The sequence below is a fragment of the Rossellomorea oryzaecorticis genome, from assembly GCF_045897515.1.
Classification (GTDB): Bacteria; Bacillota; Bacilli; order Bacillales; family Bacillaceae_B; genus Rossellomorea; species Rossellomorea enclensis.
On the sequence record NZ_JBJOSA010000003.1, the window covers coordinates 172726 to 396773 of the forward strand.

192 protein-coding genes, 2 pseudogenes and 6 riboswitches (1 of these 200 running past the window's edge) are annotated in these 224048 nt (G+C 45.3%); of the genes and pseudogenes, 36 read left to right on the forward strand and 158 right to left on the reverse strand.

The features are described from left to right. From ACKA06_RS05070 to ACKA06_RS05120, 11 genes and pseudogenes are all read right to left on the reverse strand, one after another. Window positions 1–2025: pseudogene (locus tag ACKA06_RS05070) on the reverse strand (hypothetical protein) (it extends 1208 nt beyond the left edge of the window). After that, window positions 2022–3401 (reverse strand): glycosyltransferase family 2 protein, encoded by a 1380-nt coding sequence (locus ACKA06_RS05075; protein ID WP_411159279.1) that lies wholly within the window; start codon window positions 3399–3401, stop codon window positions 2022–2024. The pseudogene ACKA06_RS05070 and the gene ACKA06_RS05075 overlap by 4 nt, the downstream one beginning before the upstream one ends. 32 nt (window positions 3402–3433) lie before the next feature. Next, window positions 3434–4474, reverse strand: a complete 1041-nt coding sequence (locus tag ACKA06_RS05080) for a HEAT repeat domain-containing protein (RefSeq protein ID WP_411159119.1) — start codon at window positions 4472–4474, stop codon at window positions 3434–3436. A gap of 5 nt (window positions 4475–4479) precedes the next feature. Then, window positions 4480–6081 carry a diguanylate cyclase gene (locus ACKA06_RS05085; protein WP_411159120.1) on the reverse strand — a complete coding sequence of 534 codons (1602 nt, stop codon included), beginning with the start codon at window positions 6079–6081 and terminating at the stop codon, window positions 4480–4482. 352 nt (window positions 6082–6433) lie between these two features. Beyond that, complete coding sequence (locus ACKA06_RS05090; protein ID WP_032086630.1) at window positions 6434–6691, reverse strand: HPr family phosphocarrier protein; 258 nt, start codon at window positions 6689–6691, stop codon at window positions 6434–6436. 24 nt (window positions 6692–6715) lie between these two features. Continuing rightward, the gene (whiA, locus tag ACKA06_RS05095) at window positions 6716–7663 is read right to left on the reverse strand and encodes a DNA-binding protein WhiA (protein WP_032086631.1); all 948 of its coding nucleotides are present in this window, start codon (window positions 7661–7663) and stop codon (window positions 6716–6718) included. Window positions 7664–7723: 60 nt separating this feature from the next. Then, the gene (locus ACKA06_RS05100) at window positions 7724–8680 is read right to left on the reverse strand and encodes a gluconeogenesis factor YvcK family protein (RefSeq protein ID WP_032086632.1); all 957 of its coding nucleotides are present in this window, start codon (window positions 8678–8680) and stop codon (window positions 7724–7726) included. Beyond that, a complete protein-coding gene (rapZ, locus tag ACKA06_RS05105) occupies window positions 8677–9573 on the reverse strand; it encodes an RNase adapter RapZ (RefSeq protein WP_032086633.1) in 897 nt (298 codons plus the stop codon). Before rapZ ends, ACKA06_RS05100 begins: the two co-directional genes overlap by 4 nt. A gap of 320 nt (window positions 9574–9893) precedes the next feature. Further along, window positions 9894–10352 carry an 8-oxo-dGTP diphosphatase gene (locus tag ACKA06_RS05110; protein WP_032086634.1) on the reverse strand — a complete coding sequence of 153 codons (459 nt, stop codon included), beginning with the start codon at window positions 10350–10352 and terminating at the stop codon, window positions 9894–9896. A gap of 470 nt (window positions 10353–10822) precedes the next feature. Beyond that, complete coding sequence (locus ACKA06_RS05115; RefSeq protein WP_411159121.1) at window positions 10823–11539, reverse strand: GDSL-type esterase/lipase family protein; 717 nt, start codon at window positions 11537–11539, stop codon at window positions 10823–10825. A 177-nt stretch (window positions 11540–11716) separates the two neighbouring features. After that, entirely contained in the window at window positions 11717–12031 is a 315-nt protein-coding gene (locus ACKA06_RS05120; RefSeq protein WP_032086636.1) for a MerR family transcriptional regulator, read from the reverse strand. 163 nt (window positions 12032–12194) lie between these two features. On the opposite strand from ACKA06_RS05120, the gene ACKA06_RS05125 reads away from it, so the two are divergent. Continuing rightward, complete coding sequence (locus ACKA06_RS05125; protein WP_156416154.1) at window positions 12195–12344, forward strand: hypothetical protein; 150 nt, start codon at window positions 12195–12197, stop codon at window positions 12342–12344. Window positions 12345–12627: 283 nt separating this feature from the next. Here ACKA06_RS05125 and trxB read toward each other — a convergent pair whose 3' ends face one another. The 33 genes from trxB to serC form a co-directional block, all read right to left on the reverse strand. Beyond that, window positions 12628–13575, reverse strand: a complete 948-nt coding sequence (gene trxB / locus ACKA06_RS05130) for a thioredoxin-disulfide reductase (RefSeq protein ID WP_411159122.1) — start codon at window positions 13573–13575, stop codon at window positions 12628–12630. 117 nt (window positions 13576–13692) lie between these two features. After that, a complete protein-coding gene (locus ACKA06_RS05135) occupies window positions 13693–15201 on the reverse strand; it encodes a tetratricopeptide repeat protein (RefSeq protein ID WP_214872062.1) in 1509 nt (502 codons plus the stop codon). 734 nt (window positions 15202–15935) lie between these two features. Further along, entirely contained in the window at window positions 15936–16589 is a 654-nt protein-coding gene (gene hisIE, locus ACKA06_RS05140) for a bifunctional phosphoribosyl-AMP cyclohydrolase/phosphoribosyl-ATP diphosphatase HisIE (protein ID WP_411159123.1), read from the reverse strand. Then, window positions 16586–17344, reverse strand: coding sequence for an imidazole glycerol phosphate synthase subunit HisF (gene hisF / locus ACKA06_RS05145; protein WP_197669420.1), 759 nt, complete (start codon window positions 17342–17344; stop codon window positions 16586–16588). Before hisF ends, hisIE begins: the two co-directional genes overlap by 4 nt. Continuing rightward, window positions 17338–18078 (reverse strand): 1-(5-phosphoribosyl)-5-[(5-phosphoribosylamino)methylideneamino]imidazole-4-carboxamide isomerase, encoded by a 741-nt coding sequence (gene hisA, locus ACKA06_RS05150; RefSeq protein ID WP_411159124.1) that lies wholly within the window; start codon window positions 18076–18078, stop codon window positions 17338–17340. The genes hisF and hisA overlap by 7 nt, the downstream gene beginning before the upstream one ends. Continuing rightward, window positions 18075–18713 carry an imidazole glycerol phosphate synthase subunit HisH gene (gene hisH / locus ACKA06_RS05155; protein WP_411159125.1) on the reverse strand — a complete coding sequence of 213 codons (639 nt, stop codon included), beginning with the start codon at window positions 18711–18713 and terminating at the stop codon, window positions 18075–18077. Before hisH ends, hisA begins: the two co-directional genes overlap by 4 nt. 3 nt (window positions 18714–18716) lie before the next feature. Continuing rightward, the gene (gene hisB / locus ACKA06_RS05160; protein WP_197669423.1) at window positions 18717–19304 is read right to left on the reverse strand and encodes an imidazoleglycerol-phosphate dehydratase HisB; all 588 of its coding nucleotides are present in this window, start codon (window positions 19302–19304) and stop codon (window positions 18717–18719) included. A gap of 54 nt (window positions 19305–19358) precedes the next feature. Next, window positions 19359–20633 carry a histidinol dehydrogenase gene (hisD, locus tag ACKA06_RS05165; protein ID WP_411159126.1) on the reverse strand — a complete coding sequence of 425 codons (1275 nt, stop codon included), beginning with the start codon at window positions 20631–20633 and terminating at the stop codon, window positions 19359–19361. A 218-nt stretch (window positions 20634–20851) separates the two neighbouring features. After that, complete coding sequence (gene hisG, locus ACKA06_RS05170) at window positions 20852–21478, reverse strand: ATP phosphoribosyltransferase (RefSeq protein WP_032086644.1); 627 nt, start codon at window positions 21476–21478, stop codon at window positions 20852–20854. After that, window positions 21475–22668: an ATP phosphoribosyltransferase regulatory subunit gene (locus ACKA06_RS05175; protein ID WP_411159127.1), complete on the reverse strand. Its 1194-nt coding sequence runs from the start codon at window positions 22666–22668 to the stop codon at window positions 21475–21477. The genes hisG and ACKA06_RS05175 overlap by 4 nt, the downstream gene beginning before the upstream one ends. A gap of 411 nt (window positions 22669–23079) precedes the next feature. Then, on the reverse strand, window positions 23080–24261 hold the full coding sequence (locus ACKA06_RS05180) for a MalY/PatB family protein (RefSeq protein WP_411159128.1): 1182 nt from the start codon (window positions 24259–24261) through the stop codon (window positions 23080–23082). Window positions 24262–24703: 442 nt separating this feature from the next. Next, window positions 24704–25243, reverse strand: a complete 540-nt coding sequence (locus ACKA06_RS05185; protein WP_058299618.1) for an acyltransferase — start codon at window positions 25241–25243, stop codon at window positions 24704–24706. Further along, window positions 25240–25890, reverse strand: a complete 651-nt coding sequence (ppaX, locus tag ACKA06_RS05190) for a pyrophosphatase PpaX (protein WP_411159129.1) — start codon at window positions 25888–25890, stop codon at window positions 25240–25242. The genes ACKA06_RS05185 and ppaX overlap by 4 nt, the downstream gene beginning before the upstream one ends. Continuing rightward, window positions 25862–26827 (reverse strand): nucleoside recognition domain-containing protein, encoded by a 966-nt coding sequence (locus ACKA06_RS05195; RefSeq protein ID WP_411159130.1) that lies wholly within the window; start codon window positions 26825–26827, stop codon window positions 25862–25864. Before ACKA06_RS05195 ends, ppaX begins: the two co-directional genes overlap by 29 nt. Window positions 26828–26870: 43 nt before the next feature. After that, window positions 26871–27707 carry a prolipoprotein diacylglyceryl transferase gene (gene lgt, locus ACKA06_RS05200; RefSeq protein ID WP_411159131.1) on the reverse strand — a complete coding sequence of 279 codons (837 nt, stop codon included), beginning with the start codon at window positions 27705–27707 and terminating at the stop codon, window positions 26871–26873. A gap of 186 nt (window positions 27708–27893) precedes the next feature. Then, window positions 27894–28829: an HPr(Ser) kinase/phosphatase gene (gene hprK, locus ACKA06_RS05205; RefSeq protein WP_032086651.1), complete on the reverse strand. Its 936-nt coding sequence runs from the start codon at window positions 28827–28829 to the stop codon at window positions 27894–27896. 371 nt (window positions 28830–29200) lie between these two features. Beyond that, window positions 29201–29851 (reverse strand): alpha/beta hydrolase, encoded by a 651-nt coding sequence (locus ACKA06_RS05210; RefSeq protein ID WP_411159132.1) that lies wholly within the window; start codon window positions 29849–29851, stop codon window positions 29201–29203. Window positions 29852–29954: 103 nt separating this feature from the next. Continuing rightward, entirely contained in the window at window positions 29955–30305 is a 351-nt protein-coding gene (locus tag ACKA06_RS05215) for a phage holin family protein (RefSeq protein ID WP_032086654.1), read from the reverse strand. After that, entirely contained in the window at window positions 30302–30508 is a 207-nt protein-coding gene (locus ACKA06_RS05220) for a PspC domain-containing protein (protein WP_032086655.1), read from the reverse strand. Before ACKA06_RS05220 ends, ACKA06_RS05215 begins: the two co-directional genes overlap by 4 nt. 168 nt (window positions 30509–30676) lie before the next feature. Further along, window positions 30677–31792, reverse strand: coding sequence for a DUF4097 family beta strand repeat-containing protein (locus ACKA06_RS05225; RefSeq protein WP_411159133.1), 1116 nt, complete (start codon window positions 31790–31792; stop codon window positions 30677–30679). Between the two features lie 28 nt (window positions 31793–31820). After that, window positions 31821–32141, reverse strand: coding sequence for a DUF4870 domain-containing protein (locus ACKA06_RS05230; protein ID WP_321203175.1), 321 nt, complete (start codon window positions 32139–32141; stop codon window positions 31821–31823). A gap of 503 nt (window positions 32142–32644) precedes the next feature. Further along, window positions 32645–33091: a hypothetical protein gene (locus tag ACKA06_RS05235; RefSeq protein ID WP_032086659.1), complete on the reverse strand. Its 447-nt coding sequence runs from the start codon at window positions 33089–33091 to the stop codon at window positions 32645–32647. A 150-nt stretch (window positions 33092–33241) separates the two neighbouring features. After that, on the reverse strand, window positions 33242–34438 hold the full coding sequence (locus ACKA06_RS05240) for a M20 family metallopeptidase (protein WP_411159134.1): 1197 nt from the start codon (window positions 34436–34438) through the stop codon (window positions 33242–33244). Between the two features lie 12 nt (window positions 34439–34450). Then, window positions 34451–35287 carry a MetQ/NlpA family ABC transporter substrate-binding protein gene (locus ACKA06_RS05245; RefSeq protein WP_411159135.1) on the reverse strand — a complete coding sequence of 279 codons (837 nt, stop codon included), beginning with the start codon at window positions 35285–35287 and terminating at the stop codon, window positions 34451–34453. 11 nt (window positions 35288–35298) lie between these two features. After that, window positions 35299–35961 carry a methionine ABC transporter permease gene (locus ACKA06_RS05250; protein WP_058299607.1) on the reverse strand — a complete coding sequence of 221 codons (663 nt, stop codon included), beginning with the start codon at window positions 35959–35961 and terminating at the stop codon, window positions 35299–35301. Next, the gene (locus ACKA06_RS05255; RefSeq protein ID WP_214872076.1) at window positions 35951–36976 is read right to left on the reverse strand and encodes a methionine ABC transporter ATP-binding protein; all 1026 of its coding nucleotides are present in this window, start codon (window positions 36974–36976) and stop codon (window positions 35951–35953) included. Before ACKA06_RS05255 ends, ACKA06_RS05250 begins: the two co-directional genes overlap by 11 nt. Before the next feature lie 121 nt (window positions 36977–37097). After that, window positions 37098–37202: riboswitch (SAM riboswitch) on the reverse strand. A 475-nt stretch (window positions 37203–37677) separates the two neighbouring features. Next, window positions 37678–40551 (reverse strand): excinuclease ABC subunit UvrA, encoded by a 2874-nt coding sequence (gene uvrA, locus ACKA06_RS05260; protein ID WP_411159136.1) that lies wholly within the window; start codon window positions 40549–40551, stop codon window positions 37678–37680. Between the two features lie 7 nt (window positions 40552–40558). Then, window positions 40559–42541, reverse strand: a complete 1983-nt coding sequence (gene uvrB, locus ACKA06_RS05265) for an excinuclease ABC subunit UvrB (RefSeq protein ID WP_032086666.1) — start codon at window positions 42539–42541, stop codon at window positions 40559–40561. A gap of 788 nt (window positions 42542–43329) precedes the next feature. Beyond that, window positions 43330–43560, reverse strand: a complete 231-nt coding sequence (locus tag ACKA06_RS05270) for a CsbA family protein (protein ID WP_411159137.1) — start codon at window positions 43558–43560, stop codon at window positions 43330–43332. A gap of 73 nt (window positions 43561–43633) precedes the next feature. Continuing rightward, entirely contained in the window at window positions 43634–44275 is a 642-nt protein-coding gene (locus tag ACKA06_RS05275) for an HD domain-containing protein (protein WP_411159138.1), read from the reverse strand. A 50-nt stretch (window positions 44276–44325) separates the two neighbouring features. Beyond that, a complete protein-coding gene (locus tag ACKA06_RS05280) occupies window positions 44326–45096 on the reverse strand; it encodes an alpha/beta fold hydrolase (RefSeq protein ID WP_411159139.1) in 771 nt (256 codons plus the stop codon). A 76-nt stretch (window positions 45097–45172) separates the two neighbouring features. Continuing rightward, on the reverse strand, window positions 45173–46345 hold the full coding sequence (locus ACKA06_RS05285; protein WP_411159140.1) for a phosphoglycerate dehydrogenase: 1173 nt from the start codon (window positions 46343–46345) through the stop codon (window positions 45173–45175). After that, window positions 46345–47430 carry a 3-phosphoserine/phosphohydroxythreonine transaminase gene (gene serC / locus ACKA06_RS05290; RefSeq protein WP_411159141.1) on the reverse strand — a complete coding sequence of 362 codons (1086 nt, stop codon included), beginning with the start codon at window positions 47428–47430 and terminating at the stop codon, window positions 46345–46347. Before serC ends, ACKA06_RS05285 begins: the two co-directional genes overlap by 1 nt. Before the next feature lie 787 nt (window positions 47431–48217). On the opposite strand from serC, the gene ACKA06_RS05295 reads away from it, so the two are divergent. The 3 genes from ACKA06_RS05295 to ACKA06_RS05305 are packed head-to-tail and all read left to right on the forward strand — an operon-like array spanning window position 48218 to window position 50740. Beyond that, the gene (locus tag ACKA06_RS05295; protein ID WP_032086673.1) at window positions 48218–49108 is read left to right on the forward strand and encodes an ABC transporter permease subunit; all 891 of its coding nucleotides are present in this window, start codon (window positions 48218–48220) and stop codon (window positions 49106–49108) included. Continuing rightward, window positions 49105–50142, forward strand: a complete 1038-nt coding sequence (locus ACKA06_RS05300; RefSeq protein ID WP_411159142.1) for an ABC transporter permease subunit — start codon at window positions 49105–49107, stop codon at window positions 50140–50142. The genes ACKA06_RS05295 and ACKA06_RS05300 overlap by 4 nt, the downstream gene beginning before the upstream one ends. Then, window positions 50129–50740, forward strand: a complete 612-nt coding sequence (locus ACKA06_RS05305) for a hypothetical protein (RefSeq protein WP_411159143.1) — start codon at window positions 50129–50131, stop codon at window positions 50738–50740. Before ACKA06_RS05300 ends, ACKA06_RS05305 begins: the two co-directional genes overlap by 14 nt. 54 nt (window positions 50741–50794) lie before the next feature. Here ACKA06_RS05305 and ACKA06_RS05310 read toward each other — a convergent pair whose 3' ends face one another. Continuing rightward, complete coding sequence (locus tag ACKA06_RS05310) at window positions 50795–52117, reverse strand: TrkH family potassium uptake protein (protein WP_411159144.1); 1323 nt, start codon at window positions 52115–52117, stop codon at window positions 50795–50797. 3 nt (window positions 52118–52120) lie between these two features. After that, complete coding sequence (locus ACKA06_RS05315; RefSeq protein WP_032086677.1) at window positions 52121–52777, reverse strand: potassium channel family protein; 657 nt, start codon at window positions 52775–52777, stop codon at window positions 52121–52123. A 151-nt stretch (window positions 52778–52928) separates the two neighbouring features. Further along, a riboswitch (cyclic di-AMP (ydaO/yuaA leader) is annotated at window positions 52929–53130 on the reverse strand. Between the two features lie 178 nt (window positions 53131–53308). On the opposite strand from ACKA06_RS05315, the gene ACKA06_RS05320 reads away from it, so the two are divergent. Continuing rightward, window positions 53309–54163, forward strand: a complete 855-nt coding sequence (locus ACKA06_RS05320; RefSeq protein WP_082921461.1) for a DUF1206 domain-containing protein — start codon at window positions 53309–53311, stop codon at window positions 54161–54163. Between the two features lie 130 nt (window positions 54164–54293). Beyond that, a complete protein-coding gene (locus ACKA06_RS05325) occupies window positions 54294–54878 on the forward strand; it encodes a VTT domain-containing protein (RefSeq protein ID WP_411159145.1) in 585 nt (194 codons plus the stop codon). A gap of 163 nt (window positions 54879–55041) precedes the next feature. Here the strand turns inward: ACKA06_RS05325 and ACKA06_RS05330 are convergent, their stop codons facing one another. The 3 genes from ACKA06_RS05330 to ACKA06_RS05340 form a co-directional block, all read right to left on the reverse strand. Next, entirely contained in the window at window positions 55042–56073 is a 1032-nt protein-coding gene (locus ACKA06_RS05330) for an ABC transporter permease (RefSeq protein WP_411159146.1), read from the reverse strand. Then, on the reverse strand, window positions 56073–56945 hold the full coding sequence (locus tag ACKA06_RS05335; protein WP_411159147.1) for an ABC transporter permease subunit: 873 nt from the start codon (window positions 56943–56945) through the stop codon (window positions 56073–56075). Before ACKA06_RS05335 ends, ACKA06_RS05330 begins: the two co-directional genes overlap by 1 nt. 113 nt (window positions 56946–57058) lie before the next feature. Continuing rightward, window positions 57059–58183, reverse strand: coding sequence for an MBL fold metallo-hydrolase (locus ACKA06_RS05340; RefSeq protein WP_411159148.1), 1125 nt, complete (start codon window positions 58181–58183; stop codon window positions 57059–57061). 258 nt (window positions 58184–58441) lie between these two features. On the opposite strand from ACKA06_RS05340, the gene ACKA06_RS05345 reads away from it, so the two are divergent. Then, complete coding sequence (locus ACKA06_RS05345; protein ID WP_411159149.1) at window positions 58442–59668, forward strand: dicarboxylate/amino acid:cation symporter; 1227 nt, start codon at window positions 58442–58444, stop codon at window positions 59666–59668. Between the two features lie 44 nt (window positions 59669–59712). Here ACKA06_RS05345 and ACKA06_RS05350 read toward each other — a convergent pair whose 3' ends face one another. From ACKA06_RS05350 to hpf, 29 genes are all read right to left on the reverse strand, one after another. Continuing rightward, window positions 59713–60909 carry a PDZ domain-containing protein gene (locus tag ACKA06_RS05350; protein ID WP_411159150.1) on the reverse strand — a complete coding sequence of 399 codons (1197 nt, stop codon included), beginning with the start codon at window positions 60907–60909 and terminating at the stop codon, window positions 59713–59715. Window positions 60910–61259: 350 nt separating this feature from the next. Next, window positions 61260–62288, reverse strand: a complete 1029-nt coding sequence (locus ACKA06_RS05355) for an alpha/beta fold hydrolase (protein ID WP_411159151.1) — start codon at window positions 62286–62288, stop codon at window positions 61260–61262. 5 nt (window positions 62289–62293) lie between these two features. Continuing rightward, window positions 62294–62515: a hypothetical protein gene (locus ACKA06_RS05360; protein WP_198258005.1), complete on the reverse strand. Its 222-nt coding sequence runs from the start codon at window positions 62513–62515 to the stop codon at window positions 62294–62296. Between the two features lie 15 nt (window positions 62516–62530). Further along, window positions 62531–63292 (reverse strand): SDR family oxidoreductase, encoded by a 762-nt coding sequence (locus ACKA06_RS05365; RefSeq protein ID WP_411159152.1) that lies wholly within the window; start codon window positions 63290–63292, stop codon window positions 62531–62533. Between the two features lie 296 nt (window positions 63293–63588). Next, complete coding sequence (locus tag ACKA06_RS05370; protein WP_456153943.1) at window positions 63589–65055, reverse strand: S41 family peptidase; 1467 nt, start codon at window positions 65053–65055, stop codon at window positions 63589–63591. A 251-nt stretch (window positions 65056–65306) separates the two neighbouring features. Continuing rightward, complete coding sequence (gene metX, locus ACKA06_RS05375) at window positions 65307–66389, reverse strand: homoserine O-acetyltransferase MetX (RefSeq protein WP_411159153.1); 1083 nt, start codon at window positions 66387–66389, stop codon at window positions 65307–65309. A gap of 72 nt (window positions 66390–66461) precedes the next feature. Continuing rightward, window positions 66462–67757: an O-acetylhomoserine aminocarboxypropyltransferase/cysteine synthase family protein gene (locus ACKA06_RS05380; RefSeq protein ID WP_411159154.1), complete on the reverse strand. Its 1296-nt coding sequence runs from the start codon at window positions 67755–67757 to the stop codon at window positions 66462–66464. Between the two features lie 205 nt (window positions 67758–67962). Beyond that, window positions 67963–68085, reverse strand: a riboswitch (SAM riboswitch). A gap of 374 nt (window positions 68086–68459) precedes the next feature. Continuing rightward, a complete protein-coding gene (locus ACKA06_RS05385) occupies window positions 68460–69596 on the reverse strand; it encodes a trans-sulfuration enzyme family protein (RefSeq protein WP_411159155.1) in 1137 nt (378 codons plus the stop codon). A 163-nt stretch (window positions 69597–69759) separates the two neighbouring features. Further along, the gene (locus ACKA06_RS05390) at window positions 69760–70140 is read right to left on the reverse strand and encodes a DUF302 domain-containing protein (RefSeq protein ID WP_411159156.1); all 381 of its coding nucleotides are present in this window, start codon (window positions 70138–70140) and stop codon (window positions 69760–69762) included. A 148-nt stretch (window positions 70141–70288) separates the two neighbouring features. Continuing rightward, the gene (locus ACKA06_RS05395; RefSeq protein WP_058299582.1) at window positions 70289–70876 is read right to left on the reverse strand and encodes a redoxin domain-containing protein; all 588 of its coding nucleotides are present in this window, start codon (window positions 70874–70876) and stop codon (window positions 70289–70291) included. Beyond that, the gene (locus tag ACKA06_RS05400; RefSeq protein WP_411159157.1) at window positions 70869–71483 is read right to left on the reverse strand and encodes a hypothetical protein; all 615 of its coding nucleotides are present in this window, start codon (window positions 71481–71483) and stop codon (window positions 70869–70871) included. Before ACKA06_RS05400 ends, ACKA06_RS05395 begins: the two co-directional genes overlap by 8 nt. Next, on the reverse strand, window positions 71464–72552 hold the full coding sequence (locus tag ACKA06_RS05405; RefSeq protein WP_411159158.1) for a HAMP domain-containing sensor histidine kinase: 1089 nt from the start codon (window positions 72550–72552) through the stop codon (window positions 71464–71466). The genes ACKA06_RS05400 and ACKA06_RS05405 overlap by 20 nt, the downstream gene beginning before the upstream one ends. Next, the gene (locus ACKA06_RS05410; RefSeq protein WP_411159159.1) at window positions 72545–73231 is read right to left on the reverse strand and encodes a response regulator transcription factor; all 687 of its coding nucleotides are present in this window, start codon (window positions 73229–73231) and stop codon (window positions 72545–72547) included. Before ACKA06_RS05410 ends, ACKA06_RS05405 begins: the two co-directional genes overlap by 8 nt. A 12-nt stretch (window positions 73232–73243) precedes the next feature. Then, window positions 73244–73957, reverse strand: coding sequence for a cytochrome c biogenesis CcdA family protein (locus ACKA06_RS05415; protein WP_058299578.1), 714 nt, complete (start codon window positions 73955–73957; stop codon window positions 73244–73246). 283 nt (window positions 73958–74240) lie between these two features. Next, a complete protein-coding gene (locus ACKA06_RS05420; protein WP_411159160.1) occupies window positions 74241–74816 on the reverse strand; it encodes a class I SAM-dependent methyltransferase in 576 nt (191 codons plus the stop codon). A gap of 209 nt (window positions 74817–75025) precedes the next feature. Beyond that, a complete protein-coding gene (locus tag ACKA06_RS05425; RefSeq protein WP_032086713.1) occupies window positions 75026–75298 on the reverse strand; it encodes a hypothetical protein in 273 nt (90 codons plus the stop codon). Window positions 75299–75430: 132 nt separating this feature from the next. After that, a riboswitch (cyclic di-GMP riboswitch) is annotated at window positions 75431–75517 on the reverse strand. A 267-nt stretch (window positions 75518–75784) separates the two neighbouring features. Then, complete coding sequence (locus ACKA06_RS05430) at window positions 75785–77131, reverse strand: murein hydrolase activator EnvC family protein (protein WP_411159161.1); 1347 nt, start codon at window positions 77129–77131, stop codon at window positions 75785–75787. A gap of 37 nt (window positions 77132–77168) precedes the next feature. Further along, complete coding sequence (gene ftsX / locus ACKA06_RS05435) at window positions 77169–78053, reverse strand: permease-like cell division protein FtsX (protein WP_058299575.1); 885 nt, start codon at window positions 78051–78053, stop codon at window positions 77169–77171. After that, the gene (gene ftsE, locus ACKA06_RS05440) at window positions 78043–78729 is read right to left on the reverse strand and encodes a cell division ATP-binding protein FtsE (RefSeq protein WP_071619741.1); all 687 of its coding nucleotides are present in this window, start codon (window positions 78727–78729) and stop codon (window positions 78043–78045) included. The genes ftsX and ftsE overlap by 11 nt, the downstream gene beginning before the upstream one ends. Before the next feature lie 482 nt (window positions 78730–79211). Continuing rightward, window positions 79212–79529 (reverse strand): cytochrome c551, encoded by a 318-nt coding sequence (gene cccB / locus ACKA06_RS05445; protein ID WP_411159162.1) that lies wholly within the window; start codon window positions 79527–79529, stop codon window positions 79212–79214. An 80-nt stretch (window positions 79530–79609) separates the two neighbouring features. Beyond that, on the reverse strand, window positions 79610–80482 hold the full coding sequence (locus tag ACKA06_RS05450; protein ID WP_411159163.1) for a YitT family protein: 873 nt from the start codon (window positions 80480–80482) through the stop codon (window positions 79610–79612). Window positions 80483–80985: 503 nt separating this feature from the next. Then, window positions 80986–82087 (reverse strand): peptide chain release factor 2 gene (gene prfB / locus ACKA06_RS05455; protein ID WP_141687760.1). Its coding sequence is split into 2 segments (ribosomal slippage): window positions 80986–82014 and window positions 82016–82087, totalling 1101 coding nucleotides; the frame shifts between segments, so codons are not numbered across the junction. A 488-nt stretch (window positions 82088–82575) separates the two neighbouring features. Beyond that, window positions 82576–85086 carry a preprotein translocase subunit SecA gene (gene secA / locus ACKA06_RS05460; protein ID WP_411159164.1) on the reverse strand — a complete coding sequence of 837 codons (2511 nt, stop codon included), beginning with the start codon at window positions 85084–85086 and terminating at the stop codon, window positions 82576–82578. A gap of 493 nt (window positions 85087–85579) precedes the next feature. After that, complete coding sequence (locus tag ACKA06_RS05465) at window positions 85580–86689, reverse strand: YecA family protein (protein ID WP_411159165.1); 1110 nt, start codon at window positions 86687–86689, stop codon at window positions 85580–85582. A 619-nt stretch (window positions 86690–87308) separates the two neighbouring features. Next, the gene (locus ACKA06_RS05470) at window positions 87309–88418 is read right to left on the reverse strand and encodes an IS110 family RNA-guided transposase (RefSeq protein WP_411159166.1); all 1110 of its coding nucleotides are present in this window, start codon (window positions 88416–88418) and stop codon (window positions 87309–87311) included. Window positions 88419–88899: 481 nt separating this feature from the next. Further along, on the reverse strand, window positions 88900–90813 hold the full coding sequence (locus ACKA06_RS05475) for an SEC-C metal-binding domain-containing protein (protein ID WP_411159167.1): 1914 nt from the start codon (window positions 90811–90813) through the stop codon (window positions 88900–88902). 143 nt (window positions 90814–90956) lie between these two features. Continuing rightward, window positions 90957–91793 (reverse strand): DUF1028 domain-containing protein, encoded by an 837-nt coding sequence (locus tag ACKA06_RS05480; RefSeq protein ID WP_411159168.1) that lies wholly within the window; start codon window positions 91791–91793, stop codon window positions 90957–90959. Between the two features lie 31 nt (window positions 91794–91824). Then, window positions 91825–92955 carry an aminopeptidase gene (locus tag ACKA06_RS05485; protein WP_411159169.1) on the reverse strand — a complete coding sequence of 377 codons (1131 nt, stop codon included), beginning with the start codon at window positions 92953–92955 and terminating at the stop codon, window positions 91825–91827. Between the two features lie 119 nt (window positions 92956–93074). Next, window positions 93075–93653 (reverse strand): ribosome hibernation-promoting factor, HPF/YfiA family, encoded by a 579-nt coding sequence (hpf, locus tag ACKA06_RS05490; RefSeq protein ID WP_064566675.1) that lies wholly within the window; start codon window positions 93651–93653, stop codon window positions 93075–93077. Window positions 93654–94071: 418 nt separating this feature from the next. Here hpf and ACKA06_RS05495 point away from each other — a divergent pair, with 418 nt between their 5' ends. Then, window positions 94072–94341 carry a DUF3949 domain-containing protein gene (locus ACKA06_RS05495; RefSeq protein ID WP_411159170.1) on the forward strand — a complete coding sequence of 90 codons (270 nt, stop codon included), beginning with the start codon at window positions 94072–94074 and terminating at the stop codon, window positions 94339–94341. A gap of 57 nt (window positions 94342–94398) precedes the next feature. Here ACKA06_RS05495 and ACKA06_RS05500 read toward each other — a convergent pair whose 3' ends face one another. From ACKA06_RS05500 to flaG, 5 genes are read right to left on the reverse strand one after another with little or no spacing between them, the layout of a single operon-like run. Then, window positions 94399–94794 carry a hypothetical protein gene (locus ACKA06_RS05500; RefSeq protein WP_411159171.1) on the reverse strand — a complete coding sequence of 132 codons (396 nt, stop codon included), beginning with the start codon at window positions 94792–94794 and terminating at the stop codon, window positions 94399–94401. A gap of 8 nt (window positions 94795–94802) precedes the next feature. After that, complete coding sequence (locus ACKA06_RS05505; RefSeq protein WP_411159172.1) at window positions 94803–95150, reverse strand: flagellar protein FliT; 348 nt, start codon at window positions 95148–95150, stop codon at window positions 94803–94805. Then, complete coding sequence (gene fliS / locus ACKA06_RS05510; protein ID WP_411159173.1) at window positions 95150–95554, reverse strand: flagellar export chaperone FliS; 405 nt, start codon at window positions 95552–95554, stop codon at window positions 95150–95152. Before fliS ends, ACKA06_RS05505 begins: the two co-directional genes overlap by 1 nt. A 34-nt stretch (window positions 95555–95588) precedes the next feature. After that, window positions 95589–97139: a flagellar hook-associated protein 2 gene (locus ACKA06_RS05515; RefSeq protein ID WP_411159174.1), complete on the reverse strand. Its 1551-nt coding sequence runs from the start codon at window positions 97137–97139 to the stop codon at window positions 95589–95591. 15 nt (window positions 97140–97154) lie between these two features. After that, window positions 97155–97511, reverse strand: coding sequence for a flagellar protein FlaG (gene flaG, locus ACKA06_RS05520; RefSeq protein WP_411159175.1), 357 nt, complete (start codon window positions 97509–97511; stop codon window positions 97155–97157). 157 nt (window positions 97512–97668) lie between these two features. Between flaG and ACKA06_RS05525 the strand changes: the two genes are divergently transcribed. Next, the gene (locus ACKA06_RS05525; RefSeq protein WP_411159176.1) at window positions 97669–98592 is read left to right on the forward strand and encodes an endonuclease; all 924 of its coding nucleotides are present in this window, start codon (window positions 97669–97671) and stop codon (window positions 98590–98592) included. 252 nt (window positions 98593–98844) lie between these two features. On the opposite strand, the gene ACKA06_RS05530 is transcribed toward ACKA06_RS05525, so the two are convergent. The 37 genes and pseudogenes from ACKA06_RS05530 to ACKA06_RS05710 form a co-directional block, all read right to left on the reverse strand. Beyond that, on the reverse strand, window positions 98845–99459 hold the full coding sequence (locus tag ACKA06_RS05530) for a hypothetical protein (RefSeq protein WP_411159177.1): 615 nt from the start codon (window positions 99457–99459) through the stop codon (window positions 98845–98847). 113 nt (window positions 99460–99572) lie between these two features. Continuing rightward, window positions 99573–99686 (reverse strand): annotated as a pseudogene (locus ACKA06_RS21655) (flagellin); the annotation flags it as partial. Window positions 99687–100030: 344 nt separating this feature from the next. Then, window positions 100031–101323 carry a flagellin N-terminal helical domain-containing protein gene (locus ACKA06_RS05540; protein WP_411159178.1) on the reverse strand — a complete coding sequence of 431 codons (1293 nt, stop codon included), beginning with the start codon at window positions 101321–101323 and terminating at the stop codon, window positions 100031–100033. Between the two features lie 155 nt (window positions 101324–101478). Next, the gene (gene csrA / locus ACKA06_RS05545) at window positions 101479–101700 is read right to left on the reverse strand and encodes a carbon storage regulator CsrA (protein ID WP_411159179.1); all 222 of its coding nucleotides are present in this window, start codon (window positions 101698–101700) and stop codon (window positions 101479–101481) included. Window positions 101701–101704: 4 nt separating this feature from the next. Beyond that, window positions 101705–102151 carry a flagellar assembly protein FliW gene (gene fliW, locus ACKA06_RS05550; RefSeq protein ID WP_411159180.1) on the reverse strand — a complete coding sequence of 149 codons (447 nt, stop codon included), beginning with the start codon at window positions 102149–102151 and terminating at the stop codon, window positions 101705–101707. Between the two features lie 18 nt (window positions 102152–102169). Continuing rightward, window positions 102170–102760 carry a DUF6470 family protein gene (locus ACKA06_RS05555; RefSeq protein WP_411159181.1) on the reverse strand — a complete coding sequence of 197 codons (591 nt, stop codon included), beginning with the start codon at window positions 102758–102760 and terminating at the stop codon, window positions 102170–102172. Between the two features lie 75 nt (window positions 102761–102835). Further along, window positions 102836–103741: a flagellar hook-associated protein FlgL gene (gene flgL / locus ACKA06_RS05560; protein WP_411159182.1), complete on the reverse strand. Its 906-nt coding sequence runs from the start codon at window positions 103739–103741 to the stop codon at window positions 102836–102838. A 15-nt stretch (window positions 103742–103756) separates the two neighbouring features. Beyond that, window positions 103757–105313 carry a flagellar hook-associated protein FlgK gene (gene flgK / locus ACKA06_RS05565; protein ID WP_411159183.1) on the reverse strand — a complete coding sequence of 519 codons (1557 nt, stop codon included), beginning with the start codon at window positions 105311–105313 and terminating at the stop codon, window positions 103757–103759. A gap of 23 nt (window positions 105314–105336) precedes the next feature. After that, window positions 105337–105831 (reverse strand): flagellar protein FlgN, encoded by a 495-nt coding sequence (locus ACKA06_RS05570; protein ID WP_411159184.1) that lies wholly within the window; start codon window positions 105829–105831, stop codon window positions 105337–105339. 12 nt (window positions 105832–105843) lie between these two features. Then, a complete protein-coding gene (gene flgM / locus ACKA06_RS05575; protein WP_411159185.1) occupies window positions 105844–106107 on the reverse strand; it encodes a flagellar biosynthesis anti-sigma factor FlgM in 264 nt (87 codons plus the stop codon). A 114-nt stretch (window positions 106108–106221) separates the two neighbouring features. Next, entirely contained in the window at window positions 106222–106629 is a 408-nt protein-coding gene (locus ACKA06_RS05580; protein ID WP_411159186.1) for a TIGR03826 family flagellar region protein, read from the reverse strand. Window positions 106630–106686: 57 nt separating this feature from the next. Beyond that, window positions 106687–107388: a ComF family protein gene (locus tag ACKA06_RS05585; protein ID WP_411159187.1), complete on the reverse strand. Its 702-nt coding sequence runs from the start codon at window positions 107386–107388 to the stop codon at window positions 106687–106689. Beyond that, on the reverse strand, window positions 107381–108865 hold the full coding sequence (locus ACKA06_RS05590) for a DEAD/DEAH box helicase (protein WP_411159188.1): 1485 nt from the start codon (window positions 108863–108865) through the stop codon (window positions 107381–107383). Before ACKA06_RS05590 ends, ACKA06_RS05585 begins: the two co-directional genes overlap by 8 nt. 147 nt (window positions 108866–109012) lie before the next feature. Beyond that, a complete protein-coding gene (locus tag ACKA06_RS05595) occupies window positions 109013–109576 on the reverse strand; it encodes a transposase (protein WP_411159189.1) in 564 nt (187 codons plus the stop codon). 253 nt (window positions 109577–109829) lie between these two features. Continuing rightward, window positions 109830–110681 (reverse strand): DegV family protein, encoded by an 852-nt coding sequence (locus ACKA06_RS05600; protein ID WP_411159190.1) that lies wholly within the window; start codon window positions 110679–110681, stop codon window positions 109830–109832. Window positions 110682–111003: 322 nt separating this feature from the next. Next, the gene (locus ACKA06_RS05605) at window positions 111004–111315 is read right to left on the reverse strand and encodes an STAS domain-containing protein (RefSeq protein ID WP_411159191.1); all 312 of its coding nucleotides are present in this window, start codon (window positions 111313–111315) and stop codon (window positions 111004–111006) included. Between the two features lie 22 nt (window positions 111316–111337). After that, window positions 111338–113383 carry a flagellar assembly protein A gene (locus tag ACKA06_RS05610; RefSeq protein ID WP_411159192.1) on the reverse strand — a complete coding sequence of 682 codons (2046 nt, stop codon included), beginning with the start codon at window positions 113381–113383 and terminating at the stop codon, window positions 111338–111340. Window positions 113384–113398: 15 nt separating this feature from the next. Then, the gene (locus ACKA06_RS05615; protein ID WP_411159281.1) at window positions 113399–114235 is read right to left on the reverse strand and encodes a PP2C family protein-serine/threonine phosphatase; all 837 of its coding nucleotides are present in this window, start codon (window positions 114233–114235) and stop codon (window positions 113399–113401) included. A 6-nt stretch (window positions 114236–114241) separates the two neighbouring features. Continuing rightward, window positions 114242–114562 carry an STAS domain-containing protein gene (locus ACKA06_RS05620; protein ID WP_411159193.1) on the reverse strand — a complete coding sequence of 107 codons (321 nt, stop codon included), beginning with the start codon at window positions 114560–114562 and terminating at the stop codon, window positions 114242–114244. Window positions 114563–114575: 13 nt separating this feature from the next. Continuing rightward, complete coding sequence (locus tag ACKA06_RS05625; RefSeq protein WP_411159194.1) at window positions 114576–116138, reverse strand: methyl-accepting chemotaxis protein; 1563 nt, start codon at window positions 116136–116138, stop codon at window positions 114576–114578. Further along, window positions 116135–117223 (reverse strand): alpha/beta hydrolase, encoded by a 1089-nt coding sequence (locus ACKA06_RS05630; RefSeq protein ID WP_411159195.1) that lies wholly within the window; start codon window positions 117221–117223, stop codon window positions 116135–116137. Before ACKA06_RS05630 ends, ACKA06_RS05625 begins: the two co-directional genes overlap by 4 nt. Before the next feature lie 56 nt (window positions 117224–117279). After that, entirely contained in the window at window positions 117280–118215 is a 936-nt protein-coding gene (locus ACKA06_RS05635; protein ID WP_411159196.1) for an ATP-binding protein, read from the reverse strand. Between the two features lie 11 nt (window positions 118216–118226). After that, a complete protein-coding gene (locus tag ACKA06_RS05640; RefSeq protein WP_411159197.1) occupies window positions 118227–118928 on the reverse strand; it encodes an SDR family oxidoreductase in 702 nt (233 codons plus the stop codon). Then, the gene (locus tag ACKA06_RS05645) at window positions 118918–119751 is read right to left on the reverse strand and encodes a 6-carboxytetrahydropterin synthase (RefSeq protein ID WP_411159198.1); all 834 of its coding nucleotides are present in this window, start codon (window positions 119749–119751) and stop codon (window positions 118918–118920) included. The genes ACKA06_RS05640 and ACKA06_RS05645 overlap by 11 nt, the downstream gene beginning before the upstream one ends. A gap of 14 nt (window positions 119752–119765) precedes the next feature. Further along, window positions 119766–120335 carry a GTP cyclohydrolase I FolE gene (folE, locus tag ACKA06_RS05650; RefSeq protein ID WP_411159199.1) on the reverse strand — a complete coding sequence of 190 codons (570 nt, stop codon included), beginning with the start codon at window positions 120333–120335 and terminating at the stop codon, window positions 119766–119768. A 112-nt stretch (window positions 120336–120447) separates the two neighbouring features. After that, window positions 120448–120533: riboswitch (cyclic di-GMP riboswitch) on the reverse strand. Between the two features lie 10 nt (window positions 120534–120543). After that, window positions 120544–120900, reverse strand: coding sequence for a PilZ domain-containing protein (locus tag ACKA06_RS05655; RefSeq protein WP_411159200.1), 357 nt, complete (start codon window positions 120898–120900; stop codon window positions 120544–120546). Next, complete coding sequence (locus ACKA06_RS05660; RefSeq protein WP_411159201.1) at window positions 120897–122624, reverse strand: sensor domain-containing protein; 1728 nt, start codon at window positions 122622–122624, stop codon at window positions 120897–120899. Before ACKA06_RS05660 ends, ACKA06_RS05655 begins: the two co-directional genes overlap by 4 nt. A gap of 67 nt (window positions 122625–122691) precedes the next feature. Beyond that, window positions 122692–126237: an EAL domain-containing protein gene (locus ACKA06_RS05665; protein WP_411159202.1), complete on the reverse strand. Its 3546-nt coding sequence runs from the start codon at window positions 126235–126237 to the stop codon at window positions 122692–122694. 41 nt (window positions 126238–126278) lie between these two features. Then, window positions 126279–126512: a hypothetical protein gene (locus ACKA06_RS05670; RefSeq protein WP_411159203.1), complete on the reverse strand. Its 234-nt coding sequence runs from the start codon at window positions 126510–126512 to the stop codon at window positions 126279–126281. 378 nt (window positions 126513–126890) lie between these two features. After that, entirely contained in the window at window positions 126891–129029 is a 2139-nt protein-coding gene (locus ACKA06_RS05675) for a LuxR C-terminal-related transcriptional regulator (RefSeq protein ID WP_411159204.1), read from the reverse strand. After that, entirely contained in the window at window positions 129014–129268 is a 255-nt protein-coding gene (locus ACKA06_RS05680) for a hypothetical protein (protein WP_411159205.1), read from the reverse strand. Before ACKA06_RS05680 ends, ACKA06_RS05675 begins: the two co-directional genes overlap by 16 nt. Window positions 129269–129281: 13 nt before the next feature. Continuing rightward, window positions 129282–130709 (reverse strand): ATPase domain-containing protein, encoded by a 1428-nt coding sequence (locus tag ACKA06_RS05685; RefSeq protein WP_411159206.1) that lies wholly within the window; start codon window positions 130707–130709, stop codon window positions 129282–129284. Window positions 130710–131137: 428 nt separating this feature from the next. Beyond that, the gene (locus ACKA06_RS05690) at window positions 131138–132040 is read right to left on the reverse strand and encodes a DMT family transporter (protein ID WP_411159207.1); all 903 of its coding nucleotides are present in this window, start codon (window positions 132038–132040) and stop codon (window positions 131138–131140) included. 324 nt (window positions 132041–132364) lie between these two features. After that, window positions 132365–132490, reverse strand: a complete 126-nt coding sequence (locus ACKA06_RS05695; protein WP_411159208.1) for a hypothetical protein — start codon at window positions 132488–132490, stop codon at window positions 132365–132367. A 72-nt stretch (window positions 132491–132562) separates the two neighbouring features. Next, window positions 132563–133024 (reverse strand): hypothetical protein, encoded by a 462-nt coding sequence (locus ACKA06_RS05700; RefSeq protein WP_411159209.1) that lies wholly within the window; start codon window positions 133022–133024, stop codon window positions 132563–132565. A 120-nt stretch (window positions 133025–133144) separates the two neighbouring features. Next, the gene (locus ACKA06_RS05705; protein ID WP_411159210.1) at window positions 133145–133672 is read right to left on the reverse strand and encodes a DUF6241 domain-containing protein; all 528 of its coding nucleotides are present in this window, start codon (window positions 133670–133672) and stop codon (window positions 133145–133147) included. Between the two features lie 220 nt (window positions 133673–133892). Next, the gene (locus ACKA06_RS05710) at window positions 133893–134804 is read right to left on the reverse strand and encodes a C40 family peptidase (protein ID WP_411159211.1); all 912 of its coding nucleotides are present in this window, start codon (window positions 134802–134804) and stop codon (window positions 133893–133895) included. Window positions 134805–135540: 736 nt separating this feature from the next. On the opposite strand from ACKA06_RS05710, the gene treP reads away from it, so the two are divergent. From treP to ACKA06_RS05725, 3 genes are all read left to right on the forward strand, one after another. After that, the gene (treP, locus tag ACKA06_RS05715; RefSeq protein ID WP_411159212.1) at window positions 135541–136956 is read left to right on the forward strand and encodes a PTS system trehalose-specific EIIBC component; all 1416 of its coding nucleotides are present in this window, start codon (window positions 135541–135543) and stop codon (window positions 136954–136956) included. A 360-nt stretch (window positions 136957–137316) separates the two neighbouring features. Next, window positions 137317–139002, forward strand: a complete 1686-nt coding sequence (gene treC / locus ACKA06_RS05720) for an alpha,alpha-phosphotrehalase (protein WP_411159213.1) — start codon at window positions 137317–137319, stop codon at window positions 139000–139002. A gap of 358 nt (window positions 139003–139360) precedes the next feature. Beyond that, window positions 139361–139540, forward strand: a complete 180-nt coding sequence (locus ACKA06_RS05725) for an aspartyl-phosphate phosphatase Spo0E family protein (protein ID WP_411159214.1) — start codon at window positions 139361–139363, stop codon at window positions 139538–139540. 29 nt (window positions 139541–139569) lie between these two features. On the opposite strand, the gene ACKA06_RS05730 is transcribed toward ACKA06_RS05725, so the two are convergent. Continuing rightward, window positions 139570–140178 (reverse strand): Cif family virulence factor, encoded by a 609-nt coding sequence (locus ACKA06_RS05730; protein WP_411159215.1) that lies wholly within the window; start codon window positions 140176–140178, stop codon window positions 139570–139572. Between the two features lie 118 nt (window positions 140179–140296). Here ACKA06_RS05730 and treR point away from each other — a divergent pair, with 118 nt between their 5' ends. Further along, complete coding sequence (gene treR, locus ACKA06_RS05735) at window positions 140297–141019, forward strand: trehalose operon repressor (RefSeq protein WP_411159216.1); 723 nt, start codon at window positions 140297–140299, stop codon at window positions 141017–141019. A gap of 296 nt (window positions 141020–141315) precedes the next feature. Here the strand turns inward: treR and ACKA06_RS05740 are convergent, their stop codons facing one another. Together ACKA06_RS05740 and ACKA06_RS05745 are read right to left on the reverse strand one after the other, a co-directional pair. After that, entirely contained in the window at window positions 141316–141993 is a 678-nt protein-coding gene (locus ACKA06_RS05740) for a response regulator (RefSeq protein WP_411159217.1), read from the reverse strand. Window positions 141994–142023: 30 nt separating this feature from the next. Next, window positions 142024–143166, reverse strand: a complete 1143-nt coding sequence (locus tag ACKA06_RS05745) for a sensor histidine kinase (protein WP_411159218.1) — start codon at window positions 143164–143166, stop codon at window positions 142024–142026. A gap of 542 nt (window positions 143167–143708) precedes the next feature. On the opposite strand from ACKA06_RS05745, the gene ACKA06_RS05750 reads away from it, so the two are divergent. Both ACKA06_RS05750 and ACKA06_RS05755 read left to right on the forward strand, forming a co-directional pair. Next, complete coding sequence (locus ACKA06_RS05750; protein ID WP_411159219.1) at window positions 143709–144344, forward strand: YigZ family protein; 636 nt, start codon at window positions 143709–143711, stop codon at window positions 144342–144344. A gap of 229 nt (window positions 144345–144573) precedes the next feature. After that, entirely contained in the window at window positions 144574–145605 is a 1032-nt protein-coding gene (locus tag ACKA06_RS05755; protein WP_411159220.1) for an LCP family protein, read from the forward strand. Window positions 145606–145718: 113 nt separating this feature from the next. Here the strand turns inward: ACKA06_RS05755 and ACKA06_RS05760 are convergent, their stop codons facing one another. Beyond that, window positions 145719–146768 (reverse strand): glycosyltransferase family 4 protein, encoded by a 1050-nt coding sequence (locus tag ACKA06_RS05760; protein WP_411159221.1) that lies wholly within the window; start codon window positions 146766–146768, stop codon window positions 145719–145721. 358 nt (window positions 146769–147126) lie between these two features. Here ACKA06_RS05760 and secA2 point away from each other — a divergent pair, with 358 nt between their 5' ends. From secA2 to ACKA06_RS05775, 3 genes are all read left to right on the forward strand, one after another. Further along, on the forward strand, window positions 147127–149481 hold the full coding sequence (gene secA2, locus ACKA06_RS05765; RefSeq protein WP_411159222.1) for an accessory Sec system translocase SecA2: 2355 nt from the start codon (window positions 147127–147129) through the stop codon (window positions 149479–149481). Between the two features lie 4 nt (window positions 149482–149485). Continuing rightward, complete coding sequence (locus ACKA06_RS05770; RefSeq protein ID WP_411159223.1) at window positions 149486–150388, forward strand: accessory Sec system S-layer assembly protein; 903 nt, start codon at window positions 149486–149488, stop codon at window positions 150386–150388. Window positions 150389–150594: 206 nt separating this feature from the next. Beyond that, window positions 150595–152730, forward strand: coding sequence for a 5'-nucleotidase C-terminal domain-containing protein (locus ACKA06_RS05775; protein ID WP_411159224.1), 2136 nt, complete (start codon window positions 150595–150597; stop codon window positions 152728–152730). Window positions 152731–152780: 50 nt separating this feature from the next. Here the strand turns inward: ACKA06_RS05775 and ACKA06_RS05780 are convergent, their stop codons facing one another. From ACKA06_RS05780 to ACKA06_RS05805, 6 genes are all read right to left on the reverse strand, one after another. Further along, the gene (locus ACKA06_RS05780; protein WP_411159225.1) at window positions 152781–155513 is read right to left on the reverse strand and encodes a phosphodiester glycosidase family protein; all 2733 of its coding nucleotides are present in this window, start codon (window positions 155511–155513) and stop codon (window positions 152781–152783) included. Window positions 155514–155708: 195 nt separating this feature from the next. Continuing rightward, the gene (locus tag ACKA06_RS05785) at window positions 155709–158441 is read right to left on the reverse strand and encodes an S-layer homology domain-containing protein (RefSeq protein WP_411159226.1); all 2733 of its coding nucleotides are present in this window, start codon (window positions 158439–158441) and stop codon (window positions 155709–155711) included. Between the two features lie 394 nt (window positions 158442–158835). Next, window positions 158836–159945 (reverse strand): glycosyltransferase family 4 protein, encoded by a 1110-nt coding sequence (locus ACKA06_RS05790; protein WP_411159227.1) that lies wholly within the window; start codon window positions 159943–159945, stop codon window positions 158836–158838. Further along, complete coding sequence (locus ACKA06_RS05795) at window positions 159923–161398, reverse strand: O-antigen ligase family protein (protein WP_411159228.1); 1476 nt, start codon at window positions 161396–161398, stop codon at window positions 159923–159925. Before ACKA06_RS05795 ends, ACKA06_RS05790 begins: the two co-directional genes overlap by 23 nt. A 16-nt stretch (window positions 161399–161414) precedes the next feature. Further along, window positions 161415–162131 carry a WecB/TagA/CpsF family glycosyltransferase gene (locus ACKA06_RS05800; protein WP_411159229.1) on the reverse strand — a complete coding sequence of 239 codons (717 nt, stop codon included), beginning with the start codon at window positions 162129–162131 and terminating at the stop codon, window positions 161415–161417. A gap of 11 nt (window positions 162132–162142) precedes the next feature. After that, window positions 162143–163417: a nucleotide sugar dehydrogenase gene (locus tag ACKA06_RS05805; RefSeq protein ID WP_411159230.1), complete on the reverse strand. Its 1275-nt coding sequence runs from the start codon at window positions 163415–163417 to the stop codon at window positions 162143–162145. A gap of 242 nt (window positions 163418–163659) precedes the next feature. Between ACKA06_RS05805 and csaB the strand changes: the two genes are divergently transcribed. From csaB to murJ, 3 genes are all read left to right on the forward strand, one after another. Next, window positions 163660–164769: a polysaccharide pyruvyl transferase CsaB gene (gene csaB, locus ACKA06_RS05810; RefSeq protein WP_411159231.1), complete on the forward strand. Its 1110-nt coding sequence runs from the start codon at window positions 163660–163662 to the stop codon at window positions 164767–164769. 21 nt (window positions 164770–164790) lie between these two features. Next, window positions 164791–165963, forward strand: a complete 1173-nt coding sequence (locus ACKA06_RS05815) for a glycosyltransferase family 4 protein (RefSeq protein WP_411159232.1) — start codon at window positions 164791–164793, stop codon at window positions 165961–165963. 91 nt (window positions 165964–166054) lie between these two features. Continuing rightward, window positions 166055–167575, forward strand: a complete 1521-nt coding sequence (gene murJ / locus ACKA06_RS05820; RefSeq protein WP_411159233.1) for a murein biosynthesis integral membrane protein MurJ — start codon at window positions 166055–166057, stop codon at window positions 167573–167575. 257 nt (window positions 167576–167832) lie between these two features. On the opposite strand, the gene ACKA06_RS05825 is transcribed toward murJ, so the two are convergent. From ACKA06_RS05825 to ACKA06_RS05840, 4 genes are all read right to left on the reverse strand, one after another. Beyond that, window positions 167833–169761 (reverse strand): S-layer homology domain-containing protein, encoded by a 1929-nt coding sequence (locus ACKA06_RS05825; RefSeq protein ID WP_411159234.1) that lies wholly within the window; start codon window positions 169759–169761, stop codon window positions 167833–167835. Window positions 169762–169967: 206 nt separating this feature from the next. Then, window positions 169968–170963, reverse strand: coding sequence for a C40 family peptidase (locus ACKA06_RS05830; protein ID WP_411159235.1), 996 nt, complete (start codon window positions 170961–170963; stop codon window positions 169968–169970). Between the two features lie 353 nt (window positions 170964–171316). Further along, window positions 171317–173212: a S8 family peptidase gene (locus ACKA06_RS05835; protein WP_411159236.1), complete on the reverse strand. Its 1896-nt coding sequence runs from the start codon at window positions 173210–173212 to the stop codon at window positions 171317–171319. Between the two features lie 90 nt (window positions 173213–173302). After that, on the reverse strand, window positions 173303–174742 hold the full coding sequence (locus ACKA06_RS05840; RefSeq protein WP_411159237.1) for an N-acetylmuramoyl-L-alanine amidase: 1440 nt from the start codon (window positions 174740–174742) through the stop codon (window positions 173303–173305). A gap of 219 nt (window positions 174743–174961) precedes the next feature. Between ACKA06_RS05840 and ACKA06_RS05845 the strand changes: the two genes are divergently transcribed. Further along, window positions 174962–176665, forward strand: coding sequence for a DUF4855 domain-containing protein (locus tag ACKA06_RS05845; protein WP_411159238.1), 1704 nt, complete (start codon window positions 174962–174964; stop codon window positions 176663–176665). A gap of 333 nt (window positions 176666–176998) precedes the next feature. On the opposite strand, the gene ACKA06_RS05850 is transcribed toward ACKA06_RS05845, so the two are convergent. Further along, window positions 176999–180520 carry a S8 family peptidase gene (locus ACKA06_RS05850; RefSeq protein WP_411159240.1) on the reverse strand — a complete coding sequence of 1174 codons (3522 nt, stop codon included), beginning with the start codon at window positions 180518–180520 and terminating at the stop codon, window positions 176999–177001. Window positions 180521–180765: 245 nt separating this feature from the next. Here ACKA06_RS05850 and murB point away from each other — a divergent pair, with 245 nt between their 5' ends. Next, a complete protein-coding gene (murB, locus tag ACKA06_RS05855; RefSeq protein WP_411159241.1) occupies window positions 180766–181683 on the forward strand; it encodes a UDP-N-acetylmuramate dehydrogenase in 918 nt (305 codons plus the stop codon). A 336-nt stretch (window positions 181684–182019) separates the two neighbouring features. Here murB and ACKA06_RS05860 read toward each other — a convergent pair whose 3' ends face one another. The 5 genes from ACKA06_RS05860 to ACKA06_RS05880 form a co-directional block, all read right to left on the reverse strand. After that, a complete protein-coding gene (locus ACKA06_RS05860; protein WP_411159242.1) occupies window positions 182020–182913 on the reverse strand; it encodes a helix-turn-helix domain-containing protein in 894 nt (297 codons plus the stop codon). 217 nt (window positions 182914–183130) lie between these two features. After that, window positions 183131–183517 carry an SMU1112c/YaeR family gloxylase I-like metalloprotein gene (gene gloA2, locus ACKA06_RS05865; RefSeq protein WP_411159243.1) on the reverse strand — a complete coding sequence of 129 codons (387 nt, stop codon included), beginning with the start codon at window positions 183515–183517 and terminating at the stop codon, window positions 183131–183133. A gap of 141 nt (window positions 183518–183658) precedes the next feature. Further along, window positions 183659–184585: a manganese-dependent inorganic pyrophosphatase gene (locus ACKA06_RS05870; protein ID WP_411159244.1), complete on the reverse strand. Its 927-nt coding sequence runs from the start codon at window positions 184583–184585 to the stop codon at window positions 183659–183661. Between the two features lie 271 nt (window positions 184586–184856). Continuing rightward, the gene (locus tag ACKA06_RS05875; protein WP_411159245.1) at window positions 184857–185924 is read right to left on the reverse strand and encodes an SDR family oxidoreductase; all 1068 of its coding nucleotides are present in this window, start codon (window positions 185922–185924) and stop codon (window positions 184857–184859) included. A 444-nt stretch (window positions 185925–186368) separates the two neighbouring features. Further along, window positions 186369–188369: a penicillin-binding transpeptidase domain-containing protein gene (locus tag ACKA06_RS05880; protein ID WP_411159246.1), complete on the reverse strand. Its 2001-nt coding sequence runs from the start codon at window positions 188367–188369 to the stop codon at window positions 186369–186371. 285 nt (window positions 188370–188654) lie between these two features. Between ACKA06_RS05880 and trhO the strand changes: the two genes are divergently transcribed. Then, window positions 188655–189626: an oxygen-dependent tRNA uridine(34) hydroxylase TrhO gene (trhO, locus tag ACKA06_RS05885; RefSeq protein WP_411159247.1), complete on the forward strand. Its 972-nt coding sequence runs from the start codon at window positions 188655–188657 to the stop codon at window positions 189624–189626. Between the two features lie 92 nt (window positions 189627–189718). On the opposite strand, the gene ACKA06_RS05890 is transcribed toward trhO, so the two are convergent. Beyond that, the gene (locus ACKA06_RS05890) at window positions 189719–194029 is read right to left on the reverse strand and encodes an S-layer homology domain-containing protein (RefSeq protein ID WP_411159248.1); all 4311 of its coding nucleotides are present in this window, start codon (window positions 194027–194029) and stop codon (window positions 189719–189721) included. 259 nt (window positions 194030–194288) lie between these two features. Between ACKA06_RS05890 and ACKA06_RS05895 the strand changes: the two genes are divergently transcribed. Then, the gene (locus tag ACKA06_RS05895; RefSeq protein ID WP_411159249.1) at window positions 194289–195335 is read left to right on the forward strand and encodes a C40 family peptidase; all 1047 of its coding nucleotides are present in this window, start codon (window positions 194289–194291) and stop codon (window positions 195333–195335) included. Window positions 195336–195419: 84 nt separating this feature from the next. Here ACKA06_RS05895 and ACKA06_RS05900 read toward each other — a convergent pair whose 3' ends face one another. The 3 genes from ACKA06_RS05900 to ACKA06_RS05910 form a co-directional block, all read right to left on the reverse strand. After that, on the reverse strand, window positions 195420–196322 hold the full coding sequence (locus tag ACKA06_RS05900) for an immunoglobulin-like domain-containing protein (protein ID WP_411159250.1): 903 nt from the start codon (window positions 196320–196322) through the stop codon (window positions 195420–195422). A gap of 97 nt (window positions 196323–196419) precedes the next feature. Then, window positions 196420–196986 carry a hypothetical protein gene (locus ACKA06_RS05905; RefSeq protein WP_411159251.1) on the reverse strand — a complete coding sequence of 189 codons (567 nt, stop codon included), beginning with the start codon at window positions 196984–196986 and terminating at the stop codon, window positions 196420–196422. A gap of 124 nt (window positions 196987–197110) precedes the next feature. Next, complete coding sequence (locus ACKA06_RS05910) at window positions 197111–198445, reverse strand: S-layer homology domain-containing protein (RefSeq protein WP_411159252.1); 1335 nt, start codon at window positions 198443–198445, stop codon at window positions 197111–197113. Between the two features lie 322 nt (window positions 198446–198767). Here ACKA06_RS05910 and ACKA06_RS05915 point away from each other — a divergent pair, with 322 nt between their 5' ends. Both ACKA06_RS05915 and ACKA06_RS05920 read left to right on the forward strand, forming a co-directional pair. Then, window positions 198768–199544 (forward strand): hypothetical protein, encoded by a 777-nt coding sequence (locus ACKA06_RS05915; protein WP_411159253.1) that lies wholly within the window; start codon window positions 198768–198770, stop codon window positions 199542–199544. Between the two features lie 66 nt (window positions 199545–199610). After that, a complete protein-coding gene (locus tag ACKA06_RS05920) occupies window positions 199611–201200 on the forward strand; it encodes a TcaA 3rd/4th domain-containing protein (RefSeq protein WP_411159254.1) in 1590 nt (529 codons plus the stop codon). Window positions 201201–201357: 157 nt separating this feature from the next. On the opposite strand, the gene ACKA06_RS05925 is transcribed toward ACKA06_RS05920, so the two are convergent. The 8 genes from ACKA06_RS05925 to ACKA06_RS05960 form a co-directional block, all read right to left on the reverse strand. Continuing rightward, entirely contained in the window at window positions 201358–202917 is a 1560-nt protein-coding gene (locus ACKA06_RS05925; protein ID WP_411159255.1) for an S-layer homology domain-containing protein, read from the reverse strand. Between the two features lie 172 nt (window positions 202918–203089). After that, the gene (locus ACKA06_RS05930; RefSeq protein WP_411159256.1) at window positions 203090–204436 is read right to left on the reverse strand and encodes an ABC transporter substrate-binding protein; all 1347 of its coding nucleotides are present in this window, start codon (window positions 204434–204436) and stop codon (window positions 203090–203092) included. A gap of 79 nt (window positions 204437–204515) precedes the next feature. Continuing rightward, a complete protein-coding gene (locus tag ACKA06_RS05935; protein ID WP_411159282.1) occupies window positions 204516–205322 on the reverse strand; it encodes a carbohydrate ABC transporter permease in 807 nt (268 codons plus the stop codon). Window positions 205323–205324: 2 nt separating this feature from the next. Next, window positions 205325–206236, reverse strand: coding sequence for a carbohydrate ABC transporter permease (locus tag ACKA06_RS05940; RefSeq protein ID WP_411159257.1), 912 nt, complete (start codon window positions 206234–206236; stop codon window positions 205325–205327). Beyond that, entirely contained in the window at window positions 206233–207366 is a 1134-nt protein-coding gene (locus ACKA06_RS05945; protein ID WP_411159258.1) for an ABC transporter ATP-binding protein, read from the reverse strand. The genes ACKA06_RS05940 and ACKA06_RS05945 overlap by 4 nt, the downstream gene beginning before the upstream one ends. Window positions 207367–207784: 418 nt before the next feature. Then, window positions 207785–208600: a MetQ/NlpA family ABC transporter substrate-binding protein gene (locus ACKA06_RS05950; protein ID WP_411159259.1), complete on the reverse strand. Its 816-nt coding sequence runs from the start codon at window positions 208598–208600 to the stop codon at window positions 207785–207787. 27 nt (window positions 208601–208627) lie between these two features. Then, entirely contained in the window at window positions 208628–209293 is a 666-nt protein-coding gene (locus tag ACKA06_RS05955; RefSeq protein ID WP_064566900.1) for a methionine ABC transporter permease, read from the reverse strand. Next, window positions 209283–210296, reverse strand: coding sequence for a methionine ABC transporter ATP-binding protein (locus ACKA06_RS05960; RefSeq protein ID WP_411159260.1), 1014 nt, complete (start codon window positions 210294–210296; stop codon window positions 209283–209285). The genes ACKA06_RS05955 and ACKA06_RS05960 overlap by 11 nt, the downstream gene beginning before the upstream one ends. A 90-nt stretch (window positions 210297–210386) precedes the next feature. After that, a riboswitch (SAM riboswitch) is annotated at window positions 210387–210493 on the reverse strand. Between the two features lie 505 nt (window positions 210494–210998). Here ACKA06_RS05960 and ACKA06_RS05965 point away from each other — a divergent pair. Further along, window positions 210999–211691: a hypothetical protein gene (locus tag ACKA06_RS05965; protein ID WP_411159261.1), complete on the forward strand. Its 693-nt coding sequence runs from the start codon at window positions 210999–211001 to the stop codon at window positions 211689–211691. A gap of 54 nt (window positions 211692–211745) precedes the next feature. Here the strand turns inward: ACKA06_RS05965 and ACKA06_RS05970 are convergent, their stop codons facing one another. The 4 genes from ACKA06_RS05970 to ACKA06_RS05985 all read right to left on the reverse strand — a co-directional run bounded on the left by ACKA06_RS05970 (window position 211746) and on the right by ACKA06_RS05985 (window position 214104). Beyond that, complete coding sequence (locus tag ACKA06_RS05970; RefSeq protein WP_058299179.1) at window positions 211746–211964, reverse strand: DUF2922 domain-containing protein; 219 nt, start codon at window positions 211962–211964, stop codon at window positions 211746–211748. 38 nt (window positions 211965–212002) lie between these two features. After that, window positions 212003–212221 (reverse strand): DUF1659 domain-containing protein, encoded by a 219-nt coding sequence (locus ACKA06_RS05975; RefSeq protein ID WP_032086773.1) that lies wholly within the window; start codon window positions 212219–212221, stop codon window positions 212003–212005. A gap of 219 nt (window positions 212222–212440) precedes the next feature. Then, a complete protein-coding gene (locus tag ACKA06_RS05980; protein ID WP_198259157.1) occupies window positions 212441–212596 on the reverse strand; it encodes a YfhE family protein in 156 nt (51 codons plus the stop codon). A gap of 128 nt (window positions 212597–212724) precedes the next feature. Next, window positions 212725–214104 carry a Glu/Leu/Phe/Val family dehydrogenase gene (locus ACKA06_RS05985; protein ID WP_411159262.1) on the reverse strand — a complete coding sequence of 460 codons (1380 nt, stop codon included), beginning with the start codon at window positions 214102–214104 and terminating at the stop codon, window positions 212725–212727. Between the two features lie 244 nt (window positions 214105–214348). On the opposite strand from ACKA06_RS05985, the gene ACKA06_RS05990 reads away from it, so the two are divergent. The 3 genes from ACKA06_RS05990 to ACKA06_RS06000 are packed head-to-tail and all read left to right on the forward strand — an operon-like array spanning window position 214349 to window position 216710. After that, on the forward strand, window positions 214349–214789 hold the full coding sequence (locus tag ACKA06_RS05990; RefSeq protein ID WP_411159263.1) for a type IV pilus modification PilV family protein: 441 nt from the start codon (window positions 214349–214351) through the stop codon (window positions 214787–214789). 4 nt (window positions 214790–214793) lie between these two features. Further along, on the forward strand, window positions 214794–215222 hold the full coding sequence (locus ACKA06_RS05995) for a prepilin-type N-terminal cleavage/methylation domain-containing protein (protein WP_411159264.1): 429 nt from the start codon (window positions 214794–214796) through the stop codon (window positions 215220–215222). Window positions 215223–215228: 6 nt separating this feature from the next. Next, the gene (locus ACKA06_RS06000) at window positions 215229–216710 is read left to right on the forward strand and encodes a DUF7305 domain-containing protein (protein ID WP_411159265.1); all 1482 of its coding nucleotides are present in this window, start codon (window positions 215229–215231) and stop codon (window positions 216708–216710) included. Between the two features lie 54 nt (window positions 216711–216764). Here ACKA06_RS06000 and ACKA06_RS06005 read toward each other — a convergent pair whose 3' ends face one another. Continuing rightward, window positions 216765–218036: a hypothetical protein gene (locus tag ACKA06_RS06005; RefSeq protein ID WP_411159266.1), complete on the reverse strand. Its 1272-nt coding sequence runs from the start codon at window positions 218034–218036 to the stop codon at window positions 216765–216767. 211 nt (window positions 218037–218247) lie between these two features. Here ACKA06_RS06005 and ACKA06_RS06010 point away from each other — a divergent pair, with 211 nt between their 5' ends. From ACKA06_RS06010 to ACKA06_RS06025, 4 genes are all read left to right on the forward strand, one after another. Next, window positions 218248–219036 (forward strand): ABC transporter ATP-binding protein, encoded by a 789-nt coding sequence (locus ACKA06_RS06010; protein WP_411159267.1) that lies wholly within the window; start codon window positions 218248–218250, stop codon window positions 219034–219036. Next, window positions 219020–219775 carry an ABC transporter permease gene (locus ACKA06_RS06015; protein WP_411159268.1) on the forward strand — a complete coding sequence of 252 codons (756 nt, stop codon included), beginning with the start codon at window positions 219020–219022 and terminating at the stop codon, window positions 219773–219775. Before ACKA06_RS06010 ends, ACKA06_RS06015 begins: the two co-directional genes overlap by 17 nt. A 199-nt stretch (window positions 219776–219974) precedes the next feature. After that, on the forward strand, window positions 219975–220976 hold the full coding sequence (locus tag ACKA06_RS06020) for an aliphatic sulfonate ABC transporter substrate-binding protein (protein ID WP_411159269.1): 1002 nt from the start codon (window positions 219975–219977) through the stop codon (window positions 220974–220976). A gap of 67 nt (window positions 220977–221043) precedes the next feature. Next, the gene (locus tag ACKA06_RS06025; RefSeq protein WP_411159270.1) at window positions 221044–221637 is read left to right on the forward strand and encodes an SCO family protein; all 594 of its coding nucleotides are present in this window, start codon (window positions 221044–221046) and stop codon (window positions 221635–221637) included. A gap of 44 nt (window positions 221638–221681) precedes the next feature. Here the strand turns inward: ACKA06_RS06025 and ACKA06_RS06030 are convergent, their stop codons facing one another. Continuing rightward, complete coding sequence (locus ACKA06_RS06030) at window positions 221682–222092, reverse strand: STAS domain-containing protein (RefSeq protein WP_411159271.1); 411 nt, start codon at window positions 222090–222092, stop codon at window positions 221682–221684. Between the two features lie 243 nt (window positions 222093–222335). Between ACKA06_RS06030 and ACKA06_RS06035 the strand changes: the two genes are divergently transcribed. Next, complete coding sequence (locus ACKA06_RS06035) at window positions 222336–223805, forward strand: S-layer homology domain-containing protein (RefSeq protein WP_411159272.1); 1470 nt, start codon at window positions 222336–222338, stop codon at window positions 223803–223805. Window positions 223806–224048: the final 243 nt, after the last annotated feature.

Sequence of the window (224048 nt, forward strand, 5' to 3'; positions counted from 1 at the left end):
GATCCACGTAGTTCACGTATTCGGGCTCATAATTCAGGAAGTCCGGATAGTAAGGGTAAATATGATAAGAGGCAAATAAGCCTGTGTGCAAGCTGCCGGTCCCCTTCATCACGTTCGGATCCACCGACACCATGTCTTCCGTTTCGGATGGTTCGCTTGGATGGTGAAGCAAGTCTGTCGTCACCCAGTTCGTGAAGCTGACCGGGCGCTGCCACTTATACATCTCCGTTTCATAGCCGACCCCTTCGTCCATCATGCCGGCCAGCCATATTTCGAACGGCTCCGCTTTTTCCGTCGTCAAATATTCCCCTTTGAAATCTTCAAGACCCTTATGCTTTTCGTTCGTGGCAAGGACAACACCCGGATCCCACTCCACACCGAAGATCCAGCCAAGCACATAAGGTGAGATATCCTTGTCGTACACACGTACACACCGGATGCGTGCCCTTTTCTTTCCGGTAGCTCTGCATTCCCGTGAACGAGATCGATCGTACGCTTGATTTCTTCGCGGAATTCGTCCGTATTCTCCCTTGCAAAGGCATCATTCGTTTCCAGGAAGATTTCCTCGTTCACCCACACACCATGGAACAGATAAAGGGGTTCTTCCGCCATTTGGTTATATTCGTAAAAAGCTTCATAGAAAGCAGGCGGATGAATCGTGTAGACTCGCAGTGCATTGGCATTCATGGCGCCGATCTGCTTGAACCACCTCAAATATTCTTCTTTCGTGATAGCCGTCTCACCAGGGAATGAACCGGGCTTTGCAATACCCATGTTCACTCCTTTAATGATAAGGTCTTCCCACTTCCCGTCTTTATTGACCTGGATGTAATCGAAACCTGATTTTCCAGCCATTTTTATACCGTTTTCAGATTTGATTTCCGGTTTTTTCGGCTTCACCCGGTCTTTTCCGTTCTCGATGCGATCAAGGATGCTTGTCATCATAGGGACATACGCCTTCCAGTAAAAAGCAGACAAGTTATCCGGGTTTGACGCTTCGGTCCACTTTCTCCACTTTTGAAGTCCGGCCGTTTGATAGAGATCGGGAACATCCGGATGGTCGGCGTAATCGCCGCTGAAATAATAAGTGTCGTAGAGTTTATTTTCACTGTGAACGACTGCCGGGAATGTTTCGGGCAAACTAAGGGCCCTCAGCGTTTCCTTTCCGGTTTCTGATAGGGATAATGTGTAATTGGCCAGCACATATGCCCCTTCGACCGGATTGACGATATCGAACCAGTAGGAGTAAGGCACCTTCAATTTTCCCCCGAGCTGTTTCTCACCTTCTGAAGTCGTGGAAAAGACGACGCCTTCTTTCCCGATGTCACCCTGATCAAGGATGACCAGCTTGTCGTCTTTGCCGACAAGGACATATCCCGGTCCGCTGAAGGTATAGGATTCCCCGTACTGTTCCTTATAGTTTCCACGGACCCACTCAGGGACCTCACTGCCGTCCAATTCTGGGAAGTAGCGGCCGATCCAGCCGGACCATTGCAGGTTGAACAGTGAATAAAAGGACTGCCGGGTTTCTTCCGTCGTCGGATGTGCCATCGAGTTGAATTCTGCAATGAGCGTTTTGCCGTCCTTCACCGCCATTTGCTTCAGTGCATCCACGTCTTCATCGGTCATACCTCCGTATACTTTGGACGAACGCTCCCCCGATACATTTTCGTTATCGAGGTCTTCCTCGTACACACCGTACGTATCCGTCACATAGACAGCGTCATAGTCTTCAAGAGTAGAAGGCAGTTCTTTCACCGAGCCTCCTCCCGCACCAGGAACGAAGCCAGCGTAATCCTCTTCAAGCTTATAAGGATTTCCGTCCGTCTTCGTATATTTCTGCTGATTCAGAATCCACATCAATCCCTTATGTTCCCGGTACGTCGCGTCCGGCACGGTCTTATCGATGATCAGGACCTCAAGCTCCCGATCCTCCTTCAACTGCCAGAGCCAGAATGGTGAGGAGATAACGAGCACGATTCCGAAAATGAACAGCAGGAATCCATAGAGTTTTAGTTTTGTCATTTTGATACTCCTTTTCTGGCCATCTCTCCCCAGCCTGTCTTTCTGCGCAGCACGTCAAGGATCCCTTCACAGCGCCAGAGGACAGTCAATGGGCGGTACCAGAGTGTTTCCGTCAAAGAATAGAAGAACAGGCGGATGATATCGGACGCCTTCGGATACTTCCGGATGGTCCACTCCTCGAGGAGCACGGAAGCCATCGAAAGGATGGAACCATAGAGGACCGACAGCAGGAATAATAGAATCGCAAATTCGAGGTAGACCCCTCCGAAGAAAATGGACAGGAGCATCACCAAATACCCCATCAGCTCCACCACGGGTCCCAGGAATTCAATAATGAGAAAGTAAGGAATCGACACCATTCCGATGGATCCGTATTTCGGATTGAAAATGAGCCGGCGGTGGATCCAGAGGCTTTCAAACAGCCCCCTGTGCCATCTCCTCCGCTGTCTGCGCAGATATTTCAGCGATTCCGGTGCTTCCGTCCAGCTGACAGGATCCGGCACATACACGATTTTCTTATCAGCTTTCTGCTCTTTCACATACCGGTGCAGCCGCACGACAAGCTCCATATCCTCGCCGACTGTATGAGAGTATCCCCCGGCTTCCACGACCCAGCGCTTCGAGAAGACGCCGAACGCCCCGGAAACGATGAGAAGGAGGTTATGACGGCTCAGGCCGATCCTTCCCATCAGGAAGGCCCGCAAATACTCGATCACCTGCATGACGACAATCGGTGACCGTGACAACCCGACCTTGACGATTTCACCGCTTTCGATCTCACAGCCATTGGCGATTCGTATGCTGCCGCCTGAAGCAATGACTTCGCCGTCTGATTCGATGATCGGCTTCATCACCTTCAGGAATGCCGTTCTTTCGAGGACCGAGTCTCCGTCGATCGAACAGAAATAAGGATAGTTGGAGACGTTGATGCCGGCATTCAAGGCATCTGCCTTCCCGCCATTTTCCTTATCGACGACGAGGAGATTTTTATAAATCCTGGATTGATAGACAGCCTTCACCTGCTTTGTATCCAACTGACGACGGATGACCCATTTTATTTTCACCAGTTGAAAAGACTCGATGAGCTTCTCAAGGGAATCATCGGTCGACCCGTCATTGACTATGATGATTTCATATTCCGGGTATTCAATACTGAGCAGGGACCGGACAGTGGCCATGATCCCGACTGATTCATTATAGGCAGGAACCAGGATTGAAACCGGTTTGGTCTGATGCAGATGCAGCAGTTCCTCATAAGGTTCCCTTTCATCCAGCTGATAGGTCTTCCTTAATTGGACGAAGGAGATCAAGAGTAAAAGAGAATAAAAGGATATGACGAGGACCATATAGCCGAGGACCATCCATCCGATGGCCATCAGGACCCCGCCCCATTGTAATGTCAGCTCCATCATACCGATCCCCTTTCGAGCCATTGTTCAGCCATATTCCTTGCGTAGTGATCTTGATTGGAGGCAGCGACCTGTCTTAGTACCTCTTTGCCTGCTTCCAGCCTTAATAAGCTTTTAGCTGCCTGTGACCGGACGTAAAAGGAATGGTCGGACATAAGGTCTTCAAGATACGGGAGGAGTTCATGGCTTCTGATATACTCGCACGCTTTAATGGCCATCAGGCGCTCCTGCCAGGAAGGCGACAGAAGATGTTTTATCAGAGCTGAAGGCGCAAGGAAATACTCCATTTCCACCATTGCTTTCAAGGCGCGGATACGGATTTCCTCCGCTGGATCATCCAGGAGATTTTCGAGGAACAGGCTGTCCCCCTGCCTGCCCCTGACGCCGATTGAATCGACCAGCGCATAGGCCATCTCTGCGGGTAACTGATTAAACATCGCGATGAATCGATCGAGCTGTTCCCCGGTGAAGGATGTAAAGAGCAGGCTGTAATCAAATTCCGTCAACGGATGTTTGGGTCTGGTCATTTTCCCCATGACCGTTTCATCCTCATTCAGAATATAAATCTTAAGGAGCTGAACCTCTTCACTCTTGGTCAATTTTCTTGAATCATATAATCGATCCAACTCTATGAACATATTTTTCATGTTGAATTCCTCGATCCAGTAGAGGGCATTCATTCTCATGCTCCAGCGCCTATGAGTCAAGCGCGATCGGATATAGGTTCCGAAATGGGTCTCTGCAAACCCCCTGATCCGCTCACCGATCTCGTCACCGCCAAGTACCTTGGCAAAGCCGGCCGTCAATTCTATGAATGCTTTTACCTCGAGCGGTGATTGAAGGCTCAGTGCCTCTTCACCGGCTTCATTGTTGAGATACTGGAAAAGGGGCAGACGGTACTCTTCCTTGTACTGCTCCACCTTTGTCCGTCTGTCATTCTCGAGTACCTTCGTTATGACCAGGTAGCCGAACAATAGAAATAAAATGATCAGTGAGCTGACCAGCACGATAGAGAAATAAAAAATCTCGTTAGCAAACACGTTCTTTACCCCATCCTTTTCAAGATTTGCCTCAGGCGCGCTTCCAGCTCAAGCAGTTTAAATGGCTTTGTCATATAATCATCCGCTCCCAATTGGAGAGATCTTGATATATCTTTTTCGCTGCTGCGAGAGGTCAGCATAAGAACTTTATAGCGATCGGCATCATTCCGGCTGCGGAGCCTCTCCAGGACTTCAAGTCCATCCATTTTGGGCATCACCCCGTCCAGGATCACGAGACAAAGGGATTCAAGGTGCCAATCAGATTCCATAAAAGAAGCTCCGTCATTGAAGCTTTGGATATCATACTGAACATCCTGCTCTGACGGCAGTTTGGAAACGATATCCCTCATAACCGTCCGGATGATCGGATCATCATCGACGATCGCAACCTTGATCGTCTTCATATGTTGTATATCGGTGGATTCCGAATCGAGTTTCACACTATTCCTTCCGTTTTCTTTCACTTCATAAAGAGCTTGATCGGCTAATCTGAGCCATTCATCCATCGGCTTGGACGGATCGGTGATTTCAGCGATGCCTGCAGAAAACGTGCAAGTGAATGCGTCAGGTTCATTAAAAATGTGCCTGCTGAATTCCTGGCGGCACCGATCAAGGAAGGTATAGGCATCTTGACCAGTGGTGCTCAGGCAAAGGACGACAAATTCCTCGCCTCCATATCGGACGATGACATCCTGTCCCCTGGTGTTCTTCATTAAAAATGAAGCAAATTCCGTTAACACTTTATCTCCGGCCAAGTGGCCATATTGATCATTCACCTGCTTGAAATGATCGATATCAAGCACCGCAATGGAAGAGGTTTCTTTTCTCCGCTGCCAGATGCTCTTGACCTGGTCATACGCCTGCGTCAGGTATTTACGATTGTACACATGGGTCAATTCATCGATTAATACCAGTTCTTCGATCTGTTTCTTCCGCTCGATCTGCCTTTTTACCCGAACGATGAATTCATCGATATCAAAGGGTTTTGGGATGAAATCATCCGCTCCCAGTTCATAACATTTCATCCTGGTTTCCTTCCGGTCTTCCACACTGACCATGACAGTTGGTATGAACTGCTGCTTCAGTTTTTGTTTAAAGAAGTCAAGCACCTCGAACCCATCCGTTTCATCCATATAAATATCGATGATGGCACAATCCGGCCTTACATCATAAAAGGACATCACGGCTTTTTGCGGGTTGGCGATCGGCACTACATACCATCCGATGTTTTCAAGCTCTTCTTTCATATACATTAGAAAAGAGGTATCATCATCGACCAAAAGGAGGACTGGCTTATCCCCGTCTTTTTCTCGCATTCCAAGGCGTGCATCTGCCTCCCCTTCCTCCAGGTGGTAATACGCCTCAATGATGTCAAACAGCATGGTTCTCCATTCAGCGATGGCCAGCATCCGGTCATCTCTTTCATCCATCGTGTCCATCAGTTTCCTGGCAAGACCTCCGATGTGATCGAGGCCGAGGGTTGAAGCTGTTCCTGCCAGGGAATGGACAAACCGATAAAGTTCCGTATGGGAAACTTCCGGCTCCGCTTCCCATTTCTCTAATTTCTTTCTGAAGTTATTTAAAAAATGCTTCTGGTATTTTTCCATATCTCATCTTCTGCCTTTTTATTGGAGTACTTTCGGGTGGTGGTCAGTTCACAAGTTTTTACTAGTATACTGCCGTCTTTAATTGTTTAATAGTTTTATTGAAGGTTTGTGCAGTAGGGGTAAGCCAACTGGTTTTCAGTCATGTGCGAATTCCCCTAAAACCTTAATGTAACAAAAAATACCATACACTTCCATGATCTTTTCCCCCTAAAAATGTCAGATTGATGAATCAATATATCCAATCTTCTCCCTTGTCTCGGGACAAGGAGACCTGGGTCCCAGTTGAAAAGTAAGCACAGAAAAAGCCGGCAGCCCCTATTGGGCTGCCGGCTTATCTCATGTGAAGCCGACCCTATCCTTCTTTTCCAACAAACTTCTCAAGCGCCGCGATGGCTTCTTCTTCGTCGCTTCCGTCCGCTGCCAGTGTAATCTCGGAGCCGGTGCTGATCGCGAGGCTCATGAGGCCCATGATGCTTTTGGCGTTCACTTTTTTCCCGTCTTTCTCCAAGAAAATTTCGGATGAGAAGCGGTTTGCTTCCTGGACAAATAGTGCTGCCGGGCGTGCTTGAAGACCCGTTTTCAGTTTGACTTCGACTTGTTTTTCTACCATGATCATTTCTCCCCTTTGTTCGGATTACTTGCTTATTTTCTCACCCGCTCTGATTTTCTCGGCAATTTGATCGATCTTCCGTAAGCGGTGGTTGATTCCGGATTTGCTGATGGTACCGCCTGATACCATTTCCCCCAGTTCTTTCAATGTCACGTCCTGATAGGTTACCCTCAGTTCCGCGATTTCACGCAGTTTGTCAGGAAGGACCCCCAGGCCGACATGCTTTTCAATGAATTTAATGTTCTCTACCTGCCTCAATGCGGCACCGATCGTTTTGTTCAGATTGGCCGTCTCGCAGTTGACAAGGCGGTTCACCGAATTACGCATATCTCGTACGATCCGTACATCCTCAAATCGCAGAAGGGAGTTGTGCGCCCCGACGATGTTGAGGAATTCGGTGATTTTTTCCGCCTCTTTCAAGTAGGTGATGAATCCTTTTTTTCGTTCGAGCGTCTTGCTGTTCAGTCCGAAGGTATTCATCAGTTCTGACAACGCTTCGTTGTGTTCTGAATAAAGAGAAAAGATTTCAAGATGGTAGGAGGATGTTTCGGGGTTGTTCACCGATCCCCCTGCCAGGAATGCCCCTCTTAAATAAGATCTCCTGCAGCATTTCTTCTTGATCAGATCTTCCGAGATATTATGAATGAATGTAAATCCTTCGCCGAGTATTTTCAGGTCTTCAAGGATTTTCTTAGTATCTTCTTTGATCCGGACGATGTAGACGTTGTTCTTCTTGAGACGCATCTTCTTCCGCACCAGAAGTTCCACCGGGGTGTCGTATCCCTTTTTTATCAATGTGTAGATCCTTCTGGCGATTGCGGCGTTCTCAGTCTGGATATTGACGACCAGCGTCTGATTCGAGAAGGAAAGTGAGCCGTTCATCCGGATGAGAGCGGATAATTCAGCATTGGCACAGCAGTCCTTGACCTCGATGTTAGTTAATTCTTTCTTTGTTTCTGACGCAAACGACATCCCCATCACCTCCTAGCAAACGCTTGCACAAGCTACTGTAACAGAAATTTTCTTCTGTCATTATTTGGATTCCATATAGGAATGAATGATTTTCGCTACTGATTCTGTATTGTGGCGTACCAGTCCATTATTATATGACAGGATGTCCTGTGCAAGAACCTCCATCCCCATCGAGTTCAACCGTTCGATATCGAAATGGACGGGACTCGCCTGCTCCTTGTCATAGCGTGCCTGGACTTCACCCGGCACCTGTTTGTTATTAACGAGGATCGCATCGATGCATGAAGAGTCCAAATGCTTTGAAAGAGCTTCTACATGATCGCTTGCCGTGTATCCCAATGTTTCACCCATCTGGGTCATGATGTTGCATATATACAGCTTCTTGGCTTTTGAGCGGCAGACTGCTTCGCCGATCCCCGGCACGAGCAGATTCGGTATGATGCTTGTATAAAGACTGCCCGGTCCCATGACGATCAGATCCGCTTCCGCGATGACCCTCAGCGTTTCAGCAAGCGGCTTGATGTTGTCAGGTTTTAAAAAGACGCGCTTGATCTTTTTGCCCGCCTTCGGGATCGCCGATTCACCCGTCACGATGGTGCCGTCTTCCATCTCGGCATTCAGGATGACGCTTTGATTGGCGGAAGGCAGCACTTTGCCTTTTACATTCAGGACCCTGCTCATCTCCTGGATGGCGTGGACAAAATCACCCGTGATCGAAGCCAGTGCGGCAATGATCAGGTTTCCAAGGGCATGCCCCGAGAGCTCATTCTCTGTTTCAAATCGATGCTGGAACATCTGCTCCACGAGGGGTTCGACCTCTGAAAGTGCCGCAAGCACATTCCGGATGTCGCCCGGCGGAGGGATGTCAAGTGAATCCCGCAGCCTTCCCGAACTGCCGCCGTCATCCGCCACGGTCACAATCGCAGAGAGATCGAGCGGGTGGCGTTTCAGTCCGCGCAGGAGCACGGGGAGACCCGTCCCCCCTCCGATGACGACAACCTTTGGCAATGTGGTCATGGTGTCTGAACAGCCTTTCTTTTTTCGATATCTCGATGAGAGATTTTCGTATGATAATCCTCTTCGAAATGATGCCCGATGTATTCCGCGAGTGCCACGGAACGATGCTGGCCGCCCGTGCAGCCGATCGCCACGACAAGCTGGCTCTTCCCTTCTCGTTTGTAGTGAGGAAGCATGAAGGAAAGCAAATCGGTTACTTTATCAAGGAACTTGTGGGTTTCATTCCATTTCAGCACATAGGTTGAAACCTCTTGATCCAGCCCGGTTTTCGGACGCATGTGGTCGATATAGTGCGGATTCGGCAGGAATCTCACATCGAATACAAGATCGGCATCAATCGGAAGTCCGTGCTTGAAGCCGAATGAAATCACGTTGACCGTGAAAATCGATTTCTTGTTCACCGAAAACTCGGTCAGGATCTTCTCGCGCAATTCCCTCGGCTTCATTTTCGACGTCGTATAAATCAGCTGTGCACGGCCTTTTAATTCTTCGAGCAGCTCGCGTTCCTGCTTGATCCCTTCAAGGGGTAGACCTGACGGGGCAAGCGGATGGGAGCGGCGAGTTTCCTTGTAACGTCTCACGAGGGCTGAATCATCCGCATCCAGATACAGGATCTGCGGCGTCACCCAGGAGGTTTCCGCCAGCTCATCCAGCGCCTTGAAGAGATGGTCGAAAAATTCGCGTCCGCGAAGATCCATCACAAGTGCGACCTTATTCATTTTATTACCGGACTCTTTCATGAGTTCGAGGAACTTAGGCAGAAGAGTCGGCGGCAAATTATCTACGCAGAAAAAACCTAAATCTTCGAAGCTTTGGATGGCGACCGTTTTACCGGCTCCGCTCATCCCGGTGATGATCACTAATTGTACGTCATTCGTAGAACCTGTACTCATACTCTTCCCCCGCTTTATTTTAAAATTTGTGTTTCGCTTCTAAATACCGCAGTTGATTTCCGTGGAAGACTTCGCTTTCCGCGGGTAGCCCGTGAGCCTCCTGTTAGGAGAGTCTATTGTCTAGCTGCAGGGCTTAGAGGCACATGTCATAAGCCAAACCGACCGAGAAGGCAAAGAACGCCTTCCAGGTCGATTCGTCTTATGCCACACGCCTCTGGGCAAAGCCCTTCCGCTTTTCTGATAGGAGTCTTCATCTTCCACTCCAATCAACTGCTGGAACCGCCCAAGATCAAATCACATGTACATATTCTTTTATTTTATCAACTCGGATCCAAGCGGTATGAAAGCAGCTTGAAATCCGGTGTGTACGTGAACGTTCCGTAGATGGTTTTCTTTCCGTGCAGCAGGTAGTCGAGGATATGGTAATCCCCTTCGGCCATCGGCAGGTCCTTGATGTCTTCGAACTTATGCCATTTGATCTTGCCTTCCTCTGATTCCTGAAGGTTCACGCCGTCTGCTTCGGTTGCAAAAAAGGAAAACATCATCCATTCTGAGACGACTTTTTCGCCGTCTTTGATGATAAAGGTGAACACACCTTTCAAATCCGGATTTTTTAAATAGATCCCTGTCTCTTCGCGGTACTCGCGTATGACGGCATCGCGGATCGACTCGCCCGGCTCCATTTTGCCTCCGGGTGCCACCCACCAATTGCGGCGGGGTTTTTGGAGAAGGAGTACTTTGTCTCCATCCAGATATAAGCAATTTGTGACACGCTGCACATCCTTCACCTCTAGTCTGGTTCATTTGGACATTTTCCGTCCTTTTTCATTCCTTTTATTATACTATGATTGCGGACAGGCTACAATGTCTCAGCCTGTGTTGGAGGAAAGGAAGTTCCATTTGGAGGCTCATTCAGGAAAAAATGTCGATTTCTTTATAAAAATATAGGGACAAGCTTCCGCAAATTTCGAGTGATACAGCTATAGTTGAACCACTATAACAGGAAAAAACGGCAAAAAAAATAGACACAGGCGAGTCCTGTGTCGTCAAAGGGATTTATTACTTAAAAAGGGGGTCAATTTCTTACTTTCTATAATACCCGATAATTGTTTCATTCATGTTACAACAGATTTAAAACGGTATTACGGAATTGTTAATTTTGACGAATTTTTATTAAACAAGCGTCGATTTTTGTGAGAATTTGTATAACTTTTGATGAATGAACATTCATTTTTCTGGATGTTTATTCTTAGAAGTCATACTTCTTCATGATTTGATCTGCCATGAGTTCATATCCTTTTCCATTTGGATGGAGGGAATCATGGAAGTATTTCTTCTTATTTTTACCCTTGAATAAAGGATTTGAAGAAACATATTTCACTTTACCATGATTCTTCACTTCTTTCACGATTGTCTGGTTCCACTCATCCACATATGCTTCGATTTTATCACTGTCCCTGTCCGGGTATGGGTTATAGAGCCCGATTACAAGGATCTCTGCATCTTCATTCGTTTTTTCAAGCGTATCAAGAATGAAATTCAAGTTATCCACATATTCTTTCTTCGCTTCCATGATCTTATCATGATGCAGCGGGACCAGTTTGCCTCCGTTGCTTTTGATGAGATCATTCGTCCCGATGTTGACGATGAAGACATCCGCTTCCGTCAGGTCTTCGCTCACGCTCGGTTTCATCATCTGCTTTTGAAGGCCGGATGACTTCTGACCGGGAATCCCGAGGTTCTGGAATGTGTAAAGTTCGTCCGTCTCCTTCTCATTCACTTTTTCTTCGAGGCGGCCGATATAGCCTGTATCTTTGTCATCCCCGTAACCGTACGTCAGGGAATCACCGAGGGCAATGACTCGTTTCTTCGATTCCGATTTGCTTTCATCGGCAAAATAACTGAAATAAATAATTGGAACTAGTGCAATTACGATAATGGGTATGATGATTTTCCATTTTGACATTGATAATCCTACCTTCCTGATCTTGGCTGCTTTTACATGATGAAGTTATTCCCGATTACAGTGGGAAGTAACCTGTATATTTTTGGTATCGCCAAGTTCAGGAGATGGTCGTTCTTTTTTCACACAACAAAAAAGACAAACTCTCCCCCATTTGAGTCTGTCTTTTTAGAAGGCCGATCAGTTTTTCTGGATACCGAACCGTGCGTTTATCTGGCCCTTGATCATTTTCTGCTTCGCTTCTTTTCTCTCTTTTTTAGTCAGCTCGTACTTGATTTCCTTGGTCGTGACACCTTCTTCTCTATGGTCCGCAATTTCCATCAATCGCTCTACGTCGTTGAAAGAGTATTTCCGGTAACCCCGGTTGGTCCGTTCCGGGTAGATGAGATTCTTTTCCTCGTAATACCTGATCTTTCTCTCTGTCAGGCCTGTCAATTCACTGACGACACCGATTGAAATCACTTTTTTGTCCTTATAGGAAGATTCCTGTCCCACACTACCCTCCCCCTCTTACCCCTATTATACATGGGCGGGCGGCGGACCCCGACATATATGTCAGAAAGTCTGACAAAGTTTTCTTCCGTTGGCAGGAAACCTGACAAAGTTGCGGAACCCCGGCGCGGAAGGCTTTACAATACAATCAAAAGGAGTGAATGTCATGCCATTTTTAAGAGAAGCCGTCCAAAAGCAGCGCGAGCATTTTATTCGTCTTCTGGTGAAGAATGGGATTGCAGAAGGACCGGATGTAGAAAAATGGACGCTCACTGAACTTGTGGCTTTGTATGATAAATATCTTAGGAAATCTTGATTGGAGCAGGGAAAGCCGGCAGTTGCATGGCTTGAGCCATTTCCTGCTGAAGCCGATTTTTTGCGAAAAGCTCTTTTCGCATACTTTGTTTCTTGTCATACAAGAAAATACCGGAAATTGGGTATTTTCTGATATCTGTCCACCTGCCGCTTAAACTTGAATTCGAAAAGAGCACGTCCCAAAGTAACATTCAGGCTACTAGCCAATTTACGAAAAGCAGCAATTTTTTAGAAAACAACCTTGCAAAAAAAGCCCTGGGATCCGAGTCCCGGGGCTTCATCCATTAACCGTTTTTGACTTTTTCTTTCAATTCTTCTACATAATGCTGAGCCGCCTGTGCAGCGATGCTTCCATCACCGGTAGCCGTAACGATTTGGCGCAGTTCTTTTTCACGTACGTCGCCCGCTGCAAAGATGCCAGGGACCTTCGTTTCCATTTGTTCGTTGGTCACGATGTAGCCCATGTCGTTTGTGATTCCAAGGTTTTGGAACGGCTTCGTCAGAGGAATCATTCCGATGTAAATGAAGACACCATCCGCCTGGAATTCTGTTTCTTCGCCGTTGTCAGTCGAAACGAGCGTCACGCTGCCGACTTTACCGTCTTTTTCGTTAATTTCCTTGACCGTGTGATTCCAGATGAAGTCGACTTTTTCATTATCGAATGCACGCTGCTGAAGGATCTTCTGTGCGCGCAGCTCGCCGCGGCGGTGAACGATCGTCACCTTGTTCGCGAAACGGGTAAGGTAGACGCCTTCTTCAACGGCAGAATCCCCGCCGCCTACGACGACTAGATCTTTTCCTTTGAAGAAAGCACCGTCACATACGGCACAGTAGGATACACCGCGTCCGCCGAGTTCTTTTTCGCCAGGGACGCCGATCTTCTTGTATTCGGCACCGGTCGAAAGGATGATGGCACGTGCTTTGTATTCCTTCGATCCCGCTTTGACAAGCTTGTAATCGCCCTCGTCGACGATTTCCTTGATGTCTCCGTATGCGTATTCCGCACCGAATTTCTTCGCGTGATCAAACATTTTATTCGACAGGTCCGGACCAAGGATATGGTCGAAACCAGGATAGTTTTCCACTTCTTCCGTGTTGGCCATCTGGCCGCCCGGCACGCCTCTTTCAAGCATAAGCGTTGAAAGGCTTGCACGGGATGTATAAACAGCCGCTGTCATACCGGCAGGACCGGCACCGGCTATGATCACATCATAAATTTTTTCTTCAGACATACTGATATTCTCCTTCCGCAAACGTTCTTGTAAGCATGCTTTATCGTATTCCCCATATAGTATTTACTTGCTATCATTATCCTATAAAAATCAGGGTTGTATCGTCCAAAAATATGCTCATGGAAGGTAGTTTTCCACGACGGTGATGTATTTAGTCAGCGTACTCACAGAAACACTGTAGCTGTCGCACACCTGCTTCTTCGTCACCTTCTCATTTCTGAGGCGGTTCCACACATAATAGGCAGCCGCCGCGAACGCTTTTGTATTCTTGAATGTCTCGCGCTCTTTAAGACCGCGGTAGGCAACCGTGAACCACGTAAGGAACAGGCCAGAATCCACACTCGAAATCGGGTGGTTGGATTCATAGAGGTGCAGCGCGACCTCATGCATATTCTTGATTTCCTGATTCACTTTTATCGAGCTGTTGACATTTCTGTTCAATACGTGGGCGAGGTATACCTTTTCCACAATCGACAGCTCCTCGACGTCGCAGAAATCGGCATGTGTCAGCACGGATTTCTGGTGCTCCGAAACGGATGTGAGGAACAAGCCGAACAGCTTCTCTTCTGTATACTCACTTTGCAGCTTCTTCAGAATAGACGTCACGTGATTCTCGAAGCCCGCCGGACGATCTTCATTCCAAGGCTCGCTGCCCTCTTTTTCAGGATTGATCTCGACGACTTTCTTCCACGCATTGCGCGCCGTCTGAATGCGGCCGGTTTCATAAGCCGAATGGGCAAGCCAGTAATAATAGCTCGCATCCCCTTCAAAACCAATCTTCTGCAGCGACTTCAGCCATTCAAAGGCTTTTTCGGAATGTCCGATCAGTGCGAACGTAGCCCCAAGCTTGAATCTGTGCTCATGAAGGAGCGGGCGGACTTTTTCAAGACCCGTAATCAGCTCATCCAGTTCATCCTGTCTCTTTTGATAGTAATAAAACACAGCCGTGTTGCAGAGTGCATGCAGATTCCCCGGATTCTTCTCCAGCACCTCTTCAAGCGTGGCAGAAGCTTCTTCCACCTCACCGAGATAAAAATAGGCCAGGGCCAGATTGTTGTAGGCTGACCAGAATTCCGGGTATTCTTCGATCACTTTTTTCAATGTATCAACAGCCTTCTGGAAATGGCCGGACTCAAGCAGGTCCTTCGCCTTCTCCTGCTGGACGATCAGATCATCGTGCTCGTAAAGATCTTCCACCGTAAGATCCGAATCAAGCTCGAGCAGTTCGAGAAGATCTTCGGCATCCTCAACGAATTCGCCGTGCTCCGCTTTATCCATGTAGATGCTCACATGATCATACGCTTCCTTGAACAAACCGAGATGCGCGTAGTTGTTGGCGAGGAAGTAATGACACTCCACCATATATGGATCCAGGTTCTTCAGGATCTCATGCAGCAATTCATTCGCACGCTTGAACTCTCCAAGCTCTGTATACACAATCGACAATTGACACGCAATCATCGGTTCAAGCGGTTCCAGTTGAAACGCTCTATTAAAATATTTTAACGACCGCTTTAGCTCGCGGCGCTGATAAGCTTTCATTCCCTTGTTGTAGTAATACTCACCAGTAGGGACAAAAGACAATACCTTGGCTTGCTCACTTATTAGTTTTGACCCTTTTCTCATCAAAGTCCTCCGAAACGTTCATAGTATATCCAGGCTCTTTCCTGCAAGACTTTCAGCGGGGCCGGCCGGCTGGGAGTTCCGTTCGTTTGCTGGGGCCGCTTAGTAGTACCTTTGCGGATAGAGCACGATTATTTAAAGTATTAATCCTATAACTAAGATAGTATAACACACAACAAAGTTGGACTAAACTACCATATTTTGAGGGGATGGGAGTTTGGTATGGGGGTGGCGGTGTGGATTGAGGTTTGTCCGGATGCGCTCCGGGTGGAGATTTTTCGACATGAAGGGCGCAATTTTTTTTATGAGAGGGTGAATTAATTGGTTGAAGGGCAGAATCGGGCCGCGGAAGGGTGTAATTGTTTTAGGGAAGGGTAGAATTGTTTGGATGAAGGGCAGAATTAGTAAATAAGATAGTAAGTTGACACGGGAATCATGCCTGCTGCCAGTGGGGGTTTGCGCAATTACTGCGATTCTGGCGCAATAATTGTGAAAGTGGCGCAATTATGATGAAACAGGCGCAATAATTTGGAAAGTTGCGCGATTATCTGGATTCCGGCGCAATTATTTAATTGTGGCCATACCCCAATCATTAACTCAATCTATTGATACGCACTCTTCACGAAAGGATCCAGCCCAGCCTGATTTCCAAACCGAAATCTTGTCTTTTTTTAAAAAACAAACAAAAAGGGACGGGCCTTTAACCAACTAAAGGCCCGTCTCTCCATCTATCAACATCACTTATTATGACGCTCCACCAGCACACCGAGGACTTCCTCAAGCGGCAGTTCCTGTTCGCGCAGCAGTACGAGTACGTGGTAGAACAGGTCGGCGACTTCCCATTTCAGTTCTTCGGCATCTCTGTTTTTTGCGGCGATGATGACTTCGGACGCTTCTTCGCCGACTTTTTTAAGGATTTTGTCGACTCCCTCTTCAAAAAGATAAGTCGTATAGGCGCCTTTCGGACGCTGTTTCTCGCGGTCGGCGATCAGCTTTTCCAGGGTCAGGAGGATGTTTTCCTTTGAAGGGGACGCATGATCCGTACTTGCACCCGGCTCCTCGCCGAACACCTTCTCATGAAAACAGCTCTCCTCCCCCTTATGGCACGCCGGTCCTTTTTTATCGACAAGGACAAGCAGCGCGTCTTTGTCGCAGTCCCACACGATGCTTTTCACCGTCTGCGTGTTACCGCTTGTCCCGCCTTTATGCCAGAGTTCCTGGCGGGAGCGTGAGTAGAACCAGGTTTCCCCCGTTTCAAGGGTACGCGCCAGGGATGTTTCGTTCATGTAGGCAAGGGTCAGGACTTCCTTCGTTTCAGCATCCTGTACGATTGCCGGCACGAGTCCTTTTTCGTCGTATTTCACGTCACTTATCCAATCGTTGTTCGTCATCGTACATGCACCTCCTGCTCTTTCAAATAGCTCTTTACTTCTTCGACACTTGTTTCTTTATAGTGGAAAATTGACGCTGCGAGGGCGGCATCTGCTTTTCCATCGATGAATACTTCTTTAAAATGTTCTGCGTTGCCGGCTCCGCCAGAAGCAATCACCGGTATCGAGACAGCTTCGCTTACCGCGCGGGTCAACGCAACATTGAAGCCTTTTTTCTCACCGTCGCTGTCCATCGATGTCAGCAGGATCTCGCCTGCTCCCAGTTCTTCAACCTGCTTGGCCCATTCGACTGCATCGAGGTCTCGGAGCTTCCGGCCGCCGTGTGTGTAGACCTTCCAGCCGCCGCTTTCTTCATCGTACTTCGCGTCAATCGCAACAACGATGCACTGTGAGCCGAAATACTGCGCGCCTTCGCGCACAAGTTCGGGACGCAGGACGGCTGCCGTGTTCAGGGAAACCTTGTCGGCCCCGGCTCTTAGGATGGCTTTCATATCTTCGACGGCATTGATCCCGCCGCCGACCGTGAACGGGATGGCGAGTTCCGCCGCTACATGGCGCACGACCTCGACCATCGTTTTCCGGCCTTCATGGGAGGCTGATATATCTAAAAAAACAAGCTCGTCCGCGCCTTGTTCATCGTACACTTTTGCCAGTTCGACGGGATCTCCGGCATCTCTAAGTTCAACAAATTGAACACCTTTTACGACGCGGCCGTCTTTTACATCGAGGCAGGGGATGATCCGTTTTGTCAGCATGATCCCTTCACCTCTTCCAGCGCCTCGGTAACGGTGAACTTTCCGGTATAAAGGGACTTGCCGCAAATCGCACCGGACACTCCCTGATCACAGTATTTTTTCAGGGCAGCGAGATCTTCCAACGAACTCACGCCGCCGGATGCGATTACCGATTTGCCCGTTTCCCTGGCGAGTTCGGCTACCGCTTCGATGTTCGGTCCGGAAAGCATGCCGTCCGTTGCGATGTCGGTGAAAATGAATGTCTCCGCACCGGCTTCAGCCAGTTCTTTTCCGAGGTCGACCGCTTTAAGGGAAGACGTTTCGATCCAGCCGTGCGTCGCGACATAGCCATCTTTGGCGTCCAGTCCGATGACGATCTTTTCGCCGCCGTACTTAGCAAGCCATTCCTTCACAAGCCCTGTGTTCGACACGGCAATGCTGCCGATGATCACGCGGTCCACGCCGCGGTCCAGATAATGTTCGATGTCTTTCGCGGAACGGATCCCGCCGCCGATCTGAACTTTCGCGTCAAGCTTTTCGGCCACAGAGAGGACGTATTCATCATTGATGCGGGAACCTTGCTTGGCTCCGTCGAGGTCGACCATGTGGATCCACTCCGCACCTTCATCCGCGAATTTTTTTGCCATATCGAAAGGAGAATCGCCGTATACCGTCTCCTGATTGTAATCGCCCTGGATCAACCGTACACATTTTCCGCCGCGCATATCGATCGCGGGATAGATTGTAAAACTCATGATACTGCCTCCGATTCTTTCACTTTCCGTGTGAAGTTTTCCAGCAGCTGCATGCCAAGCTGCCCGCTTTTCTCAGGATGGAACTGCATGCCGTATATGTTTGCCCTGCTGACCACCGCCGGGATTTCAACCCCTGCATAGTCCGCCGTCGCTGTCAGGACCTCGTCGGAACCCTCTACATAATAGGAATGGACAAAGTAAACGTAGCCTTCCTCCAAGCCTTGAAGAAGGGCAGAGTCTTTTTTAAACGATAGATGATTCCAGCCCATATGGGGGACCTTGTATTCGTTCCCTTCCGAGTCCTTTTTCGGGATATGGACGACTTCCCCGGGAAGCAGTGCGAGCCCCGGTGTGCTGCCGTTCTCTTCACTTTTTTCAAAAAGAAGCTGCATGCCGAGGCAGATGCCGAGCAGTGGCTTTCCGCTTACGGCAAAGGACAGGATCGTTTCTTTCAGATGCGTCGACTCAAGGAGATTCATCGCATCCTTATATGCGCCGACCCCCGGCAGGATCAGACCGTCCGCCGCCAGCAGCTTCTCGCGGTCGTCGCTGATAAAATAAGGGACGTTCAGCCGCTCGAGCGCTTTGCTGACTGAAAACAGATTTCCCATTCCGTAATCTGCGATGCCGATCATGATCTACAACATCCCCTTCGTGGAAGGAATCCCTTTGACCCGCGGATCGATGGTGGTCGCTTCATCGAGTGCACGGCCGAGTGCCTTGAAGATTGCCTCGATGATGTGGTGCGTGTTGTGTCCGTAGTGAACGATGACGTGCAGGTTCATCCTTGCTTCAAGCGCCAGCTTCCAGAGGAATTCGTGGACGTTTTCCGTATCGAATGTCCCGACCTTCTGGCTCGGAAGCTCTGCCCTGAATTCAAGATGCGGACGGTTGCTGAGGTCGACGACGACGGTTGCGAGCGCCTCATCCATCGGCACCATCGCAGAACCGTATCGCTTGATGCCTTTTTTGTCGCCAAGTGCCTTCACGAGTGCCTGTCCAAGGCAGATTCCGATATCCTCGGTCGTATGGTGGTCATCCACCTCCGTGTCGCCTTTCGCATCGATTTTACAGTCGAACTGTCCATGCTTTGTGAACAGGTCGAGCATATGACTCATGAACGGAACACCCGTCTCAATCTCCGAATTTCCTTCCCCGTCAATCCCGAAACTCAAACGAATATCCGTTTCATTCGTCTTCCTCACAATCTCCGCTCTTCTTTCCATCGCTGCTTCACTCCTTTAATGTACAGAGGGACGGGCGTTTAACGTACTAAAGCGTCAGCCCCTCTTATTGAATCGTATCTCGACTGCACGTGCGTGGGCTTCGAGTCCTTCGAGCCTTGCAAATGCCGCTATTTTATCTCCATTCTCCCTCAGCGCTTTTTCGCTGTAGGAGATGATGCTTGATTTTTTCATGAATTCATCCACGTTCAGGGGACTTGAGAATCGTGCCGTCCCGTTCGTCGGCAGGACGTGATTCGGCCCTGCAAAATAATCTCCGACCGGCTCCGAGCTGTAGCGGCCCAGGAATATCGCACCTGCGTGGCGGATGCCCGCCATTGTTTCGAATGGATCCGCCGTCAGGATCTCAAGATGCTCCGGTGCCAGATTGTTGACGAGATCCACGGCCTTCTCCAAATCCTCAGTGACATAGATGGCACCGTAGTCGTTGATTGATCGGCGGGCGATTTCTTCCCTCGGCAGCGTCGATAATTGACGCTCGACTTCCCCCGATACCTCTTCAGCCAGTTCTTCACTTGTCGTCACGAGGACCGCCGATGCGAGTGCATCATGCTCCGCCTGCGACAACAGATCCGCCGCGATTTCATCCGCATGCTGACTGCCGTCCGCGAGCACGACGATTTCGCTCGGTCCTGCGATCATATCGATATCGACGTCGCCGAACACTTCCCGTTTGGCAAGCGCGACGAAGATGTTACCGGGACCTGTTATTTTATCAACCGGAGAAATCGATTCCGTCCCGTATGCGAGAGCAGCTACCGCTTGCGCCCCGCCGACTTTGTAAATCTCTTCGACTCCGGCGATTTTTGCCGCGACGAGGACGCCTGCTGACAATTTGCCGTCTTTTCCCGGTGGCGAGACCATCGTGATCCGCCCGACCCCGGCGACTTTTGCCGGCAGCACGTTCATGAGCACCGATGACGGATAAGCGGCCGTCCCGCCGGGCACATAGACCCCGACTGAATCAAGCGGCGTCAGCTTCTGGCCGAGCATCGTACCGTCCGGCCTGGTGGTGAACCAGGAGGACTGCTTCTGCTTTTCGTGGAAGTCGCGGATATTGTCCGCCGCTTCCTGGATCACCTTGATCATCCCGGTGTCCATTTCGGCAAACGCATCTGCGATTTCCACTTCGGATACCTTGAGTTCTTCTATTAAAACTCCGTCAAATTTTCCCGTGTATTCTTTAAGGGAATCGTCCCCTTTCTCACGGACGGAGGCGATGATTTCTTTCACGGCTTTTCGCTGTTCTTCGGTTCCGCTGTCGACCGAGCGCTTAATCGACGCTTCTTCGACCTCTTTGATAATCTTCATGTATTCCACCAGCCTTTTTGAGTAATGCTGTTTTCTAAAAGAATGCTGCTTTTCGTATAGCGGCTTGCAGCCTGAATATAGCTTGTGGACGTGCTCTTTTCGAACTCCAGTTCAAACAACAAAAGGACGGACAAACCGAAAATACCCAAGTTCCGGTATTTTCTTGTGTGCAAACCAACAGTGTATGCTAAAAGAGCCTTGATTAAAAACGTTCTCCATCAACCTTCGATGATTCGTGTCAGCCTTGCCACCAAATCTTCTATTTTCTCATCCTTCATACGGTAGCTGACCGGGTTCACGATCAGGCGAGATGTGATATCAACGATCGTTTCGTATTCAACGAGCCCGTTTTCCTTCAGCGTCCTGCCGGTCGACACGATATCGACGATCCGGTCGGCGAGTCCGATGAGCGGGGCCAGTTCGATCGACCCGTTGAGTTTGATGATTTCCACCTGCTCACCTTGCTCCCGGAAGTAGGAAGAGGCAACGTTCGGATACTTGGTCGCGATCTTTGGCGCCACATCGCTCATCTTCGTACCGGGAAGCCCGGCAACGGCGAGGTAGCAGCCGCTGATTTTAAGATCAAGCAGTTCGTACACGTCCCGCTCTTCTTCAAGCATGACGTCTTTCCCTGCGATGCCGAGATCTGCGACACCGTGCTCGACGTATGTCGGGACATCCATCGGCTTTGCGAGGATGAAACGAAGATCTTCCTGCGGCACTTCGATGATCAGTTTTCTGGAGTCATCGAATTCCGGCGGCAGGTCGTAGTCCGCTTTTCGTAAAAGTTCGACTGCTTCTTCAAAAATCCTGCCTTTAGGCATGGCAATCGTCAAACTGCTCATCGTTTCTCACCGCCATTTCCGTTCGAGTCACGGCCCACCACAAAATGGACATTGCTGAAGCCTTTCGTAAATTCATCGACGTCCCCGACGCCTTTCCAGTTCTGCAGGACGACTTCCTTACCTTCACCCCTCAGCTCTGATGCGAGCGTGATCGCTTCTTTCCTGCGTTCGTCGCTGAACAGAACGCACTCCTGCTCGGAGGACGTCAATTCGACCTTCATCGCTTCCAGTACATAGTCGAGTCGCAGGCCGAATCCGGTCGCACCGGATGTTTTGCCGAATTTTTCAAGAAGCTTGTCGTATCTGCCCCCGTTGCCGATCGCAAATCCGACATGCTCTCCGTACACTTCGAACAGGATGCCGGAGTAGTAGCTCATATGGCTGACGAGGCTGAGGTCGAATTTGATGTACTGTTCCACGCCGTAGTCTTTTAAAATGCTCCATAACTCCTTCAACTGTTCGAGGGCCTGAAGTCCTTTTTCACCTTCCAAAAGGGAATGGGCCTCGGCGAATACATTGTCCGATCCCCTCAGTTTCAGGAAGCTGAACAACCGCTGCTTGTCGATGGAGGATAACGTCAGCTCATTGACATGCTTGCGGTATCCCACATAATTTTTTTCATAAAGGAATCTTCTCAGCGTCTCGGCCCTTTCCTCTGTCCCGACGATCTGTGTGAAGAGTTCCTGTACAAAGCCGATATGGCCGATCGAAATCTTGAAATTGTCGAGCCCCGCTTCCTTCAATACGGATACCATCAGGGCAATGACTTCGGCGTCCGCGCTGACGGAGTCATCCCCGATGCATTCGATGCCGACTTGTTCGAATTCCGCCGGCCGTCCGCCTTCTCGCTGCTGGGCGCGGAAGACGCTGTTCGAATAGGCGAGCCTTAGCGGTGCCTGGTCCTTGAGGAGTTTCGATGCTGCGATTCTGGCAATCGGAGCCGTCATATCAGGTCTGAGGACAAGCGTGTGGCCCTGTTGATCAAGCAGTTTGAACAGCTGCTGATCGAGGATGGCAGACGCCTCCCCCACCGTTTCGTAGTATTCAAGCGACGGCGTCTCGATGAATTTGTAGCCCCATCGCTTCATCGCACCTTCCATTCTCTTTTTCGTGCGGTCTTTTATTTCATATAAGTCAGGGAATGTGTCCCTCATTCCCAACGGCTTTTCAAACATGAATAGCTTCGTCATAAGAACCACCTTCGGCAAATTGAATATTGATTTATTTTCCCCTATGCAATGGGGATTACTAATAGTTGATTATTCGGAAATCCTTTAGTTCGCTAATGTGCTAATAAAATAAAGTTATTAGTTAGTTTAGCCTTTCTTGTTTTATTCGTCAACCGTTAATAGAGGATTTTGTCGATGTGGATAGAGTTCGTGCTGATGGGTGACCGAGAAAATTCAACAAGTGGCATAATTACTGGGAAATCGGCACAATTATGTTGATTTCGGCAAATTCTCATGCGGAAGCGCTTCGGATTAAGGGCCGGTGGAGCAATAAACATAGGTTTTTTCATAGAACAAACATAAGAAAGGCAAAAATGGATTGTCGCTAATCCACTTTTGCCTTTTCCCTTATTCTTTCATTTTCAATCCTTGTTATTTCAAAGCCTGCCTGTTCTTACGGTGCTCAAGGACGGCATGGTTCATCCTTCTCAGTGCCATGTCGATCCGTTCTTTCGGGCAGGCGATATTCATGCGGACGAAGGAGCCGCTGCATTCACCGAATTTGAAGCCCTCGTCGAATTTCACCTTGGCTTTTTCGAGGAAAAATGTACAGAGCTCTTCACCCTCGATACCCAGCCCGCTGCAGTCGATCCAGATCAGGTGGGTAGCCTGCGGTGTGATTGCCTTCATTTCAGGCAGATGCTGCTCCAGATAATTGAAGACGTACTGCTTGTTGTCTTCGAGTACCAAGAGAAGTTCATTCAGCCAAGGCTCGCCTTCTTCATAAGCTGCGATCGTCCCTTCGATCCCGAATACATTCGGTCTCATCAGGCCGAACCCTGTGAGTTTTGCATTGTACTTTTCCCTTAGCTCATCGTTCGGGATCAGGAGGATCGATGTCTGGAGGCCTGCTATGTTGAATGTTTTACTGGGTGCAGCACATAGAATGCTGTTCTCTATGATGCTTTCGTCCGCTTTAAAAAGTGGTTTGTGTTCGTGGCCGCTATAGACAAGGTCCCCATGCATTTCATCCGAAATGATCCACAGATTGTGGCGCTTGGCGATGTCTCCGATTCTGTTTAATTCCTCTGGGGTCCACACTCTCCCCACCGGGTTGTGCGGGCTGCAGAGGATCAGAAGCTTGGTACGGGGCTCGCTTGCCTTTTCTTCAAGATCGTCAAAGTCGATCGAATATGCCCCGTCGCTGTAAAGCAGTGTGTTTTTCAGCACGCTGCAGCCATGGTTTTCTATCGTGCTGTAAAAAGGATAGTAGACTGGATCCTGGATGATCACCCCGTCCCCAGGTTCCGTCAGCACAGACAAGAGTATGTTGATACCGGGAATGATCCCAGGGCTGAAGCAGATCCAATCTTTATCGATCGGCATGTCGAACCGTTTTTTCCACCATGAGATGATCGATTCGAAATACCGGTCGCTGAAAGTCGTGTAACCGTATATTCCATGCCTGGCTTTCTGGTTAAGTGCGTCCGCGATGGCCGGTGCCACCTGAAAGTCCATGTCGGCGATGCACATCGGGATGACGTCTTCTTCTTCAGGAAACGACCATTTGACCGAGTGCGTGTTTGTTCTTTCGATGCAATCATTCCAATTCATGTCCATGCCCCCCAGTTAGTCTCTGTTCTTACTTTATAACAGATTGATGGGAGGGGGAATAGCTAATTTATGTTCAGGACTGTTAAACAACGCTATTGATTTCCGTGCAAGACTTCGCTTTCCGCGGGCGATTGGTGAGCCTCCTCGTCGCGATGCTCCTGCGGGTTAGAAAAGCGGGAGGGCTTTGGTCAGAGGCGGGTGGCATAAGGCGAATCGACCACGAAGGCGTTCTTTTGCCTTCTTGGGCGAGTTGGCTTATGACATGTGCCTCTAAGCCCTGGAGCTGGACAAGTCTCACCTAACTCGCTTTTCCCGCAGGAGTCTTCGTCTTGCACTCCAATCAACCGCTGGATCCAGCTAATTTCGCCGAAGATCTGTTTTATTTTCTTATGCAAATAAAAAGGCAAAGACAGAATCCGGTGGATTTGTCTTTGCCTTAAATCTATTCTTCCGTTTTCACACCATAGATTTCATCATCCTGCCAGCGTTCGGCGAGCTGGTCTTTGGTGTAGATGACTCGCATGGGGTTGCCGCCGACGAAGGCGCCGGGCGGGACGTCTTTGTGGACGAGGGTGCCGGCGGAGACGATGGCGCCGTCGCCGATTTTTATGCCTGGCAGGATTGTGGTGTTCGCCCCGATCATGACTTCGGAGCCGATTTGCACTTCGCCTAGGCGGTATTCTTTGATCAGGTACTCGTGGGCTAGGATCGTGGTGTTGTAACCGATGACCGTGTTCCTGCCGACTGAGATTTTTTCCGGGAACATGACGTCCAGCATGACCATGAGGGCGAATGATGTCTGGTCGCCTATATTCATTTTCAGGAACGTCTTGTATAGCCAGTTTTTCAACCCGAGAAACGGGGTGTAGCGCGCCGCCTGGATGACGATGAAGTTCTTGACGACTTTAAAGAACGGCACGGTTTTGTAGACATGCCACAGGGAATTGGCTCCCGTCACCGGATAGCGGGTCGTCCGTCTCATGCGGTCGGTACCCCGACCACCTTCAACAGGTCAGTCATCGTATCGAGCATGAAATCCGGTTCATACTGCATGAGATGATCTCGGCCTTTCGCGCTCCATGCGACTCCTGCGGATAGACAGCCTGCATTTTTACCGGCCAGGATGTCATGGTGGTTATCGCCGACCATGACTGCTTCCTCAGGGGATGAGCCCAGATCGAGGAGGGCTTTCTGGATCGGTTCCGGGTGAGGCTTGGCGTTTTCCACTTCATCCAGGGTGATCACCACGTCGAAAAATTGACGCAGATTCATCAAGTCGAGACCTTTAAGGACAACGTCGCGCACTTTTGTCGAGACGATGGCAAGTTTGTATCCTTGCTTGTGCAGGGCTTCAACGGTTTCGTACACACCTTCGAACTCAGTTACAAGCTCGTCATGGTGTTCGTGATTGTACGCACGGTAGTGTGCGCACATTTCTTCTGTTTTTTCGGGATCCAGGCCGCCGAAGGATTCCTCGAGCGGCGGACCCATGAACGGGAGAACGTCAGGTTCGGCGTACTGGCCCGGATAATAATGGTTCAAGGTGTGAAGGAAGGAAGAAATAATCAGATCATTTGTGTTGATCAGTGTTCCGTCCAAGTCAAATAATACTGTTGTAATTCTGCTCATAGTGATTCTTCCTTTCTTTTTTTGCATCGGCTCGGTTCCAGAAGTACGCGACAATCATGGTCAGGACAATAGCCGTCACAAGACGGATGATCAGAAGCGGAAGGACCGGTATGCCGAGCGGGATGAAGATCAGCGTATCCTCGACGACTGCGTGACAGGAGACGAGGAAGATGAAGGCGATCGTGACGTCCTTCTTGCTCACGCCGTCTTCTTTCACCGCCTGGATCATGACGCCTGCGCCGTAAGCGAGCCCGATAACGAGCCCCGCAACCATCGTAGTCGATGTATTTGCGTTCATGCCGAGTGCGCGGGTTGCAGGTGCAAGCCAGCGTGAAAAGACTTCCATCCATCCGAGGTCTTTCATGATCTGGATGATGATCATCAGCGGAATGACGATCAGTGCGAGCTGAAGCACGCCGTACCCTGCTTTTTCAAGTCCAAGGAGAAGGATTTCTCCCCAGCCGTTTGGCTCTACCTGCTGCGGCGGCATCATGCCGTACTGGGCCAATTCGGATCCGCCTTTCCATAACAGGTTGATGACGACCGCCGAGATGAGCGCGAGTCCGATCCGCACCGCGACGATCAGCCAGATCTTGACGCCGACTTTGGCGGCAACCGTCGACTCGATCAGCAGGTTATGTGAAAACGACAGCATGACGGCCACGATGAAGACTTCCTTTACGGTCAGGTCCAGTGACAGGATCCCTGCAATTCCTGCGTACAGGTTCAGGAAGTTCCCGAGAACAAGAGGAATGGCCGCGTCACCCGACAGGCCAAGCAGCTTCATGAACGGCGATATTTTTTCCATCACCCATGGCAGCACAGGCGTATACTGCAGCACAAATACAATCAGCGTGATGGGGAAAATGACTTTTCCCAATGACCATGTTGTCTTTAATCCAGTCTGACCGCCCTGCTTAATCGATGACATCCACATTCTCTCTTCTCCCCTTATCTATTTGCCTTTTTACTTTTTTTGATTACATATTCACTTCTTCATTGCTTTTATCATTATAGGCATGGCGCGCGAGACCTGATTTTCTTCTAAAGATGATCAGGGCGGCAGCAACGACGATCAGAACGAGCGAGATGACCTGTGCGATCCGCAGGTATTCCGTCAGCATCAGGCTGTCCGTCCTCATTCCTTCCACGAAGAAACGGCCGATCGAGTACCAGATGACATAGGAGAGGAACAATTCCCCGCGGCGGAGGTTCGCTTTTCTCCTTAAAATCAGGAGAAGGATGAAGCCTGCGATGTTCCAGAGTGATTCATAGAGGAACGTCGGGTGATAGTAGGTCCCGTTTATGTACATCTGATCGATGATGAACTGAGGCAGGTGCAGGTTCTCAAGGAATGACCGGGTGACTTCGCCGCCGTGGGCTTCCTGATTCATGAAGTTACCCCAGCGTCCGATCGCCTGCCCGAGGATGATGCTCGGTGCTGCGATATCAGTTAGTTTCCAGAAAGAGATGCCTTTTATTTTTGCAAAAACGAGGGCTGTGATTACGGAACCGATGAGCGCTCCATGAATCGCGATGCCGCCGTTCCAGACTTTGATGATGTCGCCGGGATTCTGGGAATAATAGTCCCATTCAAATGCGACGTAATAGGCCCTTGCCGACAGGATCGCGATCGGGATCGCCCAGACGAGCAGGTCGACGAACGTATCGGGATGGAGTCCGAGCCGCTTGCTTTCTGATATTGCCAGATATAGTCCTAAAGCTATTCCAAGCCCGATGATGACGCCGTACCAGTGTACCTGCAAGGGTCCGAGCTGGAAGGCAATCGGATCGATGGGTGTGATCGTTTGGTCCATGATTTCGCTCCTTTAATTAGGCTCTTTCGCAGACTTTTCTGCATTAGATATGAAAAAATTCCGGTACTTGGGTATTTTCGTGATTTAAACCAAGCATTTTCGAAAAGAGCACGTGTACTTACTTCATTAAATTTCTATATGTTGTTCGAATTGCAGAATCTTTTAAAAAACAGCCTTCTGTTAAAATTAAATGTCTTCGTTTTCGCCATCTTCAATGACTTCGGAGAGGCGGTTCGTGAATTGTTCGGCTGCGTTCACGCCCATCCGCTTCAGGCGGAAGTTCATCGCAGCGACTTCGATGATGACTGCCAGGTTCCGCCCGGGACGGACAGGGACCGTATATTTCGTGATGTCGGTGTCGATGATCTTCATCTTCTCTTCCTCGAGGCCGAGGCGGTCATACTGTTTCTTCTGGTCCCACAGCTCAAGGTTGATACAGAGGGTGATGCGCTTGTAATTGCGCACGGCACCTGCACCGAAGAGGGTCATGACGTTGATGATCCCGAGACCGCGGATTTCTAGAAGGTGCTCAATCAAGTCAGGGGAAGTCCCGATCAGGGTGTCGGTGTCTTCCTGTCGGATCTCGACGCAGTCGTCTGCGACAAGGCGGTGTCCGCGTTTAACAAGTTCGAGGGCGGTTTCACTTTTACCGACGCCGCTCTTACCCGTGATCAGAACGCCTACTCCGTAAATGTCCACAAGGACGCCGTGCACAGCGGTAGTCGGAGCGAGCTTGCTTTCCAGGTAGTTGGTCAATCTGGAGGAAAAACGGGTCGTCTTCATGTCCGATCGCATCACCGGGACGGCCGTGCGGTTTGCCGCTTCCACCAGTTCATCCGGGATTTCAAGATCGCGGGAGATGATGATGCCCGGCGTGATATCCGTGCACAGCGCCTCCATGCGCCGCTTGCGCTCTGTTTCGTCGAGCAGTTCGAGAAATGAAAGCTCGGTTTTTCCGAGCAGCTGGATCCGCTCTGCGGGGTAGTAGTTGAAGTAGCCGGCCATTTCGAGCCCGGGGCGCGAGATATCGCTTGTGGTGATCGGTCTATGTAATCCATCTTCTCCGCCTACGAGTTCCAGGTTGAATTTTTCTACTATATCTTTTGTTCGAACTTTTGCCAAAGCAAGCTCCTCCTTTGATTCTCTATGTCAATTGTTCGTTCTTCGAATCTTTTTTGTGCTCTTTCCTATTTTAGCAATTATGAGGAAAAGCGCAAGCGCGTCGGTTGTTGTGGGAATGGCTCGCAATAACATAGCATAGCCCTTTGAATACCGCTTTTGATTTCCGTGGGAGACTTCGCTTTCCGCGGGTAGCTCGTGAGCCTCCTCGTCACTTCGTTCCTGCGGGGTCTCACATTAGCTACTCTTCCCGCAGGAGTCTTCGTCTCCCACTACAATCAAAAGCTGGATTGTGCCTATATTGAGGATTTGGCCATTCTCATAACAATGACGCGCAGCTGGAGGAGTTGCAAAGAAAAAAACACAGCCGGGGGCTATGCTTTTTGTATGAAGGATTGTATTGTTTCCATTATTTCTTTGTGTGTCTTTATGGATTCCAGGACCCGGAAGTCTTGTTCTAGGCTGTGGTTGGCTCCTGGGATTAGGTGGAGCTGGAGGTTTGGGTTTTTGGTTAGTTCGTTGAAGCGTTGCTGGTTGTAGTGGTGGTCTTGGTCTCCGATGAAGCAGATGGCTTTTTGGCGGCTTTTGATCATGGACTCGTGGACGGTTTGTTCGTTCAGGAGCGGTGTGAGCCAGATGGCCCGGGCGTCTTTGAAGGCAGGGCGCTGGAGTTCGGCGCTCATGGGGATGGTTCCGATTGATTTTGCCACCAGGAAATAGGAACCGTAGCCGCTGGTCTCTATCACGGTATCGATGACTTTATTACAATCATTTGCCACCATCTTATCAAATTCCTCTTCAGTCAAATCCTTCACTTCCTCCGACTTGTATTCATAATTTATTTGAAGCACGTCCCATCCTTCATTCAGGAACATTCCTGTCGGGTAGTGCAGGAGCGGACCCATGACGGTGTATCCCATTCCCGGAAAGAAAATGGCAAGGCCTTTTGGGTTGTCCGAATTGCTTAATAATCGATATGGGACTTCGACTTTCATCCCTTTTATACTTGATGATGTTACGTTCATGCAGATTCCCCCTCTTCTTTCCAACTATTTCTAGTAATCGAAGGGAAAATCCTCTTTTCTCCCATAAGAAAAAACCCCAGCCGTGACCGGTCGGAGTCCTTTTCTACTTTTTAGGTTCAAACACAGCTTTTTGAATGACTAAATTGGCAAGGGAAAGGATGATCGATGCCAGGAAGGCCATTCCGAATCCTGATAACTCGAATGCATCCCCCATGATCCCGTCTGTCAGCAGCAGGGTGACCGCGTTGATGACGAACAGGAACAACCCGAGCGTCAGGATGGTCACCGGCAGTGTCAGGAGGATCAGGAGCGGGCGGATCAAAACGTTCAGGATCGATAAGACGATGCTTGCGATCACCGCCGACCCGAAACCTGATACATTGAACCCGTCAAAAAATCCTGCCAATGCGATAAAAATAACTGCGTTGATCAAAATACCAACTATCCATCTCATTCTCTGATGGCTTCCTCCTCATTCGGCAGCACAAAGGCCAATAAACCGTACACGACGACCAGCGGGAAGAAACCCGTCGGAATCAATAAAATAATGAAAATCACCCGAAGGATCGTCGCATCGATTCCTGTGAATCTGGATAAGCCGCCGATTACGCCGGCGAACTTGCGATTGGACCTTGAGCGTGCTAATTGTTTTTTCATACAGAACACTTCCTTCTCATCTTATGCGTTGTCCTTCTTAACATTCTTCTCCGCGTCCTTTTTTATGAGGGGAGAATGGTATGTTTTTGCGCAATGGATGATGTTTGATTTCAATACTACCTTTATTCCCTTCGAGCGGGAGCTTAAAACAGGTGGATGGGTCCTTGATCAGATGTTGTCCGCTTTCCTGTCTTCTGCCTTTTTAATAAAGACAGAACCTGTCTTTGTTTCTGCAAAGAGGTGAAGCTTATCTTCCGAATCCGTTTTGCGGTTGAATTTGATTTGCTTCTGGACGACATCATTTTTCTCTTCGACGACATCGATTCCTTCGAGCTCAATCTTGAAACTTCCAAGATTGGATTTTGCTTCGCCGGAGATGTTGATGGATCCCGGTACATAAAGATCGACATTTCCAGTCACGGTTTTGGCGTGGACGGTATCTGCTTTTGCACCAGTTATGGCGCAGATGATGTTGCCGTTCAGGGACTGGGCATCAGTATAGTGGATATCCCCTTCGACCTGAACCTTGCCGTTGATCGATTCCGCTTCGACCTTTTCCGCTTTCGCGTTGAGGATCGTAATGGCCCCGTTCGACGTTTCGACTTCTGCTTTTTTACTTGTCAGATGGTCAATATTGATTTTTCCATTTGCCGATTTGGCGCGGAAATCCTCTGCCTCGATATGTTCAGCTTTTAGTCCGCCGTTGAACAGTCTCACGGATACTTTTTCATACTGATGCTTCGGTATATAAAGCTTCGAGTCTACTTTCATCCATTTCGTCTGGGTGGCAAAGTAGAGCGTATCCCTGTCGACGGCAAATGAGGTATTCTCCATGAACTGCCTGCGCGCTTCTTCGCGGTCTTCGGTGCGGTACACCTTCGCCTGGCACTCGACGCGCACTTCTTCCCCGTCCCATGGGATCAGTTCCACTTTTCCGTTCGCGACATCCACATCAACTTTCTTGAATGATATGTCCGGCTGCTGGAAGACGTGGGACACTTCGACCGACTGATTCCACTGGAAATCGAAGTCGAAGTTTTTGATTTTAGAGAAGGCGGTGTTCATGAAATCGAGGATTTTGTCCTTTGTTTTATCCGTTTTGTAGCCGCTGCCGTCACTCTTTTTATCATCAAAGATGGATACGAACTCATCCAGGAAGTCCTTTTCTTTTTCCTGTGCCGGTTCTGTCTTTTTGTCGAGCGCTTCTAACAGGGTCAATGCTTCCTGTGCCGTGAGTGTCCCTTTTTCCACCATATCGAGAATCCGTTTGCGTTCTTCATTCATGTTTCTTCATCCCCTTATCATTGAGTTATTACAAGAGCACTTTGATTCCTTTGTACACATTCCAAATGACGATGACGATATTGACGATGATGAACAGGCCGATCATCAATAAGAAAAAGACCGGAATTCCGGAGCCTGTGGCAAAAATGCCTATGTCTAAAAACAATCCTGCAAATAACAGGGGTATCGCGATGATCGGTATGATATGAGAAATCAAGGCCGACTTGGCATCTCTTTTCACATGCGGGTTGTCTGTTACGAAATAGACGATGATCGGAAATATAAATCCTGCAAAAAATATACTGAAATAGCAAAGCGCTGATAAAATCTTGTTGGTCTCCACTTTCATCATCTCCTTTACTATTATCTACGATACGTTTTCAAAAAGGTTTCATTCTTGTGGAATTCCTCTTATGATCATTTTCTCATGGGACATTCTTTTTACGGCTCCATCTTAGGTCTGAGATTAGGTGGGTATCTGGAGGTATTTTTGAGGGATTTTATATATGCAACTTTGAATTCCGCTATTGACTTCCGTGGAAGACTCCACTTTCCATCAGAAAAGCGGAAGGGCTTTGAAGAGAGGCAGGTGACATAAGACGAATCGGTCACGAAGGCGTACTTTGCCTTCTTGACCGGTTTGGCTTATGACATGTGCCTCTAAGCCCTGCAACTGGACAATTATCATCAGTAAGGAAATGAGGAGTCTGCGTCCTGTACTCCAATCAACCGCTTGAACAAGTTAAAATAGATACACTAAAAAAACCGAACTAATTTGACTCCCTGATTCCAAATTAGTTCGGTTTTTGCTTAAGAAAGATATCTATTGCTCTCTTTTGTGGTGAGAAACATTTATTCGCTCTTGTCTTCTTCCATGTCCTTTTCTTTCAAATGATCCTCGACTTCTTTCATTGATTTGAAGTTTGAAACATCCGATACTTCAAGTCCGTCGGTTTCGACTGCGACAAATCCGTCTGAGGATTGGAGAACTTGTGCTTTGATTTCTTCATTCCCGGACAAGTTGTATTTTTTGAGGACGGTGGTTTTGCCTTTCTCTTCCATCGCTGTCAATTCAGCAGAATAGGCATCAAGATCCATCCCCTTCTGAATCCGCTCCTGCAGCTTCTCACTGCCGAGCAGATCGGCCGCCGGCTCGTCCATTTCCTGGGATTCCTGCTGATCATTCATCTCTGCAGTGTCGCTTGAGGCATTTTCTTCCGGTTCGGCATCTTCTGAACCGCATGCCCCCAGTATCGAGAGTGCGAAAATAAGATTTCCTGCTATCATTAGTTTTTTCATACTATTCTCCTTTCTTTGGTTGCTGCGATACGTTCTCTCATTTATTCATTATCCTTTGAGTGGTTTTGCTAAACATTGGAATATTCTCCATAAGGCACCGGACATTCCATAACACAAAAAGACAGCCCGGATTTGGCTGTCTTTTTATGTTTATTTACTTGAACCGAACTCTTTCCAAATCTCCTCTAAAAGCACTTGATTCGTCAACAGTTCATACCCCGTCAGCGCCAATGCCTTTGCCCCGATCACAAGTGCACGGTCCCCCTCGGTGGATTTGGCCGCTTCCCTGAATTCGTTCGTATGGACGACGAGGGATTCGGGGCCGATTTTGATGTAGGGGTGGATGGTCGGGACCACCCGGCTGACGTTGCCGGCATCGGAGGAGCCGAGGCCTTTTCGTTCCGTATCGTCAAAGTATTCGCCGAGTGACTCGATGGACTGTTGGAATACTTGATCGAAACGGCGGTTGAGCTGGAAGTGGTCGACTTCGTTCTGGATTTTGATTATATTCAGTTCCGTTCCGGTGGCAAGTGCCGATCCCTCAGCGATCGCTTTCACTTTCTTCGTGACTTCATTGCACGCTTCCCTGGTTGCAGCGCGGATATAGAAGCGGGCCTTCGCATAGTCCGGGACGATGTTGGGTGCATCGCCGCCGTGGGTGATGATGCCGTGGATCCGCACATCATCCGTCACGTGCTGACGGAGGGCGTTGATGCCGTTGAACAGCTGAATCACACTGTCAAGTGCATTGATGCCGTCTTCGGGGGAGGCTGCCGCATGGGCAGACCTTCCTTTGAATTCGAAATCAAGTGGATCGACTGCGAGCGTTTTGCCTGTAGGTGTCGTCCGGTTGAACGGATGGACCATCATGCACGCATCCACTCCTTCGAACAGGCCTGCTTTTACAAAACTGCCCTTCGCACTTCCATTCGGGCCGCCTTCCTCTGCAGGAGTCCCGAACACCACCACTTCCCCTCCTGTTTCATCGAGTACGGACGACAGGGCGATGGCCGCTCCGCAGCTTGCCGTCCCGATGATATTGTGGCCGCAGGCGTGACCCAGGCCGGGCAGGGCATCGTATTCAGCCAGGTAGCCGATGACCGGTCCTTCTTTACCTGAATGTTTGCGTGCCACAAAGGAAGTCTCATGACCCGCCACTCCCCTTTCGATGGAGAACCCGTGGGCTGCAAGGAGGGTGGTCAAGGTCTCTGAAGCGAAGAATTCTTCGTTTCCGATTTCAGGTTGGTCATGGATCTGGTGGCTGGTCGACACGAGTTTCACAGCCAATTGATCCACTGCCGAGACGATGTTGTTTTTACGATCGGTAACTGCTGCTGGTTGACTCATCTCTTCTCCCTCCTAGTGTAATTCACTGACCGGCACGAATGTCGGGATCAGGGAATCTTTATATGTTTTCTTGATATGTTCCGCTACGTCATCTTCCTGATACAGCTCGACGATTTTTTTATAGGTCTTATTGTCTTTATCTTTTTCCTGGGCAGCGATGATATTGATATAAGGCTTGGATTCCGCCCCTTCGATGTAGATGCTGTCATCAACAGGTACGAGGCCCGCTTCGACAGCCACACCATTATTGATGATCGATGCCGCTACATCCGGCAGCACCCTTGGAGTCTGCGCTGCGACGACAGGTGTGAACTCAAGATTCTTCGGATTTTCTTTGATTGCATCAAGACCTTGTGACTGATCAAATCCTTCTTTCAGTTGGATCAAACCTGCTTCCTGTAAAAGAAGGAGTGCGCGCCCCATGTTGGTTGCTTCCTGAGGCAGGGCAACCTTGCTTCCATTCGGCAGATCATCCACCGATTTATATTTCTCTGAGTAAATTCCCATCGGCGCAATGATCGTCGAGCCGATCGGCACAAGGTCCAGGTTATGTTCTTCTACGAAAGAATCAAAATACGAAATCGTCTGGAAAGCATTGAGGTCGATATCCCCATCGGCCAGCGCCTGGTTCGGTCTCACGTAATCGGCGAACTCCACAATCTCGATTTCAATGCCTTCCTTCGCTGCTTTCTCTTTCATATACTCCCAGATCGGCACGCCCGATCCATTCACTCCGACTTTAACGGTTTCTTTTTCCCCTGAACCGGATGCACTGTCTCCCGAGCAGCCGCTCAAAATAAGGGTGAATAATAAAATAGCTATACTTGCCAGACTAATTGATTTTTTCATATTTTTCTCTCCTATCGTCTCCTGATGATTTTTGATAATGTGTTTCCTGCTGTCTGCAGTCCCTGCACCATCACCACTAAAATAATGACGGTTACGATCATGACGGACGTTTCAAATCGCTGATATCCGTACGCAATGGCAAGATCCCCGAGGCCTCCGCCTCCAACTGCCCCGGCCATGGCCGAAGCCCCGACAAGCCCGATGGTGGCGATCGTGATATTCAGCACCAGCGTACTCAATGCTTCCGGGATGAGGATCCCGAAGATGATCTGCCACGGCCCGGCCCCCATGGACTCAGCCGCTTCGATGACCCCCGGTTCCACTTCAAGGAGTGAGCTCTCTACCAATCTCGCAATATAAGGAGCGGCAAATACGACAAGCGGTACCACTGCTGCCGCCGTCCCGATCGATGTCCCCACTACCAATCTTGTAAAGGGGATGATGGCCACCATCAAGATGATGAACGGGATTGAACGGAATACGTTGATGATGCTGCTCAATACTGAAAAGACGGCTTTATTTTCAAGTAAGTGTCCCTTCCTCGTTACCACGACGATGATGCCGAGCGGAAGCCCGATCAACGTTGCAAACAGGAGGGAGAATGACACCATCGCCACTGTATCCCATGTCGCTTCTATGATTCTCGGCCAGAATAATTCCCAATTAACTTGCACGCTTCTCCACCTCGCTTACAAATACTCTGTTCTTCCAATAATCCAAAATTTCTTCCGTTTCTTTCTTGCTGCCGATGATCTGTACGATGAGATTTCCGAACGGCTTGCCCTGGAGTTCTGTGATCTGGCCGAATAATACATTGATGTGGGCATTGAATTTCTTTGCCGTTTCGGACAGGATCGGCGTGCCTGTCGAATCTCCTTTGAAAATGAGGCGGCAGACGCGCCCTTCTTTGCTGTCATTCAATTTATCGAGAACCGATGCCGGCAGCTGATCATTCATGACGCTCTTCACGAAGTTTTTCGTTGTCGAGGTCTGCGGGTTGGAAAAGATTTCGAAGACACTGCCCTCTTCAACGATTTTCCCGTTTTCCATGACGGCCACTTTGTCGCAGATTTCCCGGATGACCCCCATTTCGTGGGTGATCATCACAATCGTAATGCCATATTCCGCGTTGATTCTCTTTAATAAGTTCAGGATCGATTCCGTCGTCTGTGGATCAAGTGCGGATGTTGCTTCGTCACAAAGCAGGATCGAAGGGGATGTCGCAAGGGCCCTTGCGATACCCACCCTTTGCTTCTGCCCTCCGGACAATTCATCCGGATAATGCTTCGCTTTATCTTCAAGGCCGACAAACGCGAGCAATTCCTTTACCCTCTCGCTGATTTTTTCTTTCGGCCATTTTGCCAGTTTCAGAGGATAGGCGATATTTCCTGCCACCGTCCGGGATTGAAATAGATTGAAGTGCTGAAAAATCATCCCGATGCGGTGACGCTCTTTCCTCAGATCAACTGCTGACTGATCTTTCAGGCTGCGCCCCTCTATGAAAATATCACCCGATGATGGTTTCTCTAAAAAATTGAGACAGCGGACAAGCGTGCTTTTTCCCGCTCCGCTGAACCCGATCACGCCGTATATTTCTCCCTTCTTCACTTCAAAGGACACATCCTTCAATGCGGTGAACGGACCGTCTTTCGTCTCGAATACTTTCGTAACATTCTGAACTCTGATCATACAGGACTTGCTCCTTTCACTGTGTATTCTTCTTGATGCCGGTATTTGAAGGACATGGATGAAAAATAAAAAGTGCCCCCCTTCATAAGAAGAGAGGCACAAATATGTATATGTCCCGCTCTTCTCATCTCTCAAGTCATATGACTTGATGGAATTGGCACGGTATTCATAAGAACCCGTTGCCGAGGTTTCGCAGGGCCAGTCCCTCCACCTCTCTGGATAAGAAGATATCACTTTATTAAGTTAAAGTTATGATGCGTTTAAGCATTAGGGTAATGGTAAAGGATTCTAATTGGTTTGTCAATCCTGTTTTTGAAGAATTTTGATTTTAATCACCGCAGTTGATTTCCGTGTAAACTTTGACCGTTCCTTTGCTCTCCAGGCATTTGCTTTCCGCGGGGAGGAAGGCGAGCCTCCTCGGCTTTGCCTGCGGGAAGAATTGCTCAGGCGGCTCGTTCAGAGGCGACAAGCATAAGGCGAACAAGCCGGAAAGGCGCTCTTTGCCTTTTTGGCTTGTTTGACTTATGACCTCGAGCCTCTAGCCGCCGGAGCTGGACAGGTCTCGACATTTCCTCTAAATCCCGTCGGAGTCAAATGCCTTCCGCTCCAATCCACTCAGTGTACTAATTCAAGAGAAAATCCTTCATAACCAACAGCAAAAAAAGAGAGCAGGATTTCTCCTAACTCTCTTTCATCAATCGTTAACTCGTCACTTCTTCCTTCTCGCGGATTTTCTTTTTCATCCGTTCGCGGTCACGTTCAAGGATTGGCTTCAAGTACTTACCGGTATAGGATCCTTTGGCTTCCGCGACTTTTTCCGGGGTTCCGCTGGCGATGATGGTTCCGCCTTTGTCGCCGCCTTCAGGTCCGAGGTCGACGATGTAGTCGGCCGCTTTGATGACGTCGAGGTTGTGCTCGATGACGAGTACGGTATCGCCGTTATCGACCAGGCGCTGAAGGACGGTGAGCAGACGTGAAATGTCATCGACATGGAGACCCGTTGTCGGTTCGTCCAGGATGTAAAGCGAACGGCCGGTTGAACGGCGGTGCAGCTCGGATGCCAGTTTTACACGCTGCGCTTCTCCTCCTGAAAGGGTCGTCGCAGGCTGGCCGAGTGTGATATAGCCTAACCCGACATCAAAGATCGTTTGAAGCTTCCGTTTGATTTTCGGGATGTTTTCGAAGAACTTCACCGCATCTTCCACTGTCATTTGAAGAACATCCGCAATATTCTTATCCTTGTATTTCACTTCAAGCGTTTCACGGTTGTATCGTTTACCATGACATACTTCACATGGGACATATACGTCCGGCAGGAAGTGCATTTCGATTTTGATGATTCCGTCACCGCGGCAGGCTTCGCATCTTCCGCCTTTTACGTTGAAGCTGAAGCGTCCTTTTTTATACCCGCGCACCTTTGCTTCATTGGTGGTTGCAAAAACATCACGGATATCATCGAATACGCCTGTGTAGGTTGCCGGATTCGATCTAGGGGTACGTCCGATCGGTGACTGATCGATATCGATGACTTTTTCGAGATGGTCGATCCCTTTCACTTCTTTGTGCTCACCAGGTTTGGTTTTGGCATTATGAAGCTTTTGCGCCAGGGATTTGTGAAGGATCTCATTGATCAGAGTACTCTTTCCTGAACCGGAAACCCCTGTGACCGCCGTAAAGACACCGAGCGGAAACTTTGCTTTCACGTTGTTCAAGTTGTTTTCCTTGGCGCCGACAATTTCAAGATATCTTCCATCCGGCTTACGCCTTTCCTGAGGAAGCGGAATGAATCTCTTTCCGGATAAATACTGTCCTGTTAAGGATTTTTTGTCATCCATGACTTCTTGGGGTGTTCCGGCTGAAATGACATTTCCACCGTGTACACCTGCTCCGGGACCGATATCGATCAGATAATCGGCTGCAAGCATCGTATCCTCATCATGCTCTACAACGATCAAGGTATTTCCGATATCACGCATATTCTTGAGTGTATCGATCAATCGGTCATTGTCCCGCTGATGAAGTCCGATGGATGGCTCATCCAGGATATACAGGACTCCCGTCAGGCGCGATCCGATCTGGGTCGCGAGACGGATCCGCTGTGCTTCCCCTCCGGAAAGGGTTCCTGCTGCACGGCTTAATGTCAGATAATCAAGACCTACATTCACAAGGAAGCCGAGTCGCTCACGGATTTCCCTAAGGATCAGCCTTGCGATTTTCATGTCTTTTTCGGAAAGTTCAAGCTGTGCAAAGAAGTTGTCCGCTTCCTCGATCGAGAATGCAGTGACTTCCCCGATATGGAGAGCGTCCACCTTCACCGCCAGGCTTTCTTCCTTCAGGCGGTGCCCGTTACAAGTCGGGCAGTCCTGCTGCGCCATGTATTTCTCCATCTGCTCCCGGATATAGTCCGAGCTTGTTTCACGGTAGCGCCGCTCGATATTTTTCATGACTCCTTCAAAGCGGAGATAATTCTCGCGCACCTGGCCGAAGTCGTTTTCATAGCGGAAGTAGATTTCATCCCTGCCCGACCCCTTCAGAATTTTATCCATTTTATCTTTCGGGATATCCTTGACCGGCACATCCATCGGGATGCTGTAGTGATCGCAGACTGCCTTCAAAAGGGATGGATAGTATTGTGAACTGCTCGGCTCCCACGGGGCGATCGCGTGCTCGTTCAATGTGCGGTCCCAGTTCGGGATGACGAGGTCCTTGTCCACTTCAAGCTTCGTTCCAAGGCCGTCACAGCTGGGGCATGCCCCGAATGGACTGTTGAAAGAGAACATTCTCGGCTCAAGCTCAGTGATCGAGAATCCGCAATAAGGGCATGCATGATGTTCACTGAACAGGAGTTCTTCCTCGCCGATCACATCGATGACGACCTGTCCTTCCGCAAGGCGCAGGGCCGTTTCCAATGAATCTGATAATCGTGCTGCAACGCCGTCTTTCACGACGATACGGTCAATGATGACTTCGATGGTATGCTTTTTATTCTTTTCAAGTTTGATTTCTTCCCCAAGGTCCTGAACCTCTCCGTTTACACGGACACGGACGAACCCTTGCTTCTTGATGTCTTCAAGCGTCTTGACGTGGGTCCCTTTCCGCCCGGACACCACAGGTGCGAGAACCTGAAGCTTCGTGCGTTCGGGATACTCAAGGATCCGGTCGACCATCTGCTCGATCGTCTGGGAGGAGATTTCGATGCCGTGATTCGGACAGATTGGTTTCCCGACACGGGCAAACAGCAGTCGGAGATAGTCATAGATTTCAGTGACCGTTCCAACCGTTGACCTCGGGTTTTTGCTTGTCGTTTTCTGGTCGATCGAAATCGCCGGGGATAATCCTTCGATGGAATCGACATCCGGCTTATCCATCTGTCCCAGGAATTGACGTGCATAAGCAGACAGTGACTCGACATAACGTCTCTGCCCTTCTGCGTAAATGGTGTCAAATGCAAGGGAGGACTTCCCGGATCCGGATAAACCGGTCAGGACGACCAGCTTATCCCTTGGGATTTTGATATCTATATTTTTTAAATTATGAGCTCTTGCTCCTTGTACGATAATTTGGTCTTTGGCCATTCCTGTTTCATCCTTCCGCCTTAAGCTCAAGAATGGTGTCGCGAAGCTGGGCTGCACGTTCAAAGTCGAGCGCCTTGGCTGCTTCTTTCATTTCCACTTCCAAGCTAGCAATAAGTTTTTGTCTCTCCGGTTTGGACATATTTGATACTTTTGTCTCTTTCCCCTCATAAACCCCTGCTTCTTCAGCAGCATGGGTCGCACGGATGACATCCCTGATTTCTTTTTGGATCGTCGTCGGCGTGATGCCATGCTTTTCGTTGTATTCAATCTGGATTTCACGGCGGCGTTTCGTTTCATCGATCGCCTTCTGCATCGAATCCGTCATCTTATCGGCGTACATAATGACTTTACCGTTCGAGTTACGCGCGGCGCGTCCGATCGTCTGGATGAGTGAACGTTCAGAGCGAAGGAATCCTTCCTTATCTGCGTCAAGGATCGATACCAGCGAAACTTCAGGGATATCGAGTCCTTCACGAAGCAGGTTGATCCCGACGAGAACATCGAATTTCCCGAGGCGCAGGTCGCGGATGATTTCGATCCGCTCGAGCGTCTTGATTTCCGAGTGCAGGTATTGCACTTTGATGCCGATTTCTTTTAAATAAGCGGAAAGATCCTCTGACATTTTCTTTGTCAGCGTCGTCACGAGGACGCGCTCATTTTTCTCGATCCGCTCATTGATTTCACCGAGAAGGTCATCGATCTGTCCTTCGATCGGGCGAACTTCGATGACGGGGTCAAGCAGACCTGTCGGACGGATGATCTGCTCGATCATTTCAGGGCTGTGTTCAAGTTCATAAGGGCCCGGCGTTGCGGAAACATAGAGAAGCTGCTGGACCTTTTCTTCGAATTCCTCGAATCTGAGCGGTCTGTTATCCATCGCTGAAGGCAGACGGAAGCCGTGGTCGACAAGCACTTTTTTCCGTGCCTGATCCCCGTTGAACATCCCCCTGATCTGAGGCAGAGTCACGTGTGACTCATCCACGACGATCATGAAATCATCCGGAAAATAATCAAGGAGCGTATATGGTGTGGAACCCGGCGGCCTCAATGTAAGGTGACGGGAATAGTTTTCGATTCCTGAACAGAAGCCCATTTCCCTCATCATTTCAAGGTCATAGCGGGTCCGCTGTTCGAGACGCTGGGCTTCGAGAAGCTTGCCGTCTTCTTTCATGACCGCCAGCTGTTCTTCCAGTTCTTTTTCGATATTTTTGATCGCCACCTGCATCTTTTCTTCACGTGTTACGAAGTGGGATGCCGGGAAGATGGCGACGTGATCACGGTCTCCCATAATTTCGCCTGTCAGGGCATCGACTTCGCGGATGCGGTCGATCTCATCTCCGAAAAACTCCACGCGCATGCAGTGTTCATCACGAGATGCGGGGAAGATTTCCACAACATCTCCGCGTACTCGGAATGTCCCGCGCTGAAAATCGATGTCGTTTCGTTCGTATTGGATATCCACAAGCTTGCGGAGAAGCTGATTCCGCTCGATTTCCATCCCTGTACGGAGGGATAAGACAAGCTCGCGGTATTCTTCCGGGTTACCCAACCCGTATATGCAGGAGACGGAAGCGATGATGATGACGTCCCTCCGCTCGAATAAAGAGGATGTAGCCGAGTGGCGGAGCTTATCGATTTCATCATTGATGCTTGCGTCTTTTTCTATAAATGTATCGGTCTGGGGAACATACGCCTCAGGTTGATAATAATCGTAATAGCTGACGAAATACTCGACAGCATTATCAGGGAAAAAATCCTTGAATTCACTGTATAGCTGACCGGCAAGTGTTTTATTGTGGGCAATAATCAATGTCGGTTTCTCCACTTTTTGAATCACGTTGGAAACGGTAAAGGTCTTACCGGTACCTGTCGCCCCGAGGAGCGTCTGATGACGTTTCCCTTCATTAACTCCCTGAACCAATCTGTCAATCGCCTTCGGCTGATCGCCCTCCGGCTTGTATTTGGACTTTAACTGAAATTGTTCCTTCACCGTGAAACCTCCTGTACAAAAGAATCCGTACCTTGTTATTTACCTATTTATTCACATAATAAACACAGTCCATTCATCTATACACATTCTACCACATATCGTACAGAAATAACCAACAAAAAGCGAACAAAAGTTCGTTTATGTAGTCAGGAGGTTCTTTATACGGTGAGAAGCGGTGTGGAGGGATTGGGGATAAACTTTGGGGTATTGATTTGTCTATTTTTCATGTCTATGACAGGATTTCAGGACATCGCGAGTGGATGAATGTCAATTACTACGGGGCTAGTCCAGATTAATTAGGAGGGGGATCATTCAGAGGCGAAAAGCATAAGATGAATGGCCTTGAATCCGGAATCTTCGAATTTCGGGTTGAAATCTTTTAATTTTACCCCTTTATCTTTCAATACTGACCATTAATCTTCGAATTCCGCCAAATAATCTTTTAATTTCCGGGATTATTCCACCAAATGGAAATAAAATCCAAAAAACTCTTTCCCTCCCGGCATTCCCCCAAATACAGCACTGGCAGTTTTAATTGGAGGGGTATGATGTAAGATGTGCTTGAAAAATACACACATCCTGTTAATAACTATGTGCATAACTCCTTAATCATTGTGGAAAACAACAATTTTTATCCACATATTAGTCAAAAACCTGTGAATAATGTGTATGAATCCGGATTCATAGTGTGAATAACTTTAAAACTAACATAGTTATTCACAACCCTCTAACAGTTATCCACAATCCCCACAAAAAGAAAAACCCGGGCACTGGTTTGTCTACAGTGCTCAGGTTTTTTGTTTCGCTTTGTTCATCATTCGATTGCTGTACCAGAATCCGACGGTGAGGGATGCTGCGTCGACGACGATCAGTCCCCAGGAGTCGGTATATCCTTTTGATACGGATGCAGCGATCAGGGCTACGGTAAGTATGAGTCCAACGTAATGATTGTAGGTGACTCTGGTGAACAGAATCACGAGCAATCCCGGCAAAAAGATACCCAGTATGATTTTAGACACGGTCCACTCTCCTCAAATGACGGGAATAACCATATTTTAACGAATAACGTCTATATATGAAAGGTTTTTCTCGCTATTCGTCCGCTGACTGGATCAGCCGCTCCGTCCGTTCTTTCAATTCACTGTGGGGGATGAATTTTTCTGAGAGCATGTCGGGGAGAATGTAGTCGAGAAAATATTGGACGCACTCGAGCTCCCTGAATTTCATGATGGTCGACAGGGCTCCCTCGTAAATCTCCATGAATAACGGGTCTGGATTCCCTTTCTGAATTTCTCCGAATGATTCATAAAGAAGGTCGATTTTATCGGCGACCGACAGGATCTGGCCTTCGAGTGATGCATCCTTTCCTTCCTTAAACCGTTCCCTGTATACATCCTGAAACCGCGGCGGGATTTCGGTGTCGATGAATTTCTTGACCATCTGATCTTCTACCTGGCTGAACAGTTCGCGGAGTTCTGCCGATGCATATTTCACAGGCGTTTTGATGTCGCCTGTGAATAACTCGGCATAGTCATGGTTCAGCGATTTTTCGTAAAGGGCCTTCCAGTCGACCTCTTGTCCATTCTGTTCCTCCACGGTCCCGAGGAATTGTGAGATCTTGGTCACCTTGAAGGAGTGGCTGGCCACGTTATGTTCGTGATATTTGAACCTCCCCGGACAGCGCACGAGCGTCTCGAGGTCGGACAGGCTTTTAAAATAGTGATGAATTCCCATAGTATTCTCCTCTCTCTTGTATCGTTCCGGGTTGTATCCTTACCCTTCTTTTATTTAAAAGAAACCAGCCCTTCCACTTCCCCGGCCAGGATGGCATTGAGTGCATCGTGATGCAGGGTCGGGATTTGGTGGGATGCCCCCGGTATGATGTAGACTTTCTTAGGATGACAGTCTTTATAGCACTCCAGCTGATCATTGACCCAGTCCGATTTCTCCCCGTATATCAGCATAATCGGCACCTTGCAGCGGTTCATTTTTTCGATGCCGTCATAGCACAGTGACTGCTTGTAAAAATGGTACCAGACTTCCGGATTCGCCTTGTTCATGTGAAGGACGAGTTCTTTGCGTTCCGACTTATCTTTCGTATGGGCCTTTGAAATGATTTTAGCGAGCCTTACCGGATAATGACGGACCATCTTCATCCCGATCAGATGCATCATTTTCAGCTTATTGTGGACAACCTTCGGGTAAGCCCCGATCAGAATCATGGCGCTTACTCTTTCATTATATGCTGCGGCGAATTCTTGTGCGATCACGCCTCCGGCTGAATATCCGAGAAGTACACATGTGGATAACTGTAAATGATCAAGAAGGAAAAGAAGTTCATCCACAAAGGAATCAAGACTTACGAACGGCTTCATAGTCGGAGAATCTCCGTGTCCCGATAAGTCCGGGATGATCAGCCTGAAATGACTGGCAAGGGAGTGCTGTTTTGAAAACACGGCCCTCCCCATTCCGGGTGGGTGAATGAATAGCAGCGGCGTCCCTTTTCCGAGATCGTCGAAATATAGACTGGAGCCTTGATAAGGTATGCTTGGCATATATAAAAACCTCCCTTATTCCGAGTAGTGTCTCTTACACATTCTTCTCGGGATAAGGGAGTTCTAGTCATGCTATTTAGATGAGGCGCACCGATACGACGCCATCGATGGCTTTCAGTTTTGTTTTGACATCGTTCTGCTCTTCTTCGTTCAGCTTTTGGTCAAGGTCGATCATCGTGTAGGCCCAAGTGTTTTTACTGCGGTTGATCATGTCGGCGATGTTGACGGCATAGCCGGATAAGGTCGTCGTGATGCCTCCGACCATGTTCGGGATGTTTTTATGCATGACGGTCACCCGCATTTTGCCGCTGTATGGAAGGTCCACATCCGGCAGGTTGACGGCATGCCTGATGTTCCCTGTCTCCAGATATGCTTTCAGCTGCTGCGCTGCCATCACCGCGCAGTTTTCTTCGGATTCGACGGTGGAAGCACCGAGATGCGGAACAGGGATGACATTTTTCAATCCCAGGACCGCTTCATTCGGAAAATCGGTGACGTATTTTTTGACGGTACCTGCGTTCAATGCCTCACCGAGCGCATGCTCATCCACCAGTTCCCCGCGTGAGAAATTAAGGAGGGTGATGCCTTTTTTCATGCGCAGGAAGCTGTCATTGTTCACGAAGTGCTTCGTTTTATCCGTAAGCGGGATATGGAATGTGACAAAGTCGCACTGCGCCCAGACGTCTTCGATGTTATGAGCGCGTTTTACATCCTGAGAGAGTCTCCATGCGGCATCGACCGAAATGAACGGATCATAGGCGACGACATCCATTCCGAGTGCGAGGGCGTCATTCGCGACAAGGACACCGATGGCGCCGAGACCGACGACACCTAGCTTTTTCCCTTTGATTTCACTGCCGACGAATTCCTTTTTCTTTGCCTCGACGACCGAGGCTGCATCTTCTTCACCATGAAGAGTCTGCGCCCAGCCCACAGCTGAATAGAGATTGCGGGCAGAAGCGATCAGATTGGCAAGCACAAGTTCCTTCACGGCATTTGCATTCGCCCCCGGCGTGTTGAACACGACGATCCCCTTCTCGGTACAGTCATCGACCGGGATATTGTTCACACCCGCACCGGCACGCGCAATCGCTTTTAATGACGGAGGGAATGAAATATCATGGAGATTCTTAGAACGGACGAGCAGTCCGTCGGGATCTCCCTCCCCATTCAGGAGATAGTTGAGATCGTCCTCTATTAATGAAAGTCCGCTTTTGGCTATCGCATTGTACGTATTGATTGTCAGCATCATGATCCTCCTTCACTCAATTCGCGTTCAAAGTTATTCATGAAATCGACGAGCTCCTTCACACCCTGAAGCGGCATCGCGTTGTAAATGCTTGCGCGCATGCCCCCGACAGAACGGTGACCTTTCAGGAACTCAAAGCCTGCTTCCTTTGCTTCTTTTAAAAATCTTGCGTTCACTTCATCGCTGTCAGCTGTAAATGGGATGTTCATCAACGATCTGTTTTCAGGTAAAACCGGGTTAGAGAAAAGGCCGGAATGATCGATCGCCGAGTACAGAAGCTCCGCTTTTTCACGGTTGCGTGCTTCCATCCCCTCTAAACCGCCGTTCTCTTTCACCCATTGAAGCACGAGCTTCAATACATAAATGGCAAAAGTCGGCGGGGTGTTGAACAGCGAGCCGTGCTTTACATATGTTTCGTAATCCAGGAGTGCCGGGCAATGTTCAGGCGCATGGCCGACAAGGTCCTTGCGGATGATCGCGACAGTGACTCCCGACGGTCCGAGATTTTTCTGTGCCCCTGCATAGATGAGGCCGAATTTTGAGACGTCCAGTTCCTCTGACAGAATATGCGAGGACATGTCGGCGATCAGCGGGATCTCCCCAGTGTCGGGATACCCGTTGAAGCGCGTTCCTTCTATTGTATTATTCGAAGTGATATGTACATACCGGGCGTCTTTTGAAAAATCATCACGGGAGAACTGCGGGATGCTGTGTTGACTATCTGGCAGATGCGTGCGCACCTCACCGACTTTTTCCGCTTCCTTCACTGCTTTTTTCGACCAGCTGCCGGTGACGATATAGTCGGCGGTCTGGCCCGGGCAGAGCAGATTCAGGGGAATCATCGAAAATTGAAGGGAAGCCCCGCCCTGCATGAACAGCACGTGAAAATCGTCCGGGATGCGGAGCAGTCCCCTGAGGAGCGCTTCAGCCCCGTCAATGATTTCCTGGAACGCACCAGAACGGTGACTGAGCTCCATTACGGACATCCCAGTCCCTTCGTAATCAAGCATTTCCTCCTGCACTTTCTCAAGCACTGGCTTCGGCAGCACCGCAGGACCCGCCGAGAAATTATAAACAGTTTTCATCTATGACACCACCCTCTCAGAAAGTTCCGAATTTTTTCAAATTATAGTGAAATCAAGCCGCTGCGTCAATCCCACTCACCCTACATGTAAACGCTTAATCACCCCCTTTTTTGTCCTTTTTCCTATTCATTGTATCGTTCTAAGTGTTTTTGAAAATAGAGTGACGGCCAACGAGCGAGGGACTTTTTAATTACGAATATACCGGGACTAGCTTCACCGTAATCGTCTTATTTGCCCCTAGCAATACGACTGATGATGCAGGTTTTCGATTGAGATTTAATATGATACCAAACCTAAAAGCCGCAATACCATTAAGATATGAGGTAAGAGGCTGGGGCCATCGTGTCTTGTTAAACCCGCTTATTTGTATTTAAAGAATCAATTAAGTGCGGGTTTGTATATTTTTTTCATCTATTTATTTCAGCTTGTCCAAGCGGTTGATTGGAGTGGAAGACGAAGACTCCTGCGGGAAGAGCGTGTTAGGTGAGACCCCGCAGGCGAAGCTGAGGAGGCTCACCAACCGCCTGCGGAAAGCGAAGTCTTCCACGGAAATCAATAGCGGTATTTAGAGAACAACACTAAAATACACGTCCATTAGATAGAGGTTTTTTTGTTGTTCCGGTATGTTATTTCATCTTATTCTGTCTGTATTTCGATTGCCTCCTCAATGGGTCTATCAAGACATTGAAGGAATAAAGTGGAAATGATATAGTATAATAGGTAAATAGTTTGAAAATTTTGTAATATAATTGTAATCAAAAGCATCATTATTCAGGGAGGGATATTTATGAAAAAACAGCTCCTCCGGCTGCCCCTTCAATTCATCCTGACATGTCTGGGTCTATTCCTTTTCAGCGGGGCCGGGTCGCTGCTCATGTACGATCATGAACTTGTGATACATATCGCTAAATATATTCATACACTGCAACTGATTGGAAAGGACCTGCTCGATCCGGGGTCCATTTTTGTACAAGTTGAAGCGGACGGGAAGGAATATCCGATCTTCCCGATGATGCTGAAACTGTTAGGCTACTCATTCCTGCTGCTGGTGACGGCTTTTTTCATTGCGGCTGTGAGTGCTGCCCTATTAAGCTATCTGGCCATGCTGCTCCCCCGCAGGGCCCACCGGTTTTTTCTGAGGATCCTCGAGCTGCTGGATTCGCTGCCGGATGTGCTCGTAGTTGTGTTCCTGCAGTTGTTCATCATCTTTCTGTTTAAGAAGACGGGCATTCTTTTCTTCGATATCTATGCCCTCGGGGAAGAGAGGATCTATATGCTGCCGATCTTCTGTTTAGCAGTGATGCCGGTTGCGTTTCTCGTTAAAAATTTCTTGTTCCAGCTTCGGGAAGAAGGAGATAAACCGTACGTGGAATTTTCTTTTTCCAAAGGGTTCTCGAAGGCTTACACACTGTGGGTCCATTTGTTCAGGAACGTGTGGGTCAGCTTCTATTATCATATCAAGCCGATTTTCCTGCTGATGCTCTCGAATCTGTTGATCATTGAGATCCTGTTCAACATCAATGGTTTCATGGTGGCGATGCTGTCGACAGCCGTCAGCAAGCCGAGTGCATTTTTCATCGGCATGCTGATGGTGTATATCCCTTTCTTCCTATTATTCAGCCTGGGGCAGCTTTTATTGACAAAATATACGGGCATCCATGAGGAGGCGGAAGTATGAGTGTATTCAAACATATTCGATTTTGGATTCCGATCTTGATCCTGCTCGCCATGATCATCGGGAGTTACCTCGTCCCTGTTCTGAATCCTGACTTTCTCGAATCAGGGCCGGCTTATATGAAAGATGAGGAAACTGGCAGGGTGATTGCGGCACCTGTTTACTCCATTTCCGAAATGCCGCCGCTCGGGAGTGACAAGCTTGGAAGGAATCTATTCATCATCCTGGTCGCAGGTGCTAAATACACGCTGTTATCGGCAATCGTCATCGCCTTATTAAGGATGACGGGCGGATTCATCACGGGTGTGCTGTATGCCTTTCTTCCCCGCTGGATCCGGACAGGGGCCAAAGGGCTATTGGACACATTTAATTTCATCCCGCTTGCCATCGTTGTCTATATACTGCTGTATCCGCTGCAGCTTGCATTCGCCGGAGGGTCGCTTCCCTCCTTCAGGTTCCTGATGATCGAGGTAATCGTCATCGCCCTGATTGTCATCCCGTCACTTGGGATGTATGTTGGTCAGGGGATGCATGATTTCCTGAAGCAGGATTTCATATCGGCTTCGAGGACGATGGGAGCCGGGCGTTTTCATCTGATCCGGAAGCATTTGTGGCCTTACTTCAGCCGACAGTCGATCGTGCTGTTCTCGGAACAGCTTGCTCAGACTCTCCTCCTCCTTGTGCAGCTAGGGATCCTGCATATTACATTGGGAGGATTGATCACGGAAAACTTCGGGGTCATGGAGTTCATCCCGCAGTATTTCTCGGTGACCAATGAATGGGCCGCCACAATGAGCATCAACATCCAGCAAGTCTTCAACAAGCCGATGCTCCTGCTCGCACCGCTGCTGTTTTTTGCGGTATCAATTTACTGCGTGAATCAAATCAGTTCCGTTCTGAGGCAGGTGCTGATCGAAGGGCAAGCGGTCAAAGCCGGGTCTGTTGAAAAAGGCGGCCGCGGGCAAGCTGCCCTTTCTAAGCAGAGTGTCGAGGATTTTCAATTCACTGCAGGGAGGGATCATCGTGAAACCGTATAGACTTCTGACTGTTTTATCGCTGTCCCTCCTCTTTCTTTTGTCAGGCTGCCGGGTCGTCCTGGTCGATGAAACCCTGAAACAGGCAGAAGCCGAACCCGAACCAAAAGGAAAAGAGCCGATTTCGCTGCAATCAAAAGTCCAGTTCAGCAAGGATAAACTGGTTTTCCGCGGAGAGACGGATCTGCCCCAGGGGGCGGTCATCGAAGCGAGCTTGACGGAATATCCTGACACGGTCACCTTACTGCAGGTCATGAATGCGGAAGCGGAGCCGGTCGCTGAAACGAAGGTCTCCGAAACAGGAGAAACCGGGGAAGACGGGACCTTTTTGATTGTCATGAAACGAAGCGATCCCCAGAAGAGATATCAGGTATCCATCCAATTCAGGCCGGAGCTGCAGCCGACGGCGGTGAAGGATCAGTACGGGGAAAAAGGTGAAAACATAGGCGGGGGCGAAGGTGTTTTCAACTATGAACTTGATCAATCGGAAATGACCGGGATCGCTTTATTCGCCCCCCTTCCGAACCTTAATGACGGAGGATTTTATCAAGGGAAATGGGACCTGAATGAGAGCCAGGAAAAAGCGAGGCCCTCCATGTGATCCCATACAGAAAAGACCTGCGCTATTCGTAAGCACAGGTCTTTTTTGTATGGATCATCCTGTCATGATATCCTCCTTCGGATATCGGATTTTCTCTTTGTCCGGTCTCGACAGCGAGAATGCAAGCGTCAGCGGCCCGAGTTTTCCGATGAACATGACGATGATGATGACGCTCTTCCCTAAGTCTGTAAGAGATCCGGTAATCCCCATCGACAGGCCGACCGTGCCGAATGCAGAGACGATTTCAAAAAGGATCGGCAAGAATTCGGCGCTTTTTTCACTGATGTTCATCACGAACAGTGCGCTGAACACGAGGAATACACTCATCATCGATACAGCAAGGGCTTTGAAGATATGAAACTCACTGATTGTTCGGCGGAACAGCCGGATTTCACGTTTTTCTTTTAAAAACGCAAAGACACTCAGCGATATGACAATGAAGGTTGTAAGCTTGATGCCCCCTCCTGTGGAGGCGCTCCCCGCCCCGATGAACATAAGGAGGATCGTCAGGAAGATCGTATCCCGCTCCATGACTCCATAGTCAAGCGTATTGAATCCGGCGGTCCGCGGTGTCACAGCTGAAAAATAAGCCGCCTGCACTTTATCGAACAGCGACAGATTCGCGAGCGTGTGGGGATTGTTGTATTCAAGAATGAAGAGAATGATCATCGCTGCCGTGTTGATGATCAGCGTACCCCACAACATGATTTTAGTGTGAAGAGACAACTTTTTCAGCGATCTCTTTTTATAAAGATCGACCAGAACAGTGAACCCGATACCGCCGATGATGAATAACAGCGAAATCACAAGATTCACGACCGGGTTCCCCGCGTATCCCATCAGACTGTCCGCCCAGATGGAGAATCCTGCGTTGTTAAATGCAGAGATGGAGTGGAACACACTGACGTAAAGTCCCCTGCCCCATCCATATTCCGGCACCCACTGTGTCGCCAGCAGGACGACGGCGGCCGCCTCCACAGTAAAAGAAAAGTAAAATAAATATTTCACGAGTTTAATGACGCCGCCGACCGAAGTCTGATTTAACGCCTGCTGAATCAGCAGTCTCTCCTTGAAGCCGATTTTCTTGCCGATCATCATGAAGATCAGGACGGCAAACGACATGATCCCGAGCCCGCCGATCTGGATCAGGCACATGATGATGACTTCACCGAACGTGGTAAACACACTGCCCGTGTCCACAACAATCAGCCCGGTGACGGTCATGGCTGAAACCGATGTGAACAGTGCGTCGAGCATCGAAATGCCCTCCTCTGTCGCAAACGGCAGCTTCAAGAGGAACATCCCGAGGATACTGAAAAAAATGAACGTGACCACCAGCAGCTGCGGCGGGGTCCAGGGAGTGATCTTCCCCTTCATCTTTTATACACCTTCTTTTTCAAAGCGATTGATATCGCGGTTATGACCAATCACAATCAGGAGGTCCTCCTTTTGGATGACTTCATCCGCGGACGGCGAGACGATGACCTCGTCACCGCGGTGGATGGCGATGATATTGCAGCCGTACTTCGCGCGAACATCCAGCTCGATCAGATTCTTCCCGGCGACCTTCCTGGTTGCTAGCACTTCGACGATACTATGTTCTTTCGATACTTCGATATAATCGATGATTTTCTCAGACGTGATGTGATGGGCGATCCTTCTCGCCATATCTCGTTCCGGATGAATGACCTTATCCGCGCCGATGCGATCCAGCACTTTCTGATGGTAAGCATTCGATGCCTTGACCCACACCTCTTTGACGCCGATTTCCTTCAGCTGGAGCGTCGTCAGGATACTCGCCTCGATATTTTCACCAAATGAAACGATGACATGGTCAAAATTTCTAAGTCCAAGTGACTTCAGCACCGATTCATCCATCGCATTCGCCTGCACGGCATGTGTCGCAATATCCTGGAACTTCTGGACGACTTCGTGGTGGATATCGATCGCAAGCACCTCCACATTGAGCGCTGCCAGCTCCTGTACAAGATTTCCCCCGAACCGGCCCAAACCGATGACTGCAAATTGCTTCTTCATGATGTACACCCTCCAAAACCTTTTTATTAGCTTAACCAATTGATGTTATTCAACTCCGCTCCGAACAGAACAGCGGCAATCGAACTTAAAAAACAGCACAAAAAGACCACAAGGAATACACCCTGTGGTCATCATTTTTTGATCACGAGTATCATCCTCTCCCATTACGCTTACGAGGTTAGCTGACGGATTCGGGCGATGGAAGTAGCCCTACCTCAAGCCGCAAACAAGGATTCTCCTTTCAGCATGGGCGCACCGGCCTATGCCTTTCAGATCAAGAACCTTGCAGCGATGTGGATTCACCCCTGTGACTCGGGTCCCCCGCTTCAAATTGAATTAAGCGATAAAGAATATTTGTTTGATGTTAGTTATCATACTCCCCGTACCGTGAGTTGTAAATATGTTTTTTGTAAAAATTTCTGCCCTTCAATTGGAAGGGATTTTTCATACACCGGGAGGTTTCCAATTCATTTTTATGGGGAAAAGCCTACATAAGTAATGCTAGATAAGTACCAGAAGGGAAGTAGGAAAATGGCTGATCTTTCAACGATCATTTCTAACGATACAAATAAAAACAATCAAAGCTCGTCTGACATCAAGCCCTGGATACGTGGGTTTGCACGGGTAGGATATATCGCAAGGGGCAGTGTTTACCTGATGATCGGGGCGCTCGCACTGATGGCCGCGTTCGGGGCAGGCGGAAGCATGTCCGATTCCAGCGGGGCGTTCAGTGCGGTTGCCCAGGCTCCGTTCGGTGAGGTACTTCTGTGGATCGTCGGATTCGGGATCATCGGCATCGTCATGTGGAGCTTCATCGAAGCAGTCAAAGACCCCGGACATTCCGACGGTTTGATGAAATCGGCATTCAGGAGGCTCACCCATGTCATCAGCGGAATCATCTACAGTGCACTTTCATACAATGCATTCATGATCGCGATGCATGCCAAGAGCGGATCGGGCTCCGGGTCCAAACAATCCATCTCTGCTAAGCTTTTATCACAGCCGTTCGGTCAGTGGATCGTCGGCATCGTCGGCGCCATCATCATCGGCTTCGCCCTTCATGAAATGTACATCGCAGTAACCGGAAAGTTTACAAAGCATTTCAAGCGGCATGAAATGTCCGACAAAGAGTGGAAATTAGGCAGGAACGCCGGAAGAATGGGATTATTCTCGCGTGGATTCGTCTTCCTATTTGTCGGTTATTTCTTCATCAAGACGGCCATCACCGCAGACCCCGATAAAACAAAAGGACTCGACGGCGCCCTCTCAAAAATCGCCCAGCAGCCATACGGCCAGTGGATACTGGCCGTGGTCGCGGCCGGATTGTTCCTTTACGGGGTGTATCAGATTTTAAAGGGGAAGAACCGGCATTTGAGTATGTATTGATAATATGGATTTTCACACAAAACAGAGCCCGGGCTTTCCCGGCTCTGTTTCTTTTTGTTCAAAATATAGTACAATGTGAAAGGAATTAAAACACACCGGATTAATAGACCATGATGAAGGACTGAGGCAATTGGACTGGCTGGCACTTACGATAAAAGAAATCATCGAGAATCACCTCAGCGGAAGTGCTGTCCTGATCGCCTTATTCAGCGTAGGGGTGAACATTGTCATCAGTGTTGCCGGCTTCCTGCCCAGTTTTTTCATCACGGCCTTGAATATTTCATATTTCGGCCTCGAAACCGGAATCCTCCTTTCTATCATCGGCGAATCCCTCGGTGCCGTCGTGAGTTTTGTCCTTTATCGGAAAGGGATGTCGGTGGCGAAATTCGATAAAATATTGGAAAACAGCTATTTTTTAAAACTCAAGCAGGCAGAAGGAAAGGAATGGATCTTCCTCCTTTTTGTCTTTCGGATCTTCCCTTTTGTCCCTTCAGGGGTCGTGACGGTCGCCGCTGCATTCAGCAGTATCTCGGCTGCCGCTTTCACCGTGGTAAGCACCGCTGGGAAAATACCGGCACTCCTGCTTGAAGCTCTGATCGTTGTAAATGTGATCGAATCATCGAGGGGAACATGGATCCTGCTGGGGGCGGCAGCATTGCTGGGGCTCGGTTATGCCGCTGTCCGGTATGGACGTTTGAGCGGAAGAAATGGATAATCGGCCGGACCCAGCTTAGGTGCGGCCGATTTTTTGTGTTGGTGGAGTGTACCTGGTACACGAAGGCGACCGGTCCTGCGCCAGGCACAAAGCGGGTGATTTGTGCCTGGCACCCAATTAATAGATCTTGCCCTGTAATCGAATAAAACACGCCCCCCTCTTTTCATCCTCCAAACGTTTCCCCCTCAGACCTCACCCTTTTAAAATCAGCAGCTTTTAACTCGTCCTTTTTCTCCACAGCTTCCCCATTATATTTCTCCCTGAACTTTTTATAAAAATGGGAGTGGCCAGACGTTGCACGCACATATCCCTCGATCATAAGAGCGACGGCGAACATGGCGCTCGCAAAGAAGAGAATCGGAGTGAGCGGCACCCACGGGGCACCCTGCAGGTAGCGGAACGAGTCCCCGATCAGACCAGACCATTCATTGGTGCTGGACATCGGTGGATTCGGGACGAAGGAATAATCGACGTCCGTCCCGCCGACGAAGAGCTTCAGCAGTCCGAGGTGGATGAAGATGATCAGTGTCTGCATGATCTGCTGACCGAAAAGGACGACCAGCTTGTCCTTCAATGACGGGAGAATATGTTTGAAGATGATCCTGAATTTACTTGCTCCCAGTACTTTCGCGCTGAGGATGAATTCTTCCTTGTACACCATCGTTACTTCATTTCCAAGCAGTGACGAAAGGATTGGAACGATGAGGAGAGTCAGGATCAGGATTTCAATGATGAACCGTTCCGTCATCGTTGTGGGAAAACCATTGAACGGCTCCCATAAAATCGGATGCAGCAGGAAATAAGCGATGATGGACAACGGGATATAATGAAACGAATCGATCGTCCCGTTGATCGATTTTTTAAACCTTTGCAGATAGGTGCCGAGGACAAGTGCAATCGGCAGGGAAATGACGACTCTCAGGAAGGCGATGATGAAGGAAAGGATCAGCGTGTATTTCGCGCCGATGAGAATCTTCCCTAACATATCCAGGCCAAGCGGATCGGTGCCGAACGGATAATTCCATTTTGGCGAGATCGGCGCCGACTCCACCGGGAATCCATTTTCAGAAATAAAATAAAGCCGCCTTACCTCATCATCCCAGAGGATGGTATAGAGAAAGCTCGCCAGGATCAGCAGAAACAAATACAAAAAGCCGCTGAGGAACATCGGATTCTTCCATATACTTCGTTTCATCATAATTCCTCCCCTCTGTTTGCCTTACGGGACAGCACGAACTCCCCGATGTTGTAAAAAAGGAAAAGAGGGATGAAGATGCTGAATAAAGCGAGCGTGAATAATGTCGGCTGCAGCGTCGACATAAGGAACCGGGTGATGCCCGGAATATTGAACAGCAGCTCGACGACGAATAGATTCGACAGCATGAACCAGACCGTTTTCTTCGACTGAAAGAATACGGAAATGACAGCATTCCGCAGGATATGTACGATCAAGATAAAGAATTTTCCCAACCCGATTGATTTGGCAAGCTGCACGTAATCCTTCTTCTCTTCCTTCTCGAACGTCATAATCGTCAAACGGTACAGCTGGATGGACGGCAGGATGGCAAGCACCAGGATCGGGAGCAGATAAATCTTTTCCTCATAAGTGGCGGCAATCCCCACGACGACCTGTCCGGATTGTTTATAGTAAGCAAGAATGGCAAGCTGCAGAATCAGGATGATGAGAAGATCGGGCAGTGATTCCAGAAGATAGAACCCGAATTTGATAGACTGTCTGATTTTCTCCGAGAACATCATGGTGAGGATCGTGAGGATGACGGCCATAAGCATGGCCAGAAAGAAGGACGAAAACAAGACGGTCAGTGAATACTGGATCGGCTCCCACAAAAACGGGAACAAATCGCGCTCTTTCTGCCCGCCGATCACTTTATATGTAAGCTCGGATGGGTGGATGATGGCATACAGAATCTCTTGGATTGTCGTCCAATAGGCGTGCCAGTGCACCTCCTTGGCAGCAAGTCCGGAAATGAGCACCGGCAGGCCGCCCATCAAGATGATCCCGGCTGCAGATAAAATAAAATTTTTGATTATATGTAGCAGTTTCATTGCAAGCCTCCCTATTAACTCTACTATTAGTAAAATTATACCAAAAAATAGATTGATTGGAAGGAAAAATAAATAAGGCAGGCCGCCTGATGAGGCTGCCTGCCCGTTTTATTTTACACTGAACAGTTGTTGGGACCTGTCTCCATACTCTGCTTTTCTTCAGGATCGGGGTGGACTTTCCCCATATTCGTCTTCCGGATTTCTTCGTGGCTGTTTGGCTGCTCAGGGAGATTATCCGTGACCATATGCCGGAATTCCCCTGCATCATCCACATTCAGCTTTTTATTTTTTTCATAGAGAGCGTTCAATTTATCCGACACACTTCCGTCCTCATTCAACTCGCTCATCTCACCAAAGTGGGACGGAAGGACGGTCAAGTCACCCGCCAGATTCTTGTAGCGGTCGTACAATGTTTCCCTCAGGTCTTCCACCCAGTCTTCAGCCTTCCCGGCAAGGTCCGGCCGGCCGATTGATTCGACAAACAGGATATCACCGGTGAGCAGGAATTCATCGTTCACGATGAGGCTCGTACTGCCGATCGTGTGGCCCGGTGAATAGAATGCCTTGAGAGCCGCCGCACCTGCTTTAATTTCGTCGCCGTCCTTCAGCGGATTGTACTCGAATTCCACCCCTTCATCATCTTTATCGGGAAAATAGTATTCGGCATCGTACTGCTTGGCAATTTCACGCCCTCCTGAAATATGGTCGGCATGAAGATGCGTATCGATGACTGCTTTGATTTTCAGACCCTGTTCCTCAACGAAGTCTGTGTAAAAATGCGTCATGCGGTTGGGATCGACGATGACCGCTTCCCCGTCAGATTCGATGATATAGGATAAGCATCCTTTCCCGAGACGGACAAATTGATAGAGTGCCCCGCCTTCCCCGGGCAGCTTGCTGATCTTGACCGGTTCGAGATGCTCGCTCCAGCCGTTCATCCCATCGACCACATGGGTTATTTCAGAGACGCCTGCTTCCTTCAGGATCTCCACTCCGTCCTGTGATGAAATCCCTTTCGCACACACGACATAAATCGGTCCTTTATCCGGCAGCTTCTCCTTCGCTTTTCCGGGATCCTGTTTGATTTCCTTCAAAGGGATATTCATGGTGGTGACAGACTTTCCTTCAATCTTCCAGTTTTCATAATCGTCTTCCCCGCGGACGTCCAGGATAAAGACTTCTTCATTTTTCATGATTTTTTTGACTAGATCTTTTACTTCAAGTGGTTGAAGTGACATGGTTGTAATCTCCTCCCAATGATATGTTTATATTTCATATATACCCTGTTCCGTATTTACCAAACGTAAGATTGGAATGGAAAAACGATTCTTTTGACAGATGTGATAGTGTATTGTATCGTAATTGAATCCCGACTATTTCAATGTGCTTTAACATGAAATTGTTCCGGCCGCTTATTAAGGAATGTGCGGAATGCTCTAAATAGAAGATTCTTATGTAATCCATTGGGGAAAACTATCATATAAAGGAGGAATTTTATGAAAGCGATATGGAAGGGATACCTCGAAACATCCCTTATTTTAAAAATCACCGTGGCTCTCGTGCTCGGTGTGATCGCCGGGCTCATTTTCGGAAAAGATGCGTCCGTCCTCACACCGCTCGGCGACGTCCTGCTCAGGCTCCTTAAGTTCGTCATCCTGCCGCTGATCCTGTTTACGCTGATTGTCGGGGTCAACCAGACAAACGTGAGCAGTCTCGGCCGCATGGGTGGAAAAATGTTCTTATACTATGTTCTTACTTCTGCACTGGCAATCATCGTCGGCATTGCCGTCGCCAGTCTGTTCAACCCGGGGACCGGGATGACGCTCGATACGGACGAATCGTTCAAAGTACCTGAAAACCCGGGACTCGTGAGTGTCTTATTGAATATCGTCCCGGAAAACATCGTGACTGCTTTTTCAGAGTTCAACCTTCTGGGGATCATCTTCACCGCCCTCACCTTTGGGATTGCGATCTCGTGGCTGCGGTCGAGTGAACAGTTTCATGAAATGGGTGAACATGTGTACAAGCTCGCTGAAGGATTGAATGAAGCAGTGCTTGTGATCATGAAAGCCGTTCTGCAATACGTTCCGATCGGGATTTTTGCCATCATGGCAAATACGGTCGGGAATCAAGGCTTGGACACACTCGTATCGCTGGGCAATATGGTTCTCGTCCTTTACGCTGCGATAGCCGTTCAGATTGGTCTTTATATCCTGTTCATGATCTTCTTCAAGATCAGTCCGGGTAGATTTTTTAAACAGGCACGCACTCCAATGATCACTGCGTTTGTCACGCAAAGCAGCTCAGGGACGCTTCCGCTGACGCTGGATGCTGCGAAAAACCTTGGCTTGTCAAAAAGTCTATACGGCTTCAGCCTTCCGCTCGGGGCAACGATCAATATGGACGGGGCAGCGATACGCATTGCGGTCTCCGCCGTATTCGCGGCGAATGTAATAGGTGAACCGCTGACGCTGACCGAGATGCTTGTCGTCGTGTTGATCGGGACACTCGCATCGATCGGGACTGCCGGGGTTCCGGGCGCCGGTATCGTCATGATCGCCACGGTCTTTGCACAGCTCGGCCTGCCGATGGAAACCGTGGCGCTGTTGACGGCCATCGACGCTCTTGTCGGCATGGGGGCAACGGCCCTGAATGTGACAGGTGACCTTGTCGGGACCGCGATCATTGATAAGACAGAGAAAAAAGAAGACCGTTCCGCTTAAGTAAATGTAAAAAAGCTTGCAGAAATTGATTCTGCAAGCTTTTTTTATGAAACATGATGACGTTCCCAGCCTGAATCCTGATCGGCGAACAGGATCCCGAGTTCGTGGTGATCCCCTTCGTACAGAGCACCCTGTTCAAACCGGTTTTCCCCGTTCGTGCCAAGGACCTCGAGTTTGCAGTAGGCACCGTTTTTCTGAAGGGCTTCATAGAATCCCCTTTCCGTATTCACGTCTGTTCCGTTCACTTTTAAAATGATTTCCCCGATACTGAGTGAAAGCTTTTCGGCCGGTGTCCCAGGGAGGATTCCGAGGATCATGACGCCTTTCGACTGCCTTTTGTAATAATAAGGCTTGGAATCTTCCGCAGATCGGTGGCGATATATGAGCCAGGCGCGGCCCAGGATCGCGATCACTCCTGCTGCGACTGAAAACATCGGTGCCCAGAAGCCCGTGACGGCAAGTGTCAGGATGAAGGCTCCGAGCCAGAATACATGAGAGCCCATTTGCTTGATGGCGACCTCAGGCAGAGTACTTTTCACAAGCTGCTGAAAACCGAGCAGGAATGGGACGCATAGCAGCGAATAACTCTCTGTGCCGAGTGTGAACACCGGCCACCAGTCGAATGGCAGTGTCAGATTGCCTGTCGGAAGCAGCACGAACATTGGCACCAGCCAAAGCTTCTTGCTTTTGTGGACCCCGACTTTCAGTCCCCTCTCACTTTTGATCAGGCGCGGGGAAGTATGTTTCCATCCGTTAAGTTTGATTAGGATCCCTTCAATAAGGGTAAGAACCCCCGCTAGGACCATGACCGAACTGAGAAGCCCTAGATTCAAATCTTCCAAATACGTATGTACAAAAGGTATTTCCAAGTCAAAATAATGGACCGTTACAAGAAGGAAATAAGAAAATCCGGTAGTGATCGCTGCAGACACAAGATGAAAATTCCTTGTGAGTGCAAAGAGCACACTCAAAGCACCAATGAGCGTCAGGGCAAACACCGGGATGACCAGCCCCGCTCCTATGGTGACCAATGAAAATACCAGCCCGACTGCGATTCCATACGATAAAAGGACACGCAAATCATGATATCCATCCAGAAGCCGCGTATGAAAATCCCTTCGTTCCCTTTTCACGCGAAAATAACCCGTCATAATTGCCAGCAGCACCGATAAAAATAATACCGGATGCAGAATGAATTTACCCAAAGCCTTCAAGACGTCCAGTAACCAAACCTCGACCAATGAAACGTCACCCCCTCTTTTAAACTGTTATCTATTATTTTATCAAAATCCCCCTCCAAAACCTATTGCAATTTTATTCCGATTCTATTACATCCGGAAATCCAAGCGGGGAATTTCCCGGATATATGCAAGACCTTCGGTTATTTCGACAGCAAACCCGATATTTTCCCGGGAAATGATGTCGGAATTTCACCCCTATGTAAAATTGGCCGGAAAGAGAAACCTCTTCCGGCTTTAACATTTTATTGAAGATACTGAGCCCAAAATTGTTTAAATACGACAAACGCAAACCCCAGATAACCAAATAGGAAATCTTCCTCCATTTCTGAATAATACATGGCTTCCCTCCTTTACGCGCGTTCCCCAAGCCAATCTTTCAGATGTTGGGAAATGCTGTTTTTTATCAAGCTTGCATGCCCGCCTTCCACCAGTTCCAGGTGCTTGTCTCGGCTGGAAATGATATTCATCAGCGGGGACGAAATATCGGCAGGGACCATCTGATCATATCGTGATGAAATCATGTATACATTAGAAGTGATATTCTTCAAATCGACCGTTTCCCCGCCAAGCTCGAAGCCTCCATTCAAAAGGACATTCCTTTTCACAAAGTACTCGGTTATATCCAGTGCGAAAGCTCCTGTCATCGGGATATGGTCGTTGGTCCACTGATTGAAACGATACCAATAATAGGCATGCCCCGGATCATAGGATTTCGTCAACAGGGACAGATAGGGTGAAAAATAGACCGGGGAAGTCAACAGACGCATTCCTGCTTTCATTACGTGAGCCGGTATCGTCCCGCTCTGTTCAATCAGCAGTCTGAAATCCAGCTCCCCGCTTTTCAGCGCTTCGATCCATTCGCTGAATTCCGGCACCGACTGAAAATCGACCGGTGTGACGAAAAGGAGCAGGTTTTTCACGATGTCCGGCCGCAGGGAGGCATAGATGGCTGCAAGTGTCCCCCCAAGACAGAAACCTGCAAGGGACATCGTGGCTTGTCCGCTGTGCACCAGCATCTGTTTTATCGCCTGATCAATGTACTGAAACAAGTATTCTTCGAGACCAATGGAACGGTCCTCCTGCGACGGTTCTCCGAATTCAAAAAGGTATACATCATATCCTTCCTCGAGGAACCCTCCGACCATGCTGTAATCCTTAGTCAAATCGAGAATGCTCGGTTTGTTGATCGGTGAATACAGCAAGAACATCGGGATCTTGCCGTTGGGTTCTTCCTGCCGGTAGTGCCAGAGCGTGCATGTCCCCTTTTTCCAGATAGCCTCCCTAGGGAAGTTCGGTTTCCATTCCTCATTCATTGAGATCGTATTGAAAAATCCTTTCCACCGCTCTATTTCTTTTAGTAAGTCCAGATTATCTTCCATTCGCTTCACCCCCCTTGGCTGACATGTCCAATCAGCATTCTTTGATTGAGAAATTCGACAAACAGCAGCACAAAAGTCATGAGTTGAAGAATACTCATGATCGTTTCCATCACCGTGTTGTATGCTTCAATGACTTCACTCTGATTGATCTCGGCTTTGATTGCCTGATTAATCTCAAACTCTGCACGGGTCCCGGCGAGCTTTAATTCTCTATACCATTCATCCATCCTTCATTTCTCCTTTTATGCCAGGGCGGATATTCCACCGTCCACGATTAAAATATGGCCGTTCACATACTGAGAAGCAGCTGATGAGAGAAAAACAGCAATCCCGCGCAGATCTTCCCCTTCACCGAATCGTTGCGCTGGGATATGCTGCATGATCGCATTCCCCTGCTCTGCAAAAAGCTGTTTGGTGATTTTAGTAGGGAAGAAGCCCGGCGCAATCGCATTCACCTGGATATTATGAGAGGCAAGTTTAACGGCAAGATCCTTTGTAAGCGTGATGACCGCACCTTTACTAGCATTGTAAGGAACGGTGTCCATCAACCTTGGATCCGTCCCCCCAAAACCTGACACCGATGCGATATTGATGATCTTTCCCGACTTCTGCTTCACCATCACCTTCGCCGCTTCCTGCGAAAACAGGAACGTCCCCTTCACATTCACATCCATGACCTTGTCCCATTTATCAGCAGGCACATCCAAAAACGGACCCGCCCACGAAGTCCCGCTGTTATTGATCAAAATATCAATCCTGCCGAACTCTTTCATAGTTTCTTCTATTATATGCACGACATCTTCTTTGTTCGTGACGTCACAGGAGAAGGCAAGAGACCTGACACCCAGTGCAGTCAGGGAATCCCGCACTTCTTCGCAGGCTGCCAGATTCCTAGAGCACACTACAACATGCGCACCCGCTTCACCCAGGCCAAGCGCCATCTCTTTCCCGAGGCCCCTTCCACCTCCCGTCACAACCGCCACTTTTCCTTTTATATCAAACATGTATTTGCCTCCTTTCTATTAAAATTGTTTCACTCTATATAATAGATTTTGGTTGAGAAATAGTGCATGGATTCATGTGGGATTGGTAGAATTGATTGATTTGCCTGTTGATGGTGGGTGGTTGGGGGTGAGTTGGGGGTGCCTGGCTCGATTCGGTGGTTTTGAGCCTGGCTCATTTTGTACCAGGTACAATCGGCTGGCAGTATACCTGGTACAATCAAAGCTCCCTGTACCTGGTACACACAAAACACACAAAAAAGAACGCCTCCCCAAAGGAAGGCAATCATTCCAATTTACTATTCCGACCCTCTAGCTGCCTGCGCCTTTGCGATGCGGTTTACGTATTCGATGGCGGCTTGGAGCTGGAGGTCGTTCTTTTCGTTTTGGATCTGTTGGTAGATTTCGGCCTGCAGGTGTTCGGCTGTTTTGCTGTCGATGATGCCGTTAGAGTCGAGGCCCTGCTGGATTTGGAATTCCTTGACGGCCTGTTCTGTTTTTTTGCTGTAGTAGCCGTCGGAGCGGTCGAGCATGAATCCGAGGCCTTTCAGCATTTCCTGTGCATTTTTCACCTGCTCGTTGTTCATTTCGGGCTTCAGCGGTTTTTCGATTTGAAGCGGGTGGGCGTAGTAGTAAGCCGGCTGCTTCACTGCGACGTCAGGTCTGATCCCTTTTTTGTGAATCCAGTTTCCGTTCGGTGTGAGCCATTTGTACATCGTCAGCTTGATGTTGCTGCCGTCTCCCATCGGAACGGCCTGCTGAACGGTTCCTTTTCCGAAGCTCTTGGTCCCGATAAGCGGGTAGCCTTCCGTTTCCTTGAGTGCCCCGGCAAGGATTTCGGAGGCGGATGCGCTCCCTTCATCGATGAGGACGACGACCGGGTAGGCTTTCTTTTCTTTTTTATCAGAGAAGGATTTCATGACTTCGCCGTTTCGTTCCTGGATTTGGATATAAGGCTTCTTCCCTGTGACGAACTCCTGAAGGATCTGTTCGACGCTGGATAACAGTCCGCCCGGGTTGCCGCGAACGTCGATGACAAGTCCCTTCACCTTATCCTTTTCGAGTTCTGCCAGCTGCTTCTTGAAGTCTGCGGCGGTGTTTTCAGAGAAGGTGGTGATCTGGATATAGCCTGTTTTGGTTCCGTTCACTTTTTTCACATCCGAGTGGACGGTTTCAACCGGGATCTCGTCGCGTTTGACGGAGACTTCGATCGGTTCGGAGACGCCTTCCCTCAGCAATTCCAATTTCACTTCGGTTCCTTTTTTTCCTCTTATCTTAAGAGTCGCCTCATATAGATCGAGGCCGTCGATGCTGCTGCCGTCGATTTTGACAATGCGGTCATTCGGCTTCAGCCCAGCTTCTTCTGCAGGTGAATTTTTAAAAGGGGCAACGATGACCAGTTTCCCGTCCATCATCGTGACCTCCGCCCCGATCCCTTCGAAGGAAGAGTCGAGCGCATCGTTGAACTGTGAAGCCGTCTCGGCGTTCATGTAGACCGAGTAGGGATCATTCAGGGTTTTCAGCATTCCCTGGATGGCCCCTTCCACTAGTTCCCCTTTATTCACGTCCTGAAAAAATTTCTCGCTGATGAGGTCATAGGCCACTTCCACTTTGTGGAGTTTGTCAGCGACATCCCCGTTACCGCTGTACTCTGTGAGCTCGTTCCCTGAATTGCCGAAATCAAACAGGGTGAATCCGCCGTACATTCCGCCTGCCCCGATCAGCATGCTGATCAAGATTGTGATGATAAGCTTTCTGCCTTTCAACTCCATATTTCCCCCTCCAACTTGTTGTCATGGCTGATACGAAAAGCGCCGGCATGCGCGAGGGATGGTTTGTCCTTTTATCAGCCGCGGGCTGACTGCCTGTCCGGGGCAAACACATCCTAAAAACCTTGATCGAGCCGGACACTCACCATTTTTTTATTAAAAAAGACACCGCACAAAAACGCGCGATACCGCGGTGCGATGTCTTTGCTTATTAAACTATATGCCGGAGGGGGACGGGTTATGATACGTCAGCCGTTCACAACCCGTTTTGCCTGAACATTTTTCAAATGGGAGGAAATCATGCTGCCCCATTTCTCGAATTCGACCAGAAACCCGTCATGGCCGAAAGCTGTGGAAACGAAATAATGCCTCCCTGCACGCACCCGGTTCGTAAAACGTTCCATGTATTCAGGGGAGTAGATGAGGTCGCCCTCATAACTGATGGTGATCAGCTCGGTAGGATAGTGTTCCGCGATGTCATCGAGCGTGCAGCCGCGCCCCCTGCTCAAGTCATGCGAGTTCATGGCTTTCAGGAGGGTGAGGTAGCTGTTCGGATCGAATCGCGATGCAAGCTTCCTGCCCTGGTAGTTCAAATAGCTTTCCACTTGAAAACCGGACTGCGCTTCTTCACGCTTGAAACGGTCGTCGAAAAGGAGCGGCGTCCTGTATGTGACCATGCCGGCCATCCTCGCAATCTCCAAACCTTTTATATGAGCGCCTTCGGGGTAATGACCGTTTTGAAAATCGGGATCCGATTCGATCGCCTGGATGCCGATATGATTGAAGGCAATGCCGTAGTCGCTGAGAGTCGGTGTGACGGCAAGGGCAAACACTTTATCGACGAAGGATGGGAACATCATACCCCATTCGAGTGCCTGCATCCCGCCGAGTGAACCGCCGATGACGGCGTGAACGTGCGGGATGTTCAGTTCCTTCAACGCCAGGTATTGAGCTTTCACCATGTCCCTGACGGTGACGGCCGGAAACTCCCGGCCATACCGCCTGCCGGTCGGCGGATCGATTGATGCGGGACCGGTGCTGCCGTCGTTGCCGCCAAGGACATTGAATGAAAGAATCGTATATTCATCGGTATCCAGGTACGAACCCGGGCCGATGAGTCCGTCCCACCAGCCATTGTTGCCCGGCGTCCCTTTTACAATATGATTCCCTGTAAGGGCGTGGCAGATGAGGATGACCGGGCCGTTTGCTGATCCTGTTTTTTCATAGGCAAGCTCGACCCCCTTCAGGGTCTCCCCGCTTTCAAGCGTCAGGGTTGGGATCGTAATGGAGTTGACTTCGTATCGGGCCGCTCGGGTGTGGGGATTCTCCATTCCGCCGCCTCCTTTTTTCAGTAATGGAGGGAGACGGCTTTTCGGGCCGGATCTCCCTTTTAAAAAAATTGATTATACCGGTGACGCGGCAAGTGCCGCTTCGATTGCGTGATCCAGGTCCTCGATAAGATCCTTTGCTGATTCCAGACCGACTGACAATCTCACCAATTCTTCGGTTACGCCGGTTGAGCGCAGCTCCTGTTCGTTCAGCTGCTGGTGGGTCGTCGAAGCCGGATGGATGATAAGCGATTTGGCATCGCCAACGTTCGCCACATGTGACCAGAGCGTGATGTTGTCGACCACTTTCCGGCCTGAGTCCCTGCCGCCTTTAATACCGAAGACGACGATCGAACCGGCTCCTTTTTTCAGGTATTTCTGTGTCAGTGAGTGGGAAGGGTGCTGGGCGAGGCCCGGATACGATACCCATGCCACTCCGCTGTGCTGATCGAGATGCTCGGCGATTTTCTGTGCGTTTTCCGTGTGTCTTTCGATTCGGAGATGCAATGTTTCAAGCCCCTGCAGCAGCAGGAATGCGTTCTGAGGGCTCAGGCATGCACCGAAATCACGCAGCAGCTGAACACGGAGCTTGGTGATGAAGGCTGCTTCGCCGACATCGATGCCAAAACGGATTCCGTTATAGCTCGGATCTTCTTCCACGAAGCCCGGGAATTTCTTATTGTTCCAATCAAATTTTCCACCATCAACCACAAGTCCGCCGATCGCCGTACCGTGGCCCCCGATCCATTTTGTGGCTGAATGGATGACGATGTCTGCGCCCCATTCAATCGGCTTCGTCAGATACGGTGTAGCGAAGGTATTGTCGATGATGAGCGGGATTTCATTGTCATGCGCGACTTTCGCCACCGCTTCAATGTCCAGTACGTGAAGGCTTGGATTCCCGATCGTTTCGGCAAAAACAGCCTTCGTCTTCGGCGTGATCGCATTGCGGAAGTTTTCGGGATCTGTAGGGTCGACGAAATGCACCTTGATGCCGTATTTCGGAAGCGTCGTGGAGAACAGGTTGTACGTGCCTCCGTAAAGATTAGTCGCAGCGACGATTTCATCCCCGGCACCTGCGATATTCAGGATGGACAGCGAGATTGCGGCCATTCCGGAAGAAACGCCGAGTGCACCGATTCCACCTTCTAAAAGGGCGATCCGTTTTTCAAGGACGTCCACCGTCGGATTCATGATACGGGAGTAGATATTCCCTTCTTCCTCGAGTCCGAATAATTTCGCAGCATGCTCGCTGTTGTCGAAAACGTACGATGTTGTCTGGTAGATCGGGACAGCGCGTGAACCTGTCGTTGGGTCCGGTGCCTGGCCTCCGTGCAGTAATACTGTTTCGATATCGAATTGTTTTGTCATTGTGAATTCCTCCCTGGGTTTGGTTTTTGGATTTCATTGGCTAATTCGGTTTTAGGGTATTGGTTGCGGTGGACGCTGCCGGTTTCGTTTCAGCTGGTACTTTCAGCTGGCTTGACCGGGCCGGCCATCCTTCTAGGAGTGTTGAAAGAAGAGGAAAATGAAAAACCCCCTTCCTAAGAAGAGGGTCTAATTTAATAGGGTCCTCCTCTTATCTTTCAGACTTTCGTCTGCAGGAATTAGCACCTTTTCATGCAGCTGCGTGTCGTTCGCAGGCATGAAGGTTGCCGGGCTTCATCGGGCCTAGTCCCTCCGCCTCTCTGGATAAGAGCGATTTAGTTGTTTTTTAAGTAGTGCGTTGAGATGAATTATAAAGGCTGATTGTTTCATCGTCAAGGGTATTTTCTGATTTTTTTTATTATTTTGGTATTTCGATTGTTTTGTCTTGATTTGTTTTATTTGGATAGGGTTCGTTATACCGCAGTGGATTTCCGTGCATGATTTCGCTTTCCGCGGGCGAGCGGCGAGCCTCCTCGGAGCTGCGCTCCTGCGGGGTCTCCCCAGCTTCGCTTTTCCCGCAGGAGTCTACATCATGCACTCCAATCAACTGCTGGAATCGGTAGGATCTTGTGTCCAGCTTTAAAAAAACAAAAAATTCACCTGGCGATGTTGATACCTAATTACCCTTAAAAATCATCAATTAATTTACCCAACAGATTTTTCGATTGCTTCGTTGAATTGGGCCACGATGTCTTCGGCGTCTTCTATTCCGAGGGAGATGCGGACGACGTGGGTGTTGATGCCGAGTTTTTGCTGGGCTTCTTTGGGCAGGGCACGGTGGGAGGTGCCGAGCGGGTAGGAGACGGTGGTTTCTACTCCTGCCAGGGTCGGCACGATCTTGATCCAGCCGAGCGATTTGAAAAATGTGCTGATGTTGCAGGACGCGTCGAGTTCGATGGTGACGATGGCACCGTGTCCTTTTTCGGAGAGATTGTCCGGATAGTACACGTGCTTGATATGCTGGTTCGATCGTAAGTTGTCTGCCAGGATGCCGGAATTACGGGCCTGGGCTTCCATCCTGAGGCCGAGTGTCTTTGCTCCCCTTGCCGTGAGCCATGCTTCGAACGGGCTTAAGTTGGAACCCATGTTTACCACTTTTTCCCGTGCTTTTTTTACCAGCTCTTCCTTTCCTGTCACCACGCCTGCGGTGATGTCGCTGTGGCCGCCGATGTATTTGGTGGCGCTGTGGGCCACCAGATCTACACCTTCAAGATACGGCTGGCGAAGGTATGGTGTGGCGAAGGTGTTGTCGATGATCGTTTTGAGGTTATGTTTTTCAGCAAGTTCGACGAGCTGCTGGATATCCTCCACTCTCATGAACGGGTTGGTGACCGTTTCACTGTAGAGCAATTTGGTCCGGGGCGTTATGGCCTGTTCAATTTCCTCTCGGCTCGTGAAATCGACGAATGTCGTTTCAATTCCGAAGCCTTTCAGCTCTTCTTTCAGCATATGGAAGGTGCCTCCGTACAGGTCTTCCGCTGCGATGATGTGGTCGCCTGACTGGACGACGGCAAGCACGGCGGCAAGGATCGCCGACAAACCGGATGACGTGGCGACACCGGCCGGGGCCCCCTCGAGGGCAGCGACCATCCCGCCGAGCTCGTCCGTATTCGGATTTCCCGTCCGTGTATAAAGATAAGGGGATTTCCCTTCATAGAATCCTTCAAGTTCCTCCAACGATTTGAATGAAAACGCCGAAGTCTGGTAGATCGGTGTGGTTTTGCTGCGGATTTCTTCGGTGCCTTTCAGCTGGCTATGTACGACTTTCGTTGTGAATTTCATGTGTGTCATCCTTCCTCTTTGCGGTTGGTATTTTAAAGAGTGTACCATATTCAGAAGATTCGGAGGAAGAGAAATGTTTCGGGTAACGTATTATTTTTTATGGAAATTCAGATGTTAACAAATAAAAAACACCTGCCGCCGATGCAGCAGATGCTCCTCATTCTTATACTTTTTCGATACAAGCAATCAATCGCTCTTCAATATCCAGCGCGATATTTTTCAATTCTTCATTATCGACCAGTTCAATCAGCTTGCTCGGCTTCGCCATTCCGACTTTGGTCGTGCCGTTTTCAGTATAGATGCTGATCTTGCAAGGCAGGAAGTAGCTGACGAGCATGCTCTGCTCCAGTACTTTCTTCGCTTCCTTCGGATTGCATACTTCAAGGATGACCACTTCTTCGTTAAAATCGAGGCCTTTTTCCTCAAGCTTGCCGGCAAGATCCAGATTCCAAAGGACGCCGAAGCTTTCTTCCTTCAGTGCTGCCTCCACCTTTTCAGACGCTTCCTTCACAGACATAGATACTTCTTTTGTGTAGTGAAACATTCAAGATTCCTCCTTCGATTTCTATCCAAGCATAGTTTCTGCAAGATCATCGATTGCATACTTTGTTATATACCTCAAGGCGTATATAGTTAAACGCGGGGACGGGTCTTTATCTCGCTAAAGGCCCGTCCCTCAGTGGATTAACACCTCAGTCCATTCCGGAGACCATTTCAGCCATCATGTCTTCGTTCATCGGGCCGACGATTTTGTGCTGGATCAGCCCTTTGGTGTCGACCATATAGGTGGTCGGGATGGTGAAGGCCCGGTATTCTTCGCCGATTGCCCCGTCCACGTCAAGCGGGATCGGGAATGTGAGTTCATAGCCATCCGCGAATTCCTGGACTTTGTCCTTGCCGTCATCCATGCTGGTGAGGTTCACGGCGAGGATCTCGACGTTTTCCTTTTCAGCATTTTTTTCGTAGTACTTCTGCATATGCGGCATTTCCGCCTTACAAGGCGGGCACCATGTCGCCCAGAAGTTGAGGATCACTTTTTTGCCCTTGTAATCGGAAAGCTTTACTTTCTCGCCGTTCAGCGTCGTAAGTTCGAAATCCGGGGCACTTGCGCCTTTTGAAAGTCCTTCTTCAGCGGCCGCATTGGAAAGGTCCATCGATTCCTTGGCTAGCTGCGCTGCTTCTTCCTTTTCTTTCTTTTCCTGTTGATCCTGAAATAGGTTCACCAGGAAGATCCCGACCAGGAGTGCCACGATGGCCAAAGCAAAGTTACGTTTATTCACTGGATTTTCCTCCTTGTTTTATAAGTAGCAAAAGCAGAACGGCGGAAACCATGATGTAGGTCAAAAGGTGCGTACCGATTTCAAAGCCGCCGAATGCATTCAATAACAACTGGGCCAGGGTGAATATGGTCAGAATTTGAATCGACCAAATCCGCTTATCCTCCCCGCCGATTTTTTTCAGTAAAAAGAAAAACAGAATCAGGTTAACCGCCAGCTGAAGACCGCCTGTCATATAAGACCCGTGCAGGAAGTCGAACACGCCTTCATATACAAGCACGGTCAACATCCAGGCAGCGGCCGCATGATAAGGATTTTCTTTTTTAACAAATGTATAAATCAAAACAACGGCGATGCCTAGCCAATATCCGAATGTTCCTCCATGAAAATAAAGGATCGTGAGCGGATGCTTGATGACCGTTTGGAAGTCTACGATGATGATGCTCAGTTTCCAGGTCAGGATGAAATAAAAGACGGCGTTCGAATACCAGTCGCCCGCTTTTCTGTTCCAGAAAAAGAGGAACAGGAAGGTCAGAAGGAACGAGGCTATGATCGCTGCCCATGAACCGGGGAACGTGAATGCGCCAATGTTATACCATTGTTGGTTCATGATGATTCTCCTTTTTATCATGTGGACGGATTCCGAGGCGCACTTCGAATACGTGATGCTCCCCGTCACTATAAAGGGTCAGTGATCCTCCGTGAGACTCCACGATTTCCTTCGATATCGCCAGGCCAAGTCCCGCTCCACCGGTCATGGTCGAACGGGATGGATCGACCCGGTAGAACCGTTCAAAAATAAGATCTTTTTCTTCTGCGGGAATCTCTTTTCCTTGATGAGAAAATTGTACGACATAATCATGACCTTGCACAAATCCTTTTACCGACAGCTTCTTTCCGACGTCATAGTCGGCGATATTCTGAAGCAGATTGTTGAATACCTGCTGAAGGCCGTCACTGTCCCCTTGAAGGGAACAAGGAACGAGATCCGTCTCCACTTCGATTCCTTTTTGCATGAATTTCAGTTGAAAGGCCGTGAGCCTTCTTTTTAACAGTTCATGAATGTGAAGCACTTCCTGATTATGACCCGTATCGGCAGTCCACTGGTTGATATGTACAAGCTGTTCTAAGAGCCGCTCGATGCGACCGGATTCTTCCTGGAGGGAGCGGTAAATTTCCCTGTCCCCTTCTATGATTCCTTTTTCAAGCCCTTCGAGGTAGCCGGTCAGATTGGTGAGCGGCGTCCTAAGCTCATGCGACAGGTCGCGGAGCAGTCGGTTTTGCCTCGCCTTCACATGTGCCGTCGTCTCCGAAAGCTCATTGAACGCTTCACTCAGCTCCTTCACTTCATAGATAAGAGGCTGCTTCAACCGCTCCGGATTCCCTCCCTTTTTCAGGACTTGAGTGGCTTCCGTCAGCTTCTTCAATGGGTTGGTGAGCCATTTTATAAAAAAGAAATGAAATCCCCCGGCCAGGATGAACGCGAGCAGACTCACTTTGATCAGATAGTCATTCAGCAGACTTTCAAGGTTCGAGCCTGTGATCTGCTGCTGATTCACGAGATTGCAGGCATAATTTTTCACGGTGAATCCGGCAATCAGGATGACGGCCCCAATGATGATCGTGTTCAGAAACGTGAGCTGGGTCAGGAGACTGCCCGGTTTTCTGCGGTTATCCATTGAATTTATACCCCATTCCCCTTACCGTTTCAATAAAATTCATGCTCGTACACGCCTGGAGTTTTTGCCGGAGGTGCCGGATGTGAACATCGATCGTCCGTTCCGAAACCACTTTTTCGTGGAGTTCATACAGGGTGTCGAGGATTTGCTGACGTGAGATGATCTGTCCCGGATGCTTCATGAGAAGGTGCAGAATCCTGAATTCGAAACCAGTGAGATCTATGGGATTCCCCTTATATGACACTACACCTTTTTTGGCTTTGAGTACAAGACCGTTCCGGCTCAGCTTTTGACAGCGGTCGGATGTCCTGCGGAGGACCGTTTCGACCCGGGTTACAAGCTCGCTCGGACTGAAGGGCTTTGTGACGTAGTCATCCGCCCCTGTCTTCAACCCCGTTATCCGGTCGAATTCACTTGTTTTCGCCGTCACCATGATGATGCCGATATCGCTTTTTTCCTCCTCGCGAATCCAGGTGCACAGCTCTTCACCCTGGATCTTCGGCAGCATCAAGTCGAGGATCGCAAAGCAGGGATCGCACTCCTTAAACAGACGCTTCCCTTCTTCTCCGTCCTCTGCCTCGAATACTTCATAGCCTTCTTTTTCAAGAAAAATCCTGATCAGTTTCCTGATCTTAGCATCATCCTCCACGACAAGGATGCTCTTATTCTGAACGTTCACGACAATTTCCTCCTATGTTGAAAACAAACTGAACACAGACAGATAAGCAGAAATCTGCTGCATCTTACCGCTGAAAACAAGCAGCCCCATCGCAACCATCAGGGCCCCGTTGAACTTCGCAAGCTTCGGCAGGATCCTGTTCACCTTTTTCATCACGGTGAATGTCTTCGTAATCATCAGTGAAATGATCAGGAACGGAAGCGCGAGTCCCAGTGAATACACGATGAGGAGCAGTATTCCCTGCGTCAGGGTCGAGCTGGCCCCGGCAAGCAGCAGGATTGATGATAACGTGATGCCGACGCACGGGGACCATCCGCTCGCAAATGCCATTCCAAGCATAACGGAACCGAAGGCGGTCCCTTTTTTCTTCACCTCAAACTGCTTTCCGCCCTTCATCAGGAAGGAAAACGAAATCCAGCCCATCATCTGCAGGCCGAAGACGATAATGAGGATCCCGGCGATCTGTTCTATGTATAATCTGTATTCCGAAAATAACCCTCCGAGCAGGCTTGCGGAAGCCCCCATCAGAATGAAGATGAAAGAAAAACCGGCGATGAAACCGAATGACCGGATAAACACCACTTTCCTCTCCACCTGAATCCTTCCTCCCTCCGCCTGGCCGCCTGTCAAATGACTCACATAAGCCGGCAAGAGCGGAAACACACAAGGCGAGAAAAACGACAGCGCCCCTGCTGCGAGCGCAAACCAAATTGATACTTCTACCATACATTGTTCACTCCTTTTATACCAATAGTATGGCGGGGGAATGTTAAGGGTTTGTTAAGAGGGTAGGGATTTTTTTGTGGTTGGGGATTGGGGGGGGGTTGGGTGGGGGTGGTGCCTGGCTCAGATTCGGTGTTTTGAGCCAGGTTCAATTACGGGGGATTGAGCCTGGAACGATTTTTGTACCTGGTACAATTCCAGCGGTTTGTACCAGGTACACATTCTGCATTATTGGTGCCAGGCACAGATTGGGTGATTTGTGCCTGGCACCAGCAACCCTCCATCTTTACCCCTTACGCACCACAATATAATAAACTGAAGGGTGCAAATGCCCGACTTCCGTTTCGAACCCGGCTGTCTCGAGCTGCTGTGCCAGTTCATCAGATGGAATCCGCTCTTCCAGCGGCGGTCCCATTTCTGACTCCACTGCCTCCCAGTCCAGGATGAGCCAAAGGCCATCGTCCGTCAGCATGTCGCTAAGGTCTTGGAATACTTTGGTGAGATTGGGCACCTCATGTAAAACAAAGGCAGATACGATTTTATCCAGGGTGTTCTTGTTGAAGCTTAAGTATTCGAGCGAAGATTTTTCGTATTCGATGTTCGAGACGCCAGCTTCCCCTGCACGGTGCTGGAGATATTCGAGCATTTCTTGCTGCAGGTCGACGGCATGAACCTTAGTATCGACTTCCTTCGCGATCGGCAGTGTCAAATAGCCGTTTCCGCAGCCGAGGTCTGCGACGAGGTCATCTTTTTTTAATTGAAGAAGCTGAAGTACTTTTTCCACCGGCACCATTTCCTGACGCTTTGGATCGAGCAGTTTTGAAGCTTTGTGATGTTCGAATAAATGTCCGTGTCCTTCCATGATTGGTCCCTCCTGTTAATAAGATACGTTTCCATAGACTGCTTATTTCTCTATTGTCTTCGTTTTTCCTGGTAAATAGACTTTTAAAAGGAAAATCGCCTTACGATACCCCTTTATGTATTAGAGTATGATATGTATCTTTCAGGCAATCAAGTAATTGCTCTCGGGAATCAAAAAAACCGGCTGTCAAAGTGGACACCCGGAGTTTATCATATAATGGCTCTATCTTTTGAATCGGCCGATTGGGATCCTTTCAGTGCTTCCAGGATCATCATTAAGTAAAAGCCTGTGTTGCCTCCGCGGCGGTCGATCACCTTGATGTCGTCAACGATCCTCTTTACCTCTTCATAACCCAGCCTGCTTAATACCATGTCGCTGATTTCCTCTGCTGTATAGGAGCTGAACTTTTTCAAAGTGGAACGGTTTCTCCTGCAAAAGCTGCGCAACTGTCTTCTTATGTCGGAAATATTTCCTTGTTCCATCTTCACTTCTCCTTTCCAAACCTGAACTTCCATAGGCTTCAGAGACAGTAGTTTTATTAAAATAAAAATTGCCCGCCAAAAAGAATGGCAGGCAGTAAATGATGAAACAGCGTCATTTATCTTCCAATCCTTTTCGGCAGCCCGGCGGTCATAGTTTCGGAAACGTTAGATCCGTGGCTTTGCGTCCTAATCTTTCGAATTAGTTTGCCTTTATCGCAGGTTGATACGTAGTACAAATGATGTGTATTTGAGTTTTTACAATAATACTATAGTACCAGCATTACCCAAGTTTTAAAAGTGTTTTTTGTGTGAAAATTTTCTTTTTTCGACATTAATTTCATTATACATGATTGCGTATGGTTTGTAAGGGGAAGGAATTATTCTTTTATGAATATCCTATAAGGATAAGGGTTTCTTGTGGAATGTTTTTATCCAAAAAAATCCTGCCATAAACCTATGGCAGGATTCTATCAAGCTGCTATTCTATTAAAGGTTGATATATCTACGCGGGTTTATAGCATTTGATTTCGCCGCATTCCAAGAACCTTGGTGAAGTTCGAAGTGAAGATGCTGTCCGAAAGAATATCCTGTATTACCCATGTAACCGATTTGCTGACCTTTATCGATAGGTTGTCCTGAGCTTACCAGGGCAGAAGACATATGGGCATACACTGTAGTAAAGGTTTGTCCGTTGATTGAGTGCGTGATGTACACAACGTTTCCGTAACTTGAGCTGTAATGACTCTTGATGACATATCCATCTGCTGCTGCAACAACTGGAACAGTTCCGCGAGCTGCAATATCCGTACCGTAGTGGTAGCGGGATTCCCCGTTTAACGTATCCCAGCCAAATTCAGTAGTAATGGCACCGGATGCTGGTCTTGTCCATGCTCCGGAACTTACAGGAACGCTGGCTGGTGCTGAAGCCGATGCGGAAGAGCCTCCGCTGCTGCTTGAAGTTGTAGAAGCTTTAGCCTTCTTGGCTGCTGCTGCCGCTGCAGCTTCTGCCTGTCTCTTCTTCTCAAGTTCTCGCTGACGGGCAAGTTCAGCCAAACGGGCCTGTTCTGCCTGGATTTCTCCTCCGATTTGCTGTTCCATTTTAGCTAATTCATTAGATTCTTTTTGCAAGTTCACTTTTTCTTTTTCAAGTGAAGCCTGCTGCTTTTCAAGCTGCTTGAACAATTCAGCTTTTTGGGCTTTTTCGCTGTTAAGGTCTTGCTTCAATGTTTCAAGGCTTGCTTTATCGCTTTCTAATTCTGCTAATTTCGTTTCAACTTGTGATTTCTTCTTCTCTAATTCTTCCTGGTCTCTCTTTTGCTCGTCCATGATTTTTTTATCTGCACTCACAATCGTGTTTACTGCAGTGACCCGGTTGATGAAGTCACCGAAGCTTTCAGCGCCGAGAAGGACATCAAGATAGTTTGCAGAGCCGCCTTTTTCCTGAATCGCACGTGCACGTTCTTTTAAAAGTTCGTTACGCTCTTTGATTTTTTCTTCGAGCTCTTTGATTTCTTCTTTTAACTGATCGATTTCTGCATTTGTTTCATCGATCTCTTTCGCTTTTTCAGCGATTTTATTTTCTGTATCTCTTATCTTCGCATCGAACTCAGCGATTTTCGCTTTGATTTCCTGCTGCTTGCTGATGTTTGCGTTGATTTCTGATTTCTTTTTATTAATTTCACCGTTGATTTTATCTTTTTGAGAAGAAACCTCTCCTTGTTTCTTCTTCAGATCCTCTACGGATGTAGCGTTGGCCGTTGTTCCCATTGCCGGGAAACTGCCGATTGTTAATGCTGCTGCAATTGCTAATGATACAAAATGCTTCTTGTTCAAGCGGCTCGCTCCTTTCAGCTTCTATCAACCTGTTAATTTAGACTTTTAAGAATTTACGTACAGACATAAAGCTTCCCCAGGCGCCAATCAGGCATCCCATTAAGAGGATCAATCCGTTTACCTGATAGATGAACGGGGTAAAGTCCAATATCTGAATAAAGTTATTTTGAAGTTTTGGCTCAATAAAATTGTAAGCGTAGTAATAACCAGTTGTAACAAGAGCAATCGGGATAATAGAACCTAAAACACCAAGCCATAATCCTTCAAGGACGAACGGCCAGCGGACGAACCAGTTGGTTGCACCCACGAGTTTCATTATCTCGATTTCTCTTCTTCTAGCGACGATCGTTATTTTTATCGTATTTGAGATGAGGAACATCGCTGTGAACAATAGACCGATGATCAGCACCAATCCGACGTTTCTGCTCATTTCAAGGATATTGAATAACTTTTCGATTTTCGCTTCCCCGTATAATGCTTCGTTGACATTTTCATACTTGCCTATTTCAGCGGCAATCTTGCCTGTATCACGGGGATCTTTCGCTTTAACGATGAATACATCATAAAGCGGGTTATCTTGCTCGAATAATCTGAAATCGTCACCGAGATCTTTTACCAGATTCTGAAGTTCTTCCTCTTTGGAGGAATATTCGACGGTTTCGACTCCACTTATTTTATCAATCTTGTCTTCTATGACTTTAACTTCTTCTTTCTTCGTCCCAATTTCGAGAAGTACGCGAATTTCGACATCTTTCTCTATATCGGTTGCCACCTTGTTCATGTTTAGCATCAAGACGATAAAAACACCAACAAGTAATAATGTGACGGTTACTGCACTGACGGATGCGAAGGTCATCCAGCCGTTTCGGCCGATGCTCTTAAAACTTTCCCTGAAGTGACGGGCAAACGTTCTAGCCTTCATAACCGTAATCACCTCGCTGTTCATCCCGGACAATCCGGCCATTCTCGATGGCGATTACCCGATGCTTGATTGTATTTACGATTTCCCGGTTATGTGTAGCCATGATCACGGTAGTACCGCGGTTTGCGATTTCCTCAAGGATATTCATGATGTCCCAGGAGGTTTCAGGATCGAGATTCCCTGTAGGCTCGTCCGCAATCACCAGCTTTGGTGTATTGACGATCGACCTTGCAATCGAGACCCTCTGTTGCTCTCCTCCTGAAAGCTCATTCGGAAGCATCCTTGCTTTATGTTTAAGGCCTACCAGCTCAAGTACATCCATTACACGCTTCTTGATCTGTTTCGGCTGCTCTTCGATTACTTCGAGTGCAAACGCGACATTTTCATAAATCGTCAATGTAGGAAGCAGTTTAAAATCCTGGAAGACCACTCCTATATTTCGTCGAAGTTGAGGCACTTTGCTGTTCCTTATTTTCGCCAAATTTATTCCATTCACGATGATATCACCTTTTGAAGGTTTCACTTCACGGTACATCATCTTGATGAATGTTGTCTTCCCTGCGCCACTCGGACCCACGACATAAACAAACTCGCCTTGCTTTATATGGACGTTAAACCCATTCGCAGCCATAACACCGTTGTTATACTGCTTATAGACGTCTTTCATTTCTATCATTATTAAATCACCTAATTTGTAGTATGTAGTTCCCCTCTTGGCTGTGTGGTATCTATGTGTGTGATATAAAATTCTGTCGTCTCTACCAAATTAGACATAAATTGGTGAAATTGCTCGAATTTCGCTCACGAAAATATTATAACATCACTTCTTACGATGTTAAGGAAAAATATTATTACAGTTTCATTTCAGAACTGCACTTTTTGTGAAATATTAACCTTTTTTATTGCCATTAATACCTAATTTCCGATATTTATATAGTTATTTTTTACTAGTATCAGGTACTAACAACAAGTAAAAAAGATAGATGGGGATTGCTTCCAATCTCATTGATAGAGGGAGTCAGGCAGAGAATTATGAGAGGTTATATAATATCAAAGTTTGTCACATAGTTTTAAAAAAGGAAATGCAAGTAGTTGTGAATAAGTGCTTTATCCATAAAAAAAGAAGAATCCTTATACAGGATTCCCCCTCTTCCATGCTTATTTTTTATTCGCCAGCCATTCAGCGACTGCGTCCGCCTCTTTACCTTCTACAAGACCTGCAGGCATTTGGCCTTTACCGTTTTTAAGGATTTCAAGGATTTGATCTTTATCCAATCGGGAACCAACGTCTTTAAGAGCCGGCCCCATGCCGCCTTCCAGGTTACCGCCGTGGCAGCTGGTACATTTGTTGTTCACGATTTTCTCAGCATCGACACCGCCGGAGCTCGTTTCCTTGCTGTCACCGCCATCGTTGCCGCCGCAAGCTGCAAGCACCAATGAAGTTCCTAAAAGAATGCCTAAAAGCTTTTTCTTCATGTTTTCTCCTCCTAGGAAAAAATTTAAGAGTAAGAATCGACCGTGGTGAATTCTCTCTCCTATAGATAATTATACCAAGCTTAAACCCGTTTGAAACCTTCGCCCAATACCTCTGATGCATCCATTGTGACCACAAATGCAGAGGCATCAATGCTTTTAACCAGTTGTTTCAGTTTTGTGAATTCTGTCTGATCGACCACGACCATCAGGATCGGACGTTCATCATCCGTATATCCGCCGTATGCTGATAGTTTTGTCACACCGCGGTCGATTTTATTCAAGATTCCTTCACGAACTTCTTCCTGGCGGTTCGTGATGATGAGTGCCATCTTGGAACGGCTCACCCCGACCTGCACGAGGTCGATGGTTTTACTTGTCACATAAAGGCCGATCAGCGCGTACAGTCCTCTTTCAATATCAAACACGATTGCCGCAGATAATACGATCATTCCATCAATCATCGCCACACAGGTTCCGAGTGAAAGACCTGTGAATTTATTTACGATCTGGGCGGCAAGGTCGGTCCCCCCGGTCGAAGCTTTACCACGGAACACGATTCCAAGCCCAAGTCCGACTCCGATTCCACCGAACAGAGCCCCAAGAAGCGGATCCTCTGTCCACGGCTGCCAGTCTTCCGTGAGGTAAACAACTAACGGTAAAAATACAGTCCCGATTGCTGTTTTCACACCAAATTGAAGCCCCAGGAAGATGAGCCCTGCGATGAAGAGCGGGATGTTGAATGCCCACTGCACGAATGCAGGCTTCCAATCAAAAAGCCCCTTTAATATAGTAGAGATCCCGCTGACTCCTCCTGATGCCACCTCATTCGGAAGCAAGAATACATTGAATGCAATGGCCACAACCGCTGATCCTGCCACAACAAACAAATACTCCAAAAACTTCTCTTTCCGCGGATTAAATGACTGTTCTCGACGCTTTTGCTTCAAACCCATTCCGTACGACTCCTTCTGTATATGTATTGATAGTATGAGTACAAGGGTGTTATATCATCCCTCATTCGTGGTTGCCGGTCGTTTGCTGACCTTCCATTGGATGTGGGATTGCTATTTACTCATTATCATTTATAGTTAAGTTTTTATTGTGAGTTGCTGCCACGTCGCGTTTACATTGGGCTCGCGGCTTGATTGTCACAACCTTTGAGAGTATAGCATGGGTGTCGAAACGTGTAAATGACATTGAGGTGACGTGGTGAAGCATTAGTGGAATGGGGTGGGTGGGTGGGTGGCTGGGTGGTTGGTAGGTTGGCTTGTTCGGGGTTCTTTGGCGGGGGAGGCTTTTTAGTGGTGCCTGGCTCACAAGGGGGATTTGAGCCAGGCTCAGAGTGGGGGTTTTGTGCCTGGCACAATGTATGTGATTTGTTCCAGGCACAACCGCTTATCAATATATAAACAAAAAAGCTGAACATCCCTTTAAGAATGGTTCAGCTTTTTTAACATTATTGAATTTTCGAACGCAGATACGCATTGATAAACGGATCTAAATCGCCGTCCATCACGCCTTGTACGTTCCCGGATTCTGTATTGGTTCTATGGTCCTTGACCATGGAATACGGGTGGAATACGTAAGAACGGATCTGGCTTCCCCAGCCAATTTCTTTTTGCTCGCCGCGGATTTCAGCCAGTTCCTGTTCCTGCTCTTCGATTCGCTTCTGATAGAGCTTGGCTTTCAGCATCTTCATGGCAGATTCACGGTTCTTGATCTGCGAACGTTCTGACTGACATGTCACGACGACATTGGTCGGCAAGTGGGTGATACGGACAGCCGAGTCGGTCGTATTGATATGCTGACCGCCGGCACCGCTCGCACGGTACGTGTCGATTTTAAGGTCTTCGGTGCGGATATCAATTTCAATTTCTTCATTGAACTCAGGCATCACTTCGCATGAAACGAAGGAAGTGTGACGGCGTCCGGAAGAATCGAAAGGAGAAATACGCACGAGACGGTGTACACCTTTTTCAGCTTTCAGATAACCATATGCGTTATGACCTTTGATTCCGAGAGTGACACTCTTGATACCTGCTTCATCGCCTGGAAGATAATCAAGAGTCTCGACTTTGAATCCTCTTTTTTCTGCCCAGCGTGTATACATACGAAGCAGCATGGAACCCCAGTCCTGTGACTCGGTTCCTCCCGCCCCCGGGTGAAGCTCAAGGATGGCATTGTTTTTATCGTATTCTTCGCTGAGAAGAAGCTGAAGTTCATAGTCGCTCAGGCGCTTCATGAGGTCGCCGAGTTCTTCTTCTAGGTCCTGCTGAAGATCCTCATCCGGCTCTTCTTTTATAAGTTCAAGCGTGAGTTCAAGGTTTTCCTGCGTTTCGAGCATTGCTTTGTAATCATTCACAAGGGCTTTAAGTCCGTTTCCTTCATTAATGAGTCCCTGCGCTTTTTGCTGGTCATCCCAGAAATCGGGTTCTACCATGATCTCATCAAGTTCCTGGATTCGTGCCTCTTTGTTTTCTAAGTCAAAGAGACCCCCTGAAGTCCGCTAATGTCTTAGCTGTTTTTTCTAATTCTGATCTGATTTCTGCTAGTTCCATGATTGGTCACCTCTGTGGTTATTTTGATATTTACTTATCTTACTGTATTAAATTCCGCTGGTGATTTCCGTGCAATACTTCGCTTTCCGCGGGCGAGCGGGGAGCCTCCTCGGAGCTGCGCTCCTGCGGGGTCTCCCCAGCTTCGCTTTTCCCGCAGGAGTCTTCGTCTTGCACTCCAATCACCAGCTGGTTTGTGCTGCATTATAAAATCACACTGCATTATTTTTATGAGAGGGTACCAGGTAAGCCTCGATTTAATGTAACGGGGTCAGGCATTCCGATTCCGAACCTGGCTCAAAACATCAGATCGAGCCAGGCTCAAAATTCTGCCAGTCACTGTATCTGGCACAAAAAGGGCCGGTTGTTCCTGGCACAATTCAGTCGATCTGTGCCCGGCACCAAAACTCTGCAAAAACGAGCCCCGCATTAAAACGGAAAAGTACCTGGCACTCCTAAGTAAGTACCAGGTATCCTCTCCGGTCAAGCATTTATCCCATTCTGCCGTGGCAGTGTTTGAATTTTTTGCCGCTACCGCATGGGCATGGTTCGTTGCGGCCGACTTCTTCTTCTTTGCGGACAGGTTTCTTCTTGGCTTTGCCGCCTTCTTCTTTCGGGTTGACGGCTTGGCCTTTGGCTACTTCCTGGCGCTGAAGGTTGTTTCTGATTTCGGCTTTCATGACATATTTGGCAGCATCTTCTTCGATGGCCAATACCATGCTTTCAAACATGGCGAATCCTTCATGCTGGTATTCGCGAAGTGGATCATTTTGACCGTATGCACGCAGGTGGATACCTTGACGGAGCTGATCCATCGCATCGATGTGATCGATCCATTTCGTATCGACCGCGCGGAGAAGGATGACTTTTTCGAATTCACGCATTTGTTCTGCGCCCATCTCTTCTTGTTTTTCATCATAGCGGACTTTCACGTCTTCCCAGATGAGATCCATGATTTCGTCGGCTTCTTTTCCGCGAAGGTCGTCAACCGTGACGTCCCCTTCAGGAAGAAGATTCGCATTGACGTAATCGACGATGCCCTGCAGGTTCCAGCTGTCGATTTCTTCGTTTGCCGTATGGGCGGCAACCTGGCGCTCGATGACGGATTTGATCATGCCTTCTACGATTTCGCGCAGGTCCTCTGATTCGATGACATCGTAACGCTGCTTGTAGATGATTTCGCGCTGCTGACGAAGGACATCATCATATTGAAGGAGCTGCTTACGTGCATCGAAGTTGTTCCCTTCCACTCGTTTCTGGGCGGATTCAACAGCACGGCTGACCATTTTACTCTGTATCGGCTGGGAATCATCCATACCTAGGCGGGTCATCATCGTCTTCATATTGTCGGATCCGAAGCGGCGCATCAATTCATCTTCCATTGAAAGGTAGAATTGAGTGACACCAGGGTCCCCCTGACGACCGGAACGTCCGCGGAGCTGGTTATCGATACGGCGGGATTCGTGACGCTCTGTACCGATGACGGCAAGACCGCCAAGATCGATCACGCCTTCGCCAAGTTTGATATCCGTACCACGGCCGGCCATGTTTGTGGCGATTGTCACGGCACCTCTTTGGCCTGCCTCTAGAATAATTTCGGCTTCTCGACCATGATTCTTCGCATTCAATACGTTATGGCGTACACCTTTTTTTGTTAAAAGTTTGGAAATCAGCTCTGACGTTTCGACGGCCACTGTACCGACTAGAACAGGCTGTCCCTTTTCATGACGCTCCTTGATGTCCTCTACAACTGCCATGAATTTACCTTCCATCGAAGCGTAAATCAGATCGGCGCGGTCATCACGGACGATCGGTTTGTTCGTCGGGATCACGATGACGTTCATGTTGTAGATGTTGCGGAATTCCTCTTCTTCCGTCTTCGCCGTACCGGTCATACCGGAAAGCTTTTCGTACATACGGAAGTAGTTCTGGAACGTGATCGTCGCCATGGTCATGCTTTCGTTTTGGATTTCGAGCCCTTCTTTTGCCTCGATGGACTGATGAAGACCGTCACTGTAACGGCGGCCTTTCATGAGACGTCCCGTGAAGGAATCGACAATGACGATTTCGCCTTCCTGAACCACATAATCAACGTCGCGGTGCATGCTGACGTGTGCCTTCAGCGCCTGGTTGATATGGTGGTTAAGGGTAACGTGAGAAATATCGAAAAGGTTATCGATGTGGAAGGCTTTCTCCACTTTTGTGATACCATCTTCAGTCAACTGCACACCTTTTGTTTTTTCATCATAAGTAAAGTCTTCGTCTTTTTTGAGCGTGCGGACAACCGCGTTTGCCTGGATGTAAAGCTGCGGCGTGCGCTGTGCGTTACCGGAAATGATCAGTGGTGTACGTGCTTCGTCAATTAAAATCGAGTCAACTTCATCGATTACGGCGAAGTGAAGCGGGCGTTGAACCATCTGATCTTTGTAAAGGACCATGTTGTCACGAAGATAGTCGAAACCGAACTCGTTGTTCGTTCCGTATGTGATGTCCGCTTTGTAGGCTTCACGCTTCTCTTCTTTTGACATGGAGTTGAGGTTCAACCCGACAGTCAGACCAAGGAAGTTGTAAAGCTGTCCCATTTCCTCGGCATCACGGCTGGCAAGGTATTCGTTGACCGTTACGACGTGAACGCCTTTTCCAGTGATCGCGTTCAGGTAAACCGGCATCGTTGCCGTAAGGGTTTTACCTTCACCGGTTTTCATCTCGGAAATGTTCCCGCCGTGGAGGGATGCCCCACCCATCAGCTGGACGCGGTATGGATACAGACCGAGGACACGGCGTGCCGCTTCGCGTACGACTGCGAAAGCTTCGACAAGCATATCGTCAAGATCTTCGCCTTTTTGATAACGCTCCTTAAAGCGTTCCGTTCTCACGCGGATGTCGTCATCCGAGAGGCGCTCCATCTCCGGAGCCAGTTCTTCTATTTGATCGGCTATCTTTTCAAGCCTTTTGATCTCTCTTTTATTCGCATCAAACACTTTGTTTAAAATCCCAAGCATGTATAACGCTCCTTTATCCTGTATAAGTAGAGCCTAATTACACTCATCACTATAGCGAAAGTAAATGAGAATTCCATGAGAAATGGTAAATTTCCCAGTCTTAAAACATCTCTACTACACATTCGCTAAAAGCCCTGTAAATCCTGCTTCAAAAACAATTCATTCATGTTAATTCTACCATTAACGTTACCCTGTTACAACTTAGGGGAGATGGAGGCGCTTTTATTTAATAACGTAAAATTCAGTATAGGCTTCTAATGCCGCTTTTGATTTCCGTGCAAGGCTTCGCTTTCCGCGGGTGACCCGTGAGCCTCCTCATCGCTGCGCTCTTGCGGGGTCTCACATTAGTCACTTTTCCCGCAGGAGTCTTCGCCTTGCACTCCAATCAACCGCTGGGATTACCTAAAACTAAATAACCCGAACTAATAGAAATTCAGTGATTCCTGTTAGTTCGGGTTTTAATTAAACTTAACGCAGTCTCTTATGGACTATTTTATTTCTTTAACAGTTCATAAACTGTATCCTGATAGCTCTCCCAGATCTGTTTACTGCGTCTGGAGATGCTGTTGGCGGATACGTCGAAGTATTCGGCGAGTTCTTTTTGGACGTGGCGGATGCTGATTTCATCGATGTTCTTGGCCATGTCGACGAGGGCGCCTGAATAGATTTTCGGGTTGCGGATCGTCGGGCGTTCTGTGTAGAAGTATTTCTCCAGAACGGAAACGAGCAAATCGCTCTCTGCTTTGTCTTCCCCTTTTTCAGAAAGGAATGTTTTCAGAGCAGTGATCGCTTCATTATATTCCGGCGTCATCCAGATTTCCACGCCTTCGATAGGAGCTTCCGCTTCTGCAGGAGCTTCGATTTCAGTACCTTCCGAATCAACCGCAGCCTTCTTGGCGGATTTTTTCTTTTCCGCACTGTATAAAACAAAGCCGACATCGGCAAGCATCATGTATTGATCAGACAGGTAATCCTGCAGATTTTCGAATTCACCCTGCTCAAAACGGATCTTCACCAGTTCCGTCGCGGCTTTTTCAATCGATGGGTAGATGAAATACTGGGCAAATGGGAGATACTTATCTCCGTTCGGCAATAGCAGTGCCAAGAAGAAGCTGTTTTCTTCCAGATTGCCAAATCTCTCTTTTACGACCAATTTTTCACCGGTGATGACTTCTTCTACATGAAGCGTGCTGTCATCCACCTTTTCAACCGTACCAGCCGTTACACGCAGATTTCTCCAGGATTCAAGGACGGCAGCCGTTTGCGGGCGGGTCACCGTACCTACCGACTTATCGATGAAGCGATCGATCAGACGAACGCCTTCCTCATCCTTTTGAGTAGATCCGTACCAGCTGACGAAAGCCATTTCATAAATATCCGGATCGGCCTTCATCAGGTCCATCTTCTTCAGATATTCATGATACGCTTCCTCCATCTTGGGATCCTGCGCAGTGGCGATGAAATCATAGAGCTGTGCCTGCAGCACATCAAGCTCCTGATTCACCATTGAATCTATATTCACGACATTTTCTTTTTCACAGCATTTCTTATATTTCTTACCGCTCCCGCAAGGACACGGTTCATTTCTTCCGACTGTACTCATGCTTGTTCTTACCTCCGAATTGTTGAGTCCCGTTCACAAATGTTCATTATATAACACTTTTGGGTTTGGTTAAACTGTTTTGGAGGATGTAAATACAACCAGTGGTGTTGAAACAAGGATTAGTACTGTCAATCCCCTTCTAAACCGCTTTTGATTTCCGTGCAGGACTTCGCTTTCCACGGGCGGACGGTGAGCCTCCTGATATGAACAAAACTGTCAATACAGAAGCTCCCCATTCGATTCTGAATTATTTTTGTCCGCTTTTAAGAAGCGAAGCCCTTACAGCTTCTTTTAAACTTTACTTTTTAACTGTGCCTTTCCTACGGGATTTCTCCTTTCACTTAGGATGAAACTAAAGGTAAGCACACGGCACGAAGGCAAAAATGTTCGACTGCGGTTAGCACTCTGATATCCGTGGGTTCACACATTTTATCTTTCCGTATGAAGGACTTTCCCACTAACTCGTAACGTGCGTTCATCTGACGAATCAGACTAGCACAGAGGAGGCACGTGGATGTTCCTTCCCGGTGTTAATCTTTGCCTTCGAGCCCTAAGCTCATCTTCGTTTCGTTTGGACAAAACGGTTTAAAAGGAACCCTAGATCACTGAAACAAAGGATTTACTGATGAATCGGTTGGATTTCTTGCGAAATGGCCCAAATAAATCCAGCTAGTTCCCTGGCGACAGCGGTAATGGCTTTATTTTTTTCTTTTCCTTTAGAAACCAAACGGTAAAATTTTTTATGGAGTCTGTTTTGCGCTTTCCAGGAGATTTCCTTCACAGTAAGTGAACTTCCTTGTTGACGCTTTTTTAGATCACCTTTTACGGCAGGTGTATATCGGTAACTCCAGGCAGCTTCAGTTAACAGTTTTCTCAAATGTCGGTTACCGGCTTTTGTGATTTGCCCCTGGTGTCTGCGTTCACCACTTGAGTACTCACTCGGAATCAAGCCGGCATAAGCCATAAATTGAGGTGCCGTCTGAAAGCGTTGGAAACACGCTACTTCTGCGACAAGGCTGGTCGCCGTAATCAGTGCGATGCCGCGTAGTGATTGTAAAGCTTGGATCATGGGTGCGAGTACATTTTTTGTAGACTGTTCGTGAATCTCTTCTTCAAGTCTAAGCACACGCTGTTGAAGCTCTTTGAGCTGATGATAGTATTCCTGAAATACAACACGCGCAGAAGAATACTCGAACTTCAGTGTATCAAGCCATCTATAGTATTTAACTGTCCATCGATTCACACCATCAGGTGGCCGGATTTCGTGACGCATCAGGAATTTAGTCAGCCGGTGTCGGGCACGCAGCTCATCCTCTTTTGCATCTTCACGACAGCGAACCAGATCACGCAGTGCTTCACCTTCTTCTGAAGGTACATGGATCGTTGTTAACTCACCAGATCTATAGAGCTGAGCGAGTCGGATGGCGTCTCTTTTATCTGTTTTCACACGTTCCCCAGGCTTTTGAAGAATGAGTGATGGCGCAATAATATCACAGTGCACCCCCATCGAAGTCAGTAAGCGATAGAGTGGATAGCCTGTTGGTCCAGCTTCATAACACATGTACAGGTTTTCAGATGGACCAAGCTTTTTTACGAGAGACCGGATGGCTTCAGCATTATGAGGAATCATGCCATAGTACCTTGGAGCTTCACGTCCAACATCTGCGATGGCAACTGCAATTTTTTCTTTAGATACGTCTAAACCGATAAATTTTGTGGTATTCTTCATAATAAGCTAGCTCCTTTCGTAATGTAGCTCTGATTGGGTTTGATTGTGCTTACTTTCATATACCCAGTTAACCTACGAAGTTACGAATAAGGAGCTAGTTTTGTTCATGATAACTCGTCGCTGCGCTCCTGCGGGTTTTAAAAGCGGAAAGGCTTTGGTCAGAGGCGGGTGGCATAAGGCGAATCGGCCACGAAGGCGTTCTTTGCCTTCTTGGTCGAGTTGACTTATGACATGTGCCTCTAAGCCTTGGAGCTGGATAAGTCTCACCTGTCTCGCTTTTCCCGCAGGAGTCTTCGTCCTGCACTCCAATCAACGCTGGATACCGCCTGTTATTTATTTCTCCCCCCACAATAGAAAAGAGCTATTTCTAGGGACACCCCCCATGGAAACAGCTCTACTATTCTTCCTATTCTGTATCAATCAATAAAAAATTCCCAAACCAAATCATTTACTATCAATCATTATTTTTGCAACCCAATCTTTACCTACTCTCAATCATCTGTTCCAAAACATGCTCACTGTTTTTCCACAGGAACTTGGTCTTATGGGCGATGATGATTCCTTCTTCTTCGCTCCCATACGTGAAGGTTTCCGGCATTTTTGAAGGAAGGGGGCTCAAGCCAAGGATGTAAGCCATTGGGTACGGGTTCATTTCGATGGCCAGGTCTGCCAATTCCTTAACTTTCCCTTTGTGGAACTTCATGGCTATGAAAAGTTCCATGTATGCAAAATACGCCGATTCTTCTTCGTACTTCTCCATTAATTGCTCTGCCTGTTTCTTTTTACCAAGCTCGATGAGGATCGGCAGCAGTTCAAAACGGACACCCTGATTGTCTTCCCGGTTCAGCTGTATAAGACGCTCCATGTATGAGGTAGCCTTCTCATATTGGCCAGCCTCTTTCAAGGCGATTGCCAGATTAAACGTCACTCTCATATATGGTCTGGTGCGAATGTACAACCAAAAATTAATGTCTTCATCAGCGTAGAGCCTGACATCCTTTTCAGCGTATTCCACCGCTTTTTCAAGCAGTTCGATTTTCTTTTCAACCTTTGTTTCTTTTTCAGCAAGGATGTTCACGGCATCTGCACATTCAGGATTCAGAAGCAGTGCATTCGCACAGAGCACATATCTTTCGGCACCAGACTTTTCATATGCATCGTATACGATGGACTGGGCTTTTTCTTTGTCATCCAATTCGGGAAGCTCCATTTTCCCCTCAGCAACCTTGTTGATTACTTCATCAAAGTCAAGGCTGCCATTGTTTTTTTCAACTGCGACTACCGTCTCCCACATTGATTTCTCGGTGGGAGCAGGGCCATTTCCATAGTGATAAAAAACATCGGATTCATCCGGGGTACTCATTTTTGATAAATCTTCCCCAATTTTCTCCCCTATCTTTTCATCGATATCATAAGCACGGTTTGAAATACTTCCAGCAGACACGGAAAACTCTTCACCGAGGTCCTTTTGTGAAAAGCGGGTTACCGGGAAGACCTCACTGCCGAGATAATACATCGCAGCCGCATAGACGCGCGGGTTCCTGATTCTCGGAGATGCCACCTTGAAATAATCACTCAGATACTTCGTTAGTAAAAAGGCGTATTCTTCCTCCAGGCTATGGTCCAGGACGAACGAATGAAGTTCCTCACCGGCCTCTTGCTCCCCTTCGTTTCTCCAAGGAAGCGCACCAATATCAAAGTGAATCTTTTCATCTTCTTCAAAACTGCGAAACACCTTTTCCAACAGGACCAAAAAGTTCTCCCTGTAAAATTCCTGGACCTCCATCGAAGTTTCCTCGTAGCTTTCTTTCACTGTTCTTTCTACAAATGCAGACACTTCGGGTAAAAAGTTGAAAAATGTAGTGAACGGAACATGCTGTTGATTTTCATAAGGCATCGCCGCCGTAAACACAGCCTGACCGACTGTAAACGGCATATCCAATTCCCTTAACTCAAAACGTTCCGAACTGAGGAAATCCTCCACAATGATCAAATCTCCTTTTCGTTCGACGAGTTTCCCGCAGACAAACTGATAAGAAACCCATTTCTTCACAATCTCACGGACTCTCACCCTGCTGATGGAGTCAAGATTTTCATGGATAAACTGTTCAAGAATGGTCCTTTCATCGTTCCCTTTATTCGTCAATAAAAACCAAGTATAGAAAGGCAGATCGAACTCAGGTAAATAAGGCAGTTGTCCCATGATCTTGCCTTTTTCCCGGTCAAGCTTCCAGCCGAGTCTCTCGTATGCAAAATCAACCACCATCCCGAAAACACGCTCAAGCTCATCTAAAAGAAGATGATCGATCTGAGAAACATTTGCCCCGCCGCAGCACTTTTTATATTTCTTCCCGCTTCCGCACGGGCATGGTTCGTTCCTTCCCACTTCCGCCATATTCTCTCACCCTTTCAATCTCTCTAATCTATCATTCAGTATAAACGAAAAAGAGAAACCTATACACGCTTGGCCCCATTTTGTCCAGCTAACGCACAAAGAGCCTTCCCCAAGATCCCTCTTGAGAAAAGCTCCCTATCATTCTATCTACCCTGTTTCTTCATATACTCCAATACATCCAAATCAATATAATTCTCTTCCTGCTCGCGCATTTCGAAGTTTTCGGTGTGGAGGTAGTCCTTCAACGCCTGGTGCAGGGACTTGCTGTCATCAGCGTAGCCAAGACGGTGCAACTCTTTTTCAAGGTCATCCCGAATATCGCCTTCCAGGAGGACTACTCTGCCAGCATCTGATTCTTTGAAATAGAGCTGGTGCATCAGATAGATTCTCTTCAACTCTTGGATAGGTGAAGCATGGTCATCCACCCGAAGGTCGATGTAACGGTCGTTGTATCCGCCGTAGCCTCCTTTTTCTTTTACAACCAAAAGGGCAGCGGACTGCATGCCGCGGGAGTCCCCTCCTGCATCCTGGCCGGCATGGAGTGCTTGAAGCAGCCTTTCTGCCAGGCTGCCTGTTGAAGATTCAAAGGTTTCAGCCATCGCTATGACCGTATTTTCATCCACTAAAATATTCCCCTGCGCCGTAAAATGCTTGCCTGTCCTTCCGCCGGCCCAGTCATAACATCCTTCACCTGTAAACGTGGCGGCATGTCCCCAGGCATCGATTAGTCCGACCTGTCTGAGGTGACGCTCGGGGTCATCTTTCGTGATGATGTCCAGTGCTTCTTCTGCCGTCTTTCCTTCTTCCATCAGCTGCAGTGCCTGCGGACCGTATGCCGTATTGGCATAGGACTGGGTCGCCACCGCCCCGACGCCTTCTTTGGCAAACGGAACGACCGAACCGACACCAAGAAACTTGGACTGCACGGCAATTCCCCATTCTTTCTCTTCAGGATCATATCCGACGATGGAATATGTCATGTTGACGTCCTCCTTTTTAAAAGAAAATCTCCTAAACTCCCACGGTTGATTTTGCAACGAGGGCGTCCGGATTCAACCCTTTCAGCTCTTCTATAACAAACTGTCCATCCTTCCGAATCAACACATCATCAAAGTAGATTTCTCCTCCCCCGTACTCTGGACGCTGGATGCAGACCATATCCCAGTGTACGCTGGAACGATTTCCATTATCCGCTCCTTCATAAGCCTGTCCCGGGGTGAAATGGAAGCTCCCGCCTATTTTTTCATCAAACAGGATATCAAGCATCGGCTCCTTGATCTTCGGGTTCACACCCATTGCAAACTCCCCAATAAAACGCGCGCCTTCATCGGTGTCCAGAATTTCATTAAGTTCTTTTGTTTTATCAGCTGTAGCCTTCACGATCTTCCCGTTTTCGAATGTCAGTGTGATATTGTCAAACGAAAAACCGCGGTACAGCGTAGGCGTATTGTAGGTGATCGTACCGTTCACGCTGTCCTTGACCGGCGCCGTATACACTTCCCCGTCCGGCATGTTCCTTTCCCCGAAGCACATGACCGACGGGATATCTTTTATAGAAAAAGTAAGGTCGGTCCCTTCACCAGTGATCCTCACTTTATCCGTGCGGTCCATCAGATCCTTGAGCGGCTTTTGGGCCTCTTCCATCTGCTTGTAGTCGACGGTGCACACTTCAAGGAGATAGTCGAAGAACGTGTCGTAGCTCATCTTTGCCTTCTGGGCAAGTGCCGGATTCGGATAGTTTAATAGAACCCATTTCTTTTTCTGGACTAGGTAATCATTCGATTCTTTTACGAGAGGCATGAGAAGCTGCCACTGCTCGCCCGGGACCTCACTCATCTCGGCGTCGTTCGGGTCGCTCGATATGCTGATGAATGCATCGAGATCCTGATACTTGTCCATATTCCATTTGTTCATCAGGATCATCTGTTCCTCTTTCGCATTTGTCGCCATGATACGCATCAATTCCTGATCACCAAATTCAAAATATGGGATGACGCCCATATCATATGCTTTACGAAGCAGTTCCTTCACGAGCGGCTTCGTAGTATATTCGCCTGTAATCAGGAGCTTTTCTCCTTCTTTCATTTTCAATGAATGCGTCAGAAGTACTTCTGCCAACTTCCCTAATCGTGGATCTCTCATATTGGTTCCCCCTCAATTTTTGTCTAGTACTATCATTCGACAAAAATTGGAAAAAACCTCTGTCTAGCTTGCAAAAAATCCTGCAGCCAAATATGACTGCAGGATTTTTGATTGTATAATCAGTTCGTTTCAATCAATCCATATTTACCATCGCGGCGCTTGTATACAATGTTAGTTGCGTTTGTTTCGGCATCCGTGAAGACGAAGAAACTGTGTCCCAGCAGGTCCATCTGCAGGATGGCTTCTTCACTGTCCATCGGCTTCAGGTTGAACTGCTTCGTACGCACTACTTCTGATTCAGTCTCGTCCTCAACTTGAATGGCAGCGGCTCCATTCGGAGATACGTGGTTAAGGTCCTCCTGAGCTGCGAAGAATTCCTTCGGGCTGCCCTTTTCACGCATTTTGCGGTTCACTCTTGTTTTATGCTTGCGGATCTGGCGTTCTAATTTATCCACTATTAAATCAATGGCCGCATACATGTCCGTGTTGCGTTCCTCTGCTCGAAGGACCAGGTGCGGCATTGGAATAGTCACTTCAACTTTAGTATTTTTATCAGGGTACACTTTCAGATTAACATGTACATTTGCATCAGGAGTTTCATTAAAGTAACGATCTAACTTGCCAATCTTCTTCTCCACGTGTTCGCGAATCGCTGGAGTTACCTCAATGTTCTCGCCTCGAATGTTGTAATTCAACATGTAAACTCCTCCTTTTAAAAATAAAGCTATGTTGTATATATTCTTCATTCCCCCGAATATTCCTGCTTAAACTTTCAAAATTTTTTGTCATTTTAAAAAGATTTTTGTCACAGGATTTTGAAATATGTCGAAAGTGTTGGTACATAAGGGATTGAAGAATGGGAAGAGTGAAAGGGTGTGGAGCTTGTTGATTAACCATTCACTCTTTCTACTATTATTATCTCACTGAATTCGAGTTTTAGACGGGGCATATTTGAAGGATTGGTGGAGGTTTCGGTACAGATTTGTGACTGATTTTCAAATGATAAAAGTGTACCGGGATTTAGTTTATATCAGGTTCACATAACTGCATTCATCATGAAACTTTATCCATTTCCAAAACGTATAATTAAGTATTATCGCAAAGGAGGCAATCTCAATGCTCTTTGAAGTGTTCCTCATCATGATTGCAGTATATATTCTTATTTCACTCCTCATCCTGCCGTGTCAATACCGCTTTCTAATTACCTTAAAAAAGGAAGAGGAGAAACATAGAAAAAAAGGCCGTACCCAAGGGGAGATGTACGATACGATGAATGCCGGGGAGCTGGCGCTTCACAGCAATATGCAGGGAAATCCGCTATTTTTTCTTGCTAATATACTTGCTTCTATCATCTATTGGTTTAAACATCGCAAGCAAAATGTCTAAATCGGAAATAGTCGTAAAAGAAACAGCCCCACTCAAACCCAGGGCTGTTTACTAATATTAATTATTCAATAACGGCTTCAAAACTCGATCGATCTTCAGCTTCCAGGCAGAAAATGCAGGCGAAAGTTTGCCTTTTACGATTTCTTCTTTTATATTGCTTTCCTGAAAATGACCGTTCAGTTTCAGTGCCTGATCGGTGACATGAGTGAATTTGTTTAATACTCCAATAATGTCACTATGCTCCTTGAACAACTCTATGAAAATTTTATTACTTTCTGAAACCTGTCCCAGTGCTTCGAACACATCGGCCAGGACGCGGTCACCTTCCGTTTTTTCAATGTCTGAGAAACTGGCCGTGACATATTCCAAAGCTTCTTCAATTGTTTCAAGCATGCTCACGTATCGGGCCAGCAATTTATATTGTTTCTCATCAAATGTAACTGCTTTTGTCAAAAAATCACCTATTTCTTTTTATCGTAAAACATTCCATCATGCTGCAGGGATTGATATGGATTCGTATACCTCTGAGCCGATGATTTTTTCTTGGTTAATCCGTTCATGTCCCGTTTGATTTCTGTACGCAGGAGAATTAACTTGCGGTCGATTTCCTGATTCCATTCCATCATCTCCTTGCCGAGCAGCTGCTCATCTGATGAAAAAGGAGGCTTGATACTTCCGAGCAAGCTTTGTCTTTCTTCAAGCAGTTTTTCTATCTTCTCTATCACAGTTTCTCGACTACCGCCTGCCACTTCTTCAATAGCTTGTTTCAGCTGCTTCGTAATCGAGTGGCAAAGCAAAACCGAACTCATTATGCCTGCCTGCCTTGTCCGGCATGCTGCTTCTGGCGATTGACTTGAATGACCTGTTTCCAGGTGTCCCGGAATTCAGTGATCAAACCCTCGACCTCTTCTAAAATAGTTCGATCGTTTTTTACATTCGCTTCCGTTAAGCGGCGATTGATATAGTCATAAAGTGACATGAGGTTCTGCGATATTTCAAGATCCGTATTAAGCGTGACCATCAGCTCGCTGACGATGGCCTGTGCTTTTTGGATGTTAGTATTCTTCAATTCAATGTTTTTCTCTTCAATGGCTTTCTTAGCTATATGAATGAACTTCAGGCTTCCGTTATAAAGCATAAGCGTGAGCTCACCCGGTGACGCAGTAGTGACCGAGTTATTCTGATATGCTGCGTACGGATTGTTGATGGCCATATTGACACTCCTTTTTTGTTGCTGTTAAAAAATATTACATGCCTCCGCCGAATTGCTGCATGAGATACATGGATTGCTGATTCGCCCGCTGGATCGCTTTCTCCATGGCAGTGAACTGACGCCAGTAGCGGTCTTCGACTTGGATCATGCGGTCTTCGAAGCGGTCGATTTGATTGTCCGTATTGTTTAATAAACGTCCCAAAGCAAAAGTATTATTCGTACTGGAAGCTTTACCTGCTTTTTTCTCTACATTATCCATCGTATCTTTCAATGTATCACGCAGACGTCGGGCAATTCCCTGCTCTCCGGATGTTGCGCCGTCTTTTGCGAAGATTTCATAGATGGCATTGGGATCTTTTGAAATAGCCTCACGCAGCTTGGCTTCATCGATGATTAATTTTCCACGTTCCAAATAGTTGCTTGAGGTCTTGATACCGATCTGTGACAGCTGGTCTGTCCCTGAAGTACCTCCGGAAACAGGAGTGTAAAGATCCATCCGCATTTTATTCATTGCAGAAGAAAGAACTGAATCATTGCGGAGAGTTCCGCTCCGTGCCTTTTCTTCCCACATCTCGATTTCTTTTTCTTCCATCGCTTCTTTTTGTTCAGCTGTCAGAGGCTTGAAATCACGGTAGTTCTTTTCGTTGAGTTCGCCGTTTACTTTTTCGATCAGTTTGTTGTATTCATCCACGAATTTAACTACTTTTTCTAGGATTTTGTCGGTGTCGGGTTTAGATGTAAATGTGACGCTGGTATCCGTTGTGTCTTTTAGGGTTAACTCAAATCCATTTATCATAAATGTATTTGATGCACGTTCTGTTTTCATTCCGTTATAGACAAATTCAGCATTGGTACCAGCTGTACCGCGCGGGGTCCCGTCAGCATCTGTCAATAATGCAGCATCGTCATTATTCGCTGCCAGGTTCAATGAAGTAAACAAATCCCCTTCAAGCTCTATTTCTGGTCCCCCGTCATTACTTCCGGTATTTTTGCTCATGACAGACATCTGTTTGGTGTGGGAATCGTAAAACATCGTTACGCCTGTCTGATTATTTATTTTCCCTATTAAGCTATTAAGCGTTTCCTTTTCAGGGTCAAACTTAATCTCGGTAAACTTTTCTTCCATTGTTCCATCAGCTTTAAGAGCTTTAATTTTTATAACCTGCTCTTCAGTTAACTGAAGGGATTCGCTTATCTTTTTGCTTGGATCAAATGGGTTACCATCGATGTCCGTCTGGGTAACTTCTGATCCAAACATGGTCGCTGCAGTAGCCAGCTTGTTTACTTTAATACTTCCGGAAAAATCAGAAGTGGAATTTATATTTTTTATGGACACTGCATTTGGGTCAGAAACGGAAACCGTCTTCTGCGTATATGTACCTTGCTTCATAACTCCGTCAAAAATAAGATTACTAAAATCAAACATCATCTTATTCATGTCCCTGTAATCATCACGCTGCCATTCAAGATACTGCTTTTTTTGCTGCAATTTATCGAGCGGGATACGCTCCGCCTTCATTAAGTCTTTTATCATTTGATCGGTGTCCATGCCGCTCGCAAGCCCGCCGATTCTCATATCTGCCATCAGGAATCACCTTCCTTAAATCTTCTTATCAACGATCAATCCTACAAACTCAGTCATCGCTGCATACATATCAAGCATCTTCTTTGCCGGGATCTCCCTGACGACTTCCTTCGTCTGCTCGTCTACAATCGTTACATAGTATTCCTTCAATTTATCATGAAACTCAAATTTAAGATGTGTGTTCGAAGCATGCAAAAACTCATTCATCCCCTGAACGACATCCTCCACTTTTTCTCTCGTGACAGGCTGGTTGTTGGTCTCTTCTTGATGTCGTTCCTGTCCTTGTATGTATGTCACTGCTTCGTTTTGATTGTTTTCTGGTTTGGTAAATGATTGTGTGGGTTGAATACTGCCTGTCACTTTTTCAATCATTGGTTGATCCTCCTTGGGGGGTATATGGGTTATATCGGAGAGAGAGAAGGAAAAGTTTAGTTTCTTCTAAAAGAAAGGAGTTTCATTTATACAAATAGGAACAAAGTAGTTTATAATTAAAATAAGAACATACATTCCTATCGGTAGGAGGAATATTATGGGAGATGACATAGAATTTTTTGATATCATGAACGGGAAGTTATTAGGTGATGGCTGTATCACAAAACAAGAAGGGAGAAAACCTCGATTCCAATTTACTCATTCTAAAAAAGATAAGGAATGGTGTGAGCATTGTTATTCAACCCTAAGAGATCATCTTCCATTAAATGCTCCTAAATATAAGAAGGTAAAAGACCAGAGAGTACAATCAGGTTATACAGAAGGATATTACGTGCAGTCCAAAACCCATGAAGCCATTACTGTGTTAAGAAACCTTTGGTATAAAGATGGCCAGAAAATACTCCCGCTCAGTTTTATCTCAGATCATCTTACTGCTAGGACCCTTGCCTGGTGGTATCAGGATGACGGCCACTTGAAAATACAAGGCAACATACCGAAGAAAATAATCCTATCTACAGAAAGTTTTTCACCTCTGGAAAATCTCCAACTTTGCAAGCTACTAAAAGAAAAATTCCACCTGTCGTTTTCTCAAGATAAGCAAAACAGAATTATCCTCTATGATAAGTTTCAAATCCTATACTTTTTAAAGCTTATCGAGCCTTATCTACATCCAAGTATGAATCGAAAATTCATACCCTTTTTTGATATTAGTTTTTCGGAATTCACTTCAAGAAGGACTACTATTTATCTTCCTGAATATCTATCATTGAAATCACCCACTGCAGAAATTAATAAGCGACTTTTGTTACTGGATCAACATTTAGAGTTATACAGAAATGAGAGATTCTATTCAAAAGAAAGTTTGAGCTTTATTGAGAGCTCTAGAAAAGAAGAGGAGACTAGGTCTTATCAAATAATGATAAGTCAGGGGAATATACAACGATTGAAAATGCTTAGCGGACTTACTGGATTAAATAATAGTTTGCTTACTTTGTTATGCTTTCAATATATAAAATCTTAGCTCCGTATCAAAGGAAGCAGGAGATACGTCCCCACGCTTCCTGACAAATGTTGATGGTTGTTGGCTGATTCTTGGGGTCCAAACAAACAAAAACAAAATATTCCCTATCCACTTTACCTAAGAATTGCTTCAACAATTGGTAGACATCTTAGGTACTTTGTACACACCGATTCTTATATAACATACTTGATTTGACACTAGCTTTAGACTAGCACTCAAGCTTCTATAATATACAGAACAAATCAAAGTATATTAAAGATATAAATCAGGACCGTATTGGTCGTCTGGATAAGGTAGTCTATCTAGATGATACATCAAAAAGGCAAGATACTTCTTGGTATGTGATTTAAAATCATCGAAGGTGCCTATTTCTCGACTTTTAAAAGCGTGTATTGCATTTCTTCTCTGCTGCATAAATAAAACCCAATCGTCAAATTCTGAAGCAGACACCTTATCTTTCCAAATTTTATTCTTAAAATATTGACGGAGTTTTTCAAATGTAATTTCGTCTGGGTGGATAACACCCTTTTTATTTTTGTAATTTGTCGAATCATCCAAATAATCATTTAAATATACGGAAAGGAAAAGTTTTATAGTACCTTCTACTAAAGTACCAAGGTTTGCCCAAGCCAGTATTAAATCCCCATCTTCCGCTTCGTAACAAGAGCACTCATTCCACCTCTTCATTGAGTAGGAAAGTGACACTTGCCAATCCAGTCTTGATTTACTTAATAAATTTGATGCTTCAACTGGTGCCCAACCTAATGCATTTGACCAAAAATCTCTAACATGTTTATTTAGTTCGATAATTTTATCTACGACTTCTAAATACGTTAATTGATTTATATTTGTAATTGAAATATTCATAAGTCCTCCCGTTTACAATTATTAGCATAATACCTCTAATTACCCGCTTTTTTCAAATAGAGAAAAAAGAGACACTAGTATATGAACTAGAGTCTCTTTCAAATAATCTAAAATTAGCGAAGAAGTTGTAAAACTCCTTGTGGTTGCTGATTTGCTTGAGCAAGCATTGCTTGTGCTGCTTGAGAAAGAATAGAATTCTTTGTTTGGTTCATCATTTCTTTCGCCATCGTGCGAACATTTACTTTCATAAATGACCAGACTATATCTTCACCCTCTGGAATTCCAGTAGGGGTTGGGCACTTCGGATTCACAATGCTGATGACCATTGTTTCACCTACGGATTTCATCACCCTAGCTTTCGCCTTAGATGGTCTATCCTAGTCGTTGAACCTTCTCCACTTTTTCAAGACAGGAGCTTGGCTGCTGATTGCCCAATCTTTTCTTTTATCAAACCATCACGCTTGTCGTTTCCAACTACGTTGTGGCAAGAAAAGCTCTAAGGGGTTTCCAGCAATTCACCCAATTATGATCTCTGACAGTTACCAGTCAGGACGACTGTGCTTGTCACTACTTAAGCAGCAGTTAAAGCATAATCTACGTCACGGATACGAGATTCAGCAGCAGTTAAGTTTTCAGCTGATGTACCTAAGTTGTTGATTGTGTGCTCTAAGCGGTTTTGATTTGCACCAAGCTTAGCACGTTCTTCAGAAACTGACTTAATGGCACTATCAATTGTTGTAATAGCAGTTTCAGCACCAGATTGAGTAGAGATATCAATACCATCTACACCTAATGCGGATGATCTCATATCACCAATAGTCAAAGAAGTAGTTTGAGTTTGGTTTGCACCAATTTGGAAACGTAATCCTTCTCCTGAAACTTCAATTTCAGTGTCACCACTATTAGCAGTTAACGTATTATCAACTGTTAGTTCTAAACCACCAATTTTAACCTTACCATCAGTAGTCACTTCTCCTGTTAAAGAAGCTACTGTGTTGGAGTTGCTATCAGCCAAGGTATAATTAGCAGTTTCACCAATAGTAAAAGTTGCTGTTCCATTGCCAGTAATAGCAGTATTATCAATAGTTAACTCATCACTACCTACAGAGAAAGCAGTTGTTCCAGATGCTGTACTAATATTATCTACAGCACTCCCAACAATTGCACCATTAGAGTCTAATAATGAAACCTTGTATGTTGAAGCAGTTGTTCCAGTTTCGACCTTAAGTGAATAAGTATCTCCTATATTAAAAGCACCGTTAGTTGTTGTTGTTAAATCTATTTTTGTAGCGTCGGATAAGCCAGTTCCTCCAGCATTTATATCTGTTGCAACCTCATCAGCACTAGCTACAGTAAGAGTGTAAGTATCCTCAACCATAAAGTCTTTTACTTGAGCACCTTGAATATTTGCAGTTCCAGCTGTTGTAATATCTGAAGCTTGATTTTGCTCACCATTTAACAAACTTTTAGTGTTAAACTCAGTTGTATTACCAATTCTGTCTATTTCTGATTTTAACTGTTTTACTTCAGCTTGTAATGCGTCACGGTCCTCATCTGTTTGTGTTCCGTTTGCTGCTTGCACTGATAATTCACGCATACGTTGAAGAATAGAGTGCGTTTCATTTAAGGTACCTTCTGCAGTTTGAATCAAAGAGATTGCATCTTGAGAGTTTGTAGAAGCTTGCTCTAGTCCACGAATCTGTCCACGCATTTTTTCAGAGATTGCTAAGCCTGCTGCATCATCTCCAGCTTTATTAATACGAAGACCTGAAGATAATTTCTCCATAGCTTTCATTTGCCCATTGTTAGCAGCACCCATCTGACGATATGTGTTAAGAGCCGCAATATTATGATTAATTCTCATTACGTAATTTCCTCCTTGAAAGTAAGTCCACATCCTTGTGAACTGTTCAGTATTTGGTTTACAAAGAACAGAAAGGTCGGCCGCCCTTTTCTTCCTTGCTTACATGGTTATTATCGGTCGTTTTTACCAGGGTTTAATAGATTCACATAAAAAAATTATTGTTTTTTCGGCAAAATATTGAGGAGGTTGTCGATTCCTTTGGAGGCTTCGTTGTTTTCTTCCTGGATGGTCAGGTAGATTTCTTTCCGGTGGATTTCGACGTTCTTCGGTGCGTTGATGCCGAGCTTCACCTGATCTCCTTTTATCGACACCACGCTGATTTCGATATCTTCCCCGATTTGGATGGCTTCGCCTGTTTTTCTTGTAAGTACCAGCATCGTCTCACTCCTTACCGGCTTGCTCGTGCTGAGCAAAGATTGGATGTTTTGTTTGATAGGTTGTATCATTTAGGATTACTTGTTTGGCTTTGTTGTTTGCCAGGTTGATGATGATTGGCGCTTGAAGGTTGGCTGTCGATTCATTCAAGGTTTCCCTCATTGTAAGGATGGTCAGTATTTTGACATCTTTTTCAGTAGTGAAGCCTAATAATTCTACCGTTCCCTGATCAAGTTCAAAATCATATTCTTTTGTAAATAGAAATGGATCTGTTACCACGAATCCGAGCTGAGGGGTGATAACGGATTGCAGGATGTGAAACAACTCATTGTCCTGCAGAGGGAGGATGACGAATTTCTTTTCTTCAATGAATCCCGGGATCCCCTGCTCAAAATTCAACACACTGTCTTCTTTGAACTCAATTTCGCCATGATATTTCGTGTTTATAATCATGTTCTCATTCCTTTGCCTTTAAATTTCCTGTTCGTAATTAATTCCAACATGTTTTAAGTTCACAAAATCAATTTGCAAATCGGCATACCTCTGGAGACTTATATCTACCTGTGCCTTTGACACATTTACGTCCGGCTTTACAACCTGTGTATTATTAATCACTTTCTGAGGTTCAACATGGACCTTCACCTCACCTGGATCGTATTGGATCTTCACACTTCCCGCCGATGGGATCCAGCCTATATTAAAATCATAAATTGGATTTTCGCTGTTTCGTTTTGCCTGTTCGGCAATGGCATTTCCGTCGTTCTCGATTCTCATCAGTTCGTCGCCGTCCTGAGCAACGCGGGCGAGTCCGGATAACCAGTCTTCATACCCCTGCCGTGAAAAATCTTCTATCCTGCGCCGCACGGATTTTAAATCCATGTCTGCCCGTGCTTCCGTCTGATCGATCGTCAGCTTAGATGGTCGGCGTTCGATATCCATCTTGGCTTTCGGCTGCTGAATTTCAAGGGCAGGTGGCGGTGTTTCAATTTCCACCCTGCCCGGTGTTGTTTTTATGCCGATAGAGGCAGCTGTGGATTGCAGCCGTATCTGTGGAAAGTTCATCGTATCTCTCCTCTATTTAAAAGGGGACCACCCCCTTAGGTGACGAAACACCTTAAAGGGTTGGTCCCCTAACAATTATCTTAAAAAGTCCATTAAAGTCGGCTGGATGATTCTTGCCCCAACGCCGAGAGCAGCACGGTGGACGCTCTCCTGCGTCTTCAAATCCGTGATGACCCGTTCGATATCTGCATCTTCGTTGTCAGACAGAATCCTGTTCGCCACTACTTCCTGCTGGCCGAGACGGTCGTCGATCATTTCCAGGCGGTTGTAGCGGGCTCCCAGTTCGGAACGCTCTGCTGACAGGATCTCCATGACATCATCCAAGTTCTCGAGTTCTGTATCAAGAGCTTCGGTATCACCCGATTCCAATGCTTTTTGAATATTGTGCACCGTATCAAACAACTTCTGGCTGAAGACATTGCCTGGATTGACGTTCGCTTTCAATGAAACGCCCTGAGAAACTTCTACATTGTAGTTACCGATCACAGTACTGGTCAGATTATCCGCAACCTGAGGGGCACTGCCGTCTGCAGGATTTCCATCTTTAATAGGTGAGTTTCCAACATCTGTTCCGTGGAAAATATATCTCCCGGCAACCTTCGTTTCAGCCACTCCCACCAGATCCGCTTTAATCTGTTCGATTTCTACGGCAACAGCTTTCTTGTCTTCTTCACTTAGCGTTCCGTTCTTTCCTTGGAGTGTCAGCTCCCTGACACGCTGCAGCCCCTGGTTCGCCTGATCAATCCCGGCTTCTGAGTTATCCATCCACAAATATAATTCCGATAAATTCCGCTTATACTGCTCGATTCCCGTCAGGTTCGAACGGTAGAACATTCCTTTCATCGCGACTACCGGATCGTCGGAAGGCTTGGTGATTTTTTTACCGGTGGCAAGCTGATCCTGGAGCTGGCCCATACGGGCATAGGATGAGCTCAAATTTCTCATTGAATTATTGGTTAACATGCTTTGTGTTACGCGCATTTACATTTCACCTTCCTATCTTCCCACAGTTCCCATGCCATTGATGATTTTATCAAGCATTTCGTCCTGGAGTGTAATCATTCTCGCTGAAGCATTATATGCGTGCTGGAATTTGATCATATCGGTCATTTCTTCATCAAGAGAAACACCGCTTACGGACATCCGGCGTTCTTCCACGGCACCGCGGAGGACACCGGAATTCTGTGACAGCCGCACGGATTCCTGAGACTCAACTGCCATGGCACCGATTACCGATTCGTAATGGGCTCTAAATGAAGCTGGTTTTTCCCCGTATGATAGTTCAACCGTTGTAATGATATCAGCAAGCGCGCTCACATTGGCTGCGTCGCCGAGTGTCGGATTATCAGCACTTGCCGTTGCGATCATATCGAGGTTGCTCAGTTCATCCGCAATTTGCATACGTTGTGCGAACCCTGCTTTATCAACGTCTTCTAATTCAGCTGAAGCATCCTTCGCATCCTGGAAGAACTTCGGTGTTTCGACGCTTGGGTCTTCGAGCTCAGCCGGGGACACCCCTTTTTGGTGCTGCTCGTTGAAAGCCTTCGAGAATTCATACGCCATGCTGTCTAGTTCGTTGAGCATCGTAATGTAGGAACCTTGTGCTTCACCGTTTTTGTCGGTGTATCCATATGTATCGATGAGCGCCCTTAGCTTCCCTTCACCTTGGGATAAGAAGTCGTTCACGTTCAGCTTCTGATTTCCGATCGTAATGGAATCGACCGTACCCTGCGGACCTTCGGTGGATAACTTCAATTTGTTCACACCGTTTTTCCCAACCAGATTCACGGCAAAATTCCCGTCCTTGCCGACCAGGTTCACGGTCACCTGTCCTTCTGCAATCGGTGAAGACGCACCGCCGCTGGACTGATAGCTCGTTTGGATGGTGACATGCTGTGAAAGTTCATCCAGGAGACGGTCCCGTTCATCATAGAGATCGTTAGGTAAATAGCCATGCGGCTCGACATCGGCAATCTGCTTGTTGATTTTATCAATTTGGCTTGTCAGTGAGTTGATCTGCTTTTCGGTTACGGACAGCTCATTCTTCAAATCACCACGCACTCCTGCAAGTGAGGTGGATAAATAGTTGAAAGTATTAGCGACGGCGATACCTCTTTCACGGACAACCGAGCGGGCACCTGCATTCGTCGGATTGACGGCAAGATCCTGGAGTGACTGCCAGAACATGTCCATCGTTTTGGACAGACCGGATTCAGATGGCTCGTTCATGACTTCCTCCATTTTCTTCATCGCTTCCATTTTCGACTCCCAATACCCAAGCTTGTTGTTTTCACCGCGGTATTGAACATCAAGGAACGAATCGCGCACACGCTGAATAGACCCTGCCTCTACACCGGTTCCCATTTGACCCGGGATATCAGGACGATTCATGGATGGAGCCGGGTACGGCGTCGTCTGTTCAAAATTCACGCGCTGGCGGCTGTAGCCGGGCGTGTTCGCATTGGAAATGTTGTGGCCTGTCGTATAAAGGGCGCCTTGCTGTGTGTACATGCCGCGTTTCGCGGTTTCAAGGCCGTGGAAAGTAGATCGCATGGTGGTGCCTCCGTTTCAAAGTTTTAAGCCTGTGAATCAAAAAGTGATCGCTGCCGGGGTGATTTTTTCTCCCCGTTCGGGCGGGCGTAAGTTGTCTGTTGGTCCTGAGGCTGCATGATTGATAGATTCATATTTACAAACTGCAGGGATTGATAAACGAGTTTCTGATTTAGTTCATTCCGTTCTTTCAATTGGGAAATCAGCTCTGTCATTTTACTCTGCCAATCAAGGAGTACGGCCTGATCGTCAGGTTCACTGTACTCGATGCATTGAGATAGGGTCGGCGGTTCTTCGGTCAGCAGACCGAGTGATGTCAGGTATCCCGCAGACTGCCGCTGCCGCTCATTCTCGACCGTATTGATAGCGGCGATATGCTTCTGCTCATCTTTTAACAGGCCGTCGAGCCCTTTCATATCACCGCTTTTAACCGCATCTGTTTTCCTTACAGATAAATCAAGCAAACTTTTGTTCAGCTTATACAGTTTTTCAAGTGTCGCGATTAATGTGGATGCTGACATGTCTGCTCTCTCCTAGCTTTGGTAAAAATGGTTCAGTCCTTTGGCAATGGCTTTCGGATCGATTGTGTAATTCCCGCTCTGTACCTGATCCTTCAGTGCCTCTACCTTTGCCTGACGTTCCTTGCCAAGCTTCGAAACTTCCTGCATCTCTTTCGCAGCAGTTGAAATCTCGATTTTATCAGAAGGTGACTTGCCTGATTTCTCCGCTGAATTCAGCTTATTCATGTTTCGCTGATACGGATTGATATTCTGGTTCCCAATATTATTGATTTTCATATTGTTTCCCTCGCTTTCCTCACGCTCAAAGTGTCTCTATATAAGTATATCGGTAATCTTCCGAATTTGTTTAGGATTCTCGACTGGTGAGTTCTTCCTATTTTTCATTCTGGTTCACTTGTCACGTGTCGTATAGTACGTACGCTGTTCCTTCATCTTTTCTTTCCATTCATTATTCGCCTCAAACTGCTGCAAGTCCCTCTTTAATGAATCCGCGCATCCCTGACAAAGTTTGCCGTTATTAATAATCTTTCCACATTTATCACATGGGTAACCCAGGTTGGGGAATAACTTCGTCTGAATCCGCCCCTTTTTCACCCATTTATATAGAAGTTCTTCTTCAACGCCCGTTTTTTCCATGATGGTCTCCATTGTAGCAGCACGGTTTTCCCTTTTCCTTAGAAATTGATATACCGTCTCGTACATCTTCTCGTCTTCTTTATAACACTTCTCGCAAACGTCACGGAATTTATTCTTCATAAAAAGCGCATTACAGCGCGGGCAATTTGTGATTTCTGACATTTTGATTTCCTCCCGGTGTTCTTCTTATTTCTTATATCGGAAGGAAAACGAAATCTGTTAGCCCCGTGCGAGAGTTAGGGATGTGACTCTTTCGGCACCGGCTGCTTTGAGCAGTTTGGCTGATAGTCTCAAGGTCGTTCCTGTTGTGTAGATGTCGTCGAAGAGGAGGATGGACTGGCCTGCGAGGTTTTTGTCAGTTAGTGTGAAGACCTGCTTCTGCTGAAGCCTTTCTTGACGGGATTTTTTTGATTGTTTTTCCGAGTGGGACCTTGCTAGGAGATGCGAGGCAGTGATTCCTGCTTCTTCTAAAAGGCAAACAGATTGATTGAAGCCTCGTTCATAGTGTCTTTCTTCGCTGAGCGGGATGGGAATGATATGGTCGAATTGGAGCGGCTTTAGGTGTTTTGCAAGTGGAGTTCCAAATGTTTTTGCCAGTGTGTGGTCGCCTCTGTATTTATAGCGTGCTAGATATTCCTTGAGGAAGTCGTTGTATTCAAAGAGAGAAGTGTTTTGCAGGAGGATGCCTTGCCAGTTGGGATTTTCCTCCCAGCGGAAGCAGTCCCGGCACACTTCATCTATTTTCAACTCATCTGAAAGCTTCTCAAGCGAACGTGAGCAATGCAAACACCTCTGTCCCTCTATCGGCTGCAATCCTTTTTGACATTCCCCACAAAGGTATTGAGGATCGCTGCGAAAGAGACCTTTCCATGTGATGGTTTCTTTAATGGTACTTTCGCAGTACAGACAATGATTACCCATTGATCAACCCCCGCTTCCCTGCTTCTTTGTTCATGCTGTAAATGTGCATGATGGCATTGATCATTTCTTTTGTTTTGCCGTAGTGAAAATAGACCACATCCCCTTTTGGGTGATCCGCACTTCTCCCAGCCCTTCCCGCAATCTGAACAAGTGCACTTTCGGTGAAAATTTGGTCCTCGGCCCCAGCTACCGCTACGTCAATACCCGGGATGGTGACGCCCCTTTCCAGTATTGTGGTGGTGAGCAGAATCGGAATTTCACCGTCTCTTATCTTTTGAACTTTTTCTTTTCGGTTTGGGTTTTCTGCGTGGACGGATTCTATGGCGGGATTCAACTTTTGAAAAAGAGGGAGTGCCTTTTCCATTATTTTTACAGACGGGAAAAAGATGAGTGCCTGTTTGTTTTGCTGGAGTCTTTGGAGAGTCCATTTCTTTAGCTGGGAAGGAATTCTGTGTTTCTCAAATGACTTATTCCAATTGCCGCACCAGGCGAACCGTGGCACGGGGATTGGGTGGCGGTGGTAACGGGCCGGTATGCGGATATGATTTTGCTTTTTTGCAGAGCAGTTCTTCTGTGTTTGGGAGTCTGGGGTCGCTGTTAAATAGACAATGGAGGACTCAGGTTTGCGTGCTTTTTCCACAGCATATTTCAGGGTGGGGTCGTAACTGTAGGGAAAGGCATCTACTTCGTCTATGACGATGAAGTCAAATGCTTTTTCGTATCGGAACAGCTGATGGTTAGTTGAGAGGACGAGCTGGCCGTATTCGTGACGGTCATCAGAGCCTCCGTACAGTGTGGTGATAGATGTGTTGGGAAAGACTTTTTGAAGACGCGGTGAAAGTTCGAGTATGACATCGGTCCTCGGGGCTGCGATGCAGACCCGCTTGTTTTGGGAGAGAGCTTCGTGGATACCTTTGAACAGGACTTCCGTTTTTCCTGCTCCGCAGACTGCCCATACTAGTAGATTTTCGTTGGTTTGGACAGTGTCTACTACTCTATTTGATGCTTCCTGCTGGGCTTTGGAGAGGGTGCCGGTCCAGTCGAAAATAGGTTGGTTGCTGGTTGTGGGTGTTGGGCCGCTCCAGGTGATGAGAGGGGTGCACTCCGAGACTCTCCCCATCATGATGCAGTTTCTGCAATAGGTGCAGTCTTCTTTACAGCGGAAACAGTTAAAACGGGCAAATAAATGTTTTTTTCTATTGTCGCAGCGGTGGCAGTGATTGTTCTCCACCCCTTTTCCGTAAGTGATGTAGCCATTCAGGTGGTGTTCGTGGAGGATCTCTATTGAGAATGGCAGTTCGTCTGGGAGGAGGGCGCGGCCGGAGAGGTAGTGTTGGAGTGCGGTAGAATAGTGGAATGATGGATTTGGTGGGAATGGGGTCGGGAGTTGTATGGTGGAGATTTTTTGGAATGCTGTGGTTGGGTTGGGGAGTAGTTGTTCTGGGGTGAGGTGGGTGGATTCTTGTGTAAATCTCATTTGGGTTCCTCCTTTGGTTAAGTAAATTAAAATGGTGGTGCCTGTGCCTGACACAGAATGCCCTATTTGTTCCTGGCACAATTTGAGCGTTTTGTGCCAGGAACAATACACCGTAATTGTGCCTGGCACCAACAAACTTCCCAAATTCTAAGTCGGTTTCTCCCAGTCTTTAATTTTCAATTTTGATTCAACATAGAACTGATACTTTTGCTGGGGATTTTCACCTAAAGTCTCATAGAGCTTTTCCTTATCAGTAAGTTTGTCATCAAACTTACTGATATAACTCTTATAATTACTCCAGCGGTATTCCTCAGGCATATTAGAATTCCTGGATTTCACAGGGTTTAAGTGAACATAGCTGCTGGTATCCAGAAGCTGCTTCATATTTTTAATTTCCTTGGAATAGTAGCGACCTTGAAACACATGTCCAACATAATTGTATTTTCTATTGAAATATCTTGCATAGATGGAATGGATATAATGAATGATCTCAGTAGGGGAATGATTGATGGTTTCGATTACTAAATGGATATGGTTAGGCATTAGGCAGAAAGAGTGTAAGATGAAGGGCATTCGGAGTTTTGCTCTTAATAGAAGTGATAGATAGTGGTGGTAATCCTTGCTTTCCCTAAAAATATTATTTTTCCTGTTCCCTCGTGCAGTAATGTGATAAATCGTACCAGGTGACCATACTCGAGGTTTTCTTCCCATTGAATCATCCTTTCTAGATTAATAATGACCAACTACATATATTCGACACTCTTCTTCATTTTCCTGCTTTTCATATTAAATAAAGCCTGTGCCTGGCACAGATTGGTCGATTTGTGCCAGGCACAATTTGTCGTATTTGTTCCTGGCACAAACCACCTGAATTGTTCCTGGCACAATCACCCCGTTTTGTTCCTGGCACAACTCAACAAAAAAAGCCAGGCACCCAAACCAGCACCTGACCCAAACAATCTATTTATCTCGCCAACCTCTTAGCCCAGCCCATCCCCATCGAGCCTTCACCCAGATGAGTACCAATAACTGGACCAAAATAACTAACATTAAACTCCACATTGGGATACTTCTCAGCTAACTCCTTCATCCACTCAATCGCTTCTTCCTTACGATTCGCATGGATGATGGAAGCCTGATAAGAACCTCCGTCCTTAACCGCAGCCTCCAGCAATCCTTCCACCCGCTTCAATGCTTTCTTACGGGTACGGATTTTCTCGAAAGGAACGATTACTTTGTCTACAAAATGCAGCAAAGGTTTGACCTGCAGCAGACTTCCGATGATCGCCTGAGCCTGTGACAGACGACCGCCGCGCTGCAAGTGCGCAAGGTCATCGACCATGAAGTATGCCTGTACCGTCTCCTTCATTTCATCCAGCAACCGGACAATTTCTTCTGCTCCCTTACCTTCGCGCGCAAGCTTGGCACCTTCTAAAGCATAGAATCCCTGTATCATGCAGCTGATTTCTGAGTCGTAAGGAAAGATCTTGATTTCGTCTACCATTCCGGCTGCCTGCACGGCTCCCTGATAGGTACCGCTGATGCCGCTGGACAAGTGTACCGAGATCACGGCATCATAGTCATGGGACAGTTTTTCAAACAGCTCGACGAATTTGCCGACCGGCGGCTGGGATGTGGTCGGAAGCTTGTCCTCATTACTCACTTCTTCAAAGAATTCACCGGCTGTGATGTCGATTTCCTCGCGGTATGTTTCGCCGCCGAGGATGACGCTCAGCGGGATCATGTGTATGTTTAGAGACTCGCGCAATTCTTTCGGGATGTAGGCAGTACTATCCGTTACAATTGCCGTTTTCATAGTTTTTACCCCTCTTATTCTTTAGTCTTTTATGTCGATCGGAAGAATGCCCTAATGAGCACCTGCCGACAGCTCGTCTACTCTAACCTATGTATCTTAACCATTTTATATGAAAGTTGTTTCGAATGCACCTCTTTCCCCGAAATAGCCATCCGCCAAAAATAAAACAAACGTTTGTTTAAGTAAGGGAAGCCTCATCAATACTGGGTTCCCAAATCTTAATCAAACGTTTATTTAAATTTGCAAACGGGTTATGGTCATCAGTTTGAAAGTCTTTTGGCTGTCTGCAGAATTCTGTCTTGATCCAGGCGGCGACAGATGATCAGATGACCACGCCTTCCCCTAAAATATCCGGAATTTGCAGGAGTTCAAAGACGTCTTTCACTTCTTGCCGGACGTGGGAAATGGTGACTTCTGTTCCTTTTTCGCCAAGGGATTGGACGATGTTGAGCAGCAGTCCCATGCCGGAGGAGTCGACGAACGGTACCTGTTCGAAATTCAGGTTGACTGTTTTATAGGTTTTCAATAGGGGCAGGAGTTGTTCATCGATAATTTCGGTGCTGTCGATGTCGAGGTCCCCTTCGATTTTTACTTCGAGATTCTCATTTTCTTCTTCTGTCGAAAATCTGATCATTGTTCATTCCTCCAACAACTGATTAATGTAGTGTTAGTTTTCCTTCGGAGTCGAGTCGGCCACGGACGCCGTATGTTGTTTGGTTAAAGGTGTATTTCGTGCTTCCGAGACGGATGATGGTGCCTTCCATTGCCTTTTGGATGGAGATGGTCTGGTCGGCCGGGACGGAGATGAGGGTCGGTGTCCCGCTTTCCGCTCCGACTTCGTTGATTTCGACTCCCAGTCTTCCGTAGACTTCCCCTCCTCTGATGATGCCGCTGATTTTCAGTTTGCCTCCGGAATGGATTTTCGTATTGACGGCTCCCTGGCCCAGCACAAGTATGTTTCCGCTGCAGTACATTTTGCTGTTGAGTGCATTCGGGACTGTGATATATGAATCTGGCTCCACCGGGGTCTCGCTTTGTTCGTGAAGTTCTTTCATTTTCATCGATAAATCTTTTATTCTTTCAAGGGAAGTCACTTCGTTGGTAATTGACAGGAACAAATGTGTCAGCGAGACGGATACCTGTCTCCAATCATCCTCCAACAGATAATCTTCACCTTTGCGCACCACTTCGACATATCTTTTGGCCTGAGTCTGGAAATCCTTGAATTTCTTTTCGAGCAGGATGCGTATGAGCGGCTGAAGTCCTCCTCGCGAGAAGTCACTTGATTTGAATGCTGGTGACAGGGTCAGCTGCCTGATGACGGAGATAATCCGTTCTGCATCCCGGTGCAGGGTACCGATCAGGTGGCCGAGTTCGACGATCAAGAGATTGCTCTTCCCGGCTGAAATTTCGGAGCTGATGATATTGCCATATGTGACGATGGCCCCGGATGATGTAATTGTAGCGCTTGTGACAGTCTTATGGACCGTTACGTCCCCTTCTGCTTCAACGACCATCCGTTCATCGACTTCGCCGACAATTTCCACATCTCCCTTGAACCTGATATTACCCGTTGCCAAATTGACATTCCCTTCATGGACAAGTTTCGGCAGGATCGCCACCTTGACCAGTTTCCCACGTTCTTCAACCTGAGGGCGGCCGGATTCCGTCGCGACTATTTTATCATCAACCACACTCACCCCATTGCCGGTACGAACGATAACAGGATGCGTCTGCTTCGCCGGCAGCGGTTCATTGGTCACTGTATATCCCATTTTCCCAGGTTCAGGAGGATGGATAACGGCTACCACCTGCCCCCTTTCCACATTCGGAAGCGTCTTGGTTTCACGGAAATCCACCCGGCCGCCTGATGTCTCCTTAGGTCCTTCATTTATATCGTCAATATTCACTTTTAATTCAACCCAGCCGTCTTTTCCCGGTTGCGCTTTGATTCCTTCCGCTATGAGGAATATCCCCTCACTTTCCGTCTGAGTGGCTTTCACGATTTCATCCTGATAAAACCCATGGATGACCCGCAAATTTTCAAGTTTCTTCATTAAGTCTGAATACCGCAGGGTGTTGACGACCTCTTTCTTTTCCTCTACCCGAAGTTCTATATTGTGACCGGCTTCTGTATCAGGGACAAATCTTGTAATGGTATACCCTGGATCGACCTTCACTTCCACCTTTAATTTATTCAAATCCATTTTGACCGACCATCTGGTTTCCCTTTCCTCATGTTTAACCTTCAGATCATATACGTCTAATTCAGAGACGATGACGGTTTTCTCTTTGACGAGCTGATTATTTTTATAAAATTGTATGCCTTCCCCGATGGTGACCATCGGAAAATGACTGGGAGAAGATTTGCATTGAAGTCTGCCGTTTTCCACCCATACCTTTCCTGCCAAAGATTCAACTTGAGGTTGTTTTATTTTATATGTATCAAGCTTCGGCAATTCGGTCTGGTCTTCCTCGATCATTTTTTCAAGCTCATTGAATACATCGGTTTCTTCCTTGGCTTCAATGGACTCAACCCTCGTTAATTGGACGACCGCCTGCTTTCCCCGGATGCCCATGAATCCTTTCGTTTCCTGCTGCAGTATTTCAATATCTACTTCCTGTTTCGTCGCATCCAGCAGTTCGAGTCCAATGGAGATGGCCTCTCTTATATTTTTCCCTTTTGAAACTACTTTTCGCAAAAAACCACCCCCTATTTATCCATTCAATACAGGTGAATTCAGACTGGAAATGTCCGATTTTTCATCCGTCACTTTTAAGATCACCATTGTGATATCATCTTTTTGCGGTGCCCCAGCGGTAAACTGATGAATCGATTCCATCACGCTTTTCTCCAGCTCACCTGCGGGTTTTTCCCGGTTCTCGGTTAACGTGTCGATCAATCGTTCAAGCCGATACTGCTCGCTGCTTTCATTCTGAGCTTCCACGATACCGTCTGTGTAAAAGAAGATGGTGTCATTTTCGCCGAGTTTGATCGATTCTTCTTGATACACCTGGTTCGGAAGACCGCCTACCATGATCCCCTTCGCTTTAGGGAGTTCTGAGACTTCCTTCGTTTTATCGCTTACCCATAACGGAATATTATGACCGGCATTCGCGTAGGTGAGCGTCCCGGTGTTCGGATCCCAATCTGCGCAAAATAAGGTGACAAATGACTTCAATGCGCGCAGATCCTTGTAGATTGCCTGGTTCATAGCCGTGAGATTATCGCCCGGTCCCTTCGTGCTTTCGGCTGCACTCCTGAAAGCGCCGCGGGTGAGGATCATCAGCATCGCTGCAGGGATTCCCTTCCCCATGACATCCCCGATGACGATGCGGATTTTCCCGTTCAAAAGGGGATAAAAATCATAATAATCCCCGCCGATCAGCCTGGCAGGGAGCGTTGAGCCGACCACTTCCCCTCCTTCAAAAGAAGGAATATCCCCATTCAGGAGCGTGGATTGGATGTTCCGGGCCAAGTTGATTTCCCGCTGAAACGTGCGGTCCACGGCATCATGCGCGTTATTTTCATGAGAGATTGATAGTTTATCCATATACAACTAAATGACCTCCCCTTGAAGGGCATCGAGAATCCGATACAGGCCGACCATTTCGAACACCTGATGCGTGAGGTCATTCACGCCTTGAAGCCGCAGAGTGAACTCTTTTTCCTGTGACAGGTAAATCGCATTCATGATAGAGCCTATCCCCGTGGAGTCGATGAAATCCAATCCGCTGAAATCGATGACCAGGAGATCGACCGTTTCCAATTCTTCGAGGTATGGATCGATCGAGCCTGTCGTCGAAATATCCAGTATGCCGCGCAAGTTCAAAGTGGTTGTCGATTCGTTCACTTCTTTTGTGATGTGTAATCCGTTCACAAGCATCTCCTCCTTACAATTTGAATTTACCGATATAGGCAAGCAGCGTCCTGGATATGTCAGACAATTCCCTCGCCTGTTCGTGGAGGGACTGAACAAGATCGGAAAGCGTAATGGTCGTATCCGTCGTGGCAGCCGTCCTGTCTTTTGCAATTTGCTTGAGCGTATTTACTTTGGCAAGTACGTCATCGGTTTCTTGATGCGAGTTCATTTTCATCACATCTGAAATTTCATCGAGAAAGCTCGTTATTTCATTGAGCTGCTCTCTCGACTTGATCGTCGCTTCCGTCGAGAGGGTATACATCTTTTCAACGGAATCGGATGCTTCCGACTCAAGGATGACAGACAGGCGCTGAGCCTTGATTGCCTGTTCCTGGGTGTCGGTAATCAATGTATTTAATTGATCCATCATCCGGTTTGTGCTTTGCGAAAGGACCTCGAGTTCACTGCCGTCCCTGATCTCACTCTTCACGGTCAAATCACCTTCTTCAAGGGAAGTGATTTGTAATTTAATTTTTTGAAGGTTTTCATAGATACGGTTGAAGAACCTGGCAGTCAGTAGGAATAGCACGACCAGCGACGCAAGACCTGAAATAATGAGAATGATAGAATGGCGGTAAAGCGGTCCGCTCATTTTGTCGTAGTCGAGGGCGATATAGATGGCTTTGCTTTCATCTATCGGGAAGAACATTTTGTATACCTTTTTCCCCTTTACCTTCTCCACGTAAGTCGATTTTTCAACCTTTTCTCCCGTTAGTAGTTTTTTATCTTTTTCAGAAATATAGTTGAACTTTCCTGCTTCGATTTTCTTCAAGGGAGGATAAAGCTTCTCTGCTAATGAAGGATTTTTATAAACCTCGGGATTTAAAATAGCTATTTCGTCTAAAATATCATTCTCTTTCACTAACTTAGCTAGAGTGGCGGCAGTCCCGGCTGTTTCTGTGTATTCATAAACTTCGTTAGCTTCTATATAAGGATTAATCATATAATCTGTACCTGCAGCCACGTAATAGGCATATTTATAGAATGTAGGTTTTTCCGAATTTGAAGCAGATTGTGATATCGGCAAAATTATTGTCTGAGCATCTGAATAAGTCGTGATCGGTAATTTAGGCTCTTTTCCGGATAATAAAGTTTTGGCCACTTCGTAATAACCGAATTCTTTGAAACTAAAGCCAATTTCATTTTTGTCCGTTCCGACAACGCCGGTAACATCATTATTCTTCTCTTTAAAAATGGTAATTCCTGATAAGTTTAATTTGTCCCTAATTTCGGTAAGTTCTTTCTGAGTAATATCTTCTGCTTTTTTCCTGTCCAATAGATCTGCAATATGCTTAGCATGTGATACTAGTTTTAGATCAATCTGATGCTCTATATTCTCTGTTGCAAGGTCTGTTTGATTAATTCCCCTGAGCACATTTTCTGCCAGGGTTTCTGCCTGGTGATTCGTCTGGGTTTCAATCTGATCGTTCATAAAATAAAGCTGAACGGCCCCTGAAATAATAGCAGTGATAAATAGGACGGACAGCACCCCTATGATAAACTGCTTCCGTAATGTTCGATAATTCCCTTTCACTGTCTGTACTCTCCTTCAAGTTGCTGTTGTCCGGTAAACCACTCAATTGTGAGTTCCCTTATTTCCTTTAGTTTGAAATTGCAGACATGCCCTTCCTCTTCATATTCCTTCATTTGCTTTTCCGATGTAATCGTTTCATAAAGACGGTACATTTCTTCATTAACAATCATCCCATCTTTTCTACCATAAAAAATGAAGACCGGTGCCGCATATTCAATTTCTTTGAATTCAGGAATTGGAACTTCATCAGACTTCAATGAGCAGGAGCAATCAATTCTGCTTAAGAAATACCCCGGCATATTCATTCGCTCCAACTCCACCGCCGGACTGATCGCAACTGACTTATCCACGTTCTTATTCGAGCTTCCGTAAAGCACCCATGAAGCTGCAAGGCTTGTCCCGAATAAATGAACCGGAAGATCAGGATAGGTTCCTTTTGCAAAGTCGATCACGTGATGGATAAAACTTTCCCATCTTACCCTTGTCCCAATCACGTCATTCAACAGAAATGTCTCTCCCTGTCCGGGACCGTCGAAGCTCATGGTGATGAATCCTTTTTGCACAAAATCCATTTCGTACGTATAGAGTTCTTCCTTGGATGAGTCGATCGGATTGACGATGATGATGACGCCTGCAGGATTCTCAGGGATCCTGATCCGTCCTGAGCAAAAACTCTGATCCTGAAGGACCAGTGTCTTATAAGTTGTCGGGATGTCCGACAGGGAATCTGCTTTATTCATGAACTGGAGGCATTTTTTATACCAGCTGATTTTCTTCTTTGAGTACATAGGATCAATCCAGTAATTGAGATTGTAATAGAGGGCTGTTTGGCGGTATGCTTCTTCTGCTTCACCGTAACGATGCTCCCTTTCCAATTCTCTGGCCATATACTCTTTTTCTTTCGCAAACTTCGCCCATGTCATTTGCCACTCTTCAAGGGAATGAAGGTGAGGGCGTGCCTTTTCCAAGTCGACTCTATCCAAACCGTGGACAATCCACCTTTCCCAGAAGACATCAAATAACCTTGCTGTTTTTATGGTTCGGTTTATGTTTTTTGAGATGACAGCCGGGTCCATTTTTTTCAAGTGTGTCCACTCCTTTTACTAAAAAGATTTATAGGAAGATGGATAGGCATAGGTGCTTATCCCGTCTTGTTCAGTTTGCCTGAAGGTTCCTCCCTGTTAAAAGACAGAATGATCGTCGAGCCTTCTGATGTCGTATATAAAGAAACCTGCTTTGACATTTTCATCATCAAAGTAAACCCCTGACCCATTGATTTCTTTGTTGAATAACCGGCGAGCAGTGTCGTTTTCGGCAGTTCCTTTAGTGAGAAACCGGGTCCGCGGTCCTCGATGATGAATCGGATTTCGTTTTGATCCTTGTCCTCGATCAGTGTCATCCTGCCTTCTTCCCCATGTTTGATCGTGTTCGTAATTGCTTCGGAGAGCACGAGGAGCCATCCCATGGTGGTTGAATCGTCGTAGCCCATGGCTTCGAGGCTGTCCTTTGCCTTGTGGCGGCAGTCCGGGATGTCGGAAAGCTGTTTGATCTCTCCTTCGCAGAATACCCTGCCTTGTTTGAATCCGATCAGTTCCTGTTCTGAAATAAGAAGGAATTTTCCTTGAGTAGAGGCCATGATGACATCCCTGTACACTTTCCATTTTTCCCATTCCGGAGATTTCGTTGCCGGGGCGTTCTTTTCTGAAGCAAACAGTTCTTCTTTGAATATCTCATATGCTTTTAACATGGCGTTTTGGATCTCAGTTTTAATGTTCATCTTCAGTGTGCGCTCCCGGATATCAAGCCCTTCTTTTGCCCACGTCAGCATCCGTTCGCTCAGGAAAAGGTAAAATTCGTGATCTTCGCTGTTCTCCTCACATACCGAACAGGCAAGGGAAGAGTAAAACACTTCATCGCCTTCCGCCGCCTCGAGTCCTGTGTAATGACAAAGTTTCTTGGCAAGAAATCCCCTCTTCGTCCGGTAGTTAACCTCTTTATACGTCAGATCCAAGGGAAGAGACGGGGCCTTTTTTTCTTGTAATGGGTCTTTGAAAACTTTTTCTAACAGCCGTCTCATGATCGCTCCCCCTAAAGAATGCCGAGCGGCGGCATGATCGTGATTTCATCCACATAGGCGCCCACGGGCTGGGTGATTAAAGCGAGCAAATGGTTCGCCACCGTTTTAGTCGGGATCATGGCTTCAAGATCAGGTTTCAGCTCGATTTTTTCCCAAAAGCTGCTACTGACGGCTCCCGGGATTACAGCCGTTACCTGTACACCATGCTGTCTCCATTCTGCCTGCATGACTTTGGTTAAACCGAGGAGACCGAATTTAGATGCAGAATATCCGCCGCAGCCTGGAAGCGCCGTTGTTCCGGCTACGGATACCAGGTTGAGGATGTGGCCCCTTTTCTTCTCCAACATGTGTTTTCCAATATATTTAGAAGTAAGATATGCACCGCGCAGATTGGTCGATATCATTTGATCAAACGCTTCAACTGAGGAATCAAGGATACTTTCAAATACGCCAACTCCGGCACTGTTGATCAAGACGTCAATGCTGCCAAACTGCCCGATTGCCTTCCTGACAAAATCACGGACGGATTGTTCATCCGATACGTCAAGAGGAAGTTCGAGTACATTTCCTCTTCTTTCTTCTTGATAGCTACGGCTCCCGAGTACAAGATTCGCCCCCTCTTTTTCAAGAAGCAGAGCCGTTTCATGGCCAATCCCCTTGCTGGCCCCTGTGATGACAATCGTTTTTCCACTTAACCGACTATTATGCTCCATACTGAATATCCTCTTGTGGTCCGTAATACTCGAAGTAGTTCTTTTCCGTTTCATAAAGACCGATTTTAAACAGATTTGATAGGTTGGGAGAGAGCAGGTCCCAGATAACGACGGCTACATTCTCAGAGGTCGGATTGAGATGCTTAAACTCTTCTGTGTCTAAATTCAGGTGCTTGTGATCGAATTTCTTCATGATTTCTTTCTCTACCACTGCATCGATATCTGCCAGATTCGCAATCATCCCTGTAACGGGATCAGGCTTCCCACTTACAGTGACTTCAAGATAATAATTATGGCCGTGGCCGTATGGATTGTTGCACTTCCCGAAGATTTCCTGGTTTTCTTCGCTGCTCAGTTGCTCGCTGTGCAGGCGGTGTGCCGTACAGAAATGATATTTGCGTGTTAACCGGACCATTTGTCCATCCTCCTTCTCGGAATATAAAAAGTTATTTTCATGGAGACGAATTTTGTGAAGCTGGCAGTGATCGATTTTCCCATCCAACCCCTTCCACAAATAGTCTGCGATATTCTCAGTAGTCGGGATGTTGTCTTTAAAGTAATCGTTCTCTTTATTCAAAAACTTGCCGTCGAGGTTTTCCGCCACAAAGGATTTGACCACTTTGTCAATATCCGTAATGTTTACGACGATACCGGAGTCACGGTTGAGCTTCCCTTTCACCATCACTTCAAGTGTATATTCATGTCCGTGGCCGTTCGGGTTGCTGCACGGACCGAATACCTGCTGATTCCATTCATCGCTCCACTCTTCCACTCTGTAGGAATGGAGTGCTGAAAAGTACATTTTTCTGGATAGATAAAGCATTTAACACCCTCCTTTTAATCCCTTGCCAAAGCCCGTTCAAACTCATCCACCAAAGCCGTGTTCTCCTTGAACGAGCCTTTCTTGATCGTCGTGACCGTCGAACTTCCCGGTTTCTTCACTCCCCTTGCACACATGCATAGATGCTGCCCTTCCACACTGACGATGACGCCTTCCGGCTGAAGGACGTTCATGATGGCGTCGGCCATTTGCTGCGTCATCCGCTCCTGTACCTGCGGACGTTTGGAGATCAGTTCTACCAGTCTTGCAAACTTGCTTAAGCCGACGACTCTTCCATTCGGGATGTAGCCGATGTGCGCCTTTCCGAAAAATGGGATGAGGTGATGTTCGCAGAATGTGTAGTAATTGATGTCTTTTACCACGACCATTCCCTCGTATTCTTCTTCGAACGTAGTCGTCAAGGCGATTTCGGGATCGACACCGACTCCTTCGAACACTTCCCTGTACATTTTCGCTACACGTTTCGGCGTATCAAGAAGTCCTTCACGCGTTGTATCTTCCCCGAGCAATTCCAGAATCGCCCGTACGTGATCCTCTAATAATCCTGTTTGCATTTCGATTGTCATGGTTCATTCCTCCTAGTTTCTGAATACAAAAAGACCCGCCAAAAAGGTTGGCGGGTCTGCTTGAATAAGAGTAGCATTTTTCACTACTCTTCCCATCGCTTCTCCAATCCTTTTCGGTAACCCGGCGATCGTAGCTGGTACAGCCTTAGACCCGTAGCTTTGCGTCCTTACTTTTCAGTAAGTTTGCCATTATCGAAGGTATTCTTTTTTATTGTTGTTTGACTAACTGTTTAAGGTCTTCCGTGATCGATGTACTAAGATTCTCATCACCGGTAAATTCGACCCCGTAATGGAAGCCTTGTCCGTGAATCCTCTGCCATACCAGGATGCCCGGAACGATCAAGCGTTCAGTGTAAAGGATGAATTCCATCTGGACACTGACTTCCTGATGGACGGGGATATCAAACAGGGTACTCAGCTTACACCCTTTGGGACTGATGTCAATCAGTTCTCCTTCCCCTTTGCCTGTGTTGATGCGAATATGCTCGACCCCGACAATGGAGAACGAACACGGAACCGGCTGTGGAAACGTATAGCGGTATGCTTCCTCCCTTTTATACATCATAGGCATATACTCCTAGTATCGGCTATTCCTTCAAAATTGTAAATATGAAAATGATTTCTTCCGTTTTCTTTTGCTTTATACAGGGCTTCATCGGCGTATTTAATGATATCTTTATAACTTTGCTTATACGGCGGATAAAAATTGATGCCGATTGAAGAAGTGGTGGTGAACACACGCTTCTCGATTTCCCATTCCTCCTGTAGGGATTCGATGATCCGCTGTGCAATTGACACTACCTCCTCTTCCTCCTTCAACCCGGGAATCAACAAAACGAATTCATCGCCTGCAAACCTGGCCAGCACATCATCTTCCCTCAAGCACGATGTTACCTTAGCTGCAAACCGAATGAGTAATTGATCCCCGACATCGTGCCCCATTGTGTCATTTACCTTCTTGAATTTATCCAGATCCATGAAAAGGACGGCAAGTTTCGTTTGCGTCCTGATCGCTTCGTCCATGGCTTTTTTCAATTCGGTTATGAACAACGTACGGTTTGGGAGTCCGGTCAGGTGATCGTAAAGAGCAAGCTTCCTCAGCTTTTCTTCATACAATTTACGCTCGGAAATATCTCGCCCTTCTGTGATGATACTGACAATTTTCCCCTCTTCATCAAATATCGGTGTCCCGACGGAATCAATCCAGACCCATTCCCCGCTTTTTTTGGCGGCCCTGATCTCGATGGAGGCGGACTCTTCTGACTGGATGATTTTATTGATCAACCAATCTATTTTATACATATCTTCCTGATGAAGAAAACATTTGAATGACTTGTTCAGATAATGATCTGGGTCGATATCCAGGATGTGCTGGTGGGAAGGTGATGCATAAAGGACGTTGCCCTCAAGGTCCAGGACTTTAATCAGATCGGAAGAATGTTCGGCGATCAGCCGGTATTTCTCTTCACTTTCCTTCAGCTGGTCCTGTATTTTCTTCTGCAAGGTCACATCTTTATAGATGATGACCGCTCCGCCCCAATTGCCCGATTCATCATAAAGAGGGGAATAGGAGGCAAGTACATCGACTTTGTCCCCGCCTTTAGCAACCCGCTTTGTGAAATAAGCGGGGATGCTGTCGCCGTTTCTTAATTTGCGGAGTATTTCTCTGATATCTTCCCAATAACCATTGGGGATAATGGAAACACTCCGGTCACTTTTCAGTTCTTCTTCCGTCCAGCCGAAGACTTCTGTAAATGCTTGATTTACGTGAATGAAGTTGGCATTCTCATCAATCATATAAATGACATCTGTTGTACTGTTCCAGACAAGTTCAAGTTGATTTTTCACAAACTCGATTTCTTTATCTTTCGTTCTCCGTTCCGTGATATCCCTCGCGATTGCCAGGATGTGTGTACACTCTCCGGATTCTTTGAAAATAGGGGTGACGGTAGTTTCAAAATATGTGACCCCTTTTCCGGCACTGCCCCACTTTCCTGAAGAGGGACCGGCCATTTCTTCTTCATACGTCAGCGAGCTCCCCAACCGGACCGCTTCATCATATTTTGTAATGACCAGCTGTGCCGTATGTTCATCGAGCACCTCCGTCATGCCCCTGCCGAAATCTTCATTGGTCAAGCCGGTGAAATTTTTCGCGGGATCGTTCGCGAACATATACTCATACGATCCGTCCACTTTCACCTTTGAAAGGTACACCAGGTCAGAAATATTATTGAAAAATTTTAGAAAGAGATCAATATTCGTGATCACTTCCAATAATGGTGTATTCATCTTTTTATTTCCCCTTATATGATAATTTGCAGATCATATTATGAACGTTCTGAATGCAAAGGGAACATTATAATGCAGGTAACACAATTTCTACTGAGGTGCCGATGTGCTCTTCACTTTCGATTGTAATCGTGCCTTTATGCTGTTTGATGATGCGGAAACACAGCATCAGTCCCAATCCTGTTCCTTTTTCCTTATTGCTGTAAAAAGGTTCACCAAGCTTCTCGATCCGATCCTTGCAAATCCCTATTCCATTATCAGTGACCTTGAACACTATGCTGCCTCCTGATTTACGGGCCTTCACTTTGATGATACCGCCATCAGGCATTGCCTCGATGCTGTTCTTCATCAGGTTGATCAACACTTGTTTGATCTGGTTCAAATCACAACTCAACGGGCCTACTTCCTCTTCCACCTCCACTTCGATTTGCACATTCATAAGATTGGCTTCCGAGGAAAATAACGTAATGACATCTTTTATCAGTGTTCGAGGATCTGCCACCTGCAAGTTGATAGGCTGTGGCTTTGCAAGACTCAGGAATTCTGCCACGATCTCTTCGATCCGCTTGAATTCATCGTAAATGACGTGATAATAATGATCTTGGATCATCCCTTTTTGAAAAAGCTGGATGAATCCTTTAATGGATGTGATGGGGTTCCTGATTTCATGGGCCACCCCGGCTGCCAGTTCCCCGACCACAGAAAGCTTTTCAGAGTCCCAAAGAAGCTTTTCTGCCCGTTTCTTTTCGGTGATGTCCCTGCCTACAGCCACGATCTGTTCCACCTCTCCATCTTGGCCCAATATCGGGGTGACGGAGGTTTCCAGGAGCATCCACTCTCCTTTCGCATGACCATAGCGGAATTCGATCTGTATCGGCTTTTTATGTTCCAGAATGTACTTGAGGTTTTCGACTACAAACGGCTGGTCTTCGGGATGGAAATAGTCGAATACATTCAGTCCACCCGGCATCTTGTGTCCGCGGTAACCGAGTACCGTCTCATGCGAAGGGGAGGCATAAAGGAGATTGCCTTTCACATCGATGATGCTGATCAAATCGGACATATTCTCGGCAATGAGCCTGTACTTCTGTTCACTCTCCCTGAGTGCTTCCTCCACTTTTTTCTGTTCGGTCATATCAATACAGGAACAAATGACCTCTTCGACGACCCCGCCTCTTTTCACTGCCCGGAGTTTTGCCACGTAGTGGACATGATTAATGATGCCTTCATAGGAGACGTTTTCCTCACCCTTCCATGCTCTTTCATAATGAACGTTCTTTCTGGATGCCTCTTTTTCATCAAGAATTTCGAACAGGTCCTTCCCGACGATTTGCTCCGGGATCATTCCAAAACGATATAGAAGTTCCCCTTCACAGAAAGTATGGACATAGCGGTCACCTATTTTCTTATATTTCAAAGTCAGCCCTTGCTGAAGGCGGATTGTTTCATGCAATTCCCTTCTTGCTTCACGGACCAGCTCTTCAGCCCACATACGCTCGTTCAATTCCTGGGAGATTCCGCTTCTCAGGACGATTTGCTGGACTTCCCCAACCATACCTTGCAGTTCTTCCGGGGGAAGTGGACGGCAGAATAAGAACCCCTGACCTTCATCACAGAGGTGCTGCTGAAGGAATACAAGCTGTTCCTGTGTTTCAATCCCTTCCGCTACCACGTTCAGGTTCAGGTGGTGGGCCATCGAAATGATCGTCTTGACAATCGTTTCATCATTCGGGTGATTGTGAAGCTCCCTGACGAATGACTGATCGATTTTCAACGTATCGACAGGGAATCGTTTTAAGTAGTTCAAGGAACTGAATCCAGTTCCAAAATCATCGATGCTGATTTTCACACCGAGAGTTTTTAATTTTTGAAGTGTTTCAATCGCCCGATTCAGGTCTGCCGTCATGCTTTCGGTTATTTCAAGCTCGAGGTATTTGGCCGGAAGACCCGTTTCTTTCAGGGCATTCTCCACGATTTTGACCAAGTCGGTTTGTGAGAACTGTCTGGGTGAAAGGTTGACCGATACAATCGTTTTCAAACCTTTTTTATGCCACTCCATGTTTTGCCGGCAGGCCTCGTATAAAGCCCACTCCCCCATGGGGATGATCAGGCCCGAGTCCTCCGCGATCGGAATGAAGGTTCCTGGTGAAACCATGCCCCATTCCTTATGCTTCCATCTCATCAGTGCTTCAAAGCCGATGATCATTCCTGTCTTCAAACTGAGTTTCGGCTGATAGTGCAGGACAAGTTCACTTCGTTCAATTGCTTTGTGAAGCTCAATCTCCATCTTCAGGGGATTCACTTTCTCATTCAGCTGCGAGGAGGAGAAGAACTGGAACGTTTTGTTCACGCTCTTTTTAGCCTGATACATGGCAAAATCGGCGTGTTTGATCAGTTCGTCGACTGATTTCCCATCTTCAGGGTAAAGACTGATGCCGATACTCGGGGAGCAGTATATTTCATAATGGTTGATCATAAAGGAAGCCGCTAACGTTTCCTGGACCGCTTTTGCCGCTTCTTCCGTTGACCGGATATCGGCATCCGGCAGGATCATGATGAATTCATCCCCGCTCTGCCTGAAGAGGAAATCTCCTGGAATTGAAATTTCTTTCAAACGGAATGCAACCTGCTTGAGGAGAATATCGCCGATATGGTGGCCCATGCTGTCATTCACAATCTTGAAGCGATCAAGATCAATGAACAATACCGCCAGCTTTTTATTCAAGGTGCGGGCTTTGTCGATTTCTTCCTGAAGGCGGTTCTCCATCTTATACCGGTTGGGGAGGCCGGTGAGATAATCATGAAAAGCTCGGTGCATGATATCCTGCTCATACTTTTTCCTGTCCGTGATATCTCGGTAATTAACGACCACTCCATTAACATTTTCATCCTGGAGCAGGTTCGTTACATTGGCTTCGCAATGAATGATTTTCCCGTTCCTTGCGATCATCATAAATTCATCTTTGATCATCCCGTTCGGAATTTGCAGGAGTTCCCCGAGCAGTTTCTTTGCTTTCTCCGCATCACATGAGGTCATATAGTCAAAACAGCTGTTCCCGATTACCTCGTCAGGATCATACCCCAGTATATTGAAGATCGACGGGCTCTCATACATAATAATCCCATTTTCATCCAATATCGCCAGGACATCTGCTGAATGCTGGAGAAGAGATTCAAACTTCGCATTGCTACTTCTGACAACTTGTTCAAGTTCCTTGTTTTCTGTAATATCCTTTGCCGTCCCGAACGCACCGATTATTTCGTCTTCGTACTTTGCGGCAATCACCGTAATCGATACATGCCTGACTCCCCCATCAGCCCTCACGATCCGGAATTCGCGGTTCTGCACCTCGCCCATCAACGCACCCTGAAAATATTCTTTCACCAATGACAGGTCTTCCTCGTGTATGTATCCAGAGAAGTGAGAATGCAGTAACTGGCCACTATCCGCTCCAGTCAAGACCTCAAGTCCCTGATTGATATCTATGAAATAGCCTTCTTCATCCAAGAGGAATAAAGCATCGGGGAAATTTCCGAATAACTGTTTATAGTAATTATTCTTATTGATTCTCTCAATTTTTTTCCCTTTTTGAATGGTTATGAAATTCTTCATCTTTATCCCTCCGAATAGCAGTGTCTTTGAAACATTTTACCTCATTCTTTTGCGTCTATCTTCAATCTGATGGTCGTGATGATGGGGCTTTTATATTGATAGTGATGGTGCAGCATATGGAATTTCATGAATTCCAGCCGCTTCAGCCTATCAACCAATTCAGTTTGATCAAATCCGTGAAACTGAAGCTTTTCCACTTCAATCTCATCAATTTCATTCCTTTGGATTAAAATTAACAGGATCCTGGTAATGACGAAATTCTCAAGTATCTTCACCGTTCAACAATACCCTTCTTGACGGCACCGTTCATATACACTTTCCTTTCGAAAGTTGAAATAGTATGTTACTAATATTGTCACTTAATGTTGAATCCCCGTATATCACCTTTGATTCTTATTTTTTGTATCAATCATCCCCTCTGACGAAGGACTATTATCCTAGTGAAAGTAAAAATAACCTTTCAGCACATTGAAAATCGACATTTTTTCTTCTAATGCTAAATAGTAGTCGGTGAAGCAGGTTGTCAGAATCCTGATTTGACCGGGTTTCTCAGCTTGTTTCCTATAAAAGACATTCCTGCCAAGGAAAAAATAGGAACCATTTCCTATTAAGATTTAAAAAGCAAAAAAAAGAACCCGCTGCTAACGGGAACTTTACTCTTCTGCCGGGGAATATCCCAGCTTATATACTTTTGCAATTGCTTGAGAGCGGTCTGTCACTCCAAGTTTTTGAAGGATCTTCGTCATATGGTTCTTGACTGTATGATCACTGATGAATAATTCTGAGGCGATTTCCATATTGCTGTACCCTTTTAAAACGAGTTTCAGTACATCTGCTTCGCGTGTGGATAACTGAGTAAGTTCTTTAAGATCTTTTCTCACTGCTTTTCCAGCAGCCGGCTTTCCGGCTACTTCTTGTGCAGGTAGATAAATATTGCTTTCAATCACATGCTGGTGGCTGATATAGTCAACGAACTGGTTTTTCAGCTTTTGTGAGATGAGGGACATGCCGGCTGCCTCTTCCATGCGTTCTCCGGCCGTTACATAGGAATAGATGAGAGCAAGTATCTCACTGGCTTTATTTGAAAATGCTTTCTGTTCCTCCCGATGAAAAAATTCACTCAGCACAGACTTGACCTCTTCATTCCGGATCAATTCATTCGCAATGTCGCCATTGTATTCAACCAGCAGACTGGCTTGGGAAAGGATTTCTGTCAGACTTTTATCAACATGTGCAGTAAAGTCTTCGGTGAGCTCCTTCACCCTCATGGTCCGTTCATATTTTTCAGGGCCAATCTGGGATAAAATCTTTCTGAGCATACGGAAAACATAGTCGGAGGACAGGGAACTCCGGTCATGATGATGCAAATGCATTGAAATGCTTCCGGCCACTGCCAGGCTGGATAAGAAAGATTCATAGTTTTCCGGATCATTCTTCATGTGACATCCTACACACAGTAACCCGTAGAAATGATCGTTAAAGACAAGCGGAAATTCCAATACTTTCTCACCCCAGCTTGTCTGATGGACCTCCGGATGGGAAATGTCAAGGTCATGGACATTTCGATTTGATACTCTCCTGGCGGCATCTGCGCCGTAATCATTTATTTCCTCCGCAGTCAGCCCCCTTGAAACAATCTCCACTTTCGACTGGTCGTCAGCCGGCTTCGAAATGATGCAGGAAAATGGCCCTCTTATCACATTGATACTTATATCAACAAGGATATATAAAATGCGCTTTATGTCTTCTACAGACGTTATGACCTTGAAGATTTCATTGAATGTCGACAGTTCCATTAAATGATTTTGAAGATCCGAGCGCAAACTTTTCGCCGTCATGACGATGCTGAGAACGGATGCCTTCAGATGGGCATGCTCCCGGACTTCTTTTTCAGTTAGATCTGTTTCATAACTTCCGCCGAAATAGACACCTTTTATTTGATGATCACCGTAGACAGGTATACAAAACAGATTCTTTATGTTCATTCCTTTTAATGTATACAAGTGATGCCTGGGATCAAGGGAGGCGTTTTTCCAGAACTGAAATTGTTCAATGGCGATTGTATGACCAAGGAAGCCTTCTCCGAGCACAAAAGAATGATCCTTCATCCAGTCGGCATGTTCCCCTTCAATGAACTTCACACAATAATGACCTTTTCCCTCCTTCATTTCAAGGGCAAGGCCGATAAAATCAAATTGATCATTTGTGGATAGGATGTCTTTCATGATGGTATCAGCGATGCCCCCATCCTCCCTGGCCTTTTCAAGACTTTGCTGGATGACGCGGAACTTCTTCTTGTTCTGTGACTTTTGTTCGGCCATCGTCAAATAATCCGACATGATGTCAGAAGCTTTCCTGACAAGATCTACCTTGTTTCTTTTTTCATCCTCCGAACTTTCCGAGACCGTGGCCAGAGTACATGCTACATTCGAAGTCTTTTCTTCAATTGTTTCCATATACTTTTGAACAAAGCTTCTTGAAGATTCATCAAAAATATAGCCGGCAAACAAAAAATATGTCAGTTTGTCACTTACTCTTATCGGCGAAAGAATGAATTTTGCACCAGAGACGGAGTCCATCAAAACAGCATTCGTTAATGTGCCCAGCTGCTCGATTACGTGAACGAGTTTTTCCCGTGCCCGATGCCTTTTAAAGATCAACCTGGAAAAATCGTCCTTGAAAGATACATCCGTAATCCTTTTTCCTTCTTCGTCGACCAAGACCATCGTGAGATCAGCCAGACTCGCATAAGCTTCCTGAATTTCTTGTAAAAATGCTACATTCCATTCCATACAGGACCCTCACTAATGTCCACCCATACAGGCTGTATGTAACGGTAGATGCTCTGTGCTCCGTTGCCGATTACTTCAAGGATTGAATTTTCAACAAGACTTTCAAGTACGGGATGCAAATCTTCAAGATTGCGGCCAAGCCGGACTGCCAGCCCTTCAAGAGTCTCAAACGTATATGGATTTTCCTGAAAAAACAAGGTGCATTCTATTTGCAGCGGGTTCAATTCAAAAGACACCATTTTCGGTCTCCTCCTACACAAGCCTGATAAAAGGCTTTGATTGAATGTTTTCAACGATTAAAGGATGCGACATGTTTCCATAAGGAGACTTCTTCACTTGAAAATATTGATAATTTCCGTCCACCCACGTCTGCAATACTCCGTTACTCGTCCTTTCTAAGAAACTTGCCGTTTCGATGCCGATTTCCTTAAAGTTACAAAGTGCAAGCATCGTGATCCCCATCGCACACGTATGAGCCACTTCTTCCGCGAAAAAGCTGTTCATGAATTCCTTGCCCCTCTGCGAGACAAATGTATTCAAATCATAGTAGACAAACCAGCTTTCGCCTTTCTCGATACTTTCTGTCATGATCGGTGCCATTTTTTCTTTGATGAATCCTTTAAATTCTTCATCGTCCAGATGGTTGATATGAATGACAGCCGACTCATAACCTTCCGGGATCGGACGATCATAATGTTCAAAGAAATATATCCTCTTATGTTTCACCAGTTCCTTCATATCAATTCCATGTAATGAATAAAGATGTTCGACGTCCTTGATGCAGGTCAAACTTGACATGAGGAAGATGCAATTTTCACCTGCATGGACCCTGCTTGCGCCGATTGACGCTGTTAAGTATTTATAATTCGCCTTGCTGTTGGTATCCACGATAAACGTCGATCCCTTAGGAATGCCACCGCTTAATAAGCGGTCCAGCGAAGGGATTCCGGTTGTAAGTGCAGCCTGATCTTCCGTCACGACGATATCTTCTATCATCGAGAGGGCGGGAATCAGATGCATGCCGCTGTCATTCAGACGGTAAATATGCTCTCCCTCACCAATCCTGCATCCTCTCATCTTTAACACTTCAAGCGTCCTTTTTCTGTAAATTTCATTATGAGCCTGCAGTGAAAGGCGGATGACCCCGTCTACCACATAACTCACAAACGGGATTTCTTCTTTATGTAAGGAAGTCTGCTCATGAATCAATAGGGTAGTAAGATTATACTTACGAAGGATATTTCGCAGCGTATAAATGATCTTCCGTTTTTCCACCGAATCTTCAATTCCAAAATGGAATAAATTCAAGCTGTCGATCACCACTCGCTTACAATTGATTTCTTTCACGAGCTGGTCGAAAAGGCCGTTCGGATGCTTCATCTGCTGAACCAGAATTTCCGGTGACATGCAAATGACCCTAAGCTTCTTTTCCTGTTCCAGCGACTTCAAATCCCAATCAAATGCTTTCATATCCTTATATATTTGTTCAGGAAATTCCTCAAATGTAATATAGATGCCATTCTCATTATGACGGGAAGCCCCTTCATATAGGAATTGCATTCCCAAGATGGTTTTCCCTGTTCCCGGCGCACCGTCCAGCATAATGGTCGAGCCGGCAGGGAATCCCCCATTTAAGATTGTATCAAGTCCTTCAATTCCAGATGATGTATAGTTGTTCACCAGTTTCTTTACCCCCATGATATACGAATGTTCATAACATATTTTACGATATTAAGTCCGCCAACGGTCAAAATTCATAGAAATGCACATATTTGGAAAATCCATTTGAAAATGACAAAAAATCCATAATGCATTCACTATGGGGCCGCCGCGGTCAGAAAATGAATATGTTGATGTACATGATAGAAAAATTAGTAGTTGATTTATATTTTAGCAGAATAATGATAGGTTTAGCCGAGGAGTAAGTCTCAATTCACTAGTTCTATTATACTAAACTGAGGGATTTTTGAATAGCTTTATGTGAGATAGAGAGAGTGAAGTGGCAGACAGGATAAAGGGTTGGAGAAATTAATTAAACGTTTGTTTAACATCGGGAAACCTTGATGCACCAAGGCTTCCCTTTCTTAATCAAACGTTTGTTTAAATTCTCACCGCGTCCCCACCGTAAGGGAAGCGATCGTTTTTTTCGACTTCCGGGATGATAAAAATACCCCTGCAAAAATGATGAGAAGGCCGAGGATCAGGTTATGCGTGACCGGTTCCCCCAGCAGCAAAAATCCCCAGATCATCGCCGTTCCCGGGATCAGGTATGTAACCGTCGAGGCGAACTCAGGGCTCCCGTTGGTCATAATGTAAAAATACAACAACGTGGCTATTCCCGATCCGAAGCAGCCAAGGCCGATGATACCAAGTAATGCTTCCCCGGTTAACAGGCCGCCAACATTAATTGGCTGGGTCACCAGCATGCCTACGAAGCCAATCGCCGCACCGATGAGCAGCTGAAAAGTGGAGATTGTCACGACAGACGTACCGGCCAGGTATTTTTTTGTGAAATGAGAAGAAAACGCATAGCTCACGGTTGCAAGGATCATCGTCCCCACTCCGACGAAATCAGAGCTGAAGATCCCGCTCACTTCAAAGTTCATCAATACCAGGATGCCGAAGAAACCGACGAGGATGCCAATCCACTGAAAGCTTGTCAGTACGGCTGAGAACAGCAGGAATCCGATGAGCCCGGTCCAGATCGGGGTCGTTGCGTTCAGGATCGACGCGGTGTTGCTGTTAATCTGCGTTTCGCTCAGTGCAATCAGCGTCCACGGCAGGGCCGCATTCCCGATTCCTACCACGATCAGTTTCCATACCGGAAGGGGCTTCCTCTCCTCTTTCCTTCTTTGGATGAAAAAAATCGGCAGCAGGACAAGCGCCCCCGCAATGCAGCGAAGGAAGACCGTCCCCCAGACGCCGGCTGGTTCGATCAGCCATTTAATGAAGACGAAGGACATGCCCCAGATGAGGCTGAGTCCGATTAGGGCAGTGTATAGGCGTGCCATGTGAATTCCCTTCTCTCTTTATTAATGTGTGGAAAGTTGGTGTTTGCTCAATCCAGCAATTGATTGGAGTGCAAGGCGAAGACTCCTGCGGGAAAAGCGAGTTAGGTGGAACCCCGCAGGAGCTTTAGCGATGAGGAGGCTCACCAACCGCCCGCGGAAAGCGAAGTCTTGCACGGAAATCAATTGCGGCGTAAAGTGTACAATTTAATAGTTAAATAGATGTTATAACATTTATCCTTTAATCCTATCCTATCTCTTATAAAAAGAAAACAAGAAAAAACAGCCTAACATAGTCAGACTGCCAGAATGTTCGTATAGGGGGTTTTATTTGTTTTTTTGTACGGGTGCTGGCTTCGGTTTACGGAAGAGGCGGATGTTCGTGTTTTGAGACTGCTGGACTTTTGCATCGAATTCCATCATTTCGCGGGCCTTCACGTATAATAGGGACACAGCCTAGCCCTCCTTTTGAAAATGGTTAATTAGTTTCTACTTACCCCTGGGATCTTTTCTAAAACCTAGAAATTAAAAATCATAACTCCACAAAATTTTCCATTCCCCTTTTTCTTGAGCAGCATAGCAAACCTGGCTGATTGTCAGCGCCCCGAACTGACTGTCAAACACTAAATTTACTTCTGCAGATCTTACGTCCTGGAATTTAGGTCCCTCCTTACTGAAAGTGAAATGTTTCATTTTCTTTATTTCCCCGATTTTCACCTTAAACGTTTCAACCCCCATATGGCCGAGAAAGACATGGTTCTTCGTTTGGATATAGGAGGATTTATCGAATTTCTTCTTCATTTGTGAATGAAAGAGCTCCCATGAGTTGCCGAAATCGCCTTTTTGTTCGTATTTATAAAATTCTTCGATGACCTGTTCAGGAGACTTCACTTCTTCTCTTCCAGTCAATGTGGTTATCAAACCAATGAATAGTATGATACCGATACCCATCAAAATAAGAGGAACCGGACTTCTCCTTCGCCTCATAGGTCCACCCCTGTCTCTTACGTATACTCATTTTTATGATGGACTACCCTTATGTATGTAAGGAGAAAACAAAAGAAAAAACCTCCGTGGTCAGGAGGTTAAGTATGTCAAGGTATTGAGCTATCTGGTTTCTTTCCCCCAATCCTGCTTAAATGCTTCCTCCTCTTTCGGGGATAATAACCCGGTGGCTTCCCCGATGGATCCATCCTGCAGGTTCCAAATCGCATTATGCTGGCTGACGGCGTTGGAGAAATCCCCACTCTGCCAACTAGAAAGAATGTCTGCATAAAGGGTTTCATTTTTATATTGCTGGACTTCTAGCTGATTTTGTAAAAAAGCAAGCCGTTCGTCCGTTATTTCAAAAAAGGACCATTTTTCCTTTGCAGCAACTTTTTGGTGGCTCATCGCGTGTATGTATTGCTGCATCAATTTTTCACTCAAAGGGGTCTTGACGTCTTCTCCGAAAGGGTTTTCAGCAGATGATTCTCCGGAGGTCCTTGTGACTGAAGCAGATTCACCGGTTGTTTCTTCAATATTATCTACCGATTCTACTTTCTCACCCGGTTGATCAAGGCTCGCTATAAAATAGACACCCATTGCCGTTAATAAAAGGACTGCACCTATCACTCCGACCCACAGTTTATTCATCATCTCATCCCCCTCACTCTCCATATCTATTAATTTAATTAATTCGAGAAAGGGAACAAAAACCCTTCCTGAAATGGTTTTATCAGAGCAAAGGCCCGGCCTTTATCCTGATAAAGGACAGGCCTTTAACCTGATAAAGGACAGGCCTTTAACCTGATAAAGTAAAAAAAGCAGGGTTCGAGTGTTGCTCGACCCTGCTTTTTACTATTCTCACTTAAATTTAAAATGCTCGATATCCCGCAAATCTCGGTGACCAATAAGTATTGCTCAATTTGGAAACTGTTACACCGCTGTCGGAAGCGTGGATGAATTCACCGTTTCCAAGGAAGATGCCCATATGGCTGATACCTGATTTGTATGTGTTTTTAAAGAAGACTAAATCACCCGGCTGCGGGTTGGAGATGGCAGTCGATTTACTGTAATATCCTTCCGTATTGGTACGCGATATGCTCTCTCCTGCCTGATTGAATACGTAGTAGATGAACCCGCTGCAGTCAAAACCGCTCGGCGTGGTCCCTCCCCATGCGTAAGGAGTTCCAATATGCTTTTTTGCCTCATCCACTACATTTGAGGATGGGCTTCCGGCTACTTTGGCAGTACCGATGGACAGTTTCTGACCAACATAGATCGTGTTGGAAGTCAGCTCGTTCCAGGACTTGATCTGAGAAACGCTGACAGCGTATCGCACAGCGATATGGGATAGTGTATCGCCGGATTGAACCGTATATGTGCCTGATGTTGGTGCAGGCTGAGTTGTTGTAGTTGACGCAGAAACCTTAAGGACTTGTCCAGGATAAATGACATCGCTTGAAAGGTTGTTCCACTTTTTCAGCTCGGCTACATATACATCGAACTTCTGGCCGATTTTAGAGAGATAATCTCCAGACTGGACAGTGTACGTTTTGGCTGAAGTAGATGTCGATGCGGAAACCTCCAACACCTGATTCACATAAATCATATCTGAAGTAAGGTCGTTCCAATTCTTGATATTCGAGACGGATGTATCATATTTATAAGCGATCCCAGACAGGGTATCACCGGATTGAACGCGATAGGAGGCAGCATCAACAGATGTAACAGCAAGTGACGAGACCAAAGCAGCAGTTGTAACAGCAATAATCGATTTCTTCAAAAGATATTTCTCCTTCTTCATGTAATTTTTTCATGCTTTTCCATTATGAAAGAAGGAGATTCATAGTTTAATAGGACTTATCGGGTAATTGCCCAGAAGTTACCTCCCAGACCTATTGTTAAGGTATTTAGTAATTTATGGTTCTATTTACAATTCCAATTTCACATTGATATAGAAAGCTTTCTCTCATACTCCAAGAAAGTATGCATTCCCCCGCAGATAAGGAAATTTGACCTGTTTAATGGAAAAACCTTCTTACACATAATGCAGATTTCACATTCCCAGCCTTATTTTGAAAACGCTAGCTTTTTTCATTGACAACTTGTATATACATGAATAGAATATAATTATATCTTGTATATACAACAAGACCCCTAATGTTTGTAAGCGTTATATATGCTATTTGAATTGTTTTCCTCATGGGTCCTTTCCCAGCGGTTGATTGGAGTGGAAGACGCAGACTCCTGCGGGAAGAGTAGCTTATGTGAGACCCCGTAGGCAAAGTCGAGGAGGCTCACGGGCTACCCGCGGAAAGCGAAGTCTTCCACGGAAATCAATAGCGGCTTTATTGCCAAAGCAAAGAAAGAGCAAAAAAGCTTCAAATAGCATATTTTAGGACGTTTTTCACAAACTATTTAGGGGAATTCCATTAATAGAAATGTAAGCGGGTACATGACAGCTTTCTACAATAATCGGGAGGTGCCTGTCACCTGCCATAAACCAGGGAGGGAATTTCATGAGCGTAAGCAGAGAATCCGTTCGCGAAATCATCGAAGCGATTGGCGGTAAGGACAATATCCAGACAGCCACTCACTGCGTGACACGCCTTCGACTCGTGTTGAAGGACGAAAAGAAAGTAGACAAGGAACGTTTGGAAGAGATCGATATCGTAAAAGGATCCTTCTCCTCAAACGGACAGTTCCAGGTCGTCATTGGGCAAGGTCTGGTCAATAAAGCGTATCAAATCTTGGCAGAAGAAACAGGCATCGAGCAGGCATCCAAACAAGATGTCAAAGATGCAGCGACTCAGAACCTAAACCCGCTGCAGCGTGCCATCAAGACGCTTGCTGACATCTTCATTCCGATCCTGCCCGCGATCGTAACGGCCGGTTTGTTGATGGGTCTGAACAATATCTTGACAGGTCCTGATATTTTTTATGATGGAAAATCAGTCATTGATGTTCACCCGCAATGGGCTGATCTGACAAGCATCATCAACCTGATTGCCAATACGGCCTTCGTGTTCCTGCCCGGGTTGATCGGTTGGTCGGCCGTTAAACGGTTCGGCGGAAGTCCGCTGCTCGGTATTGTTTTAGGTCTTATCTTAGTACATCCTGACTTAATGAACGCATGGGATTACGGTAAAGCCGATGAAATCCCGACTTGGAATCTGTTTGGACTTGAAATCGATAAAATTGGTTACCAGGGACAGGTACTTCCGATTCTTTTCGCATCATTATTACTCGCTAAAATCGAGCAGTTCCTCGATAAACGGGTCCATGATTCAATCAAGCTGTTAGTAGTAGCACCAGTAGCACTTCTAATCACTGGTTTCGCAGCATTCATCCTGATCGGTCCTGTAACATTTTTCATCGGTAATATGCTGACTGACGGCGTCATCTGGGTATTCGACCATGTATCTTGGTTAGGCGGATTATTATACGGCGGTCTCTACGCTGTCATGGTTATCACAGGGATGCACCATACATTCCTTGCGGTCGACCTTCAATTGGTCTCAAATGCAGGCGGCACATTCCTATGGCCGATCCTTGCACTGTCAAACATCGCTCAAGGTTCAGCAGCACTTGCCATGATGTTCGTAGCCAAGAAAGAAAACGAAAAACTGCGCGGTCTCGCTGGTACATCAGCGATCTCAGCGTATCTCGGTATCACAGAACCGGCTATGTTCGGGGTCAACCTTCGATACAAATATCCGTTCATCTCTGCACTGATCGGTTCAGCCATCGGCGGAGTGCTCCTGGCCATGACCAAGACAACAGCCTTCTCCATCGGGGTCGGCGGTCTCCCAGGCATCCTCTCCATCAAAGCAGAATACTGGTTACCATTCGCAATCGGTATGCTGATCGCAATAGTCGTACCGTTCGTACTGACAATGATTTGGTCTAAATTCAGCAAAAACAAACCAGTTTAAATTAATCAAAATAGATAACAGTAGACGAACTTGTATATACAAGTTAAAATGAGGGGGACGAGACCGATCAGCAGTGGTTGGTCCTCCCTCTTTTTTTATATTTATAAAAAGGTATTGATGTGGACGACACTTTTTTGTAGTGTCTCCTCCTCCATTTGTAAAATGACAGCATTAAAGCTCAATCCAGCTTTTGATTGTAGTGGGAGACGAAGACTCCTGCGGGAAAAGTAGCTTATGTGAGACCCCGCAGGAACGAAGTGACGAGGAGGCTCACGGGCTACCCGCGGAAAGCGTAGTCTCCCACGGAAATCAAAAGCGGTATTAGTACTTCAAACTAAGTTATGAAAGGTGCGAATCAAAATGAAACAACCATGGTGGAAAAACTCCGTCGTCTATCAAATCTACCCGAAAAGCTTCAACGACACGACCGGCAACGGCGTAGGCGACATCAAAGGAATCACACAAAAACTCGACTACCTGAAAGAACTCGGCATCGACGTCGTCTGGCTCACACCCATCTACAAATCCCCCCAGCGCGACAACGGCTACGACATCAGCGACTACTTCAACATCCATGACGAATACGGTACCATGGAAGACTTCGATGAGCTGCTCGAAGAAGCCCACAAGCGCGACATCAAAATCATCATGGACATCGTCATCAACCATACATCAACCGAAAACCAGTGGTTCATCGAATCACGCAAGTCAAAAGACAACGAATACCGTGACTTCTACATCTGGAAAGACGGAAAGCCTGACGGATCGGAACCGACCAACTGGCAGTCAAAATTCGGCGGCAATGCATGGCAGTACGATGAAGAAACCGGTCAGTACTATCTTCACCTGTTTGACGTCACACAAGCTGATTTGAACTGGGAAAACGATGAAGTCCGCAAAAAACTATACGACATGATGCACTTCTGGCTGAAAAAAGGCGTCGACGGCTTCCGCCTGGACGTCATCAACCTTATCTCCAAGGATCAGGATTTCCCGGACGATGATGGCTCCGTGGCACCTGGTGACGGACGCAAGTTTTACACAGACGGCCCGAAGGTACATGAGTACATGCAGGAGATGAATAAAGAAGTCTTCTCTCAATATGACATTATGACTGTCGGGGAAATGTCTTCAACGACTATTGATAACTGTATTAAGTATTCAAACCCTGACCGCAACGAACTCAGCATGACGTTCAACTTCCACCACCTCAAAGTGGATTATCCGAACGGTGAGAAATGGTCGGTGGCTGACTTTGATTTTCTGAAGTTAAAAGAGATCTTGTCGACATGGCAGAGTGCAATGCACAAAGGCGGCGGTTGGAACGCATTATTCTGGTGCAACCACGATCAGCCGCGTATCGTGTCACGATACGGTAACGACGGTAATTATCGCAACGAATCTGCGAAGATGCTCGCGACAACGATTCATATGATGCAGGGTACGCCTTACATCTATCAAGGTGAAGAAATTGGGATGACCAACCCGAAATTCACAAGCATCGATGAATATCGCGATGTTGAATCGATCAATATCTTCAATATTTTAAAAGAAGAAGGCAAGTCAGAAGAAGAAATCCTGGAGATCCTCCGCCACAAATCACGCGACAACTCAAGGACACCCGTCCAGTGGAACGGAGAGGAAAACAGCGGATTCACATCAGGCACACCTTGGATTCCGGTGGCAAAGAACTACAAAGAAATTAACGTAGAAAACGCCCTGTCAGACGAAAACTCTGTCTTCTACCACTATCAGAAACTTAACCGCCTGCGCAAAGAATACAGCATCATCGTCGACGGCGACTACCAGCTGATCCTGGAAGATCACCCGGAAATCTTCGCATACGTACGAAACGGCGAAGGAGAAAAACTGCTCGTAGTGAACAATTTCTACGGAAAAGAAACAACCTTCACCCTCCCATCAGAGGTGAATATCGAAGGCTGGACAAGCGAAATCCTAACCTCAAACTACAGCGATACACCAAACCGATACAACAACATCACACTGCGCCCATACGAATCCGTAACATTCCGTTTAACCAAATAACATCAAGGGTACCTGCATTTAGCGGGTACCTTTTTTGATGGTGTCGTTGGGTTGGTTGTTTTCACTCTCCATAGAAATGTGATGGTTGATTTTGGGGCCTATCCAGCTTTTGATTGTAGTGAAAGACGAAGACTCCTGCGGGAAAAGTAGCTGATGTGAGACCCCGCAGGAACGAAGTGACGAGGAGGCTCACGGGCTACCCGCGGAAAGCGAAGTCTTTCACGGAAATCAAAAGCGGCATTAAAGCTGTATCTAAAAATAACCACTACAAAAAACTGTAAAACAAATATTAGCAATTTCGACACATTTCCCGAGAAATATGTCATAATATAGACACAACCACAAGAGGAGGGATTCCATGCAAACCGCCAACAAACTGCAAAACATCATGTACGAAATGGAAAAAAAGCGCTCCGAACTCCAATCCTTCGCTCTTGTCAACGGCTTCACCCATCCGGTAACCATCAGACTGAGTCAGGAACTTGATGAATTGTTCAACGTTTATACTGAACAAAAAACCTCTATACATAAAAAATAGCCTGCGGGATTCAACCGCAGGCTGTTTTCTTATTCTTCTTTCTCTTTATCCCCTTCACTAGCCAAGAAGAAAATAGCCGCTACCTTCCAGCCGTCATCCTTCTTATGGAACACAGTCACCTGCTTGCCGGAACGGGTAACTTCTTTATCACTGTTTGGATCCTTCGTTGTAGCCGTAATTTCAGCATACACGTCTGCTTTCTTACCGGCAAAGTTGATGATTTTCATATTTTCCACAGTACGCTTTGAATCAACTGAATCAAAGATTTGCTTCACATAGCGCTCTTCATCTTCATACTTGAAGTTCACAGGCGTCTTCGAAATCACGCTCATATAAGAATCGAAATCCTCTTCATTGAACGCATCGATATATTGATTAAAGGCATCAGTAATCGCCGTTTTCTCTTCTGCCGGTATATTCTCCGCTTCTTTCAGCGCGCCCGCATCTTCAACCACCTGTGTCATTTGTTGAAGCGATGCCGCCTCATCCGTTGCAGGGTCTTTCTTAGGATCCTCTTTCTGAACCTCTTCAGTATCTTTCTTTTCTTCCTTCGCTTCGTCCTCGCCGCCGCAGGCAGCCAGTAACACCGTACTCATTCCAATACCCAGCATGATTTTCTTCCAATGTTGTGTCGACAATACTCTTCACCCTTTTCTAAAATTTGCGCTATCTCCATTCTATTGAAAATATTCGAAACACTCAAGTTGAATCTCATTTCCAGCCTACATTATGGTAAAATAATAGAAGGTGATACTTATGACGAAAAGCAATAAATACAAACAAATCTTCGAAGATCTATCCGAAAAAATACAAAACGGTACATACAAGACAAATACCATCCTTCCCTCAGAGAATGAGCTGACCGTGTTATACTCGACTTCTCGCGAGACAATAAGGAAAGCGCTTACGCTCCTTGCGCAAAAAGGTCTTATTCAAAAACTCCGCGGTAAAGGCTCTCTCGTATTGGATGTCTCCCGCATGAATTTCCCGATTTCAGGACTTGTTAGCTTTAAAGAGCTTCAGTCTTCCATGGGTCGGGATGATATCGAAACCACGGTTCATGAATTCGGCCTTTTGAAAGCAGGCAGCAGTCTTTCTTCTATTTTTGAAGTGGCATACAACACCGAGATATGGAATGTAGTCCGTTCCCGCCGTATCCAAGGCGAACGCATCATCCTGGACAAGTCCTACTTTTTAAAAGCGGAGGTCCCATTGCTTACAAAGGAAACATGCGAAAACTCAATATATGAGTATCTGGAGAACGAGTTGGAACTGCCGATTGATTTTGCCAAAAAGGAAATTGTTGTTGAGGAATGCACGGATGAGGACCGCCGGTATCTAGATCTGGATGACTATGATCATGTGGTGGTTGTAAAGAATTATGTGCATTTGAAGGATGCCAAACTGTTTGAATACACGGAGTCACGGCACAGGCTGGATAAGTTCAGGTTTGTGGATTTTGCGCGGCGGAAGCATTAATGCATCCACTCCTTTTAAGAGGATGGATTTTTGTGTACCTGGTTCATAGAGTTTTTGTACTTGGTACTTCACCTCCTGCGTCCTTACCCTGCTCTCGGTGCCAGGAACAATTAGGCGATATTGTGCCAGGAACAATCCGGCCATATTGTTCCTGGCACAACAAATCAATGATTCTGTGCCTGGCACCAAGTATCACAAATCAGCCCTGTATTCCACTTCACCCCCCTAAAGAAAAACAGCCCTTTTCCATTAAAAGGCTGCTTTCCTAACAACAAATTACACTTCCTGTATCCTTTTTATCGAACCTCAACCCAACCATTCTTAATCGCCGTAACAACAGCCTGAGTACGATCATTAACATTCATCTTCTGAAGAATGTTACTCACATGGTTTTTAACCGTCTTTTCACTGATATATAGTGCTTCTCCAATACCGCGGTTACTCTTTCCGTCAGCAAGCATCTGCAGTACTTCACATTCACGGCGTGTTAGTAAATGAAGCGGGCGGCGAACTTCGGATTGCTGGAATCCACCTGCGTTTTGCGCATTTGCAAGACGCTTGTACTCTGCTACAAGGTTATGAGTTACTTTAGGGTGCACATAAGATCCGCCTTCAGCAACCACCTTGACTGCATCAATCAACGCTTCTGAATCCATTTCCTTCAACAGATATCCAAGCGCACCTGTCTTCAATGCATGGTTCACATAGTTCTCATCATCGTGGATGGATAAGATGATGACTTTTGTTTCCGGATACTTGTCCATCAATTCGCGAGTTGCTTCCACACCGTTCGTTTCCGGCATGTTGATGTCCATCAATACGACATCAGGCTCGTGGGATTGTACAAGGTTCATCGCTTCTGAACCGTCATCCCCCTCTGCCACTACGTTGAAAGAAGGTTCAAATTCAAGAATGCGTTTAACTCCTTCTCTGAATAACTGGTGATCGTCAATGATAACAATGTTTGTTGCCATGTCATTCGCCTCCCTAATCCTTCGAAAAAATTATTTATTGAGCGGAACTTGGATTAATACAACTGTTCCTGCCCCTATTTTAGAGTCAATCGTGATGTCTCCTTCGAGAAGGTCGACACGTTCTTTCATCCCCATGATGCCAAAGGATCCTGTTTTCTGTGTTTCTATATCGAATCCTCTGCCGTTGTCTTTTACGACAACTGTTATCTTGTCTTTCTTTACTTCCACTTTCACTTGGATATGTGTCGATTCAGCATGTTTCAACGCATTCTGTACACATTCCTGCACCAATCGGAACAAGGCGACTTCGTATTTAGAAGGGAGCCTGATATCCAGGCCGATATTCACAAATTGGATGCTTGTTTTATGGTTATATTCTTCGATTGTGCTTAAGTACTTTCTGAGGGTCGGGATCAACCCGAGGTCATCGAGTGCCATCGGCCTGAGATCGTAGATAATGCGGCGCACCTCATAAAGGGCAGACCGGACCATCTTCTTTAAGTCCCGTATCTCCTTGATGGCTTCATCGGATCCTTTTTCCCTGTAAACACGATCGATCAGATCAGAACGCATTAGGACATTGGCCATCATCTGCGCAGGTCCGTCGTGGATTTCACGGGACAGACGCTTCCGTTCTTCTTCCTGCGCCTCGATGATCTGCAATCCAAAGTCCTGACGCTGCTTGGCATCTTCAAGAGCCTCATTTACTTGTCTCAGATCGCTATTGAGGTAATTAAGCACGACGGAGATCTGAGTGCATAAATGTTCGGCACGATCAATTGTATCGCCCAATGACTGCAAACGTCTTTGCAGCTCATCGCGCCGGTCCCTCAGCTGTTTTTCGAGCTGGCGGTTCATAGACAGTTTCATTTGAAGGTCATGGGCTGCTTCATACGCTTCCCTTACCTGGTCTTCCGAATAGGTCTGAAAATGTTTACTTACCTCGGAAAGTCTCAGTCTTGCAAGTCTTGATTTACGGGTCAATTCGTCACCTTCATCGATGACCTTAACCACCATTTCCTTTACTTCCGTTAATTCTCTGTTTAAATCTTCAAAGTCATTTCGGCATTGTTCACCGATCTGAAAGATTTCATCCTTGCTCTGGTCGACCGTATCTACCATCTTTTCAAGAATGACATCCAGCAGCTTGGTGTTGATTTTTTTTAGTGACACGGTGCACCCCTCTTTTGGTTCTACGATTCGTTACTACCCAGAAAGAATGGTTGTTTACAGGTACTATTCTTCTATAATAAAAATCGATTATTTTTTCCGGCTGTTGAAAGTGCTTGCATGTCCAACTACCTATAATCTTATTTATAAAATATACCTATTAGAAATTCAATGAAATATCATCAATTTCCTTTATTCATCTAGGCATAATTCTTCGCATCCCTAATTTATAAGGGTTTTCTTGATTTCCCACTGGAAGCCGCACTTCCTGACCGACAACCGACCATTCACCTACGAACGTCCGTTAGGGATACAAAAAGTTGTATGTTCAGCGTCAATTATACCATGTCATATATTGTCGGAGATTAAAGTTTCGTTACATTGTATTACCATTATTTCATGTAGAACCATTTATTACCTTGTCGAACTTTCAGAATCTGTGCATTTTTGCTCTATGTACTTTATAGTAGTAAGTGAAATAAAACCTAAGATATATACCCTTTTCAAATATACGTTAAACATCTTTATTGGGAGGAGAATGAAATTTGTTACATCGCTATAATACCGTTAAAGGATACGGGCAAAATGAAATCAATATCGAACGGTCACGCTTCATTGCGTATGTGAACCGTGCGGAAACCGAAGAAGAAGCGCAGGCATTTATTGCCGACATAAAGAAAAAACACTGGGATGCAAATCATAACTGCTCTGCTTACATGATCGGGGAAAATAACCTGATCCAAAAGGCTAATGATGACGGGGAACCAAGCGGCACTGCAGGTGTACCGATGCTTGAAGTGTTGAAAAAGCGTGACCTGAAAGACACAGTGGTGGTGGTAACCCGTTATTTCGGGGGTATCAAACTGGGTGCAGGCGGGCTTATCCGTGCTTATGGCAAATCGACATCAGAAGGACTGAACGCAACCGGGATCGTTGAAAGAAAACTGATGCGGATCATGAAGACGAAGATTGATTACACGTGGCTCGGCAAGGTCGAAAATGAAGTACGTTCGTCCCACTATCAATTGAAAGAAATTCATTATCTCGAAGCGGTGGAAGTCGAAGTTTACGTAGAAGAAGCTGCAAAGGATCAATTTTCCGATTGGATGACAGAACTCACCAACGGCCAGGGAGAAATCACCCAAGGCGAAGTGGAATACCTGGAGACTTTAGTCAAGTAACGCAGTAAGGGACGGGCCTTTAGCAAACTAAAGGCCCGTCCCTCCCTCCACTGAAGTGTTTGTAATGAAAATTTCATTTTACGGGGTTTGGTTTACATAGTAAAATAAGGTTTGTTGTATTTTGTAGTTTTTTCGGGATACTAGGACTACATAAATTGTCCATAAGATAGTAAATACCAGTGAGTTTATTTCATTTTACTAACAAGTTTTAAGGGAGAGGATAAAGTATATGTCGATTGATAGACACTACAGGAGGGAAATGAGAAAAAAGAAGCGAAGAAAACGTATATTGTTCTTTTTGGTCATTCCCATGATTTTGATTGCCTTTTCCGTGGCGGGGTATGGGGCTTTCTTATATAAGAAAGCAGAAACTGTTTTTTCAAACTCATACACAAACCTCGATGGACGTGAAAAGTCGGATAAACGTGAAAAAGAAGTCAATCCGGAAGTCGATAACGTATCCATCCTCTTTATTGGTGTAGATGAAAGTGACACCCGCAATTACGGAGGAAAGACAAGATCCGACGCCCTCATGCTCGCTACCCTGAATGAGAAAGAGAAAACCGTTAAACTTGTCAGTATCCCTCGTGATTCCTACGTATACATACCCGAAGTCGGTTATGAAACAAAAATAAACCATGCTCATTATTTCGGCGGACCGAAAGCAACAATCGAAACAGTGGAAGAAACGCTGGACATCCCTGTCGACTATTATGTCAAAATGAATTTTTACGCCTTCATGGATGTCATCGATGCATTGAACGGCATCAATGTGGAAGTCCCTTATGAGTTCTATGAAAAAGATGCGGAAGATAAAACGAACGCCATCCACTTAAAACCCGGCAAGCAAAAACTGAATGGCGAAGAGGCACTGGCCCTTGCACGTACCAGAAAACTTGATAATGATATCGAACGTGGTAAACGTCAGCAGGAAATTCTTAAAGCCATCATGAAGAAAGCTGTTTCCGCTAATTCCATCTCTAAGTATGATGATATTATAGAGGCTATAGGAAGCAACATGGAAACCAATATGACATTTGATGAAATGAAGGCTCTGACCAGCTATGGATTAAGCGGTAAACTTCAATTGGATACCTTGTCCTTGGCAGGGGCAGATGATTACATTGACGGTACGTATTACTGGTCACTTGATGAAGAAAGTGTCGATGAGACAAGTGAAAAGCTAAAAGAACATTTAGACCTTAAAGAAGATTTCTCAATGGATTCTTCCCAAGAAGATAACACAGACAGCCTGGAATGATTCAGGCTGTCTTTTTTAGGTGAGTTCGTCTATGTATAGCATATTCCCCCTTAATAAATACATACTAAATAAAAGAATCGGGTTCAATAAGTCTGAACCCGATTCTTTATTCATTAACTGTTATTCCGTTTTGTTTTCATGATTTTCATTAATGGACGGTGTTCCGTTCCAATAAGTCCGATACTTTCAACAAAGAACTGAATGGCCAGCAATAACGCTGCAACGAAGATCAGGGATCCCCATACTGTCGCCTGTGAGAAAATAAGGGCAGCTAGGCCAAACATAGCCGCTATCGCATAAATGATTAAGACCGTTTGCTTATGGGAATATCCCATTCTAAGTAAACAATGGTGCAAATGCGATTTATCCGGTGCCGATAAAGGCTGCTTATTGAGAAAGCGTCTGATGATCGCATAAAACGTATCCGAGATTGGAACCCCAAGGATGATGACAGGGATGATCAGCGATACGACCGTAATGTTTTTGAATCCAAGCAGTGCAAGTACCGATATCATGTATCCTAAAAATAATGCTCCTGTATCCCCCATGAAAATCTTTGCTGGATGGAAATTATAGAACAGGAATCCTAGTGTACTTACTAAAAGGATCGCTGCCATCACGGCTACGAATGTGTCGCCCATGATGACCGCCATTCCGGCAATGGTGATGAGGGCAATGGAAGATACCCCGGCAGCCAAGCCATCAAGGCCATCAATTAAATTTATGGCGTTTGTGACCCCGACAATCCACACAATCGTCAGCGGAATGCTCATAAAACCGAATTCGATATGACCACCAAAAGGCAAGTTGATGAACTCAACCTGGGCTCCTCCCCAGACGACGACAAGCAGCGCCGCGATGATTTGACCAAGGAGCTTCACTTTCGCTGAAAGCTCAATCATGTCATCCAGTACACCTGTCAGCACGATGATCACCGCACCGGCTAAAATCGACATTGCATAAATGTTCTCAGGTTGTAGGATAATAACTCCAATCATAAAACTTAAGAATATGGCTAAACCTCCGAGTCGAGGCATGATTTTTTGATGGACTTTTCGTTGATTTGGTTGATCTGTGGCTCCGATTTTAAACGCAAGCTTCTTCACCAGAGGTGTTAGAATAATCGAGGCAATAAAGCATATGAACAAGGTTAAGTAAACCATGTAGTACCTCCTTACTGTTATCATATCCAAGTGCTGTTCTTTTCATATTGTCATTTATAACTAATTGAACCATCTGCAGTGCTCAATTGTTTTCCTTATAACGTAATCAAATCCAAAGTTGATTATATCACTTCATTTTGCAGTTTCCTATACTAATTTTCTACAATTATATTAAAAGTCATAATCGTAATGCAATCGTCATTTTTCTTTACCCCATATTACATAGACGACAAACCCTCCAATGAAGTTGCATAAATTTACTAATTTCTTAACCTAGTAGTCTTTTTTTCTCAGTTTTGATAAGATTAACTAATGATGGCGTACATATACAGAAGGTACTTTTAAGGAGAGAAAACATATGTTAAATCTATTAAAAAAAGCAACAGATCAATCTCAACGCCAATTAAAAAAATATTATAAGCAAGTTGACATGATAAATGAATTGGAAGAAAAATTTGCTGATTATTCTGATGAGCAGTTAACACACATGACTTCACTTTTCAGAGAACAGCTTCAAAGCGGGAAATCAATTGAGGATATCACAACAGAGGCATTTGCAGTCGTTCGGGAGGCGTCCAAACGTGTCCTTGGAATGAGACATTATGATGTTCAATTGATAGGCGGGCTTGTGCTGGCTGAAGGGAATATCTCAGAAATGGCTACCGGTGAAGGAAAGACGCTTGTCGCCTCTCTCTCCTCTTATTTGCGGGCCCTTGAAGGTAAAGGGGTGCACGTCATTACGGTAAACGAATACCTCGCCAAACGGGACAGAGAACAAATCGGGCGTATCCACGAATTTTTAGGACTGACGGTGGGATTGAACCTCCCTCTTATGGATGCAGATAAAAAGAAAATAGCATATCAAGCGGATATTACATACGGGGTCGGAAACGAATTCGGCTTTGATTTTTTACGGGACAACATGGCACGTCAGACACGTGATAAAGTGCAGCGGCCTTATCATTATGCCATTATCGATGAAATCGACAGCGTATTGATCGATGAAGCCAAAACACCTTTGATCATTGCGGGAAAAATGAAATCAAGTGCAGACCTTCATTATATAGCATCTAAATTAGCCAAAAGGTTTACCCTCGATACGGATTATGAATTCGATGAAGAAACAAAAGCGACGAGCTTGACGGACACCGGAATCAGTAAAGTAGAAAAAGCCTTTGGGGTAGACAACCTTTATGAGCTTGAGCATCAGACTCTGTATCATTATGTGATACAGGCGGTGCGGGCTCACGTCATGTTTGAACGTGATGTGGATTATATCGTACATGAAGGAAAGGTACTCCTCGTTGACATGTTCACCGGCAGGACCATGGAAGGACGGACATTAAGTGATGGCCTGCATCAGGCGATTGAAGCCAAGGAAGGCCTAGAAATTACAGAGGAAAATAAAACCCAGGCTCAAATCACGATTCAGAATTATTACCGCATGTATCCCCTCTTATCCGGCATGACCGGAACAGCTAAAACAGAGCTAAAAGAGTTTAAGGAAGTCTATGGGATGCAGGTTGTCACCATCCCAACCAATAAACCAAAGATCCGGGTGGACATGCAGGACAGAGTGTACAGAACCACTGAGGATAAATATAAGGCTGTACTTGAAGAAGTGAAAATCAGGCACCGAAAAGGACAGCCGGTCTTAATAGGGACCACATCCATTCTACAATCGGAAAAAGTCGCCACTATCCTCGATCAAGCCCATTTGAAATATGAATTGTTGAATGCAAAGAGTGTCGAACAGGAAGTTGAATTAATCTCAAAAGCCGGTCAAAAAGATCAGATCACAATAGCTACAAATATGGCCGGTCGCGGAACGGATATCATACTTGGAAGTGGGGTCCATCAATTAGGCGGCTTACATGTGCTTGGAACCGAGAAACATGAGAGCCGAAGAATTGATAACCAGCTGCGGGGAAGGTCTGGCCGGCAGGGTGATCCGGGATCCAGTCAATTCTTTATCTCCATTGAAGATGATATGTTCAGGCGTTTTGCAAAAGATGATTTAGAGAAGTTCGTTAAAAAGGTCAGAACCAATAATGACGGGCTAATAGAAAACAAAGCTGTTCACGAATTGGTCGAACGGACTCAACGTATTGTTGAAGGCGCCAACTATTCAATGAGGGAATATAACCTGAAATTAGATGATGTCATCAACGAACAGCGTAATGTTCTATATGATCTCAGGGAAAAAGCTTTATCAGGAGAAGGCCTTCTCCCCATCCTGAACAGCATGATTGCCAATACGTATACAAATACACTGGAACAGACATGTCCGGAAGATCAAATACCTGAGGAATGGCAAATAGATATTCTGAGTGTAGTAGTAAACAACATTTTATTAGATGCTGTCTCAATACCATCAGAAATCGAAGACCGCAAGCAAATTGATAAGATCGTCCAGCCTGAATTAAAAAGAACTCAGGAATATGTCGATTCATTAAGTGAACAGGAGAAATTTTCACGTACCATTGCACAAGTGATGCTAACTTACATTGATCATCATTGGGTGAAGCATCTGGAAAATATGACCCGCTTAAAGGAAGGAATCGGCCTGAGGTCTTATCAGCAGGAAGATCCGATGAGAATTTACGGAAGAGAAGGACTGGAGCTGTTTACGGATATGTTCTATAACCTGGAGAAAGATATCTCATATGAGTGCATCGGATTCTTTAATCATATGAAACAAGAAACGGAGTGAGCCTATGTTTTCCTTTTTCAAGAAGAAAAATGCTGATGAAGTTGTAAAAACCGGTGGAGACAAGTCAATTTCCTCTCAGGAACTGATTCAAGATACATTACAGACTAACGATAACGAAGACGTTCACACTGAATTGTCCATCCATCCTGCTTGGAATCTGCCCAAAGAAAAAGAATATGTGTTTCGATTCTTGAATAATGATTTGCATCAATTAAAGCCTAACCAAATTTCTTTAGCTGGTGTTGAAGTCGAGCATGAAGGAGATGCTTTGCACGTTACTGCGTTTCTGCGGAACAGCCTCTCTAAAGCAATCAAATTGGAAAGAGCAGAGCTATTACTATTGGATAAAGATGAGACCGTCATCGCGAGTAAAGAATTTGATCTCAGCGAGCTGGGAGAAATGCCAGGTCTCAGTAGCAGACCATGGATGTTCATCTTTGAGAAAGAAAGCATTATAAATAGTGTACCCCTTCTTGAAGAAGGATGGTCACTCGCGTTCAACGTCAGCTCTTTGCGTCCTCATAGCTTAGACCTTGAGAAGACATGGGAAGAATCCCTTCCTGAGGAAGAGAAAGCGAAGCTGAGAAAAATTGTTGAAGATCTCCCACCGTTAAAGCCTAAGGAATTCAACATTCTAGGACTTCAGGCTAAAACTATGGATACTGGAGATTTATATACTACCATCCTATTTAGAAACGGTAATCCGAGGGCCGTCCAGGTGGAACAGTTACCATTAGAAGTTATCGACTCTCAAAATACGATTGTTGCCAGAGCAGCATTCCAGCTGGACAACTTTGAAATAAAAGCAAATACGACCAAACCTTGGACATTTGTTTTCTCGAAAGATTCAATCATCCAAGAGAATCCCGATCTGACTAAATGGGCAGTCCGTCCCATTCAATCGTAAATGAAAGAAGGCATGCTTACTGGCTGCCTTCTTTTTTCATGTTCTTTTAAGTCTTTGAAAAGATATATAAAATTTTTGTAAAAATGAAATAAATTGAAAGAATTTGGTGGTTGTTCTGTTATAATAGACCTAGGATGATGGGTTTCGACGGCATCCGTGCCTTTTCTGCCTGTCATAAAAAATCAATTATGGGGAGAGTACGTTACATGACCAAAAAAGCTTACAGTAAGTTACTTGCCACTGCAACGACTACAGCTATCGTTGCAAGCGCTTTCGCTCCTGCAGCTTCTGCTGATTCCAAGGATTTTTCAGATGTTTCAACCCGCTATGCGGATGCAGTATCATTTTTAGCTGACAAAGGAGCAGAAGGATTCCCGGATGGTACATTTGGTACACATCTTTCCATTAAGCGTGTAGATGCCGCTGTCCTTATCGCCAAGGTATTGGAGTTAGATACAGAGAATGCTCCGGCGTCAGGATTTAAAGATGTTCCAGCACGTGCAGTCGGTGCCGTCAATGCCTTAAAAGAGGCAGAAATTGCTTACGGGAAAAACAGCTCTACTTTTGATCCAGACAGCCATGTAACCCGCGGCGAAATTGCTTTATGGATTGAAAGAGCTTTTCAGCTTGAAGGATCTGTTGAAGTTCCATTTGAAGATGTAAACAACCGCTATAAAGATGCAATCAGCATGATGGTGGCAAATGATATCACTCAAGGGTTAACGGAAACTGAATTCGGGGTAAGCGCGTTAGCCAAGCGCGGTGACTTTGCCATTTTCCTACATAAAGCATATCAGGCAATGGTTGAGCAATCCGATTTCTTATTAACTGTAATGCACACAAATGATACTCACGGGAACATCCAAGATATCGCAAAACGCGCTACAGCCATCGAGCATGTACGCTCAGAAAATCCTGAAGCTCTTCTTCTTGACGCTGGGGATGTTTTCTCCGGTACACTTTATTTCAATGAGTTCCTTGGACAAGCTGATTTGGAATTCATGAACTATTTAGGCTATGATGCCATGACTTTCGGGAATCATGAGTTCGATTTAGGAGCAAGTGCTGACGGACATAAAGCTTTGGCTGATTTCATTAAAGGAGCGGAATTCCCATTCGTCAGTGCGAACGTGGACTTCACAAAGGATTCAACATTTGACGGTCTTCAAAACTTTGAGGTATCTGAAGATCCTGCCGATGGAGAAATTTATAACGGCATCGTAAAAGAAGTAGATGGTGAAAAAGTAGGTATCTTCGGATTGACTACTGAAGAAACACCTTTCATTTCAAGTACTGGTGAAGTACAATTCCAGGACTATATTGAAAGGGCAACAGAAATGGTCGATAAATTCGAAAATCAAGGAATTAATAAAATCATTGCATTGACTCACTTAGGCTATGATGACAGCCTTCAATATGATAATGATCTGGAACTGGCGAAACAAGTGGATGGAATCGACGTCATTGTCGGAGGACACAGCCATACTACCCTTGACGAACCCGTGTTAAATGAGGATGGAGAAGAACCAACTGTACTGGTTCAAACCGGCGAATACGGAAAAGCACTTGGTACCCTTGATGTGACATTTGATGAAAATGGTGTACTAACCGGTTATGCCGGCGAGTTAATCAAGGTAAGCGACCTCGAAGCGGATCCTGTGGTAGCTGACATGTTAAAGCCATATACAGAGCAAATTGAAGCGATCAAAACTCAATCAATCGGTAAAGAGGCTGCTGTAGTACTAGATGGTGTCCGTGAAAATGTCCGTACAAAAGAAACGAATCTTGGCAACCTCATTACAGACGGTATGCTTGCAAAGGCTAAAACGATTAACCCTGATACTGTGATCGCTCTGCAAAACGGCGGCGGTATCCGTGAATCCATCGACAAAGGCGACATCACAATGGGCGAAATCCTAACGGTCATGCCGTTCGGTAACTCCCTTGGAATTATGGAATTAACCGGTGCAGAAATCATCGAAGCTCTCGAACATTCTGTAAGTGCTGCGCCTACTGCCAGCGGTGCATTCCTTCAAGTATCAGGATTAAACTTCACTTATGACAGCAGCAAGCCTGCTGGAGAAAGAGTACAAACTGTGAAAGTACAAGACGGTTCAGATCTTGTCGACATTGACGAGAATGCTTCTTACTTCGTAGCAACAAACACATTCACTGCCAAAGGCGGAGACAATTACGATGTATTTAAGAAGGCTTACGAAGATGGCCGCCTAAGCGAACCAGGATATGTAGACTTTGAAATGTTTGCTGAATACCTGAAAGGTCTTGAAAAAATCGAACCAACAGTGGAAAATCGAATTGTCGACCTTAACGCTGCTGAGTAAACTGAGCTAAATATAAAAAGCGATGAAGCTAGTGGCTTCATCGCTTTTTATTATTTTAATGCGCGATACAAGAACACACTGAAGTCCGTTCTCGAAATAGGGTTTGCCGGCCTGAACGTTCCATCCGTAAATCCTTCTGTAATACCGCTTGCTGCCAATGCTTTCACAGCTTCATATGCAAAACTGCTTGTGTAGTTATCACTGAAAGATTTTCCGCTCACATTCGGCAGCTTATAAGCTCTTTGGAGGACAACTGCCATTTCTGCCCTTGTCAGTTTCGTGTAAGGATCAAAAACTTCCCCACCCTGCTTTCCTTTCATAATTCCCGCATTCGCCACAGCTGCAATCTCCTGAGAGAAACGATACGATTCAGGGACATCTGAAAATCCAGGGTCCTCTTGAGAACTTACATTTAAATCCAGCGCTCTCGCTAAAAGTATTGCTGCCTGCACTCGATTCAAGGTTGCTGCAGGCTGGAAATCTCCATTAGGATATCCACTGATGACAGCTTTATCGACAAGCGTACTTACTTCCGTCTCAGCCCAGTAGCTCATACCCGTGTCTTTGAACAACGGCTCTTTATGGTCCTCACTGTATACAGCTTGTAAAGCATCCAGATAAACCGTTCCGCCTGACTTTAAGTTCTCATATGGCTGAGCCATATAAATTTGCTTCAATGTTAATGGAGCTTTCCAGGAAGAATCGATCGGGGCACTTACATACTTCCAACCATTCCATGTAAGTCCTTTTTCTTCTGTAAAGTTAATGGTGTGAGTTATACCATTTCCATCCACAATCTTCCCTCGCATCCATTGCAGGTTTGCATCTCCAAATACGCGCATCCCTACTTCTGCGGGAACACCGCCTAACTCCTTAGAGTTGTTTAGATAGACTGCTGAAGTTCCTGTTTCTTTATTAAATGAGTAATCCCATTTCAAAGATTGAGTACCTTCATACTTCGGCATGGAACTGATTGAAACTGCAGAGTTTGCCTTAACATTGCTTGTCGACCAGCCAGAAGGTTGATCGAAAGAGTCCAATTTGGCTACTGCTCCGCCTATCGTTACAGGAATCGTCACTTTTGTAGAACCATAGGACGCAATTACTGAGCCAGTTCCACTCCCTTTTTTAGCTGTAAAAAGACCGGTTGAATTAACGGTCCCAATCTCGCCGGATACAGACCATTGAACTGATGAATTGTTCATAATAACCGGTTGATTCGAAGTATCCAGTCCTCTCGCCTTCAACTGTACCGTCTGTCCGCTCATAACCTTGATGCTTGCCGGGGATACGGAGAGCTTACCGATTTCATCTACTACCCGGATCGGCAGTTTCTTAGTAGCCGTTCCATATTGAACATTTAGATATCCATCTCCAGCTTTACCAGCTGTAAATGTCATTCCACTGATTGTCCCAAGTCCATTAGCATCAACGAGCTTCGTATTGCTGCTCGTTACTGAAACAGGGTTATAATATTGATCTAATACATAATCCAGATTGACTTTCACACTGGCGCCTTTCAATAAAGCACCTTCTGCAGACTTAGATGCATAGATGTGGGCAGGTACACCCTTTGATGCAGTCGATACAGCCATTAAAGTCGTTGAAATGGGTCTCTCCCATCCATCCGATGGCTTATTGGCAAGCTTCACCAGTGAGTCACCAGGCCATCGGGCGGCCATTGTGGTTGACCCTCCTCCGTCAAGGTTCAGCGCTGCATCCACTCCCATATTCTTTAGGTGTTGAGCAAACTCAGACAAACTCATTCCTGTACTATAGCCCGGCTGGCGGCCGTCTACGGTCACTAAAAATACTTTCCCTCCATCCCGATCGATGGCTACAGCTGTCCGCGGAGCACGTTCTTTTGCCCGTGAGCTGTTCGGGTCCATGCTGAGTGAAACCTGTCCGTTATCCACTAAAAGGGGTCCCCCTGCCAGCATGAAATCAGATTTTTCCCATTGAGCGTCTATATTTACCGATAGATTAATAGAATCACCAATTTGCATATACTTTAAAGCTTCCAGGCTTTCACCATGAGCGGACAATACAAATCCGTCCTGTGGAATCTTGGTATTTGTTGAATCACCGTGACGTCGAATGGATTGGACTTTGCCTGATACAGTCGAACCGAATTCAAGATCCAGTTCAGAATCCAGCCCGGTGATCACAACTTCCATACCATAAGGGTTTGTATTCGTGTATCCTCCCGGAAAGTCAGGAGTATATAAAATTAAGTTATCGTATGATCGTTCTTTATTTGTACTCGTAATCGAATAAGTTTTTCCATTATGTACAAACGATAAGTCCAAATCATAATGATCAATTTTCCCTTTTCCTTGACTGTCAATGCCAAATGCAATGGGTTCATTTACATATTGGTCTTCACCACTCGCGATAATACCCGCATTCACAAGTTTATTTCGATAGGAAATCAAATACATGGGAAGCCGGTCCTGATTAAAAAACGAGCCATTGACTGCGCCTACTACCTGATGTCCGTCTCTTGTCAGCGCAATCGCTTGTGCAGTGGTACGGGATACAGTGTTAAGAGGATTAGGAACTCCTACTTCTACTTTTGTATAGGAATCCGATAAGTCTACTTCCAATGACTTAATTGCCTGGTCATAGGTAGAAGTGACCCGGGTATCCTTGTAGGTAACCCCTGAAGAAGCTTTGAACTGATCGACGATATTCGTGGCAGCCAAAGCAGAAGAGGCCGAAAAACTCTGAAGGATCAACAACAATACAACAAAAGATGCAAAAAACTTCTGCTTGAAAAACAATACATTTCCTCCTAATAATTCTATTAAACTTCCAATAGAATTATATCTTTTAGACTATTAAAAAACAATGATACATTCGACATAAATTTCCAAAAAATTTGTTTTTAAGGGACTTCATCATGTTCTTATAAAACAATAAAAAGCCTTGTAAAGAATTCTCTCTACAAGGCTTTTTGGATAAAACTAACCTACAAATTACTTAGAAACAGAGCTGTTAGCAACTTTATTTCCGTTAGCATCAACTAAATTTGTATCTTTAAATTCAACTGTAAGAGAATCAGTTGCTTTAAGATTATCAGTTGTAACTACTTTAAGGTCTCCGTTTACAACAGATACACTATATTTGTCTGCTGCTAATGCTACATTGTTAACTTTTACTGTAACACCAGAAACTGTTGTAGCACTTACTGCTTCAGTGAAGTCAACTGTGAAAGTCTTACTGTCTAGTAAAGTAACTTTCGTAGCTGTTGGAACAACGTTCTCTTTTAATGTAACGTTTAATTCAACTTTGCCATTTACAAGTGTATTACTGCTTTGATCTTTTAAGTTCGTTCCTACAAGGGCATAAGTTCCGTTAGCAGTGATAGAACCTTGTGGTAACGTGATAACCACTTTAGATCTGTTATCCACGAACTTCACTGTAGTTCCAGATGGTAGTGATTTTCCACCTAACGTGTAGTTAGATGCATTAACTGCAGAATCACTCATGTTTTTGTTGAAGTTCAATACAATATCAACATTGTTTGCTTTTGGAGTTGCAGTGAATGTAACATCCTTTGCATCTGAACCAGGAGTGGTTGTGTATTCAGGAGCAACAGCTGAGAAGTTGATTGTATCAGAAACTTTGTTTCCGTACATGTCAGCCACTACTTTACCAGCTAACCCAAATGAGTATGAAGACTTTTCAGCAGCATTAAATTTAATAGCTACTACGTTAAGTTCACTTCCCTTAACTTCTTTATCTCCATTTAAATCATAGCCATAAGATACATTAGATGAAGAAAGATCTACTGTATTGTCAGATTGATAGATTCCATCAATTGACTTGATAGCAAGTTCATCTGATGCTGTTAAGATCCCTTCTTTAACTACATCGTCAAAAGTCAGAAGAATTACATCGTCAACTGTTGTAGAAGAAGTATCCTTACCAAGAGTCTTGATTGCAGCAGAGACAAAATTAGGAGCAGATGTATCCGCCGTGAATGTTGCATTGAATTTCGCAGCATCCATTGAATTTGTACCATCAGTGAAATCTTTTACAACTACTTCTTTTGTAAAGAATGTTACCCCAGTGAAGAATCCAGCATCTTGTACATCAACTGTATAAGTCATTTTATCTTCTGAAGCAACTAGTTTGTTGGCAGCGACTGGAGTTCCGCCGATTGTAACTGTACCCGGTGTAACTTCCTCAGAGAAAGTAAGAGTTAGTTTGTTACCAGAAACTGCAGAAGAAACAGTTGGTTTAGAGCTATCTACCACTGGTTTTTCAACAGTGAAGGTTACAGTTGTTTGCCCAGCTAAATTGTTAGCAGCATCTTTAGCACCTACAACATCAAGTTTGTAAGATTTTTCAGCTACAAGATTCTTAACAGTCAAAGTTTTTCCATTTACCACATAATAAGGCTTAGAAGCATCAACAGTGCTAGAAATTTCAGATCCGTTTAAGCTTACTGTACCTTCAGTAGCCAAAGCTTCTGTGAATGTGATAACAGCTTCAGTACCTTTCGCTTCAACAGTTGCAACAGTTGGAGCTACTGTATCCTTGAATGTGAATAGAGTGACATATTTTTTAGTTAAAACTTTAGCATCTGCTTTAGTTTTGATTGGTTGAATTTCTAAAGTAGCGTTTGTCACATCAATTACGTCAGTTGCAGTTAATGTAACAGTTTTTCCATCTTTAGAAACAACCGGAGTACCCGTGAAAGTCTCACCAGTTAATGAGTAGTTTGTAAGATCTTCAGCATCAGTTTTATCAACAGCTTGGTTGAACTTAATTACAAGTTCTTTACCATTTACAGCAGTTGCAGAAGAAACTTTAGGTGCGCTGTAATCAAACGCTCCGTCAACACCATTTACAATGATAGAACCTTTAAGACCATCAAGATCATTGTTCGCATGCATTACTGTTACTGATTTGCGATCTTCAGAGATTTTAGCACCTGTAACTTCTGGCATTACCTCTGTACCGTCTTCAAGAACAACAACCACATCAAGCATTAAATCTTCAACTTCAACGCCTTCTTCAATTGCTTCTTCAAAATTCACTGTGAATTCTGTGCTAGAAGAAGATTTTACAGATGAAACTTCTGGAGTTACATCTACCCAGTTGATTGATTTGTAAAGTAGTACTGCAAATTCACCGCGAAGGATCTCTTGGTTTGTACCGAAAGTAGTTTCAGTTTTACCAGTAGTGATTCCAGCGCCGTAAAGAGCTTCAATGTAAGAGCCGAAAGTTGAAGTTAAGTCAGTAAATGGAGTATCTACTGCTTGATCTTGTAATCCGTAAGCGTTAACTAGAATCTTAGCCATAGCTCCACGGGAAAGTTCTTCATCCGGGCGGAATTCAGTGTCATTGTAACCACTCATGATTTCAGCTTCTACTAGAGCATTTACTGCTCCAGCTACACGGCTGTTAACATCTTCGAAACCAGCGTCTGCTGCATTCTCAGTGTCAAGTCCAAGAGCGTTAGCGATGATGACAGCAGCGTTACCGCGAGAAAGGCTCATGTAAGTACCGAAAGTAGTCTCAGTGTAACCTTTCGTGATGTCGTTGCTGTATAAGTAGCTAACCGCTTCGTCATAGTTAGTGTTTACGTCCGTGAATGGGTGATCTGCTGCAGAAGCTGCTGGAGCGATTGCAGATGCAACTAAAGCTGCAGTAGTTCCAGTTGCGATAAACTTACGATAAGATTTTGATTTGTAAGCCATTTTAGCTCATTCCTCCTATTAAGGTATGTAATTTTTGGGATGGTCATACAAAATCAAACTATTCTAGCTAGATAGTCTAATCATTGCGCCACCAGGTTAATTGTTACTAATCTAGCAAAAACAGAACATTTCAAGCTGTAATTAAAATGTTATATTATGCCGCAAATTGTCAAATAAAAGGTAGATTAGCAAACTCATATCCTTATTCTAGCAGATACATAGGAAATTTCAACCTTTATTTACATATTTTTATCTAATTCGATATACTTATCAAAATAGATTTATTATATAAAAAAAGGTATATACTGGTTTGTTTTGGCGGTTCAATCACCATACAATCACCAGTATATACCTTTTTTACATTTGGATTCCACCTATTTTCCAAAAAAGAAGGTCAAATTTCCTTGGTTATTTTTCCGTAAGTAAGGATCGTATCGCTGTAAAGGTTCTGTAATGAATAGTTTTTAGCAGCCTTTTCATGAAGTTCTGCACCCTTTGCTTTTAATAACCCTTCTTTCCTGTCCTTAATTGCTTCTTCAATTGCTTTAGCAATTGGTTCTGCATCACCGGTAGGGATCACCCATCCAAGAGATGGCTCACTGATCAAATCTTTCACTCCCCCAACATCAGTAGAAATAACAGGGGTTCTTTCACGTGCTGATTCCAAAATGACCAATGGAAAACTTTCGCTGTAAGAAGTTAAGAGTTTTACATCTGAGATAGCGAGATAATTGTGAACACCTTTCTGAAACCCTAGAAATAGTACATTATCCTGAATACCTCGATCTTTCACGTTTTTTTGCAATTCCTCTTTAATCGGGCCGTCACCAATTAATAACAGCTTTAAGTTACTGTATTTCCCCTTTAAAGATTGAAGAGCCTGGAATGCTAAGTCGTGGCCCTTAATGGGATGAAGCCTTGCAACCATTGTCACTACAAAATCTTCATTCGACAATCCTATTTCTTCTCTGGACAGCTTCGGACCTTCAACCGGTTCGAATGAAATACCATTATAGATTACAAACATTTTATCACCATCAAGTCCAAACCCAACCAGCATCTCCTTAAAACGGTTCGTCACCGCGAAGAAATAATCAATTTCCTTCAAAATCCTCATATTCAGCCAGGTGAACACTTTTCCTTTCACGCCGCCTTTGATGAAATCCTTTGAAGGATCACTGTGTACAGTCGTTATCCATTTGAAATTGATTCTTTTTTTAAGAAAATAAGTAAAAAGGTTGGCGCGAGGGCCGTGAGTGTGAACGATTGAGATCCGTTCTTTCTTGATGAGGCTGGCGATTTTCTTCAGGACGGAGAAGTCGTAGCGCGACGATTGTCCAAATACAACGAGAGGGAGGCCTAATTCTTTTGCTTCTTGTGACAGTTTCCCTTCCTGGAATACTCCGAGGAGGATGTCTTCTTTATTAAATTGCTGCAATAAAGAAAGCAGGTGGTTTTTTGAACCACCTGTTTCTCCACCGCTAATGAGATGTAATACTTTCATTGCGATTTCTCTCCTTATAATCTTTTTCATTCAAGATAAAGCCAAGCATCATGAAGAAATACAGTGTGAATGTTTTATCTTCCCAGATATTATAGATGAATCCGCACCAGTAAATTCCGATTAAGAGAGCAAGTGCCGGTATGGCAAAAAGGGAATCTTTACGCATCTTCCACAGAGCATACAGCATCCCCAATAAGAAGATGGCAAAAGCGATCACACCGAGTGTCCCGGTTTCCACGATCACCTGGATGTACTGATTGTCTGCATAGATATCAAAGCCGATATCATAATCATCATAAATCGGCGAAGAGTAGCTCTTTGTAGCTGAATCTCCATATGTTGCAAAACCTGTACCGATCACCGGGTGGTCTTTAAAAATTTCAAATCCTTTGAAAACGATGAATAAGCGGCCTGTCTGCATACTTAGAGCAAGTGTATCCTTCTCAAACGTTTGCTTTATTCGGTTTGATTCTGTTGATCCCCCGCTGCTATCCGCATCCTCTTCCGGTGGACCTGTCCGTTCAATTTGTCCGAAGTCGGTGTTCTTGATCCAATTGGCGGCTTTGGCAATGGGAAGGTTGATCAGGATAAAACTCGCCGCAGTGATCAGGACGATTCTGCCGAGTTTTTTCCAACTGCGGGTCAATAGTGCATATATTACTAATGCAATGGCAAAACCGATCCACGTTCCGCGTGAATACGTTAATGTCCAGACACCAACCATGAAGATCATTGAAACGGTCAAAAAGATTTTTGTGCTTTTTTCCTTAACGATTTGGTGTAAATATAAGGTGGTGATAAACGTAATCGATAAATAGACCGCCAGCACATTAGGATTATTGATCAGTCCATATATACGAGTGGCATTGTTTGGCGATAATTGGCGGTTCACCCATGCTTCAGGCATGAGCAGGCTGCGGATCGAAAGCTTTTCCACCAACCCCTGCACAGTCAGCACCATGGCAACCACAAATGTTATCCATAAGAAGCGCAGCACATCTTCTTTTGTAATACCTAAGCGTTTCACAGTGTAATACACAAGGTACGTTATGAAGAATGCGCGTATTTGGAATACAATGGCTCCATAATCTACACCCGTAAGAAATGCAGCCACAGCTCCGATAACGATAAAGGCGAAGAATCCCCATTCAAAATGTGTGAATTGGAAAAGGGATTTAAAATTCTTTTTATGATCCCATACCACTCTTAAGAAGGCAGCAATAATGATGATATCCCCTGCAAGCTTAAGCCCTGGATTGATTTCAGTTAAAAATGATCTCATAGGAAAATAAATCAATAATGACAGTAAGCCATCCTTAGGCTTAATATAAGCAAGCACAGCCACTAATAGGGATACACCAAGCCCGATCTTCGAATTTGGCATGATCAATGCCACCGCGTAGAGGAACGCAGCAGCAAGGACGTACAGATACTTCTCCTTCAATTCTTTCATGATAGAACCCTCTCTGTTAGTTTTTACTGAAAAGAACCTTTGCTAGAAATTGCGGAAGCGCCAATTGTCGTTTCAGACGCTTTGGTTCCTTCAATAGACGATACAGCCATTCCAGGCCAAGCTTGCGGTAAAACTTCGGAGCGCGTTTCACATGTCCCGCGAACACGTCAAAGCTGCCGCCGACTCCTTGATATACCAGGGTATTCAGCCGGGGCATATTTTCCCTTATCCACAGCTCCTGGCGCGGGCTCCCCATTGCTACGAACAATAGCTTGGCTCCTGATGCATTGATCTGATCGATAAGTGCTTCATTATTCTTGATGTATCCATTTTGATAGCCCGCAATGTCGATGCCGGGATACTTCTTCCCGATGTTTTCAGCAGCTTTTGACACGACCTCTTCTTTTGCGCCGTAAAGAAACACGCCATGCTTCTCTTCCTGTGCAAATTGAAGCAGGCGCTCCATCATATCCACTCCTGTTACCCGAGAACGGATTTGACCCCCTTTTAATTTGGAGGCCAAGAGTATTCCCACTCCGTCCGGTATCTGGTAGGTTGCCGAGTTGATGAGCTCTCTTAAATCTTCGTTTTTTTCACCCTTCATTACTTTTTCAGGGTTCACCGCTATAATGGTTGAGGTCTTGTTAGATCTGATGCGCTTTTTGATATCCGCAATGATTTCTTCATACGTGTATGGTGAAACATTAATGCCAAAATAAGACTCTTTCTTCATGGTCATCCACCTTATTCCTGGATTGAGCGTAAATTCGTCAAGTCACCGATTCGATACACGACCAAGTCTTGAAATTGAGGGACGCAATTCTTTGTATCGAAAATGACCCCTGTCTTTAATCCGTCAGCCAGCACTTTCTCGTCCATCACCTTGAACTCATTATGATCGGCAAGGACAAGCACCAAATGGGCATCCTTGATTGATTCTTCAAATGAATAAAGCGGGAATGATACCTGTTCATCACGAACATGTGGATCATGTGCTTTTACAGTGAATTTTGGATGGTTCACCAGCATTTTTGTAATATCCAGTGCCGGGCTTTCACGGACATCGTCAATATTCCCCTTGTATGTCAAACCGAATACAGCGATAACAGGATTCTCGACTTCCGCTGTCAGGCGCTCTACCTGTGAAACAACAAATTCAGGCATCGAGTTATTGATGCTGCGGGCTGTTTGAATAAGCGGTGATTCGCCCATTGCTTTTTCTACGATGAAATAAGGATCGACGGCCAGGCAGTGCCCCCCTACTCCAGGTCCAGGCTGGTGAAGGTTTACACGAGGATGCTTATTGGCAAGCTCGATGACATCATGGGCGTTCACATTCAACTTTGCAGAAATCTTCACAAGTTCATTCGCCAAAGCAATGTTTACATCCCTGAAGGTATTTTCCATCAGTTTAGACATTTCAGCTGTCACAGCTTCCGTCTCGATGACATCACCTGTAACCACTTGACGATAGACATCCCCCGCCTGTTTTGAAGCTTCAGGGGTGATTCCGCCTACGATCCGTGTATTTTCAATCAATTCAATCAGGATGCGTCCTGGCAGTACACGCTCTGGACAGTGTGCCAAATATACATCTTCGAGCGGATTGAATCCATTTTCTTCTATAATAGGTGCTACGACATCATTGATAGTCCTTGGAGGAATCGTTGATTCCACAATGATGACATTCCCTTTTTTCAAATAAGGGACGATAGCTTTCGTTGCGTTCACAACGTAGTTCACATTGGCAGTCTGGTCCTCATGGATCGGGGTAGGGACTGCAATGATGAAGGCATCTGCGTCCTCAGGTGTTAATGAACCGCGGAGCTTGCCGCTTTCCACTACCTCTTTCACTAACTCGGGAAGTCCCACTTCTTCAATGTGAACCTCGCCTTTATTTAATTTTTCGACAACTTTTTCACTGACATCCACACCGACAACTTCGATTCCTGCTTTTGCAAAAATCGCAGATGTAGGCAGTCCTATATATCCTAATCCGATTACACAAATCTTTTTCATTGTATTGAAACCTCTTTTCGAATAGTAAAGTTCGACAATTTCCTAGATAGTATATCAAATGAATTCAAAGCTTGCATCAATTACGTGGATAGTAATTGCTAGTAATTACTCTTTAGTGATAGAATATAGTTTGATTTTCTAATGGTATCATAATACACTATGTACGATTTATTTTCTCTTTAATTCAACGAAAAACGCGATTCTACCCCATGTTAGACGCATAATAAAGGAGGAAAACTTCTTTGAAGAAGTTTGTGATTTCTGGTTTTTATGGTTTAGGTAATACAGGCGACGAAGCAATTTTAGAAGCAATTATTGACAATTTAAGGGAAGAATTTGACAATCCCGATATTACCGTCTTTTCTTTGTCTCCTGAAAGAACAGCGAAAGAACACAATGTAAAAAGTGTGTACCGCGCCTGGAGAAAAGAAAATAAAGAAAAAGTTAAAGCATTAAAGGAAGCCGATCTATTGATAAGCGGAGGAGGCGGGCTGCTGCAGGACGCCTACCCGACTAAATTCTTATTCGGGCCCCTTCCTTATTATTTATTGATTGTACTCTTGGCCAAGCTGTGCAATACGAAAGTCATGTTCTTCTCGCAAGGGATCGGTCCTGTCACTTCGGGATGGGGGAAATTCCTCATGAAACTGGCAAACCTTGCAGATTTCATCACGGTCCGTGATCAATATTCAAAGGAATTATTGCACAAACTTGGTGTAACGAAACCCGAAACAGTGGTTACCTCTGATATCGTGTTTGCTTTTCAGGCAAAAGAAGACCGCTCCGGAATCGAATCCCTTCCTTTAAAAGGGGACGAGAAACTGGTTGCCGTATCCGTCAGACCTTGGTTTGACCGCACGCAGCAATTCGAAGATATGGCCGGCGTCCTCGATAACCTGATTGAAGAAGAAGGAGTGACCCCTGTTTTCGTGCCGATGGAAGGCCACCACGATGTCGATGCAAGTGAAAAAGTCATGAGTTATATGAAGCATCCCGATAAAACCGTTATGCTTGGAAAAGACTTCACTCCAAATCAGTACTTAAACTTTATCGGCGAGTGTGAAATGACCATTGGCATGAGGCTTCATGCCCTGATTTTCTCTACATTAAAAGGGATTCCCCATATCGGCTTCAGCTATGATAAAAAGGTTGAAAGCCTGCTGAAGAGAAGCGGTATGTGGAAGTATTCAGCCGACCTTGATAATATTGATGTGAAGCAGGTTACCGAAAATGCGAAAGCGATCCTTCACAACAGGGAAGCCGAGTCTCTGACCGTCAGCAAGAATGCTGAAGGAATGAGAAATGAAGCCAAGAGGAACCTGCATTTAATGAAAGAAAAATTCTTTGCCTAAATCTTATAGGAGGGCATATTAATGAAAATTCTAATCGCAACAGCTTACGACTATCCGCACGCAGGGGGATTATCCACCCACGTAACGACCTTGAAATCCGGTCTTGAAAGCTTGGGACATGAAGTGGACGTTCTTTCATTTTCAAACGTACCCTCTTCCACCCAAAACCTGTATGCCAAAGGTCCAAGCTTTATTTTAAACAAATTGAAAAAAGGGAAAGGCATCGTCTGGTCCCATAAAGCAAGAAAAAGACTCCTTCAGGGTCTGATCGAGAAAAACAAAGACAAGCAGTATGACCTGATCAATGCCCAGGATCCATTCACAACGCTGGCTGCTCTTGAAACAGGCATTCCGACTGTCTCAACTGTACACGGGTACATGACGTTTGAATCCATCAGTAAAGGCTCCCTGGATGAAAACAGTCCTGAAGCGTCTTTTATGAAGGAAATTGAAATCAAAGCGTATAAGGGGACACGCAAGATCATCACTGTCGACACGCGCTTAAAAGATTATGTGAAGGAAGTTTCCGGTGCGGAAGGCAATGCAATCAGAAACTTCATCGATATCCATAACTTCAAGCCTGATCAGGAGTACAAAGATCAATTCCGTGATAAACACGGCATCTCTAAAGAAGACAATGTGCTGTTTGTACCTCGCCGTTTGACGAAAAAGAACGGGGTTATCTACCCTGCACTTGCTATGCCGAAGATCATTGAAAAATTCCCGAATACGAAATTGATCTATGCCGGCAGCGGTGAAGCTCTATCTGAAATTAAAAAGATCGTCGAAGAGCATAAACTTCACGACAATGTAACGCTTCTCGGAGCGATTCCACATGAAGAGATCAAAGAATTCTACGCCCTATGTGATGTTGTACTTGTACCAAGCGTTCACTCTGCCGGCGTGGAAGAAGCCACTTCCATTTCCGCTTTGGAAGCCATGGGATCCGGATCTCCTCTAGTAGCTTGTGCAGTTGGCGGACTGAAGGAAATCGTCAACAACAAAGAAGACGGTTTATTGGTAGAAGAAAAGAATGTACAGGAGCTTGCTGATGCCGTGAACTACCTTCTTGAAAATCCTGAAGAAGGTCAGCGTATGGCTCTCAAGGCACGCGCCAAAATCGAAGAAGAATACTCTCACATTGCAGCAGCCAAGAAATATGAGGCCATTTATAAAAGTGCCCTTGCAAAATAACTAAATCATGAAGCACACAGCTGACCATAGAGAGATTTAATCACTCAGTGGTCAGCTTCTTTTTTATAACAGTAAAAAGCAGGTGACAATATTGTCTACACTTAAAAAAACCGCCATATGGATCACCCTGTTGGCGCTGGTTCTAAAACTATCCGGTTTTTTACGTGAAAGTATCATAGCCAATGAATTTGGTGCCAACGAATATACGGATGGATATCTGCTTGCCTTTACATTCATCACACTGATCGTTGCGATGATTGCCAGCGGCTTCAATAATGTGTTTCTGCCGATGTACGTTAAAAACCGCAAAGAAAATCCTGAGCAGACCGAGAAAGATGCTAACGGAATACTGAATAGTACGGTTTTAATATTCCTTGTCGTCACGGCAGCAGGTTATTTTCTAGTACCCTATTTTGTTCCGTTGATTTTCGGCCATATGCACCCGGTGACTGAAGATATTGCAGTTGAAATCACTCAGTTTTTCTTCCTGTTCATGAGTGCCATCGCGTTAAACGGAATCTTAGAATCGTATCTGCAGGCAAGGCGCGTATTCGTCCCTTCACAGATTTCCAAGCTGCTCGCTACGCTTATGGGCGCTGTGTTCGCCCTCCTATTCTCGAACATGTGGGGGATTCAAAGTTTAGCTTATGGTTTTATCTTCGGTACGGTGCTGGGGGCCATCATCCAATTTTCTTTTTTATTGAAAAAAGGCTTCCAGTGGCAGCCTACTCTGCATGTAAACAAGGAGTTCAGAAAGGCTTTCCTGGCACTCATCATTCCGTCTTTCCTTAACTCAATTGTGGGTCAGGTAAACATGTTTGTTGACAAAACCTTTGCATCGGGAACGATTGAAGGAGCTGTTACGTATTTGAACAACGCGTCGCTCTTAGTGAGCATCCCGAATGCCATCTACGCGACGACGATCGCCGCCATTATCTTTACATTGTTATCAGAGCAGATCGACAATCCCCGGAAATTCCAGGATACCTTCTTTATGGGAATGGAAATTTCACTGCTGACCCTGCTTCCGATAGCCGCAGGACTCCTGGTGGTCGGCGAAGCAGCACTTTCTTTCATCTATGAAAGAGGAGCTTTTACAAGTGAGGATACACAAAGCACTTATACCGCCTTACTCTTTTATTTACCATTGATCGTCACGCAGGGCCTGCAATTCATTGTTTCAAAGTCGATGTATGCAAGAGGACGTACCGCCATCATCTTCAGGATCAGTGTGACGACCATCGTCGTAAACATTATCCTGAACTACTTCCTGGTAAAGAGCATGGGATATCCGGGACTCGCATTATCAAGCTCGATTGTTGCGGTCTATTATCTTGTCGTTTCCTCGATTGTCGTTTATAAAGACTTTGAGAAGAGTGAAGTAAAAAGACTGACCAGCTTGGCTCTTCGCTCATTGCCGCCTACAATCATCATGGTGATCCCTCTTTATCTGTTACAGCAGCTTGACTGGTTCAGCGGGTTGTATTCCTTATGGAAGCTTGCCATCCTTGTTCCGTTAGGGGCTCTCTTGTATGCCTTAAGCTTGAGGGTGTTCTACCGGGAAGGGTTTAACCGCTTGCTGGAGCTGGTGAAGAAGAAAAAGAAGAAGTAGGACGAGGCGGGTTATGGAACACTTCCTTACCGATTATGGAATGGCTGGATGCTAGATGGTTGGTGCCTGGCACGATACGTTTGTTTTGTGCGGGGTACAATCCACTCATTTTGTGCCAGGCACAATTCATCTTTTTTGTTCCTGGCACAACCCGACCGTTTTGTTCCTGGCACAAATCCGCATAACCACTAAAAACAAACCAAAAAAGCGAGCAATAATCAACAACTGATTATCGCTCGCTTTTCTTTGTTATCTAATTATTTCGCAACAGGCAGCTTTTTCACATAAGCACCATGGATATATGCTGTCTGGTGATCAACTGAATCGGTAATGACTTTATACCATTTACCGTCAGCTTGCTGGACTTCACCGATGATGGTAAGCGGGTAGCCCACTTTATAGATCTTATATTGCACTTCTGATTTGACGTTTGGTTCTGTACGTACATTCAAACCTGATCTTTCAATTTCCGGATCGATTGTTTCACCCAGGATATATGTTGAATTGCGCATATCCTTACCCCCAAGCTCCTGATCCATTCTATAGAATCCGCCGCCAACTTTTTGTCCCCAGTTTACGTCGGAAGCATAGTTGATATTCATGCCGACTGATTTGTTTCCAAACACTCCGCCTTTTCCATAAGGGCCATAAGGGTCCACATACTTTTTCAACATGACTTCCTTCGCATAGTAATTAATGGAATCGGCATACGTTTCAAATGTCATGGCATTTTTATAAGGATCTGAATCAGTCGCCCCGATTCCAAAAAGATTCTTTTTATCTTTTGCAATATCGGAATGACCATTCCCTGTTTCCAGCATGGCATGAGAGAGCATCAATAGGGCATTTACACCGTAGGCTTTCTCGGCAGCCTTGAATTCTTCACCAAGACCGACAAGTACACCCGTTGGAGCTTTCTTTTGAATATATTGATTCAGTTCCTCTGCCGTATAGGACGTTGAGGTACGAATAGAAACACGATTGAAGTAAGCATAGGATTCGCCGACTACCTTTCCGCTGCCATCAGTATAAGTATGACCATTCCATGAATAGTAGCGTTTCCCTTCACTCATGAAAGAAGGTGCCTTCCCTACTGTATATGGATACTGAAGAGTCTGGGTAATAGGAAAGTAGATACTATGTTTCAAATCTCCATTCTCAACAAAATAATAGCTTCTTCCAGTTTGCAGTTGACTAGGTATCAAGGTTACATTTTCATGTTTTACATAGCCGATTGTATCTGCAATTTGTATTTTTACTTTTTCGGAATCAGAGGCTAAATACTTCATTTCAGATTGGAATAGGTTCGAAACATACGTTAGCTGTTTCGTAAGTGACTCATTGTACACCACTGTAATTCCAGATGAAGGATAGCTTCCAACTACTACTCCGTTTGGCATTTTCACTACTTTATCACCTAACATAATCACTTGGCTGTTCTCATTAGTGATGGCTTCTTGAGCCTGATCAAATGTTTCGTAATTTCGATTAACAGGTACTATTTCTCCATTGCTGATAGAAGCTACTTTAAAGTACGTATTTGTATCCGGATTTTCCGGTTCTTCTGGCTTTGCCGGTGGATCAAGTTCCAGCATCCTATATAAGAAAGCTGCTGCCTGGTCTCTCTTTGCATATTCTTTTGGTTCAAAATAATATTGTCCGTCTCTGTTATATCCATTAATGATCTTATAATAGAGGTTCGTTGAGACTGCCGGCTTAAACTCGTCTCTTATGCTCCCCTCATCTACAAAGTTCAACGGCTTGCCTGAATCTTCATATCCCAGAAATAACAATGCCCTCGCAACCATCGCAGCCATTTGCTCTCTAGTAACATTTTCTTCAGGCTTAAATGTTCCGTCGGGATAACCACTGACAATCCCAGCTCCACTGGCGCTGTTGATTCCCTTAGCCAAGGCCGATGAAGGTACTACATCAGAGAATACATTTTCCGTTACTTCCGGTAACTCCAATGCCCTGGAAAGGAACACCGCAAATTCTCCACGGGTTACCTGTCTTTCAGGTCCATAAACATTCTCACCATATCCTTTTATCACACCCTGCTCCACCATCGCCCGCATTTCTTTCTCAAGCGTGATTCCAGTGATATCATCCTCTGCAAATACCGGTGAAGAGAAAGAAAAAACCAACATGAACAATGTTACAATAATACCAAACTTTCTTTTCATTAATAAAATCCCCCGCTTTTTCCTTTTTTCGACATCTCCTCCCCTATTTTAACAACATATTCAATTAAACTGAATATATATTTTTGGTTAAAATAGTAGTTTAGTAGGTATTAAGGCAGAATTGGTAAAAATTACTTTTTAAAATCATAAAAAAACTGGCTTATAAGGCTGCAGTGCATCCTTATAAGCCAGTTTCTTTCTCTTTATTACTTTACATTGTAAATCGCTGCAGCAAACTCTGCGCGAGTTGCTTCATCAATCGCCCTGAATTTAGGTGTTTGGTATAAACTTGTTTTATCTAAATGATAAAGACTTGAGATTGAGCTGTGAGCCCAATAACTTGCAGGGACATCGTTATACACTACGCTAGCAGTGGAGAAAGTTGCATTTGAAGTTAACTTAAAGGCGCGATCAAGAATGGCTGCCATTTGGGCACGAGTCATTGGTTCGTACGGTCTGAATGTGCCATCGGTATATCCCTGAATAACTCCTGCATTCTCAATTGCAGATATGTCATCAGCAAATGCGTTACTGCTTCCTACATCAGAGAATGAATTACTTCCCGTAGAAGAATAATTAAGGACTCTGTTAATGATTCCAGCAGCTTGTCCGCGTGTTACCTCGTCATCCGGTCGATAAGATTGATCATTATATCCCTTGATGATGTTTTCTTGGTTTAACTGCTTTATTGCAGTAAATGCCGGGTGATTGTCAGGCAAGTCATTGAATAAACTTCCTCCAACCGTCTGGTCAAACACACGCTTCCCTTTAACAAATCTCGGTCCCCAGTAAGAATTGCTTAAAGATGAAACTTTTATTCCGCTGTTTTCAGCGCTTATGAATGAGTTGTTTCCAACGTAAATGCCGGAATGAGAAATCCCCGGCTTATATGTATTTTCAAAGAGAACGATATCTCCCGGTAAAAGCTCTGATTTAGATACGGCAGTTCCTACCTGATACTGCTGTGCTGAAGTTCTCGGAAGCTGGATTCCAAATTTCCCATATACATAATACAAGAATCCTGAACAATCAAATCCGCTTGGTGATGTACCTCCGAATACATATGGGGTACCCGCATATTTCTTGGCAAGCGCTACGATTTCTTCTCCCTTTGTAGAAGCAGAAGCGTTCATCATTGGCACGAGGGTCATGGAAAGGACAAATACTAATACGATACGACTGATTAACCTAAGCTGTTTCATTTACACACCTCGAAAATTTTGTAGTAATTTGGTAGGAAAATTCTAACTAATTTGTAGTTTAGCAGATTATTCTTCCAATTTTCGTTACGATTTCATTACAATCATGTAACATATACATACTTTTTGTCGAAATGGGTAAATAAATAGGATGATATCCTATTATAACCGGATATTTTTGGTTTCAACACATACTTAATCATTACTTTGATACCAGTATGTATCACCTCCACCCTCAGTCTTTCCTTTTAGAAATGAGCAACTTTATTTCACCTTAACCGCACTAACAGCCCTTCACTTAGTCCGCTTCTCCCATTTAAAAAAGCACGAAGATTATACCTTCATGCCTTTTTACCTTATTTAAAATCAGCGTTTTTCGCCCTTGCTAAAAATACTGCAAACTCAGATCGAGTTATAGGTTGATATGGACGGAATGTCCCATCGCTGAATCCCCTAGTAATAGAAGAATCAATCAGGGCTGCAATTTCACTGTATCCGGATATACTTTTCCCTACATCAGAAAAAACGACTTCTTTATTACTCTTCAGGTTGAATGCTTTTGCAATCAGGATGGCCATCTCTGCCCTGGTTACATTTTGACCCGGCCGGAAGGTTTGATCGCTAAAGCCTTTTATGATGGTTTGATCAAAGGCACTTTGGATATAACCTGAAGCAAAATAGCTCGATTCCACATCTTTAAAATATGAACTTCTCTGCTCCCCATCAAGCCCTATTGCTCTTCCCACAAGAGCAAGTGCTTCCCCGCGGGTGATCGACTCATAAGGATGTACCCCTCCATCCTTATATCCTTTCAAAATGCCATGATAATTGAGGTATACCATATGTGGTGAGAACCATTGTGTTGAACTCAAATCTGTAAAGATTGGCTTTTTAACCTCTACGGAGACTGGCACAGAATATGTTCTTCCATCCTTGAAGTGGTATTTAAAGTAATACTTATGGGTCCCGGCCAGAACATACTCTATCTTGATATTGTCTTCAATGACAGATTTTTCACCTTTGGAACTTACTATTTCGACGTACTCAACTTCCTCACTTTTATTAATGGTAAACGTCACTTTTCCATTATCAACTTTCGCCTGCACTGCATTACCTTCAGGAACAGGCAGCATCGCTGCTTGAGCCAGCCCTTTTCCATACAGGGGATCACGCCCTGCAGCTCCAAGGTCCTTTACATTCGAACCCAGTATGTCCCTGATTTGCTGAGGTGTAGAGGATGGGAATTGTTCTTTATAAGCAGCTATTATTCCTGTAATATATGGTGCTGCCATGGAAGTTCCGGTCATATACGTATAACCGTCTCGAATTCCATCAAATGAATCACCTGCTAACGGAACAGTACTGTAAATGTTATAGCCTGGCGCCACAAACTCCAATGAATTACCGGTTGCCGAGCTTGCCACTCTTACTTGATTGTCATTAACTGCTCCTACAGCAATGACACTTGAATATCTGGCAGGATACAACACTGTGTCCCCATCACCTGATTTCGTCCCATTGTTACCCGCTGCTCCAACAATCAGCATTCCTTCATTGTAAGCACGATCAATCATTTGCTTCAATGCAGGATCATCCTGGTCAGTAGTGACACTCATATTTAAGATATCCATCTTATTTTCTATAGCCCATTCTACTCCTGCAAGGATGGTCGCCGTTGTTCCTGTGCCCGTACTATCCATTGCCTTAATGGCATAAAGGCCGGCATCCGGAACGACCCCAACAACTCCGATCTCATTATCCAGGGCACCGATCACTCCTGCGACATGGGTCCCATGGCCGTTGTCATCCTGATATCCCCGGGTACATGATTCTTCCAGTACACAAATGCCGCCATTCACTTTTAAGTCTGGGTGTTTCAGGTCCACCCCAGTGTCTAAAATCCCTATTTTCACCCCTGTTCCCCTGTAAACAGTTTGAATGTCAGGCGTGATATTCAACATAGGAAAGGATTTAGATATCTGCTGGTCTCTGATTTCATATGTTTTGCTTTCTTGAATAGTTGAAACGCGGGGAGAATCATTTAGTACTGCAGCTTCTGATTCAGAAGCTTTAACCGATACTGCAGAAATAACCTCATAAGAATCCAGCACCTCTACTTTTGCTGTATGCAACGCATTCCAATCAATATCCTCAATGAACGTTACAATGTATTCTCTATCTGAGGTTTCGGCATGCACAATAAGTGGTATGTATAGAAGAAGGAGAGAAAGGACAGCAATAATTTTTTTCAAGTGACGACCCCTTTCTAATGTAAAAGAAAAAGGAAAGTTTCAAAGAAAGAACTTTGAAAACTCCCCTTTCTCCTATTTATTTCTCTCTATTTAATGCAATTTTGCAGACGGCTTACCACCTGCAATATCATAAAGCTTTAACACATCTTTCTTCTCGTAATGGTAATAGTAATCGAGCGTTCCAAGGAAAATAGCTTTAGCAGCAAGATCCTGCCAGTATGCTGAACGAAGCTTATCATTTTCCGGCTTGCTGTCAATAAATCCTAACTCAGCAAGAACAGCAGGCATCGAATTTTCCCTCAATACATGTAAATCACCATGTTTGACCCCTCTATTAGATAGTCCCCATGCACTCAGCAATCTCTTTTGAACATATGTGGCAAGAGCTTTACTTTCATTCACATAAGGATTCGTCCGGGCAATGCCGTAGTAATACGTTTCTGTACCATGGGCACTACCATCGAATGAATTAGCATGGATGCTGATAAATAGATCTCCCTCGACCCTTTTCGCAAATGTCATCCGATCCGGTAATTCAATCTTCCTGTCTGAAGTTCTGGTCATTTGAACGTTAAAAGGAGTTTTTTTGAAATAGTTCTGAAGTTTCAATCCGGTAGCCAGTACAACATCCTTTTCATGAATTCCATAGGCACTGGCACCATTGTCAGGATATCCATGACCAGGATCAATCACGATGACTTCTTCCGTCAACGGATCCACAGGTTCTGGTTCAGGAACAATCGGACCTGATAAGTCATCACTTAAGAAGTCCATATGTAAGAAGCCTTCCTGTCCGCTTGCAGTACGTGCATATACCCAGTCACCAATACGATAGGCAATATCCACAGGTGTTGAATAACTTAGTTTCGCCACGATCGGATAAAGAGTCGAAGGACCGCTTCTGAAATTAAGTATATTCGTATTTACATATTTTTTCTCTGGAAAAATAAGCGATTGTCCTTCAACGCGAAGTCCTGAGTTAATGGCTCTTGCCAAGAAAACGGAGAAATCGGCACGCTTTATTGAAAGACCTTCACCAAAGCTTCCATTTGCCATCCCCTGAGCGATTCCCCTCTGCATCAATTCATCAGAAGCAGAACTTGTCGTTGTGGCATTATATTCGAATGCACGGCTGATAAGAAGCGCCATCTCTCCCCGTGTAACCGGTGCTTCAGGTTTGAAAGTACCATCTGAATAACCGCTGATAATCTTTTTTTCTACCGCTCTTTGAATATAACCTGAAGCAAAACTGCTGATCCCTACATCCTTGAACTTAGTCGCTATTTGAGTCCCATCCAGCTGCAAAGATCGTCCGATCATGGCGGCGGCTTCGGCCCTGGTAACTAGATTATCAGGATAAAAGTAGCCGTCATTGGAACCCTTGACAATGTTTCCAGTCGACAAAAAGTAAACTTCTGCTTTTGCTCTGTGTGTATTTCCAATGTCTGAAAAAGTGGCTGCTGAAACAGAAGAAGCAAACAAACCTAAACCCAGAAAGAACACGAGAGACAAAAGTAACCTAAATTTCATTAATTTTTCCCCTTTTCCTTAATTTTCATTAATATTCTATCATATGTATCGACATGATTTACCAAACTTTTAAAATATTTGTTGGAATTTAGATTTCCAAATAATACTAAATTATTAGGACGTCCTTATGTATGGTAAAAAATAGAATAAAAATAGTATAGACAAATTATCCTATAAGTGGAAAAATAGGAATGATTAATTTTTCCAGGAGGTTCAACATTGCGAAACATCAATACTAGTAAACTTGTCATCGTCTTATTGTCTCTATTTCTGCTGCAATCCCATGTGACATCTGCCAAAAGGCTCTATACCGATCTCCCTTCCGACTACTGGGCATTCAAGGAAATCCGGTATTTAAGCAGTAAAGATGTAATAAAGGGATACGATGACCAAAGTTTCAAAGCGGGGTTAAGTATCACCCGTAAGCAGGCTGCCATGATGCTGTCACGGGCTTTGGGACTCGAGGCCAAGGATTATGATACTCAAATGGACGACGTGAAAACATACACTTCCGGATATGATGACATTCATGCTGCGGTTGAAAGCGGAATCATACATACATATGGAACTAAGTTTTTACCAGATGCATTATTCACGCGGGAAGATATGGCGAAAGCTCTTACTCTTGCTTTTGATTTTGAGGGTTCCGGCGCTTCTACTTATTCAGACGTCCCCTATACGTATCGGTACTATAAATATATCGACGGGCTCGCTGCAAGCAATATAACAAAAGGGTATACCGATGGCACTTTCAGACCAAAAAGCCCTGTTACCCGTGCTCAATTTTCTGCATTCCTCGGCCGGGTCTTCTTGTATCCACAGCGTTATGAGGTCAGGCAAGGTGACGAAATCATTTATACATCCAGGGATCCCGAACAAGCAATTGATAAAGCGGCTTCCATGATGGATGCTACCGTTCATCCGGTAAATGATACATTGAATAAATATGATGAGGTCCCATCTTCACAAAGCAGCTCCATAAGGAATGGGGTACTCATCTATAATGGAAATGAAATCAATAATTACACTAACTTGACGAAAGACTTCTTCAAACCTTATCTATCCTATTTAAATGAAGGAACCTATCAAGGGACTATGTTTGATACATTCATCCTTTTAGGGAGAACGTATGAATACGGTGAATTCACAGAATCACCTAAAAACCATGCCAACTATGGCGACTGGAACTGGTACATCGACAGGACACTGTCGCCAGGCGGAGCAGTAGATTTACTGAATCAATCTGTAGAGGAGCTCCCTCACATCGAAAGCACGAATGTATTTTTGTCGATCCCCTATCCTAAAAAATATGAAAATATTATCAACCTGGATGGAAGAATGATAGAAAACAACTTAGAATCCCGATTTTCGCTTGTGAAATGGTATATTGACGAAGCACTTTCACGCAAAAGCAGCGGAGGATATGAAAATGTCCAAGTAAACGGCTTCTATTGGTTGAACGAAACCGTTACAAATAAGGAAGATGAAGAACTTCTTGAAATGGTCAGCAGCTACGTTAAGAGCAAAAACCTGAAATTTATCTACTCGCCGCATGCGCTCAGCACCAATTATGATTACTGGAAATGGTACGGGTTTGATGGAGCTTTCCTTCAAAGTAATGCACACAAGATGAAACTTTCGGAGGATGAAGTAAGAAGGTTAATCCATAAAGCATTTTTACGGGCACAAACAAGAAATTCTGGGTTGAACTTGGAAATCGAAAATCATTCCAACAACACCATCTATCAAGGGTTGGATAATTTCAGGATTTACCTGGAAATCGCAAAGCTTTACAATCTTCCGGGAAAAAGCTTCATCATGTATCAGGGTACAGAGATGATTCACCGTCTTGCCACGTTTGACACCCCGCACCACCGTCAGATGTATGATGAGCTGTATCAGTTTTTAAACTATAAGAAGTAATAATATAGGTGGGACAAAAGAGTAAAACCCGAGCTAATTTGCACATAATGAGGCAAATTAGTTCGGGTTTTTAATTTGTTAAAAATATATTTAGATTTTAGCCTTACCTAGCGGTTGATTGGAGTGCAAGAGGAAGACTCCTGCGGGAGAAGTGACCAATGTGAGACCCCGCAGGCTTGCCGAGGAGGCTCACAGGTCACCCGCGGAAAGCGAAGTCTTGCACGGAAATCATTAGCGGTATATAGAACCAATACTAATATTGTTCAACTTTATATGGTATTTTATCATCCCCTTTTGTAAGATCAAAACGCACTCATTTCAACATATTTTAGTTTAATAAACATGCAGTTTATAAGGACTTACACTGGCATCTCCATTCATTTCTTCCACTTTCACGTAGTACGCGCCTTTCTTCAAATTCAGTTGAAGAAACTCAATATCTCCTTTTCCATAATAGTCAGCTCTGCCCATGAGTTTACCTTTACTATCGTAGACAGAAAGAATTCCGTCCAAGTCTGAAGGCAGGGTAAGTCTGAACATTCTCTGGCCTGTTTTTCCTTGATTGAATCGATAGTAGTCGGTGTCGCTCTTGCTGCCCGTCATGTTCATGTAGCCTGCTTCGTATGAAACTCCATTTGAGTTGCGGAGGGCGATAGGCTTTGTAGGAATCTTATTCTTTAAAATTGATCCCGCATCCTCATCCTTCTTTGGTGCTTCTTTAATAGAGAGCTTGTAAGGAACAACCGAAACGTCAAATAGATTATAATTTTGAGCAGCTACAAAATAACCTTTCCCCTTCTTCCCTCTGAATGCACCTCGCTCTTCATCGCCGGCAAATCCATAATCTAAGAACGTCAGGTTTCCTTCTTCTTCTGTATCGAGCATGCCATTCCCATTCGAGTCTTCAATGACAGCCACAACCGGATCAATAGGTTTTACTACTTCTTTTGGTAAATCTTTATATTTATCCGGGAGTGCAGAAGGTGTAATAGTTACCCCATATACACCTTCCTTTTCAGGTTTAAAGTAATAAGCATCAAGGTCCGCAGAACTTGAGAAGTTAGCCTGAATTTCTTTTGTTGTAATCTTTTTAGCCGTGTCAAAGCTCTCATTGCTTTCAAAAGCATCATTGGTGTTTTTGACGAGAGAGGTCAATGAAAAACGATACGGCTTCTCACTAGGTCTATATTGGCTGTCACTAGCACGTACAAAATATGTGCTTCCCTTCTTCACCCCAACATATGAATCTGTATTCCTCGGTGAAGAGGGTAAATAATCCCCGATACCGTTTGTGAATATCATGTCTAAATCATTAATTTCCTCTTTATAAACATACATTTCGATTGCTGGGATCACATGGCTGTTCCCGTTGGTTGTATCAAGTTTGTATATTCCATCGTGCTTTGGTGAAAAGCTGTACCAATCTTCGTCCCCCGAATATTGGAAATGCCCCTCTGTTGAACTGCCTTCTTTGTATGGAAGAGAGATAGATTCCACCAAATCAAATAAGCTTTCCTCCCACGTTTCCTCTTCGTATCCTTCCATTTTCTCATCAGCCTTACGGGTCAGTTCCTGAATTGATTCCGAGACCTCATCCGTGTTTAAGTTTTCCCAATCCAAATCCATTCTCGGGTATTGGTCTTCATCTGACGGAAGCTCTGTCGTCTTTATGGATACGCTATAAGGTTCCACTGAGGAGTATGAACGATTATTCTCAATAGGCAGCTCCTCTTCGAACAAATAAAAGTCCTCATCAGTAAAAGCCTTATTTGATACTTCAAGTACATACTCCTGACCTGGCACTACCTCGAATGCAGCCTCTTCACTTTCGCTTGTTCCCTTACCATCATAAGAGTCCACCATCTCCAAATACTCTTCTTCCTCTTCATCGCTTACGTTCATATAAAGGGACACAGATTCATCCATACCAGCCACAGCAGATACACTTACATGAATGACTTCACTATAACTTGACGGGTCTTCCGGAACTGAGAAAGTATAATAATCAGAGTCCCCAGCTCTCTCAATTTGCTCTTCTATACCTTCATAATAAGAACCTTCAGTTTCTTTTGGATCTTCCTCAGGTTCAAATGCAGACATGTTCTCTTCAGTGAAATAATTTTTAACTTTTGTGGAGGCCGGAATTCTTCCGAGCACCACTGGTGTTTCAATTGTATTCATATCCTCAGGAAGGGATATGGCTCTTTGTGTTTGTAATATATAAGAAGATTTCCCTTTGCTATCATACTGCCCGTTTGCATCTTTCACTTCAATCAGAAGAGTACCATCGCTCTCAGCTCTAAATAATGACGCTTCAGCATTGCGTGCAGTTGAATAATTAATTTCTTTTTGAGAGTCAGGGACGTTATTCCCCTTATTGAAAAAAGACAAGTTATATTTATAGTCATACAAGTCAGGTCCTTTTAAGTTGACTTGCAGAAATTCCCCTTCCTTCATATCGACCTTGTAATAATGGGTTTCAGCCGGTTTACTGAAAGCACCCTTAGCCTCTTCCTTTTGAACAGACTTTAAGTGAATCGCTTTTTTCAATTTCAGCTGCGGTGATAATGAAGGGTTGGGCGGGATATCCTTACGACTAAAAGTTAATACTTTCTCAGGGTCGATCAAGCCATACCCGTAAGTAAGATCGTACCCTTTCTCTCCCAGGTCCTTAGCCGTATGTTTGATGATGTACTCTGCTTCATACGGTGAAAGATCGGGATATTTGGATAATAAAAGAGAGACGATTCCAGTAACAACTGGAGCCGACATGGACGTTCCACTTAATTTTGCAAACGAAGATTCCTTATCAAAATCAAAGACAGTCGAATAAATTTGTTCTCCTGGAGCGACGACATCAACTGATTTTCCGAACGTTGAAAAATCGGATAATTCTTTTTTATCGTTTGTCGCGCCAACGCTTATTACATGCTCAAATGAAGCAGGATAATTCAACATGGCTGAACCGTCATTTCCTGCAGAAGCAATCACAATAATACCAGCATCGGTTGCTTTTTTCACAGCATCTTTAATAATCGGCGAAGGATAGAAAGTTCCTAAACTCATATTGATTACCTTTACTTTTTGGCGAATGGCTTCCAGTATTCCTTCTGCTACCGTGTAATCAGTCACAAACATGGATCGATTAAAGACATCTATAGATACAATGTCAGAGTTGGGGGCAATACCAAATCCGCCGACTCCATTTCCTTTATTAGCCGCGATGATTCCTGCAACATGCGTTCCGTGAACATCCGGTTGTCCTTTTTTCAAAGGATTCATTGCATTTTTATTAACAATCACTTTATTCTTTAAATCAGGATGGTTCACTTCAATACCTGAATCGATAATCCCTACCCTCACTTTATGTTTTCCCGCAAGCCTCTGAGCTTTCTCCACATTCAGCGAGTGTAAGTGATACATAGATGATGCCTTATAATCAGCAGCCATCCTTTGAACAAGAGCACTTTTCGTCACACTTTCAACTTCTGGCATATCAGCATATTTTTTGGCAGCTTTTTCTAACTGTTCAGGACTGTTCACAGTTACAACATCATACGATAAGGAAGAAAGGCGCTTTGTCAATTTCCCGCCGGCTTTCTTATGTTTAGCAGAGCTTAGCGGCTTACGATAATGAATAATAAGCTGATCTTTGGAAAATTTCTCCTGTTCACCTTTAGATACCTGACTAACTTTCACTTCATTCTTTGCTATTCCCAGCTTGTATTTCAGATCGCCTGCTCTTAACAGCGGATCCTTGGTACTCATTGCGTAAGATGGATTCAGGGTCGCACTTCCTAATAAAATCGTCATGGCCACCCCTGAAATGAATCCTTTTTTGAAATTTGACTTCACGCCAATTCCTCCTAATGATGATAAAATAATTGAACCAACAAATATTATTCGTCCAAAAATGGAAAAATCCTCTAATTCAAAAAATAATATTTTCTGTTGTTTTGAATGGATGCTTAAATAAAGACTTACATTAGTGTAAAAGGATGGTTTTCCGTCTAAAAGGTTTAACTTATCGCCCATTTAGGCATATAATATAGTGGTGGATTTTTTAAAAATTACTTTTAAAAATAGGACTGATGTAAGTAATGAAGAATGAACAAATCAGAAAAAGACTGGCTGAGGTAATAGCTGAGGAAAATATTAAAGAGAATGAGTTACTGAGGAATCATTTATATACCAAGCTTGGCGGAAAAGCAGATTTCTTTGTGACCCCGACATCGTATGAGGAAGTACAAAATGTCGTCAAACTGGCGAATGAACTTGAGTTTCCATTTACTCTATTAGGCAATGGATCTAACTTAATCGTAAAAGACGGCGGTATTCGCGGTGTGGTTTTGCATCTGAAGAATTTCAATGAAGTCAAGTCAAATGGAGATCAAATCGTGGCACAGAGCGGCGCTGCAATCATTGATGTTTCAAGGCGTGCCCTGGCAGAAAAATTAACCGGCCTGGAATTTGCCTGCGGTATACCGGGTACAGTTGGCGGAGCCTTATTTATGAACGCGGGGGCTTATGGGGGCGAAATCAAAGATGTACTTGATTATTGCTATGTTGTTGACCGGCAAGGGGAACTGGTAAAACGGACAGCAGCTGACCTTGAACTCGATTATCGCCACAGCAACATTTCAGAAAAAGGCGACATCGTTCTGGAAGCTACATTCAGCTTAAAGCCGGGCCAATATGAAGAAATAAAAGCTGTGATGGATGATTTGACATACAAACGTGAGTCCAAACAGCCGCTTGAATACCCTTCATGCGGAAGTGTCTTCAAACGGCCGCCGGGTTATTTTGCAGGAAAGCTCATTCAGGACAGCAACCTTCAAGGAACAAACATTGGAGGCGCAGAGGTTTCTACTAAACATGCCGGTTTCATAGTCAATAAGGATGATGCGACAGCAACAGATTATATTTCCCTCATTGAACATGTCCAAAAAACAGTCAAAGATAAATTTGATGTTGAATTGGAACGTGAGGTACGAATCATAGGAGAAGACTTGGAATAATAATATCAAAAATGAGCCGTGGCAGCGGCTCATTTTTAAGTCCCTTTTTAAGGCCCGTCCCTCGTTGCTTTAACGCAACGAGGGACGGGCTTTTAGCTTGGTAAAGTGATATTAACGTGCAGGTTAGGTTTTAATCCATTTTATTAATATATTTATAATTTATAAGAATACTCGCATATTAAGCAGATAATCGGCCCAACACCTTCCCACATATATTGAGACATGAAATGCAACGTTTTCAATTCCATGGTTTAATGATGATAACGACAAATTACAATACCTGTTGACAGCACTTCCTTTTAAGGAAGTGCTCTTTTTTTGTAGATGCAGCCCTAATTATTGGGTATTAATTTTAGCAAGCAGCTCTTCCTTTTTATTGAGAATAAAACTGGATAATTTTTCATTATTCTGTATTTCAAACAATACAGCTGCTTTTTCAAAATAGGGCAGGGCCTTCTGATAGAATCCCTGAAGCTCCCAATTGTAGCCAATATGATAATTCAATTGAGCAAAGCCGTATAAATGCTCTTCTTCTATGATCCACCTAATCGCTTCTTCGCAATGTTCAATAGATTTTTTATACTCCCCCAGTCTTGTTAATACTCTTGCAGTATTATAAAGAACCCTCGTCTTGATAGCTTTATCATTTAGATGCTTAGTCAATTTCAGAGCGCGCCTTACTTCACTATATCTTTCCAGCGCTTCATCATAATGCCCCCTGCTGAATTCAATGATTCCTATGCTGATCGAGATGGTCATTTCCCTCTCCGACATGACCTTCTTCTTATCGTAAGTAAGCATTAAGGCTTCGGTCATGAGAGAAAGCGCAAGTTCTCTATCTCTTTCAACTTCGTTTATATAAATCCCTTTATGCCAATATAGAAGCTGCAAATTATAGGCATCTTTTAAGAACAAGGGGTTCTTCTCTTCGACTTTTACAATTTCGAGAATTTCCTCATACATGAGTTTCACTCTCAGTTTCCGCAGTTGTCTTTCAACTTCTTGAATATAATCTAGTCTAGGGGTGGTACCAATTTCAAAGAAATAATTCACGTCCACACCCAATTTTTTAGAAATTTGGTAAAGGGCCGTTGCACTAGGGTATATATCTCCTTTTTCAATCCGGCTGACAAGCGCCTGGGTACAAATACCTTCGGCCAGTTCCCCTTGTGTCAGGCCTACTATTCTTCTAAGTTCTTTGATTTTCTTTCCTATCAGAGAGTAATCCATTCTCATCCATCCCTCTTTGAAAACCTTACCGAATATTAATATATTTATATTTTATCAGAAAAGTGGTTAAAACAGTAGAAAGGTACAGGAAGCTTCCGGCTCAAACTCTGAGATTCCGCATACATTAATTTTAATTATGTGTTTTAATGAATGTAACGACAAATTACAATACCTGTTGACGGCACTTCTCTTTCTGGGAAGTGTCCTTTTTTATTTGTTATTTTTCATAAAGCTCCAATGGCAGGCCATCCGGATCTTGAAAAAAGGTGAATCGTTTTTCGGTATAAGGATCCAGTCTTATCTCCTCAGTGTCTATGCCGTTCAGATTTAATTCAATTATGCATTCTTCTATATCATTCACTTCAAACGCCAAATGGCGCAGACCGCGTGCTTCCGGGTAGCTTGGACGGCTTAGGGCTTCGGGGAATGAGAAGAGTTCGATGACGTACCCTCCTTCTAAAGCAAGGTCCAATTTATATGACTCTTTTTCTTCTCTATAAACTTCTCTGATCGGCTTCAGCCTCAATTTGTTTACATAGAAATCTTTTGATACTTCATAGTCAGAACATATGATGGCGATATGGTGGATGCGTTTAAAGTTCATGGTTTAGCCTCTTTCTTGTGATTGTTTTGTTTGTGGCGCCTGGGACGATAAGGCTGTCCTGAGCCTGGCACCCGCAATTTAACGAAAGCCAATCCGAAAAAAAGAAGCAGCCTAAAAAGACCGCTTCCTCCAATAAAAATATTACTTAATCGCATCCGTCAAAACAGGCACGATTTGCTTCTTACGAGAAACAACGCCTTTCAACACAGCTGTGTTATTTTCAAGCTTTACGTTGAACGCCTTCTCTACTTCTGCCTGCTTGCTTCCAAGTGCCAGTGCAGTCGAGTCGTTTTCAAGGATATCCGTCACGACCAACAGGAATAGATCCAATCCTTTTTCCTTGATCAGTGTTTCCATCGCCGCTTCAAGTTCTGCCTGGCGACCAAGTACATCGTTCGTGTCCACTACGTTCACCTGCGCGACTTCCACTTTCGCCGTACCCATGGAGAATTCTTTTGCATCCAGTGTCACAAGCTCGGCGATTGACTTGGAGCTCATGTCAGCTCCTGCTTTCAGCATTTCAAGGCCGTATTCCTGAGCGTCGACTCCAGCGATTTCAGCCAATTCGTTTGCTGCCGCTACGTCTTCTTCTGTGCAAGTCGGTGATTTGAACAGCAGGGAATCCGAGATGATTGCTGACAGCATCAAGCCGGCCATTTGCTTTGTTACTTCAACGCCTTTTTCTTTGTGGATTTTATTTAAAATTGTTGCCGTACATCCAACCGGCTCTGCGCGGTAATATAACGGATCCGCTGTCTCAAAGTTCGCGATGCGGTGGTGATCGATGACTTCAAGCACACGTACATCTTCAATGTCACTCGCACTTTGCTGACGCTCGTTGTGGTCGACAAGGATGACCGTATCCGTTTCGTTTGCAACTGTTTCAACAAGACGGGGCGCATCTACCTTGAAATAGTCAAGCGCGTATTGTGTTTCACCGTTTACTTCGCCCAGACGGACCGGCTCAACGTCCATGCCGATTTTGGATTTAAGGTCGGCATATACAAGTGCCGAAGTGATTGTATCCGTATCAGGATTTTTGTGACCGAAAATAAGTGTTTTACTCATGATCATTCTCCTTACTCTATGTATTTTAATGTTTGAATTTCATTCTTTACATTTTCTTATAGTACCATATTTTATAGCGATTTTCGTCAGTTTATTGATTTTTGAAGACAGGAAAATGGTACAAGTTAATCTTATTGTAAACCGGAAGGAAAGACAAATAATTGGAAGACATTTATCCACTGTAATTGCGCCTATATTTTTTCCTCTTAAACCTTCAGACTGATTCTATATAATGAATCCCGCCATCTATTCTATGGCGGGATATTATTTATTATTTAACTACAACTTTTCCATCTAAACCATACCCAGCACGGATAATCATTTCAATCGTTTCTTCCGGCATATTTAGATGCCTAATGTCAGTTCCCCGAATCAACTCCTGCGTATTTCTATCATCAAATGAAAGGTTCCCAGCGAGATAAACTTTGAACACATCAATGAGACTGTTGAGCCGAATCTCCTCTTCATCTAGCTGCTCATCCGAACTTTCCACAACAGACAAACTGTTAAATTCGAGGGCTTCTTTCAGCATCTGCAGGAGTTCGGCGTTTGTCGGCGGATTCGGATTGGTGATGTGATAAATCTTATTCTTTTCTGCTTTTTGCGGTGCCAGGCTCAGGATATCGGCCACATAGTCGACAGGTACCAGATTGGAGGTTCCGTCCTTGGCAGCCAGCAGTCTGTATGTCCGGACTTCGCTGTTTCTCCTCGCCGTCTTTCTTTTAAAAACAGCTAGGGCGCGCATGAATCCGTACAGTGTGAATTGTGAATCGGCTTCCCCAGATTTGGAATCCCCGACGATGATGGCCGGCCGGAAGATGGAAACGTCCATTTTGTCGCGGTAGGTGAATACAAGATGTTCGGATTTCACTTTACTTTCTTCATAAGGATTGTTGAATGATCCGTCTGTCGGGTACAGCTCTTCCACACCATGCGGTAGCGTCCCGACTGTGTAGGCCGTGCTTACATAATAAAACGTACTAGCGTTTAGTTGCGATGCCAATTCGAGAATATGTTTCGTGCCGTAATAGTTGGCTGCAAATAATTCGTCCCGTAAATCGAGATCGAATTTCACGAGTGCCGCCAAATGGTAGACAGCATCGATTTTATTGGTCAGCCATTCGATATCATCGGGTGACAGCCCTGCCATCGGCTGGGTGATATCTCCTTGATAAATATGGATCCTGCGCTGGTCTGCGGTCGAAAATGAATCGCGAAGGGTCTCCGCCTTCACTGCATTTCTTACTAAAATGAAGACTTCATGCTTTTTATTTTCTAAAAGGTTCTTGATGAGCCTGCCGCCAAGAAAACCTGTAGCTCCTGTCAAAAATAGATTCAACTAAATCACTCCTGATGTGTGTCGGTTCTTTGATTTCCACTATCATAGCATAATTAGGGGGGCATTATGGCTGATAGTGCGGGATTTTACCGGCAGTAATGCGGGAATTCCCGGTTGAGGGTGGAAGTTTACCGCTTCATATTGGATTTATAGTTGATTAGAGTCTCTATTTCACTGGAGGCAGTGCCGTTTTACGGGGTGGCGGGAGTGGAATCTTTTAATTTCGGCCTGGAATCTTCGAATTCGTCACGTTAATCTTTGAATTTCCAACATTAATCTTCGAAATCTGCCCAATAATCTTTTAAATTTGCCGATTATTGCGTCACTAGGTAAAATATGGAATAAAACGAATATAACCACCACCTCCCAAACACCAAAAAACCTGCCGAGAACCACCCGGCAGGCCAAATTAAATCACAACACTATCAAATTAACTCCACACAATCAATAATTCGAATAAAACTTCTGAGCTACCTGAACCGTATGCGTACTTCCACCGCGGTCTTCCACGCCTTCAAGCATCATAGCAAGTATAAATTCAGGATTCTTCTGGTCATAGGATACGAACCAGCCGTTTTCTTTCCCTTTTGTGCCCTGTTCTGATTTGATCTCGGCTGTACCGGTTTTACCCGCGATTTCCTTACCGGGAACCTGAGCTTTACCGGCAATCCCCTCTGAAACAACCTTCCTAAGATCCGTGCGCATCAACTGTGACTGTTCAGGAGTCAGCAGGTCCTTCTTCCAGACGCCTTGCTCCTCGCCCTTCAAAATCACAGGCTTCATCATGGTCCCGTCGTTGATAATTCCACCGTAGGCACTGGCAAGGTGGACGACGCTCATCAGCACTTCCCCCTGCCCGAAGGCCGAGTCAGCAAGTTGAATTTCTTTAGAAATTTTTCCATCATTCGAAATCTGTGATTTTTGAATTGGATAAGACATCGGGATTTCTTCCCCGAATCCGAAGTCCTTCAAACCTTTGATAAACGTTTCCGCACCCATTTCAAGCCCGACACGTGCGAAGTAGATGTTATCGGAGTACTTCAACCCGCTTTCCAAGTCGACGACGCTGTCATTAGCAAATACGCGGACGACCTGATAACCGCCCCATGATTCGTCTTTTTGCCATCTCTTCCCTTTGATATCAAACGTTTTATTGGGGTCGAGCTTGCCGGACTTCAAACCGACGGATGCGGTGATCGCCTTCATGGCAGATCCCGGTGAATACGTCTGATAGAAACGATTACGGAGCGGTTTGTCCGGGTCGTTATAAATCTTGTCATATTTGTCACCGGCCATCCCCAGTGCGAATTCATTCGGATCATAAGAAGGAACGCTCACAAGGGCCAATGCCTCTCCGGTTTTTGGATCGACAGCCGCTGCCGTTCCGACTTCGTCCTTCATCTGGTCATACAGTTTTTTCTGCATTTCGGCATCCAGTGTCAACGAGATATTTTCCCCGTCCTTTACTTCCTGTTCAGCCACCGGGGTTTCTTCGCCGTTCACTTTGGTAAGGTAGATCCGCTGGCCGCTTTGACCGCGGAGCTTATCTTCGTACACTTCCTCCGCCCCGCTTATACCGAGCAGGGACTGAGCCGTGTACCCTTTATCCTTTAATTTTTCCAGTTTCTCTGCATTGATTTTGCCGAGATATCCCGTAATATGGGCCGTCGCTTCACCATAAGGATACTGTCGGGCGTCCACGCGTTTCGAATAGAGTCCCGGAAGCTCGATGATATCTAGCGCAAGTGGCCGTTCAGTTATAGGGATCTTCTTGATTGGCACAAAATATTCAGGTTTTACCCAGCTTTGATCTAATTCTTTCTGAATCGCTTCAGGTGACATCTCCAGGAGGGATGACAGTTTTTTCAGATCGCTTTCGTTAAATTCACCTGGCACGATACCGATTTGGAAAGCCTCACCGTTGATAGCCAGAGGATTTTCATTCCGGTCATAAATTTCACCGCGCTTGGCCGGGAGACTTTCAATACCGACTTTATCCCCTTCTTCCATGTCAGGGAGGATGAATGACGGGTCCCACTCCACAAACCAGTTCTCTTCATCGTCTTTTTCCTGTTGTTTGAGGGTGACGGTTTCCTCATAGGAGACCTCGCCCGCGAGTGTATTCATTGAAATCGTGACAGGGAATTCTGCTTCTTTTTCCTTGTCATACTCTTTTTCTTCTTTCGGCTTTTTAAACTTGACCTTCAAATCCTTCACGGCCAAGTCATCATATATGTCATTTGTCCGTTTTACGACATCTTCCTTTTTATACGTTTCTTTTGCAGAAGATGAAAGATAGGTATCATACATTTCCTCAAATTTCTTGTCATTCCAAAGATCGACGTACTCTTTCAATCGATCGTCAGGCTGGGCTTTCTCCTGACAGCCTGCAATCAACATTCCCGCCGCAGCAACCAGACTAAGCAAGAACAATTTTTTTAACATATGTAACGTGGACCCCCTCGGTTTTCTTACTTCTAATTATTTCAAATTCATGAATCAATTTCAATTTTAATGTATTCCGCGTTCCATGAAGTATGTCCTATACACCCGATTCAGTTCCTTAGTCCTTTCCATTTTTCACCTTAAATCCCTTCCGTTCCTATTCCTTTTTTCAGTAAAACTGGTGCATACTAAGGATTTTTTGTTATAATAGAATGTCGTAAGAGTAATAAGGAAAAGATCCTAAGATTATATCTTGCAAATATTAATCGACAGGTGGAATGAAATATGAGTCAAAAACCTTACAGAGTACTTCTGTACTACAACTATGTAACAATCGAAAATCCCGAAGAAGTGACGGCCGAGCATAAGGAATTGTGCCAGGAGCTTGGGCTTATGGGACGCATCCTGATTTCTTCTGAAGGAATCAATGGAACATGCTCTGGTACGATCGAGCAGACGGATGCATATATGGAAGCGATGAAGAATCATCCGTTATTCCATGACACAGTATTCAAAATCGACGAGGCGGATGAGCATGCGTTCAAGAAATTGAAAGTGAAGCATCGTCCGGAGCTTGTGACACTTCGTCTTGAAGATGACGTGAATCCTCATGAAATCACAGGTAAATACCTTGAACCGAAGGATTTCTACGAGCAGATCCAACGTGAAGATACAATCGTTCTTGACGCCCGCAATGACTATGAGTATGATCTTGGTCACTTCCGCGGAGCGATCAGACCAGATATCCGCAATTTCCGCGACCTGCCTGAATGGGTCCGTGAAAATAAAGAATTATTGGGCGATAAAAAGATCATCACATACTGCACAGGCGGTATCCGCTGTGAAAAATTCTCCGGCTGGTTATTGAAAGAGGGCTTTGAGGATGTAGCGCAGCTGCACGGAGGAATCGTCACATACGGACAAGATCCTGAAGTGCAGGGTGACCTGTGGGACGGACAGCTATACGTATTTGATGAGCGTATCGCCGTGCCGGTAAACCGCAAAGAGCATGTCGTTGTCGGTAAGGACTACTTCGACGGCGAACCTTGTGAGCGTTATGTGAATTGTGCCCACCCGCCATGCAACAAGAAAATTCTTTGCTCAGAAGAAAACGAGCATAAATATATGAGAAGCTGCTCCGACGAGTGCCGCAGAAGCGAAGAAAACCGTTATATCATCGAACACGGTTTGACTGAGGAAGAAGTGGCTGAGCGTCTGGCAGTGATTGAGGCTGAGAAAGAGACAGCATCAGTATAATTAATAGATAAGAAAAAGAACTGGCCGAGTGGTCAGTTCTTTTTCCTTATCAAGATTAAGGTGCATGAGGAGGAACCTCATGTACCTTTTTATTAATTCATAAGCCCGACAAATTTAAGTGTCTCAGCTAAAATTTTCGCCATTTGATCCCGTTTTGTATGGTCATTCGGCTTGAAGACGCCGCCAGTCATACCATTGACGATACCTGCTTGTGAAAGCAAATCAAGTGCTTTTACCGATTGATCAGACATATACTTGGCATCCTTGTAACTTGCGTATCCTTTGCTTGTCTCAAGTTTATTTTCATCATATCCTACAAACTCTACAGCCCTGGCCACCATCATGGCAGCTTCGGCACGGGTGATTGAATCATAAGGTTTAAAGGTACCATTCTCTTTTCCTTTAATGATACCAGCTTCCCACGCTGCAACAAGTTCCCCGTCTTGGTTAACTGCTTCATTTCCATGTACATCGCTGAATTGTCCGTCATAAGCTTGGCTTGCGACTAATCCAAGGCTTCTGGAAACTAATGCTGCAAACTCACCTCTGGTCATATTAGTGTCCGGTGCATAAGTGTCTTCTGATTTTCCATAAATGATGTGTTTTGAAGCAAGTTTTTCAATATATTCTTCTGCCCAATTCTCTTCATTATCAACATCTTTGAAGGTCTTTTCCATTTCTGAAATTCCAAAAGTACCGTTAGCGCGGCTATAGATAGTGGCTTTACCTTTATTAAAAATAGTCGGCACCGCTTTAATCTTTCCATTTTCTTTAATCATTACAGCACTGGCTTTTGCAGGATTTATTGCTTCTGATAGTTTGATTTCTCGCTCTACATATTGAGGGAAATGAGAAATGTTTCGATCCTTCTTACCGTCGTTCACCATAACTTTAAAGTCGATGACAGGTGCGATTAATTCATACTTAGATGCTGTATCTTTAGGGACTGAGATTTCCTTAACCACTATTTTTACGCTCTGAATGTTTCCGTTAGTTTTCAATAATCCCACCGGAAGTATAAACGAACCATTATCGCTATAGACTTCCACCATTGTACCGCTGTGCTCATCTTGAAGAGCTTCAATCACCTTCACCGGAAGTTCCAGTGTATCGGCACTAGCATCAAGTGGGAATGCTACCTTCTCAAGAGAGCCTTCATAATTAGTAATAGACTCGAGTGCTTTTTCCTCAATTACCTTTTGCACACCCGAAACAATTTCCGCACTGCCTGAATCAATGACGAGTGTACCATCACCTGGTTCTGGATCGGTTGGCGGGTCTTCAGGATCAGTGCCTCCTCCTGCATCGAAGTCAATCTTTGCAAGAACTGGATCATGGTCGCTTGCACGTCCATCTTCCTCGCTGAAGTTGGAATTAATGTTCACGCTGTCAATCGTTGTTCCATTTACAAGATTATTCGTGACCAGGATGTGATCAAGAACTTGTGAGTTCCCTTGATAAATGTAAGTATAACGCTCTTCAGTCGGAAGCTCTTTCATCATGTCTGTAAGGATATCACCTTCCAGCGCTTTAATAGGATTAGAAAACTCGAAGTCGTTAAAGTCGCCAAGCAGTACCACATTTGCGTCTTCAACCTTGTTATTTACTTCCTGAACGAAGTCATTAAGAACAGCAGCCTGTTTCATCCGCTGCACTTCACTTCCAAGGACGACAGGGTGTTCTGAACCGAACAATGCACCGTCTCCTCCTTTAGAGTTGAAGTGGTTCGCTACTACGATCACTTTTTCACCATTGAACATAAATTCTGCCGCAAGAGCTTTACGTGAATCCTCGAATGCTTCATTGGTCGGGTCGATACGCCCTGGGTTAGCAGTCAGGCCGCCAGCATCTACTTCTACTGCCGTTACTGCATCCCCTGCTTCTTTATCTGTCAACTGAACGCGCTCAGGGTTATAGATGAAACCAACGCGGATATTTCCGCCAGGCTGTCCGCCGTCAACCTTATCTTCCGGGGCAATCTCTGTGAATTCATAGCTTGGGCCGCCAGCTTCCTCAATTGCTTTAATCAGCGTTTTATACGATTCACTCGCATCTGTGGTTCCGTCGTCTGTAGGGCCATTATTATCTTGAACTTCAACCAGTCCAACGATGTCCGGTGTTTTCAGGTTAGTGATGATGGAGTTTGCAATCTTATCCACTTTACTCTCATCTGTTCCTGCATAGAAGTTTTCTATATTGTAAGAAGCGATTGTTAATTCATCTTCTTCAGGGGTAATGGAACTCACTTCCGGCTTTGTGCCCCCATCAATCACAGCCGGCATAGTACCTGTTGGACGAATTTTAAAGTTACTGTAATCGTAACTCACAACACCGGTAACCGACCCGTCTAACTTGTCCCCGGTCTTGACGTTGATGTCAATGCCGTCTACGTCAATCAACATACGTTCAGGATTATAATCTTCCGGTGAAATCAGGATTCCTCCCGCATCTGTGCGAAGCTGATCGCTGCTTGTCACAGTGACGACAGGAAGTTCATCATACTTTATCGGTCCCGTAACTGTCGCATCCGGAATTTCAATCAGCATGCCTTCAAGGCTTTCATAGAAATCAAGTCCATCCTGATCTGGATCGAAAGAAGTCATCTTATCGTCTTCTACCACTTCTGTTGGAGGTGTGCGGTCAGTGCCGATCACTACTTCTTCAGGAAGTGGATTATCTGAAGTGACAGTCACAACGGCAGATGCAGTGATCTGTGTAGTCAGAAGATCTTTTGCATCATCATAACCGTCTTCCCTCCACTCTTTCACTTGTCCGCTGACGTTTACTTTATCACCGATTTTTACGGAGTTATTTTTAGAGTAAACATAGATACCTTCGGAAGTGGCTGCACTTTCATCAGGAGTTTCATCCTGGATATAGAAACCGCTTGATCCATCCTTAGCCGTAACGATTCCGTCTACATTTGAAACATTCATATCCTTATAAGGCGAAGTATGGGTTGCACCCTGAATGTCATGAATATCTACGTTATCAGCAGGCTTTAGAATTTCATAGGCAAAAGTAGAAACCTCACTTGTTTCGCCATCCTTTACCACTACTGCTTTAATTGTCGTGTCTTCTGTAAGTTTGATTGGTGCAGTATAAAGTTCACTTTCAACAGTCGGTGTTGAACCATCAGTTGTATAATGGATCGTTCCGCCTTCCGCAGCCGTTTGAAGAGAAACTTCAGTCCCTTCAGTAACTGATCCCGATGCAGGATTGGCTGTGACGGAGAAGACAGTTTCAATTACGTCTGAAGTGCTGCGCGGGACAAGCTTATATTCATTAAAATTATAATCTATGACTCCCTGAAGCATTTCATATGTTTTGCCGACTTCAATCATAGAAGCATCATTTGGCTTGATGACAAACGATCCGGAATCATCTTTTGCTGTAAAGTTTCCGTTGCTGTCTTTAGATTCTACTGTCACATTTGTAAGTTTAACGAATTCTCCTTCAAACTGCTCCCCATTTTCTGCTGAGAGATCAGTTGAAATGATATGCTCCGGTGAAGGAACACCTTTACCTTCTGTGGTGACTTCAACATTAGAGGCAGAAACTTCGATTTGCTGCATTCCGTAATAGTCATTTAATGTACCTTGTGCGGTGACTTCATCGCCAATCTCTGCAGTAAGGCCGCTTCCTCTGACAATGACACCTGCCGTTTCATCCTGGATGAAAAGGTTGGTGGATCCGCCGGCCACGAAGGATGCGGTTACGATACCTTTAACTTTTACCCCTGTACCCTTGGCTGCTGTACGGGCATCAAGGATTGAGGATAGTTCGATTGGGTCAGGTTCTGGGGCTGGGGTGTCTGAGAGGTGGGAGCCAAGAGTAGAAAACGTATCCTTTGGATGCTGGTCCCATTCAATAGACTGATCAAATGCATCAGAAGCATCAGTATCCCCTGCAACAACTCCATCTTTACGTGTTAGTGTTACGTCAGCTGCAAATGTCACATCTGAACCTATTTGACCAAAAGAATCAACGATTGTCTCTTCTTTTTTCAAAACAATAACATCGTTACCGTTAAAATTCGCTATACCATTGTCTTGCTTGTCAGCAACTGATAGAATTGCCGGGTCTGCTGCACTATTAGAAACTATGAATACTTCCCCCGGATCAATCGTACCCGATAATTGGACAGGGCTCGCAGTAGTTTTTCCATTGTAGTATGTTTCTAAAGTATATTTTGATAAATCAATGGCATCGGGCGTCCCATTGTATAGTTCAAGAGCTTTATTACTACTGCTCCCCTCAACATACTCTGAAATAATCAAATCCTGAAATCCTGTCTCTTCCGCCGAAACATTCTGAACCATATTAGGTGCAAATGAACCAAGCACCATACCTGAAGCAACGGTCAGACTTAAGACTTTGCGCTTAACGTTCTTCCCTTGCATATTCTTCCCCCGTTCGTATTTTATTAGATTGGTAGAATCTCTGTCATTTCCTAGTATACAACAATATTTGTCATAATAGTGTAAATTTAGAGTTAATTAACGATAAAGTTGTTAGCGCTTTCATAAATATAGTCATATTGTTACACGAATTTTCAAAAAAAGTAATAACTGCATGAAAGAAATGTGCTATTATGGTAGAAAAACTAAATTATAGTAAATTAATGAAAATTCATTTGACGAAAAAGGAGAAGGATTATCGGTGAAAAAAACTATCTTATCCGTTACTGCAACCGCCATTCTTTCCACTGGTTTTGTAAGCAGCGCGTCCGCTGGCGAGTATAAAGTAAAACCGCGTGATTCGCTTTGGTCAATTGCTAGTCAGCATAAGGTTCCTTTGGCCAATATTAAACAGTGGAATCAGTTAAAAAGCGATCTTATTTATCCTGACCAGGTATTAAAGGTGACTAGTCCCATCTCTTCTCCTCCGCCAAAAGCTTCACCGCCAAAACAGACGGATAGCGTGAAAACCACGTATACTGTAAAACCCGGGGATACACTGGGCAGAATTGCATTGATGCATTCAGTCACAGTAAAAGATATCATGAGATTAAACAACCTAAAAACAGATTTGATTTTCCCGGGGCAGAAATTTGTCATCTCCGGTAAAGAAAATCGTCCTCAAGAGAATACGACAACTCCAGCAAAGCCACAAACGCCTGTTGCCACTCCTACAGTCGATAGTGGAGCGTATAAGATAAAACCGGGAGATACTTTGTCAGGAATCAGTCTGAAATTCAACGTTACAGTACAAGATATCAAGAGCTGGAACCAATTAAAATCAGATACCATTTATGCGGGACAGACCCTGCAGATAAAAAAACAAATCGAATCTCCTGTATGGCCGCTGCCTTCTGATTCTGCAGAAGAGAATCCAAAGCCGGATACAAATAGTAAGGACACAGTCAGCCAGGCCAAAGCTTTGCTGGGTACCCCATATCTGTGGGGCGGCTCAACGACAAGCGGTTTTGACTGCAGCGGATTTATATACTATGTACTGAAACAGACCGGCAGCTCAATCGGGAGATATTCGAGCGAGGGCTATTATAATCGTTCTTATTATATACATACTCCTTCACCAGGGGACCTGGTCTTCTTCGAGAACACGTATAAAAAAGGAATCTCCCATATGGGTATCTATTTAGGGAACAATGAATTTATCCACGCAGGCGATAATGGAGTCGTTGTCACCAGCCTGGATAACCCGTATTGGAAATCTAAATTCGACGGCTATAAACGTTTCTACTAAAATATCCAGTTAACAGAGCGAGGGACAGGCCTTTAGCAAGCTAAAGGCCCGTCCCTCACTGCTTTACTTTGTAAAAGCGGAGATTCAGTCTACGATGAAGCTGTCCTCCAGTGTGAATTGTTTGGTGGAGGTTCCGAATGTTCCAGTGATTTTGTAGGTGCCGGGTATGAGTGGCACCCGTTTCAGTTTAACGGGATAGGTGACCCCTGGATTAAGCATGATGGAATGACCTTTTAGAAGGGCATGTTCTGGATAATAAACCGTTTTACTTCTGCCGATGGCAGGAAAGGATTCGGGCGGCCCCCATGTATCGACCTTCACCCATTTTCCGCCTACAGACCGGTAGATTTTCCATTCATCCAAATAGGAAAGATGATTCGGACCCCAATTAGTCACCGCCAAGGTTAAAACCTCTTTTGGGTGGTATTTATTCTTTTCCACGTTCATTGCAACATTATAATCTTTAAGTGAAGCGAAAAGGGGATCATAGCGGATATCCCGGAACTCCCCGTTGCCATCTCTTACAATGAGAGTATACCGATATAGATGACCATGCGGTTTAGGGATTTTCACTTGTAAATCTTTAATATTGCTTGTCTTTTTTGAATAGAGCACAATTGGATTTTCAGCACTTTTATTTACTTTTTCCAATTTCACTTCGACCGTGTAACCGTCTTTTTTCATGATTTTCTCTAAGAAATCAGGAATATCCGGGACAAATACTTCACCGGGTACTACTTCGACCGCTCCTTTTCCAGGGCTGCTTCCCGGCCCTTCCTTGGCAAAGATGTTTCCCGTTCCCCTGTAGTAGTTCCCATTATGCACCACATCTGAAAACACCGGGATTGAACTGTTCACATATCCGCCAATGGAGTTATTCATTGTTTCTTTTTTTGTTTTTGTAAGGTCTGTTATTACCTCCACCAGACCAAATACAAGAATTAATACCAACACAATTCTTACCCACGGTTTTTGTAATACTTTCATGATCTTCCCCCTCTTTTAATCTCTTGAGACACTTCCCTTTTAATATAGGGAGACTAATTATATATCGGTTATCGAATTTGCAAATTTACAGCATTCATCACTTTTTAGGGACTACCTTGAACTCTATCTGACCAGTTAACTTCATATCTTCTTCATTTTCAGAAGTAATGACTGAAAAATCCGCTGAACCATTTACAGTATATTCCCCCACAGGGAAATCATTGTTCATGATTTGTTTCATGAATTTAATGAAGTCCTCATCATCCTCTGAACTGTAACTTCCACTGCCGGCATATTCCTTCCTGAGAGGGTCACCTTTCACCATTGTTGAATAAATGAGAGGCTGGATCATTGGATAATCAATGTTAACTCCTCTTGTCTTTTCAGATATAGGAAAGAAAAAAGGAGATCCTCCATGGGAAATTTTTATTTCTTCCTTTTCCCCTGTATACTCCAGTTCCGCATAAATTTTCACAGGTTCACTTTCCCTGTATTCCCTCTTCTCGGAAACAAGTCGATAAATGAAGTCCCCTTTTATTACTTCCACTTTATTATTTTTTGGCGTAAGTTTATTCGCTGCTCCAGTGTGTCCTTTCTCGTCACATCCTGCTGAAGATAACAGAATCAGCACAGTAAAGAGAATCAAAAACTTGTATTTCTTCAATCATACACTCCCCCTTTCTATTATTGACGATTACTTTACCTAAATGTTACCAAATGTTTAACTTTAAACTTCTAAAAAGACAGACCCCATTAAGAGATCTGCCTTAAAACGATTAGCCTTTAACTTAGTAAATCATTCGGTATTTTACTAGTTTTTTTGTATCTCCATCATATAGAAATTGAATGATATGCTTATCTGCTTCATACCCCTGGATGTACATATCCAGATGTTCAATGTAAGTTGGTTCAGAATTCTCGCCAATCATTTGTTCAATTTGGGATGGGGTGTAGCCGCTTCCCGTCATATTTTTTTCGATTGAGCTAACTTTTAAGTCCAGTTCTCCATAAGGTACGCCAAATGAATAACCGCAAGCCCCGTATCGTCTATAAGAGTCTTCCCAACTTTCATCTGCTTTACCATAATACTCTTCGACCTCTTCAAGCAATACATTTTCCTTACCGAATTCACAGCCGGCCAGGTGCCCATAGGATGCAATCTCAAGGAACTGATTGTTGATAGGCTGCTTAGCATAATCTTTTTGATCACCTATAACCACGGTATATGAAAGGCTGTATGCTCCATTATTAATCGTTATTTGCCCTACCCCGCTTCTGTTTGTTGGAATTACTTTATTGAGGGCAGGTTCGTTAAGTGCCTTCCCTTCAACTTCCACCCTGGAGTATTGCCCTTTTCCCGTGTCCATCAGTTGGATAGGCGTATATGGATCAATAAACAACAGGTCTCCATTATGGTAGTTCACTGATTCGATAAACGCCATCGTTCCTCCATGCCTTTTAGCTTCAGTCGCTTTATACTTAATGACCAAAGGATCACTGATGGCAGGCACTTCTACACGAAAATCTTCATTTAAAGCCCTCGCCAGAAATGCACTAAATTCTGCCCGTGTAATATCCCGTCTTGGATAGAACAGCCCATTCTTCAACCCTTGTGCAATCCCTGCTTGTGAAACCTTTTTAATAGATTCATAGGATGCCTGTTCAGGATGGATATCAAAGTAATCAAACTCCAGCTGAGCTTGAAGTTCAAATGCTCTTGCTAGAAAAATAGACATTTCACCGCGGGTCACCGGTTCATTCGGTCTGAATGTCTGATCTGTATATCCTTTGATGATTCCCTCTTCCACTGCAGATGCAATATAGCCTGAGGCATAGCTTTGAGGACTGACATCTTTAAAAGTAGTCGACCTCTTCTCTCCATTCAAGTCAAGAGAACGGCCGATCATAGTTGCAGCGGCTGCTCTTGTTACCTTTTGACCGGGCTTGAATGTTTGATCATCGTACCCTTGAATAATACTGTTTTCATAAAGATACATCATTTCCTTGTAAAAATTCGTACCTTCATGCACATCTTTGAATGTACTTTCAGCCTCCACTTGAGACTGTCCCCATAAACTAACGAACAATAATAATGTGAAGAATACACTTGTAATTTTTTTCATTTTGACCCACCTTGTAATATTTTTGTAATATTAATAACAGTATATGGTATTTTCATAACTTCTTCAACAGGATAAAAGGATCAGTCCACAAGTTATGAATTATATCCCTCCCTGATTCTCAAAAAAGCCTCCTTTTTTAGTATTTGTTTCTTTTACCTGTTAGACGAGGCGAATTGTAAATTGTCTCAAAATATATAAATATTTCTTGTAGTTATATATAAATACAAGGGGTTCATAATGATGTAATTTTTACCAAAATATAGTCATATTTTCACAGTTCCCCTGTATTTATTAGATATACACCAGGAAAGGGGTTTTGCGGATGAAGTGTACGAATTGCGAGCATGTGAATGATGGAGGCAATTTTTGTGAAAATTGCGGGACGAGACTGGTGAGGAATGACTCCTCCGGGGGAACGGGTCCCGAATATTCAACATCGGCCGCTGCCCAGGCCGTTCCGCCGCCGCAGCCGAATGTCCATGTTGAAAATGTAAAACAGGCTTCAAGCATGTACTTCCAGTATTTTATGAAAGTCCTTAAAAAGCCAGTATCCGCAACGGCGAAGGCAGGAGCCGACCAGCTTGTGAACGGGATGATTTCGATTGGGCTGTTTTCTGTCATTATTCCATTGATTATTTATCTCAGTCTGGATTACAAAGGGGAAGGCGCGTTCTTCTCAGTTTTAGTAAAGCCTGCCTTCTTTTACGCATTATTCATGATACTGATTGCGTCTTATTCCTATATTGCCATTAAACTTGGGAGAGTCGAGGTCAGCTACACCGATGTGCTTGCGCGATTCGGTTCCATGCTGATTCCTTTCGTAGGCATCTTCATCCTTGCCTTTGTCTTTTCATTGCTGGATATGTTCCTTTATCCTCTTCTCCTGGGGCTGGGTTTCATGGGAACGGTCTTTATCATCCCTCCTTTGGTCATTTCAAGCTTTAAAAAGGATGAGCCCGGCGGACTGGACACCTTATACGGGACATTACTGACGTATATCGCCATCTTCCTGACGTTCATTGCCATGGCGGCGATGATCATTTCCACTCTTATCAATTTGGTTGAAGACAAGGTTGACTCTTTCTTCTCGCCATTCTAATGTGCAGCAGCCCCTTTTCTTTTATAAAAAGGGGCTTTTAAAAATGAACCAGCAGGGGTGAGGATGATGAAGTTCTGTAAACAATGCGGGCAGGCACTCTCAGAAGGCAAGTTGTTTTGCAGTCATTGTGGAAAGGCGGCTGCTCCAAGTGAAACCGATAAGAATTGCGGGAACCTGATGGAAGGTGATGAGTGTTCAACATGTTCCGTGAATGATTCTTTTGAAGTCGAAAGCCGTTTTTGCAAGATGTGTGGAGAGGCCCTGAATGGGGATGAAGAATGTCAACGCTGCGCAGTACCTTCAAAACGCTACTGTAAAAATTGTGGGACAGCGCTATCTCAATTTGAATCCTATTGTGCTGATTGCAGAGTCCCGGTAGTCAGCCAGCCGGAAAAACCTGAGTCTCCCCCAACCAGACACAAAAAGAAACCCCGGCCACTCATGATTTCCCTGATTATTTTTGCGATTCTCCTGGCAGGCAGCGCTACATACGGATACTTCTATGTAAAAGATGCTTCCCATCCCTCCCATACGACCGACATCTTAATTGAAGCTCTGGAAAAGAAGGATGCCCCCACCTTGCAGGGATTACTGTCTGAAGCATCTGATATCCCGCTGACCAGAGATGCACTGCAGGATTTTTTGGAACAGCTTCATTCTGATTCAGAGATTTATGATGAACTGCTTGAGAACATCAAAATGCAGGAGAAAACCATTGTATCAGCTGCTCCTAATGACCCTTTTTTAATTCAGTTAAAAAAATCCCCAGAAAAAAAGTGGCTGTTCATCGATCAATATACAGCCGCATTGATTCCTGTGTCGTTCACACTGGATACGGATCCGGATGCAAAAGTGTTCCTGAATGATAAGGAAGTTCCAGCTTCGGGTAAGGAATCGCGGGTAATCGAAAACGTGATGCCGGGAGAGTTTACGTTCAAAGCAATTAAAGATGGAGAATGGAGAGAACTCGAAACATCGATGTCTCTTTTTATATGGAAAGATTCCGATGTGCCCATCCCGCTGTTATTTGATGAGCAGTATATTACCGTAACGTCCGAATTTGAAGGTGCGGAAGTTTACTTGGACGGGGAACCGTACGGCACGATCGAAGATTCTTCCTTGCAGATCGGACCCGTGTCCGAAGGGGATTCTGTTGTTGTAAGCGGGAAATATAGTTATCCGTGGGAACATGTTTATAGTAAGGAAGCGACGGCCTCGGCATCTGAAACGATTGAATTGGAGTTTCCGATTGCCAGCAGCCAGGTACTCAAGGATGATTTGACAAGCGATATCATCAACTACAATACATCCTATATTGAATCGATTACACGCGTAGACTCATCTGTTTTAAGAAACGTAAAAGGAAAGCAGCTCGAAGACAATATTAAAACAGTCAAGAATTTGGAAAAAAGAAGCATCACTTATGGCGGCTATTTAAAAGATATGATTTTTGACGAACAGTCCTTAGATGTCCAAGAAGAAAATGGCACATATAAGGCCAGCATCGATGTCGAAGAGCTATATGCAAGTAGCTGGAACGATCCTGCCGACCCCGATGCGGCAGAAACCATACTAAAAGCCTACCATTACACATACTACTGTGAGTATGATGAAGAGGCTGGGGAATGGATTGTGTATGATTCGGAGGAGCATTAGGGAAATGGATGACCGTATTGATAGCACGGAAAAAAGCCAAATGCACTAATTCAGATAACCATAAAAAACCCGAACTAATTTGGACCATGCTTATTAGTTCGGGTTTTACTTAGACTAAATGCCATCCTCTTTTAAAAGGAGGCAGTATTTCTCTTCCTTACTTAAAATAAATCGTTTCCATTCCTATTAAAGTCTTTGGCGTACCTTTCGGCTTGAATTCCGTCAAAGAGATCAAAGCATCATGATGATAAATTAGTTTCTGCACATTACCATACGTCTCCAATTGATAGCTCGGCCGGAATGTATCATAGTTATAAGCTTGAACAAATGTATTTTTGTTTGACGTATAGAATTCCTTATTAGGCACATCAAATGCAATACTTGTATATCCTCTATCCAGCTTACCTGCAAATGTCATGTCGGCTGATGGTGTCATGGAAGAGTAAAAAACATTTCCGCTTCCATTAAAAATGTAACCTCCATCTTCAGGTATGGTCAGATCGGTTGTCAAAGGGTAGTCCCCATGATAAGGAGAATCCTTTCCTGCTGAAAGCTTGCCGTCACTGATTGGGTACACTTCAAGGTCTCTTGGAGATACCGTAGTATCGATCAGATAAACTCGATCCTGGGAAGGATGCATCTCAATGTATGATTTCTCATAAGGTCCACGAACATCGCTGAGCATTTCACCGGTGGTACTATTGTAGCTCTTTATGTTCACATGCTGTCCGGAACCGGAAGTAAGAAAGACATTTCCTTCGTCATCTGCCGCAATATCAAAAGGATCGGTTGCGACGTTGATGGAGTGAAGATACTTCATTGACTCAGCATCAACCACGGCCACCGCCCCTTCCTGCTCTTCTTCCCACCAATATGAACTATGTGCACGTTTAAGTTGAGTTACATACAACTTACCATTGGCGTAGTCCATTTTTTCAGCAGGCAGAGGCAGTTTAACAATATGATCTTCGTAGGTCTCATAGTTAAAAGCAACCACTACATTATCAACGCCATCCAGGAAATAGATGATTGGCTTGGTTGGATGGACATCATAATCCAGCAGCTTCATCTCAAATAACATCTCGAGTATAGTGTCTTTCACCAGTGGATTATATGGTCGGAATTCAGGCTCCAATATTCTGGACATAAAAGCAGAAAATTGAGCTCTTGTAATAGCCAGGTCCGGCTTAAAGCTGCCATCATCAAAACCAACTGTGATATTGTTTGCCGCTAAAGGGCTGATGAATTCCGTACCCCAATAGTTCTCACTGACATCAGTGAACCCATAAGGATAGATTCCATATAATTGGTAAGCATTCACCAAAATCTTTGCCATCTGGGCTCTGGTCAGGGTTCCTCCCGGTCTGAAACTCCCATCAGAGAAACCAGAAATAATCCCTAAGTGAGAAGCGGCCGCTATTTCTTGATACCCGGCAGAACCAGGCTTGACGTCATTAAAACCAGGGTCTGGAATGTCTGTTTCTTCTACTTTCATTTCACGCATTAACATAAGTACAGCTTGTAGGCGCGTAATTGAATTGTCGGGACGAAACGTACCATCCGGAAACCCGCGAATGATACCTAAGTCCGTTAGATAACCTATTTCATCTTTAAACCCTTTTACATCTGTAAATGAAGCCGCTTTTACAGGGGCTGCAGGCTGTATGATGGAAACCATCATGATAACCATTAGGAAATAAAAAAATGGCTTTTTCAACTCTTTTTTCTCCTTCGTCATGAAATTGTAATCTTTTTTTAACATATCATGATAAAGGTTACTAGGATAGTAGTTATTGGTATTTATATAAAGGTAATTTAATCCAACTCAAACATAGTGAGGGACGGGCCTTTAGCAAGTTAAAGGCCCGTCCCTCACTGCTTATTTTTCGTTACTGCTTCGTCTTATTCGAAATCTCTATCGCCCGGTTCGTCCCTTCCACTGCCTGATCCAGTGCTTCCTGCGGATCGGTCCCCTGATAGAGGTTCTCCAGGGCCGTCACGACTTGCTGGCGTGATTCAGGGAATACGGAAATCAATGCTCCCTGTGTCGCGACAGACGGTTTTGTCTGCTGCAGCTGGTCGACGGTCACTTTGAACTGCGGGTACTTCTCCCATTCCTGCTTTACAATATCTTCATCATATGCGGCAGGGTTGATGGCGAAGTAGCCTGTTCCGATATGCCATTTCGCCTGGCTTTCAGGTGTTTGCAGGTATTTCATGAATTCCCATGCGGCTTCCTGCTTTTCTTCAGAGATCCCTTTTGACATCCATAGGGACGCTCCGCCGATGGCCACTCCCTGGCGCTCCACTTCTTCAGGATATGGAATGAACGCGACTCCCACATCGAAAGGGGAGCTGTTGATTGCGTTCGCTACACCTGCGGATGAATCCAGGTACATGGCGACTTTACCTGTTTGGAAAGCGGCACGGATGTCATCCCAGTTCGTTCCGTAGTTGCCGAATGTGCCGGCTTTGTTCATGTCATCGAGGAACTTGAAGACGCGCATGCCTTCTTCCCCGTTAAATACTGCCTCCGTCGCATCCCCTTCGCGGCCGTTTTCTTCATTTACATATAGCCCGCCTTGAGTGGCGACAAGCTGTTCAAAGAACCAGCCGTATGTGAGCATGGAGAATCCGTAGCGCTCATCTTTCTTCGTCAGCTTTTCAGCAGCCGCCTTCACTTCTTCAAAGGTTTGCGGCGGATCTTCAGGGTCGAGCCCCGCTTCTTTGAAGGCGTCCTTGTTGTAAATCATTACTGGCGTGGAGGAATTGAACGGCATCGAATACAGCTTTCCATCCACGGTATAGTAGTTCAGGATGTTCTCCTCAAGCTGCGAGACGTCATAATTATCCTTATCGATGAACGTCTGCATCGGTTCGATAAAGCCGCTTTCGATCATGTACTTCGTCCCGACTTCAAAGACCTGGGTGATCGCCGGGGCATTCTCGGTACCGCCGACACTCCTCAGTTTTGTCAGGGACTCTTCGTACGTCCCCTGAAACTCAGCATTGACCTTATACTTATCCTGTGAAGTGTTAAAATCTGCGACGATTCCATCAAGCACTTCCTGACCGGCACCTGACATGGCATGCCAGAAGTTGATTTCCACAGGTCCCGAACTCTTTTCCCCGTCATCGTCTTTAGGCTTTTGACTTTCACTGTTCGAACAGGCCGTAGTGACAAGCATCGCAGCCAGCACACTAAAAACAAACAGCATCCTCAGCTTCTTTTTCATTTTCGGTAACACCCCTTTTTGTTAATTATGCTTAAACATGCCTGCGCTCGCTTCAGAGCAGCAGGCATGTGAAACACCGCTACTTCAAAGCTCCCTGAGTAAGTCCTTTTTGCAGCTGCTTCTGTCCGAGGAATAAAAGCAACAGGGTCGGGATGATGACGATGATCACGCCTGCCATCACGACTCCCCATTCGGTCGCCATCTCCTGAGTCTGCAGCTGCTTCAGGCCGATTTGAACTGTTCGGACCGAGTCATTGGTCGTTACGAGGAGCGGCCATAGATACATATTCCAAGTCGTCAGGAATCCGTAGGCCCCGAGAGTGACAAGGCTGGTTTTTGAAACGGGAAGGATCACTCTCCAGAAGAAAGCAAATCTGCTCAATCCCGCTACCTGTGCCGCTTCATGAAGTTCCTTGGGAATCGTTTTAAAATGCTGGCGCAAAAGGAACGTCCCGAATGCCAATGCGAAGAACGGCAGCGACAGCCCTTGATACGTATTAATCCAGTCCAATTTTTGAATCGTAAAGAAGTTCGGGATCATCGTCGCTTCCCACGGGATCATCATTGTCGATATGAATAAGAAGAAAATGAAATCCCTTCCTTTGAACGGGATGAAAACGAAAGCGTAGGCTGCCATGCTGCAGACGACGAGCTGACCGAGCATGACGCCGAATGACACGACGAAACTATTGATTAGGTAATTCATGAGCGGCAGCCGCTCGAACACCTTGAAATAGTTTTCCAGAGTAAAAGACTGCGGCAGGAATTTCCCCTGAAGGATTTCCGACCCCGTCATGAAACTGATCATGAACGCATACAGCACCGGGAAAAACACAAGGAATGCAGATACCGCAAGCAGGACATAAAGCAATAATTTCTTCCCCATACTCATTGATAATGCACCTTCTTTTCCCCGAGCTTGAATTGCAGAATCGTCACGATCAAAATGCAGATGAACAAGAAGACGGCCTGCGCACTCGCCGTACCGAATTGATAGTTGATGAACGCTTCACGGTAGATCGAGTAGACGATGAGATTGGTAGACTGCGAAGGTCCCCCCTTGGTCAGGATGTCGATCTGACCGAACGTCTGAAACGCATTGATCAGGGAAATCGTGATGATGAAAAAAAGCGTCGGCGACAGCATTGGAATCGTAATCCTCCTAAGCTGATACCAATACCCCGCCCCGTCGATCCGTGCGCTTTCATAGAGATACTCATCGATGTTCTGAAGTCCGCCGAGCAGGATTAAAAAGGCGAATCCTGTGTTCAGCCAGATCGTCGAAATGGACACGGATATCAGTGCCCATTCGGGATCGAGCAGCCACTGCACCTGCGGGAGATGCAGGTGGCTCAGCAGTCTGTTGAACATCCCGACGCTCGGATGGAACAGAAACAGCCAGACAACGGATGAAGCTGCGACCGAAATCCCCATTGAAGATGAAAACATTGTCCGAAAAAAACCGATGCCCTTCAATTTTTCATTCGCAATGAGTGCGAGAAAAAGGGCCAATATGATCCCGATCGGGACGGTATACAGCACAAACAGGACGGTCGCCTTGATGCTGTTCAGGAACTCGGGCGATTCGAGAAGATAAGCATAATTTTCAAGTCCGACAAACAAGGCGGCATTCCCCTGCTGATCGGTCAGGAAAAAGCTTAGATACAGCGTCCGGAACATCGGATAAAAGATGAAAACAGCAAATAATAGAATAGAAGGAAACAGATAAAGCATGGCGGTCCTGACGTTCAGGGACTTTTTCCACAGGCTTGCCGGTGCTGCGTTGGGGCCGGCCTTCATTTGAGCACCTCCTGATCAAACATATAGTTTTCGATATCCGTCGGGGTTTTGACGATCTGCTGCGTTTCACTGTCAAAGAAGCAGAGGGATTCGTAGTTGATGACAACTGGGATTACGTCCCCCACATTGATCCGCCACTGGCCGGTCCATTTGGCCATCCATTCTTTTTCACCAAGCATGAATGAAAAAATCGTTTCGTTCCCCAGCACCTCGACATTGATGACTTCAACATTGATTTTGTCGCTATCTTTGGTTTCTTTTGTGGCGGTTTTCAAATGTTCAGGGCGGATGCCGACAATGATGCGGCCTGATTTCATGAATTTTTCATCTTCTTTTGGAATGGTTAAGTTGCCGTCGGTTCCAAAATGGAGCCGCGACGTTTCTGTGTCATACTCCGCTTCTGCGATATTCATCGGCGGAGAACCGATGAAGGTTGCCACGAAAGGATTGGCAGGGTTATTGTAAATGTCGATCGGCTTCCCGATCTGCTGGATCTCCCCGTCATGCAGGATCATGATCCGGTCCCCCATCGTCATCGCCTCGACCTGATCATGGGTGACGTAGATCATTGTAATCCCGAGTTTTCTTTGAATCTGCCTGATTTCCGATCTCATATGCGCTCTCAGTTTAGCATCGAGGTTGGAGAGCGGCTCATCCATCAGGCAGATCGGGGCCTGGTTGACGATGGCTCGGGCGAGTGCCACCCGCTGCCGTTGCCCGCCGGAAAGCTCGCGAGGTTTCCTTTTCAAATAATCGGAGAGGCCGAGCATCTTCGCCGTCTCTTCACAACGCGCCTTCCTCTCCGCCTTCGGGACCTTCTTCACGTGCAAGCCAAAAACGATATTCTCCTCAACGGACAAATGGGGATAGAGGGCATAATTTTGAAAAACCATCGAAATATTCCGCTTGCTCGGCGGCAAATTATTCACTTCCCCGTCCCCAATCTTCAGGACACCTGCCGTAATATCCTCAAGCCCCGCAATCATCCTCAGCATCGTACTCTTCCCGCAGCCGGACGGCCCGACCAGCACAAAGAATTCGCCAGGCTCGATGGTGACATTGATATTGGAGATGACTTCATTCTTCTTGTCGTAGGATTTTGATACGTCAATGAGTTCAACTTTTTTCACATCTTCTTCCCCTTTCTTTAACAAACGGTGTTGGTATATTAGCGCTTTCATTTTGTGGGTTGCTTTTTAGGGTGTACCTGGTACAATGCGGCGCTGGTGTGCCTGGTACATTTCATTGGTTTGGTACCTGGTACAAAATGTCGACGGTGTACCCGGTACACTCCAAACCGTTCCGCACATAAAAAGAATCACAAACATAACCTAGGTGCGCCTAAGCTCATGATGTGATTCTCCGGGTCTCTACACAAATGTATGAACTTGTCAGGTGTATATGGAAGTAAAATTCCAGCGTGAGAAAAGTATATGAGGGAAGAAGGGGTTGTATGAACAAAACTTGCGATGTTTAAGACGGTAACGCAGTGAGGGACGGGCCTTTAACTTACTAAAGGCCCGTCCCTCACTATACTAAAGTATGCAATTATTCCATCCACTCCGGCTTCCCGAAACCTTTGAACTCTTCATCAATCACTTTTTCAAATTCGTCTGCTTCCACGACTGCTTTGATATCCTTTGCAAGCTGTGAATCAACGTCTTTCGTGTTCATAACGACGCGGTTGCGGTATTGGTCAGGCATGTTCTCAAGCTGCAGCGCGTCAAGGAGATCCATTTTTGCCGCAAGTGCGTAGTTCCCCGGAACTGCTGATAGGTCTACGCTTTCAACTGCTCTTGGAAGCTGAGCCGCTTCGATCGGTTTGAATTGCAGGTTCTTAACGTTTTTATCGATGTCTTTTTCAGATACTGTAAGCGGATCCGTGCCTTCTTTCAATGTGATCAGCTCAGCATCCACGAGGATTTGGAATGCGCGGGCTGCGTTTGTCGGATCGTTCGGGATGGCGATGGCGCTGCCTTCCTTGATGTCTTCGAGAGAATCAAATTTCTCTGAATAGATCCCCATCGGTGCAGTCGGCACCACGATGACTTCTGAAAGCTCCATACCGTGCTGCTCTGCGAATGTTTCCATATAGATTTTGTGCTGGAACAGGTTGGCGTCAAGATCCCCCTGAGCGAGTGCATTGTTCGGCTGGATGTAGTCGCTGAATTCTTTCACTTCAACGGTGTATCCTTTTTCCTCAAGACCTGGTTTGATGGCTTTTGTGACCATGTCGCTGTAAGGACCGGATGTCGCCCCGATCGTGATTTCTTTTTTATCTTCAGAACTTGCTTCTTCTCCACTGCATGCTGCCAGCAGGCTGACAGTCAATGCTGCTGCTAATAGTAAAAACCATTTTTTCATCTGAAATCTTCCCCCTGAATGTTTTGATTATCGTTTATCTACTACTCTTGCAAAAATGTCGCCTGTATATTGGATGAGCTGCACAAGGCAAATCAGCACGACGACCGTGGTAATCATGACCGTATTGTCGTAGCGGTAATAGCCGAAACGGATAGCAAGGTCACCAATACCGCCTCCGCCTACAATCCCGGCCATGGCGGAATATGCGACCAGGCTGATGGTTGTGATCGTGACGGCCTGGATGACGGCCGGCTTCGCTTCCGGCAGCAGGACGTCCTTGATGATCATCCATGGACTCGCCCCAACCGACACCGATGCTTCGATGACTCCCTTATCAATCTCGCGAAGGGCGGTCTCTACCATTCTTGCGAAAAACGGGATCCCCGCCACAGAGAGTGATACGGAGGCAGCTGTCGGCCCGATCGTCGTTCCCGTCAGTAGTTTAGTAAGCGGCAGTAGTGCAACCAATAAAATGATGAATGGGATCGAGCGGACCATGTTGACGACGAAGCCGACGATCTTTTTAATGAAGCCGTTCTGCAGGAACAATCCTTTGTCTGTCACAAAAAGCAGGATACCGAGCGGAAGGCCGATCAGGATCGCGATGGCCAGTGAAATGCCGACCATATAGATGGTTTCGAGGAATGCTTTATTCAATTCTGGTAAAATCGCAGTCAAAGAATCAGGCAGCACGGTCGAGCACCTCCAGACTTTGTGTTTTAGCCGTTATATAACGGATGGCGGCCTGTATTTCGGACTCTTCGCCGATCAGCTCCATGATGAAAATTCCGAGCGGCGTTTCCTGGATATATTCGATTTTTCCGTGAAGGATATTGCCTCGTACCTTGTATTTTTGAAACACTTCCGAAACCACACTTTCCTCTGCAATCGAACCCTTGAACTGGATTTTGATCAGCTTGCCTGTCCGGCTCTTCAATAGGTGAGGCGGCAGTTCGAACTGCAGGATATTTTCAATAAACTGTTTTGTCAACGGCTGTCTCGGGTTTGCGAACAAGTCGTACACGGGGCCTTCCTCCACGATTCTCCCGTCCTGCATGACGGCCATCCGATCGCAGATTTCCTTTACGACTTCCATTTCGTGCGTGATGAGGACGATTGTGAGCCCAAGCTGTTTGTTGATGTCTTTTAACAGTTTTAGGATCGACTTTGTTGTACTCGGATCAAGTGCTGAGGTCGCTTCGTCGCATAGGAGGACGGATGGGTTGTTTGCGAGTGCCCTGGCGATTCCGACGCGCTGTTTCTGGCCGCCGCTCAGCTGTGCGGGATAGGCTTGAGCTTTGTCGCTAAGTCCGACCATCTCCAGCAATTCGGTCACCCTTGGTTCAATTTCTGACTTCGGCACCCTGGCTGCTTTCAAAGCAAAAGCGAGATTTTCATACACCGTTTTCGCTTTAATGAGGTGGAAATGCTGAAAGATCATGCTGATTTTCTGACGTGCGAGTCGGAGTTCCCTGGAATTCAGCTTTGTCAGGTCCTGACCGTCGATGATGATCTCCCCGGATGTCGGTTTTTCCAGTAAGTTCAGGCATCGGATCAGAGAGCTTTTCCCCGCCCCGCTGTAGCCGACGATACCGAAGATTTCCCCTTTTTCAATGGTGACGGAGACATTATCCACACCGAGGACCGTCTGCTTTTTTGTTTTGTATTCTTTTACTAGATTGTTGATTCTGATCATCATTCACACCCCTTTTCTTTTTTCAATGTTGTTTGCCAAATAAAAAATGCTTCTTTCAATTACTGAAAGAAGCATCGCGCTTATGTCATCGACTTATCTTTCAGAATGAAACCCATTCTGCAGGAATTAGCACCGTTCCATAAATGGAGGTTGCCGGACGTCACAGGGCCTGATCCCTCGGTCGCTCTTGATAATTTGAAAATATTTAATTGTTTGAGTTTTTAATCTTATAGGTGATATTATATGGTTTGTTTTGGAAAGTCAATAAAGGATTTTGAATTGATTTTTTATGTAAGCGATTTCTTTGTTGTGGTTAAAAGAAAATCCCCCTCCAAAAATAATTCCTTGTATACCGCTTTTGATTTCCGTGGAAGGCTTCGCTTTCCACTCCAATCAAAAGCTGGGTTGAGCTAAAATCATTCCTCCCATTTAAGGCACCTTTATCTTTTTAATCAAACGTTTGATTAACATCTCAAACTCTTGATGGGACAGCCTTTTGAAGGTTTAAACAAACGTTTAATTAAAATGTAGATAACCTTGTGCGCAACTGAATACAAAGACCTAATCACGCATGATTATAAAGTTTCATTTTGTAGTAAAATAGATGTTTTAATCTAGCAGAATAAGGGAATATATGTTAAATTAGTTGGGGCTTTTTGCTTGTTTACTAGTAAACTATTAACTATGGGAGCTGAAGGATTGATGAAAATGATACGACTGAATGCAATGTTGATTGCAGTACTTATGCTTTTGCTTGCAGGCTGCGGAACTTCGGAGAAATCTTCTGGGGATGCCAATGCTGAAAACAAAGATAACGAAAAGGTTTCAATGGAAAATACCGACGGGGATGAAAGCGCTGAAGTTGCAGGCGAAGATGAAAGTGAAGGCGAAGTGTTTGAAGCATCAACTGAAAAAGAGGAAGATCAAGATGCCCAGCCTTCTGAAAACATCCTGGATGAGAAGAAGGTATTTAAATACGATGACGATTCAGTCATTATCACGCTGGATAAAGCTGAATTCACTACCGAATTCAAATCTTCCAATGCAGACCCTGAAGACTCGATGTCTAACAGGAAAATCATCAGTGATTCTGAAATCTTCTTACATATGACTGGAACCATTTCAAATGACACAACTGATTCAGTCAGCTTTGATGGACCGTTGTCCCCGATAAACTTTTATTTGACTTATGACGGCAAGCACGAATTTGACATGTACGGTGCTGCTGAAACAGAGGAAGGCAATACATTTAAAACACTGTCCAGCGTCGACGCTTTAACGGAAAGCAAGGTCCATTTTTACGCCCAGGTGCCAAAACCAGTATCCCAAACGGATAAACCTTTAGTACTCCAAGTGAAGATGGATGAGGAAACATTTGAGGTGCCGCTGCGTTAGGCTCCTATCCATGAAGAAACTCACCTGAAGAACAAATCAGGTGAGTTTTTTTTATTATAAGACTTCATAGTCTGTTACATTACGTTCTACCACGCGTGCGCCATCTACGCTTACCAGTGCGCCGCCTGAGCTTCCGAATACGCCGGTTGCGATAAGGTTGTCCATTGCTGCTTTCACCTGGACGGTATCGATCGGGTCGATTGGATCGTTGACGCTGATTTTCGCTATTTTGCCGGTTTCTGTCTTGAATTCAAGTTCAAGTACTTTTGCCATGTTAAAATCCCCTCCTTTCTATAAAAATTCCACCCCCATTATGCGTTGATATCGAAGTTTTGGATCTTTTCTACGTTGAATAAGTTTTTCTCGGAGAGTCCTGCAAGTGATTGAGCCGCGCTGTGCATCTCATCTGCAGTGGCCGAACCTTTGATGTAGCTGTATGATTTGTACTTGTACTTCGGGTTGCCTTTCTCATCCATCCCGTCGTTATATGCAAATCTCAGCTTCGTTCCTTTCAAATCCGCTGTTGCCATTGTGCCTCACCTCCTTTCACCTTTTATATAGGGATTGGGGGAGGAAAAGGACACCTAAGAAAAAACATTTTCATTAATAATTCCATAAGCAGTATCAATAAGGGTGGGGCTCGTCCATTTTTGCCTAATCGACCTTGATTCTCCAATTTCCCAACAATAAAAAACCCTCTTATAACCACATTTAAAATGCGGTTATAAGAGGGTTTTAACGTCACTCCACTATTCACGATCACTCTTCACTTCTTCCGGATACCCGGCCTTCGTCGCCTTCTTGAACTCTTTCGCCCAAAGTACTTCCTGCGTATCCGTCAGTCCATTATTCTTCTCCGTATTAATCCCTTTGTAGGGAAGCTTCTTCGCATGTCGTTCTGCCATGCTGAAATCTCTCCTTTCAAAGATATTAATGTCTCTCTACAAATCCTTTACCCAGCAGACACTCACCTAAACATAGGAAGGGGGACGGGCCTTTAGCTTACTAAAGGCCCGTCCCTCTACGCGTTAATTCAGTAAAGCTTTCCTTGCCTATATAAAATCGTCGACAGCTTCGTAACAGAGTGGATATAGCAGTTTTGGCGCAGCGGGAATGGATCCCCGAAGAACTGCGGCAGAACCGTATCGAGCGTTGTCTGCATTTTTTCAAATAACAGTCTGAATACCTCGTCTTCCGAGTAGAACTGGGTTTCCCTGCCCTGCAGCCATTCGAAATAGGAAACGATGACTCCGCCGGCATTAGCGAGGATATCCGGCACGATGATGATTCCTTTATTACTGAGGTATTCATCCGCCTCTGTTGTGACCGGAGCGTTCGCTCCCTCGACGAGTATGCCTGCCTTCACTTTTTCAACATTATCCTTATGGATCTGGTCTTCCAATGCAGCAAGGATCAAGACATCCACATCAAGGTACAGAACGTCCTCCCTGTCGGAAATATCTGCTTTCACATCAATCTCCTTCAGCTGATCATCGGTTACCGGGAGATCTCCTTTATTCCTCATCGTGAATTCGACCAGTGCCGGGATATCCAGTCCGTCTGCATTATAAAGCGTGACGTTTCGGTCACTCACAGCCACCACTTTATTCTGAAGATGAGTGGATTGGTAGGCCTCGAGAGCCGCGACCGATCCTACGTTTCCAAATCCCTGGACGGAGATGGTCAACGGCTTGTTTTCATATTTCAATGCGGTTTTGGCAAACACATTATCCGTTTTCGCCAGCAGATTCTTCTGATTTTTAATAAAATCATGCATCATATAGCGAAGGGTAAAATAAACACCCTTTCCGGTGGCTTCACGGCGTCCCAATGAACCACCGTTGATCACGCTCTTCCCGGTGAAGCTTCCCCTGTAGGGATAGCCGGGGTGAATGCTCTTGTACTCTGCCATCATCCAGTCCATCTCCCGCTCGCCGGAGCCCATATCAGGCGCCGGGATATCCTTATCCGGACCGATGACGTCACTGAAATACTGAACATATTTTTTTGCAATAAGATTAAGTTCTTTATCGGTGTATTCGCGCGGATTGATGATAATCCCGCCTTTCCCGCCGCCGAATGGAACATCGTGAAGAGAATTCTTAAGAGTCATAAGCGAAGCAAGATTCACTACCTCATCCTCATTGACCATCTCGTGAAAACGAATCCCGCCCTTATAGGGTCCGAGGGCGTTATTATGCTGAACACGGAAAGCTGGAATCCGGTCGACCCGCCCATTTTCAAGCGGGACCCGCAGGAATGACTTATGTATATGATTTGGAGTCGACAGGATGGCCGTCAGTGATGTAAAAGCCTGTTTCCTAGCTTCCCCCTGCAATTCCGGCATAAAATGCTCGTCTTCCAATAGTGCATCCAATGATTTTTGAACGATGTCTCGTGTTTGACTGATCATGTTTCCCCTCCAGATTATTAGTAATTTTGTTCTATATGTATAATTTTACCCAATAAAAGTGATGAAAAACGGAAACTCATCATTTTTAGAATGCGTTTTCATTATCATTTCTATTATTAAGGTGGAAACTCCCGTAAAACAGTTAAAAAGATGTCCAACGTTCAAAATTTATAAATCTATGAGACATCAACACTTTAGAAATATATGGTACTATAGTAGTAATATTAGAAGAAAAAAGAGGAGGATGGATGATCAAATGGGAGTAAAGTGGAAAGACATTTTTTCTGAACGAGGTATTACGTTGGTAGAGATCATTGCATCCATCGCCATACTTTCTTTGATCATCCTTACTTTTGTACCTATATTTACTCAATCCATGCGTTCATCGAAGGCTGCTTCGGACATGCTGGATTCCACTTATTTGGCACAGACTGTCATGGAAAACGTCTATCAATTAACTACCGAGTACCAATTTAATGAGGCCGTCAACCATGTGGATGAGATGACATTTATAGGTTCTCAAGATGATTGGTATCAATATGTACAATATAAAGACGGGACTTATATAGAATTATTAATAGAGAAGCCCGATGATGAACTCTCCAATGTACTTGTAAAGGTGTATGCCGATGATACCAAAAGCAAATTAGAGGCCCAAATGGAGACGATCTACAGATGGGAGTAAGGACATGAGAGCTCTTTTTAAAAATCAAAAAGGAATTTCGCTTGTTGAGTTATTGGCTGTACTGGCTCTTTTAAGCATGGTGATTATGTTAATCAGCAACACCCATCTATTTGGTCAGAAGCAGTTCAGCAGTCAGTCGGATCAGATTCAACACGAAGCCAATGTACGGTATGTAATGAACGTTATCACCAAGGAGGTCCGGACTGCTCCAACTGATAAAATAACAATTACCAATAATAAAATTAAGACTCAGAATGGAGAGTTCAGGCTGCAAGGGAACAGATTTTATAGAGACGACATCGTAATCGAAGAAGGGATTGCCGAGTTCACGATCAAGAGAACCGGAAATGAAATTACAATTAAGATTAAAAGTGAGCCTAACGAGTTTAATAAGACTGCCTCACTATCTACGAATCTTTACATAAGGGAGTAAACCTGGATGAAAAAATTTAGATGGGCAAACGAAGATGGAATGACACTTGCCTCTATGCTGATGCTATTGGTCGTTTTATCTGTTCTCGGGCTGGGCTTGCTGACCTTTTCTGTCAACCATGCCAAACAAAACTCCATAGAACGCTCCCACCAGGCTTCATATTATATTGCGGAAGCAGGGGTAACTATTCACATGAGAGAGGTCGAAAAGGCAATTCAAGATATTTATAACAACGCAGAAAATAAGAAAGACTTTTTTTCTGATTTTAATGATTTTGTGGATCGGGAATATTTACGCCCTGTAATAGTAAACTCTTTTGAAACAGTTTATAGTGAACAGCCAGAAGCCACCGTCAGCATTCAAAAGGTAGAAGAAGATGATAAAGATGAAGAAGACGACCTACAAAACTATAAAATAACCTCAATCGGAATGATCGGTGAGCGCTCAAGAACCGTAGAAAAGCCATTCACGGTAAATTGGCAAGAAAAAACGGGCCTTTCAATCCCCGAGGATATGGCGGTTTATACCGACACCACCATTACCCTTAAAGGAGGAGCAATCATCAGCGGGAATATGGGAACCAACTCGGACTCATCGGGGACGATTTCCTTCAAAGGCGGGGCAGCACACCGAAACGGCAGTATTTATGTACCGAAAGGCGCAGAAGACGGAGCGATCGATGCCCCTCACTATATGGACATTGAGGAGCCCCTGCCGATGGACAGTCCTGTTATTTTGACATTGCCTCCCTTTCCTTCCTATCCAGAGTTTCCTGTTTATCCTGACCAAAGAATTGGTACGGAGTGGAATAAACATGATGTGGTAAAGAACGGGAGGCTTTTGATAGACAACTATCTGGCAGATAACTATACACTGCAATTGAATGGAAATGCCTCTCTTTCTGAAATTAAGTTAAGCAGCAATTATACCTTGAACATAAATGTGGGGGATTCAGACAAAGCAATTGTTGTTGATCATCTGAACGTTCAAAATGGTCATATCAATATAACCGGCACGGGCAGTTTGACGTTCTATGTAAATGACGAAATATCAATGGGGTCCGGGAGCACCATTAATAATAATGGAAATATTGAACGGCTGCATATTTATTTAAAGGATTCTAAAAAAGTAAAGTTAAGCGGAAATCAAAAGATCTTCGGTTCCGTTTATGCAGAAACAGCCGATATCGAGCTCACCGGTGGCGGGGGATTCCAGGGTCATATATTCACTGGGGGAGATGAAGTGACCATCTCAGGAGGAGCCCGTACTTACTCTTCCTTACTTTATGCACCTTTTGCCGACTTCAGGATCACAGGCGGAGGCAGCGTCAAAGGAATGATTCTGTCCCGTTCATTTGAAGCGGATGGCGGGGCATATGCTGAATTTGAGGATCTTGATTTATCAAGCGTACCTTTTGGGTCAAACAGCGGCAATGACACTCCGAATGATTTAATTAAATCAGACCCTTTACGGGAGACTTCTCCATAAAAAACAGCTCCCTGTACGACAGGAAGCTGTTTTTTTATCTATAATCCCTACAATTTACCACATCCCATAATGCAATCTTCCATTTTCGAAGCTAAGCCTGGAGCCTTCTCCATTCCCCTCACCAATTTCAACAGGTTTTCCTGTTTCAATAACCTTTGAAATCAGCTTTGACGCTTCCTCTCTTGGGGTCCCGGTGTAATAAACATAAAGGTCCACGAACAATTCTTTGTACTCCAAACCTGTTGAGAATCCATAGTTAATAAAGGCAATCGCTTTTCTTTCCTTGTTGAAAATAGCCGCTACATCAGAGCTTGGAGTGTAATAATATCTTCCCCCATGTTTTTTGGCTATTTCATCATACTTATAGAAGCTTTCATCATTATATGGCTGTCTGCTGTTGATGATTTTATGACCATCAGGGGAGATTTCGATAAATTCCATTGGAAAGATTTCTTCATATTCTTTCTGAGCAGCTTTTTCTTCCTCTGCTTTCCTTTTCTCTTCTGCAAGGCGCTCCTCTTCCGCTTTCTTTTTTTCCTCCATCCGTTTCTTCTCTTCCATAGCAGTCAGCTGGTTGCGTTCGTAAGTTTTCGAAACAGTGTTGATTTTTTCTTGCAGCCCCTTGTTCACATCGCTGTATGGTAATTCGGCCACTTTACCGGACAGCTCTGAAACCTTTTGCAGGAACTCAGCTTTTGAAAACGACAATTGATCGGCAATTGATTGCAGCTCATTGATTTGATTTGAAGCATGTTGATATGCAGCCACCTGCTCCTCTAAGCGGGTGATTTGCGGCATATATCTGTTTTGAAAGTATTGCTTGATGGATGAAGTTTCAATTTTAGCTGTTTGCTTTTTAAAGTCAGCAAGCTCTTCTTTTATGGAAGTGAACTGTTTTGATAAACCCTGATCGAGCGGGTTACTCTTTATTTTTCCAGCCATAGTATTAATCCTGCTTTGGAGCTGATTGGCAGTCGGAACGATACGGTTGTACTCTTCGATCCCTTTTAATTTAGGCAGTAATTCCTGTTCAATTTTTTGTTTATTTGCTCCGTCCAAGCTTTGTTCATCCGCGGCATTCAGTGATAACTGGGCAGATGCTAATTCCTCTTCGTTCATCAGAGTCAGAGTTCCATCTTTCGTTACTTCACTCATGTTAGTCTGCATCGTTTCATATAAAGAAGACAAGTTTCCTTCCAATGAATCATATGCTTTTTCAGCTTTCACCTTCTCAGTTTGAGATAAACCGAACATCGTCCCCCCGGATAAAAACACCAATCCTACAACTGTCCATACGACAGCTTTCCAATTACGTTTTTTAAACATCATGTTCCCCCCGCTTTTTTCTTTTGTACATTAGACGATTCCCGGAGGATTTTTATTTCATTTTTTTAAAATTATTTTCCATATTTTTTAAAAACAGACAATACCATTATTTTTTAAATGTTTGCAACCTTGACAATCCCTACTAATATACTATAATTAAATTCATTAAATTCCGATTAGATTAATATGAATTATAGGGAAAGGTGATTATTTGTTCATTCAAATCGAACATCTGAACAAACAATATAATGATAAAACCGGAACACCGGTCGATGTATTGAAGGACATCAACCTTGAAATCGACAAGGGAGAATTCGTATCAATACTGGGTCCGTCAGGTTGCGGGAAGTCCACGCTGCTTTCGATCGTTGCCGGACTTACCAAGTCGACGAACGGCGAAATAACCGTCGGAGGAAATCCGATCAAGAAACCCGGAAAAGACCGGGGCATGGTGTTCCAGCAGGCTGCACTTTTCCCTTGGCTCAACGTCCGGGACAACGTAACGTTTCCACTGAAAAAAGAAATGTCCAAAGCCGAAGCGAGGCAGCAGGCTGCAAAATATCTACATATGGTGCAGCTCGGAAACTATCAGGATCATTATCCCCACGAACTTTCCGGCGGTATGCAGCAGAGGGTCGCAATCGCTCGGGCGCTGGCGATGGATCCGGAAGTCCTTTTAATGGATGAACCATTCGGCGCACTCGACGAACAGACCCGTTCCCGTCTTCACGGTCAGCTTGAAACCATCTGGATGGAAACGAAGAAAACCGTCCTCTTCGTCACCCACAGCATCTCGGAATCCATCAAACTATCAGACCGGATCATCGTAATGGGCACACGCCCCGGGACGATCCTGGCTGATATCAAAGTGGAGATCCCCCGCCCAAGGGACGCTCATAAAGATCAAATGGTAAAGCTCGAGGAGCACATCATGAGCTACCTGAAGAAGGAAATCGACAAAGTCATAAGTGAGGAATTGGCCCATGAACACAGCTCTTAAACGAATCATCTTCTTTGCAGTCATCATCGTTTTCTGGGAAGGCGGTTCCCGGTTCGGACTTTGGACGGAGGTTGTGCTCCCTTCCCCTACTTCAGTTTTTGAATCGCTGATTGCCGGGATTTCCGATCAAACACTTATCATTGATTTGATTGCAAGTTTCAAACGTCTGTTGATTGGATTGGGGATCTCCCTGTTGATTGGAACCTCCATCGGCGTGCTTTTGGCAAAATCAAAAACGGCCGACGACACGCTTGGATCGGTATTGCTTGCATTGCAAAGTGTACCGAGCATCGTCTGGCTCCCGCTCGCCATCATGTGGTTCGGGCTGAATGAAAAATCGGTCATATTCGTAGTCATTTTAGGCGGAACCTTCGTCATGGCACTGAATATCCGGATGGGGATCAAGAACGTATCGCCGCTATTCATCAGGGCCGCTCAGACGATGGGATCGCGCGGATTGGATCTGTTCATCCGGGTCATCTTCCCGGCATCGATTCCTTATGTGGTGACAGGTTCCCGCCTTGCCTGGGCATTCGCGTGGAGGGCCTTGATGGCCGGTGAACTTCTGAGTACCGGACCGGGACTTGGCTACACGCTCCGGTACGCATCGGATTTCGGCGATATGAGTCTCGTGATTGCGGTGATGATCATCATCGGGGTCGTCGGGGCAATTGTGGATCAGCTGATCTTCCAGCGGATTGAGAAGTCGGTTATGAAGCGTTGGGGGCTGGAGTCTTAGGCGGTTGCTTGGTTCTTTCGGCCGCTTGCCTGGATTTTCAGTTTTGATAATATAATTGGATTTTTGATAATAAATGGTTGGTTATTGATAATATATTCCGTTTTTTGATAATAAACGCTTCTCCTTTACACATTAACGTAATGAAAACCCTGACCAAAAGTCAGTTACTCACCCATAAAAACCATTAGGAGGCTACAAAATGAAAAAAATCTTTCTTTTTACAGCGATTTTCTTCCTTTTAACCGGTGTTTTAGCCGGATGCGGAACATCAGGTAAAACGTCCGGATCTTCTTCGGACAAAGAAAAGATCGTCATCGGCTACTTCCCGAATATTAACCACGTCCCTGCAATGGTGGCAAAAGATAAAGGATACTTCGAGGAACAGCTTGGGGACGGCACGAAAGTCGAATACAAGACATTCCCTGACGGTTCATCCTTCATGACCGCCCTTAAAACTGGCGACATCGACGCCGGACTTGTCGGACCGGGTCCTGCCATGAACAACTACATGACAGGTGCGGATGTGAAGATCATCGCCGGTGCCTCCACAGGCGGTACGGTCGTGCTTGCCAGTGAACAAAGCGGTGTCAAATCCGTCGAAGACTTCACAGGAAAATCATTCATCACACCTGCAGTGGGCTGTACGCATGACGTTCAAGTCGAGACATTCCTTCAAGAGCACGGCATCGAGTCTCAGCGTATCGGTGGAACGATGAAACATGTTACCGGAAACCCGGCACAATATGCTGCGATGCTGAAGTCAGGTAAAGTCGATATTGCCGTCGCTCCAGAACCTTGGGCAGCCGTCATCCAGCAGGAAACCGGCGCAAAAGTCATCATCGACCATGATGAAGTTTCATTCGGAAAAACCCTTCCGGCATCCGTTCTTGTAGCATCCGGCAAATCAGTGAAAGAGAACCCTGACCGTATCCAAAGCATCGTGGACGCTCACAAACAGGCAACAGAGTTCATCTCTGAAAACCCTGAAGAAGCGAAAGAAATCACGATCAAAGATATTAAAGAAACAACAAAACAGGAATTGAGCAAAGAAGTCGTCGACCAGGCTTGGGAACGCATAGGATTCACGTATAAAGTTGACTCTGAAGCGGTGCAGGCATTCGCCGACTCATCATACGAACTGAAATTCCTGAAAGAAAAACCAAAATTCACAGACCTGATCGATACACAATTCATCGACTAATTTGAAGGCCCGTCCCTCGTCGCTTTAATACGGTGCAGGGACGGACCTTTGTTGTAAGGGGGAGATTATGATAAAGAGGTTATGGTTGGTTGTGCTGGCTGGATTATTTGCGGTTTCACTCGTTGGTTGTGGTAATAAAAATGCTGAAGAATCATTTCCGATGAGCGTCGAAATCGGGGAGCTTGAGGCTATAAATCAAAACGGCGACACTGTGAAGCTTTCGGCACTTAATGAGGATAAAATCGTTATCGCAGACTTTATCTTCACCAATTGTGATACCGTCTGCCTCCCGATGACGGCGAATATGGCGAAGCTTCAAAACAAAATCAAGGAAGCCGGTCTGCAAGATGATGTCCAGTTCGTCTCGATTTCAATTGACCCAGAAGAGGACACACCTGAAACACTGACAGAATACAGCAAACGCCACAGCGCAGACTACAGTAACTGGACATTCCTCACAGGCTACACCCGTGATGAGATTGAATCGTTTGCAAACGTTTCTTTTAAAACCCCTGCTGCCAAGGTGGAAGGTTCGAACCAGTTCGTTCATGCGACTTCTTTTTTCCTGGTCGGTGAATCAGGCATACTGCTTAATAAGTATGAAGGCGTTTCTGAACCTCCTTTTGAAGAAATTATCAAAGACATCGAAAAACTAAACTAACAACAAAAAAGCTTGATTCCCGATTGGACGGGAATCAAGCTTTTCTAAATTTCCTGCAGCCATTCATAAAATCCGGCTTTCCGCAGTACCTGGTCTGCCTTGTTTTCAGAATGGCGAATGGACACTTCAAGACCTTCGTGTTTCAGCAGACAAACTAGATCCATCAGAGCGGAAACGCCAAACTGATTAATGAAATCCAGCTTGCTGATGTCAATTGAAACCTCCTTGCAGTTTTTAAAATAATATCTATATTCAAGCAAGAACTCATCCATTTTTTCGATCGTAGATGAACCAAGATGCCCGGCCAGAACCACTTTCATTGTCCCAAACCGCACAGAAGCCTCGATGTTCAAGCTTTTATCGTAAAGACGAGTGTGGCCCATATTGATAAATAGATCTTTCCCGGAAGACGGATGGTAAAAGAAACACATTTCCTGCTTGGTTGAAAGATTCATACGAAGCACCTCAATCTTTGTGGTTTAATAACGCAGATAGTATTTTTTACCCATAAACATTTCAGTTCAAACATAAATTTTGAGATTTTTTTCCTAAAATTATTTTGCTTGTTATTAAGTCTATAATCTCAATTCTCAGACTGAAATCAGATAAATAAAAATCATCTTTCACTGCTAAAATCTTACTTCTTTTCCTTCCAATTCAATTCCATCTCTATTAGACTAGTAAGGGGAGGAATGAAAATGAAAAATATTATAAGAGTAATAATGATTAGTGCACTATTCTTAGGAATGGGTGTTTCTTCTGCAAGTGCTCAGGATTTCACTGATGTAAACCAAGATTACAGATTTTATGATTACATAATGCACTTAAGCGGGAATAATGTAATTAATGGCTACTCCGACGGTAAGTTCAAGCCAGGGAACAATATTTCCCGTGGAGATGCCGCTGTGATGGTAGGAAGAATCCTCGACTTTAGTAAAGAGACACAAGAAACACCTTTCCCTGATGTTTCAAAGTCGAATCCAGCATCCGGCTATATTAAGACCGCTGCGGAAAAGGGTATTATCAATGGATACCCAACTGGTAAATTTGAACCTTATAAAAATATTACTCGAGGGGAAATGGCCTTGATAATGTCAAGAGCATTTGAACTCTCAAAAGAAGAAATAAATCCTTTCGTTGACGTTTCAATTCAAAACCGTTCTTACATTGCGATTCGCCAACTCTATGCATCTGGTATTACCCAAGGAAATGGGAAGGGGAACTTCTTTCCAGATAACCCTATCTCCCGCGGAGAGTTCTCAGCCTTCCTAGCGAGAGCAACTGTAGATGAATACCGTCTACCTGTTTACCCATGTGGTTACAATCCAGAATCAAAAACAAATCCAGACAATCAGACGGTAAACTGTTTAATAACCAACGCTGCATTAGAATCAGACACAGTCGTTCCGCCGGAAGTCGTAAAGAGTATCGCTTCTATTGAGAGTGGCTGGAGGCAATTCGATGATAACGGAGAGCCGCTCGAAAGTGATGACAATGCAGATGTTAAAGGCTATGGCATAATGCAAATCACTACACATGATTTTGAATTGGATGAACAAAAAGTAAAAAATAATCTACTTTACAATCTGGAGAGCGGAATAAAAATTCTTGCTGATAAATATAAGAATTCTCCAATTCCAACAATTGGCGATAAGGATCCTATGAATCTTGAAAACTGGTATTTCGCTATTATGGCCTATAATGGGACAGTCGCCCAGAACAGTCCTTTTTATAAAGCCACAGGTGATAATAATTTCGATGCATATCAAATGAAAGTATATGCCAACATGAATGCAAATGGGTTTGTCGATCCACAAATTTTTGATATCCCGATGAATGTAGATGATTTCCATTATGGGGAAGATACGAATTGGGATATTATTTTTAAAAAAGATCATTATAATTTCTATTCGGATTACACTCCGTCCAAACATTATTTTAATACCGATGATCTAGTCGTCCATGTAGGATCCACCCTTCGAGCAAAACCGTCAACAAAGTCTGCTGGGACTGCTTTGGACTCTGCAGAAAAACTGAAAATATTAGGGGCACCTGTTTACGACAGTGATCCAAGATCCACTAATCAGTTTGTCTGGTATCCTGTTGAAGTAGTGAGAACGGGGCACAAAGGTTTTGTCGCTTCATATAATGTGCGTCAGCTTCCATAGAATTATAAAGAGGCTGGAACAAAAGTGTTTAGCCTAAGTAAAACCCAAACTAATTTGCAAAAGATAGCGCAAATTAGTTCGGGTTTTTAATTTGTTCGAAGTGCATTTAGAGTTTAGCCCTTTCTAGCGATTGATTGGAGTGCAAGACGAAGACTCCTGCGGGAATAGTAGCTTATTAGAAAAGCGGAAGGGCTTCGCTCAGAGGCGGGGGGCATAAGACGAATTGGCCACGAAGGCGTTCTT

What these genes read in the sequence shown, in the direction of transcription:
- ACKA06_RS05975 (WP_032086773.1), bottom strand. Translation starts at nt 212,221, where the DNA reads ATGGCAACAGCGGATTTGAAAGGAACGAAGCTGAGATTTGCATATAAC.
- ACKA06_RS05830 (WP_411159235.1), bottom strand. Translation starts at nt 170,963, where the DNA reads ATGAAACAGCTTAGGTTAATCAGTCGTATCGTATTAGTATTTGTCCTT.
- ACKA06_RS05800 (WP_411159229.1), bottom strand. Translation starts at nt 162,131, where the DNA reads ATGAAGAAAGAGTCTTATTTTGGCATTAATGTTTCACCATACACGTAT.
- ACKA06_RS05285 (WP_411159140.1), bottom strand. Translation starts at nt 46,345, where the DNA reads ATGCTGACAATCAATACGTACAATGCGATAGCCAAAAGCGGACTTTCA.
- ACKA06_RS05825 (WP_411159234.1), bottom strand. Translation starts at nt 169,761, where the DNA reads ATGAAAAGAAAGTTTGGTATTATTGTAACATTGTTCATGTTGGTTTTT.
- hisIE (WP_411159123.1), bottom strand. Translation starts at nt 16,589, where the DNA reads ATGACGAACAACGATTGGATAAGTGACGTGAAATACGACGAAAAAGGA.
- ACKA06_RS05990 (WP_411159263.1), top strand. Translation starts at nt 214,349, where the DNA reads ATGGATGATCAAATGGGAGTAAAGTGGAAAGACATTTTTTCTGAACGA.
- serC (WP_411159141.1), bottom strand. Translation starts at nt 47,430, where the DNA reads ATGAAAACTGTTTATAATTTCTCGGCGGGTCCTGCGGTGCTGCCGAAG.
- flgM (WP_411159185.1), bottom strand. Translation starts at nt 106,107, where the DNA reads ATGAAAATCAATAATATTGGGAACCAGAATATCAATCCGTATCAGCGA.
- ACKA06_RS05985 (WP_411159262.1), bottom strand. Translation starts at nt 214,104, where the DNA reads ATGATCAGTCAAACACGAGACATCGTTCAAAAATCATTGGATGCACTA.
- ACKA06_RS05245 (WP_411159135.1), bottom strand. Translation starts at nt 35,287, where the DNA reads ATGAAAAAATCAATTAGTCTGGCAAGTATAGCTATTTTATTATTCACC.
- ACKA06_RS05890 (WP_411159248.1), bottom strand. Translation starts at nt 194,029, where the DNA reads ATGCAAGGGAAGAACGTTAAGCGCAAAGTCTTAAGTCTGACCGTTGCT.
- uvrA (WP_411159136.1), bottom strand. Translation starts at nt 40,551, where the DNA reads ATGGCCAAAGACCAAATTATCGTACAAGGAGCAAGAGCTCATAATTTA.
- hisF (WP_197669420.1), bottom strand. Translation starts at nt 17,344, where the DNA reads ATGCTGACAAAACGGATCATCCCCTGCCTCGATGTAAAAGACGGCCGC.
- ACKA06_RS05690 (WP_411159207.1), bottom strand. Translation starts at nt 132,040, where the DNA reads ATGGCACGCCTATACACTGCCCTAATCGGACTCAGCCTCATCTGGGGC.
- ACKA06_RS05680 (WP_411159205.1), bottom strand. Translation starts at nt 129,268, where the DNA reads ATGGTGTCTTTTGAATTGAACCCGCTGCAAATAGAATGCACCTTGTTT.
- ACKA06_RS05480 (WP_411159168.1), bottom strand. Translation starts at nt 91,793, where the DNA reads ATGACATATTCCATCGTCGGATATGATCCTGAAGAGAAAGAATGGGGA.
- ACKA06_RS05775 (WP_411159224.1), top strand. Translation starts at nt 150,595, where the DNA reads ATGACCAAAAAAGCTTACAGTAAGTTACTTGCCACTGCAACGACTACA.
- ACKA06_RS06035 (WP_411159272.1), top strand. Translation starts at nt 222,336, where the DNA reads ATGAAAAATATTATAAGAGTAATAATGATTAGTGCACTATTCTTAGGA.
- ACKA06_RS05920 (WP_411159254.1), top strand. Translation starts at nt 199,611, where the DNA reads ATGAAGTTCTGTAAACAATGCGGGCAGGCACTCTCAGAAGGCAAGTTG.
- ACKA06_RS05335 (WP_411159147.1), bottom strand. Translation starts at nt 56,945, where the DNA reads ATGAAACTGCTACATATAATCAAAAATTTTATTTTATCTGCAGCCGGG.
- ACKA06_RS05580 (WP_411159186.1), bottom strand. Translation starts at nt 106,629, where the DNA reads ATGTCAGAAATCACAAATTGCCCGCGCTGTAATGCGCTTTTTATGAAG.
- csrA (WP_411159179.1), bottom strand. Translation starts at nt 101,700, where the DNA reads ATGCTGGTACTTACAAGAAAAACAGGCGAAGCCATCCAAATCGGGGAA.
- ACKA06_RS05405 (WP_411159158.1), bottom strand. Translation starts at nt 72,552, where the DNA reads ATGGATAACCGCAGAAAACCGGGCAGTCTCCTGACCCAGCTCACGTTT.
- ACKA06_RS05935 (WP_411159282.1), bottom strand. Translation starts at nt 205,322, where the DNA reads ATGGGGAAGAAATTATTGCTTTATGTCCTGCTTGCGGTATCTGCATTC.
- ACKA06_RS05570 (WP_411159184.1), bottom strand. Translation starts at nt 105,831, where the DNA reads ATGTCAGCATCCACATTAATCGCGACACTTGAAAAACTGTATAAGCTG.
- ACKA06_RS05450 (WP_411159163.1), bottom strand. Translation starts at nt 80,482, where the DNA reads ATGGGTTTGAAGCAAAAGCGTCGAGAACAGTCATTTAATCCGCGGAAA.
- ACKA06_RS05605 (WP_411159191.1), bottom strand. Translation starts at nt 111,315, where the DNA reads ATGATCAGATTTTCGACAGAAGAAGAAAATGAGAATCTCGAAGTAAAA.
- ACKA06_RS05525 (WP_411159176.1), top strand. Translation starts at nt 97,669, where the DNA reads ATGGGAGATGACATAGAATTTTTTGATATCATGAACGGGAAGTTATTA.
- ACKA06_RS05360 (WP_198258005.1), bottom strand. Translation starts at nt 62,515, where the DNA reads ATGGATGAATGGTATAGAGAATTAAAGCTCGCCGGGACCCGTGCAGAG.
- ACKA06_RS05665 (WP_411159202.1), bottom strand. Translation starts at nt 126,237, where the DNA reads ATGAAGAATTTCATAACCATTCAAAAAGGGAAAAAAATTGAGAGAATC.
- ACKA06_RS06025 (WP_411159270.1), top strand. Translation starts at nt 221,044, where the DNA reads ATGATAAAGAGGTTATGGTTGGTTGTGCTGGCTGGATTATTTGCGGTT.
- ACKA06_RS06030 (WP_411159271.1), bottom strand. Translation starts at nt 222,092, where the DNA reads ATGAATCTTTCAACCAAGCAGGAAATGTGTTTCTTTTACCATCCGTCT.
- ACKA06_RS05385 (WP_411159155.1), bottom strand. Translation starts at nt 69,596, where the DNA reads ATGAAATTCACAACGAAAGTCGTACATAGCCAGCTGAAAGGCACCGAA.
- ACKA06_RS05220 (WP_032086655.1), bottom strand. Translation starts at nt 30,508, where the DNA reads ATGAAAAAACAATTAGCACGCTCAAGGTCCAATCGCAAGTTCGCCGGC.
- ACKA06_RS05340 (WP_411159148.1), bottom strand. Translation starts at nt 58,183, where the DNA reads ATGTCACTTCAACCACTTGAAGTAAAAGATCTAGTCAAAAAAATCATG.
- hisD (WP_411159126.1), bottom strand. Translation starts at nt 20,633, where the DNA reads ATGAAGATTATCAAAGAGGTCGAAGAAGCGTCGATTAAGCGCTCGGTC.
- ACKA06_RS05215 (WP_032086654.1), bottom strand. Translation starts at nt 30,305, where the DNA reads ATGAGATGGATAGTTGGTATTTTGATCAACGCAGTTATTTTTATCGCA.
- lgt (WP_411159131.1), bottom strand. Translation starts at nt 27,707, where the DNA reads ATGGACCAAACGATCACACCCATCGATCCGATTGCCTTCCAGCTCGGA.
- ftsX (WP_058299575.1), bottom strand. Translation starts at nt 78,053, where the DNA reads ATGAAGGCTAGAACGTTTGCCCGTCACTTCAGGGAAAGTTTTAAGAGC.
- ACKA06_RS05425 (WP_032086713.1), bottom strand. Translation starts at nt 75,298, where the DNA reads ATGGAACAAGGAAATATTTCCGACATAAGAAGACAGTTGCGCAGCTTT.
- hisG (WP_032086644.1), bottom strand. Translation starts at nt 21,478, where the DNA reads ATGAGCAGTTTGACGATTGCCATGCCTAAAGGCAGGATTTTTGAAGAA.
- ACKA06_RS05275 (WP_411159138.1), bottom strand. Translation starts at nt 44,275, where the DNA reads ATGGGAATTCATCACTATTTTAAAAGCCTGTCCGACCTCGAGACGCTC.
- ACKA06_RS05345 (WP_411159149.1), top strand. Translation starts at nt 58,442, where the DNA reads ATGAAAGCGATATGGAAGGGATACCTCGAAACATCCCTTATTTTAAAA.
- ACKA06_RS05615 (WP_411159281.1), bottom strand. Translation starts at nt 114,235, where the DNA reads ATGGATAAACTATCAATCTCTCATGAAAATAACGCGCATGATGCCGTG.
- ACKA06_RS05540 (WP_411159178.1), bottom strand. Translation starts at nt 101,323, where the DNA reads ATGAGAATTAATCATAATATTGCGGCTCTTAACACATATCGTCAGATG.
- ACKA06_RS05645 (WP_411159198.1), bottom strand. Translation starts at nt 119,751, where the DNA reads ATGCTTTATCTATCCAGAAAAATGTACTTTTCAGCACTCCATTCCTAC.
- ACKA06_RS05555 (WP_411159181.1), bottom strand. Translation starts at nt 102,760, where the DNA reads ATGAACTTTCCACAGATACGGCTGCAATCCACAGCTGCCTCTATCGGC.
- ACKA06_RS05300 (WP_411159142.1), top strand. Translation starts at nt 49,105, where the DNA reads ATGAGTGTATTCAAACATATTCGATTTTGGATTCCGATCTTGATCCTG.
- ACKA06_RS05755 (WP_411159220.1), top strand. Translation starts at nt 144,574, where the DNA reads ATGTCGATTGATAGACACTACAGGAGGGAAATGAGAAAAAAGAAGCGA.
- ACKA06_RS05860 (WP_411159242.1), bottom strand. Translation starts at nt 182,913, where the DNA reads ATGGATTACTCTCTGATAGGAAAGAAAATCAAAGAACTTAGAAGAATA.
- ACKA06_RS05085 (WP_411159120.1), bottom strand. Translation starts at nt 6,081, where the DNA reads ATGGAAAAATACCAGAAGCATTTTTTAAATAACTTCAGAAAGAAATTA.
- ACKA06_RS05840 (WP_411159237.1), bottom strand. Translation starts at nt 174,742, where the DNA reads ATGAAATTTAGGTTACTTTTGTCTCTCGTGTTCTTTCTGGGTTTAGGT.
- ACKA06_RS05415 (WP_058299578.1), bottom strand. Translation starts at nt 73,957, where the DNA reads ATGGTAGAAGTATCAATTTGGTTTGCGCTCGCAGCAGGGGCGCTGTCG.
- fliS (WP_411159173.1), bottom strand. Translation starts at nt 95,554, where the DNA reads ATGGCCATCAACAATCCGTACGCAGCATATCAGAATAACTCGGTCACT.
- ACKA06_RS05700 (WP_411159209.1), bottom strand. Translation starts at nt 133,024, where the DNA reads ATGAGGCGAAGGAGAAGTCCGGTTCCTCTTATTTTGATGGGTATCGGT.
- trhO (WP_411159247.1), top strand. Translation starts at nt 188,655, where the DNA reads ATGAGTCAAAAACCTTACAGAGTACTTCTGTACTACAACTATGTAACA.
- cccB (WP_411159162.1), bottom strand. Translation starts at nt 79,529, where the DNA reads ATGAAGAAAAAGCTTTTAGGCATTCTTTTAGGAACTTCATTGGTGCTT.
- ACKA06_RS05795 (WP_411159228.1), bottom strand. Translation starts at nt 161,398, where the DNA reads ATGAAAGAATTGAAGGAGAAGTATCTGTACGTCCTTGCTGCTGCGTTC.
- ACKA06_RS05090 (WP_032086630.1), bottom strand. Translation starts at nt 6,691, where the DNA reads ATGGTAGAAAAACAAGTCGAAGTCAAACTGAAAACGGGTCTTCAAGCA.
- ACKA06_RS05790 (WP_411159227.1), bottom strand. Translation starts at nt 159,945, where the DNA reads ATGAAAGTATTACATCTCATTAGCGGTGGAGAAACAGGTGGTTCAAAA.
- ACKA06_RS05740 (WP_411159217.1), bottom strand. Translation starts at nt 141,993, where the DNA reads ATGGCAACAAACATTGTTATCATTGACGATCACCAGTTATTCAGAGAA.
- ACKA06_RS05485 (WP_411159169.1), bottom strand. Translation starts at nt 92,955, where the DNA reads ATGAGAGATCCACGATTAGGGAAGTTGGCAGAAGTACTTCTGACGCAT.
- ACKA06_RS05470 (WP_411159166.1), bottom strand. Translation starts at nt 88,418, where the DNA reads ATGAAGAATACCACAAAATTTATCGGTTTAGACGTATCTAAAGAAAAA.
- trxB (WP_411159122.1), bottom strand. Translation starts at nt 13,575, where the DNA reads ATGTCTGAAGAAAAAATTTATGATGTGATCATAGCCGGTGCCGGTCCT.
- ACKA06_RS05770 (WP_411159223.1), top strand. Translation starts at nt 149,486, where the DNA reads ATGTTTTCCTTTTTCAAGAAGAAAAATGCTGATGAAGTTGTAAAAACC.
- ACKA06_RS05235 (WP_032086659.1), bottom strand. Translation starts at nt 33,091, where the DNA reads ATGAAAAAACTAATGATAGCAGGAAATCTTATTTTCGCACTCTCGATA.
- ACKA06_RS05595 (WP_411159189.1), bottom strand. Translation starts at nt 109,576, where the DNA reads ATGGGAAGAAAACCTCGAGTATGGTCACCTGGTACGATTTATCACATT.
- ACKA06_RS05125 (WP_156416154.1), top strand. Translation starts at nt 12,195, where the DNA reads ATGCCATTTTTAAGAGAAGCCGTCCAAAAGCAGCGCGAGCATTTTATT.
- ACKA06_RS05075 (WP_411159279.1), bottom strand. Translation starts at nt 3,401, where the DNA reads ATGGCCATCGGATGGATGGTCCTCGGCTATATGGTCCTCGTCATATCC.
- ACKA06_RS05185 (WP_058299618.1), bottom strand. Translation starts at nt 25,243, where the DNA reads ATGAGACGGACGACCCGCTATCCGGTGACGGGAGCCAATTCCCTGTGG.
- ACKA06_RS05315 (WP_032086677.1), bottom strand. Translation starts at nt 52,777, where the DNA reads ATGAAGAAGCAATTTGCAGTCATCGGTTTGGGCCGGTTCGGGGGAAAT.
- hisA (WP_411159124.1), bottom strand. Translation starts at nt 18,078, where the DNA reads ATGAGTTTTACAATCTATCCCGCGATCGATATGCGCGGCGGAAAATGT.
- ACKA06_RS05255 (WP_214872076.1), bottom strand. Translation starts at nt 36,976, where the DNA reads ATGATCAGAGTTCAGAATGTTACGAAAGTATTCGAGACGAAAGACGGT.
- ACKA06_RS06005 (WP_411159266.1), bottom strand. Translation starts at nt 218,036, where the DNA reads ATGTTTAAAAAACGTAATTGGAAAGCTGTCGTATGGACAGTTGTAGGA.
- ACKA06_RS05100 (WP_032086632.1), bottom strand. Translation starts at nt 8,680, where the DNA reads ATGACCACATTGCCAAAGGTTGTCGTCATCGGAGGGGGGACGGGTCTC.
- ACKA06_RS05760 (WP_411159221.1), bottom strand. Translation starts at nt 146,768, where the DNA reads ATGGTTTACTTAACCTTGTTCATATGCTTTATTGCCTCGATTATTCTA.
- ACKA06_RS05495 (WP_411159170.1), top strand. Translation starts at nt 94,072, where the DNA reads ATGCTCTTTGAAGTGTTCCTCATCATGATTGCAGTATATATTCTTATT.
- ACKA06_RS05400 (WP_411159157.1), bottom strand. Translation starts at nt 71,483, where the DNA reads ATGAACCAACAATGGTATAACATTGGCGCATTCACGTTCCCCGGTTCA.
- ACKA06_RS05950 (WP_411159259.1), bottom strand. Translation starts at nt 208,600, where the DNA reads ATGAAAAAATGGTTTTTACTATTAGCAGCAGCATTGACTGTCAGCCTG.
- ACKA06_RS05175 (WP_411159127.1), bottom strand. Translation starts at nt 22,668, where the DNA reads ATGACGAAGCTATTCATGTTTGAAAAGCCGTTGGGAATGAGGGACACA.
- ACKA06_RS05355 (WP_411159151.1), bottom strand. Translation starts at nt 62,288, where the DNA reads ATGGAAGATAATCTGGACTTACTAAAAGAAATAGAGCGGTGGAAAGGA.
- flaG (WP_411159175.1), bottom strand. Translation starts at nt 97,511, where the DNA reads ATGATTGAAAAAGTGACAGGCAGTATTCAACCCACACAATCATTTACC.
- ppaX (WP_411159129.1), bottom strand. Translation starts at nt 25,890, where the DNA reads ATGAGCAGAATTACAACAGTATTATTTGACTTGGACGGAACACTGATC.
- ACKA06_RS06015 (WP_411159268.1), top strand. Translation starts at nt 219,020, where the DNA reads ATGAACACAGCTCTTAAACGAATCATCTTCTTTGCAGTCATCATCGTT.
- ACKA06_RS05330 (WP_411159146.1), bottom strand. Translation starts at nt 56,073, where the DNA reads ATGAAACGAAGTATATGGAAGAATCCGATGTTCCTCAGCGGCTTTTTG.
- ACKA06_RS05785 (WP_411159226.1), bottom strand. Translation starts at nt 158,441, where the DNA reads ATGGCTTACAAATCAAAATCTTATCGTAAGTTTATCGCAACTGGAACT.
- flgL (WP_411159182.1), bottom strand. Translation starts at nt 103,741, where the DNA reads ATGCGCGTAACACAAAGCATGTTAACCAATAATTCAATGAGAAATTTG.
- ACKA06_RS05180 (WP_411159128.1), bottom strand. Translation starts at nt 24,261, where the DNA reads ATGAATTGGAATGATTGCATCGAAAGAACAAACACGCACTCGGTCAAA.
- ACKA06_RS05980 (WP_198259157.1), bottom strand. Translation starts at nt 212,596, where the DNA reads ATGGCAGAACGACATGCGAAGAAGCTTCCCTACAAAGGGATTAATACG.
- murB (WP_411159241.1), top strand. Translation starts at nt 180,766, where the DNA reads ATGAAGAATGAACAAATCAGAAAAAGACTGGCTGAGGTAATAGCTGAG.
- ACKA06_RS05900 (WP_411159250.1), bottom strand. Translation starts at nt 196,322, where the DNA reads ATGAAAGTATTACAAAAACCGTGGGTAAGAATTGTGTTGGTATTAATT.
- ACKA06_RS05655 (WP_411159200.1), bottom strand. Translation starts at nt 120,900, where the DNA reads ATGATGTATAAAAGGGAGGAAGCATACCGCTATACGTTTCCACAGCCG.
- ACKA06_RS05600 (WP_411159190.1), bottom strand. Translation starts at nt 110,681, where the DNA reads ATGAAAACGGCAATTGTAACGGATAGTACTGCCTACATCCCGAAAGAA.
- ACKA06_RS05805 (WP_411159230.1), bottom strand. Translation starts at nt 163,417, where the DNA reads ATGAAAAAGATTTGTGTAATCGGATTAGGATATATAGGACTGCCTACA.
- ACKA06_RS05225 (WP_411159133.1), bottom strand. Translation starts at nt 31,792, where the DNA reads ATGAATGAAGAACGCAAACGGATTCTCGATATGGTGGAAAAAGGGACA.
- hpf (WP_064566675.1), bottom strand. Translation starts at nt 93,653, where the DNA reads ATGTTGAATTACAACATTCGAGGCGAGAACATTGAGGTAACTCCAGCG.
- ACKA06_RS05965 (WP_411159261.1), top strand. Translation starts at nt 210,999, where the DNA reads ATGAAAATGATACGACTGAATGCAATGTTGATTGCAGTACTTATGCTT.
- ACKA06_RS05365 (WP_411159152.1), bottom strand. Translation starts at nt 63,292, where the DNA reads ATGTTTGATATAAAAGGAAAAGTGGCGGTTGTGACGGGAGGTGGAAGG.
- ACKA06_RS05590 (WP_411159188.1), bottom strand. Translation starts at nt 108,865, where the DNA reads ATGAGATTTACACAAGAATCCACCCACCTCACCCCAGAACAACTACTC.
- ACKA06_RS05705 (WP_411159210.1), bottom strand. Translation starts at nt 133,672, where the DNA reads ATGAATAAACTGTGGGTCGGAGTGATAGGTGCAGTCCTTTTATTAACG.
- ACKA06_RS05995 (WP_411159264.1), top strand. Translation starts at nt 214,794, where the DNA reads ATGAGAGCTCTTTTTAAAAATCAAAAAGGAATTTCGCTTGTTGAGTTA.
- ACKA06_RS05210 (WP_411159132.1), bottom strand. Translation starts at nt 29,851, where the DNA reads ATGAACGTAACATCATCAAGTATAAAAGGGATGAAAGTCGAAGTCCCA.
- ACKA06_RS05660 (WP_411159201.1), bottom strand. Translation starts at nt 122,624, where the DNA reads ATGAATACACCATTATTGGAAGTGATCACGAATATTGATCTCTTTCTA.
- metX (WP_411159153.1), bottom strand. Translation starts at nt 66,389, where the DNA reads ATGGAGAATCCCCACACCCGAGCGGCCCGATACGAAGTCAACTCCATT.
- ACKA06_RS05870 (WP_411159244.1), bottom strand. Translation starts at nt 184,585, where the DNA reads ATGAGTAAAACACTTATTTTCGGTCACAAAAATCCTGATACGGATACA.
- rapZ (WP_032086633.1), bottom strand. Translation starts at nt 9,573, where the DNA reads ATGAGTACAGGTTCTACGAATGACGTACAATTAGTGATCATCACCGGG.
- ACKA06_RS06000 (WP_411159265.1), top strand. Translation starts at nt 215,229, where the DNA reads ATGAAAAAATTTAGATGGGCAAACGAAGATGGAATGACACTTGCCTCT.
- ACKA06_RS05390 (WP_411159156.1), bottom strand. Translation starts at nt 70,140, where the DNA reads ATGTTTCACTACACAAAAGAAGTATCTATGTCTGTGAAGGAAGCGTCT.
- ACKA06_RS05505 (WP_411159172.1), bottom strand. Translation starts at nt 95,150, where the DNA reads ATGAGTTCGGTTTTGCTTTGCCACTCGATTACGAAGCAGCTGAAACAA.
- ACKA06_RS05135 (WP_214872062.1), bottom strand. Translation starts at nt 15,201, where the DNA reads ATGAGAAAAGGGTCAAAACTAATAAGTGAGCAAGCCAAGGTATTGTCT.
- ACKA06_RS05115 (WP_411159121.1), bottom strand. Translation starts at nt 11,539, where the DNA reads ATGTCAAAATGGAAAATCATCATACCCATTATCGTAATTGCACTAGTT.
- ACKA06_RS05960 (WP_411159260.1), bottom strand. Translation starts at nt 210,296, where the DNA reads ATGATCAGAATCAACAATCTAGTAAAAGAATACAAAACAAAAAAGCAG.
- ACKA06_RS05195 (WP_411159130.1), bottom strand. Translation starts at nt 26,827, where the DNA reads ATGTGGATGTCATCGATTAAGCAGGGCGGTCAGACTGGATTAAAGACA.
- folE (WP_411159199.1), bottom strand. Translation starts at nt 120,335, where the DNA reads ATGACAATCGAAATGCAAACAGGATTATTAGAGGATCACGTACGGGCG.
- ACKA06_RS05915 (WP_411159253.1), top strand. Translation starts at nt 198,768, where the DNA reads ATGAAGTGTACGAATTGCGAGCATGTGAATGATGGAGGCAATTTTTGT.
- ACKA06_RS05230 (WP_321203175.1), bottom strand. Translation starts at nt 32,141, where the DNA reads ATGAAAGTGGAGACCAACAAGATTTTATCAGCGCTTTGCTATTTCAGT.
- treR (WP_411159216.1), top strand. Translation starts at nt 140,297, where the DNA reads ATGACGAAAAGCAATAAATACAAACAAATCTTCGAAGATCTATCCGAA.
- treP (WP_411159212.1), top strand. Translation starts at nt 135,541, where the DNA reads ATGAGCGTAAGCAGAGAATCCGTTCGCGAAATCATCGAAGCGATTGGC.
- ACKA06_RS05910 (WP_411159252.1), bottom strand. Translation starts at nt 198,445, where the DNA reads ATGAAAAAAATTACAAGTGTATTCTTCACATTATTATTGTTCGTTAGT.
- ACKA06_RS05970 (WP_058299179.1), bottom strand. Translation starts at nt 211,964, where the DNA reads ATGGCAAAAGTACTTGAACTTGAATTCAAGACAGAAACCGGCAAAATA.
- ACKA06_RS05310 (WP_411159144.1), bottom strand. Translation starts at nt 52,117, where the DNA reads ATGAAGGGGAAGATCACTCCCTGGACCCCGCCGCAGCTGCTGGTGGTC.
- ACKA06_RS06020 (WP_411159269.1), top strand. Translation starts at nt 219,975, where the DNA reads ATGAAAAAAATCTTTCTTTTTACAGCGATTTTCTTCCTTTTAACCGGT.
- flgK (WP_411159183.1), bottom strand. Translation starts at nt 105,313, where the DNA reads ATGCGATCTACTTTCCACGGCCTTGAAACCGCGAAACGCGGCATGTAC.
- ACKA06_RS05675 (WP_411159204.1), bottom strand. Translation starts at nt 129,029, where the DNA reads ATGGAATGGAATGTAGCATTTTTACAAGAAATTCAGGAAGCTTATGCG.
- ACKA06_RS05420 (WP_411159160.1), bottom strand. Translation starts at nt 74,816, where the DNA reads ATGGAAGGACACGGACATTTATTCGAACATCACAAAGCTTCAAAACTG.
- fliW (WP_411159180.1), bottom strand. Translation starts at nt 102,151, where the DNA reads ATGATTATAAACACGAAATATCATGGCGAAATTGAGTTCAAAGAAGAC.
- gloA2 (WP_411159243.1), bottom strand. Translation starts at nt 183,517, where the DNA reads ATGAACTTTAAACGCATCCACCATATCGCCATCATATGTTCTGACTAT.
- ACKA06_RS05475 (WP_411159167.1), bottom strand. Translation starts at nt 90,813, where the DNA reads ATGGCGGAAGTGGGAAGGAACGAACCATGCCCGTGCGGAAGCGGGAAG.
- hisH (WP_411159125.1), bottom strand. Translation starts at nt 18,713, where the DNA reads ATGATCGGCATCGCAGATTACGGAATGGGAAATCTGTTTTCAGTCAGC.
- ACKA06_RS05880 (WP_411159246.1), bottom strand. Translation starts at nt 188,369, where the DNA reads ATGTTAAAAAAATTGTTCTTGCTTAGTCTGGTTGCTGCGGCGGGAATG.
- ACKA06_RS05635 (WP_411159196.1), bottom strand. Translation starts at nt 118,215, where the DNA reads ATGAGACGGCTGTTAGAAAAAGTTTTCAAAGACCCATTACAAGAAAAA.
- ACKA06_RS05240 (WP_411159134.1), bottom strand. Translation starts at nt 34,438, where the DNA reads ATGAGTCAACCAGCAGCAGTTACCGATCGTAAAAACAACATCGTCTCG.
- ACKA06_RS05280 (WP_411159139.1), bottom strand. Translation starts at nt 45,096, where the DNA reads ATGCCAAGCATACCTTATCAAGGCTCCAGTCTATATTTCGACGATCTC.
- ACKA06_RS05725 (WP_411159214.1), top strand. Translation starts at nt 139,361, where the DNA reads ATGCAAACCGCCAACAAACTGCAAAACATCATGTACGAAATGGAAAAA.
- treC (WP_411159213.1), top strand. Translation starts at nt 137,317, where the DNA reads ATGAAACAACCATGGTGGAAAAACTCCGTCGTCTATCAAATCTACCCG.
- ACKA06_RS05585 (WP_411159187.1), bottom strand. Translation starts at nt 107,388, where the DNA reads ATGGGTAATCATTGTCTGTACTGCGAAAGTACCATTAAAGAAACCATC.
- ACKA06_RS05940 (WP_411159257.1), bottom strand. Translation starts at nt 206,236, where the DNA reads ATGAAGGCCGGCCCCAACGCAGCACCGGCAAGCCTGTGGAAAAAGTCC.
- ACKA06_RS05295 (WP_032086673.1), top strand. Translation starts at nt 48,218, where the DNA reads ATGAAAAAACAGCTCCTCCGGCTGCCCCTTCAATTCATCCTGACATGT.
- whiA (WP_032086631.1), bottom strand. Translation starts at nt 7,663, where the DNA reads ATGTCGTTTGCGTCAGAAACAAAGAAAGAATTAACTAACATCGAGGTC.
- ACKA06_RS05465 (WP_411159165.1), bottom strand. Translation starts at nt 86,689, where the DNA reads ATGAGTACAGTCGGAAGAAATGAACCGTGTCCTTGCGGGAGCGGTAAG.
- ACKA06_RS05515 (WP_411159174.1), bottom strand. Translation starts at nt 97,139, where the DNA reads ATGGCAGATATGAGAATCGGCGGGCTTGCGAGCGGCATGGACACCGAT.
- ACKA06_RS05640 (WP_411159197.1), bottom strand. Translation starts at nt 118,928, where the DNA reads ATGGAGCATAATAGTCGGTTAAGTGGAAAAACGATTGTCATCACAGGG.
- ACKA06_RS05530 (WP_411159177.1), bottom strand. Translation starts at nt 99,459, where the DNA reads ATGAATATTTCAATTACAAATATAAATCAATTAACGTATTTAGAAGTC.
- hisB (WP_197669423.1), bottom strand. Translation starts at nt 19,304, where the DNA reads ATGGAAAGAAGAGCGGAGATTGTGAGGAAGACGAATGAAACGGATATT.
- ACKA06_RS05380 (WP_411159154.1), bottom strand. Translation starts at nt 67,757, where the DNA reads ATGACAAAACAATTCGATATCGAAACAGTATTACTGCACGGAGGCCAG.
- ACKA06_RS05930 (WP_411159256.1), bottom strand. Translation starts at nt 204,436, where the DNA reads ATGAAAAAGAAGCTGAGGATGCTGTTTGTTTTTAGTGTGCTGGCTGCG.
- secA (WP_411159164.1), bottom strand. Translation starts at nt 85,086, where the DNA reads ATGCTTGGGATTTTAAACAAAGTGTTTGATGCGAATAAAAGAGAGATC.
- ftsE (WP_071619741.1), bottom strand. Translation starts at nt 78,729, where the DNA reads ATGATAGAAATGAAAGACGTCTATAAGCAGTATAACAACGGTGTTATG.
- ACKA06_RS05320 (WP_082921461.1), top strand. Translation starts at nt 53,309, where the DNA reads ATGGCTGATCTTTCAACGATCATTTCTAACGATACAAATAAAAACAAT.
- secA2 (WP_411159222.1), top strand. Translation starts at nt 147,127, where the DNA reads ATGTTAAATCTATTAAAAAAAGCAACAGATCAATCTCAACGCCAATTA.
- ACKA06_RS05815 (WP_411159232.1), top strand. Translation starts at nt 164,791, where the DNA reads ATGAAAATTCTAATCGCAACAGCTTACGACTATCCGCACGCAGGGGGA.